Origin of the sequence: Mucisphaera sp. (assembly GCF_965279675.1) — a bacterium.
In the GTDB taxonomy this organism is placed as follows: Bacteria; Planctomycetota; Phycisphaerae; order Phycisphaerales; family Phycisphaeraceae; genus Mucisphaera.
On sequence record NZ_CBDIIJ010000002.1, the window covers coordinates 2,463,270 to 2,693,955 of the forward strand.

The 230,686-nt window shown below is 62.3% G+C and carries 200 protein-coding genes, 2 tRNA genes and 1 pseudogene (2 of these 203 only partly in view); 112 read left to right on the plus strand and 91 right to left on the minus strand.

Annotated features, from left to right (window positions below):
- The 3 genes from ACQZAB_RS10560 to ACQZAB_RS10570 form a co-directional block, all read right to left on the minus strand.
- Window positions 1–630: the 5' portion of a type IV pilus twitching motility protein PilT gene (locus tag ACQZAB_RS10560; RefSeq protein ID WP_428389479.1), read on the minus strand. Its footprint begins 495 nt before the window's first position; only the first 630 of its 1,125 coding nucleotides appear in the window; the start codon lies at window positions 628–630; its stop codon lies off the left edge, out of view.
- An 84-nt stretch (window positions 631–714) separates the two neighbouring features.
- The gene (locus tag ACQZAB_RS10565) at window positions 715–2,499 is read right to left on the minus strand and encodes a GspE/PulE family protein (RefSeq protein ID WP_428389480.1); all 1,785 of its coding nucleotides are present in this window, start codon (window positions 2,497–2,499) and stop codon (window positions 715–717) included.
- Between the two features lie 260 nt (window positions 2,500–2,759).
- Window positions 2,760–2,966, minus strand: coding sequence for a hypothetical protein (locus ACQZAB_RS10570; RefSeq protein ID WP_428389481.1), 207 nt, complete (start codon window positions 2,964–2,966; stop codon window positions 2,760–2,762).
- A gap of 248 nt (window positions 2,967–3,214) precedes the next feature.
- Between ACQZAB_RS10570 and ACQZAB_RS10575 the strand changes: the two genes are divergently transcribed.
- The gene (locus ACQZAB_RS10575; RefSeq protein ID WP_428389482.1) at window positions 3,215–3,964 is read left to right on the plus strand and encodes a flavodoxin family protein; all 750 of its coding nucleotides are present in this window, start codon (window positions 3,215–3,217) and stop codon (window positions 3,962–3,964) included.
- A 9-nt stretch (window positions 3,965–3,973) separates the two neighbouring features.
- On the opposite strand, the gene ACQZAB_RS10580 is transcribed toward ACQZAB_RS10575, so the two are convergent.
- From ACQZAB_RS10580 to ACQZAB_RS10590, 3 genes are all read right to left on the minus strand, one after another.
- Window positions 3,974–5,563, minus strand: coding sequence for a SulP family inorganic anion transporter (locus tag ACQZAB_RS10580; RefSeq protein WP_428389483.1), 1,590 nt, complete (start codon window positions 5,561–5,563; stop codon window positions 3,974–3,976).
- Window positions 5,564–5,750: 187 nt separating this feature from the next.
- Window positions 5,751–6,359: a PEP-CTERM sorting domain-containing protein gene (locus ACQZAB_RS10585; protein ID WP_428389484.1), complete on the minus strand. Its 609-nt coding sequence runs from the start codon at window positions 6,357–6,359 to the stop codon at window positions 5,751–5,753.
- Window positions 6,360–6,478: 119 nt separating this feature from the next.
- Window positions 6,479–7,477 carry an acetyl-CoA carboxylase carboxyltransferase subunit alpha gene (locus ACQZAB_RS10590; protein ID WP_428389485.1) on the minus strand — a complete coding sequence of 333 codons (999 nt, stop codon included), beginning with the start codon at window positions 7,475–7,477 and terminating at the stop codon, window positions 6,479–6,481.
- A gap of 74 nt (window positions 7,478–7,551) precedes the next feature.
- Between ACQZAB_RS10590 and ACQZAB_RS10595 the strand changes: the two genes are divergently transcribed.
- From ACQZAB_RS10595 to ACQZAB_RS10625, 7 genes are all read left to right on the plus strand, one after another.
- Entirely contained in the window at window positions 7,552–8,406 is an 855-nt protein-coding gene (locus ACQZAB_RS10595; RefSeq protein WP_428389486.1) for a prephenate dehydrogenase, read from the plus strand.
- Window positions 8,407–8,408: 2 nt separating this feature from the next.
- Window positions 8,409–9,209 (plus strand): pyrroline-5-carboxylate reductase, encoded by an 801-nt coding sequence (gene proC / locus ACQZAB_RS10600; protein ID WP_428389487.1) that lies wholly within the window; start codon window positions 8,409–8,411, stop codon window positions 9,207–9,209.
- 134 nt (window positions 9,210–9,343) lie between these two features.
- The gene (locus ACQZAB_RS10605; RefSeq protein WP_428389488.1) at window positions 9,344–9,817 is read left to right on the plus strand and encodes a DoxX family protein; all 474 of its coding nucleotides are present in this window, start codon (window positions 9,344–9,346) and stop codon (window positions 9,815–9,817) included.
- A complete protein-coding gene (locus ACQZAB_RS10610; RefSeq protein WP_428389489.1) occupies window positions 9,814–10,380 on the plus strand; it encodes a PH domain-containing protein in 567 nt (188 codons plus the stop codon). The genes ACQZAB_RS10605 and ACQZAB_RS10610 overlap by 4 nt, the downstream gene beginning before the upstream one ends.
- The gene (locus ACQZAB_RS10615) at window positions 10,377–11,084 is read left to right on the plus strand and encodes a class I SAM-dependent methyltransferase (protein ID WP_428389490.1); all 708 of its coding nucleotides are present in this window, start codon (window positions 10,377–10,379) and stop codon (window positions 11,082–11,084) included. The genes ACQZAB_RS10610 and ACQZAB_RS10615 overlap by 4 nt, the downstream gene beginning before the upstream one ends.
- 26 nt (window positions 11,085–11,110) lie before the next feature.
- Entirely contained in the window at window positions 11,111–12,805 is a 1,695-nt protein-coding gene (locus tag ACQZAB_RS10620; RefSeq protein WP_428389491.1) for a UbiD family decarboxylase, read from the plus strand.
- Window positions 12,806–12,959: 154 nt separating this feature from the next.
- Complete coding sequence (locus ACQZAB_RS10625; protein WP_428389492.1) at window positions 12,960–13,424, plus strand: hypothetical protein; 465 nt, start codon at window positions 12,960–12,962, stop codon at window positions 13,422–13,424.
- Window positions 13,425–13,467: 43 nt separating this feature from the next.
- Here the strand turns inward: ACQZAB_RS10625 and ACQZAB_RS10630 are convergent, their stop codons facing one another.
- Window positions 13,468–14,715 carry a glycoside hydrolase family 57 protein gene (locus ACQZAB_RS10630; RefSeq protein WP_428389493.1) on the minus strand — a complete coding sequence of 416 codons (1,248 nt, stop codon included), beginning with the start codon at window positions 14,713–14,715 and terminating at the stop codon, window positions 13,468–13,470.
- Window positions 14,716–14,780: 65 nt separating this feature from the next.
- Here ACQZAB_RS10630 and ACQZAB_RS10635 point away from each other — a divergent pair, with 65 nt between their 5' ends.
- From ACQZAB_RS10635 to ACQZAB_RS10650, 4 genes are all read left to right on the plus strand, one after another.
- Entirely contained in the window at window positions 14,781–15,929 is a 1,149-nt protein-coding gene (locus ACQZAB_RS10635) for a mechanosensitive ion channel domain-containing protein (protein ID WP_428389494.1), read from the plus strand.
- 96 nt (window positions 15,930–16,025) lie between these two features.
- Window positions 16,026–18,839: an alanine--tRNA ligase gene (gene alaS, locus ACQZAB_RS10640; protein ID WP_428389495.1), complete on the plus strand. Its 2,814-nt coding sequence runs from the start codon at window positions 16,026–16,028 to the stop codon at window positions 18,837–18,839.
- The gene (locus tag ACQZAB_RS10645) at window positions 18,839–20,086 is read left to right on the plus strand and encodes an LL-diaminopimelate aminotransferase (protein WP_428389496.1); all 1,248 of its coding nucleotides are present in this window, start codon (window positions 18,839–18,841) and stop codon (window positions 20,084–20,086) included. The genes alaS and ACQZAB_RS10645 overlap by 1 nt, the downstream gene beginning before the upstream one ends.
- 24 nt (window positions 20,087–20,110) lie before the next feature.
- The gene (locus ACQZAB_RS10650; RefSeq protein WP_428389497.1) at window positions 20,111–20,581 is read left to right on the plus strand and encodes a pyridoxamine 5'-phosphate oxidase family protein; all 471 of its coding nucleotides are present in this window, start codon (window positions 20,111–20,113) and stop codon (window positions 20,579–20,581) included.
- Window positions 20,582–20,584: 3 nt separating this feature from the next.
- Here ACQZAB_RS10650 and ACQZAB_RS10655 read toward each other — a convergent pair whose 3' ends face one another.
- Both ACQZAB_RS10655 and ACQZAB_RS10660 read right to left on the minus strand, forming a co-directional pair.
- Complete coding sequence (locus tag ACQZAB_RS10655) at window positions 20,585–21,196, minus strand: flavoprotein (protein WP_428389498.1); 612 nt, start codon at window positions 21,194–21,196, stop codon at window positions 20,585–20,587.
- 35 nt (window positions 21,197–21,231) lie between these two features.
- Entirely contained in the window at window positions 21,232–21,450 is a 219-nt protein-coding gene (locus tag ACQZAB_RS10660) for a DNA-directed RNA polymerase subunit omega (protein WP_428389499.1), read from the minus strand.
- A 115-nt stretch (window positions 21,451–21,565) separates the two neighbouring features.
- On the opposite strand from ACQZAB_RS10660, the gene pheT reads away from it, so the two are divergent.
- On the plus strand, window positions 21,566–23,578 hold the full coding sequence (pheT, locus tag ACQZAB_RS10665; protein ID WP_428389500.1) for a phenylalanine--tRNA ligase subunit beta: 2,013 nt from the start codon (window positions 21,566–21,568) through the stop codon (window positions 23,576–23,578).
- A 9-nt stretch (window positions 23,579–23,587) separates the two neighbouring features.
- Here the strand turns inward: pheT and ACQZAB_RS10670 are convergent, their stop codons facing one another.
- Complete coding sequence (locus ACQZAB_RS10670) at window positions 23,588–24,244, minus strand: ComF family protein (RefSeq protein ID WP_428389501.1); 657 nt, start codon at window positions 24,242–24,244, stop codon at window positions 23,588–23,590.
- A 73-nt stretch (window positions 24,245–24,317) separates the two neighbouring features.
- Here ACQZAB_RS10670 and ACQZAB_RS10675 point away from each other — a divergent pair, with 73 nt between their 5' ends.
- Window positions 24,318–25,169 carry a hypothetical protein gene (locus ACQZAB_RS10675; RefSeq protein WP_428389502.1) on the plus strand — a complete coding sequence of 284 codons (852 nt, stop codon included), beginning with the start codon at window positions 24,318–24,320 and terminating at the stop codon, window positions 25,167–25,169.
- Window positions 25,170–25,264: 95 nt separating this feature from the next.
- Here the strand turns inward: ACQZAB_RS10675 and fliM are convergent, their stop codons facing one another.
- Window positions 25,265–26,293: a flagellar motor switch protein FliM gene (gene fliM, locus ACQZAB_RS10680; RefSeq protein ID WP_428389503.1), complete on the minus strand. Its 1,029-nt coding sequence runs from the start codon at window positions 26,291–26,293 to the stop codon at window positions 25,265–25,267.
- 96 nt (window positions 26,294–26,389) lie between these two features.
- Here fliM and ACQZAB_RS10685 point away from each other — a divergent pair, with 96 nt between their 5' ends.
- The 19 genes from ACQZAB_RS10685 (at window position 26,390) to ACQZAB_RS10775 (ending at window position 41,756) form a co-directional block, all read left to right on the plus strand.
- Window positions 26,390–26,872: a RidA family protein gene (locus ACQZAB_RS10685; RefSeq protein ID WP_428389504.1), complete on the plus strand. Its 483-nt coding sequence runs from the start codon at window positions 26,390–26,392 to the stop codon at window positions 26,870–26,872.
- 119 nt (window positions 26,873–26,991) lie between these two features.
- The gene (locus ACQZAB_RS10690; protein ID WP_428389505.1) at window positions 26,992–28,341 is read left to right on the plus strand and encodes a hypothetical protein; all 1,350 of its coding nucleotides are present in this window, start codon (window positions 26,992–26,994) and stop codon (window positions 28,339–28,341) included.
- A 33-nt stretch (window positions 28,342–28,374) separates the two neighbouring features.
- Window positions 28,375–29,412, plus strand: coding sequence for a lysophospholipid acyltransferase family protein (locus ACQZAB_RS10695; protein WP_428389506.1), 1,038 nt, complete (start codon window positions 28,375–28,377; stop codon window positions 29,410–29,412).
- Between the two features lie 129 nt (window positions 29,413–29,541).
- Window positions 29,542–29,949 (plus strand): response regulator, encoded by a 408-nt coding sequence (locus ACQZAB_RS10700; RefSeq protein ID WP_428389507.1) that lies wholly within the window; start codon window positions 29,542–29,544, stop codon window positions 29,947–29,949.
- A gap of 44 nt (window positions 29,950–29,993) precedes the next feature.
- Window positions 29,994–31,262, plus strand: a complete 1,269-nt coding sequence (locus tag ACQZAB_RS10705) for a hypothetical protein (RefSeq protein ID WP_428389508.1) — start codon at window positions 29,994–29,996, stop codon at window positions 31,260–31,262.
- A gap of 70 nt (window positions 31,263–31,332) precedes the next feature.
- Window positions 31,333–32,688, plus strand: coding sequence for a hypothetical protein (locus ACQZAB_RS10710; RefSeq protein WP_428389509.1), 1,356 nt, complete (start codon window positions 31,333–31,335; stop codon window positions 32,686–32,688).
- A 242-nt stretch (window positions 32,689–32,930) separates the two neighbouring features.
- Window positions 32,931–33,629, plus strand: coding sequence for a phosphate propanoyltransferase (gene pduL, locus ACQZAB_RS10715; RefSeq protein ID WP_428389510.1), 699 nt, complete (start codon window positions 32,931–32,933; stop codon window positions 33,627–33,629).
- A 45-nt stretch (window positions 33,630–33,674) separates the two neighbouring features.
- Window positions 33,675–33,971: a BMC domain-containing protein gene (locus tag ACQZAB_RS10720; protein ID WP_428389511.1), complete on the plus strand. Its 297-nt coding sequence runs from the start codon at window positions 33,675–33,677 to the stop codon at window positions 33,969–33,971.
- A gap of 37 nt (window positions 33,972–34,008) precedes the next feature.
- Window positions 34,009–34,269, plus strand: coding sequence for a BMC domain-containing protein (locus ACQZAB_RS10725; protein ID WP_428389512.1), 261 nt, complete (start codon window positions 34,009–34,011; stop codon window positions 34,267–34,269).
- A 32-nt stretch (window positions 34,270–34,301) separates the two neighbouring features.
- The gene (locus ACQZAB_RS10730) at window positions 34,302–35,483 is read left to right on the plus strand and encodes an acetate/propionate family kinase (protein WP_428389513.1); all 1,182 of its coding nucleotides are present in this window, start codon (window positions 34,302–34,304) and stop codon (window positions 35,481–35,483) included.
- Between the two features lie 60 nt (window positions 35,484–35,543).
- A complete protein-coding gene (locus ACQZAB_RS10735) occupies window positions 35,544–35,807 on the plus strand; it encodes a BMC domain-containing protein (RefSeq protein WP_428389514.1) in 264 nt (87 codons plus the stop codon).
- 46 nt (window positions 35,808–35,853) lie between these two features.
- Window positions 35,854–36,222, plus strand: coding sequence for a EutN/CcmL family microcompartment protein (locus tag ACQZAB_RS10740; RefSeq protein WP_428389515.1), 369 nt, complete (start codon window positions 35,854–35,856; stop codon window positions 36,220–36,222).
- A gap of 27 nt (window positions 36,223–36,249) precedes the next feature.
- Window positions 36,250–37,665 carry an aldehyde dehydrogenase family protein gene (locus ACQZAB_RS10745; RefSeq protein ID WP_428389516.1) on the plus strand — a complete coding sequence of 472 codons (1,416 nt, stop codon included), beginning with the start codon at window positions 36,250–36,252 and terminating at the stop codon, window positions 37,663–37,665.
- A 25-nt stretch (window positions 37,666–37,690) separates the two neighbouring features.
- Window positions 37,691–37,954, plus strand: a complete 264-nt coding sequence (locus ACQZAB_RS10750; RefSeq protein WP_428389517.1) for a EutN/CcmL family microcompartment protein — start codon at window positions 37,691–37,693, stop codon at window positions 37,952–37,954.
- 3 nt (window positions 37,955–37,957) lie between these two features.
- Window positions 37,958–38,806, plus strand: a complete 849-nt coding sequence (locus tag ACQZAB_RS10755; protein WP_428389518.1) for a hypothetical protein — start codon at window positions 37,958–37,960, stop codon at window positions 38,804–38,806.
- The gene (locus ACQZAB_RS10760) at window positions 38,803–39,117 is read left to right on the plus strand and encodes a EutN/CcmL family microcompartment protein (protein ID WP_428389519.1); all 315 of its coding nucleotides are present in this window, start codon (window positions 38,803–38,805) and stop codon (window positions 39,115–39,117) included. The genes ACQZAB_RS10755 and ACQZAB_RS10760 overlap by 4 nt, the downstream gene beginning before the upstream one ends.
- Window positions 39,118–39,147: 30 nt before the next feature.
- Window positions 39,148–40,011, plus strand: coding sequence for a class II aldolase/adducin family protein (locus ACQZAB_RS10765; protein ID WP_428389520.1), 864 nt, complete (start codon window positions 39,148–39,150; stop codon window positions 40,009–40,011).
- A gap of 27 nt (window positions 40,012–40,038) precedes the next feature.
- Window positions 40,039–40,962 carry a lactate/malate dehydrogenase family protein gene (locus ACQZAB_RS10770; protein ID WP_428389521.1) on the plus strand — a complete coding sequence of 308 codons (924 nt, stop codon included), beginning with the start codon at window positions 40,039–40,041 and terminating at the stop codon, window positions 40,960–40,962.
- A 29-nt stretch (window positions 40,963–40,991) separates the two neighbouring features.
- Window positions 40,992–41,756 (plus strand): DeoR/GlpR family DNA-binding transcription regulator, encoded by a 765-nt coding sequence (locus ACQZAB_RS10775; RefSeq protein ID WP_428389522.1) that lies wholly within the window; start codon window positions 40,992–40,994, stop codon window positions 41,754–41,756.
- A 122-nt stretch (window positions 41,757–41,878) separates the two neighbouring features.
- Here the strand turns inward: ACQZAB_RS10775 and ACQZAB_RS10780 are convergent, their stop codons facing one another.
- Together ACQZAB_RS10780 and gyrA are read right to left on the minus strand one after the other, a co-directional pair.
- Window positions 41,879–42,226, minus strand: coding sequence for an STAS domain-containing protein (locus ACQZAB_RS10780; protein ID WP_428389523.1), 348 nt, complete (start codon window positions 42,224–42,226; stop codon window positions 41,879–41,881).
- Between the two features lie 24 nt (window positions 42,227–42,250).
- Entirely contained in the window at window positions 42,251–44,890 is a 2,640-nt protein-coding gene (gyrA, locus tag ACQZAB_RS10785) for a DNA gyrase subunit A (RefSeq protein ID WP_428389524.1), read from the minus strand.
- A gap of 298 nt (window positions 44,891–45,188) precedes the next feature.
- On the opposite strand from gyrA, the gene ychF reads away from it, so the two are divergent.
- Window positions 45,189–46,283: a redox-regulated ATPase YchF gene (gene ychF / locus ACQZAB_RS10790; protein WP_428389525.1), complete on the plus strand. Its 1,095-nt coding sequence runs from the start codon at window positions 45,189–45,191 to the stop codon at window positions 46,281–46,283.
- 295 nt (window positions 46,284–46,578) lie between these two features.
- Window positions 46,579–47,064, plus strand: a complete 486-nt coding sequence (locus ACQZAB_RS10795) for a hypothetical protein (protein WP_428389526.1) — start codon at window positions 46,579–46,581, stop codon at window positions 47,062–47,064.
- 45 nt (window positions 47,065–47,109) lie between these two features.
- On the opposite strand, the gene ACQZAB_RS10800 is transcribed toward ACQZAB_RS10795, so the two are convergent.
- The 6 genes from ACQZAB_RS10800 to ACQZAB_RS10825 are packed head-to-tail and all read right to left on the minus strand — an operon-like array spanning window position 47,110 to window position 52,188.
- Entirely contained in the window at window positions 47,110–47,544 is a 435-nt protein-coding gene (locus tag ACQZAB_RS10800) for a rhodanese-like domain-containing protein (protein WP_428389527.1), read from the minus strand.
- The gene (locus tag ACQZAB_RS10805; RefSeq protein WP_428389528.1) at window positions 47,522–48,637 is read right to left on the minus strand and encodes a serine hydrolase domain-containing protein; all 1,116 of its coding nucleotides are present in this window, start codon (window positions 48,635–48,637) and stop codon (window positions 47,522–47,524) included. The genes ACQZAB_RS10800 and ACQZAB_RS10805 overlap by 23 nt, the downstream gene beginning before the upstream one ends.
- The gene (gene nuoF / locus ACQZAB_RS10810; protein ID WP_428389529.1) at window positions 48,637–50,007 is read right to left on the minus strand and encodes an NADH-quinone oxidoreductase subunit NuoF; all 1,371 of its coding nucleotides are present in this window, start codon (window positions 50,005–50,007) and stop codon (window positions 48,637–48,639) included. Before nuoF ends, ACQZAB_RS10805 begins: the two co-directional genes overlap by 1 nt.
- 51 nt (window positions 50,008–50,058) lie before the next feature.
- Complete coding sequence (locus ACQZAB_RS10815; RefSeq protein WP_428389530.1) at window positions 50,059–50,334, minus strand: hypothetical protein; 276 nt, start codon at window positions 50,332–50,334, stop codon at window positions 50,059–50,061.
- Window positions 50,334–50,858 carry an NADH-quinone oxidoreductase subunit NuoE gene (gene nuoE / locus ACQZAB_RS10820; RefSeq protein WP_428389531.1) on the minus strand — a complete coding sequence of 175 codons (525 nt, stop codon included), beginning with the start codon at window positions 50,856–50,858 and terminating at the stop codon, window positions 50,334–50,336. The genes ACQZAB_RS10815 and nuoE overlap by 1 nt, the downstream gene beginning before the upstream one ends.
- A gap of 37 nt (window positions 50,859–50,895) precedes the next feature.
- A complete protein-coding gene (locus ACQZAB_RS10825) occupies window positions 50,896–52,188 on the minus strand; it encodes an NADH-quinone oxidoreductase subunit D (protein WP_428389532.1) in 1,293 nt (430 codons plus the stop codon).
- A 140-nt stretch (window positions 52,189–52,328) separates the two neighbouring features.
- Between ACQZAB_RS10825 and queG the strand changes: the two genes are divergently transcribed.
- A complete protein-coding gene (queG, locus tag ACQZAB_RS10830) occupies window positions 52,329–53,342 on the plus strand; it encodes a tRNA epoxyqueuosine(34) reductase QueG (RefSeq protein WP_428389533.1) in 1,014 nt (337 codons plus the stop codon).
- Window positions 53,343–53,404: 62 nt separating this feature from the next.
- Complete coding sequence (locus ACQZAB_RS10835) at window positions 53,405–54,190, plus strand: enoyl-ACP reductase FabI (RefSeq protein WP_428389534.1); 786 nt, start codon at window positions 53,405–53,407, stop codon at window positions 54,188–54,190.
- A 12-nt stretch (window positions 54,191–54,202) separates the two neighbouring features.
- Here ACQZAB_RS10835 and ACQZAB_RS10840 read toward each other — a convergent pair whose 3' ends face one another.
- Together ACQZAB_RS10840 and rpsD are read right to left on the minus strand one after the other, a co-directional pair.
- Window positions 54,203–55,057 (minus strand): hypothetical protein, encoded by an 855-nt coding sequence (locus tag ACQZAB_RS10840; RefSeq protein ID WP_428389535.1) that lies wholly within the window; start codon window positions 55,055–55,057, stop codon window positions 54,203–54,205.
- Window positions 55,058–55,150: 93 nt separating this feature from the next.
- Window positions 55,151–55,774 carry a 30S ribosomal protein S4 gene (rpsD, locus tag ACQZAB_RS10845; protein WP_428389536.1) on the minus strand — a complete coding sequence of 208 codons (624 nt, stop codon included), beginning with the start codon at window positions 55,772–55,774 and terminating at the stop codon, window positions 55,151–55,153.
- Between the two features lie 330 nt (window positions 55,775–56,104).
- Here rpsD and ACQZAB_RS10850 point away from each other — a divergent pair, with 330 nt between their 5' ends.
- Genes ACQZAB_RS10850 through tsaD form a run of 3 tightly spaced genes read left to right on the plus strand, consistent with a single transcriptional unit; the run spans window position 56,105 to window position 59,171 of the window.
- Window positions 56,105–56,506, plus strand: a complete 402-nt coding sequence (locus ACQZAB_RS10850) for a hypothetical protein (protein ID WP_428389537.1) — start codon at window positions 56,105–56,107, stop codon at window positions 56,504–56,506.
- 47 nt (window positions 56,507–56,553) lie between these two features.
- Complete coding sequence (locus ACQZAB_RS10855) at window positions 56,554–58,107, plus strand: S41 family peptidase (protein ID WP_428389538.1); 1,554 nt, start codon at window positions 56,554–56,556, stop codon at window positions 58,105–58,107.
- The gene (tsaD, locus tag ACQZAB_RS10860) at window positions 58,104–59,171 is read left to right on the plus strand and encodes a tRNA (adenosine(37)-N6)-threonylcarbamoyltransferase complex transferase subunit TsaD (RefSeq protein WP_428389539.1); all 1,068 of its coding nucleotides are present in this window, start codon (window positions 58,104–58,106) and stop codon (window positions 59,169–59,171) included. The genes ACQZAB_RS10855 and tsaD overlap by 4 nt, the downstream gene beginning before the upstream one ends.
- 95 nt (window positions 59,172–59,266) lie before the next feature.
- Here the strand turns inward: tsaD and lepB are convergent, their stop codons facing one another.
- Window positions 59,267–60,823: a signal peptidase I gene (gene lepB / locus ACQZAB_RS10865; RefSeq protein WP_428389540.1), complete on the minus strand. Its 1,557-nt coding sequence runs from the start codon at window positions 60,821–60,823 to the stop codon at window positions 59,267–59,269.
- Window positions 60,824–60,909: 86 nt separating this feature from the next.
- Here lepB and ACQZAB_RS10870 point away from each other — a divergent pair, with 86 nt between their 5' ends.
- The gene (locus tag ACQZAB_RS10870; RefSeq protein ID WP_428389541.1) at window positions 60,910–62,226 is read left to right on the plus strand and encodes a complex I subunit 1/NuoH family protein; all 1,317 of its coding nucleotides are present in this window, start codon (window positions 60,910–60,912) and stop codon (window positions 62,224–62,226) included.
- A gap of 200 nt (window positions 62,227–62,426) precedes the next feature.
- Here ACQZAB_RS10870 and ACQZAB_RS10875 read toward each other — a convergent pair whose 3' ends face one another.
- On the minus strand, window positions 62,427–62,948 hold the full coding sequence (locus ACQZAB_RS10875) for a GNAT family N-acetyltransferase (RefSeq protein WP_428389542.1): 522 nt from the start codon (window positions 62,946–62,948) through the stop codon (window positions 62,427–62,429).
- Between the two features lie 12 nt (window positions 62,949–62,960).
- Complete coding sequence (locus tag ACQZAB_RS10880) at window positions 62,961–63,485, minus strand: metallophosphoesterase family protein (RefSeq protein ID WP_428389543.1); 525 nt, start codon at window positions 63,483–63,485, stop codon at window positions 62,961–62,963.
- A gap of 144 nt (window positions 63,486–63,629) precedes the next feature.
- Between ACQZAB_RS10880 and trpC the strand changes: the two are divergent.
- From trpC to ACQZAB_RS10895, 3 genes and pseudogenes are all read left to right on the plus strand, one after another.
- Window positions 63,630–64,447: pseudogene (gene trpC / locus ACQZAB_RS10885) on the plus strand (indole-3-glycerol phosphate synthase TrpC).
- A gap of 74 nt (window positions 64,448–64,521) precedes the next feature.
- Window positions 64,522–64,893, plus strand: a complete 372-nt coding sequence (locus ACQZAB_RS10890; protein ID WP_428389544.1) for a hypothetical protein — start codon at window positions 64,522–64,524, stop codon at window positions 64,891–64,893.
- Between the two features lie 523 nt (window positions 64,894–65,416).
- Window positions 65,417–66,154, plus strand: coding sequence for a hypothetical protein (locus ACQZAB_RS10895; RefSeq protein WP_428389545.1), 738 nt, complete (start codon window positions 65,417–65,419; stop codon window positions 66,152–66,154).
- A gap of 4 nt (window positions 66,155–66,158) precedes the next feature.
- Here ACQZAB_RS10895 and ACQZAB_RS10900 read toward each other — a convergent pair whose 3' ends face one another.
- The gene (locus tag ACQZAB_RS10900; protein ID WP_428389546.1) at window positions 66,159–67,004 is read right to left on the minus strand and encodes an MBL fold metallo-hydrolase; all 846 of its coding nucleotides are present in this window, start codon (window positions 67,002–67,004) and stop codon (window positions 66,159–66,161) included.
- Between the two features lie 548 nt (window positions 67,005–67,552).
- On the opposite strand from ACQZAB_RS10900, the gene ilvN reads away from it, so the two are divergent.
- The 3 genes from ilvN to ACQZAB_RS10915 all read left to right on the plus strand — a co-directional run bounded on the left by ilvN (window position 67,553) and on the right by ACQZAB_RS10915 (window position 70,360).
- Window positions 67,553–68,137, plus strand: a complete 585-nt coding sequence (gene ilvN, locus ACQZAB_RS10905; protein ID WP_428389547.1) for an acetolactate synthase small subunit — start codon at window positions 67,553–67,555, stop codon at window positions 68,135–68,137.
- A gap of 163 nt (window positions 68,138–68,300) precedes the next feature.
- On the plus strand, window positions 68,301–68,678 hold the full coding sequence (gene panD, locus ACQZAB_RS10910) for an aspartate 1-decarboxylase (RefSeq protein ID WP_428389548.1): 378 nt from the start codon (window positions 68,301–68,303) through the stop codon (window positions 68,676–68,678).
- A 23-nt stretch (window positions 68,679–68,701) separates the two neighbouring features.
- The gene (locus tag ACQZAB_RS10915; protein ID WP_428389549.1) at window positions 68,702–70,360 is read left to right on the plus strand and encodes an ATP-binding protein; all 1,659 of its coding nucleotides are present in this window, start codon (window positions 68,702–68,704) and stop codon (window positions 70,358–70,360) included.
- Window positions 70,361–70,463: 103 nt separating this feature from the next.
- Here ACQZAB_RS10915 and ACQZAB_RS10920 read toward each other — a convergent pair whose 3' ends face one another.
- The 3 genes from ACQZAB_RS10920 to ACQZAB_RS10930 form a co-directional block, all read right to left on the minus strand.
- On the minus strand, window positions 70,464–71,525 hold the full coding sequence (locus ACQZAB_RS10920) for a FemAB family XrtA/PEP-CTERM system-associated protein (RefSeq protein ID WP_428389550.1): 1,062 nt from the start codon (window positions 71,523–71,525) through the stop codon (window positions 70,464–70,466).
- 144 nt (window positions 71,526–71,669) lie between these two features.
- Complete coding sequence (locus ACQZAB_RS10925) at window positions 71,670–72,260, minus strand: acyltransferase (RefSeq protein ID WP_428389551.1); 591 nt, start codon at window positions 72,258–72,260, stop codon at window positions 71,670–71,672.
- A gap of 134 nt (window positions 72,261–72,394) precedes the next feature.
- Window positions 72,395–72,940, minus strand: a complete 546-nt coding sequence (locus tag ACQZAB_RS10930) for a hypothetical protein (protein ID WP_428389552.1) — start codon at window positions 72,938–72,940, stop codon at window positions 72,395–72,397.
- Between the two features lie 124 nt (window positions 72,941–73,064).
- Here ACQZAB_RS10930 and ACQZAB_RS10935 point away from each other — a divergent pair, with 124 nt between their 5' ends.
- Window positions 73,065–74,675, plus strand: a complete 1,611-nt coding sequence (locus tag ACQZAB_RS10935; protein ID WP_428389553.1) for a MiaB/RimO family radical SAM methylthiotransferase — start codon at window positions 73,065–73,067, stop codon at window positions 74,673–74,675.
- A gap of 144 nt (window positions 74,676–74,819) precedes the next feature.
- Here the strand turns inward: ACQZAB_RS10935 and ACQZAB_RS10940 are convergent, their stop codons facing one another.
- Window positions 74,820–75,221, minus strand: a complete 402-nt coding sequence (locus ACQZAB_RS10940; protein WP_428389554.1) for a hypothetical protein — start codon at window positions 75,219–75,221, stop codon at window positions 74,820–74,822.
- On the minus strand, window positions 75,218–76,261 hold the full coding sequence (locus tag ACQZAB_RS10945) for a type I phosphomannose isomerase catalytic subunit (RefSeq protein ID WP_428389555.1): 1,044 nt from the start codon (window positions 76,259–76,261) through the stop codon (window positions 75,218–75,220). Before ACQZAB_RS10945 ends, ACQZAB_RS10940 begins: the two co-directional genes overlap by 4 nt.
- Window positions 76,262–76,363: 102 nt before the next feature.
- Between ACQZAB_RS10945 and ispG the strand changes: the two genes are divergently transcribed.
- The 4 genes from ispG (at window position 76,364) to ACQZAB_RS10965 (ending at window position 80,251) form a co-directional block, all read left to right on the plus strand.
- Window positions 76,364–77,626: a flavodoxin-dependent (E)-4-hydroxy-3-methylbut-2-enyl-diphosphate synthase gene (gene ispG, locus ACQZAB_RS10950; protein WP_428389556.1), complete on the plus strand. Its 1,263-nt coding sequence runs from the start codon at window positions 76,364–76,366 to the stop codon at window positions 77,624–77,626.
- Window positions 77,627–77,685: 59 nt separating this feature from the next.
- Window positions 77,686–77,758: transfer RNA gene (locus tag ACQZAB_RS10955), tRNA-Ala, on the plus strand.
- Window positions 77,759–77,949: 191 nt separating this feature from the next.
- Window positions 77,950–78,966: a type II secretion system protein gene (locus ACQZAB_RS10960; protein WP_428389557.1), complete on the plus strand. Its 1,017-nt coding sequence runs from the start codon at window positions 77,950–77,952 to the stop codon at window positions 78,964–78,966.
- Window positions 78,967–79,213: 247 nt separating this feature from the next.
- Window positions 79,214–80,251 (plus strand): type II secretion system protein, encoded by a 1,038-nt coding sequence (locus tag ACQZAB_RS10965; RefSeq protein ID WP_428389558.1) that lies wholly within the window; start codon window positions 79,214–79,216, stop codon window positions 80,249–80,251.
- A 291-nt stretch (window positions 80,252–80,542) separates the two neighbouring features.
- On the opposite strand, the gene ACQZAB_RS10970 is transcribed toward ACQZAB_RS10965, so the two are convergent.
- Window positions 80,543–81,229, minus strand: coding sequence for an LON peptidase substrate-binding domain-containing protein (locus tag ACQZAB_RS10970; RefSeq protein WP_428389559.1), 687 nt, complete (start codon window positions 81,227–81,229; stop codon window positions 80,543–80,545).
- A gap of 132 nt (window positions 81,230–81,361) precedes the next feature.
- Window positions 81,362–82,330, minus strand: a complete 969-nt coding sequence (epsC, locus tag ACQZAB_RS10975; protein WP_428389560.1) for a serine O-acetyltransferase EpsC — start codon at window positions 82,328–82,330, stop codon at window positions 81,362–81,364.
- A 100-nt stretch (window positions 82,331–82,430) separates the two neighbouring features.
- Here epsC and ACQZAB_RS10980 point away from each other — a divergent pair, with 100 nt between their 5' ends.
- The 11 genes from ACQZAB_RS10980 (at window position 82,431) to ACQZAB_RS11030 (ending at window position 98,046) form a co-directional block, all read left to right on the plus strand.
- The gene (locus tag ACQZAB_RS10980; RefSeq protein ID WP_428389561.1) at window positions 82,431–83,231 is read left to right on the plus strand and encodes a WecB/TagA/CpsF family glycosyltransferase; all 801 of its coding nucleotides are present in this window, start codon (window positions 82,431–82,433) and stop codon (window positions 83,229–83,231) included.
- Window positions 83,232–83,329: 98 nt separating this feature from the next.
- On the plus strand, window positions 83,330–84,349 hold the full coding sequence (locus tag ACQZAB_RS10985; RefSeq protein ID WP_428389562.1) for a hypothetical protein: 1,020 nt from the start codon (window positions 83,330–83,332) through the stop codon (window positions 84,347–84,349).
- Window positions 84,327–85,292, plus strand: a complete 966-nt coding sequence (locus tag ACQZAB_RS10990; RefSeq protein ID WP_428389563.1) for an exosortase/archaeosortase family protein — start codon at window positions 84,327–84,329, stop codon at window positions 85,290–85,292. The genes ACQZAB_RS10985 and ACQZAB_RS10990 overlap by 23 nt, the downstream gene beginning before the upstream one ends.
- A gap of 11 nt (window positions 85,293–85,303) precedes the next feature.
- Complete coding sequence (locus ACQZAB_RS10995) at window positions 85,304–86,023, plus strand: exosortase-associated EpsI family protein (protein WP_428389564.1); 720 nt, start codon at window positions 85,304–85,306, stop codon at window positions 86,021–86,023.
- Entirely contained in the window at window positions 86,020–88,542 is a 2,523-nt protein-coding gene (locus ACQZAB_RS11000; protein ID WP_428389565.1) for a GumC family protein, read from the plus strand. The genes ACQZAB_RS10995 and ACQZAB_RS11000 overlap by 4 nt, the downstream gene beginning before the upstream one ends.
- Window positions 88,542–89,975 (plus strand): sugar transferase, encoded by a 1,434-nt coding sequence (locus ACQZAB_RS11005; protein ID WP_428389566.1) that lies wholly within the window; start codon window positions 88,542–88,544, stop codon window positions 89,973–89,975. Before ACQZAB_RS11000 ends, ACQZAB_RS11005 begins: the two co-directional genes overlap by 1 nt.
- 6 nt (window positions 89,976–89,981) lie before the next feature.
- Window positions 89,982–94,313, plus strand: a complete 4,332-nt coding sequence (locus ACQZAB_RS11010) for a tetratricopeptide repeat protein (RefSeq protein WP_428389567.1) — start codon at window positions 89,982–89,984, stop codon at window positions 94,311–94,313.
- Window positions 94,314–94,390: 77 nt separating this feature from the next.
- Window positions 94,391–95,758, plus strand: a complete 1,368-nt coding sequence (locus ACQZAB_RS11015) for a TIGR01777 family oxidoreductase (protein WP_428389568.1) — start codon at window positions 94,391–94,393, stop codon at window positions 95,756–95,758.
- Window positions 95,755–97,200, plus strand: a complete 1,446-nt coding sequence (locus ACQZAB_RS11020) for a cryptochrome/photolyase family protein (protein WP_428389569.1) — start codon at window positions 95,755–95,757, stop codon at window positions 97,198–97,200. Before ACQZAB_RS11015 ends, ACQZAB_RS11020 begins: the two co-directional genes overlap by 4 nt.
- A complete protein-coding gene (locus ACQZAB_RS11025) occupies window positions 97,193–97,609 on the plus strand; it encodes an alkyl hydroperoxide reductase (protein WP_428389570.1) in 417 nt (138 codons plus the stop codon). The genes ACQZAB_RS11020 and ACQZAB_RS11025 overlap by 8 nt, the downstream gene beginning before the upstream one ends.
- Window positions 97,609–98,046 (plus strand): hypothetical protein, encoded by a 438-nt coding sequence (locus ACQZAB_RS11030; RefSeq protein ID WP_428390157.1) that lies wholly within the window; start codon window positions 97,609–97,611, stop codon window positions 98,044–98,046. Before ACQZAB_RS11025 ends, ACQZAB_RS11030 begins: the two co-directional genes overlap by 1 nt.
- Before the next feature lie 124 nt (window positions 98,047–98,170).
- Here the strand turns inward: ACQZAB_RS11030 and ACQZAB_RS11035 are convergent, their stop codons facing one another.
- The 9 genes from ACQZAB_RS11035 to metK all read right to left on the minus strand — a co-directional run bounded on the left by ACQZAB_RS11035 (window position 98,171) and on the right by metK (window position 112,529).
- Window positions 98,171–99,313, minus strand: coding sequence for an MFS transporter (locus ACQZAB_RS11035; RefSeq protein ID WP_428389571.1), 1,143 nt, complete (start codon window positions 99,311–99,313; stop codon window positions 98,171–98,173).
- 10 nt (window positions 99,314–99,323) lie between these two features.
- Window positions 99,324–99,809: an SsrA-binding protein SmpB gene (gene smpB, locus ACQZAB_RS11040; RefSeq protein ID WP_428389572.1), complete on the minus strand. Its 486-nt coding sequence runs from the start codon at window positions 99,807–99,809 to the stop codon at window positions 99,324–99,326.
- 71 nt (window positions 99,810–99,880) lie between these two features.
- Complete coding sequence (locus ACQZAB_RS11045; RefSeq protein WP_428389573.1) at window positions 99,881–101,278, minus strand: tRNA modification GTPase; 1,398 nt, start codon at window positions 101,276–101,278, stop codon at window positions 99,881–99,883.
- Window positions 101,275–103,539 carry a YidC/Oxa1 family insertase periplasmic-domain containing protein gene (locus tag ACQZAB_RS11050; protein WP_428389574.1) on the minus strand — a complete coding sequence of 755 codons (2,265 nt, stop codon included), beginning with the start codon at window positions 103,537–103,539 and terminating at the stop codon, window positions 101,275–101,277. Before ACQZAB_RS11050 ends, ACQZAB_RS11045 begins: the two co-directional genes overlap by 4 nt.
- Before the next feature lie 157 nt (window positions 103,540–103,696).
- A complete protein-coding gene (locus ACQZAB_RS11055) occupies window positions 103,697–105,745 on the minus strand; it encodes a site-2 protease family protein (protein ID WP_428389575.1) in 2,049 nt (682 codons plus the stop codon).
- Window positions 105,746–105,761: 16 nt separating this feature from the next.
- Window positions 105,762–106,985, minus strand: a complete 1,224-nt coding sequence (gene dxr / locus ACQZAB_RS11060; RefSeq protein WP_428389576.1) for a 1-deoxy-D-xylulose-5-phosphate reductoisomerase — start codon at window positions 106,983–106,985, stop codon at window positions 105,762–105,764.
- Complete coding sequence (locus ACQZAB_RS11065; RefSeq protein WP_428389577.1) at window positions 106,982–109,327, minus strand: Rne/Rng family ribonuclease; 2,346 nt, start codon at window positions 109,325–109,327, stop codon at window positions 106,982–106,984. The genes dxr and ACQZAB_RS11065 overlap by 4 nt, the downstream gene beginning before the upstream one ends.
- A gap of 184 nt (window positions 109,328–109,511) precedes the next feature.
- Entirely contained in the window at window positions 109,512–111,278 is a 1,767-nt protein-coding gene (gene ptsP / locus ACQZAB_RS11070) for a phosphoenolpyruvate--protein phosphotransferase (RefSeq protein WP_428389578.1), read from the minus strand.
- 27 nt (window positions 111,279–111,305) lie between these two features.
- On the minus strand, window positions 111,306–112,529 hold the full coding sequence (gene metK / locus ACQZAB_RS11075) for a methionine adenosyltransferase (RefSeq protein ID WP_428389579.1): 1,224 nt from the start codon (window positions 112,527–112,529) through the stop codon (window positions 111,306–111,308).
- Window positions 112,530–112,728: 199 nt separating this feature from the next.
- On the opposite strand from metK, the gene ACQZAB_RS11080 reads away from it, so the two are divergent.
- Together ACQZAB_RS11080 and ACQZAB_RS11085 are read left to right on the plus strand one after the other, a co-directional pair.
- Window positions 112,729–114,564: a hypothetical protein gene (locus tag ACQZAB_RS11080; RefSeq protein ID WP_428389580.1), complete on the plus strand. Its 1,836-nt coding sequence runs from the start codon at window positions 112,729–112,731 to the stop codon at window positions 114,562–114,564.
- Window positions 114,565–114,733: 169 nt separating this feature from the next.
- On the plus strand, window positions 114,734–116,152 hold the full coding sequence (locus ACQZAB_RS11085; RefSeq protein ID WP_428389581.1) for a class II fumarate hydratase: 1,419 nt from the start codon (window positions 114,734–114,736) through the stop codon (window positions 116,150–116,152).
- A gap of 15 nt (window positions 116,153–116,167) precedes the next feature.
- On the opposite strand, the gene ACQZAB_RS11090 is transcribed toward ACQZAB_RS11085, so the two are convergent.
- The 6 genes from ACQZAB_RS11090 to rsmH all read right to left on the minus strand — a co-directional run bounded on the left by ACQZAB_RS11090 (window position 116,168) and on the right by rsmH (window position 122,622).
- Window positions 116,168–117,280, minus strand: coding sequence for an acyltransferase family protein (locus ACQZAB_RS11090; RefSeq protein WP_428389582.1), 1,113 nt, complete (start codon window positions 117,278–117,280; stop codon window positions 116,168–116,170).
- Between the two features lie 63 nt (window positions 117,281–117,343).
- The gene (gcvT, locus tag ACQZAB_RS11095; protein ID WP_428389583.1) at window positions 117,344–118,468 is read right to left on the minus strand and encodes a glycine cleavage system aminomethyltransferase GcvT; all 1,125 of its coding nucleotides are present in this window, start codon (window positions 118,466–118,468) and stop codon (window positions 117,344–117,346) included.
- A gap of 38 nt (window positions 118,469–118,506) precedes the next feature.
- Complete coding sequence (locus tag ACQZAB_RS11100; RefSeq protein WP_428389584.1) at window positions 118,507–120,255, minus strand: peptidoglycan D,D-transpeptidase FtsI family protein; 1,749 nt, start codon at window positions 120,253–120,255, stop codon at window positions 118,507–118,509.
- Window positions 120,252–120,626, minus strand: coding sequence for a hypothetical protein (locus ACQZAB_RS11105; RefSeq protein WP_428389585.1), 375 nt, complete (start codon window positions 120,624–120,626; stop codon window positions 120,252–120,254). The genes ACQZAB_RS11100 and ACQZAB_RS11105 overlap by 4 nt, the downstream gene beginning before the upstream one ends.
- A gap of 2 nt (window positions 120,627–120,628) precedes the next feature.
- The gene (locus ACQZAB_RS11110; protein WP_428389586.1) at window positions 120,629–121,651 is read right to left on the minus strand and encodes a LysM peptidoglycan-binding domain-containing protein; all 1,023 of its coding nucleotides are present in this window, start codon (window positions 121,649–121,651) and stop codon (window positions 120,629–120,631) included.
- Between the two features lie 41 nt (window positions 121,652–121,692).
- Entirely contained in the window at window positions 121,693–122,622 is a 930-nt protein-coding gene (rsmH, locus tag ACQZAB_RS11115) for a 16S rRNA (cytosine(1402)-N(4))-methyltransferase RsmH (protein WP_428389587.1), read from the minus strand.
- A gap of 95 nt (window positions 122,623–122,717) precedes the next feature.
- On the opposite strand from rsmH, the gene ACQZAB_RS11120 reads away from it, so the two are divergent.
- A tRNA-Leu gene (locus tag ACQZAB_RS11120) sits at window positions 122,718–122,801 on the plus strand.
- Between the two features lie 16 nt (window positions 122,802–122,817).
- Here the strand turns inward: ACQZAB_RS11120 and hscB are convergent.
- The 9 genes from hscB to ACQZAB_RS11165 form a co-directional block, all read right to left on the minus strand.
- The gene (gene hscB / locus ACQZAB_RS11125) at window positions 122,818–123,306 is read right to left on the minus strand and encodes a Fe-S protein assembly co-chaperone HscB (protein WP_428389588.1); all 489 of its coding nucleotides are present in this window, start codon (window positions 123,304–123,306) and stop codon (window positions 122,818–122,820) included.
- A gap of 121 nt (window positions 123,307–123,427) precedes the next feature.
- Window positions 123,428–123,556 carry a hypothetical protein gene (locus ACQZAB_RS11130; protein WP_428389589.1) on the minus strand — a complete coding sequence of 43 codons (129 nt, stop codon included), beginning with the start codon at window positions 123,554–123,556 and terminating at the stop codon, window positions 123,428–123,430.
- Between the two features lie 103 nt (window positions 123,557–123,659).
- A complete protein-coding gene (locus ACQZAB_RS11135) occupies window positions 123,660–124,736 on the minus strand; it encodes an ABC transporter ATP-binding protein (RefSeq protein WP_428389590.1) in 1,077 nt (358 codons plus the stop codon).
- A gap of 14 nt (window positions 124,737–124,750) precedes the next feature.
- Window positions 124,751–126,004 carry an ABC transporter permease gene (locus ACQZAB_RS11140; RefSeq protein WP_428389591.1) on the minus strand — a complete coding sequence of 418 codons (1,254 nt, stop codon included), beginning with the start codon at window positions 126,002–126,004 and terminating at the stop codon, window positions 124,751–124,753.
- On the minus strand, window positions 126,001–127,128 hold the full coding sequence (locus ACQZAB_RS11145; RefSeq protein ID WP_428389592.1) for an ABC transporter permease: 1,128 nt from the start codon (window positions 127,126–127,128) through the stop codon (window positions 126,001–126,003). The genes ACQZAB_RS11140 and ACQZAB_RS11145 overlap by 4 nt, the downstream gene beginning before the upstream one ends.
- A gap of 9 nt (window positions 127,129–127,137) precedes the next feature.
- A complete protein-coding gene (locus ACQZAB_RS11150) occupies window positions 127,138–129,009 on the minus strand; it encodes an ABC transporter substrate-binding protein (RefSeq protein ID WP_428389593.1) in 1,872 nt (623 codons plus the stop codon).
- A gap of 33 nt (window positions 129,010–129,042) precedes the next feature.
- A complete protein-coding gene (locus tag ACQZAB_RS11155; RefSeq protein WP_428389594.1) occupies window positions 129,043–129,993 on the minus strand; it encodes an ABC transporter permease in 951 nt (316 codons plus the stop codon).
- A gap of 18 nt (window positions 129,994–130,011) precedes the next feature.
- Window positions 130,012–131,484, minus strand: coding sequence for a rhamnulokinase (locus ACQZAB_RS11160; protein WP_428389595.1), 1,473 nt, complete (start codon window positions 131,482–131,484; stop codon window positions 130,012–130,014).
- 12 nt (window positions 131,485–131,496) lie between these two features.
- The gene (locus ACQZAB_RS11165) at window positions 131,497–132,768 is read right to left on the minus strand and encodes an L-rhamnose isomerase (protein WP_428389596.1); all 1,272 of its coding nucleotides are present in this window, start codon (window positions 132,766–132,768) and stop codon (window positions 131,497–131,499) included.
- A 161-nt stretch (window positions 132,769–132,929) separates the two neighbouring features.
- Here ACQZAB_RS11165 and ACQZAB_RS11170 point away from each other — a divergent pair, with 161 nt between their 5' ends.
- The 3 genes from ACQZAB_RS11170 to ACQZAB_RS11180 all read left to right on the plus strand — a co-directional run bounded on the left by ACQZAB_RS11170 (window position 132,930) and on the right by ACQZAB_RS11180 (window position 138,334).
- Window positions 132,930–135,170, plus strand: coding sequence for an alpha-L-rhamnosidase C-terminal domain-containing protein (locus ACQZAB_RS11170; protein WP_428389597.1), 2,241 nt, complete (start codon window positions 132,930–132,932; stop codon window positions 135,168–135,170).
- Between the two features lie 79 nt (window positions 135,171–135,249).
- Window positions 135,250–136,569, plus strand: coding sequence for a nickel-dependent lactate racemase (gene larA / locus ACQZAB_RS11175; RefSeq protein ID WP_428389598.1), 1,320 nt, complete (start codon window positions 135,250–135,252; stop codon window positions 136,567–136,569).
- Window positions 136,570–136,768: 199 nt separating this feature from the next.
- Window positions 136,769–138,334 (plus strand): MFS transporter, encoded by a 1,566-nt coding sequence (locus ACQZAB_RS11180; protein ID WP_428389599.1) that lies wholly within the window; start codon window positions 136,769–136,771, stop codon window positions 138,332–138,334.
- Window positions 138,335–138,390: 56 nt separating this feature from the next.
- Here ACQZAB_RS11180 and ACQZAB_RS11185 read toward each other — a convergent pair whose 3' ends face one another.
- Genes ACQZAB_RS11185 through ACQZAB_RS11195 form a run of 3 tightly spaced genes read right to left on the minus strand, consistent with a single transcriptional unit; the run spans window position 138,391 to window position 140,783 of the window.
- Window positions 138,391–139,248, minus strand: a complete 858-nt coding sequence (locus tag ACQZAB_RS11185; protein ID WP_428389600.1) for a hypothetical protein — start codon at window positions 139,246–139,248, stop codon at window positions 138,391–138,393.
- Window positions 139,245–139,844: a hypothetical protein gene (locus ACQZAB_RS11190; RefSeq protein WP_428389601.1), complete on the minus strand. Its 600-nt coding sequence runs from the start codon at window positions 139,842–139,844 to the stop codon at window positions 139,245–139,247. Before ACQZAB_RS11190 ends, ACQZAB_RS11185 begins: the two co-directional genes overlap by 4 nt.
- A gap of 33 nt (window positions 139,845–139,877) precedes the next feature.
- Entirely contained in the window at window positions 139,878–140,783 is a 906-nt protein-coding gene (locus ACQZAB_RS11195; protein WP_428389602.1) for a bifunctional 5,10-methylenetetrahydrofolate dehydrogenase/5,10-methenyltetrahydrofolate cyclohydrolase, read from the minus strand.
- A gap of 40 nt (window positions 140,784–140,823) precedes the next feature.
- On the opposite strand from ACQZAB_RS11195, the gene ACQZAB_RS11200 reads away from it, so the two are divergent.
- Both ACQZAB_RS11200 and ACQZAB_RS11205 read left to right on the plus strand, forming a co-directional pair.
- Window positions 140,824–142,110: a competence/damage-inducible protein A gene (locus ACQZAB_RS11200; protein ID WP_428389603.1), complete on the plus strand. Its 1,287-nt coding sequence runs from the start codon at window positions 140,824–140,826 to the stop codon at window positions 142,108–142,110.
- A gap of 17 nt (window positions 142,111–142,127) precedes the next feature.
- Entirely contained in the window at window positions 142,128–142,922 is a 795-nt protein-coding gene (locus tag ACQZAB_RS11205; protein WP_428389604.1) for a tyrosine-protein phosphatase, read from the plus strand.
- Here the strand turns inward: ACQZAB_RS11205 and ACQZAB_RS11210 are convergent.
- Together ACQZAB_RS11210 and ACQZAB_RS11215 are read right to left on the minus strand one after the other, a co-directional pair.
- Window positions 142,908–143,828 carry an FkbM family methyltransferase gene (locus ACQZAB_RS11210; protein WP_428389605.1) on the minus strand — a complete coding sequence of 307 codons (921 nt, stop codon included), beginning with the start codon at window positions 143,826–143,828 and terminating at the stop codon, window positions 142,908–142,910. The two genes, ACQZAB_RS11205 and ACQZAB_RS11210, sit on opposite strands and share 15 nt — an antisense overlap.
- Before the next feature lie 78 nt (window positions 143,829–143,906).
- Complete coding sequence (locus ACQZAB_RS11215) at window positions 143,907–145,631, minus strand: SpoIID/LytB domain-containing protein (RefSeq protein ID WP_428389606.1); 1,725 nt, start codon at window positions 145,629–145,631, stop codon at window positions 143,907–143,909.
- Window positions 145,632–145,933: 302 nt separating this feature from the next.
- On the opposite strand from ACQZAB_RS11215, the gene ACQZAB_RS11220 reads away from it, so the two are divergent.
- Window positions 145,934–146,596, plus strand: a complete 663-nt coding sequence (locus ACQZAB_RS11220; protein WP_428389607.1) for a PEP-CTERM sorting domain-containing protein — start codon at window positions 145,934–145,936, stop codon at window positions 146,594–146,596.
- Between the two features lie 71 nt (window positions 146,597–146,667).
- On the opposite strand, the gene ACQZAB_RS11225 is transcribed toward ACQZAB_RS11220, so the two are convergent.
- From ACQZAB_RS11225 to serS, 3 genes are all read right to left on the minus strand, one after another.
- Window positions 146,668–147,708, minus strand: coding sequence for a tRNA dihydrouridine synthase (locus ACQZAB_RS11225; RefSeq protein WP_428389608.1), 1,041 nt, complete (start codon window positions 147,706–147,708; stop codon window positions 146,668–146,670).
- Window positions 147,709–147,731: 23 nt separating this feature from the next.
- Window positions 147,732–149,174 carry a bifunctional folylpolyglutamate synthase/dihydrofolate synthase gene (locus ACQZAB_RS11230; RefSeq protein WP_428389609.1) on the minus strand — a complete coding sequence of 481 codons (1,443 nt, stop codon included), beginning with the start codon at window positions 149,172–149,174 and terminating at the stop codon, window positions 147,732–147,734.
- A 121-nt stretch (window positions 149,175–149,295) separates the two neighbouring features.
- Complete coding sequence (serS, locus tag ACQZAB_RS11235) at window positions 149,296–150,717, minus strand: serine--tRNA ligase (RefSeq protein ID WP_428389610.1); 1,422 nt, start codon at window positions 150,715–150,717, stop codon at window positions 149,296–149,298.
- Between the two features lie 349 nt (window positions 150,718–151,066).
- Between serS and ACQZAB_RS11240 the strand changes: the two genes are divergently transcribed.
- The 5 genes from ACQZAB_RS11240 to lspA all read left to right on the plus strand — a co-directional run bounded on the left by ACQZAB_RS11240 (window position 151,067) and on the right by lspA (window position 156,010).
- Window positions 151,067–153,079, plus strand: a complete 2,013-nt coding sequence (locus tag ACQZAB_RS11240) for a hypothetical protein (protein ID WP_428389611.1) — start codon at window positions 151,067–151,069, stop codon at window positions 153,077–153,079.
- An 81-nt stretch (window positions 153,080–153,160) separates the two neighbouring features.
- Window positions 153,161–153,724, plus strand: coding sequence for a 3-isopropylmalate dehydratase (locus ACQZAB_RS11245; RefSeq protein ID WP_428389612.1), 564 nt, complete (start codon window positions 153,161–153,163; stop codon window positions 153,722–153,724).
- A gap of 58 nt (window positions 153,725–153,782) precedes the next feature.
- A complete protein-coding gene (locus ACQZAB_RS11250; protein WP_428389613.1) occupies window positions 153,783–154,352 on the plus strand; it encodes a thioredoxin family protein in 570 nt (189 codons plus the stop codon).
- A gap of 147 nt (window positions 154,353–154,499) precedes the next feature.
- Complete coding sequence (locus tag ACQZAB_RS11255) at window positions 154,500–155,438, plus strand: TraR/DksA family transcriptional regulator (RefSeq protein ID WP_428389614.1); 939 nt, start codon at window positions 154,500–154,502, stop codon at window positions 155,436–155,438.
- Window positions 155,435–156,010, plus strand: coding sequence for a signal peptidase II (gene lspA / locus ACQZAB_RS11260; RefSeq protein WP_428389615.1), 576 nt, complete (start codon window positions 155,435–155,437; stop codon window positions 156,008–156,010). Before ACQZAB_RS11255 ends, lspA begins: the two co-directional genes overlap by 4 nt.
- On the opposite strand, the gene ACQZAB_RS11265 is transcribed toward lspA, so the two are convergent.
- Complete coding sequence (locus tag ACQZAB_RS11265) at window positions 155,946–156,644, minus strand: gamma-glutamyl-gamma-aminobutyrate hydrolase family protein (RefSeq protein WP_428389616.1); 699 nt, start codon at window positions 156,642–156,644, stop codon at window positions 155,946–155,948. The genes lspA and ACQZAB_RS11265 overlap by 65 nt on opposite strands.
- Before the next feature lie 70 nt (window positions 156,645–156,714).
- On the opposite strand from ACQZAB_RS11265, the gene thrC reads away from it, so the two are divergent.
- From thrC to metX, 6 genes are all read left to right on the plus strand, one after another.
- Window positions 156,715–158,130, plus strand: a complete 1,416-nt coding sequence (gene thrC, locus ACQZAB_RS11270; RefSeq protein ID WP_428389617.1) for a threonine synthase — start codon at window positions 156,715–156,717, stop codon at window positions 158,128–158,130.
- 126 nt (window positions 158,131–158,256) lie between these two features.
- Window positions 158,257–158,586 carry a PadR family transcriptional regulator gene (locus ACQZAB_RS11275; protein WP_428389618.1) on the plus strand — a complete coding sequence of 110 codons (330 nt, stop codon included), beginning with the start codon at window positions 158,257–158,259 and terminating at the stop codon, window positions 158,584–158,586.
- A gap of 3 nt (window positions 158,587–158,589) precedes the next feature.
- On the plus strand, window positions 158,590–160,953 hold the full coding sequence (locus ACQZAB_RS11280) for a permease prefix domain 1-containing protein (protein WP_428389619.1): 2,364 nt from the start codon (window positions 158,590–158,592) through the stop codon (window positions 160,951–160,953).
- 31 nt (window positions 160,954–160,984) lie between these two features.
- Window positions 160,985–162,553: a proline--tRNA ligase gene (proS, locus tag ACQZAB_RS11285; protein ID WP_428389620.1), complete on the plus strand. Its 1,569-nt coding sequence runs from the start codon at window positions 160,985–160,987 to the stop codon at window positions 162,551–162,553.
- 730 nt (window positions 162,554–163,283) lie between these two features.
- Entirely contained in the window at window positions 163,284–164,609 is a 1,326-nt protein-coding gene (locus ACQZAB_RS11290; RefSeq protein ID WP_428389621.1) for an O-acetylhomoserine aminocarboxypropyltransferase/cysteine synthase family protein, read from the plus strand.
- Window positions 164,610–164,673: 64 nt separating this feature from the next.
- On the plus strand, window positions 164,674–166,524 hold the full coding sequence (metX, locus tag ACQZAB_RS11295) for a homoserine O-acetyltransferase MetX (protein ID WP_428389622.1): 1,851 nt from the start codon (window positions 164,674–164,676) through the stop codon (window positions 166,522–166,524).
- An 82-nt stretch (window positions 166,525–166,606) separates the two neighbouring features.
- Here metX and rpsT read toward each other — a convergent pair whose 3' ends face one another.
- Window positions 166,607–166,876, minus strand: a complete 270-nt coding sequence (gene rpsT / locus ACQZAB_RS11300; protein WP_428389623.1) for a 30S ribosomal protein S20 — start codon at window positions 166,874–166,876, stop codon at window positions 166,607–166,609.
- 427 nt (window positions 166,877–167,303) lie between these two features.
- Here rpsT and ACQZAB_RS11305 point away from each other — a divergent pair, with 427 nt between their 5' ends.
- From ACQZAB_RS11305 to ACQZAB_RS11330, 6 genes are all read left to right on the plus strand, one after another.
- On the plus strand, window positions 167,304–167,996 hold the full coding sequence (locus ACQZAB_RS11305) for a DUF3553 domain-containing protein (RefSeq protein WP_428389624.1): 693 nt from the start codon (window positions 167,304–167,306) through the stop codon (window positions 167,994–167,996).
- 21 nt (window positions 167,997–168,017) lie between these two features.
- Window positions 168,018–170,102: an NAD-dependent DNA ligase LigA gene (ligA, locus tag ACQZAB_RS11310; RefSeq protein ID WP_428389625.1), complete on the plus strand. Its 2,085-nt coding sequence runs from the start codon at window positions 168,018–168,020 to the stop codon at window positions 170,100–170,102.
- A 31-nt stretch (window positions 170,103–170,133) separates the two neighbouring features.
- Window positions 170,134–170,739 carry an N-acetyltransferase gene (locus tag ACQZAB_RS11315; RefSeq protein ID WP_428389626.1) on the plus strand — a complete coding sequence of 202 codons (606 nt, stop codon included), beginning with the start codon at window positions 170,134–170,136 and terminating at the stop codon, window positions 170,737–170,739.
- A 49-nt stretch (window positions 170,740–170,788) separates the two neighbouring features.
- Window positions 170,789–174,139 (plus strand): transcription-repair coupling factor, encoded by a 3,351-nt coding sequence (gene mfd, locus ACQZAB_RS11320; RefSeq protein ID WP_428390158.1) that lies wholly within the window; start codon window positions 170,789–170,791, stop codon window positions 174,137–174,139.
- A gap of 176 nt (window positions 174,140–174,315) precedes the next feature.
- Window positions 174,316–175,863 carry a M64 family metallopeptidase gene (locus ACQZAB_RS11325; protein ID WP_428389627.1) on the plus strand — a complete coding sequence of 516 codons (1,548 nt, stop codon included), beginning with the start codon at window positions 174,316–174,318 and terminating at the stop codon, window positions 175,861–175,863.
- Window positions 175,864–175,878: 15 nt separating this feature from the next.
- Window positions 175,879–176,361 (plus strand): tRNA (cytidine(34)-2'-O)-methyltransferase, encoded by a 483-nt coding sequence (locus tag ACQZAB_RS11330; protein ID WP_428389628.1) that lies wholly within the window; start codon window positions 175,879–175,881, stop codon window positions 176,359–176,361.
- 16 nt (window positions 176,362–176,377) lie between these two features.
- Here ACQZAB_RS11330 and ACQZAB_RS11335 read toward each other — a convergent pair whose 3' ends face one another.
- Together ACQZAB_RS11335 and ACQZAB_RS11340 are read right to left on the minus strand one after the other, a co-directional pair.
- Entirely contained in the window at window positions 176,378–177,172 is a 795-nt protein-coding gene (locus ACQZAB_RS11335; RefSeq protein ID WP_428389629.1) for a hypothetical protein, read from the minus strand.
- Between the two features lie 10 nt (window positions 177,173–177,182).
- Complete coding sequence (locus ACQZAB_RS11340) at window positions 177,183–177,989, minus strand: ABC transporter ATP-binding protein (RefSeq protein ID WP_428389630.1); 807 nt, start codon at window positions 177,987–177,989, stop codon at window positions 177,183–177,185.
- Window positions 177,990–178,082: 93 nt separating this feature from the next.
- On the opposite strand from ACQZAB_RS11340, the gene rplM reads away from it, so the two are divergent.
- Together rplM and rpsI are read left to right on the plus strand one after the other, a co-directional pair.
- Complete coding sequence (gene rplM, locus ACQZAB_RS11345; RefSeq protein ID WP_428389631.1) at window positions 178,083–178,526, plus strand: 50S ribosomal protein L13; 444 nt, start codon at window positions 178,083–178,085, stop codon at window positions 178,524–178,526.
- Between the two features lie 50 nt (window positions 178,527–178,576).
- Window positions 178,577–179,104 (plus strand): 30S ribosomal protein S9, encoded by a 528-nt coding sequence (gene rpsI, locus ACQZAB_RS11350; protein WP_428389632.1) that lies wholly within the window; start codon window positions 178,577–178,579, stop codon window positions 179,102–179,104.
- Window positions 179,105–179,170: 66 nt separating this feature from the next.
- Here rpsI and ACQZAB_RS11355 read toward each other — a convergent pair whose 3' ends face one another.
- From ACQZAB_RS11355 to ACQZAB_RS11415, 13 genes are all read right to left on the minus strand, one after another.
- The gene (locus tag ACQZAB_RS11355; protein WP_428389633.1) at window positions 179,171–180,067 is read right to left on the minus strand and encodes a ribokinase; all 897 of its coding nucleotides are present in this window, start codon (window positions 180,065–180,067) and stop codon (window positions 179,171–179,173) included.
- A complete protein-coding gene (locus tag ACQZAB_RS11360) occupies window positions 180,064–180,768 on the minus strand; it encodes a hypothetical protein (protein ID WP_428389634.1) in 705 nt (234 codons plus the stop codon). The genes ACQZAB_RS11355 and ACQZAB_RS11360 overlap by 4 nt, the downstream gene beginning before the upstream one ends.
- A gap of 29 nt (window positions 180,769–180,797) precedes the next feature.
- Entirely contained in the window at window positions 180,798–183,326 is a 2,529-nt protein-coding gene (gene gyrB / locus ACQZAB_RS11365; protein WP_428389635.1) for a DNA topoisomerase (ATP-hydrolyzing) subunit B, read from the minus strand.
- A gap of 283 nt (window positions 183,327–183,609) precedes the next feature.
- The gene (locus ACQZAB_RS11370; RefSeq protein ID WP_428389636.1) at window positions 183,610–186,564 is read right to left on the minus strand and encodes a tetratricopeptide repeat protein; all 2,955 of its coding nucleotides are present in this window, start codon (window positions 186,562–186,564) and stop codon (window positions 183,610–183,612) included.
- A 20-nt stretch (window positions 186,565–186,584) separates the two neighbouring features.
- A complete protein-coding gene (gene hisG, locus ACQZAB_RS11375; protein WP_428389637.1) occupies window positions 186,585–187,469 on the minus strand; it encodes an ATP phosphoribosyltransferase in 885 nt (294 codons plus the stop codon).
- 16 nt (window positions 187,470–187,485) lie between these two features.
- On the minus strand, window positions 187,486–188,304 hold the full coding sequence (locus ACQZAB_RS11380) for a hypothetical protein (RefSeq protein ID WP_428389638.1): 819 nt from the start codon (window positions 188,302–188,304) through the stop codon (window positions 187,486–187,488).
- Entirely contained in the window at window positions 188,301–188,753 is a 453-nt protein-coding gene (gene rbfA / locus ACQZAB_RS11385) for a 30S ribosome-binding factor RbfA (RefSeq protein ID WP_428389639.1), read from the minus strand. The genes ACQZAB_RS11380 and rbfA overlap by 4 nt, the downstream gene beginning before the upstream one ends.
- Before the next feature lie 18 nt (window positions 188,754–188,771).
- Window positions 188,772–189,062, minus strand: a complete 291-nt coding sequence (locus ACQZAB_RS11390; protein ID WP_428389640.1) for a DUF503 domain-containing protein — start codon at window positions 189,060–189,062, stop codon at window positions 188,772–188,774.
- Window positions 189,063–189,095: 33 nt separating this feature from the next.
- Window positions 189,096–191,843 carry a translation initiation factor IF-2 gene (gene infB, locus ACQZAB_RS11395; protein WP_428389641.1) on the minus strand — a complete coding sequence of 916 codons (2,748 nt, stop codon included), beginning with the start codon at window positions 191,841–191,843 and terminating at the stop codon, window positions 189,096–189,098.
- 205 nt (window positions 191,844–192,048) lie between these two features.
- Window positions 192,049–193,515 carry a transcription termination factor NusA gene (gene nusA / locus ACQZAB_RS11400; RefSeq protein ID WP_428389642.1) on the minus strand — a complete coding sequence of 489 codons (1,467 nt, stop codon included), beginning with the start codon at window positions 193,513–193,515 and terminating at the stop codon, window positions 192,049–192,051.
- Window positions 193,516–193,905: 390 nt separating this feature from the next.
- Window positions 193,906–194,721 carry a hypothetical protein gene (locus ACQZAB_RS11405; RefSeq protein WP_428389643.1) on the minus strand — a complete coding sequence of 272 codons (816 nt, stop codon included), beginning with the start codon at window positions 194,719–194,721 and terminating at the stop codon, window positions 193,906–193,908.
- Window positions 194,722–194,741: 20 nt separating this feature from the next.
- On the minus strand, window positions 194,742–195,617 hold the full coding sequence (locus ACQZAB_RS11410; RefSeq protein WP_428389644.1) for an FkbM family methyltransferase: 876 nt from the start codon (window positions 195,615–195,617) through the stop codon (window positions 194,742–194,744).
- Window positions 195,618–195,681: 64 nt separating this feature from the next.
- Window positions 195,682–196,890, minus strand: coding sequence for a glycosyltransferase (locus ACQZAB_RS11415; RefSeq protein ID WP_428389645.1), 1,209 nt, complete (start codon window positions 196,888–196,890; stop codon window positions 195,682–195,684).
- Between the two features lie 103 nt (window positions 196,891–196,993).
- Between ACQZAB_RS11415 and ACQZAB_RS11420 the strand changes: the two genes are divergently transcribed.
- Window positions 196,994–198,259 (plus strand): TIGR03087 family PEP-CTERM/XrtA system glycosyltransferase, encoded by a 1,266-nt coding sequence (locus ACQZAB_RS11420; RefSeq protein WP_428389646.1) that lies wholly within the window; start codon window positions 196,994–196,996, stop codon window positions 198,257–198,259.
- Between the two features lie 48 nt (window positions 198,260–198,307).
- Window positions 198,308–199,663: a UvrB/UvrC motif-containing protein gene (locus tag ACQZAB_RS11425; RefSeq protein ID WP_428389647.1), complete on the plus strand. Its 1,356-nt coding sequence runs from the start codon at window positions 198,308–198,310 to the stop codon at window positions 199,661–199,663.
- Between the two features lie 76 nt (window positions 199,664–199,739).
- On the opposite strand, the gene ACQZAB_RS11430 is transcribed toward ACQZAB_RS11425, so the two are convergent.
- Window positions 199,740–200,831, minus strand: coding sequence for a VanZ family protein (locus tag ACQZAB_RS11430; RefSeq protein ID WP_428389648.1), 1,092 nt, complete (start codon window positions 200,829–200,831; stop codon window positions 199,740–199,742).
- Between the two features lie 169 nt (window positions 200,832–201,000).
- On the opposite strand from ACQZAB_RS11430, the gene ACQZAB_RS11435 reads away from it, so the two are divergent.
- The 3 genes from ACQZAB_RS11435 to ACQZAB_RS11445 are packed head-to-tail and all read left to right on the plus strand — an operon-like array spanning window position 201,001 to window position 202,974.
- Window positions 201,001–201,987 carry a histone deacetylase family protein gene (locus tag ACQZAB_RS11435; protein WP_428389649.1) on the plus strand — a complete coding sequence of 329 codons (987 nt, stop codon included), beginning with the start codon at window positions 201,001–201,003 and terminating at the stop codon, window positions 201,985–201,987.
- Between the two features lie 2 nt (window positions 201,988–201,989).
- Window positions 201,990–202,460 (plus strand): YkgJ family cysteine cluster protein, encoded by a 471-nt coding sequence (locus ACQZAB_RS11440; protein WP_428389650.1) that lies wholly within the window; start codon window positions 201,990–201,992, stop codon window positions 202,458–202,460.
- Between the two features lie 13 nt (window positions 202,461–202,473).
- Complete coding sequence (locus tag ACQZAB_RS11445) at window positions 202,474–202,974, plus strand: YkgJ family cysteine cluster protein (RefSeq protein WP_428389651.1); 501 nt, start codon at window positions 202,474–202,476, stop codon at window positions 202,972–202,974.
- Between the two features lie 68 nt (window positions 202,975–203,042).
- On the opposite strand, the gene ACQZAB_RS11450 is transcribed toward ACQZAB_RS11445, so the two are convergent.
- The gene (locus ACQZAB_RS11450) at window positions 203,043–203,702 is read right to left on the minus strand and encodes an HAD family hydrolase (RefSeq protein ID WP_428389652.1); all 660 of its coding nucleotides are present in this window, start codon (window positions 203,700–203,702) and stop codon (window positions 203,043–203,045) included.
- An 87-nt stretch (window positions 203,703–203,789) separates the two neighbouring features.
- Between ACQZAB_RS11450 and ACQZAB_RS11455 the strand changes: the two genes are divergently transcribed.
- From ACQZAB_RS11455 to ACQZAB_RS11475, 5 genes are read left to right on the plus strand one after another with little or no spacing between them, the layout of a single operon-like run.
- Complete coding sequence (locus tag ACQZAB_RS11455) at window positions 203,790–204,278, plus strand: flavin reductase family protein (protein ID WP_428389653.1); 489 nt, start codon at window positions 203,790–203,792, stop codon at window positions 204,276–204,278.
- A gap of 31 nt (window positions 204,279–204,309) precedes the next feature.
- Window positions 204,310–205,440, plus strand: coding sequence for an Lrp/AsnC family transcriptional regulator (locus ACQZAB_RS11460; RefSeq protein WP_428389654.1), 1,131 nt, complete (start codon window positions 204,310–204,312; stop codon window positions 205,438–205,440).
- Between the two features lie 3 nt (window positions 205,441–205,443).
- Window positions 205,444–206,319, plus strand: coding sequence for a tRNA pseudouridine(38-40) synthase TruA (truA, locus tag ACQZAB_RS11465; RefSeq protein WP_428389655.1), 876 nt, complete (start codon window positions 205,444–205,446; stop codon window positions 206,317–206,319).
- A 6-nt stretch (window positions 206,320–206,325) separates the two neighbouring features.
- Window positions 206,326–207,516, plus strand: a complete 1,191-nt coding sequence (locus tag ACQZAB_RS11470; RefSeq protein WP_428389656.1) for a glycosyltransferase family 4 protein — start codon at window positions 206,326–206,328, stop codon at window positions 207,514–207,516.
- 2 nt (window positions 207,517–207,518) lie between these two features.
- Window positions 207,519–208,220 carry a PIG-L family deacetylase gene (locus ACQZAB_RS11475; RefSeq protein ID WP_428389657.1) on the plus strand — a complete coding sequence of 234 codons (702 nt, stop codon included), beginning with the start codon at window positions 207,519–207,521 and terminating at the stop codon, window positions 208,218–208,220.
- A gap of 9 nt (window positions 208,221–208,229) precedes the next feature.
- Here the strand turns inward: ACQZAB_RS11475 and ACQZAB_RS11480 are convergent, their stop codons facing one another.
- Window positions 208,230–208,526, minus strand: coding sequence for a hypothetical protein (locus tag ACQZAB_RS11480; RefSeq protein ID WP_428389658.1), 297 nt, complete (start codon window positions 208,524–208,526; stop codon window positions 208,230–208,232).
- Between the two features lie 58 nt (window positions 208,527–208,584).
- Entirely contained in the window at window positions 208,585–209,472 is an 888-nt protein-coding gene (gene accD / locus ACQZAB_RS11485) for an acetyl-CoA carboxylase, carboxyltransferase subunit beta (protein WP_428389659.1), read from the minus strand.
- Between the two features lie 116 nt (window positions 209,473–209,588).
- On the opposite strand from accD, the gene ACQZAB_RS11490 reads away from it, so the two are divergent.
- Entirely contained in the window at window positions 209,589–210,398 is an 810-nt protein-coding gene (locus ACQZAB_RS11490) for a fumarylacetoacetate hydrolase family protein (RefSeq protein WP_428389660.1), read from the plus strand.
- 92 nt (window positions 210,399–210,490) lie between these two features.
- Here ACQZAB_RS11490 and ACQZAB_RS11495 read toward each other — a convergent pair whose 3' ends face one another.
- Complete coding sequence (locus ACQZAB_RS11495) at window positions 210,491–211,045, minus strand: pilus assembly FimT family protein (protein WP_428389661.1); 555 nt, start codon at window positions 211,043–211,045, stop codon at window positions 210,491–210,493.
- Window positions 211,046–211,187: 142 nt separating this feature from the next.
- Between ACQZAB_RS11495 and ACQZAB_RS11500 the strand changes: the two genes are divergently transcribed.
- From ACQZAB_RS11500 to ACQZAB_RS11510, 3 genes are read left to right on the plus strand one after another with little or no spacing between them, the layout of a single operon-like run.
- On the plus strand, window positions 211,188–211,688 hold the full coding sequence (locus ACQZAB_RS11500) for a type IV pilus modification PilV family protein (protein ID WP_428389662.1): 501 nt from the start codon (window positions 211,188–211,190) through the stop codon (window positions 211,686–211,688).
- Window positions 211,688–212,272 carry a prepilin-type N-terminal cleavage/methylation domain-containing protein gene (locus tag ACQZAB_RS11505; RefSeq protein WP_428389663.1) on the plus strand — a complete coding sequence of 195 codons (585 nt, stop codon included), beginning with the start codon at window positions 211,688–211,690 and terminating at the stop codon, window positions 212,270–212,272. The genes ACQZAB_RS11500 and ACQZAB_RS11505 overlap by 1 nt, the downstream gene beginning before the upstream one ends.
- A complete protein-coding gene (locus ACQZAB_RS11510; protein ID WP_428389664.1) occupies window positions 212,272–215,604 on the plus strand; it encodes a LamG-like jellyroll fold domain-containing protein in 3,333 nt (1,110 codons plus the stop codon). The genes ACQZAB_RS11505 and ACQZAB_RS11510 overlap by 1 nt, the downstream gene beginning before the upstream one ends.
- 74 nt (window positions 215,605–215,678) lie before the next feature.
- Here the strand turns inward: ACQZAB_RS11510 and ndk are convergent, their stop codons facing one another.
- Window positions 215,679–216,140, minus strand: coding sequence for a nucleoside-diphosphate kinase (gene ndk, locus ACQZAB_RS11515; protein ID WP_428389665.1), 462 nt, complete (start codon window positions 216,138–216,140; stop codon window positions 215,679–215,681).
- 378 nt (window positions 216,141–216,518) lie between these two features.
- Between ndk and ACQZAB_RS11520 the strand changes: the two genes are divergently transcribed.
- From ACQZAB_RS11520 to ACQZAB_RS11535, 4 genes are all read left to right on the plus strand, one after another.
- A complete protein-coding gene (locus tag ACQZAB_RS11520) occupies window positions 216,519–217,232 on the plus strand; it encodes a 3D domain-containing protein (protein WP_428389666.1) in 714 nt (237 codons plus the stop codon).
- A gap of 109 nt (window positions 217,233–217,341) precedes the next feature.
- On the plus strand, window positions 217,342–218,547 hold the full coding sequence (locus ACQZAB_RS11525; RefSeq protein WP_428389667.1) for an efflux RND transporter periplasmic adaptor subunit: 1,206 nt from the start codon (window positions 217,342–217,344) through the stop codon (window positions 218,545–218,547).
- Window positions 218,548–218,586: 39 nt separating this feature from the next.
- The gene (locus ACQZAB_RS11530) at window positions 218,587–221,925 is read left to right on the plus strand and encodes an efflux RND transporter permease subunit (protein ID WP_428389668.1); all 3,339 of its coding nucleotides are present in this window, start codon (window positions 218,587–218,589) and stop codon (window positions 221,923–221,925) included.
- Window positions 221,926–222,071: 146 nt separating this feature from the next.
- Complete coding sequence (locus tag ACQZAB_RS11535) at window positions 222,072–222,509, plus strand: DUF2203 domain-containing protein (RefSeq protein ID WP_428389669.1); 438 nt, start codon at window positions 222,072–222,074, stop codon at window positions 222,507–222,509.
- 69 nt (window positions 222,510–222,578) lie between these two features.
- On the opposite strand, the gene ACQZAB_RS11540 is transcribed toward ACQZAB_RS11535, so the two are convergent.
- Entirely contained in the window at window positions 222,579–223,343 is a 765-nt protein-coding gene (locus ACQZAB_RS11540) for a glycosyltransferase family 2 protein (protein WP_428389670.1), read from the minus strand.
- 74 nt (window positions 223,344–223,417) lie between these two features.
- Between ACQZAB_RS11540 and metF the strand changes: the two genes are divergently transcribed.
- Window positions 223,418–224,332, plus strand: a complete 915-nt coding sequence (gene metF / locus ACQZAB_RS11545; protein ID WP_428389671.1) for a methylenetetrahydrofolate reductase [NAD(P)H] — start codon at window positions 223,418–223,420, stop codon at window positions 224,330–224,332.
- Window positions 224,333–224,497: 165 nt separating this feature from the next.
- Window positions 224,498–225,865 (plus strand): PSP1 domain-containing protein, encoded by a 1,368-nt coding sequence (locus ACQZAB_RS11550; RefSeq protein ID WP_428389672.1) that lies wholly within the window; start codon window positions 224,498–224,500, stop codon window positions 225,863–225,865.
- A gap of 87 nt (window positions 225,866–225,952) precedes the next feature.
- Here the strand turns inward: ACQZAB_RS11550 and ACQZAB_RS11555 are convergent, their stop codons facing one another.
- From ACQZAB_RS11555 to ACQZAB_RS11565, 3 genes are all read right to left on the minus strand, one after another.
- The gene (locus tag ACQZAB_RS11555; protein ID WP_428389673.1) at window positions 225,953–226,804 is read right to left on the minus strand and encodes a hypothetical protein; all 852 of its coding nucleotides are present in this window, start codon (window positions 226,802–226,804) and stop codon (window positions 225,953–225,955) included.
- Between the two features lie 17 nt (window positions 226,805–226,821).
- Window positions 226,822–228,072, minus strand: a complete 1,251-nt coding sequence (locus tag ACQZAB_RS11560) for an aspartate aminotransferase family protein (protein ID WP_428389674.1) — start codon at window positions 228,070–228,072, stop codon at window positions 226,822–226,824.
- Window positions 228,073–228,211: 139 nt separating this feature from the next.
- Window positions 228,212–228,547: an HU family DNA-binding protein gene (locus tag ACQZAB_RS11565; protein WP_428389675.1), complete on the minus strand. Its 336-nt coding sequence runs from the start codon at window positions 228,545–228,547 to the stop codon at window positions 228,212–228,214.
- Window positions 228,548–228,974: 427 nt separating this feature from the next.
- Between ACQZAB_RS11565 and dnaK the strand changes: the two genes are divergently transcribed.
- Window positions 228,975–230,686 carry the 5' portion of a molecular chaperone DnaK gene (gene dnaK / locus ACQZAB_RS11570; RefSeq protein ID WP_428389676.1) on the plus strand. 196 nt of this gene lie beyond the right edge of the window, so only the first 1,712 of its 1,908 coding nucleotides appear in the window; it begins with the start codon at window positions 228,975–228,977; the stop codon falls past the right edge of the window.

Sequence of the window (230,686 nt, forward strand, 5' to 3'; positions counted from 1 at the left end):
GTCACGCATCTCACCGACCAGAATCACGTCAGGGTCCTGACGCAGGGCGCGCCTCAGGGCCTCAGCGAAGGAGGGCACATCGCTGCCGACTTCGCGCTGGTTCACGACCGATTTCTTGTGCTCGTGGTAATACTCGATCGGGTCTTCGATCGTGATGATGTGCCGGTCGATTTCCTGGTTGATGAAGTTGATCATCGAGGCCAGCGAGGTCGTCTTGCCCGAGCCGGTTGGGCCGGTGACCAGGAACAAACCGCGCGGCCGGCGGATTAGATCGGGCACAAGCTTCGGCAGGCCGATGCTGTGGATGTCCAGCAGCTTGTTCGGGATCTGACGCAGCACCAGCGAGATGTGCGTTTTCTGCTTGAAGATCGAAACTCGGAAGCGAGCCGCGTCGCCGTACGCAAAACCGAAGTCGGACCCGCCCTCTTCCTGGAGCTCGTTCTGTGAACGCTCAGGAGCAATCGCTTTCATCAGGGCCGTGGTGTCGGCCGGTTCCAGGACCTTCGTCTTCAGCTCGATCAAGCGCCCACGCATACGCACAGTCGGAGCCTTGCCGACAGTCAGGTGGAGGTCCGACGCGCCCTGCTTTACAACCGTATCCAGCAGGCGGTCAATCTGAATCGTCGACATCGCAAAACTCCTCGTTCGTCGGTATCTGTTCTGGAATGAATGGGATCACCTGGCGGCAGCACCGCCTCGGACTGCCTCTGGAACTCACGCCGCGTCGGACTCTTCCTCGTCGACGTTGACCGTGCCCTCGACCTGGGCGAAGCGGGCCACCTCGGAAAGCGTGGTTTCGCCGGCCAGAGCCTTCAGGCGACCATCGCCAAGCAGGTCACGCATCCCGGAGGCCTTGGCCGCGTCACGCAGCTTGTTCACCGGAGACCGCTGGAAGGCCAGGTTGCGGATTTCCGCGTTCATCTCAAGGATCTCGTAGATACCCCGTCGGCCACGGTAACCCGACCCGCCACATGCCGAACAGCCCACGGCCTTGTAGAGCGTCTGGCCTTCGAGGTCCGACGGCTTGAGGCCGGCCATCGCCAGTTGTTTGCGATCTGGGTTGTCATCGGGCTGCTTGCACTCATCGCAGAGAATCCGGACCAGCCGCTGGGCAAGGATGGCCTGGATCGAACTGGCCACGAGAAAGGGCTTGAGGCCCATGTCGATCAGTCGCGTGATCGCCGAAGGCGCATCATTGGTGTGCAGCGTCGAGAACACCATGTGGCCGGTGAGCGCCGCCTGAATCGCCACATCACCCACCTCCTTGTCGCGGATCTCACCGACAAGAATGATGTTCGGGGCCTGACGAAGCATGGCACGGAGGATGGTCTGGAAGCTCAGCCCAATCGACTCGTTCACCTGACACTGATTGATGCCCTTGAAGTTGTATTCGATCGGGTCTTCCGCGGTGATGATCTTGCGGTCGGTCGTGTTCAGGTCGTTCAGCGCCGAGTAAAGCGTGGTCGTCTTACCAGACCCCGTCGGTCCCGTCACCAGGAAGATGCCGTTGGGACGGGTAATGATGTTCTTGAAGATCTCCATCGTGTCGGGCTGCATGCCGAGATTCGACAGACCCAGCTTCGCAGCATCGGATCGGAGAATACGCAGAACAATCGATTCCCCGTGGTATGCCGGACAGGCCGAGACACGGAAGTCGACCGCCGTCCCGCCCATCGTCAGCTTGATACGGCCGTCCTGAGGGATCCGCTTCTCCTCGACGCGCATGCCGGACATGATCTTGAGCCTCGCGGTCACCGCGTTCTGGGTCCGCTTGGGAATCAGGTCCTGCTCATGGCAGCGTCCGTCGATGCGGTATCGCAAACGTACCCGGTCCTCGAAGGGCTCGATGTGGATATCAGAGGCCCGCGAGTTCACACCCGCCGTGATGATCTTGTTGACCAGCCGCACCACCGGGGCCGCGGAGGGGTCGTCGGCATCCTCCACGGCCTTGGCCGCCGTGGAAATATCCATCGACGCCCCGCGGTCGATCGACATGTCCATCGACGAGTCGATCGAAGCATCGATCGTCATCTGCCTCACGGCCTCGTCGATCGAAGACTTCGTCTCCGAGAGCACCTGGTCGATGAACTCACGGATCTTTGACTTGGCCCCGAGCGCCAATTCGATCTCCGACCCCAGTCGGAACCGCAGGTCGTCGATCACGGCGAGGTCCATCGGGTCGTGGACCAGGATCTTGATCTTGTCCCCCTCTTTGCCCAGCGGAAGCACGGTGTACTTCTTGATCAGGTCTGTCGGCACCAGCGGCAGATGCTCCATGTTGAGCGCATCGGGCTGGTCCAGATCGACAAACTCCATGTCGTACTGCGACGCCAGAGCCTTCGCGACCTCGTTCTCGCCGATGTAACCGAGATCGACCAGCGCCTCCCCGAGCCGCTTCCGGGTGCCCGAGGCGATCGTCAGGCCCTCGGTGACCTGCCGATCGTCGATCAAACCCCAGTGTTTCAGAATCTCACCGATCTGCTTGCGTCTGTGTGCCATACTGCTTTCTGGGATTCCGGGGTGACCGTGGACCTGTGGGGTTTACCATGAGCGGATCATTCGGGAATCAAACACATAAATCCCCAAAGGGCCATATTTTGGCTCATCTCGCTTCAGGACTGGGACTATTCCGTAATTATGGATGCCCGAACCGACGGGAGCAAGGCAGCACCTCGCAAGGCTAAGGCATGGCGTTACGGCTTCGCGCAAAAAAAAGCCGCCCGAAGGCGGCCTCGCTGTATTCACAAATGGTTGGTCGATCACGCAACGGCCGATTCAAACCCGCTGCAGCTGCTGATCGGTGTCACCATCAACTGAAGCGGCACATTCTTCGGATGGGCACACTCCTCGGTCAGGTCCGTCGGTGCCTGCTTCGATACACGAATCTGCTGAATCTCGTTGACGTTGCTATGAGCCGCAAAGTGCTTGCAGAGCCCGCACTGGCCTTCGTTCACGTTCGTCGTCATAGGGTCTCCTTTCGGGGAAAGATCGCTACAGCCCAATCCTACGATTCGCCGTGACTGCGTCAAGTGCCTTGTTGACAATAGTTTACAATTGAGATTGATTCGCATTTTACGCTAACCATCGGGTCCGATGATCGATTGATCGCCGCTGTAAAACCCTGGACCCGCCTCGACGCAGAGCCGTTAAGGTGAATCTAAGCACGCCTTCGATTCACCCATCGCTAACCACCCCTCACCGAAAGACCTCCGCCATGACCAGACTCACCCAAGAGCAGGAAGATGACTGCACCCAGGCACCCGCCGACTACTCAGACCTCCGAGCCCTCTTTCTGAATTGCACCCTCAAGCGCTCCCCGGACCTCTCTCACACCGAGGGTCTCATGGGCATCGCCAGAACCATCATGGAACGCAACGGCGTCGCCACCGAACTCATCCGCCCGATCGACCTGGACCTCGCCACAGGGGTCTACCCCGATATGACTGAAAAAGGCTGGACCTCCGACGCCTGGCCTTCGCTCTACGACAAGGTCCAGGCCGCCGACATCCTCATCATCGGCACGCCCATCTGGCTGGGTGAGAAGTCTTCGGTCTGCACCCAGCTCATCGAGCGTCTCTACGCCAACTCCGGCCAACTCAACGATAAAGGCCAGTACGCCTACTACGGCAAGGTTGGTGGCTGTCTCATCACCGGCAACGAGGACGGTGCCAAGCACTGCGCCATGAACATCCTCTACTCGCTCCAGCACCTCGGCTACACGATCCCGCCTCAGGCCGACGCCGCCTGGCTGGGCGAAGCCGGACCCGGACCCTCCTACCTCGACGAAGGCTCAGGCGGTCCCGACAACGACTTCACCAACCGCAACACCACCTTCATGACCTGGAACCTCCTGCACACCGCTCGCCTGCTCAAAGACGCAGGCGGGATCACCGCCCACGGCAATCAGCGCTCCAAATGGGACGCCGGATGCCGCACCGACTTCGAAAACCCCGAATACCGCTGATTGCGATCGCTACCCGAGCCGGTCCGTTGAAACGTGGTACTGCGGGTCCTCCGAGTAATTCACTTCGACAAACTCCGCCGCCTTATCCAGCAGGTCGCGGCACTCCGGGCTCAGGTGCGTCAGGTGCAGCCGCTTGCCCGCCGCCTTATACCGCGTCGCCAACGCGTTGATCGCCTCCAGCCCCGACTGATCCGCCACCCGTGTGTAGTAGAAGTCAATCACCACATCCTCAGGGTCGTTCGCCGGATCAAACAGATCCCGGAAGCGCGTGACCGACCCGAAAAAAAGCGGCCCGTGCAGCTGATAGATCTTGCTGCCGTACTCGTTGTGCTTGATGTCCGCCGCCAGGTACGTCGCCTGCTGCCAGGCAAACACCAGCGCCGCGATAATCACGCCGATAAACACCGCCAGTGCCAGGTTGTGCAGAAACACGGTGACCCCCGTCACCACGACCATCACAAACAGATCGCTCCAAGGCACCTTCTTCCACATCCGCAGGCTGGCCCACTCGAACGTGCCGATCACCACCATGAACATCACCCCGACCAGCGCCGCCATCGGGATCACCTCGATTACCGGCGAGAGAAACATGATGAATACCAGCAGAAACAAAGCCGCCGAGATACCCGACAGCCGCTTGCGCCCGCCCGAGTTCACGTTGATCAAGCTTTGTCCGATCATCGCGCACCCGCCCATCCCCCCAAACATACCGGTCGCGATATTCGCCACGCCCTGACCCACACACTCGCGATTTCCGCGCCCACGCGTCTCGGTGATCTCATCGATCAGGCTCATCGTCATGAGCGACTCGATCAGCCCCACCGCCGCCAGAATCAGCGAGTAGGGCAGGATGATCCAAAGCGTCTCAAGCGTCAGCAAAGATCCCCACGTCATCGGATCGACCGGGAACTCAAAGGCCGGGAACCCGCCCTTGATCGATCCCGCCAGGTCGTACACCGTCCGCGTCTCTTGCCCGAACATCGGCAGCAGGTAGGTCGCGATGAGCGTCACCGTCACAATCCCCGCCAGCGTCGCAGGAATCACCCGGGTGAACTTTGGCAGCAACCAGATGATCGCCATCGTCAAAAACGTGAGCCCGAGCATCACCAACAGGGGGGTGCCGCTCATCCAGGTGCTCGCCGCGTGGCCGTGGTCGTCGACCACCCCTCCTTCAACCGGCACCTTGAAGCTCTCCAGCTGCGCCATAAAAATCACGATCGCCAGCCCGTTCACAAACCCAAGCATCACCGGATGCGGAACCAGCCGGATGAACTTGCCCATCCGCAGCATCCCGACGCCGATCTGGATGATGCCCATCAACACCACCGCCGGGAAGACGTACTCGGCCCCATGATCCCGCACCAGCGAGACGATCACCACCGCCAAGGCCCCGGTCGCCCCCGAAATCATCCCGGGCCGCCCGCCAATCGCCGCCGTAATCAGCCCGACCATGAACGCCGCATACAAACCGGTTAGCGGCGCCAGTCCGGCGATCAGCGCAAACGCCACCGCCTCCGGCACCATCGCCAACGCCACGGTCAGACCCGACAGCAGGTCGTCCTTGACGCCCGCCGTCCGCTTCACAAAAAAGTTAATCATCGATACCCAACCCGCCCGCTGGCGGGCATGTCATCGTCACTGGCTCATCGGTGGAATCAGGCCCGGTGCCCGGACGGGCGGCAGGTGCAGGCCTGCCAGAGCATCAACTCTGAACCACAAAACCTAACGACCCGGATAGGTTTTGCCAAACGCACGCAGGCTCGGAGCCTTGAGCCTGCGAATGAACTCAACGAGACCGACGGCCAAGCAGCAGCCCGCCAAGGGCCAACAGCGACATCGAAGCCGGCTCGGGCACCGCGAAGGCCACCTCACCGAAGCCCGTGTATTGCACGCTGTTCTCAGGCACCTGCAACTGCTGCTGGGTTTCACGGATCGTGAACCGGACACGCTGCACATCGCTCATCACCGGAAAACTGAAAACCTGAGCCGTCGCGGTCTCGCCGAGGGCCGTCAGGCCCAGCAGCTCGGAGATCAACACGTCCCCGCTGTCATAGAAGGCCAGATCAAACTTCGTAACCTCATAATCATCGTTCGACGCAACCCCGTTTGATCGGTGATTCCAGAGATAGAAAACCCCGATCGCCTTCGGGTCATCGAAGAAGAAGTCAGCAAACTCGCCCACGGTTTCGCGATTGCGCGTGGTCCAGTGGTTGTTCGCAACGTACGTCGCGTGAGCGTCAGCCGCTGTGAAGCCGACCGGCAGCCCCGAGCCATCGATGGCATTACCGATGTCATAGCTCCCGCTGAATTCAGAGCTGGCCGTGGCCGAATCAGGCTGGAACAAGGCTGCCTGAGCATCCTTTACGAGATAGCCACTCATCCCAATAGCCGCCAACGCACAGAAAGCCAGTGATCGCATCCCAATCTCCAATGCCAGATATCTATGGGGATCTAAACAGACACAGTCTTAGCAATCATGCCTCACGCTGGCGTAATAGCAAAAAAAACGCGCGATTAGCCTGTTGCCACTTCCCCCACCGCCCGCAGCCGCTGATACCGCTTGGCCATCAGATTATCTATCTTAAACCGCTTCAGTTCCCGCAGAGCCTGCGTCAGGTAAGCCTCCACAGCCACCGCCGCTGTCGCCGGGTCCCGGTGAGCCCCACCCAGCGGCTCCTCGATCACCTCATCGATCGTGCCAAGCGACACATTGTCCGTTGCCGTCAGCTTCAGCGCCTCAGCCGCCGCCGCATTTGTCTCGGGATTCGCCTTCTTCCAGAGAATCGCCGCACAACCCTCGGGCGAGATCACCGTGTACCACGAGAACTGCATCATCGCGATCCGGTCCGCCACCCCGATCCCCAGCGCCCCGCCCGATGCCCCCTCACCGATCACCACCGCCACGATCGGCGTCCGGAGCCGCGCCATCTCACGCAGGTTCTCCGCGATCGCCTGAGCCTGACCCCGCTCCTCCGCTCCAATCCCGGGATACGCGCCAGGTGTATCGATCAGGAACACCACAGGGAGATGAAACTTCTCCGCCAGTGTCATCGCCCGCAAAGCCTTGCGATACCCCTCGGGATGCGCACACCCAAAGTGACACGCCACCTTCTCCTTGGTGTCCTTGCCCTTCCGGTGCCCGATGATCATCGCCTTGTGCTGCCCGATACGACCGAACCCCGCCATGATCGCCGGGTCATCCCCAAACCGCCGGTCGCCATGGATCTCCGCGTAGTCCTTCACAAACGCCTGAATGTAATCCACGCTCTGCGGGCGGCTCGGATGCCGAGCCACCTTCACCGTGTTCCAGGCACTCAGTTTGGTGTAGACCTTCTTCAGCATCGCCTGGTGCGACTGCCGGACATGCCGGACCTCAGTGGACAGATCAACACCCGCCGAGCCATCAGGCCCGCTACCCGCCGCTTCGAGTTCGGCGATCTGCCGCTCAAGCGCGATAATCGGGCGTTCAAAATCGAGTTCGTACAAACCGTTGGTCGAGGGAGCCTGTGCCATAAGCTGCTGATTCTACAGGTCTCGCGGCACTCGCGGAAACCCGGTACCGTGACCGCTCACACGGAGCCCCCCAGATGCTCGAAGGCATCGAAAAACTGGTCATCATCGGCACCGGCCTGCTCGGAGCCAGCCTCGGCCTCTCGCTCAAGGCCTCAGGCTATACAGGCCGCATCATCGGCGTCGCCAGACGCCCGGAAGTCGCCCAGACCGCCATGGATCTCGGCACCGTCGACGAAACCAGCCTCGACCCTCCATCCGCCGCCTCCGATGCCGACCTGATCGTCGTCGCCGTGCCCCTCGGCGCCTTCGCCAGCGTCTTTCAGGCCATCGCCGACACCCCTGCCGTTATCACCGACGTCGGCTCCACCAAAGCCAGCGTTGTCCAACTCGCCCAGGAGCATCTTTCCCAGCCGGATCGCTTCGTCGGCGCGCACCCCATGGCCGGCAGCGAACAGCAGGGCCCCGAAGCCGCCACCGCCGACCTCCTCGCCGGCAAGCCCTGCATCCTTACCCCCGCAGACAACGCCGACGCCAACGCCATCACACTGGTCGAAGCCCTCTGGTCCGCCGTCGACATGTCGCTCATCCGCATGGACCCCGAAGAGCACGACCAGAAGATGGCCGCCGTCAGCCACCTCCCGCACCTCGCCGCCGTCGCCCTGATCAACCTCGTCGCCGAACTAGGCGGATGGGAAGTCGCCTCCACCGGACTCCGCGACACCACGCGCCTCGCCAGCAGCAACCCACCCATGCGCGCCGACATCATCCACGAGAACCACCGCGCCCTCGTCCCCGTGCTCCGTGCCTACGCCAATCGCATCCAGCAGCAGGCCGACCTCATCGAAACCGACAGCCGCCCGCCGATCCTCTCACTCCTCGATAACGCCAAACAGCAACGCGATACCTGGATCGAATCCCGAGAGTCCTAACCATGCCCAGTCACCGCATCGGCTTCATCGGAGCCGGGAACATGGCCGAAGCCATCGCCCGCAGCGCGATCGCCGCCAACCTCCTCAAGCCCGATCAGATCGCCGCCGCCGACCCCTCCCCCGAACGGCTCGCGGTCTTCGCATCGTTCGGCATCGCCACCTACACCACCAACGCAGACCTCCTCGCCAACTGCGAGCAGATCATCCTCGCCATCAAGCCCCAGGTGCTTGAGAAGATCGCCGCCGACCTCCAGCCTCTCCGCGACGATCAGATCCTCATCTCCATCATGGCCGGCATGTCCACCACGAAAATCGCAGCGACCCTCGGCAGGCCCGCCCGCATCGTCCGAGTGATGCCCAACACCCCCGTGATGATCGCCCGCGGCATGGCCGGCATCTGCATCGGCAGCGCCGCCGAGCCGGGTGACGAAGACCTTTCTGTCGCGCTCTTCGAAGCCGGCGGCGAAGTTGTCCGCGTCGACGAGGAGCACATGGACGCCATCACCGCCGTCTCCGGCTCGGGCCCCGCCTATCTCTTCTATCTCGCCGAAGCCATGACCGCCGCCGCCGCCGAGATCGGCCTGGGCGAGCACGCCGACAAACTCGTCCGCCAGACCCTGTTGGGCGCCGCCGAGCTGCTGGCCCAATCCGAAGAACCCCCCGCCGAACTCCGCCGCCGCGTCACCAGCCCCGGCGGGACCACCGCCGCCGCCATCGATACCCTCGACCAAGAACAGACCACCAAAGCCGTCATCAAAGCCATCACCGCCGCCCGCGACCGCGGCCGCGAACTCGGTGCCTGATCCTGGAATGATTCAAGACGCTCACTGGTTTGCCCTTAGCACCAACAGGGCATCGACCCGCCCGACATGATCGCCAACCATCCACGACAATCTCGATCTGCCTCACTACCAGCACCAACCAAGGAATAACTCCGATGAGCAAGTCCACCACCGGCGTCGAATTCACACTCATGCTCAACCGCGCCGCCGTCGGCCTCTACTTCCTGCTCGCAGGCTGGTTCAAAGTCATGGGAGAGATCAACAACGGCGTCGGCCACTTCTTCGAAACCTCCTTCAAAGGCCTCCAGCCCGCCTGGCTGCCCGACTTCTTTGGCTACCCCTACGCCATCGCCCTTCCCTGGGCCGAAGTCGTCATCGGCGCTACGCTCACCCTCGGCCTCTTCACAAGGATCTCCGCCGCACTCACCTGGCTCATGCTCCTGAGCTTCACCATCGCTCTCGTCGTAGCCAGTGGTTCCCTCTCCGCCGGCACGCCCGGCCCCTGGCACCCCAACTTCTTCCTCATCCTGATCACCACCATCTTCGTGCTGACCGGTGGCGGGCGTTATTCCCTCGACGCCACCTTCCTCGGCAAGGCCGCTCACCGAGCAGCCAGCACCAAGTCGTGACCGGAACCTCCGCCGAGCACCATCCACCCTCCCCGCCCGAGCGATCCCTCTGGCGGGGAGGCCCCTCACAGGTGCTCAACCTGCACATCTACTTGATCGACGCCGCCATCGGCTTAGCCATCATCGCCGGCAGCCTCGTGATCCAACTTAATACCGAGGACAGCCGGATCGGTGTCTACATCGCAGGGCTCGCTCTCTTACCCGCCCTCCACGCTCTCTGGCGATGGATCGAACTCGCCTGCCGCGCGATCGAAGTCTCCAGCCAACGCATCGAACTCAGCACCGGCGTCTTCTCCCGAGTCACCGACGACCTCGAGCTCTACCGCGTCCGCGACCTCACCATCCGCCAGCCCCTGGTCCACCGGCTCTTCGGCCTGGGCGACATCGTCATGGAAACCTCCGACCGCACCCACCCCACGATGATCCTCGCCGGTATCCACCAACCCCGAGAGCTCCGCGACCTCATCCGCGAGAATGTTGAGGAACGCCGACGCGTCACCCGCACCCGCGAAGTCGATTTCGATGGCGGCGACCCGACCGACGCCGATACCATCGATCCATGACCAAAACATTCGATCCGATCGCCGAGTTCCGCAAGCCCGAAGCCCTGCGCCTCAACAGCCGCCGGCTCGAACACCTCGCCACCCTCGGCCTCGACCTTCACCACAAAACCATCCTCGAGGTCGGAGCCGGCATCGGCGAGCTCACCCACTTCTGGCTCGACCGCGGCGCCACCATCACCTCCCTCGAACCCCGCGCCGACAACGCCACCGTCTACCGCGAGCGCTACGCCAGCGAGCCCCGCGCCAGCCTTCTCCAGGCCGACCTCGACCAGCCCCCGCAGCACGACACCAACTACGACATCGTCTTTGCCTATGGCGTCCTCTATCACCTCGCCAACCCCGAACCCGCCATCCGCTGGCTCGCCGACCACTGCACCGGCCAGCTCATCCTCTCGACCTGCATCTCCCTTGGCGACGACGACCGTTGCGACACCGCCCCCGAGTACGCCAACTGCCCCTCCCAGGCCGTCAGCGGTTCCGGCTGCCGTCCGACCCGCCTTTGGGTCCTGAACCGACTCCGCGAAGCCTTCCCCCACGCCTACGCCACCCGCACCCAGCCCAACCACGACGACTTCCCGCTCGACTGGTCCCACGCCGACCCCAGCCACCTGACCCGCGCGGTCTTCATCGCCTCCCGCACCAGCCTCGACGACAAACCCAACCTCACCTCCAACCTCCTGCCCGTCCAGACCCCCTGCCCCTGACCCGCCTGCTCACCTACCATCGCCACATGCCCTACGCCAACCTCCAGGACTTCCTCGCCGTCCTCGACACCGCCGGCGAACTCAAGCGCATCACACCCCCGGTCTCGCCGATCCTCGAAGTCACCGAGATCGCCGACCGCGTCAGCAAATCTCGCGCCGCCAACGCCTCCCCACACGCCCACACCTTCGACCCCGCCCAGCACGCCCTGGGCGGGCACGCGCTGCTCTTCGACAACATCGAAACCACCGCCATGCCCCTCACCATCAACACCTTCGGCAGCTACCGCCGGATGGAGATGGCCTTCGGCTGCGAGGAAGGGGGGTTCGAGGCTCTCGCCCACAAGATCGCCGAGATCGTCAAGCCCGAGCCGCCCACCACGATCCTCTCCAAGGTCAAAAAGGGCCTGGAACTGGCCAAGATCGCGAGCCTCCCGCCCAAGATCGTCCGCTCCGGCATCTGCCAGGAAGTCGTCCGCCAAGGCGACGACATCAACCTCTTCGACCTCCCCATCATCAAGTGCTGGCCGGGCGACGGCGATCCCACCTCCTGCGGGTACCCCCTCACCCCCGAGCAGTCCGGCACCGCCCCCGGTCAGGGCCGCTACATCACCCTCGCCGGCATCTACACCATCCACCCCGACGACGCCGGCAAACCCGAAGGCGAACCCCGACCCTCGCGCAACATCGGCATGTACCGCGCCCAGCTCATCGACAAGAACCACACCGCGATGCACTGGCACATGCACCATGACGGCGCCCGCCACTGGCGCGCCTGGAAAAAACACAACGCCAACCTCGGCACGCCCGACGCCGGGATGCCCGCCGCCATCGTCCTAGGCGGCGAGTCCGTCCTGCCCTACGCGGCCACCGCACCCCTCCCGCCCGGCATCTCCGAACTCCTCATGGCTGGCTTCCTCAACGGCGCATCGATCCCGATAGTCAGATGCAAGACCATCGACATGCACGTCCCCGCCAACGCCGAGATCGTCATCGAAGGCACCGTCTCCACCGTCGCCGGCCCCATCGGCTACGACCCCCGCGTCGTCCGGCCCGACGGCACCACCGAGCCCATCGGCCCCGGAGCCGTCTTCGAAGGACCATTCGGCGACCACACAGGCTTCTACTCCCTCCCCGACCGCTACCCCATTTTCACCGTCACCGCCATCACCCACCGCAAGAAACCCATCTACCCCACCACCATCGTCGGCCTGCCCCCGCAGGAAGACTACTACCTCGGCAAGGCCACCGAACGCCTCTTCCTCCCGCTCCTCAAGACCCTCATCCCCGACATCGAGGATTACCACCTCCCGATGTTCGGCACCTTCCACAACTGCGCCTTCGTCAAGATCAGCAAGTGCTACCCGCTCCAGGCCCGCCGCGTCATGCACGCCATCTGGGGTGCCGGCCAGATGGCCTGGACCAAGGCCATCGTCGTCGTCGATGAAGACGTCGACGTCCACGACCAGGAAGCCGTGCTCTTCCACATCGCTGCCAACTGCGACCCTGGCCGCGACCTCGAAATCGTCAACGGCCCCCTCGACATCCTCGACCACGCCGCCCCCCGCCTCGCCGCCGGCCACAAAATCGGCTTCGACGCCACCAAAAAATGGCCCGGCGAAGAAGTCAACGGGCATGCGGTAAGGGATTTCCCGCCGATTCTTGAGATGAAGCAGGCGATTAGGGAGAGGGTTTCAAATCGCTGGAGTGAGTTGGGGCTGTAGTAGCCTACTCTGGTATTCTCCATCTCAAAGAGATGGGAAAACCCGGGAGGCTATTAATGGATTCTTTTCTTAGGCTAGTGCTTAATTCCGGCACGCTGGCGCTGGCGCCGGTCCACCACAGCAGTTCTTTGGCTATTAGAAAAGCAGGAGACTGGTGGCTGCTGCCAATCATTATTTTTCTGCATTGCTTGTCTATGGGTGTGCTTATATATTTTTGTTGGCAGTTCAGACGCTGTTTTCTGCGACCGGTCTTGTTGCTTACTTGTATCTTCTACTACTTGGAGCCGGGGCGATATATGTTGGGTACATCAGTGGCCCTCTTCTTGCAGACGGCATTTTATCATATGCGTCTAGTGTAAAGCTATACTGTTCTAACGAAGAACTCTATGCCAGCATTAAGGTGCTGTCATTCGATAATCAAATTAAGATCGCTTCCGTGTCCTCAAAAAACGATACAATAATAACTTGTAAAAAATTTAATGTAAATAATACTAGAAGTATTGAGCTGGTAAAAGAGAATGAGAAATCGATCGCTTTCATCGTTATCTATGATCCTAATCGATATAGTGATTTCATTAACAAACTAAAGCTATTCGCCGTGAAGGTTACTGAAGTGTGATTGGTTGCTGAACGATGTCGGAGCTTCAGCCCCAGATTCATCCTCAAGCCTCCGCCGAAACCTCACGCTCCACCCCCGCCGCCTCCACCCGCGCCCGCAGATTATCCAGCACATTCATAAAATTGATGTACCCGTCATAAGGCGACTGATAAGGCGAAAAGTAGTCGTGCACCGCCGCGTCCCCCTCATGCTTCGTCGCCATGTAATACACGTGATCCGAGGTCGTCAGCCGCCGCCACAGGCTCAGGAGCTTGTCATCCCCAAGCTCCTTCACGATCCCGCCCAGCCGGTACAGCTCCGCCAGGGCCGACGACTGCATCGCGTTCCCCACCCACGCCGACAAATCCCGCTCCGAGTCCGCCCACGAGGTCATCTGCGGGCAGTCGTACTCATCATCCGCCGGATACGCATCCACCACCTCCGTCGGCACCAGGAAGTTGTCCCCGTTCTCCAGCACCGCCTTAGGAAGCTTCCGCAAAAAACCGAAGATCCCCGTCTCCTGCCATTGATGCTCGCCGAACGTCTCGAAGTCCATGAACAGGTTGCACACCTGCGCCTGACGCTGCGAGGCCGGACCCGGCTCAGGCGTCGTCCCCTCCTCGCACGACCCCAACTCATGGATCCACTTGGCCATCTTCTGCGCCGTCAGCGGGTGGTGCTCCCAAGCCGTGTTCGAGAACCGAAACGCGATGTCATCCGACAGCTTGTAGTTCTTCAGCAGCAGCGAGATGTCCGCCCCCTTCGGCCGATACACCATGTCCGGCCGCCGACCATTCAGCGGCCCGTCCGCCCCCTCCGCCACCACCCCACGAAACCCCAGATCCGCCGCCAGCTGAGCCACGTCGTTGTTGTAGATCAGCTCCGTGTTCCGAAACACCGTCGGCCGCTGATTAAACAGCCGGTCAATCAGATCCGAATGCAGGTCCACCTGCTGCTCAAACTCATCCCGGTCGTACAACCCGGCCAGCGAATGGTGATAAGTCTCCGCCAGAAATTCGACACACCCCGTCTCTGCCAGCTTCCGAAACCGATCTATCACGTCCGGCGCGTAAGCCTGAAACTGCTCGATCACCGTCCCCGTCAACGAGAACGCCACCCGAAACGCCCCATCGTTCCGCTCGATCTGCTCCAGCAGCACCTGCGTCGCCGGCAGATAACACTTCGCCGCCACCTTCCGCAGAATCTCCGCGTTCTTCCCCGGATCGAAATAATTGGTCGTCGCATCAAAGACCGAATACCGACGAAGACGCTCGGGCTGATGCACCTGAAAGTAGAGGCAGACGGATGGCATAGCCCCAGTCTAACAGCCTCCGCCACCAACCCGTGACCCCGGCCTTCCCAGCTATACTCGCCGCCATGCTCAGCCAGATGGAAACCGCCCAGATCAGCGACCCCTCCGCCCTCCTGGAGAACCTCGTCCGCATGATCTGGGTCTGGCTCCCCTTCGCTGTCACCGGCCTCGTCGTCGTCGCCACCCTCGTCCTGACCAACTGGTTCCTGCTCAAGCGCAAGAACCTCTCCCAGGAAAAACGCCTGCCACGCCAGATCACGATGGTCGTTCTTACCCTCCTGGCCATCATCATCATGGTCCTCGCCCTCCCCGGCACCGACGCCGGCGGCCCCGTCTCCGAAAACACCCGCGGCAACCTCCTCGGCCTCATCGGACTCTCCGTCACCGCGCTCATCACCCTCAGCTCAACCACCCTCGCCGCCAACGCCATGGCCGGCATCATGCTCCGCGCCACCGCCCCCTTCGTCGGCGGCGACTGGGTCCGCGTCGGCGAGCACTTCGGCCGCGTCACCGAACGAGGCCTCTTCCACACCGAAGTCCAGACCGAAGACAAAGACCTCCTCTCCCTCCCCAACCTCCTGCTCGCCACCAACCCCGTACGCATCCTGCACGAGTCCGGCACCATCGTCTCCGCCGAAGTCTCCCTCGGCTACGACTGCTCCCACAGCCGCGTCGAACCCCTGCTCATCCAGGCCGCCACGGAAACCGGTCTCAAGCAACCCTTCGTCTGGATACTCGAACTCAAAGACCACGCCGTCGTCTACCGCATCGCCGGACTCCTCGAAGACGTCACCGGCCTCATCTCCGTCCGCTCCCGCCTCCGACGCAACCTCCTCGACACCCTCCACGAAGCCGGCGTCGAGATCGCCTCGCCCAGCATCATGATCCAGCGTCGCAGCGAGCTCACCGACAGCGCCATCCCCGAAGTCGAAATCCGCTCCCTCGCCAGCAAACAGGAAGCCCCCGTCGCCGAAGAGCACGTCTTCGACAAAGCCGATGAGGCCGCCCGCCGCACCGAACTCGAAACCGAGCAGGAAGAGATCAAGGAACGCGTCAAGTTCCTCAAATCCTCCGCCAACCCCACCGACGCCGAAACCGAAGCCGAACTCGCCGAGATCGAAGAACGCCTGGCCACCATCAAGGCCGAACTCGACCCCGACAAAGACGAAGAAGCCGACGCCGACACCACCCCGACCGACAAACCCGCCCCCTGACCCCGGTCCCCCTCTCACACCACCCATCCACACCCGGCGACGACCCTACTCGGGCTATACTCGCCGTCCCGACTTAGCCCCCGAAAGAGCCCGCCGATGCCCACCAGCACCGAAATCCGCCAGCAGTTCGTCGACTTCTTCGTCAAGAAGCACAGCCACACCAACATCCCCTCATCCCCCGTCGTCCCCCACGACGATCCCACGCTGCTCTTCGCCAACGCCGGGATGAACCAGTTCAAGCCCTACTTCCTCGGCACCGAAACCCCTCACACCCGACGTGTCGCCAACACCCAGAAGTGCATCCGCGCCGGCGGCAAGCACAACGACCTCGACGACGTCGGCAAAGACACCTACCACCACACCTTCTTCGAGATGCTCGGCAACTGGTCCTTCGGCGACTACTTCAAAGCCGAAGCCATCGACTGGGCCTGGCAACTCCTCACCGAAGTCTGGGGCCTCGACCCCGCCCGCCTCCACGCCACCTACTTCGAAGGCGACCCCGCCGAAGGCCTCGAACCCGACACCGAAGCCCAGCAACTCTGGCAGCGATACCTCCCACCCGAACGCGTCCACCCCGGCAACAAAAAAGACAACTTCTGGGAGATGGGCGACGTCGGCCCCTGCGGGCCCTGCTCCGAACTCCACTACGACGGCACCCCCGACCTCTCAGGGGCCAGCAAGGTCAACGCCGACGACCCCAACGTCATCGAGATCTGGAACCTCGTCTTCATCCAGTTCAACCGCTCCGCCTCAGGCAGCCTCGAACCCCTCCCCGACAAACACGTCGACACCGGCATGGGCTTCGAACGCATCGTCCGCGTCCTCCAGGGCAAAGACTCCAACTACGACACCGATGTCTTCACCCCCATCTTCGAAGCCATCCAGAAGATCACCGGCGCCCCCGCCTACCAGCAAGGCGGCCACGACGAACAACTCCGCAACCCCATCAACATCGCCTACCGCGTCATCGCCGACCACGCCCGCTGCCTCACCTTCGCTCTCGCCGACGCCGCCCACTGCGGCAACAAAGGCCGCGACGCCGTCCTCCGCACCATCCTCCGCCGTGCCGTTCGCTTCGGCCACCAGACACTCAACGTCGAAGAGCCCTTCCTCTACAAACTCGTCCCCGCCGTCGTCGAACACATGGGCAAAGCGTTCCCGGAGATCACTAGGAACCCCAAGGCCATCGAAGACGAACTCCGCGAAGAAGAAATCGCCTTCCGCAAAACCCTCGAACGAGGGATTCATATCTTCGACCGCGCCACCGAAGGCCTGAAAGCCGGCAACACCCTCCCGGGCGACACCGCCTTCGACCTCGAAGCCACCTACGGCTTCCCGATCTCCCTCACCCAGGTCATGGCCGAAGAACGCGGGCTCACCGTCGACCTCGACGGCTACGAGCAAGCCAAAGCCAGGCACGCCGACATCTCCCGAGGCGAGGCAGCGGCAGGGGGGCTCAAGCAGCAGCTCGTCGAGCTCGTCCAGAAACACGACCTGCCCGACACCGAGTTCATCGGCCACAACGCCATGAGCACCCCGCCGACCGAGCAGCAGGCTCACCTCTTCCTGGAAACCAATGGCGAACTCGCCCCCACCGAGTCCGCCACCGTCGGCGACACCGTCGCCGTCGTCATCGACATGACACCCTTCTACGCCGAAGCCGGCGGGCAGGTCGGCGACACCGGCCAACTCGCCCTCGCCGACGCCCAGATCGGCATCCACGACACCCAGCGCATCGGATCCGTCTATTTCCACCTCGGCCAGGTCACCGCCGGCACCGCCAAAGCCGGCCAAACCTCCGTCGCCGCCACGATCGATGAGTCCCGCCGCCGCAAGATCATGTCCAACCACACAACGACCCACGTCCTCAACCGCGCCCTCCGCGACCTGGTCAACCCCGACGCCATGCAACGCGGGTCACTCGTCGACGAAGACAAACTCCGCTTCGACTTCGCCCACAACGCTCCCGTCACCATCGACGAGATCACCGCCGTCGAAAAACAGGTCAACGACGACATCGCCGCCGACCTACCGGTTTACGCCGAAGTCGCCGACCAGCAGGATGCCCTCAAAATCAACGGCCTCCGCGCCGTCTTTGGCGAAAAATACCCCCCCAAAGTCCGTGTGGTCTCCATCGGCCAGCAGGTCCACGAACTCCTCACTGACCCCGACAACGACAACTGGGCCAAACTCAGCATCGAGTTCTGTGGCGGAACCCACCTCGCCCAAACCGGCGAAGCCCAGGGCTTCGTCATCACCTCCGAGGAAAACGTCGCCAAAGGCATCCGCCGCATCACCGGCCTGACAGGCGACGCCGGCCACCGCGCCCAGTCCACCGGCGAAATGCTCCGCCACCGCGCCGAGTCCCTCGCCGGCCTCCCCGCCGACAAACTCGCGACCGCGCTGCCCGACCTCACCAAAGAACTCGACCACGCCGTCGCCCCCCTCGCCATCAAACAGCAGATCCGCGAACAACTCGCCAAACTCCAGGACACCCTCAAGCAAGCCCAGAAAGACCAGCAGAAGCAGGCCGCCTCCGCCATCGCCGATGTCGCCCGCGACCTCGCCGACGCCGCCACCGACGGCCAGCCCATCATCGCCCGTATCGACGGGGCCGACGCCAACGCCCTCCGCACCGCGATGGATGTCATCCGCAAGAAATGCCCCGCCAGCCCGATGATGCTCATCGCCGTCGCCGATCCCAAAGTCGCCCTCCTCGCCGCCGTCCCCAAAGACCTCATCGCCCAGGGCCTCAAAGCCGGCGACTGGGTCAAGGCCGTCGCGCCCGTCGTCGGAGGCGGAGGCGGCGGACGACCCGACATGGCCCAGGCCGGCGGCAAAGACCCCTCCAAAGTCAACGACGCCCTCGAAGCCGCCCGCCAATTCGTCGCTGAGAAAGTGAGCGCCTGATGCCACGCGTCAACGAGAACTTCCTCAAACTCCAAGCCGGCTTTCTCTTCCCCGAAATCGCCCGCCGCGTTCAGGAATACGCCAGCCAGCACCCCGACGCTGTAGCCGACAAACCCATCGTCCGCATGGGTCTGGGCGACGTCACCCAGCCCCTCCCAACCGCCTGCGTCCAAGCCATGCACAAGGCCATCGACGAGCAGGCCCGCTCCGACACCTTCCACGGCTACGCCCAGCACGTCGGCTACGACTGGCTCCGCGAAACCATCGCCGAGGACGACTTCCAGCAGCGCGGCTGCCAGATCAGCTTCGACGAGGTCTTCATCTCCGACGGCTCGAAAAGCGACTGCTCCAACATCCTCGACCTCCTCGCCGCCAACGGCGAAAACCGCATCGCCATCACCGATCCCGCCTACCCCGTCTACGTCGACACCAACGTCATCGCCGGCAACACCGGAGCAGGCGACGGAAAGGGGGGATATGGCAATCTGATCTACCTCCCGATGACCCCCGAGAACCACTTCGACCCGCCCAAGCCCACCGAACCGGTCGACGTCGTCTATCTCTGCTATCCCAACAACCCCACCGGAGCCGTGATCGACAAGCCCGCCCTCCAGAGCTGGGTCGACTGGGCCAACCAGACCAACACCCTCCTCTTCTTCGACGCCGCCTACGAAGCCTTCATCACCGACGACGCCATCCCCCACTCCATCTACGAGTGCGAAGGCGCACGCACCTGCGCGATCGAGTTCCGCAGCTATTCAAAGTCCGCCGCCTTCACCGGCACACGCTGCGGGTACTGCGTCATCCCCAACGACGTCACTGCCCAGACCGCGACGGGTGAGCCCGTCGCCCTCAACCCACTCTGGCTCCGCCGCCAACGCACCAAGTTCAACTCCGTCAACTACGCCGTCCAGCGAGCAGCTCAAGCCCTCTACACCGACGATGGCAAACAGCAGGTCCGCGACCTGACCGCCTACTACCTCGAAAACGCCCGGCTGCTCCGCGCCGCCTTCGAGCAGGCCGGCCTCGATGTCTACGGCGGGACCAACGCGCCCTACCTCTGGGTCCGCACTCCCAACGGCCTCGATAGCTGGGGCTTCTTCGACCTCCTCCTAACCAAAGCCCACGTCGTCATCACCCCAGGCGTCGGTATGGGCCCCGCCGGCGAAGGCTTCGTCCGCGTCTCCGCCTTCCCCACCCGTGAAGACGTCCAACGCGTCACCGAACGCATCGGCTCACTCCTCTAACCGCTACAACCACCGGAAACCGCCATGATCTCAGAGCCCGATTTCGATCTCGAACGCGAAGTCAGCCTCTTCCTCGCCGCCTGCCGCACCGCCAGCCTCGCCACCAGTGCCGCCGACGGAACCCCCCACGCAGCCAACATCCAGTACGCCTCCGATGGCGGGTTCCGCCTCCTCTGGGTCTCCTCCCCCAACACAGAACACAGCCAGCATACCGCCCAAAACCCCCGAGCCGCCATCACCGTCTACGCCCACGACGACCGCCCCCAGTCGATCCACGGCGTCCAGATGCGTGGAACCGTCCAGCCCATCGAAAACCCCACCGAATGGAACAACGCCTGGGAGGCCTACACCGCCAAGTTCCCTTTCGTTGCCATCGATCCCGGTTTCAAAGTCATGATCGAGAAACAGAGCTTCTACCGCTTCACCCCCACTTGGCTCCGTTGGATCGACAACCGCCGCAGCTTCGGCTGGAAAGTCGAACGCGATCTGAATTAGCCCTCAGCCCTTCAGGACACTCGCCACCACCGCCGCGATCTCGTCCGCCTCCGCCATCCGACCCGCTCCCTCCGTCCGACACGCCTGCCACCCCGAGCCCGGCCCCACCATCACCAGATCAGACAGCATTTCGCCAAGCAGCCGCACATTCCGCTGCACCATCGGGCTGGCCCACATATCCGCATTCATCGCCGGTGCCACCACCAGTGGCCGCCCCTTAGGAAGCGCCGTCGCCGCCAGCGTGACCACATCATCACAGAGCCCCGCCGACAGTTTCCCCAGGCAGTTCGCTGTCGCCGGAGCAATCACCATCACGTCCGCATCACGAGCCACAGCGACGTGCTGCGAATCCGGCCGATCGTCCGTGTCCCAGATCGAAGCCAACACCCGTTTCCCCGACAACGACGCAAACGTCGTCGGCCCCACAAATCGCGTCGCCGATTCGGTCATCAACACCCGAACCTCCGCGCCCGCCTTGACCAGCATCGAGACCATCCCCGCCACCTTGTACGCTGCAATCCCACCCGTCACCCCCACCAACACCGAACGGCCCGCCACAGCAGACAGCGACCCCACCTCCGCACGGCCCGGCTCGGTTGGTTCCCCATCAGCCATCGGTCATCCCCGAGACGTGAACGCAGACCAGCGACTCAGGCCTGGTCGTCAGGGTCGCTGCTCTCGATCTCAAGCGTGATCTTCCCCTCGATCACCTCAGCCACAGCCACCTCAAAGTCGCTCCGGCCCTGACGCTCAACCAGCGGCCGAGCGCCCTCCATCAGCTCACGCACCCGGTGCTGAACCAGAGAGGTAAACTTAAACCGACCACCAAGCTGATTGATAATCGTGTCGTCTTTGAGCGCTTCGATCAACGGATAGCTCCTGTAATTGGCGAACACAACATTATAGACCGAAACCAGATAACCCTCAACAACCCACCCCCTCAGCCACGCCATAGCTCGCTGCAACAGAGGTTACACTCCGACCATGAAGATCAGTCTGAATTGGCTCAACACCTGCCTAAGCCGCGCCGTAGACGCCCAGGAGGCCGAAAACCTCCTCACCAACCACGGATTCCCCATCGAGGAAACCGAGCAGGTCGGGGACGACCTGATGCTCGACGTCGAGGTCACCTCCAACCGTGGCGACTGCCTCTCACACCTGGGCGTCGCCCGCGAGATCACCGCCGGCTCCGACCGCAACCTCGTCCTCCCCGAGATCGAGACCCCGACTGACCCCGACGCCCCCGCACCCGTCAAGGTCACCGTCGACAACCCCGATGCCTGCCCTCTCTACACCGCCCGCATCATCCGTGGCGTCAAAATCGCCCCCAGCCCCGAATGGCTCCGCCAGCGCCTCGAAACCCTCGGCCTCCGACCCATCAACAACATCGTCGACATCACCAACTACGTCCTGATGGAAACCGGCCAGCCCCTCCACGCCTTCGATCTTCAAAAACTCACCGGCCCCGAGATCAATGTCCGCGCCGCCAAAGAAGGCGAGAGCTTCAAGGCCATCGACGGCTCCGAGCACAAACTCAAAAACACCATGCTCGTCATCGCCGACGCCGAACGCCCCTGCGCCATCGCCGGCGTCATGGGCGGACTCGACTCAGAAGTCACCGACGACACCACCGACATCCTGCTCGAATCCGCCATCTTCGAACCCCTCACCGTCCGCGCGACCAGTCGAGCCCTCAAACTCGCCTCCGATTCCAGCTTCCGCTTCGAACGCCGCGTCGATCCCCTAGGCGTCGACATCGCCAGCCGACGCGCCGCAGACCTCATCCTCCAACTCGCAGGCGGCCAACTCGAACCGGGCGTCACCAGCATCGGCCAACCCAACACCGAACCGACCACCCTCGCACTCAGGCCCCAACGCTGCCGCGACCTGCTCGGCATCGACCCCTCCAACCAGCAGCAGGCCGACCTCCTCGCAAGGCTCGCCTTCGAACCCCAGATCGACGGCGACACCATCCGCTGCACGATCCCCACCTACCGCTTCGACCTCACCCGCGAAGTCGACCTCATCGAGGAAATCGCCCGCCTCCACGGCATGGAGAACATCCCCCAGACCGACAAAATCGCCCTCGTCGCCCGCGCCCCCCAGCACGAAGTCCTCGCCCGAAAAACCCTGGCCGACATGCTCCAGGGTGCTGGCTTCCACGAGACCGTCACCCCGTCACTCCTCGAACCCGAACAGGCCGAAGCCTTCCTCGAAGCCAACGCACGCACCATCTCACTCGTCGGGCAACGCCGTACCGACCGCGCCCTCCGCCCGAGCCTCCTGCCCAGCCTCCTCAACTGCCGCAAGATCAACCAGGACCACGGCAACCACGACGTCCGCCTCTTCGAAACCGCCGCCGTCTGGTGGATGACCGACCAGGGTAAACAGGAACACCGACGCCTCGCCATGCTGATCGACGCCGAAGACGCCTCCGCCGCCCTCCGCGAACTCAAAGGCGTCATCGCCGAACTCGTCCAGGCCCTCGCCGGCGTCAAAGCCACCAGCCTCAGCTTCACCGACTTCCAGTCCGATCGACTCGATCCCGCCGCCTCCGTCCAACTCGCCGGCGATCACCTCGGCCACTTCGGCCTCATCAACGCCAGAACCGCCGACACCTTCAATCTCCAGACCCCCGTCGCCCTCGCAGAGATCGACCTCGACACACTCCTCGCCCTCTACCCGCCCGCCTACTCCGCCGCCGTGCCCCCGCGCCTGCCCGGCATCGAACGCGATCTCTCCCTCATCGTCGACGAAACCCTCCCCTGGGCCGAGATCCAGAAGGTCATCGATCAGGCCGCCCCCGCACGCATGGAACGACTCGACTTCGTCGGCGTCTATCGCGGCAAGCCCATCCCCAAAGGCCGCAAAAGCGTCACCCTCCGACTCGCTTTCCGCGACCCCAACCAGACCCTTCGCCACGACGCCGTCGACAACGAGATGAACACCGTCATCGATGCCCTCACCACCGAAGTCAAAGCCGAGATCCGCGCCTGAACCAGAGCCTCACGGCTCCGCCACGCCCAGCACCGCCGCGTGAATCTCAGCCACGCCCGCCCGCTTGAGCACCCCGGCGCACCGCCCCAGCGTCGCACCTGTCGTCTTGATGTCATCCACCAGCAAAACCCGCTCAGGCAGCTGTAACCTCCGCCCCAGACCATCCCGCTCACGCAGCCCGATCGCATCCACCAGATTCGCCACCCGACCACTCACCGGCACCCGAGACTGCGGGGCCGTCAGCCGCGTCCGCCTAAGCAGCCGACAAACCGGCCAACCCGTCGCCGCCGACATCCCCTCCGCAATCAGCGACGCATGATCCAGCCCACGCGTCGTCCGCCGAACCCAGTGCATCGGCACCGGCACCAATGTCATCGCTTGCAGATGTTCCGCCGCCGCCTCACCCAGCCGCCCGCCCAACTCCGCCGCCCACGTGTGCTTGCCCCCATACTTCAGCCGCTTGATCCAGGCAGCCAACGGATCCCGATACCGCCCCAGCCGCGTCATCGTCTCCCATGGCAGCCGAAGCCCTCGACACCGCGAGCAACACCCTTCCACCACCTCCCCCGGACCCACGCACAGCCCACACCTCCCGCAGGACGCCTCCGACGCATCCCCCCGCCAATCGCCGACCGCAGCCTCACGCGGAGCGATCCGATCCAGCAAAATTAAGCAATCTTTTATCACACCTTAAAACTAGCCGATTCGTCACACCCACGCCACCCCGTATGATGCCCTCATGAATCCTCAGGCGACACAAAACGCCCCCCGCATCGAGACCGAACTCGAACCCATCCTCATCTCCGCACCCTTCGGTAACTACATCCAACCCGCCGGAGCTACCCCCACCCTCGGCACCTTCACACCCAAAGCCCGAGGCGGACGCGTCTGGCGCATCGTCAAAACCGTCCGCTACTCCTTCTCCCTCGACGCCTGGACCAACCGCATCGGCCTCCGAAACCCCGGCATGCCCTGGCTCGTCAAACAAGCCAAAGCCGGACGCAAGAAAGTCACCCACACGCTCGTCAGCATCCACGGCTTCGACCGCGCCGATTGGTCGTCCCTCATCGCCATGGCCGCCGACATCAATCCCCTCGCCATCGAACTCAACATGAGCTGTCCCAACGTCGGCGAAGCCTCCTCCGATGACGGCCTCTTCGATGAAGCCGTTGCCTCCGCCGTCCCCGTCGTTGTCAAACTCCCCCCCGTTCGATTCCAGGCCATGGCTGAGCAGGCCCTCGCCGCAGGCGTCTGGGGCTTCCACGCCTGCAACACCCTTCCGGTCCGAGGCGGTGGCATGTCCGGAGCACCCCTCCACCCCATCGCCCTCCGCTGTGTCCAGGACCTCCGCCAACTCGCCACCGGAACCGCCACCCGAATCATCGGCGGCGGTGGCATCACCAGAACCCACCACATCGACGCCTTCATCGACGCCGGAGCCCATTACGTCGCCCTCGGCACCAAAACCATGGACCCCCGACTCCTCGTCACCGATGGCCCCGTCCGCGAACTCATCGCCCACGCACACAACAAAATCCCCAAACCCAAACCCATCAACACGCAGCCCGAAGCCGAAGGCAGCGGCATCTGATCAGACCCGACCAGCTCCTCAGCACACGCGAATATCGAGCCACTGCGTGCCACCGCCGCTATGCGAAAGAGCACCAAAACTCAGAACAATAAAGCTTAAACCCGATCTTTAGGCGTAATCGTCCGCGTCACCTTAAATGCCCGGTTACCTCGATACTGCCCCAGATGACCGATGAACTTCCGCCGCCCGCCGATCTCCATCGCTAGCGGCGCCGAAGCCGGTTTCTCACTCAAAACAATGTCCCCCGGTTGCAGATGCTTGAGATCCGAAAGCGACAGCTTCGTCTCCGCCAAAAGCACCCGCACCGGAACCCTCGCCACCTCCAGATGCGTCGCCACTTTCTGACGCACCTCCACGTTCCGCACCGATTTCTTGTAAGCCTCCCACGTCTGATTCGAGAGCTTCTCGATCACCGGCTCAATGACGTTGTAGGGAATACAAAGCGACATCGTCCCCGCGCGCCCACCCATCTTCATCTCAAAACCCACCACCACCACCACCTCGTTAGGCGGGACAATCTGCACCAGCGCCGGGTTTGATTCCGACTCCTCCAGCTTGAACGTCAGATCGATGATGTTCGCCCACGCCTCCCGCATCGCGTCCATGCCCCGGGAGATGATCTTATTCACCAGCCGAAGCTCGATCGCCGTCAACGGCCGCTGCGGAATAAACAGATCCGCATTCGATCCCCCCAGCAACCGATCGATGATCGGATAAATAATCAGCGGCGACAGGTCCAGGCAGATGCTCCCCTCCAACGGCTTGCAACTCAGCAGATTGAAACACGTCGGGTTCGGCAACGAGTGCGTGAACTCCGAAAAAGTCATCTGCTCAATGTCCGAAACCTTCACTTCCACGATCGTCCGCAGGAAACCCGACAACGAAGCCCCGAACCCACGACTGAACACGTCGTGAAGCGTCTCCAACGCCCGCATCTGATCCTTGGACACCCGCTCCGGCCGCTTGAAGTCATACTCCCGAATCTCAAGCGGCTCGGTCGTCATGCCCCCATAACGCCGGGAAAACACCGGCGCCTCAGGACGCTCCTCCTCCGTCTCGACATCCCCGCCCTCAACCGCCGCGAGCAGCGAATCAATCTCATTCTGGTCGAGCATGTCAGTCATGGCGCAGTGACTCCCCATCCCTTATCGGACACCCCCGCCAACCCGCTCCAAACCCGACCCGGCCGTCCCGGAACCCACACCCGCTAAACTCCAGCCATGAACCCCATCCAGAACCCACGCGACGCCCTCGCCAAGATCGGCCACCAACTCCCCGAGCCCGCCGCCGCCGTCGCCAGCTACGTTCCCGCCGCTCGGCACGGTGGCGTCATCTACGTCAGCGGCCAACTCCCCCTCGTCAAAGGCGAACTCACCGCCTCAGGCCCCGTCCCCACCGAAACCGACCTCGAAACCGCCCAGAAAGCCGCCGCGACCTGCATCCTCAACGCCCTCGCCGCCGCCGACGGCCTCCTGCAAGGCGACTGGTCCAGCGTCAAAAGCGCCCTCCGCGTCGCTGTCTTCGTCAACAGCGATCCCAGCTTCAACCAGCATCATCTCATCGCCAACGGCGCCAGCGACCTCCTCGTCGAGGCATTTGGCGACGCCGGCAAGCACGCCCGAGCCGCTGTCGGCGTCCCCGGACTGCCCCTCGGAGCCGCCGTCGAAGTCGAACTCTGGCTCGCAGAAGCCTCCCGAACCTAACCCCACCCCACACCCCGGCTTGACGCTGAGCCGACAGCCCCGGACACTGACCAGATACAGATTCGCACAGCCCCACCGGCACAGTCGCAAAGCCGGGGCCTATCAGGAGTTGACACGATATGGCACGAGGTCAAGACACCGGGGCAACAGCCGTCGCCATCGGCGCCGCCATCTTCGCCGTGATCTTCGGCATCCTCGCTCTGGTCTTCTACACCCAGCTCAGCGGGGCCAACCAGACCGCCCAGTCCGCCACGGAAGAACTCAACGAGTTCGTCAGCCGTGGCGAGCAATCCTCGCCCGAAGTCGGTGTCTACCGCGAACGCGCCACCAGAGGCCAGACCGTCGTCGGCGTCATGCTCGACGAGATCCAGCAACTCCGGGCCATGATCGGCGTCGATGCCGCCCTCCCCCTCGAAGACGTACAAGAACAGGTCGAAACCGCCGGCGACAGCTCCCTTCTACGCACCCTCACCCAGACACGCAATGCGCTTAACCGAGCTGAGGCACAAACCCGCTCCAAAGACCAGGCCCTCACCACCGCTCAGGAAGACCTCGCCGAATCACAGGCCGAACTCGCCCGCGTCCGCGAACGCTTCAATCAGGCAGCCACCCAGATCCTCGGCCAGTTCGAACAACTCGCCACCGCCTATACCAGCTCCATGCAACGCATGGAAGGCGCCGAGGACCGCTTCTCCGACCTCCTCACCAGCCTCCGCCGCGACAAGGATCAGGAGATCCGTGACCAGCAGGGCACCATTCAGGACCTCGACCAGCAGACCCGCAACCTCCAGCGTCGTCTCGACCAGGTCCTTGCCCAGCTCCAGGGCGGCGGCGTCCTGAACCAGGTCATCAACCCCGACGCCCAGATCGTCGCCATCGCCGACGAGAACAACCAGGTCTTCATCAACCTAGGCAACAACGACCGACTCCAGCTCGGCCTCACCTTCGAAGTCTTCCCCAAGGGCGAACTCATCCGCACCGATAGCGAAGGACAGGTCCGCGGCATCGGAACCATCGAAGTCATCTCCATCGAACCCAACACCGCCGTCTGCCGCATCGTTCGACTCGAACGCGGAGCCGTCATCTCCGAGAGTGATTCCGTCGTCAACGTCGCCTACGACCAGGACCGCAACGTCAACTTCTACGTCTTTGGCCGCTACGACTTTACCGACCCTGGCAACCCCTCCCAGGCCGACCGAGCCCGCGTCGAGGGCATGGTCACACGCTGGGGCGGAACCCTCGCCGACGAGCTCACCTTCGAAGTCGACTACCTCGTGTTAGGCGTCGCCCCCGTCCGCCCCGCTCCGCTGCCCCCGACGGTCATCGACCCCGTCCTCATCGAACAGCACGCCCAGGCCATCGCCGCCGCCAACGATTACGAGCGACTCATCGCCGAGGCACAGGCCCTCTCGATCCCCATCCTCAACCAGAACCGCTTCCTCGCCCTCGTCGGCTACTACGAGCGCTAAGCCCCCGGCCATCGCCGCCAGACGCCACGGCCTATGGCCCGTAACAAAAAGCCCAACCCGCTCCTCGACCGCGTCGTCTACACCGCCGCACGAGCCGTCTCCGCAACCATCAGCTGCTTCGATCCCGATGGCAACGCCGAACTCGCCGCTATCCTCGGCCAGGCCCTCGCCACCATCGATCGCAAACACCTCATCCGATCCAGCGACCACCTCCGCCTCGCGTTCCCCGACTGGCCCGAAGAGCGCATCCACAAAACCGCTCGCCAGACCTTCGAGCACCTCGTGCTCCTCGCCTTCGAAGCCCTCCAGACACCCCACGTCGTCACCCAGCAAACCTGGCGCCACCGCATCGAACCCGACGGCCTCGGCCCCGGACTCCGCGTCCTCACCTCCGGCCGCCCCTCCATCCTCGTCACCGGCCACCTCGGTAACTGGGAAGTCATCGGCTACGCCCTCGGCCTCTTAGGCTTCCCCATCGCCGCCGTCGCCCGACCCCTCGATAACCCGCTCATCAACCAATGGCTCCTGGGCGTCCGCGAAAAACGCGGCATGCGCGTCATCAACAAACGCGACGCCATGCACCAGCTACAGGACATCATCGAAAACAACGGCTCCGTCGCCTTCGTCGCCGACCAGAACGCCGGCGACCGCGGACAATTCGTCCCCTTCTTCGGACGCCTCGCCAGCCACTACAAATCCATCGGTATGCTCGCCATGAAAAACCGCTGCCCAATCGTCTGCGGCACCGCCTGGCGTATCAACAACCGCTTCCAGTTCCGCCTCGGCGTCCAGGACATCATCGAGCCCGAGGAATGGGAAGCCCAGCCCGACCCCATGCTCTACATCACCGCACGCTACTCGCGAGCTATCGAGGCCATGATCCGAGTCAAGCCCGAGCAGTACTTCTGGATGCACCGCCGCTGGAAAAGCCGCCCGCGACACGAAAAAGCCGGTAAACCCTTTCCCGATAAGCTCAAAGCGAGCCTCGCTCAACTCCCTTGGATGGACGAGTCCAGCCTCAACGCCATCGTCACCGACTCCGAGACCCTCGCCGCCAAAAACCAGGCATGATCACCCCAGCCTGACCCCAGCCACGTCAAAGCCCGTCCACATTGGCAACTTTGTTCCTATGATGACACGATATACCTCCACCCTCAGGGATTCGAGGGGAACAGGGGGGTTACTCAAGGAAACCCAGCCATGGTTGAACAAGACGAACAACTACGCCTCGACGGACGCAAGGTCCTCGTCGTCGACGACGACCCCGAAGTCCGTGCCGCCATCGATCACGCCCTCCAGGCCGAAGGCGCCCTCACCCAGACCTGTGGCGACGGCAACTCCGCCGTCCGCATCTGCGACGCCGATCCACCCGAACTCGTCGTCCTCGACATGATGCTCCCCAAACGCTCCGGCTTCCTCGTGCTCGAGAAGATCAAGCAGCTCGAAGAACCCCCCGTCGTCATCATGTGCACCGCCAACGAAGGCAAACGCCACCAGCAGTACGCTGAAGTCCTGGGCGTCGATGGCTACATCCTCAAGCCCGTCCGCCTCGAACGCCTTATCGCCACCGCCGAGGAACTCCTCGCCAAACGCGACGAGCAGGACTGAGCCCCAAGCACCCGGCCCTCAACCGGCTGCACCGAGGCCACGCCATGACCCAGCGACTGCCGATCAGACACACCCTGCTTTTTCTGATCCCAACTGTCCTCTGCGCCTGTCTCGCCGCCACAGCCACCGCCCAGACCGAGCCCGCCGACAACCCCCAAACCCAGCAAACACCCGAGCCCACCCCCGTCCTCGGCCGCTTCGAGGTCATCCTCATCAACGGCCGCATCATCGAAGCCGACTGGTTCCTCGAAACCGATCAGCACATCGAGCTCGGCATTGGCCCGTCCAAAGCACGCTTCGGGCGCTTCCAGATCCGTGAAATCCGACGCCTCGAACCACCCGAACTCGAGTTCCGCCAGCTACGTCTGCAAATCGACGACAACAACCTCGATGCCCGCTACGACCTCGCCTATCGCTTCTATGAGCAGGGCTACCGTGACATCGCCCTCCCCGAACTCGCCGACCTCCGCGTCCGCTTCCCCGACAGCCACAAGGTCACCGTGCTCTTCGAACTCATCCGCGAGCAGATCGCCGCCGAAGACCGCCTCCGCCGCGAAGAGGCCGCCGAGGCCATCCTCGAACGCAACGTCCCCGACCCGGTCGCGAACGACCCCCACTTCATCCTCACACCCCAGCAGATCAGCCTCCTCCGACTCTGGGAAATGCCCGACGACCTCAGCACCGTCCGCCCACGCGTCCGCGTCCCCCAGGAAGTCCTCGAAGACGTCCTGACCCGCTATACCAACCACCCCGCCTTCCCCACCAGCCGGGCCGCCCGCACCAACATCCGCAAAGGCAACGGATTCGACCAGCTCCAGCTCATCTTCGACCTCGAAGCCCGCGAGGTCTACCACCGCATCGAAGTCCTCTCCGACCCGCCCGCTCTCAAAACCTTCATGGGCGTCCTCCGCCGCGGCTATCACACCCGCTATTTCGTCCGCCACTTCAACGCCCAGACCATCCCCGAACTCCCCCTCGCCCGCACAGGCATCGACCCCGCCCAGGCCTACGCCGACTTCGCCACCCTCGCCGTCACCCGGATCGAAGGCCTCCCGATGTTCGACCGCAAGGACCCCGCCGCCTCGCTCTACCTCCAATGGGGCCTCCCGAGAGAACTCGCCCAGCACCCGGCACCACAGATCCCCCGCTGGCGACCCTACTTCAGCGGGCCTGATGACCGTATCTTCCGCTTCCTGGTCGACTGGATCGACGGTTTCTACGACTTCCCCGGCCTGCCCGACTACGGATTCCCTTGGCCGCCCGACCCGCAGCAGACACCAACCCAACCCCCCACGATAGCACCAGCTCCCTGACCCGCTTTCCCGCCTTCCAGCCTTGCGGTATCTTTAGTGTTATTCTTCCATAGCCCGTGAGGACAAGTCTTTGCGCCCTGCCACCTGCCTCCTGCTGTCATCCGTTCTGATCCTCGCCACCGGCTGCGACCCCGCAGGCGGGCCAGGCGGCGAAGCACGCCAACAAATCGATGAGGTCCTCGTCCTCTTCGAACAGGCCAACGCTGGCTTCATCCCCCAGAACGAACAGCAACCCGGTCTCGCCCTCAAGGACTACCGTCTCGAAAAACTCTTCGAGGCCCGCACCCAACTCACCACCCTCACCCGCGAAGGCACCGAAGACACCCGAGCCCGCGCCCTCCGGCTCCTCTCCGACATCGAAGCCGCCCGCGCTCGCCTCCTCGTCACACAGGCAACCGCCACCTTCGCTGACATCGGCCCGCAAGGCGTCCAGGCCCTCGGCCTGATCGATGCCGCCGAGAAAGCCGCCTCCCGCATCGGCCTCCACAGCGAAAGCCTCGCCCAGGCCGCCGACGACATGGACGCCCAAGCCGCCGAGTTCGAACAGCAGGCGCAGCAGGTCAGCGCCGAACTCGCCACCCACCAGCGCGAACGCGATCGCCTCTCCGCCGAACGCGAACGCGTCCGCTCCGTTTACGAAACCGCCATCGCCAATCAGGTCGACCTCATCAACCGCTCCAGCCTCGTCCAGGGCGACGACCGCTACGAGCTCCTCGAAGAGGCAGCACGCTCCGAACGCAGAGCCAGCCTAGCCACCACCGAGACCGAGCGATTCGACAGCCAGATCTTCACCGTCGAAACCCGACTCGGCCAGGCCCAGGCCAAACTCCGCGGACTCAACGAAACCGCCGCGGCCCTCCGCCAGCGCGCCGCCGCCACCCGCGAAACAGAGTCCGCCCGACAGACGGCCCTCGCCCTCGCTCGCCAGCAGGCCGTCGACGCCGTCGACCAACTTCTCGCAGCCGGCAGCACCTTCACCGAAGCCTACGAAACCACAGTCGAGTCCCAGCTGGCCACCGCCATCGAAGCCGCCGACGAAGCCCTCGGCCACGTCAACCAGTCCAGACGACTCGCCGACCGCGACGCCGCCACCGCCATCGACTTCGAAAGAGTCGCCAAAGGCACCGAACGCGCCCACACCGCCGCCATCCGCGTCAGCACCCTCTCCGACTACGCCGACATCCTCGCTCCCATCAACGACGCCCTCGCACGTCTCGGACAAACCGATCAGCCGGTCGCCGCCGCACTCGCCACCGCCGCCGAACGCATCCAGACCACCACCGACAACGCCGCCGAACCCCTCCAGGCCACCATCGACCTTGCCAACCAGCTCGCCGAACGCTTCGACGAAACCACCCGCGAAGGCCGCCTCATCCGCCGCCAGATCGCCCGCCTCGAAGCCTACGTTGACCAGCTCGGCTTCTGACGCCTCCTCATCTGTTCAAGCCCTCTCCCAGCCTGAGCTGGCCCTCAAGTCAGTCCTAGGCCCAATAGCTGTCACCTGTGACCAGCAGAAAGCTGTCGCGCGTCCTCAGCAAACACCCCAAACCCTCCAAACCGCCCACTAAACCGCAAGCCTGACGGTTTCTGCGATTTGCTTCAGAATAATCTGGTAGATATTGAAAATTCATGGTAGACTATGGACGATCGGTTTCACGGAGAGTCAACATGCCCCCAACCGCAGCCATCGCCAACCTGCCCCGCGACCAGGTCGAAAAACTGGTCCGGCAGGCACTCCGTGAACGCTGGCAAGCCCCCGCCAGCCCACAGGCACCCGCCGACCCCAACGCCGAAAACCCACTCGTCGTCAACGTCTCCGCCCGGCACGTCCACGTCACCCAGGCCGACCTCGAAACCCTCTTCGGACCGGGCAGCAAACTCACCGTCCTCAAAAACCTCTACCAGCAAGGCGAGTTCGCCTCCGAGCAAACCGTCAACCTCATCGGCCCCCGCAACCGCATGATCCCAAACGTCCGCATCCTCGGACCCACCCGCGACTACACCCAGGTCGAACTCTCCTACACCGACGGCATCTTCCTCGGCATCGACCTCCCACTCCGCATCTCCGGCAACCACGAAGGCACGCCAGGCGGTGTCCTCGTCGGACCCCACGGTGCCGTCAACCTCGACCGCGGCATCGTCCGCGCCCAGCGACACGTCCACATGAGCCCCGCCGACGCCAAACGACACAACGTCAGCGACGGCGACAAGATGAAACTCAGAATCGACGGACCCTGTGGCGTCACGCTCGACAACCTCGTCGTCCGCGTCCACCCAAGGGTCAAACTCGAAGTCCACATCGATACCGACGAAGGCAACGCCTGTCACCTCGCCTCTGCCACACACATGGAACTGATCAGAGACTAATCACCAACCAACGCGGGCTAACACCCGCACATTCGGAGAACCATCATGGCCCAGTCAGCCCTAGGCATGCTCGAATCCAAAGGATTCGCCGCTCTCATCGAATCATCCGACGCCATGCTCAAAGCAGCCAACGTCGAAATGATCGGTTGGGACAAGTGCGGATCCGGCCTCGTCACCACCTTCATCACCGGCGACGTCGCCGCCGTTAAGGCCGCCATCGATGCCGGAGCCGCAGCCGGCGCCCGCGTCGGGCAGATCGTCTCCGTCCACGTCATCCCCCGACCCCACGATGAACTCGCCGCCGTCGTCCCCGCCGCCAAGAAGTCAACCGCCCGCAAATAAACCAACAGCCAAACCAAACGTCTGCAGGAGACAAACCATGCCCGCCATCGGCATTCTCGAAACCAAAGGACAAACCGGCCTCATCCAGGGCACCGACGCCATGCTCAAGGCCGCCGACGTCAAGCTCAGCAAGTCCATCTCCATCGGCGGCGCCTACATCACCGTGCTCGTCACCGGCGACGTCGGCTCCGTCAAGGCCGCTGTCGACGCCGGAGCCGAAGCCGCAGGAGCCGTAGGCGAACTCGTCGCCGCACACGTCATCCCGCGACCCCACGACCAGCTCATCAGCAGCCTCTGACCAACAACCCTGACACCACACCCAGGCAAACCATGATCGTCCTCGTCGCCAATCTCGGCTCCACCAGCCTCAAGCTCAAGCTCTACGACGCGAGCAAGAGCGGCGACACCACCGCGCTAGCTTCCGCCGCTGCAGACCGCATCGGTCAGGGAGCCAGCAACTGGTCCACATCGGTCGAACTCGACAAACAGTCAGGCACGGCCGACTTCGACGATCACCAAACCGCCGCCGCCCACCTGCTCAAGCAGGTCCAGTCCCTGGGCGGGCCCGCCACCAAAGCCATCGACGCCATCGGTTTCAAGGCCGTCCATGGCGGGCCCATCTCCGGCGCTGTCCGCGTCGATGAGAACGTCATCGCCACGATGCAGCAGTTCGCCGATGTCGCACCCGCCCACAATCCGCCCTACATCAAGGCCATGCAAGCCTTCGCCGAACTCCTCCCACAAGCCGAACAGGTCGCCGCCTTCGAAACCGCCTTCCACCAGACCATCCCCACGGCACGACAGGTCTACGCCATCCCCCACGAATGGATCGACAAAGGCATCCGTCGCTACGGCTTCCACGGTGCCTCCAACGCCTACATCGCTCGAAGGATGAAACACCTCCGCCCGAACGCCCGACGCATCATCAACCTCCACCTCGGGGGGTCCTGCTCCGCCTGCGCCATCCTCGACGGCCAAAGCGTCGCCCACTCCATGGGCACCACCCCGCAAACCGGCATCTTCCACGCCAACCGCGTCGGCGAGTTCGACACCTACGCCCTCCTCAAACTCCAGTCCCTCGGCGTCTCCGCCAAGGACGCCCTCGAACGACTCGCCAAAGAAGGGGGGCTCCTCGGTCTCTCAGGCATCAGCGCCGACCTCCGCGAGATCGAAACCGCCGCCGCCCAGGGCAACGCCCAGGCCCAACTCGCCATCGACGCCTTCGTCGAAGCATGCCGCCACTACCTCGGGGCCTACGCCGTCGCTCTCGCCGGCGTCGATGCACTCGTCTTCACCGCCGGCATCGGACAGCACGCCGCCGCCATACGCAGTGCTATCTGCAAAGACCTCGCCTTCCTCGGCATCACCCTCGACGAAGACAAAAACAGCCAAGCCCCCGGCAACGAAGAAACCAGAATCTCCACCGACCACAGCCCCGTCGAAGCATGGGTCATCCCCACCGACGAAGAACAGATCGTCGCACAGCAAGCCGTAGAAGTCCTCGCCGCCTGACCGCGGCACATCATGAATCACCCGAACCGCCCAACGGCCGTTCACAACCAGGAGCCCGTCATGGCCCAGCAATCCATCGGCACCATCGAAACCAAAGGCATCGTCCCCGCCGTCGAAGCACTCGACGCAGCCCTCAAAGCCGCCAACGTCACCTTCCTCCGCCAGGACAAGCCCGGCAGCGGACTCGTCGCCACCACCGTCGAAGGCGATGTCGCAGCCGTCAAAGCCGCTGTCGAAGCCGGTGCAGAAGCCGCCCGCCGCGTAGGCGAAGTCGTCTCCGTCAACGTCATCGCACGACCCCACGAAGACGTCCTCAAGATCTGATCCCGACGAACCGGCCACCCGAACCGACCCCACACGGAGACCCACCATGTTCTTGGGACGCGTGCAAGGCCAGATCGTCTCGACCGTCAAAGACCCGGCGCTCAAGGGCGCCCGGCTCGCGATCGTCGAGCCCCTCAAGGTCAACTACGACAACGACAAACTCGCCGCCAACGCCGCCTCCGCCAACGGACGCTTCGAGGTCACCGGCCGAGCCATCGTCGCCATCGACCACCTCGGCGCCGCCACCGGCCAGACCGTCCTCGTCACCCAGGGCTCCAGCGCCCGCATGGCCGAGGGCTGCGACAAGATGCCCACCGACGCCGTCATCGTTGGCGTCATCGACCGCGCATCCATCGCAGGCACCGATATCGAAGTCTCCGCCCCCACCAAGCCAGCCACGAAAGCTAGACGCTAACCAACCGCGTAAGCCTGAGCACCACACATGCCCCAAGCCGAACTCATCCAAAGCGTCGTCGCCGAAGTGCTCCGCCAGATGCAGACCGCTGGACACGCCCCATCCGCGACCGCATCCGTCCCCGCCGGCACCGACGGTATCTTCACCGAGGTCGAAGCCGCCGTCGTCGCCGCCGAACACGCCCAGCAGCAACTGGCCGCCGCCTCCCTCAAAACCCGCCAGGCCATCTGCGACCTCATCAAGTCCCTCGCCAGCCAGCACGCAGCCAACTGGGGAGAGTTCGAACTCAACGAAACCAAAGTCGGCCGCCTCGATCACAAGATCGCCAAACTCGAACTCCTCCAAAGCGTCCCCGCCGTCGAGTTCCTCCAAACCCCCGCCCACTCCGGCGACGACGGCATCACCCTCGACGAAGCCGCGCCCTGGGGCCTCATAGGCGTCATCACCCCCGTCACCCACTCCATCCCGACCATGTCAGCCAACGCCATCAACATGATCGCCGCCGGCAACGCCCTGGTCGTCAACCCCCACCCCTCCGGAGCCGAGTCCGCCGCACTCGCCGCCAAAACCTACAACCAGGCCATCAAGCAGCAGCACGGCATCGACGCCCTCATCTGCGTCCTCAACCCGCCCACCCTCCGCACCGCCGAAGAAATCTTCGCACACCCACGCATCCCCCTCCTCGTCGCAACAGGCGGGCCCGCCGTCGCCAAGGCCGCAGCCAAACAACCCAAGCGCGCCATCGTCGCCGGCCCCGGTAACCCGCCCGTCGTCGTCGACAGCTCCGCCGACCTCGACAACGCAGCCCGCTCGATCATCGCCGGCGGCTCCTTCGACAACAATCTCCTCTGCATCGGCGAAAAAGAAGTCTTCGTCGTCGCCGACGTTTTCGATCAGATGATGCATGCCATGCTCCGCGCTGGAGCCGCTCGCCTGACCGCACCACAGATCGAAGCCCTCACCCAGGCCGCCATGACCTTCCACGACGACCACTGGGTCCCCCGAAAAGAGTTCGTCGGCGCCGACGCCACCAAACTCGCCCAGGCCGCCGGCATCACCGTCCCCCAAGGCACCGACCTGCTCTTCGGCGAAACCCCCGCCGATCACCCCTTCGTCCCCACCGAGCAGATGATGCCCTTCATCCCCTTTGTCCGCTGCCGCGACTTCGACAAAGCCCTCGAGCTCGCCATCGAAAACGAACACGGCTTCGGACACACCGCCATCATCCACGCCAACAACCTCGAAAAAATCACCCGCATGGGACAAGCAGTCAACACCACCATCTTCGTCGTCAACGGCCCCTGTACCGCCGGACTCGGCATCGGCGGCGAGGGCTACCCCAGCTACTCCATCGCCACGCCCTCAGGCGAAGGCATCACCAGCCCGCTCACCTTCACCCGCTTCCGCCGCATGAGCATCAGCGGGTCACTCCGAATGACCTGACCAACCAAAGAGGAACCCAAACACCATGCAGCGAGCCGTCGTCCAGGGCAGAGCCACCAGCACCGCGAAGCACCCATCGCTCGCCGGCTGCAAGTTGCTCATTGCCCAGATGCTCGGTGCAAACCTGAAACCCGAAGGCGACCCCGTCATCATCCTCGACCAGCACGGAGCAGGCCTGGGCGACCACGTCATGCTCACCTCCGACGGCCAGGGCCTCCGCGAACTCCTCGACAGCAACCAGAGCCCCGCCCGATGGTGGACCCTCGGCATCATCGACCACAACGACTAAACCATGCCACCCATCGATCCCCAACTCGTCCAACAGATCGCCCAGCAGGTCCTGCGCGCGATGAGACAGAACGGGACCCCCCCGGCACCCGCGCCCATCAACCCACCCCTCGGCCAGTGCCCCGGAGCAGGCGAACTCCCGGACACCCCCACACGCCCACAGCCCGCCACCCCTGTCACCACCTCCATCCAGGCACAAGTCCCCGAAATCCTCCCCCTCCCAGCCACACCCGTGCTCGACGGCCTCATCACCGCCAACCAACTCGACGACGCCATCGCCAGCTCACCCGATGGCAACATCATCCTCGCCCCCACCGCCCGCCTCACACCCCTCGCCCAGGACCGCACCCGCCGCGAGCCCCATCGCTTCCAGCGAACCCAGACCGCTCAACCTCACGCAGCCACGCTCGCCACCATCAACCACGGCCAGCCCTGGCTCTGGTGGACCTGCGGGCGCTGCCCCGCCGTCCAGCGCGTCACCGAAGAACGCCGCCAGCGACTCCTCCCCATCGCCGCACCCCGCGAACCCATCGCACTACCGGTCGTCCTCCGCGACCTCAGCAACGCCATCGAGTCAGGCCGCGCAGCAGGGGGGATCCTCTTCGTCGCCTCCGCCGCCAAACCACTCTGCCTGGCCAACCGCCTCCGACCCCTCCGCGCCGTCCACGCCCACTGCGAAGCCGCCCTCCGCCAGGGCATCCGCGACGTCGGCGCTAACGTCCTGATCCTCGAGTTCCCCTTCCTCGACCACGACCGGATGGCCGCCCACACCGACCAGATCCTCGCATCGTCACCCGCCATCCCCCCCGCGATCGCGCACGCCCTCCTCACCGTCGAAGGAGCCCGCGCATGAAGATCGCCCGCGTCATCGGAACACTCACCCTCGGCAAGCGCCTTCCCGAACTCGCCGCCGGCCAGCTCCTGATCGCCGAAGCCCTCGACGCCCACGCCCTCGCCGGCCTCAGCGACCACGCGCCCCGCAGCACACCCATGCCCCAGTCCCTCGTCGTCTTCGACGCCCTCAACGCAGGACTCGGCGCCACCATCGCCGTCACCGAAGGCCCCGAAGCCTCCGTCCCCTTCCGGCCCAACCGCGTCCCCGTCGACGCCTACAACGCCGCCATCCTCGACAACATCGAATGGCACCCCAATCCAACGAAATAAACCAAAGCGATAGAGAAGAAAGCAGTCAACATGAACCAACCACTCTGGCAACTCAAGAAACACATGTGCGACATCGGCCACCGCATCTGGCACCGAGGCTTCTGCGCCGGCAACGAAGGCAACCACTCGGTCCGCATCTCCGAAGACCGCGTCCTCTGCACACCCACCGGCATCAGCAAAGGCTTCCTCGAACCCGACGACCTCTGCGTCGTCGACCTCGAAGGCAACCAGGTCGAGCCCAACCCCAAAGGACGCAAACGCACCAGCGAAGTCCTGGTCCATCTCGCCATCTACAAGAAGCAACCCAAGATCAAAGCGGTCATCCACTCTCACCCACCCCACGCCGTCGCCTTCTGCCTCGCCAACATCCCGCTACCCGAAGGCATCCACCCCGAGGCCGAAGTCTTTCTCGGCCGCACCATCTTCGCCAACTACGCCACGCCAGGCGGACCCGACCTCCCCGCCAGCTTCATCGAACGTATCACCGAGCAGACCACCACCATCCTCATGGCCAACCACGGCTCGGTCTCCCTCGGCGAAGACATCACCGACGCCTACTACAAACTCGAAATCCTCGATAACTACTGCAAGCAGCTGATCCTCGCCAAGCAACTCGGCCAGGTCAACGTCCTCAACACCCAGCAGATGGTCGAACTCCTCAAAGTCAAAGAACGCTTCGGTTTCAAGGACGACCGACTCTCCTGCGCCACCGATGGCTGCGTCGGCGTCGAGAACGAACCCTTCCTCACCACCTTTGGCGTCCAGCCCATGTCCGCCCACGCAAACGACCAAGGCAACGTCAACCACACACCCGCCACAGTACCCATCAACGAAGCCGAATTCGAACAACTCGTCCAGTCCATCACCAATCAGATCGTCGCAGGCAACAAGTAACCAGCACGCAACGACGAAAGACAAGCCATGCCACTTAACGTAGCCATCATCGGCGGCGCAGGACGCGTCGGATCCAACGCAGCCTATGCCCTCCAATGCGGCGGCGTCGTCCGAGACATCACCCTCGTCGATGTCGACCACGAAACCGCTCAGGGCGAAGCCCTCGACCTGCTCCACGGCGCCTCCATCGCCGCCGACCAACGCATCAAGGCCGTCGAACTCCCCCAGGCCGCCAACGCCGACATCGTCTGCATCACCGCCGGCTCACGACGCAAACCCGATGAGTCCCGCCTCGACCTCATCAATCGCAACGTCTCCATCTTCAAAAACATCCTCGACGGCCTCCGCACCGCCGGACTCTCCCGCGACGCCATCATCTTCGTCGTCTCCAACCCCGTCGACATCCTCACCCGCCTCGCCATCGAACACCTCGACTGGAACCCCAACCGCGTCCTCGGACTCGGCACCGTCCTCGACACCGCCCGCTTCCGATCCATGATCGCCGACGCCAAAGACCTCCCGCCCACCCAGGTCAAAGCCCTCATCCTCGGCGAGCACGGCGACACCATGACCCCCATCTGGTCCTCAGCCACCGCCGGCGGACTCGCCCTCACCGAATTACTCTCCACCAACGAACAGCAAAACCTCTTCGAGCGCACCAAAGGCTCCGGAGCCGAAGTCATCCGCCGCAAAGGCGGAGCCGGCTACGCCGTTGGCCTCTCCATCCTCGAGGTCATCCACAGCATCGCCCTCGACCAGCGAAAGATCCTCCCCGTCTCCACACGCATGACCGGCCAATACGGCCTCCACCACGCCTGCCTCTCCATCCCCACCATCGTCGGCCGCGAAGGCATCCTCGGCTACCACCAGCCCAAGCTCTGGCCCAAGGAACAATCCGGCCTCAAAAGCTCCGAGGCCTCCCTCAACCAGACCTTCGCCCAACTCGCCTAGAATCGAGCACACGTGCGCAGGCAACCCACATGCTGATACTCGAACGACAGCGACAACTCATCGAGTTCCTCAACGAACGAGGCAGCGCCGATCTGGAAACCCTCTCCAGCCAACTCGACGTCTCCGTCTCAACCGTCCGCCGCGATCTCGACCGACTCGCCGATCAGGGACTCGTCCAACGCACCCATGGCGGAGCCGTCACCACCAGACCCAACGCGCCCGCCGCCGCCAACGGCCAGACCACCGCCTTCGCCGCCCGCATGGCCGACAACACCGCCGCCAAGCAGGCCATCGGCGCAGCCGCCGCCAAACTCATCCAACCCAACATGACCCTCCTCATGGACGCCGGCTCCACCGTCGTCTACGCAGCCCAGCAGATCCAGGTCCGCCCCATCCAGATCGCAACCACCTCCCTCGCCATCGCCCAGCACTTCGCCAACGACGATCAGGTCGAAATCACCGTCGTAGGCGGAAAGCTCTACCCCCGAACCTCCGCCATGGTCGGCCCCCTTGCCCGAGAAGCCCTCCGCGACCTCTACGCCGACCTCTGCTTCCTCTCACTCGCTGCCATCGACCAGAACGCCGGCTACAACCTCAACCTCGAACAAACCCAGGTCGAACAGGCCATGATGCAGCAGGCCGAAAAAACCGTACTCCTCATGGACGCCAGCAAGTTCGGCCGCCGATCCCTCGTCAAAGTCGCCGACACCGACCGCTTCGACCAGATCATCACCGACCCCGGCATCGACCCCATCTGGCCCACACAACTAGCCGATCAACTCACCATCGCCTGAACGATTGATGCCGGTGCCATACTTTGTCCCGACGCCAGTCGGAGCAATCTGTGCCGATCAATAACAAACATAGGTGGCTGTGGTGCGCTCCGCTCGCCACAGAACCAACGAGCCCGTCCCAATCACTCCCCAGCTTCATCCAACTGCAACCCCGCCAACGCCGTCGAGGGCTCCGTCGCAAACTCAAACACCTTATCCAACCCAGTCGCGATAAACACCGCCCACACCGAGTCAGGCGGTGCCGCCAGCCGCAGTTTGCTGTCATGATCCGCCACCACCTTTCGCAGCCGAAGCAGCTGCGACAGATTCGACGAGTTCAGATGACTCACGCCCGACATGTCCAGCACCACATGAGGCACAGCCTCACACTTCTGCAATCGAACATGAAGGGTATCCAGAACTTCCACAAAGCTCGGGTCATCACTTAATGTGACCAGCCAGATACCCGCTGACCATTCCTGAATCGACATAAGGCCAAATCGCCTTTCAGCTAATCACGACGAAGTCTGGCTCTCATCACTACCAGACTCAGACGCATCACCACCATCCTGGTCCTCAGCGATCGCAGCCACCGAAGTCACCATATCCTCACCCTTGATCGTGATCACACGCACGCCCTGCGTCGCACGACCCGTCTGACGAATCGTGCCCGCCTGCACACGCACAATCATCCCGCCCTGCGTGATCAGCATCAGCGAGTCACCCTCCGACACCAGCTTCAACGCCGACACCGGCCCGTTACGACCCGCCGTCACGATATCCCGACGCCCCTTGCCGCCCCGCGACTGCGGACGAGCCCCACCCTCAGCCTGCACCAGATACTCACTCGTAGGCGTGCGCTTCCCATACCCACGCTCCGTGATCGTCAGCAGATCCGACTCCTGACCCTCCGGTATCCGCAGCATCCCCACCACCGCATCACCGGCAGCCAGGTCGATCCCCTTCACACCCGACGCAGCTCGCCCCATCACACGCACATCCGATTCCGGAAAACGAATCGACATCCCGCTTGTTGTCCCAAGCAGCACGTGATCCGAACCACTCGTCCAAGTCACACCGATCAGCTCATCGTCGTCACGCAGATTCAACGCGATGATCCCCGCACTATTGACGTTCCGATAGTCCTTGAGCGCCGTCCGCTTCACCAGACCATGCTTGGTCCCAAACAGCAGGAAGTGCTCACCCTTCTCAAAATCCGAGATCGGCATGAACTCGCACACCCGCTCATCCTGCCGAAGATTCAGCAGATTGATGATCGCCGTCCCCCGCGATGTCCGCGACGCCTCCGGGATCGAATACACCTTGATCCGAAACACCCGACCACGATCCGTAAAACAAAGCAGATCGTCGTGCGTCGACGACACAAAAACGTGCTCGGTAAAGTCACCCTCCCGCGACTTCGCACCGATCACACCCTTACCCCCACGACCCTGCACCCGGTACTCATCCACCGGCAGCCGCTTCGCATACCCCGCATGCGTGATCGTCACCGCCACCTGCTCAACAGGCGTCAGCTCCGCTAGGTTCAGATCCCCCGCCTCGCCCTCCTGAATCTCCGTCCGACGCTCATCCGCATACTTCGCCTTGAGCTCCGCCGTCTCATCCTTCACGATCTGCGAAACCTTCGCCGGATCAGCCAGGATCCCCTCATACTCCTCGATCTGAGCCACCAGCTTCGCGTAGTTCGCCACCAGCTGGTCAATCTCCAGACCCACCAACTGAATCAGCTGCAACCGACCGATCGCCTCGGCCTGCAAACGCGTCAGCGCCACCGCGTTCTCCGCCGAAGCAGCCAACAACCGATCCGGAATCTTCGGCGCGTAAGCATGGTCCGCCGGAATCCGGAACCCACGCGTCATCAGCTTCTGAATCGCCTCCTCACGCGTCTGGCTCTCACGAATCAGCCGAATCACCTCATCGATGTCGCACACCGCATAGATCAGACCCTCGATCCGATGCGCTTCCTGCTGAGCCTGCTGCAACCGATACGCCGTCCGCCGACGAATCACATCACGACGGTGATCGATGTAGTGATTCAACAGCTCAGGCAGACTCAGCGTCCGCGGCTGACCCTTCACCAACGCGATGGAAATAATGCTGAACGTCGACTGCAAAGGCGTCAATCGATAAAGCTGATTCTCCACCGCCGTCGGATCCGCACCCCGCTTGAGCTCAATCACCAGCCGCATCCCCGCGCGATTCGACGACTCATCCACCACATTCGCGATGTCCGTCAGCTTGTCCGCACGAATCTGCTGCTTGATCTTCTCCACCACCCCGTCGTTCTTCGACACCTGATAAGGCAGCTCACGAACCACCAGCAGCTCACGACCCCGAGCCGTCGTCTCCTGCTCGATCTTCGCCCGCACCGTGATCCGCCCACGACCCGTCGCGTAAGCCTCCGCAATCCCCCGACGCCCACAGATGATCCCACCCGTCGGGAAATCAGGACCCGGCACAAGCTCCATCAACTCACGCAACTCGATATCCGGCTCATCCACCATCCGCGTGATCGCATCGCAGATCTCACCCAGATGATGAGGCGGCATCGAGCACGCCATCCCCACCGCGATCCCAACCGATCCGTTGACAAGCAGGTTCGGAAAACGCGCCGGCAGATACCGCGGCTCGTCCACCGTCTCATCAAAGTTCGCCTGCCAGTCAACCGTGTCCAGCTTCAGATCGTCCAGCAACTCCATCGCATGACGATGCAGACGGGCCTCCGTGTAACGCATCGCGGCAGGGGGGTCCGGGTCGATCGAACCAAAGTTCCCCTGCTTGTCGACCAGCAGATAACGCGTCTTCCACTCCTGCGCCATGTTCACCAGCGTCGGGTAGATCGCCTGATCCCCGTGCGGGTGATACTTCTTCATCGTCTCCCCCACGATGCCCGCGCACTTCGAGTGCTTCCGCCCAGGTGACAGATTCAGATCATTCATCGCCACCAGAATCCGACGCTGCGACGGCTTCAAACCATCCCGTACATCAGGCAGCGCCCGATCCACAATCGTCGACATCGCATACGTCAGATACGAATCCGCCAACTCCCGCTCAATCGCCAGATCCTGCGTCCGCCCACCCGCATCAGGGGTTGCATCATCCATGTCCGACGCAGCATTGGGGTCCTGTGGCATATCCGTCATGGTCTTCGATCACATCCAGTTTCTGGTTGACTCTATCCCGATCCGGGCCCCGTCGGCCCCAAGCCACGAAGCCCCCAAATGCGGCCAGCCAGCCGCTCCAAGCCTCCCCCAAACACCCTGTCCCGCAAACCCCCATTCTACCTCCACCGCCCCTTCCCCGCTTGCAAACCCACCCCCTCCCCGCTCCCACTAAAGCCACCATGGACAAGCCAGAAAAACCCATACCCAATCCCCATCCACCGCTATCATGCCCGTCCGCTAAACCCAACCCCTAGCGACGGAGCCCCACATGGAAGCCGGCATCGTCGGACTGCCCAACGTCGGCAAGTCCACCCTCTTCAACGCCCTCACCGCCGCTGGCATCGCCAGCGAAAACTACCCCTTCTGCACCATCGAGCCCAACGTCGGCGTCGTCCCCGTCCCCGATCCCCGACTCGCTCGCATCGAAACCCACATCAAGACCCAGAAGGTCATCCCCGCCGCCCTCCGCCTCGTCGACATCGCCGGCATCGTCCAAGGTGCCTCCGAAGGCGAAGGCCTCGGCAACAAGTTCCTCTCCCACATCCGCAATGTCGACGCCATCCTCCAGGTCGTCCGCTGCTTCGAAGACCCCGACATCACCCACGTCGACGGCAAGATCGACCCCATCCGCGACATTGACACCATCGCCACCGAGCTCCTCCTCGCCGACCTCCAGACCGTCGAGTCCAGCAAAGACAAGGCCGCCCGCACCGCCCGCTCAGGCGACAAGGAAGCCAAAGCCCGCCTCGAACTCCTCGCCAGATGCCAGGAAGCCCTCAACAACAGCAAACCCGTCCGCACCCTCGACCTCGACCCCGACGAGCAGAAACTCCTCCGCTCCTTCGGCCTCATCACCGCCAAACCCATCCTCTTCATCGCCAACGTCGACGACGCCGACCCCACCGGCGGTGGCCCCCTCGTCCAACAGGTCCGCGACTGGGCCAAAGACCACGGCGCCGCCGGCAACGTCGTCCCCGTCTGCGCCAAACTCGAATCCGAACTCGCCGAGCTCGACGATGAAGACCGCCAGGAACTCCTCGAAGCCTCAGGCCTCGAAGAACCCGCCCTCGCCGTCCTCGCCCGAGCCGCCTACCAGCTCCTCGGCCTCCAGTCCTACTTCACCGCCGGCGAAAAAGAAATCCGCGCCTGGACCATCCCCATCGGAGCCTCCGCACCCCAGGCCGCAGGCGTCATCCACTCCGACTTCGAACGCGGCTTCATCCGCGCCGAGGTCTACACCGTCGACGACCTCGACCAGCTCAAGTCCGAAAAAGCCATCCGCGAAGCCGGCAAACTCCGCGTCGAAGGCAAGGGCTACACCATGCAGGACGGTGACGTCGTCCACTTCCTCTTCAACGTATAGCTATCTCCAGGCAACCCGGTCGCGACGCGGCCGGGCCCACCACCAACAACCTCGGGTGGCTGTGGGCGCGTGGTACATCCGCCGCAGGAGGGTTGCGTGCCCACAGAACCAATCATTCTCTCCCCGTCCGCCTACCACCACACTTCAGCGTCGTGCCCACCTATCACCGAACACTGTGAAACTAGGCAACCCTTCCCACCTGTAACCCCCCAAACCCGCCAACATTCAGCTCTCCGACCATCCATAGTCACCCTTCTCTCAACCATGCGCAAACTCCCATCCGGAGACCAGCCGCATGTCCCACACACCCGTCGAATCCTGGTGGACCCCCGATCAACGCGACGCCATGCTGCGCGACCTGCTCCACATGCTCAAAACCGCCGGCCCCCTCGACAACGACCAGCTCGCCCGGGCCTGCGTCCCTATCGATGAACTCGTAGGCTCCATCCCCGCCACCGAGCGCCGTCGACGCGCCGAGGCCATGACCAATGCCCTCATCGAATACCTCGAAGACCAGAACGACCTCAAGCTCCTCGAACCCACCGCCAAACTCTGGCACCAGTCCATCGAACGCGCCCGAGCCCTCCTCCGCTGGCGTGAACTCCCACCCGTCGTCGCCCGCCTCGCCATCCTCCACGCCGACACCCTCATCCGCTACGCCCTCCGACACAATTACGTCACGCGCTACGACCTCCCCACCGGACCCGTCTGGCGACTCTCCGCCCACGGCCATCAGGCTCTCAACGACCTTTCCCAAAAACTCACCTCACCCGCACCCTAAGCCCGGCCGCGACGCGGCCGTGGCCATCACCAACCAACTGAATCCCTACTCCCCACCCTCCAAAGCCCCACCCGTCTCCACCCACCGCTCCACCCCGCCCCGATAGTCATACACGTCATCGATCTCGTATGCCATCAGCCGCTTCGCCGCCGCCGGCACCCGATCATCCTCCCAACCCGACCCGTAAACCACCACCACATCCGCCCCCTCAAGCGACCGATCAAAACGCTGCAACGAAGGCAGCGGCTTGTTCACCGCGCCCGGCAGATGGCCCGCTGCAAACTCACCAGCCGACCGCACATCCACCAGCATCACCACCCGATCCTCATCCGCCAGCCACGCCCGCACCGAATCCACCCCCACCACTCGTAGCCGCTCATCGCTGATCCCCGAATAGCACCCCGCCAACCCCACCATCAGCACACACAACACCCTAGCCCTTATCGCCACGAACCCGCTATGCCAACTCAAGATCCTCATACAAAGCTCCAAGCGTCCGGTGCACCCGCTCCTGATGAGCCGCCTCGCCAGGCGTCCCGTTCCAAAGAATAACCGCCGCCAACCCGTTAGGCGGGTCCGCAAACGCCGAAGACGACTGATTCCCCGAATGACCAAACGTGTACTGGCTCGCATAAGGCCCATACCCGTAAGGCACCACCTCCTTGCCGTACTCCTTCGAGTCCAGAATAAACCCCAGCCCCCAGTCCATCGTCGCCTTGAACGTGTGATCAAACAGCTTCACCCGATGACGCGCCGTGAACAGCTCGACCGTCTCATCCTCCAGAATCCGCACCCCGTCCAGCTCCCCACCGTTCCGCAACGCCTCATAGAACCGCAGCAGCTCCCGCGCCGGCCCGCACCCATTGCTCGCCGGCGAACAACCCGTCAAAAACGCCTCGCCCGTCCAGGCCCGATCCGCCCCGCCATCCCGCCAAGCCTTCTTCGACGTGTCCGGCACCACCGCGAGCCGCCCACGCAGGCCCTGATAAACCTCCACCGGCATCCCGACATAACTGTCCATCATGCCTAGCGGTTCAAACAGATGACTGCGTACATAGTCAGGAAATGATTGACCACTTACCCGCTGCACCAACTCCCCCAACACAAACCAGCCGGTCGTGATGTGATACCCCGCCTTCTCACCCGGCACCCAGTCCGGCTCCAGCCGGGCATCACACACCGCCGCCAGTATCGTCGCCCAGTCGTCCCTCGGAAACTCATACGGCGCCGCCCGAAACCCGCCCGTGTGCGTCAGCACATGCCGAACCGTCACCCCCTCCTTGCCCCGTGTCCCGAACTCCGGCACATAACTCGCCACCGGCTCATCCAGATCGATCCGCCCCAGCTCCCAGAGCTGCGCGATGGCCACCGCCGCCACCGCCTTCGTCGCCGACAGCCACGGCAAAACCCCATCCAGCCGCATCGCTGCCCCGGGCCGCAACTCCCCGAAACCCGCCTCGATCACTTCCCCATCACCCACCGACACCGCCACTTGAGCGCCCAGGTGCAGGCCCTTCTCGATCCCCTCTTCAATCACCATCCCGAGCCGCGCGAGGCCCGACGAAGCCGGCATCAACTCGCGCCAACCACCGCAAGACTCACATACTTCTGATTGCTCACCCGCGACTCGAACTCGTCCCAGAACTTGTTCACGATCGTCCGCACCGCCCAGTTCGCACCATCCGCCAAACCGCAGATCGTCGTCCCGGGCATCGAACCCATCGAACTCGCCAGCTCAAGCAGCAGGTCCAGGTCACGGGTCGTCCCGTCACCCTCCTCGATCCGCTTCAGCATCCGGTACATCCAGTTCGTGCCCTCACGACAAGGCGTGCACTGCCCGCAACTCTCATGCGAGTAGAACCGCACAATGTTCCGAAGCACCTGAACCATGTCGGTGTCTTCATCCATCACCACCACGCCCGCCGTCCCCAGACCCAGACACGCATACTTCTTCCCGATATCGAAATCGAGCACCGCGTCGTACTGGTCCGTCCCCAGCACCCCCATCGAGATCCCACCCGGAATCGCCGCCTTGAATTTCTTGCCGTGACGCATCCCCTGAGCGTGATGCTCGATCAGATACGACAGCTTGATCCCAAGCTCATCCTCGTAAACCTCCGGTCGCGCGACATGGCCCGAAATCCCGTACAGCTTCGGCCCGAAACTCGCCGGCACCGTAGGCGGCGCACCCTCAGCACGCCCCACACCCATCGACTTGAACCAGTTCGGCCCCTCAGCCCCACGCTCCATGATCGGCACCACCGTCGCCAGCGTCTCGACGTTGTTGATGATCGTCGGACGACCAAAAGCACCCGCCACCGCCGGGAAGGGTGGCTTGATCCGCGGCCAGCCGCGCTTGCCCTCCAGCGACTCCAGGAGCCCCGTCTCTTCACCGCAGATGTACGCCCCCGCCCCACGATGCAGGTGAAGCTCCGGCCACCGGTCGTTGATCTTCCCCATCCGGCTGTCAGGCCCGAACACCCCGCCCTCATAGGCCTCGCGAATCGCCTTCTCAAACGCCTCGCGATGACGGTGATACTCACCACGAATGTAAAAGTAAGCCGTGTCCAAACGACAGGCGTGCATGCAGATCGCAATCCCCTCGATCACAATCTGAGGGTCAAACTCAATCAGCAACTGGTCCTTGAACGTCCCAGGCTCTGACTCGTCCGCATTGATCGCCAGGTACCGACGCTCGCCATCCTCAGGCGGCAAAAACCCCCACTTCATCCCCGCCGGGAAACCCGCACCCCCACGCCCGCGAAGCTCCGAAGCCTTGACCAACTCGATGACTTCCTTCGGCTCCATGGATAGAGCCGTCTCCAACCCCCGGTAACCACCCGTCTCCACGTATCGCTCATAGCTGATGTAAGCACGATCCTTCGGGTCACCCCAGGGCGGGGTAGGAACACGCTTAAACAACACGGGTTCGGCTAACGGCATAGTTCGTATCTCTCAAAGGCAGACGGCCACAGCCCAGGAGGGCGGCAAAGTCTAGGCAATCTGAGGGGGCTCGTCGCGATCAGAAGAAGGGTTTTTCTGATTATCGCCTCCCTTTGTCCGGATTTCAACCTCCTCGATCGTCACCCGACGCACCCGCTGCACCCGTTCCCCTTCACTAAGTCCTTCTTCAGAAACAGTTTCAGACCTCGAATCCTGCGTTTCCGACGCCCGATCCGGCTTCTCCCGCAGACCCTCCGCCACGTGATGAACCGCCAGCCCCGCGTTCCGACAAAGACGCTCAAACCACCCCAAAGCCGTCACTCCCATCAGTCGAGGCTGTCGACGATCGCGTCCAGGTTCTCAGGTGTCAGGTTCTCGTGCAGCACCTCATTCACCAACGCACACGGCGCGGTCCCGCACGAGCCCAGACACTCGACCTTCATCAGCGTGAACTTCCCATCCTCCGTCGTCTCACCCACGCCGATCCCCAGCTTCGCTTCCAGCTTCTCCGTCAGCCCCGGCTCACCCATGATCTCGCACGAAATCGACTGGCACACCCAGAACACGTACTTGCCCTTCGGCTCCAGCCAGAACTCTTCGTAGAACGTCGCCGTGTCCAGCACCGTCGACGACTCGAGCTCCAGAAAATCCGCCACTTCTTCAATGACCTGCTTCGGCAGCCACCCCACCCGATGCTGCATCGCATGGAGCACAGGCAGCGTCGCCGCCTGCCGCGTCGGATACCGCGTCAGCACTTCCGACTCCAGCTTCGCCTTCAGCTCATCATCCAGATAGGGCTCCGGACGCCTCGCGATCTTCTCTGTTGCCGAGTTCTTCGTAATCCAAGCCATGGCATTCCTCTAAACAGCCAACGCCCCAGAAGAGTAACTACCGGTCAAGCTCCGCCGCAATGATGTTCAGGCTGCCCAGGCAGGCCACCACGTCCGACAACAGGTGACCCTCGACCAGCTTCCCGAACACCGAGTAGTTCACAAAACTCGGAGCCCGACACTTCGCCCGCCAGGCCCGCGGGCCCCCATCACTCACCACCGTGTACCCGAGCTCCCCGTTCGCCGTCTCGTTCGCCGCATACACCTCAGCGACCGGCGCCTCCCACTGACGATTGGTCATCACAAGCTCGAAGTGCTGAATCAATCCCTCGATCGACCCGTACACCTCCGCCTTCGTCGGCTTCGCCACCTTCCCGTCCGAGTCCACGTTCATCGGCCCACCCGGAATGTCATCCAGCAGCTGCTCGATGATCTTCACCGATTGCCGGATCTCCTCCACCCGAATCAGATACCGGCTCAGCACGTCCCCGCCCGTCGCCACCGGCACCTGGAAGTCCACCGCCTTCGCCCCCATCCCGTCCCAGTTGTCCGCGTAGCACAGATACGGCTCGTCCTTCCGCAGGTCCCTAGCGATCCCGCTCGCCCGCGCGACCGGCCCCGTCAGCCCCCAGGCCATCGCGTCCTCCGCCGAGATCTGGCCCACCCCCTCCGTCCGGTCCCGGAAGATCCGGTTCTTGTTCAGCAGCCCCGTCAGGTCATCCATCGCCTTGGGCAGCTTCTCATGGATGAAGCTCTTCATCATCCGGACAAACACTTCCTCGTCCGGCAGATCGGCCATCGTCCCGCCCACCCGCGTGTAGTCCGGGTGATACCGCTGCCCGCAGATGTAATCCATGATGTCGTAGATGTACTCACGCTCGTTGAACCCATACAAAAAGCCCGTGAAGGCCCCGAGGTCCAGCGCCGCCGTCCCCACGCACAACAGGTGATCCTGAATCCGCCCCAGCTCCGCCAGGATCGTGCGCACCGCCTTGCACCGAGGCGTCAGATCGATCCCAAAAAGCTTCTCCACCGCCGTATGCCAGGCGATGTCATTGCTGATCGGCGAGATGTAATTCATCCGGCTCACGATGCAGACGTACTGGTTGTAGTCCAGCGTCTCCGCGAGCTTCTCAAACCCCGAGTGCAGGTAACCAATATGCGGCACCGCACGCACCACCCGCTCGCCATCCAGCTCCAGCACAATCCGAAGCGTTGTGTGCGTCGCCGGGTGCTGCGGACCGAAGTTAAGCGTCCACCGATCCCCCTTCGTCCCCGCCTCGGGATCGATGTAAGGCGTCGTCTCGACGTCGACGTCGTAAGCCTCTACCGGTTGTAAGTTGTACGCCATGCCTGCCGTGCCTTGCGTCAGAGGTCCGCGAGCCGCCATGCCCGCATCATGTCTGGCATCCTAGCACCTCAGGCCAGCACGAAAACCAACACCACATCAGAATCTATCCCGATCCGATAATCGCCAGTCGCCCCGACACCATGACCACCAACCCCGCACAACCTCATCAGGCACGCCAGCGCGCGCTCGACCTCGCCGCCGACTTGGGCTTCGCCCTCGCCGCCGTCACCGACGCCCAACCCTCCGCCCACACCGAGCACGTCCGCCAGTGGATCACCGACGGCAAGCACGCCGAGATGACCTACCTCGAAAAGAACCTCGACACCCGACTCGATCCCACCCATCTCCTCCCCGGCTGCCAATCCATCCTCTGCGTTGCCGACGCCTACCACCCCCCGCAGCCCCCACAAGAAACATCGCCGTCCCCAGACAACAAGGCCAAAGCTGAGACCGCTGCTTATGCGGCCGGCCGCGACTACCACAAGGTGATGAAGAAGAAACTCCATCGCCTCGCCGACGCCCTCCGCGAGCAGTACCCCGACCACACCTTCCGCGCCACCGTCGACACCGCCCCGATCCTCGAGCGTGAGCACGCCGCCCGCGCCGGCCTCGGATGGATCGGCAAGCACACCCTGCTCATCCACCCCCGCCACGGCTCCTACCTCCTCCTCGGCTGTTTGCTCACAAACCTCCCCATGCAGACCTGCGCTGACGCCGGCTACCCAACCCCCGCTGTCCCGCCCGACGACCACTGCGGGACCTGCACCCGCTGCATCGACGCGTGCCCCACCCAGTGCATCACGCCCTATTCGGTCGATGCCGCCAACTGCATCAGCTACCTCACCCTCGAACACCGGAGCGACTTCACCCCGAAGCAGGCCGCCGCGCTGAGCAGTGACGACGCCAGCCTTATCGCCGGGTGCGACATCTGCCAGCAGGTCTGCCCGCACAACACCACCGAGAACCGGATCCCGCTCCCGATCCGCGACGACTACACCCCACGCCCCCACGCCAACGGCCTCGATCCCGCCGAAGTGATCGACTGGACCGAGTCCGACCGCCTCCGCCACCTCGCCGGAACGGCCCTCACCCGCATGTCCCTCGCCATGCTCCACCGCAACGCTCAGGCGATCCTCGACCACCGCGACACCTAACCCACTCCCTCAAAAATCCTCTAATCTATCCATCCACAAATCACCAGAACAGGAGTCCCGACATGGGTCTGATGGACGGCAAAAAGGGCATCATCTTCGGCATCGCCAACGAGCGCAGCTACGCCTACTTCATCGCCAAGCAGCTCGTTGAGCAGGGCGCTCAGCTCTACTTCACCTACCTGCCGATCGGCAAGATGGAACACCGCGTCCGCAAGGCCTGCCAGTCCCTCGGCATCGAAGACCCCTGGCTCGTCCCCTGCGACGCCGGCTCCGATGAATCACTCGAAGAAGTCTTCACCAAGCTCCAGGCCGACGCCGGGAACATCGACTTTTTGGTGCACTCCATCGCCTTCGCCGACAAGGACTACCTCGAAGCCGACATGTTCCACAAGACGCCCCGTGGCGTCTTCACCCAGGCCATGGACATCTCGGCCTACACCCTCCTCGCCATGGCCCGGCACGCCATGCCCCTCATGAACGATGGCGGCTCCATCCTCTCGCTCACCTACTTTGGCGGCGAGAAGGTCGTCCCTCGCTACAACGTCATGGGCGTCGCCAAGGCCTGCCTCGAACACACCACCCGTTACCTCGCCTACGAACTCGGCGACGAAGGACGCAACATCCGCGTCAACACCATCTCCGCCGGACCCTTCAAAACTCTCGCCGGCGCCGGTGTCGGCGGCATGGACGAGATGATCGCCCACCAGGAAAAGAAGTCCTCCCTCAAACGAGCCAACACCGGCGACGAAGTCGGCAACGCCGCCGTCTACCTCCTCTCCGACCTCTCCACCGGCACCACCGGCGAAACCCTCCACGTCGACTGCGGGTTCTCTATCGTGGGGCTTTAAAGCTACTCAGCTCTACTTTCGTAAGTTTGCAAATGGTCTCTCGCCGTGTTCATTCTTGAAAGATCCGATCAGATCTGTTTCAAAATGGTCAGGATCGTCGGGCTCCGTAGTCTGCCACTGGACTAAGAGCATCGAGGCATGTCGCAGCTGCCATATGTAACGTCCTCCCCAGTGTGCTGATGGCATGCCCGCTCCGTGATTCATGTATTGACGTAGGCGTTGCTGTAATCCGCTCTTACCCCCTGCCTTGCCTATGTAAAGCACATGGGCTTCACTTATCCAGTTAGCTCTGAGAACAGTAGAAGCTACTGATGGATTCTTACCTTTGAGGTCACCCGCTGTGCTCTGACTCAAGAATTCTGGCTCAAACTCATTGGGCTTTCGAATCAGGTATACGCCACGATCTTTGGGAACTTGAGAGCAGTTCAGTGCTGTAAGTTCGGCTATGGTCACGGGCAGGCTGAAAGAGCGAAGATTCAAACTATCAACATGGCCGTCAGAAAAATCTTCCAGTACGACCTTGTAGATCAATTGCGTAATTCTCTGAGATTCAAGTATTGGCGAAGAACATTGGTATTGCGTTGAATCTTTATTCACCACTGCTTCGATAGCGTTCAATCTATTACTAGATGCTGAAAATCGAACCTGGTAAATGCAATGGCCCGTCCAGCTGCGGTGACAGTGAAGGGTCAGTGCCTCTTCTTCATAAAAACAGAACCAGCGATCATCCATCGAGTCCGGAATGACACCTTGTCGGATAATCGAGGCTTGCACCGGATCAAACTGGCAAGACAGCTTGATCCGCATCGACTCCGACGGCATGGGCAATGTCTGCCAATCAGATGGCCCTGCATGATGATGTGACATGGCCTTTGTCTACACGATTATGTGCCATAAAAAAACACCCCCGACCAACGGCCGGGGGTGTCATCAAAAACTGAGTGATCTAAGCAAGGGGGCTTAACGATAGAACTCGATGATCAGGTTCATGTTCACTTCGAACGGCACCTGGTCGGGCGTCGGGATCGAGAGGATCTTCGCCGTCAGCGTCGACGGGTCGAACGACAGCCAGCCCGGGACTTCGTGGCCCGGCAGCGACTCGAGGTTCTCGCGGACCAGGTCTTCCGAGGTCCGCTTGGAGTTCTCGCGCTTCCGGCGGATCAGGGTGATCTCATCACCCACACGCACCTGGAAGGAAGGCCGGTCGGTCTTGCGGCCGTTGATCGCGACGTGGCCGTGAGCCACGAGCTGGCGAGCCGCCCAGATCGAGCGAGCCCAGCCCAGACGGCGGATCACGTTGTCCAGCCGCTGCTCGAGCAGCGAGAGGAGCACGTCGCCGGTGTTACCCTTGGTCCGGGTGGCCTTGCCCATGTAGAGCCGGAACTGCTTCTCGAGCACGTTGTAGTGGTAACGCAGCTTCTGCTTCTCGTTGAGGCGGACGCCGTAGTCACGCAGACGCCGGCCGCGGAAGCCGTGCATGCCCGGCGGGTTCAGCTGACGCTTGGTGGTGTGCTTGGGGAGGTCGGCGATGGGGACGCCAACACGGCGGGAGAGCTTGACCTTGGGGCCGGTGTAGTTGGCCATATCTTGTTCCCGAGACCTTGTTGAGGCGTGCGGGCTCCGTCTGGGGCTCGGCCGTGGCTACGGCGTCGCGACGCTGGGATTCGCTGGACCCCTTGCCCAGCGAGCCTCGTATTAAACCTGAATCCGGCCATGGGGTCAAAGCTGTCAGACGCGAGACGGGCTGCGACTGGGATCCTTCGATTCGATCAAAGTCAGAACATTTCTCAGATTCTTCAGGCGTCAAAACCGGTTTAATCGCAAGGTTACGGGCGTGTTTCAGGCCGGTTTGGCTCAAAACGGGTCGTTATCGGACCGAATCTGATCCCTATGAGCCATTCCCGAGATCGTTCGATGCCGTCGAAGCCGGTTGCGGCCCTGCTGCTGGGATTTGTGACCGCCGGCCTGCTCGGTTGTGCGCAGGACCCGGCCCCGGTCGAGGCCCTGAGCCGGCCGCTGGCCAGCAACGCGACCGAGACCGGCGAGGTCTTCGCCAACCGGCTGGACGACGGGCCATCGGCCGAGGCCAACCCTGGGCCTTCCTGGACGGTGCTGACCCTCGAGCAGCGGCAACGCCGGAGCGTCGTCTTCGATCCGCAGACCGGCTTCCTCGCCACCCGATACACCACCGAGCAGACGGCCCGGGAGGACCCGTGGCTGGCGGCTCCGATCACCATCCCGGACACTCAGAGCCGCCAATACCGTCAGGACCGCTGGCGACATGGCGGCCACGAGGGCGATCCGTCGGCAGATTGATCTGGTTCGAAGCTGGTTTGGTGCACCGTCCGGCTTAGAATCTGGGCATGGCACTACTCAACTCAGTGGAAGAGGTCTCGCCCCGCCGTCGGCTGTTCGGGAACCTCGCACTCGTCTGCTGCTTCGCGGCGTTGATCCTGCTCACGCTGATGAGCACGCTGGCCCGGTCCACGACCGGCGACCAGCTCAGCCTGCTGGTTGATGTCCGGCACTGGATTCTCAGCAGCTATGTCGAGGAGATCGAGGGGCAGGAGCTGACGGAGGCGGCAATCGCCGGGATGGTCGAGTCGCTGGACGACCCGTACACCAGCTACTTCCCGGAAGAGGAATACAACAGTTTCAGCGAGTCGATCGAGGGCCAGTTCTCCGGGATCGGCGCCGAGGTTGACCTGAAGGAGGATCGGCTGCGGATCGTGAGCCCGCTGGAAGGCTCGCCGGCCTGGGAAGCCGGGGTGCTCGCCGGCGACATCGTGCTTGAGATCGACGGGACTTCGACCGAGGGCCTGAGTCTGCGTGAGTGCATCGGCCTGCTCAAGGGTCTGGCTGGGACCGATGTGACGATCAAGGTCCGGCACCTGTCGGGCGAGGAGGCGGAGATCACGATCACGCGGGATGTCATCAAGGTCGCGACGGTCCGGGGGATCGATCGGGATGAGAACCTGCAGGAGCGCTTCTGGATCGATAGCGACCGGAAGATCGCCTACATCCGGCTGACGCAGTTCGGCCAGCGGTCGAACGAGGAGTTCGTCGAGACGCTGACGGATCTCGAGGCGCAGGGCATCCAGGGGTTGATCCTCGATCTGCGGTTCAACCTCGGCGGGTTGCTGACGGCTGCGCAGTCGATTTCGGATCTGTTCCTGACCGGCGGGCAGACAATCGTGTCGGTGCGGGCCCGTGCCGGGCAGGAGCAGTCGTTTTCTTCGACGGATGACACGCTGCTGCCGGACATCCCGGTGGTGGTGCTGATCAATGATGTGAGTGCTTCGGCATCGGAGATTGTCGCGGGGGCGCTGAAAGACAACGGCCGGGCTCATCTGGTCGGTGTGCGGACGTTCGGCAAGGGCTCGGTGCAGCAGGTGCGCGAGCTGGATGGCGGGCGTTCGGCGCTCAAGCTGACGACGGCTTACTACTACATTCCTTCGGGCCGAAAGATTCACCGGATCGAGGACGCGGATACGTGGGGTGTCGATCCGTCGCAGGGTAGTTGGGTGTCGATGACGCCCGATGAGGTGCGGGCGATGATCAACGTGCGTCGTGAGGCGGCGATCCTTCGGGAAGAGGGTTCTTCGATGGCGCGGGACAGCTACACGCCGGAGCAGGTTGAGGAAGAATTGAAAGACAAGCAGCTGGCGGCGGGGCTGGCCTCGCTGCTGGGCTACAAGGAGACCGGGGCCTGGCCGTCGGTGGGGATTGACAACGAGGGGGCGGTGATCGCGATGCTCCGGCGGACGAATCTGGAGCGTCGGCGTGATCTGCTGCGGGAGACGTTGGAGCAGATCGAGGAGCAGCTGGAGGCGTTGGACAACCCGACGGAGGCGGCGTCGCTGGATGCGGAGGAGGCGGGTCTGTCGGAAGAGCTTACCGAGCCGGCGACGCCTTGAGCCTGATCCTCGGACTGGAAACGAGCTGCGACGAGACCTCGGCAGCGGTGGTGCTTGATGGGCGTGAGGTGCTCGGGCACGTCGTGGCTTCGCAGCACGAGCTTCACGCGGAGTTTGGGGGTGTGGTGCCGGAGGTGGCGAGCCGGGCTCATCTGGAGCGGCTGCGGCCGGTGTTGTTGCAGACGCTGGATGAGGCGGGGCTTGATCTGTCGGCGATCGATGGGGTGGCGGTGGGGAATCGTCCGGGGTTGATCGGATCGCTGCTGGTGGGGGTCTCGGCGGCGCAGGCGTTGTCTTGGTCGGTGGGGGTGCCGTTGATCGCGATCGATCATGTGCGGGCTCATCTTTATGCGGGGTATCTCGGGCAGTCGGAAAAGATGGGTGATGAGCCGGCCGGGCTTGGGCTGGTTGTGTCGGGCGGGCACACGCAGATTTACAGGATGGAGGCGGGTGAGGCGGGGCGGTCAGCGATGGGGGCGGCGGTGATTGGGCGGACGATCGATGACGCGGTGGGCGAGGCGTTCGATAAAGCGGCGGTGATTCTGGGGCTGGGTTTTCCGGGTGGTCCGGCGGTGGAGCGTTGTGCGGCGGCGGGGGATGCGGAGGCGTGTGATTTTCCGGTGTCGATGCTCTCGAAGGAGAGCCTGGATTTTTCGTTCAGCGGATTGAAGACGGCGCTGCTGTATCGGGTTCGGGGACGGCCGAAGACGGTGGCTGGCAAGCCGGTGTTCGAGCGTGAGGCGGGGGATCTGGCGGAGGCCGAGCGGGCGGATCTGGCGGCGGGTTTTCAGCGGGCGGCGGTGGCGGCGGTGGTGAAGAAGCTGGATCGGGCGGCGGAGCGGGTGGCTGAGGTCGGCCGGCTGGTGGTGGGTGGTGGGGTGACGGCGAATCGGTCGCTGCGGTCGGCGCTGGCGGGCTGGGCGGAGAGGCGTGGGGCGCGGCTGGTGATTCCGGAGATGGCTTATTGCGTGGACAACGCGGCGATGATCGCGGGGCTGGCGGCGCATCGGCTGGCGGCGGGGGAGGTGGATGGGTTAGGGATTGGGGCGGTTAGTACGAGTTAGGGGTTGGTGTGTTTTATGCATCACGACTTGTCCTTCGGACAAAGTCGTGTCACCCGGGCGGGACTAGGTGTGGCACCCGGCATGATCGTTAAGGGTCAGTGGATCATGCGGAGGTCGCCGAAGTTGGGGGCGCTCATGTACCAGGGGGCCTGGGCGTAGAGGGGGAAGTAGGCGGGGAAGTAGACGAAGAAGGCTTTGCCGATGAGGAGTTTTCGGGGGACGATGCCGCGGCCGTCGCGGCCTTGGGGGAAGTAGTTTTGCTGGACCCAGGGGTCGATCTGTGTCCAGTAGCGGCCGTCGGCGGATCGGGGGCTGTTGTCGCCGACGGTGAAGAATTCGTCGTCGTTGATGGTGAGGGGTGTGCCCTGGGTGTTGTTGCCGATGCGGACGATGCCGGCGGTGGCGTGTCCGGTGCCGCGTCCGGCGTTGGCGTAGTAGAGGTCGCGGTCGAGTTCGATCTTGTGGATGAGGGCGGAGCCGCCTGCGATGCCCAGGCCGATCTGCGGGAGCTCGGGCGGGGCCCCGCGGTCGATGATGGTCTGGAGGGGGAGATCGAAGGACCAGTTGAGGATCTGGTCGCCGTCCTGCCAGACGATGACCTGCTGGTCGACGACCCACCATTCGAGGTGTGTGTGTTGTTTGGCGGGGAGGGGTGGGATCTGTCCGCGGTTGAGGAGCCGCTGGGTGGCGTCGGTGCGGTCGGGGGCTTCGAGGAGGACGGAGCCGTCGGAGGTGATGGTGAGTCGGAGTCGCTCGACGGGGGTGTGGGGGTCGTTGAGTCGGGCGGTGGTTTCGAACCAGAGGGTCTGGGCGTCGGATTGGGGGGTGATGTCGATGGCGAGGCGGATGTCCTCGATCTGTTCTTCGGTGGTTTCGGGCGAGAACTGGTTGTAGGCGTAGCGGGCGCCGTAGCGGTCGAGGTTGGCGGTTTCGAAGTCGAACCGGAGCTCACCCTGGTCGGCGGTGAGTTGGTAGGAGCGTCGGTTTTCGATGTTCCAGCCGGATGGGTTGGTGGGTCGCCAGGGGTTGTTCCATGCGGGGACGCCTGGGCCGCGGCGGGCGCGTGAGCCCTCGTCGAGGGGGATGTACTGTGAGTGGTAGATGGGCTGCCAGACGGCTCGCTGGACTTTGGGGCGTTGGGCTTTGCGGGCGATGCGCCAGTCGGCGTCGGCGGTGGCGGTCAGGGGTCGGGTGTAGATGTTGCCGTCGAGGATGGCGAGTTGTTCGTTGGGGAGGCCGACGAGTCGTTTGATGAAGTTGGTTTTTGGGTCTTTGGGGTCTTTGAAGACGACGACGTCCCAGCGTTTGGGGTCGGTGAATTCATAGATGTATTTGAGGACGAGGATGCGGTCGCCTGGGGAGACGCGGGCGTTGTCGAGTCGTGTGGCGGCGCCGGTCATGGGGTCGAGGGCACCGACCTGTCGGGCTCTTTCCATCATCTGGGGGAGCTCGGGGAGGTCGACCTGGTACTGGTAGCCGGACTGCTCGGAGGTGAGGCGGATGTGCTGGCCGAGGAGGGTGGGGGCCATGGATCCGGTGGGGATGACGAAGGCCTCGACGACGTAGGCCCGGAAGACGAAGGCCAGGACGAAGGCGATGACCAGTGATTCGAGCGTTTCCTTGACGGATTCCTCGGTGGTTTTCTGCGTCATTTGCTCGGTCACTCCGGTGGGCCTACCTTTTGTGGTTGATCGGCAGGGATGCCGAGCTATCACTTTAGCCCGAAGCGGAGCCTCTTGTGAGCGCCCAGTTCTTCATCAGCCTGTTGGTCATCGCGGTTTCGCTGCCGACGATCCAGTTGACGTGTGCGTATCTGATCATGCTGGAGCGGAAGGTGGCTGCTTATGTGCAGGATCGTTACGGGCCGAACCGGACGAATTTTTCGTTCGGGCTGAACGACATCTGGAAGATGGTGGGGCTGGGCTGGTTGTTTGATGCGAAGAACAAGATGCTGGGGCTGGGGCAGGCGCTGGCGGACGGGTTGAAGCTGCTGGTGAAGGAGGATTACACCCCGCCTCACGTGGAGAAGGGGCTGTTTTATCTGGCACCGATGCTGGTGGTGGTGCCGGCGCTGCTGGGGGCGGCGGTGATTCCCTGGGGTGGGGTGTGGGAGTTCCCGGGGATCGGGAGTGAGGGGAACTGGTGGGTGGAGCCGGGGCTGAGTTTTGTGACGGTGTTCCCGACGGACCTGGGGGTGATTTTCCTGCTGGCGATTTCGTCGCTGGGCGTCTACGGGGTGGTGCTGGGGGCGTATGCGTCGAACAACAAGTACTCGTTTCTGGGTGGGCTGCGGGCGACGGCGCAGATGCTTAGTTACGAGATTCCGCTGGCGATCGCGGTGCTGGTGATGATCATCACGTTCCAGACGGCGTCGACGACGGAGATGACGCTATTGCAGGCGGATGGGGCGTGGGGGATTTTTGCTCACCCGCTTCTGGCGATCATTTTCTTTACGTGCGGTCTGGCGGAGTGCAACCGGGCGCCGTTCGATCTGGCGGAGGCGGAGCAGGAGCTGGTGGGCGGGTTCCACACGGAGTACAGCTCGCTGAAGTGGGCGCTGTTTTTCCTGGCGGAGTACATGCACATGATCACGTCGTGTGCGTTCTTTGCGTTGCTGTTCCTGGGCGGTGGGGATCTGCTGCCTTTTGTGAACCTCATCCCGCAGGTGAATGACGGGACGTTCTTCGGGCTGTTCGCGGAGGGGTCGCTGATTGGCGGGGTGCTGCTGGTGGGGATGCAGGCGACGATTTATGCGGTGAAGGTGATCTTCCTTCTCTGGCTGATGATGATGGTTCGGTGGACGCTGCCGCGCTTCCGTTTTGATCAGCTGATGAAGCTGGCGTGGCGGGGGATGATTCCGTTGACGCTTTTGATGTTGCTGGTGGTGACGATCATGGTTGCGTTGGGTGTGACGCAGTGGTGGGCGTTCCTGCTGATGAACTTTGCGGCTTACTTCGGCAGTCGTTATCTGGCGAAGCTGATGCCGGCGGACCCGCCTGTGAATCGTCGGATTGCGTTGGAGGGGTCGCGGTTTTCGGGAGTGGCGGGGGAGTGAGGGTGTGGGTGTAGGGCGGGGAGGTGATGGGTGGTTGGTCACGACTTGTCCTTCGGACAAAGTCGTGGCACCCGAGCGTGATGTCTGGGGATTTGTGGTCGCCAGGGCTTTGGCTGGAAAACCCTGGTACCGGGCATCAGGACCTCGGTCGCGTCGCGACCGGGCTCTGGGGGGCAGTTGTTTGCGGGTGGGGCTTGGGGTCAGTTGTCTTCGGGTGGGGGGTCGGGGCTGTAGAGGTCGAGGTAGAACTCGTGGAGGTCTTTGCCGTGGAGGTTTTTGGTTCGGTTGTGCTTGAAGCCGAGGCGGCCGAAGAGGTTGAGGGCGGCGTCTTTCTCGAAGCGGGTGTCGAGTCGGACTTTGAGGAAGCCGTGTTTGCGGCAGTGGTTGACGGCGGTTTCGGCGAGTTGGACGGCGATGTCGAGGTTCTGGAGGTCGGGTTCGACGCGTAGGCGTCGGATTTCGGCGGTGTCTCGTTCGTCGGAGCCGACGCCGATCATCCCGACGACGGTTCCCTGGAATTCTGCGACCCAGAGGTGGTGTCTTTCGTCGTCGAAGTAGGCCTCGACGACGTTGTCGATATCGGCTCCGGTGTCGTTGGGGGCGATCTGGCCGTCGAGGAGGCCGACGTTGTAGAGGCGTGAGATGTGGGGCTGATCGTCGTCGCAGAAGGAGCGGATCAGGGCCTGGGTGTCGGGATTGGGTGAATCTGCGGTCTGAGACATACGTCTTTGACCCTATCGCCTGGGGCGGGGTTCGTCCACCGTGAGGAAGTCGAGCTTGTCGGTGGCGGAGTCGAGGAGGGCGGCGGTGTAGGTCTCGGCTCGGAAGAGGGCGCCGGGGTTGATGATGCGGGTGGTTCCGACGGTCTGGTCGAGGGTTCGGTGGGTGTGTCCGTGGCAGAGGTAGCGGGGTTTTTCGCGGAGGCCGGCGTCGAGGACTTCGGGCTGGTGGCCGTGGCAGAAGTAGAGGAGGCCTTCGGGGAGTTCGAGTCGTCCGGCGGGGTGGCTGACGGTGACGTCGAGTTCCTGGGCGTAGCGGGCGAGGGGGCCTGTGTCCCAGTCGGTGTTGCCGAAGACGAGGTGTGCGGGGATGGGCTGGCCGTCGGGGGTGGCTTCGGCGAGGGCGTCGATGACTTCGACGGTGCCGACGTCGCCTAGGTGGACGAGGATCTCGGCGCCGTGTTCGAGGAGGAGGTCGACGGCCTTGCGGGTGGTGGTGGCGCGGCCGTGTGAGTCTGAGAGAAGTCCGATCCTGGGCACGAATGAAGCCTCGGTGGAGTGTCTGCGGGGAATACCGATAGGGTACCCGACGGGGCGGGGTGTGCGGGGTCTGGGCCGTGGGTTGTTGGGGGCGGTATGCTTGGCGGTCGGATTGGCTTGTTGGGGGTTTAGAGAGGTGTTTTTGTGTCGGACATGCTGGCAGAGATTGTGGCGAACAAGCGGGAGGAGATCGCGGCGGCGAAGGCGGCGGAGTCGCTGGAGGACGTGAAGGCGAAGGCGAGGGATGCGGAGCCAGCGCGGAACTTTTTCGCGGCGGTGACGCGGCCGAAGCACACGCTACGAGTGATTGCGGAGGTGAAGAAGGCGAGTCCTTCGGCGGGGCTGATCCGGGAGGATTTCGATCCGGTGGCGATCGCGGAGGCGTATGCGGCGAACGGGGCGGCGGCGATTTCGTGTCTGACGGATGCGAAGTATTTCAGGGGGAGTTGGGGTACATCGAGCGGATCAAGGCGGCGGTGGATTTGCCGGTGCTGCGGAAGGATTTCATTGTTGATCCGTATCAGGTGTATGAGGCTCGGGCGGCGGGGGCGGATGCGATTCTGCTGATTGCGGAGTGTCTGGGGGAGTCGCAGCTGATTGATTTGTTGATTTTGGCGACGGAGTTGAAGCTGACGACGCTGGTGGAGGTGCACGATCTGGAGTCGCTGGTGCAGGTGAAGCCGCATCTGGGTTTCCCGTTGGCGGGGTCGACGTTGTTGGGGATTAACAACCGGAACCTGCGGACGATGGAGACGGACCTGCAGCACACAATGGACTTGCTGCGGGAGGTGCCGGACCTGGAGGTGCTGGTGAGCGAGTCGGGGATTCGGACGCACGAGGACATCAAGCGGCTGGCGTTAGCGCATGTGCATCGGGTGCTGGTGGGCGAGCATCTGATGCGTCAGCCTGACCCGGGGCTGGCGTTGTATGAGTTGATGCATGGGACGTTGGAGGGGGCGTGAGAATCCATTCGGGTTCGTAATAGATTGCCGAATCAATCGTGGCATTTTGCTTTCCTGCTGGTTACTTTGTGAACATGGATGCAGACAAGCGTGCCGCGAAGTCGAACTTGATGGCTGAGGGAGCATCGGCCCCATTGGCCGAAGAGTCGTATTCAAAAGAGAGAGGGCGTGCTTTCGAAAAATGGCTGACTCATGAGCAAGTCAGTGGAGCCGTGGATCGCAGATGTCTCAGAAGAGCTTTCAATGCCGGGTGGGAGGCACGTACACATTCCATCATGCTCTCACTATTCGCAGCGGTGCTTGGCCTCATCATCAACCTTGTCATCAATTGGGTTTTAGCTATTGATTTACCGCTAGCATTTTATTTTTATATGTTTTTTGTGTATCTTGGTATTGGTGTTTTCGTGCAGAAGGTCCCTCGGCGTCGTGTCGGATTTCGTCTATAAACTCCAAGCGATTACTATTGCTAGAAATTTTGGGAGAGACTCTTATCTTGGTATACCCAGGGTTTGTGATGATGAGTAAGAGCGTCTTCATAGAGCTAGCGCAGACGCGCTGATGCATCGCGTCTCATGTTGTTGTTTTTTTGGGTTAGTTTTCTTGTTGTGGCCTCGGTCGCGTCGCGACCGGGCTCGTGGCGTTCTTGGTTCTGTGGATCCGCCTATGGCGGAACCGCAGCCATCCGTGGTTGTTGGTGGTCGTAATGGCTTTTCCGCCTTTGGCTCGAGAAACCGTGGCACGCGGCGTGGGTGCCTGAGTCGTGACTTAGTGTTCTGGGTTTTCTGTGTTGTTTCTTGGTGTGTATTCAAGGCTTGTGCCTTGTATTCGTAGTGGGGGTGTTTGGATGTCGTTATCGCTTGGCCTTAGGGGTAAGTGTGGTGGGGGTGGTTGGTGGGTGGGGGTTTAGGATGGTGGTTCGGGGGGATGTCTGGAGAGGTTGGGTTTCCATTGCATTGAAGGGAAGAGGCCATGTCATCTGCTTCACGGTTTGGGCTGTGGTTGGTTGGGTGTCTGTTGGTGGTGGGGATGTCGGGGTCGGAGGGGTGGGCGAATTTCATTGATGTGGTGGATACGCGGGATGGGGTGCAGTCTTATGGGTGGGAACTGCCCAAGACGATCACGGTGTACATCCCGAATGAGATAGCGGGGGGTGACAAGGACAACTTCAAGATGGGGGTGAGTGCGTGGGTGGCCTGTCTTCCGGGCTTGACGATCGAATACAAGGATGGTGAGCCGGAGGCGGGGGCTGACTGCTTTGTGGATATCAACGTGACGTCTGCCGACCCGCCTTTTCCTGCGGGGTCGCCGCCGCCTTATGCGATTGGTGGCGGGTTTGTGCCGGACCCGTATCCGGCGGACAAGGATCACGTGTTTATTGATGAGGGGGTGATCTCGATCCATCCGGATGCGTTGGGGCACTCGGGGGTGGCGGGGTCGTTCATGAAGAATCTGGGGGCGCACGAGTTCGGGCACATTCTGGGGCTGGATGATGATCGGCGGACGGAGGGGGATCGTAAGCATGTGATGGATCCCGATTTCCGGCTGATTGATGACGGGATGGGGAATGTGATTCGGGCTGATCCGTTTCTTTCGCCCTCGGCTCGTGACAAGATGATGCTGTCGAAGCATTACACGGTGGTGCCGACGCCTTCGGGGCTGGCGGGTCTGGTTCTGCTTGGGCTGGTGGGGATGAGTCGCCGAGGGTGAGGGGTTAGACGCGAAGTCCATCCGCGCCCAGGAAGACCTTGTGCGGGAGTTGCGGGCTGACCTGGGCGTGGCTGACTTCGTGGGCGATGTGGGTGAGGTAGGTCTGTTTGGCGTTGAGTTGTTCGGCGTACTGGCAGGCGCGGTCGATCGTGAGGTGGGTGGGGTGGTGTTTGTGGCGGAGGCCGTCGAGGACGAGGGCGTCGAGGTTGGTCAGGTGGGGGAGGGTTTCGGGGGGGATGCTGGAGACGTCGGTGCAGTAGGCGATGGATTTGTGGTTGTGGTCGATGCGGAAGCCGGTGATGGGGAGGCGGCCGTGGAGGAGGAGGAGGGGGGTGAAGGTGACGCCGAAGAGGGTGAAGGGCTGGTTGTGGGTGAGGGTGTGGGGGATAAGAGAGGCGACGAAGGACTGGTTGACGTTGGTGTGGGGCTCGAAGATGTAGCGGAACATGCGGGCGAGGACTTCGAGGGTGGGCGGGTCGGCGTAGATATCGAGGGGTTGCTGCTGGACGGCGTTGAAGCGGCGGAGGTCGTCGGTGCCCATGATGTGGTCGGCGTGGGAGTGGGTGTAGAGGACGGCGTCGAGGTGGTTGATGTTTTCGCGGAGGCACTGGGTGCGGAGGTCGGGGGAGGCGTCGATGAGGATCTGGCGGGTCTGGCTGTGGGGGGCGGAGGGATCTGGGAAGCGGATGAGGACGGAGGCGCGGGTGCGGGTGTCGTGAGGGTCGGTGGAGGTGCAGACGGGGCAGTGACAGCCGATCATGGGGATGCCGGCGGAGGTGCCGGTGCCGAGGAAGAGGAGTTCGAGTTCGGTGGCGGGGGTTGGGGGTGGTGGGGGCGGATACTTGGGCATGGGGTTGGGTTCTAGGCGGCTGTGATGGATTGGGGGTGAGTGGCGGCTGATGTTACGGGGAAATGAGGGTCAGAATAGGGTTAGGGGTGCGTGAGCGGGGGTGATCTGCGATCAGTTATCCACAAGGGGCTGGATCAGAGAGACGGGTGGGGACCCTGTCTAAAGTCAAAAAAGTCGTTTATTCGGTGTGGGGGTGGTGTCCCGATAAAAGGGGCTTATCTTGGGTGTTTCGGGCGGGTGGTGGAGCGCGCGTTCACTGTTGGGTTAGCTGGGGGAGGCCTGAAGTGGGTCATCCATTGGGCTAGCCGGGTCTTTCGTCCACGTGTTATTCACAGGGCAGTACGGTGGCACGATGAACAACGATCTTTCGGGTTGATTTGGTTTCGGCACGGTTTTTGTTGATCAGCGGGTGGCAGCGGCCCGGCACGCCCCTGCAGGGTCGTGGAACCCGGATTCGGTGCGGATATGACGAGGATGATCTGGCAAGACGCTGGAGGGTGGTGGCAGCGGCTCGGGTGATTGCTGGGGTTTGTTATGATGGTTGGGCTATGGATGACAAGAGCACACGGCACATCATTGCGGCGTTGGTGACGAACGAGCCTGGGGTTTTGTCTCAGGTGGCGGGGATGTTCGCGGCGCGTGGTTTCAATATTGATTCGCTGGTCGTCGGGCGGACGGAGAATCCTGAGATTTCGCGGATGACGATCGTGGTGGTGGGGGATCGGTCGGTGCTGGAGCAGGTGCGGAAGCAGCTGATGCGGCTGGTGCCGGTGGTGAAGGTGGTGGATTACCACGAGGTGCCTCACGTGGAGCGGGACCTGCTGCTGATGCAGGTGTCGACGTCGGGTGAGGTGAGCAAGCGGACGGACCTGATCGAGTTGGCGAACCTGTTTCGGGCTCGGGTGGTGGATGTGTCGGATGACCGGCTGATGATCGAGTTGTCGGGCACGGAGGAGAAGCTGGAGGCGTTTATCCGTCTGGCTGAGCCTTTTGGGATTCTGGAGCTGGCTCGGACGGGTGTGATCGCGATGCCTCGTGGTGCGGCGGCGCCGATGAGTCGTCGTGCGAAGATGATCGGAGCGGCGTCGGGTGGGGGGCCTGCGATTGATGATGCGGATTTGCCGCCTGGGTGATGAAGGTGGCTGGGCACGCCTCCGAAGGGGCGTGGCACCCGGGGATGTTTGGTTCTGTGGGCACGCGGCGTGCCCATGGCCACCTGAGACTTCTGTCAGCAGGTAAGCCTGTTAACGGTCATGGCACAGGGCTGTTGTTGTCTGGTTTACAGGGATTGTTTTGATGCAGCGGACGATGTTGTTGGGCAAGATTCACCGGGCGACGATCACGCAGTGTGATCGTGATTATGTGGGCTCGATCACGATCGATGCGGACCTGCTGGAGGCGTCGGGAATGCTGCCTAACGAGCGGGTGCTGGTGGTGAATCTCGATAACGCGGTGCGTTTCGAGACGTATGTGATCCGTGGGGAGCGTGGGTCGGGGGTGATCGGGATCAACGGGGCTGCGGCGAGCATCGTGTCGGTGGGTCAGAAGGTGATCATCATGTCGTTTGGCCATCTGGACGAGGCGGAGGTGGCGGAGCACGCGGCGAAGGTGGTGGTGGTGGATGGGGATAATCGGGTGGATGTTGAGCTTCGTTACGACAGTCGTCTGGATTAGGTGCTGTTGGTTAGGATGAGGGGGTGAAGCTGCGGCCGCCTAGTTTCCGATCGATCCGCATCAGCCTGGCGAATAAGTGTCAGTTGCTGTTTGGCGCGGCGGTGGTGCTGATTCTGACGGCGGCGTTGGTGGTGGTGGCGATGCGTATGCAGGCGCTGGTGGAGGCGGCGCCGCTTGAGCGGGCGCGTGATTTTGCGACGGCGTGGTTGAACAATCACATTCGGTTGGGGAACGCGTTGTTGACGCTAGAGCGGGGTGGTCGGGGGTTGCCGGCGGATCGCGATTTCGGGTTGACGTTGATTGAGGATTTCGAGTTTGAGCGGGCGTCGGAGCTGGACCCGTTTCTGGCGGGGGCGATCGAGCGGTTTGAGACGACGCGTCGGTTTCAGGCGTTTGAGGTGGCGGAGGACAGTGCGGGGCACCGGTTTTATCGGTATGCACGGGCGGTTCGGGCGGAGGACTTGGCGCGGGCGCAGAATCTGGTGGTTAATCGGGATGGGGAGGGCGTGGAGGCTGAGATCGGCCCACCAGAGATGATTTTGCTGATCCAGTTGCGTGATGATCGGGTGGCGGTGGAGGCGGCGACGAACCGGATTTATCTGGTGGGAGCGGGGACGTTGTCGGGTTTGCTGGCGATCGCGGTGTTCTGGTTCATTACGACGCGGATCATTTTGTCGCCTGTGCGTGTGCTGACGGACTATGCGGACAAGGTGTCGCAGGGGGATTTGAACCTGCGGTCGGACATCAACACGGGGGATGAGTTCGAGGAGTTGTCGGATGTGTTCAATCAGATGCTGGAATCGATCAAGGAGAACCAGCAGCAGTTGTCGGAGGCGAACAAGAGTCTGGACGTGAAGCTCGGGGAGATGGCGGCGTCGAACCTGGCGTTGTATGAGGGGAACAAGCTCAAGGGGGAGTTTCTGGCGAACGTGAGTCATGAGTTGCGGACGCCACTGAATTCGATTTTGGGTTTTGCGGAGGTTTTGAGTGAGTCGTTGTCGTCGCGGTCGGGTCCGGTGGATGAGAAGCGGAAGCGTTATGTGTCGAACATTCTGGCGTCGTCGCGGCATCTGCTGAATCTGATTAATGATCTGCTGGAGGTGGCGAAGATCGAGGCGGGTCGGGTGGAGGTTCGTATCGCGCCGGTGTCGGTGGATGACATGACGGAGGGTCTGGTCAACCTGATGCGTTTGCAGGCGGAGAAGCGGTCGATCGCGTTGAAGCGGCGGATCGAGCCGGGTTTGCCGATTGTTGAGACGGACGCGAGTCGGTTGCAGCAGATCCTGTTCAACTTTCTGTCGAATGCGGTGAAGTTCACGCCTGATCTGGGGACGATCACGATTTCGGCGGCGTTGATTCCGGAGATTCCTCACAACAAACCGGCGCAGGTGCGGTTGTCGGTGTCGGACACGGGGCCGGGGATTGCGTTGGAAGATCAGCGGAAGATTTTTGAGAAGTTCACGACGCTTGATCCTTCGGTGACGAAGGAGCATGGCGGGACGGGTTTGGGGCTGACGATCTGTTCGGAGTTGGCGGATTTGTTGGGTGGATCGATTGAGATTGATTCGGAGGTGGGGAAGGGCGCGACGTTTTCGCTGGTGTTGCCGGTGAAGCATCAGCGTGCGCCGGTGTTTCGCGGTCGGGCGCGGGTGGGTGTGGGTGCGGTGGCTGGGGAGCTTTGAGGTTGTGTTGGGGGGCGACTGGGCATTCCAGCCATCGGTCCTCCTTCAGCGGATTGAATTCGAAACCGTGGCACCCGGAAGGGGTTGAGGAATGTCGTAGGGATCAGGGGATGCCGCGGACGATGGGGGGGCCGATGATTCGGGTGAGCCAGACGGGGAGTTTCTGCCAGGTTTCGATGCGTTTTCGGTATCGGGGGTTGTCGGGTCGGGCGGCGTGGGTGGAGCCGTGGAGGGGGAACTGCTGCCAGTAAGTGGGTTCGGGCTGGGCACCCCATTGGGTTTTGAATCGGTAGGTGCCGGCGTTGGGTGATGAGCGGCCGAAGTCGAAGCGGGCGGCACCGCGTTGGATGGCGCGGTTGAGCAGGCCGTGGTAGAGGGCCATGTTGGCGTTCATGGGGTTGGCGGATCGGAGGCAGGCGGCGGAGGGGACCTGGGTGGTTTGGTGGTGGACCGGGTCGTGGACGAGGAGGGCGGCGGCGGCGGGGGTTTGGTTGATGGTGAGCAGGGCGATCTCGGCGTGTTCGGGGAGGTTCTGGAGGATGGCGGCGAAGAAGCGTTTGGGGTAGACGGGTGTGCCGAGGTCGCGCATCGTTGTCGCGAAGATGTCGTAGAAGGCGTCGAGGTTTTCGTGGCGGGCGAAGGTGAGTTGGGGGTTGAAGCGTTCGGCTTTGCGGATCTGGTTTCGGACTTTGGCTTTGAAGCCGTCCCAGAGAGCTTCGGTGGTGTCGGGTAGTTCGAGGAGCAGGCGGGGTTTGTCGGCGCGGGTTTCGGTGAGGTCGTCGTGGGGGATGGGTTGCTGGGCGTGGCGGAGTTCGAGGTAGTCGGCGCGGCCGTCGCGGGCGAGTTTGGCGGCGTGGGAGATGAGGGCGTGGGCCGTGTCGGGGTCTGCGGCGATGACGCCTGCGCGGTTGAGGTAGGGGAGGCTGACGAGGAAGCGGCCGAAGAGTCGGGAGCGGACCCAGGCGAGGGGGAGAAGGCCGGTGAGGTTGGCGGTGGGTGTTGGTCGGGCGGTGAGGAGGATGGGGGTGTGGCCGAGTCCCTGGCGGAGGGCGGTGAGCCAGGCGGGGTGGGTTTCGGGTGCGGCGTTGGGCTGTGTTCGGAGGTAGTTGAGGGCTTCTTCGGCGAGGGAAGGAGAGGGGACGTGATGGGTCTGGAGGTGGGGCATGTGTGGGGATCGCGCGTGGGGTTTATGACAGGATCGGCACGATGTGACGGACGGGTGTCGCGGGGTGGTTATCGGGGTCTTGGTTTTCGTTACGACTTGTCCTACGGACAAAGTCGTGGCACCCCTGGCGTTGAATAGCAGGGGTTAAGCGGCGAGACGGGGTTGGGTCTGGAGGGGTTTAGCGGGGACGCCGGCGACGGTGGTGTTGGCCGGGACGGGTTTGGTGACGACGGCTCCGGCGGCGACGATGGCGTTCGGGCCGACATCGGCCATGACGACGGCGTTGGCACCGATCCAGGCGCCGGTGCTGATGGTGATGTGCTGGAAGGTTTGCGGGGCCTGCTGGAAGGGTTGATTGGGGTTGGCGGGTTGGTGTTGGTGACTGCCTGAGAGGAGTTGGACGGCGTCGGCGATGATGGCGTGGTTTTCGATGGTGACGCGGCCGAGCGTGCAGAAGCGTCCGAGGTAGACGGCGGTGCCGATGCGTGCGTCGGCTTTGCTCAGGAGGGTCATGAAGCCGATGTGCGAGCGGTCGCCGACGTGGGGGAGGACGGAGCGGTAGAAAGCTCGGCGGAGCCAGACGCCTCGGGTGCCGGGGATGCGGGCAAGGGCTTCGGAGGCGTTGCGGAGGGCGGTGTCGGGGTTGGTGAGTCTGGCGGCGAGGCGGTAGTGGATGACCGCGGGTCGGGTCAGCAGATAGGCGCAGGCAGAGGCCAGTGTGCGGAGGAGGGACACATGGGTGTCATCGGGTGAGGTGGGGTTGGGTTTGGAGTGGGGGGTTATCGGGGCGTCGAGTGGTGATTGTCCATAGGTTTGCGCCTATGGCTCGTGATGAATTCATCGAGGTTGCAGGTGGTCGGCACGGCTTTTCAGCCTTCGGCTGAAGAAACCGTGGCACCCGTGAGGTGGGGGGTGGGGTTCCAGATGAGGCCGGCGAGGATGAAGAGGGCGGCGGCGGCGGCGAAGGCGGCGCGTTGGGTCTGGGCGAGGGAATCGAGCCAGCCTTCGCGTGGCGGGGTGAGGCTGGGGGTGTGGAGGGGGCCGGCAGCACGGTCGATCCACTGGCCGATGTGGCCGAGAACGATGGGTTGGGGGTTGGTGTAGTTGGGCTCGTAGCGGAGGGTGTCGTGGTAGAGCTGTTTGCCGACGACGATGCGGTTGAGTTCGGTGAGGGCGAGGTGTTCGAGGATGATGGGGTCGTTGTTGTGGAGGGCGGTGAGGAAGGCGGCGTGGGCTTCGGCGCGGCGTTGCCACCAGTCGAGTCGGGCTTCGAGGACGGCGGTCTGGGCTCGGGCGAGTTGGGCGCGATCGGCGTCGGGGCCGAGGAGGAGGGCGGCGAGGAGGGTGAGGCCGGTGGCGAGGACGAGCCAGCTGGTGAGGAGAGCGACGGGGTTGGGGGTGGTGCGCGCAGGCATGTCGGAGTGTTATCGGCAGGTGGGGCTGTGGAGCGTTGAGGTTGGCAGGGCACGGCTTTCCAGCCTTCGGCTGGAGAAACCGTGGCACCCGTACTTGGGGTTGTGGTGTATCTTGTGGGGTTCTATGAACGACGTTAACAAGCAACAGGATGTGGGTGAGAAGGCGGGTGGTCCGGCGGTTTATCTGGAGACGTTTGGGTGCCAGATGAACGTGCTGGATTCGGAGCTGGTGATGGGGCAGCTGCGCGGGCTGGGGTATCGGTTTGTGGAGGATTGGAAGGCGGCGGATGTGGTGCTTTACAACACCTGTTCGGTGCGTGAGCACGCGGAGCAGAAGGTCTGGAGTCGGGTGGGGATTCTGGGGGATTACAAGCGGGAGGAGCGGCCTGACCTGGTGCTGGGGGTGATTGGGTGTATGGCGGAGCGGGATGGTGAGGACATGGTGCGGAAGCACCCGCATGTGGATCTGATGTGCGGGCCGAGTGAGCTGGATAAGGTGCCGATGCTGATCGACAACGTGATGCGCACGGAGGTGGCGGCGCGGGGTGGACTGCGTCGGGCGCAGCTGGCTTTGCAGGGGGACAAGCAGCGGCGGAGCACGACGCTGGAGGCGGCGGAGGACTCGCTGGAGCTGATCGATCTGGCGCGGAGTTTTTCGCCCGAGCGGGATGGGCGGTCGGCGTATGTGCGGATCACGCGGGGGTGCAATAAGTACTGCACGTATTGCGTGGTGCCATTCACGCGTGGGCGTGAGGTGCACCGGCCGCCTGCGACGATCGTTGAGGAAGTCAGGAGCCTGGTTGAGGCGGGTGCGGTGGAGGTGACGCTTCTGGGGCAGACGGTGAATCACTATCACTACGACCATCGGTCGGCGGCGCATTCGGAGGAGGGGTATGAGCTGCCGCAGGTGGGGGCGGTGATTGCGCCGAACCGAGGGACGGGTGGGCCTAGCCCGGTGTTTGCGGAGGGGGTGACGTCGTTCGCGGAGCTCTTGCGGATGATTCATGACGGGGTGCCGGAACTGCAGCGGCTGCGGTTTGTGACGAGTTTCCCGAGGGACTTTGGGGATGACATTCTGGAGACGATCCGGGATTGCCCACGGATCTGTCGGTACCTGCATCTGCCGGTGCAGTCGGGGAGTGACCGGGTGCTGGCGGCGATGAACCGGGGGTATGGGATTGCGGAGTTCTGGGATCTGCTGGAGCGGGCGCGGCGGATCATTCCGGGGGTGGAGATCGCGACGGACATCATTACGGGGTTCCCGACGGAGACGGAGGCGGAGCATCGGCAGACGGTGGAGCTGCTGGAGAAGGCGATGTTCAAGAACGCGTTTATCTTCAAGTACTCCGGGCGGCCGGGGACGGTGGCGTTTGACAAGTTTGAGGATGATGTGCCGGCGGATGTGAAGAAGCGGCGGAATCGGGAGCTGCTGGAGGCGCAGAACGCGGCGTCGGCGGCGGTGCACGCGGGTTATGTGGGGCGGCGGGTGAGCGTGTTTGTGGAGGGGGCGAGCCGGAAGGAGAAGAAGCGGCAGGGGAACGTGGAATTAGGCTGGGCCCCCCCGCAAGGGGTTGATGTGGTCACGCAGCTTTCAGGCAGGACGGGGGGCGATCTGATCGTGATGTTTGATGGGGATGAGGGACTGACGGGGTCGGTGGTGGAGGTGGAGGTGACGGGGGCTGGGGGGTTGTGTTTGTTTGGGGAGATGGTGGGGGTTGTGCAAGAAGCGGTTTAGGGGTTGGCTCATTGTTTGTGATTCGATGGCGTACTGGCGGGTGATGGCACAGCCGCGGTGACACACCGCGGCTCGAACATGCTGAGGTTGTTGGTTGTCGGCAGTACGCCAGAGATCTGAGTCAACGGTTTCTAGAGCAATCGATCAACGATTTTGGGATTCATATCTCGAAAACTCTTCATCATCTATCAGTCGAAAGCTGCTGAGGTCGCCATTCCACTTAGCCGGGTTGTCGCTGTGGCCGTAGTGGAAAAGTTCGATCATATGAGGTGAATTATCTGCTGTGAGGTAGAGGAGGCTATCAAACAAAATGTCCCATTCATAACTAAGAAGAAATTGATGTACTTGCTCCACGGCTCGGAAGCTGCCTAGGTCAGGGTCTATGTGTATGTTGTCAAAGTTGATGTATAGGCCTGCGCCAGTGTTCTCTCGGCTAGTGACGGCGTTGGGGCCGTAGGCGGGGTGGTCTTTCGGCAGAGTTACCTTGCACTGTCTCAGCAGTGAATCCAGGAGTTGTCTTTCGACGGATGTGAGGGGTGTGTTCATACGACGCGGACGGGTTCGGTTTTGCCGAAGGTGACTTCTAGCCAGGTGGCTTCTTGTTCGACCATGGCCCAGCCGTCGCCCAGGTCTGGGGGGATGAGCCAGGTTTGTCCGGCTGTGAAGGGGTCGGGGGGGAAGCCGGGGATTTCGAAGCGGCCGGAGCCTTTGAGGAAGATCCAGATGGTGGGGTTGGTCTCGGCTGTGGAGTCTTCGAAGCCGGCGGGGGCGTGGACGCGGTCGATGCCGAAGTGTTCGCAGGAGACGAGTCGGTGGGTGGAGGCGGTGCCGGGTTTGACGTCGGGGGCGGAGCGTTCGTAGCGGGTGGTTTCGGCGGGGCCGTAGTGGATGCAATCAAGGGCCTGGTCGATGTGGAGTTCGCGGTTGGTTCGTCCCCAGTCGTAGACGCGGAAGGTGGTGTCGGAGGGGGTCTGGACTTCGGCGACGAGGACGCCCTGGCCGAGGGCGTGGCAGGTGCCGGAGGGGAGGTAGTGGCAGTCGCCTGGCTTGACGGGGACTTTGATCATGAGGTCTTCGACGTGGTTTTGTTCGATGGCCTGGCGGAGGCGTTCGGGGGTGGTGCCTTCGACGACGCCTTTGTAGATGGCGGCGCCGGGTTCGGCATCGAGGACGTACCAGGCTTCGGACTTGAGGTGGGCGTCGGGGTGCTGGGCTGCGTAGCTGGGTGAGGGGTGGACCTGGACGGAGAGGTTTTCGCGGGCGTCGAGGAACTTGATGAGGAGGGGGAGTCCGGCTTCGGTGGAGGGGGCGACGGAGCCCATGAGTTCGGAGCCGTAGTCGTGGATGATGTCGTTGATGGCGCGGCCTTGGAGGGGTCCGTTGGCGATGATGGAGTGTTCGGGGTTGCCGCCGCCGCCTGAGGCGGAGGTTTGGGCGAGGTCGGCGAGTTCCCAGGATTCGCCGATGGGGGTGTCGTCGGAGCCGGGGAGGTTGCGGCCGAGGCGGGCGAGGGTTCGGCCGCCCCAGACTTTTTCTTTGTAGATGGGGTCGAATCGGAGGGGGTAGAGTTCGGGCTTGTGGGGCATGGGGTGGCTCCGGGGTTTCGTGTCTTTTGATGAATTTAGCAGGTGAAGGGGTGAGGTTGGTGTGAGAAACCCGTGGTGAAGTGGTCGGGGTAAGATGGGGGCATGATCCAGAGACGTAAAACGCGGCAGGTGTCGGTGGGTGATGATCGTGTGGGCGTGGTGAAGGTGGGTGGGGATGCGCCGGTGAGTGTGCAGACGATGACGGCGGGGTACACGCATGAGGTTGATGCGTGCGTGGCGGAGATCAACCGGCTGGCGGCGGCGGGGGCTGACATCGTGCGGGTGGCGGTGCCTGAGAAGAAGGACACGGAGGCGTTGAAGTCGATTCTGCCTCAGGTGCGGGTGCCGATTGTGGCGGATGTGCACTTTCATTTTCAGCGTGCGCTGGAGGCGATCGAGGCGGGAGTTCACAAGATCCGGCTGAATCCGGGCAACATCTCGGATCGGGATCAGGTGGCGAAGGTGATCGATGCGTGCAAGGAGCGGGGGCTGCCGATTCGGATCGGCGTGAATGAGGGGTCGATCATTGAGCGGAAGGACAAGCAGAAGCGAATGAAGGAGCTGGGCGGGGTGTTCTCGGGGGAGAAGCATGGGCATTTTCTGGCGATCATGATCGCGAAGCTCGAGGAGTATCTGGAGATCTTCTACGAGCGTGATTTTTACGATGTGACGATTTCGGCGAAGAGCCCGGACCCGACGCTGGTGATCGCTGCTTATACGGAGGTGAGCAAGCGGTTTGATCATCCGTTGCATTTGGGGGTGACGCATGCAGGGCCGCGGGAGACGGGGACGATTCGTAGCATTGCGCCGCTGGCGCATCTGCTGGCGTCGGGTATCGGGGACACGATCCGGATCAGTTATGCGAACGATCCGGTGTATGAGGTGGAGGATGGGCTGGAGCTGCTTTACTGCCTGGAGCTTCGTGAGCGGAAGGGTGTGGATCTGATTGCTTGTCCGACCTGTGGGCGGATTCAGGTGGATCTGTTCACGCTGGTGCAGGAGGTGCGGGCGAAGCTGGCGAGTGAGATCGAGCTGCCGATCAAGGTGGCGGTGATGGGTTGCATCGTGAACGGGCCGGGTGAGGCGGAGGGGGCGGATGTGGCGATTTTTGCGGGTGACCGGCGGGGGATCATCTATGTTCAGGGTCAGAAGGTGGCGAATGTGCCTGAGGAGGAGATCCTGGATGCGTTGCTGCGGGAGTGCAAGGCGTTTGAGGCGAAGGTGAAGGCGGGTGAGGCGAAGCTGGGCGAGAAGGTGGTGGATATTCTGCCGCCTGACCCGATCGGCGAGCTGGGTTCGGGGTTTGACAAGATCGCGGCGGGCGGGGTGGAGAAGGTGACGACGCTGACGGTGGACGGGAAGTGAAGCGGTTGGTTTTGGAGTGGTGACGTGGGCGGGGAGTTGTCGATATAATTGGAGGCCTTGGGGCTGTAGCTCAGTTGGGAGAGCGCCTGCTTTGCAAGCAGGATGTCGTCGGTTCGAGTCCGTCCAGCTCCATTCGGGTGGGATTTTCTGGGGTTTTGGGGTTTATGAGCGGGATTTGGGGTTGCTTTGTGGCGGGTGGTGTTTCATAATTATAGAGGCAGCGTTTCTTTGACCGATGCGGGCGTTATGGCTCGCGGAAGATTTTGTTTGGATTAAACCTGTCGCCCGGGCTCGTTGTTACGGGCCGCACACGGAGAGATGCCATGTCTCGTTATCCAGTTGTCAGATCTGGTTTTACGTTGATTGAGTTGCTGGTGGTGATTTCGATCATTGCTTTGCTGATTGGGATTTTGCTGCCGGCGTTGGGGGCGGCGCGGGATACTGCTCGTATCTCGCAGGCCATGGCGAATCAGCGATCGATTTCGCAGGGGATGTTTATTCATGCGACTTCGAACGATATGACTTTCCCGCTTTGGCAGATGAGTGAGAACGTGAGTGCCAACGGTGAGAACCAGATGTGGAGCGATCCGATCCGCTGGTTCTGGACCACGAAGATGGCGGCTGATGGGATCATCCAGAATCTGAATGCCTACACCGACCCGACTTTTGAGGCGGGGGCGGCGAGCACGGAGTTTCTCGAGAAGAACCTGACGAGCAAGGTGCTGAGGAACACGTCCAGCGGTCAGAGGGGTTCATCTGGTGCGACTGGCCTGCCCGATGGTGTTTCGCCGCTTTGGGATCGTTCCTTCAACAAGATTCACTTCGGCTACAACTACGTGTGGGTTGGCTCGAACATTTCGAGTTGGTACGCGAACCGTGATGGAGCTGAGGACCCGAATCGCGTGGACGTGGCGGGTGATCAGCCGGTTAAGTATGAGAACCTGCGTTCGGCTGCGGATGTTTTGCTGATCGCGCCTGTGCGTGACGCGGCATTGTCGGGTACGGCGGCGTATGACTTTGAAGAGGTGGGCGCGCACGTGATTCAGGATTTTGAGCCGGGCAGCGCTCCTGTTCAGAACGCTGGTGTGGGGCATCCTCGTCACAATGGCGGGATGCAGATTGGCTGGGCTGATGGGCACGTGAGCATGAAGGTCATCCCGGGTTCTTCTGGGGATGAGAAGAACTACTCGCATGTCTATGCGGAGACCGGTATCGGCGATGCTACCGAGACTCTCAATGTGCGAGGCGGTGGTGGTCAGCGTGGTGGCGGTAGTGCTACACGGATTTCGTTTGATGGCCCGCAGAACTGCTTCGATCTTTGGCCTGCGAATCCGGACTAAGCAACTGGCATTGTCTTTTGATCAACCCCTCGTCTTTTGGCGGGGGGTTGTCTTTTGGTTGGTTGGGGGGGTAAAATTGAATGTGCCTGCGAATCTTTTAGAAGGCTGTCGTGTTGCTGGTTAGACAGGTTTGTGTGGCTGGCCTGCTTTGGCGGGCTTGCTGTTGGGTGTGACCGGTGATGCGTGCGGGTCGTTTTTGCGGCTCGGCTGTTGGACTGACGGACTGATCCTCGAAGGAGTCTCGATGATGAAGCGTTCCCTAGGGCTGTTGGCGGGTCGGCGTGGTTTTACGTTGATTGAGTTGCTGGTGGTGATTTCGATCATTGCTTTGCTGATTGGGATTCTGCTGCCGGCGTTGGGGGCGGCGCGGAGTACAGCTCGGTTTATGCAGTCGGCGGCGAACCAGCGGTCGCTGGGTCAGGGTATGTACGTTTACGCGACGAGCAGTGCTGGATTTACCTTCCCCATGTGGCAATACGGGGTTGACGGCGGCTGGGGTTTTGAGGCTGGCAATCAGATTGAGGCTTACTGGGCGACTCGACTGATTGAGCTTGGCGTGATTCCGACGCTTCAGGTGTACATTGATCCGTCATGGGAGCAGGCACACATTGGTTTTCAAGATTTGTCGTTGAACCCTTCAGAAGCGCTTGGGCAGTCGAATGTTGGCAGTTCGTCATTCCGTGCCTTCAATCGTATCCACTACGGTTACAACTACGTCTACGTAGGCTCGAATCTTGGGGGGGCTATGCGTTCTGAAGGTGGTGTTGGCGATAGTGTGACGGCGACCAAGCGATTTGTCGGTAGTCGTTTCAATGCGAATATCTATGCCCCCGCGAGCCCCGACGACCTGCCGTCCGCAGCTGATGTGATGCTGACTGGGGCGAATCGCAACTTCAACCCCAATCTGGCAGACGATGATTTCTCGGATGTTGACATTGATGGTGGCGAGATGGTTGGCAGCCATACGACGCTTGACTCGGTGAACCTTGGTGTCGGCAACTCCGGCTGGCTGGACCCGCGGCACAATGGCGGTATCCAGATCATGTGGGCTGACGGCCATGTTTCGACCTTGTCGATTCCTGGTGCGGTTGGTGATTCCAGTGAATCCGATGCTGATCTTGCTTACGTCGGTGACACTGGCCGCCCGGGACTGGTGGGGGACCGTAACTTTGCTTCTACGATCAGCAGTGGGCAGCGTGGCGGGGGCGGCGGTTCGTCCGGCGGCGACCAGCCGCGAAATCACATGATTTTCGACCTTAATCCGACCAACCCGGAAGACTTCTAGTTAGAACCTGAACGTTGTATCAGCCCGGCTTGTGGGTCCGTTTGCGGGCTTGCAGGGCGGGCTGTTTTTTTGGGGGTGGGGTGTGTTGGGTGACGTTGTGGGTTGAGGAGGTGGGGTGGTGATTGTCCCTAAGCTTGCGCTTAGGGCTCGTGTTGGGGTGCTCGTGGCACCCGGCGAAACGGTGATGCGTGGTTTGGGCCCCTGGGCTTCCGCCCAGGGCTCGTGTGGGGTGGGGCTCGTGTTGAGCAGGGGTCGTGTGGGGGGGCGGTCTTGTGCTGCTTTGGGGTGGGATTAGTTGAGGTAGATGCCGGTGTCGGTGTCGCCGGTGGCGGAGCGTAGGGCTTTGGTGACGGTATCGCGGAGGTGGTGGAGGTGGTGTTCGAGCCAGGCGGCGCGGGTGTGGGGGTTGGGTTCGGAGAGGAGTTGGTAGCGGGGTTCGGTTTCCTCGCAGAGTGTGAGGCAGGCGAGATCGATGAGGGCGTTGGTGGGGAGGTCGTGGTTGAGGAGGTTGCGGACGGCCTGGATGGCGGCGAGTTCGCCTAGCTTGGGGTCGGCGATGAGGGTTTCGAGTCTTGTGCGGGTGTCGGTGAGGTCGATCTCGAGGGTGGGGTTGGTTTCGAGAGGTTCGAGGTGGGCGAGTCGGTAGGGTTCGTGTTCGAGTTCGGTGGTGATGCGGCAGCGAGTGAGTCCCTGGAGGAGGATGTTGTAGCGGCCGTCGGGGAGTTGGGTGTCGCGGACGATATAGCCGAGGCAGGCGGCGGTGTGGAGGATGAGGTTGTCGGCGTAGTTGGATTTCCAGCGTGGGTCGTTGAAGACGGCCATGGCGATGAGGCGCGGGCCGTTGAGGGCATCTTCGACCATCGCGCGGTAGCGGGGCTCGAAGATGTGGAGTCGGATGGTGGCATGGGGCAGCAGCACGCAGTTGGCGAGCGGAAAGAGGGGGACGGGCTGGCTGAAATCCACATGCGTCTCGGGCATGGCGGATGGTAGGAGGGGTGGATGGGGTGGGGGGTGAAAAGGTTGGAGGGGAATTTGGGGGAGTGGGTTATGAGGGGGTTGTTGGTTGTTTGGAGGAAGCCCGGCCCGGCACGGGTCACCAGAATGGGTGCCTTAGGGGGTGGATTTATCGGTGCTTTTTTCGGGGGTTGGGATGATTCGTAGTTCGCCTTTTTTGAGGGTGACGGTGTGTTCGGGTGGGATGGATGAGGTGATGAAGACGGATCCGCCGATGGTGGCGTGGTGTCCGATGGTGGTGTTGCCGCCGAGGATGATGGCTCCGCCGTAAATGGTGACGTCGTCTTCGATGGTTGGGTGTCTTTTTTGTCCGCGCCAGGATTGACCGCCTCGGGTGGAGAGTGCGCCGAGGGTGACGCCTTGGTAGAGCTTGACGCGGTTTCCGATCTGGCAGGTTTCCCCGATGACGATGCCGGTTCCGTGGTCGATGAAGAAGGCGTCGCCGATGGTGGCTCCCGGGTGGATGTCGATGCCGGTTTCGTTGTGGGCGACCTCGGACATGATGCGTGCGAGGAGGGGGACGCCTAGGTTGTGGAGGGCGTGGGCGATGCGGTGGACGAAGATGGCGTCGATGCCTGGGTAGCAGAAGATGGTCTCGTCCATGGAGAGGGCGGCGGGGTCGCCTTCGAAGGAGGCGTTGACGTCGATGATGAGTCGTCGGCGGATGTCGGGTAGTTGTTCGAAGAACTGTTTGGTGATGTCGCAGGCGCGTTCGTGGCAGTCGTCGCAGTCGTCGCCTGTGCCTTCGCCGACGGTTCGGTTGAGTTCGTAGCGCAGGTTTTGTTCGGTCTGGTCGAGGAGGATGTCGTAGAGCTGCTGGATGAGTTCTTCGAGGTGTGGCTTGACGGTTTGTGCGGTGAGTCGGACGTCGTCGAAGTAGCCGGGGAAGATGATTCTTCGGGCGAGTTCGATGGCTTCGATGGTTTTGCCGCGTGAGGGGAGGAAGGTGGCTTCGAGGTGCTGGCCGACGGCGGAGAGGGTGAAGTCGGCGGCGAGCTGCTCGGCAGTTTGGTGGGCGATGGCCTTTCGGTGATCGTCCTTGTGGTTGGGTTGTTCCTGAGTCACCTGTGGCCTTTCGGGCGGTGAGAGGGGAGGTGTTGGGGCGAAACGCCGATTATAGGAAGGGTCGTGGCGGTTATTTGTCGGCTGGTCTGGAGGCTTGTGGGTGTCGCAGGGTCGTTTGGGATTTGAAGAGCTTGAGGTGATGGGGGTGGGTCTTGCGCGTGCGACGGAGACGGAGGTGGTGGCGGATGTGGTGTGTCGGGCGCGGTCGGGGGTTGGTGGTTGGGTGATCACGCCAAATCTGGACATTCTGCGGCGGTGCGTGGGTGATGCGGAGGTGCGGTCGTTGGTGGGGCAGGCGGATGTGCGGGTGGCGGATGGGATGCCGCTGGTGTGGGCGAGTCGGCTTGCGGGGCTGGGGGGTGGGAAGGGGCTGCCGGAGCGGGTGGCGGGGTCGAGTCTGGTGTGGACGGTTTGCGAGGCGGCGGCTCGTGAGGGTGTGGGGGTGGTTTTGATTGGTGGGTCGCCTGGGGATGCGGATCGGGCGGCAGGGGTGCTGCGGGGTGCCTATCCGGGCCTGGATGTGAAAAATGTTCATTGTCCGGCGATGGGATTTGAGTCGGATGCGGCGGCGATGGGGGAACTGGAGGCGATCGCGGGGCGGTCGGAGGGGTGCGTGGTGTTTGTGGGGCTGGGGTTTCCGAAGCAGGAGCGGCTGATTGAGCGGCTGCGGGTTGTGCAGCCTGGGGCGGTGTGGCTGGGGGTGGGGATTTCGTTCAGTTATGTAGCGGGGACGGTGAAGCGGGCTCCTGGTTGGGCTCGGCGGCTGGGGTTGGAGTGGATTTATCGGCTGTTGCAGGAGCCCGGGCGGCTGGCGAGGCGTTATCTGGTGGAGGGATTGCCGTTTGCGGTTCGGCTGGGTTGCTGGGCGGCATGGCGTCGGTTTCGGGGTGGCCGGTTATGATGTGAGGTTGCGGCAACTACGGGGTTTACGGGGTTGGGCTTCGTTGTTTGGTGGTCTATCCTTAAGGGGAGATCGACCCGATAGTCAGGATTGTGACGGTGAACACTGATCTAGCCAGTGAGGCTCGTGGTCCGGCTGTTGAGGCTGGCGAGCGTGCGGGTGTTGATGCCAGCGATGGCCCGGTGTCGTCGGTGCGCGCGGTGCTGCTGCTGGCGGGTGCGACGCGGAAGCTGGGTCTGGCGGAGGCGTTGGGGCGGTCGCCTCTGGATCTGCCGGTGACCGACGACCGGCGGATTCTGGATTTGTGGCTTGAGCGTTTGATGGAGGTGGGGCTTGATCTTGGGATTGAGGGGCTGTCGGTTCGGGTGCTGGTGAATGAATTGGTTCCGACGCCTGTGCTGCGGGGCCCGTCGCGGGGGTTGTCGCTGACGGTTGAGCAGGATCGGCTGGAGCTTCGGGGGACAGCGGGTCTGCTGCGTGATGCGTGTTCGGCTTACGGGGACGACGCGTGGGTTCTGGTGGCGAATGCTGGGCAGATTCTGGTTTCGTCGCTGATTGAGCCGGTTCGTCGGCTGATGGGGTCGCGGGGTGAGGTTCGGCTGCTGAGGCATGAGGACGGGACGCCAGCGAGTCTGTTTCTGATCCGGTGCGGGGCCTTGCGGTCGGTGGCTCGGCAGGGGTATATCGATCTGAAGGAGCAGTTTCTGCCTCGTTTGGGGGAGCGTTCGGCGGTGATGACGGTTGATTCGCCGGCCATTTCGGTTCCGGTGCGGACGGTGTCGGACTACATCGAGGGTTTGCAGGCTTACCACCGTGAGGGGCCGTTGAGCGGGTTGTCTGAACCCTATGCGGAGGACTGGCGTAGTAGTTTTGCGGTGGTGGAAGCGGGTGCTGAGGTGGACGAGACGGCTCGTCTGCACGACTCGGTGGTGCTGAAGGGGGGGCGGGTTGGTGCGGGCGCGACGCTGGTTCGGAGTGTGGTTTGCTCGGCGGGTCATGTCGGGCCCCGGCGGACGCAGCGTGACGCGGTGGTGGGCGGTGGTCGGCGGTCGCGGCTGGCGACGGCGGGTGATTCGGGATTGAGAGGGCGAGGACATGGCCTCCGAAGCGACAAGTAATCCGACTGCGGCAGACTCGTCGGCGTCGACTGTTTCGGCTGTTGCGGGCGGTCCGCTGACGACGTCGACGGCGAAGAGCTGGTCGCGTAACGGGTGGACGGATTTCCACTTTGTGGCGGCGATCATCGCGGTGGGGACGGCGATCTGGGTTTGTCGTCAGGCGTGGAGCGATATTTTTCTGATCGCCTGGAACGACGAAGAGAACAGTCACATCTTCCTGGTGCCGTTTGTGATGTTCTGGCTGTTCTGGGTTCGGAAGCAGCGTTTTCGTTTCTGCTACCCGCGGGGTCACTGGTTCGGGGTGTTGCTGGTGGCGCTGGGCTGGTTTTTATCGTGGTACGGGTTTAACAACGCGGTGCAGGCTGGTTGGCACCTGGGCGCTGTGGTGATGGCGGTGGGAGGTTTGGTGTCGGTGGTGGGTACGGATGTGCTGCGGCGGTTCTTCCCGGCGTTTGTGACGCTTCTGTTTCTGGTGCCGGTGCCGGGCCTGATTCGTCAGGCGATTGCGATCCCGCTGCAGCAGTGGACGGCGGTGATTACGACGGAGACGCTGACGACCTTTGGTGTGATGGTGAGTCACTCGGGGAGTGTGCTTGAGATCAACGGGATGCAGGTGGGTATTGCTGAGGCTTGCAACGGGATGCGGATGGTGTTTGCGTTGCTGCTGGTTTCGTACGCGTTTGCGTTCGGAACGCCTCTGCGGAACTCGGTGCGGTTTTTCATTGTGCTGATCAGTCCGTTGTCGGCGATTCTTTGCAACGTGGTGCGGTTGTCGCCGACGGTTTGGGTTTACGGGGCGTTTGGTGAGGGTGCGGGGAAGATTTTCCATGACCTTGGCGGGTGGGTGATGCTGCTGGTGGCGTTTGGTCTGTTGCTGGCGGTGAAGCGGCTGTTGGAGTGGGCTCTGGTTCCCGTGACGCCTTATGTGTTGGCGAGGGATTAGGAGGCTTTCTGATGGATGCGAAACGTGAAGCGCTTAAGTGGGGCTGGTTCGTGCCGTGTCTGGTGGCTTTGGTGCTGATGACGGGGCATGACCCTGAGCGTCAGAGTTATGCGCAGCCGGTGGATGCTCAGCCTTATCACGACCGTGTTCGTGAAGAGGTGTTGCGTATCCCGGGCGCGTTTGACGGGTGGACGAGCGAGGTGATTGATGCGCAGCGTGAGGCGGTTCAGCTGCTGAAGCCCAACGTGATTTACAGCCGTCGGTATGAGCATTCGTCGACGGGTGAGCAGTTGAATCTGCTGATCGTGCACTGCCGTGAGGCTCGCGACATGGTGGGTCACTACCCGCCAATTTGTTATCCGAGCAGCGGTTGGACGGAGCGTGAGGAGAGCCGGCGTCGTCTGGACATTGAGGTTCGGGGTCGTGTGATTGAGGCGACGGAGTATGAGTTTTTCCAGTCGCTTCCTGGTTATTCGGTGAGTATCCATGTGATCAACACGATGCTGCTGCCTGACGGGCGGACGGCGTCGACGATGGATGCGATTGCGGAGCTTGATTCGGATTACCGGCGTCGGTTTTTTGGTGCCGGTCAGCTGCAGGTGTTGATTCCGGGTGAAGAGGATCCGGCGGTTCGTGAGCGTCTGGCTCGGACCTTCATAGGTAAGAGCGTGAATGCGATCGAGGTGATCGGGTCGGCGAACATTCCGGGTCGAGGAGAAGAAGCGCGATGAGTCAGGGCGATCCCAGTCTGATGTTGCCTGTACCTTCGGGACCTGCGGCGGTGGAGCCGGAGGGGGTGTCGAATCAGGTTTCGCCGCTTCGCCGGGTTCATCACCTGCTGCAGGGGCGTTATCTGTATGCGAGTCTGCTGGCGCTTGTGCTGGGCGGGCTGGCGGGTGCGGCGGGGTATTACTCGATGGAGGATCGGTATCGGGCGACGGCGCTGATCGAGGCGCAGTCGAATATTCCGCTGGTGGTGTTTCAGTTGGAAGAGCATCAGCAGATGCCGCAGTTCAATCAGTGGGTGGCTCGTCAGGCTCGGCTGATTGAGGACGAGCGTGTGCTTCGGAAGGCGGCGGAGAACGACGCGGTTCAGCGTTTTGTGTTGACGGCGGAGCAGTTGGGTTCGGGGACGGGTCCGCTGCGTGGGGGCTTGCGGGTGAGTCACGACGGGCGGACGAATCTGATTTCGGTGTCGTTTGAGCATTTGTCGCCTGACGCGGCTGAGATTGCGGCTCAGGCGATCACCGAGGCGTACATGGAGATTTACGGCCAGCGTGACATTGATGAGAAGAATCAGGTCATCAGCCGTGTGGAGGAGATCCGTGCGAATCTGATGTCGCAGCTGGATCGGAAGAAGCAGGAGATCAGTCTGATCGCGAACGAGTTCGGGTCGGATGCGCTCATGACGATGTATGAGAGTCGGCTTGAGGATCTTCAGCGTCACGAGAGTGATCTGCGTGAGACGGAGGGGGAGCTTGCCCGGCGTGGGATTGATCCGACGCTTCCGCTTGAGGGTCAGCTGGAGCAGATCGGGACCACTGAGGTTGATAGCGATATAACTGCCGAGCAGCTGGCGATGCAGGACCCATACATGCGGCAGCTGCTTCAGCGTCGGACGCAACTGCGTTCGGATGCTCGTGTGAGTGCGACGGAGTATGGCCGTAACCACGACCGGACGAAGCAGATTGTCAGGCGCTTTGAGGCGAATGAGTTTGAGATCGAAGAGTTTCTCGAGATGCGTCGTAACCAGGGGGCACGGGTTCCGAGCAGTGACGCTTCGGCGCGGCTGATTGTTCGGGGTGGTGGCGATCTGACGTTGATGAATGAGTACGAGCTGGTGAGCATCTATGAGAGTCAGAAGCAGATGCGTGACCGGCTTCATGACGAGACGCTGACGCTTGGTCAGCAGCGGCTTCGTATTGATGAGCTCAAGGAGGACGTGGCGAATCTTCGGGGTCAATTGGATCAGGTTGAAGAGCGTCTTCGTCGTCTGACGACGGAGGCGGGTCGGGGCGATATTTCGGGGCGTCTGGAGGTGGCGAGTAATGCGTTTGCGTTGCCGCAGCCGGTGAACTCGGGTCGTCGGAAGCAGTTGGCGGTGGCCGGTCTTGGGGCGGGTGTCGCGATGGGTTTCGGGGTGTTTTTACTGATCGGTCTGATGGATCCCCGGGTGCGGAGCACGGACGAGGCGACGAGTCGTCTTGGTTCGGCGAAGCTGCTGGGTGTGCTGCCGACGCTGCCTGACGATCTGGGTGACCCGCAGAACGCGGCGATGGTGGGGTATTCGGTGCACCACATGCGGACGCTGCTGCAGCTTGGCCATCGGACGGCTTCAACGCCTGCGTATGCGATTACGGGTCCGGCGAGCGGGTCGGGTAAGACGAGTCTGACGATTGCGCTGGGTATGTCGTTCGCGGCGACGGGAGCGCGTACGCTTCTGATTGACTCCGACCTGGCTGGTGGCGGTTTGAGCTATCGGCTGGAGGCGGTGGTTCGTCGGCGGATTGGTCGGATTCTCGTGGATGCGGGTGAGATCTCGAATCAGGAGCTTCAGCAGGCGTTGGCGGCGGCTTCGGCGAATGGTTGTCGGCTGGGTGAGTCGCTTATCAACCTGGGGCTGTTGGAGCCGAGTCGGCTGAGTGAGATTCTTGAGCATCAGACGACGACGCATGTGGGTTTGCTGGATGCGATCAATGGCGAGCCGGTGCAGTCGTGTATCACGGCGACAGATATCCCGAATCTGTGGGTGCTTCCGATTGGCGGTGCTTTGCTGGATGACATGGGGCGGATTTCACCGACGGCGGTTCGTCGTGTGATCGAGGAGGCGCGTGAGCACTATGACACGGTGCTGATCGATACGGGCCCGGTGCCTGGGAGTGTTGAGACCTCGATGGTTGCTGCTGAGGCGGATCAGGTGCTGATGATCGTGGCCCGTGGTGACGAGCGTCATCGTGTGGCGGGTGCGGTTGGCTTCCTTGAATCGCTTGGCGCGCATCTGGCGGGGTTTGTGTTCAACCGTGCGGAGGCCGGTGATCTGGCTCGTTCGCAGTTGTCGAGTTTGCTGAGCAGTCGTTCGGCGGGTTTCTCGCGTGATCCGCGGACGGGTGAGCCGGTGACGCCTGGCGATGCGACCAATTTCGGTGCGGTGGCGCGTGCGTTGATTGCGTCGCAGGGGTATGTGTCGGAGGAGGCTAATCGGGGACCGGTTGATGTTGATCCGGTGGTGAAGTCGGAGGGGCAGGGCTGATGATTCAGTCGGCAGAAGGGAATGGTTCGTCGTCGATGCCGACGGTGTGGGGCCTGACGCCTGTTGAGCTTCACGATCGTTTCTGGGCGTCGCGTGGCGTGCAGGTGGTGCGTTGCGGGGAGGTCTCGGATGTGGTGGCGGATGCGGAGTTGTTTCTGTTGACGGCTCCGGCGTTGCTGACGATTTTTCGGCTGCGTTCGCTGATCGAGGATCTGAGTTGGGTGAAGCCGAAGGTGGTCTGGGTTCGGATTTCGGACACGCATGAGCGGGGTTACCGGGAGCGTGTGCTGGCGGCGGAGGATGGTCGGCTGCTGGGTTTTGAGCGTGACTATGGGGGTGCGGATACGCGGCTGTCGCGGGTGGCGTTGACGCCTGATCGCGGGCTGGCGCGAGCCTGGCAGGGGTGTCAGACGGCTCTGGAGGGGTGGTCGATGTTGCGGGAGCGTGTGGGTGCGGATCGTCGCCTGAGTCATCGGATCAGCGGGGAGACTTACGATCGCGAGAAGCCGTCTGAGGTTCACGAGTTTGTGCGTGATTTGATTGGTGTTTGGAACCAGCCGAATGCGACGATTGAGCGGGTGCGTCGTCTTGGACGCGGGGTGTGGGGTGATCGGGATGGTCAGGGGGCGGAGATGGTGTCGTTTATTGGTCCGGCGTGGGTGGGTGCCGGGCGTGTGATTGAGCCCGGTGAGGCGGTGGTGGGTCCGGCGGTGCTTTGGGATGATCCGGAGGCGCGTGCGGCGGCGGAGCAGGTGAACTGGCGCGAGATCGAGCCGGGTCAGATGCTTGAGCGTCCGGTTCGGGTGCCGAATCGTTCGACGACGGCGCGTGTGGGGAAGCGGCTGTTTGATATCTGTTTTTCGTTGTTGGCGCTGCTGCTGGTGCTGCCGTTGTTCCCGCTGATCATGCTGGCGATCTGGCTGGAGGATGGCGGGCCGTTTTTCTTTGCTCATGGTCGGGAGACGGTGGGGGGGCGAGAGTTTCCGTGTTACAAGTTTCGTTCGATGCGTCATGACGCGGAGGCGATCAAGGCTCGTCTGATGCGTGAGAATCAGGTGGACGGCCCGCAGTTCTACATTGAGCACGATCCCCGGGTGACGGTGGTGGGGCGGTGGCTGCGGAAGCTGCAGTTGGATGAGTTGCCGCAGTTTTACAACGTGCTGGTGGGTGATATGTCGGTGGTGGGTCCGCGTCCGAGTCCGCGGAAGGAGAACCAGTATTGCCCGCCCTGGCGTGAGGCTCGATTGAGTGTTCGTCCGGGGGTTACGGGTTTGTGGCAGGTTTGCCGGACGCGGGAAGAGGGGAAAGATTTTCAGGAATGGATTAAATACGACATTGAGTACGTCGAACACGGTACGCTTTTGACAGACCTGTGGGTCGTCTGGAAGACGGTGCTGCTGGTCCTGACCGCACCCTTTAGCTCAAGAGGATAGACACAGTTGGCAATCCGATCGAAGGCACGACGGAGGCTGCTCCTGCTTTTGCTGGCAGCGGTCATCATTATTGGCAGTGGCGCGGGGTTTTACTTTTTCCGCAAGCAGCAGGCTCAGGCGCTGGCTGATCAGAAACGGGTGGAGGGTGTGGCTGCTTACAACGAGGAGCGCTACTTCGACGCGATGCATGCGTTGGGGAGCTATGTGCTGACGGATCCGACGGATTCGGAGGCGCTGTTTTTGTACGCGAAGGCTCGGATGGAGGTTGAGGAGGCGGATGGCCGTAGTCATCTGTTGAATGCGTTGGGTGTGCTGCGGGATGTGGTGGCACTGGACCCGGACAATCTGGAGGCGAAGCAGCGGCTGCTGGAGCTTTACAGCGTGTTTGGGTATGCGCCGGAGGCTGTGGATCTGGCGGACGAGGTGCTGGCGGTTTCGCCTGATGATTCCGAGGCGTGGTCGCGGAAGATGGTGGCGTTGAATGCGCTTCGGCGTTTTGAGGATGTGGTGGTGGCGGCGGATGAGGTGTTGGCTGCTGATCCGCCTCGGCCTGAGCCTTTGGTGATTGAGGCGATGCGTGCGCGTGCTTCGGCGTTGCTGCGTTTGGAGCGTTCAAGTGAGGGGCTGACGCAAGCGATCGAGTTGAATCTGACGGCCCCGGATGATTTTCGGGCTTATCTGTTGACGCTCGAGGCGATGCGTGCGGAGGAGCGTCCGCGGACCGAGGTGATTACCTGGGCCGAGAGCGTGTATCAGAGCTACCCGGATGTGGAAGGCACGGCGTTGCTGGCCGCGTTGGCGCATTCGGGGCCTGAGGGTCGTGAGGCTTCGCTGGCGTGGCTGAGGCGTGAGGTGGAGGCGGATCCCGAGAGTCTCGTCGTCGTGCGCTTGCTGATTCGTGAGCTGGGCCGCAAGGGTCAGCTGCTGGCGACGATTGATTTGGCGCGTGATCTTCAGGAGCGTTCGCCCTCGATGCAGTATGAGCATGTGCTGCTGTCGCATCTGCTTTTTGCGGGTCGGGCGGAAGAGGTGGTTTCGCTGACGGATCGTTACGTGGATGACTCGTCTCGGGCGAGTCTGCGGTCGCTGGCGTATCGGGCTCAGGCTCTGTTTGAGCTGGGTCGGGATGAGGAGGGGGCTGCGTTGGTGGAGTCGTTCTCCTCGCGGACGAACGACAGTATGGCGCTGGCTTACGGCGCGATTCTTCGTCAGGTCTACGTGGAGGATGACGTTGAGCCGATGCGGATTCTGGAGACGAGCGAGACGGCGCTGAGCCGTGATCCGGGGAATCCGATGTTTGCGTATTGGCGCGGGAATGCTTTCTCGGCGCTTGGGGAGAGTGACCGGGCGATTGAGTTGTGGAATCAAGCGGCCCAGATAGCGCCGAGCTGGGATGCGCCGCTTCTGGCTGTGTCACGGGAGTTGTCTCGTGCGGGTCGGCATCTGGAGGCGTACCCGTTTGCGGCGTTGGTTCTGCAGCGGAGTCCTCGGAATCTGGCGGCGAACGTCAATCTGATTGCGACGGTGGGTCCAGTGCTTGACCGGATTCCTCAGCGTGACCGGGCTCAGTTGCTGGCATTGTCTCGTAGTCTGCTGGATACGCAGACACCTAATCACCCGGACGTGCTGCCTGTTTATATGCGTCTGTTGATGGAGAATGAGCGGCGTGGTGAGGTTGAGGCGGAGATTGAGGGCTTGCTTAAGAGCAGTGAGGCGATAGCCACAGCAACCCTGCTGCGGGTGGCTGAGGTGAGTGCTGAGTTTGGTCTTGGTTATGAGTCTGCTCTGATGGCTCGCGCGGATGGAGCGGCGGCGGAGACACCTGAGATGGTGGCAGCTCGCGCGTTGGTGCTTCACCGTGATGGTCGGACCGAGGAGGCGCTGGCGCTGCTTGATGCCGAGGTTGCAGAGGCCGAGGGCACTGAGGCGTTGCTTGCGATGCGTACGGGCCGTGCGACGGTGCTGGATCGGATGGGGGATGCACGGGCTCGTGAGGCGTGGGCGTCGCTTGTTGAGGATTACTCTGACAACGTTCGTGTCATTCAGCGGGCTCTGGAATCGGAGTCGTTCTGGTCGGATGAGGCCGCGACGCGGGGAGCGATTGATACGCTGCGTGGTCTGACGGATGAGAACTCGCTGGGGTGGCGGACGGCTGAGGCTCGTTGGCTGCTGACTTACGGTGGTCGGGAGGATCTGCCTCGTGCTCGTTCGATGCTGGATGAGATCACGAATGAGTCGCCTGGGCTGGTTCGTCCGCGTCTGATGCTGGCCGAGGCCTTGAATCGGTTGGGTGACACGGATGGTGCGATCAATCAGATTGAGCGTGCGAAGGGGCTTCGGGGCGGGGATGTGACGCTTGATCTGCTTCAGGCGCGGTTGCTTCGGGGTGCTGATCGTGCTTTGGATGCGACGCGTGTGTATGAGACGCTGGCGACGCAACCGGATGCGTTGAGTGCGGAGCAGCAGCGTGAGGTGGCGGTTTCGCTGGCTGATCTTGGGCGTCTGCCTTTGGCGGTTTCGATGGTTGAGACGATGATTGCGGCGTCCGGGTCTGTGAGTGACCGTCTGCTGTTAGCGCAGATGTACGAGCGTGGTGAGGACACGGCGGCGGCTGAGCGTGTGTATACGCGGCTGCTGGCGGGCGAGCCGAGGCTCGATGTGCTGGGTAATGTGCCCCGGTTCTATCAGTCGATCGGGCAGGATGCGTCGGGCCGGGCAGCGCTCGAGCGGCTGGATGAGGTGCCGGATATCAGTCCGGTGGCGGCTTTGGTGGTTCGCGGGGACTACGCGCGTCGCGGGGGTAACTGGCAAGACGCTGAGGCTCTGTTTGCGGAAGCGGCTGAGCTGGATCCGACTCGTGCGGGTGTCTGGTTGCGGTTGATTTCGAGTCGGATGAATGGCGGCGAGTCAGGGCCGGTGCTTGAGGCGCTTGACCGCGGTCTGGCGGCGAACCCGGGTGATCCGACGCTGGTGTTTTTGGATGAGCAGCGGGTGCTGATTGAGAACCTAGTTTCCAACGCGGGTCTGCGGCCGATGATGTTGCAGATGGTGGAGTCGCCTGACACGCGTGAGGTGGCGGCGGACATCCTGCGGGCTGCGTATGAGATCGATCGGGATGGTGGTGGGGCGGTGGCGTTGATTCCGCGTTTCCAGCGGATCGTCCGCGAGCATCCTAATTATTTGCCGGCTCACATGATTCTGGCGCAGTCACTGGCTTCGCTGGATCGGACGGAGGAGGCGGTGACGGTGGCGATGCAGGCGGTCCGTACGTTCCCGGACAGCCCTGATCCTGCGGGTATGGCGACGGAGTTGCTGGCAGCTCAGGGCAAGTGGGCGGAGTCTCGGAACATGGGGCTTCAGTGGCGTCGTCGGTTGGCGAACCCGCTGGTTGCGGATCTGCGGATTGCTCGCGCGATGATCGAGATGGGTACGCCGAATCAGGCGTCGACCCAGATTCAGCCTTACTTACAGGACGCGATGCGTCGTCCGCTTCAGCTTGGTGAGGTGCTGCTTGTCTGGGCGACGGCTCGGATCGAGATGGGTCGTGCGGAGGAGGCGAGGCTGACGCTTCGGCCGTTGCTGGCGCCTCATCCGGGTTGGCGAGAGAGTTGGATTCAGCTTGCGACGCAGCGGATCGAGGATGAGGCCGAGGCGATGCGCTGGATGGAGGTGCTGATTGAGGAAGTCGAGGAGGATGATGCGGATTCCCGGCTTCAGATCGCGATTGGTCTGCGTGCGGTTGGCAGCAAGTTCAATGATGCGGGCATGCTGGATCGGGCGCGGGAGATGATGCGGGCTCTGGCGGCGGAGGGTGAGGCGTCGCCTCGGGCTGTTCTGAGCATGGCGATCATGGATGACACGGAGGGTCGTCAGGAGGAGGCTGAGGCGGGTTATCGTCGTGTGCTCGAGATGGTTGAGGATCAGCCGGTGGCTTTGAACAACCTGGCGATGGTTCTTCAGCGTAAGGGGCAGGCGAGTGAGGCCATCTCGCTGGCGGAGCGTGCGATTCGTCAGGCGCCGTCGTTCCCGGCGTTCCGTAACACGTTGACGCTGAGTCTGTTGGCGGACGGTCAGGTCGAGGCTGCTTTGGAGCAGGCGAATCTGCTGAATCGTCTGGATCCGAGCAATCTGGAGTGGCAGTTGACGCTGGCTGAGGCTTTGGCGATGGCTTCGAGGAAGGTTGAGGCGCAGGACACGCTGGGCTTTATTGATCGGGCGATCGCGAATGGTCGTGAGGTTGATGAGGATTTCCGCGAGCGGCTGGAGTCGATCCGAGCCATGGTTGAGGAGATTCCTGCTGAGCGGCTGGATGCGAATGCGGGCGTGTTCGTGCCTTAGCGATGGGCTTGCCCTAGCATGGTGCATGGCCATGTTTAGCAGAAGGGTTTGCCTTGCACTTTGAATACGCTTCGGACATGCCTGTTTCGGCGGAAGAGCTTTATGCGTGGCATGCGCGTCCGGGGGCGTTTGAGCGGTTGACCCCGCCCTGGCAGCGTGTGGAGGTGTTGAGGCGGTCGGGTGGGATCGAGGATGGGGCTCGGATTGATCTGCGGATCTATCAGGGGCCGATCCCGACGATATGGAAGATTGAGCATCGGAATCATGTGTCCGGGGAGCAGTTTGAAGATCACCTGTTGGAGGGGCCGTTCCCGGTGTTTCGGCATCGGCATCGGTTTGAGTCGCTGGGTGGTGGGCGGTCGCGGCTGATTGATTCGATCGCGTTTGAGATGCCGGGTGGTCGGGTGACGGAGTTGGTGGCGGGGCGGTGGTTGTTGGGTCAGATGCGGCGGGCGTTTGCGTGGCGTCATGCGGTGACGCGGGCTGATCTTGCGGCGCATGCCGAGGCTGCGTGTGGGCCGATGCGGGTGGCGGTGTCGGGTGCGAGTGGGTTGATTGGGGGGAGGCTGTCGGCTTTTCTGACGACGGGCGGGCATGAGGTGGTGCCGATGATTCGGCATGGCGGGAGCGGGGTGTCTGAGCGTCGGACGGATCGGATCCGGTGGTCGTGGCCGAAGTATCAGATCGATGCTGGGGCGATGGAGGGGCTCGATGGGGTGGTGCACCTGGCGGCTGAGCCGATCATGGGTTCGTGGACGCCTAACAAGAAGCGGCTGATACGAGAGAGTCGTGTGCGGGGGACTCGTTTGGTGGCGGAGGCGGTGTCGCGGCTTCGTCGTAAGCCGAAGGTGCTGGTGGTGGCGTCGGCGATAGGGATTTATGGGGATCGTGGGCAGACGTTTCTGGATGAGGGATCGCCGGTTGGGGATGGTTTTCTGGCGGAGGTTGCGGAGGCGTGGGAGGCGGCGGCTGAGCCGGCCCGGGCGGCGGGGATTCGCGTGGTGAACGCGCGGATTGGGATTGTGGTGACGCCTACGGGTGGTGCGTTGGCGAAGATGCTGCCTGCGTTTTGGATGGGGGCTGGTGGACGTTTGGGTCATGGGAATCAGTGGTGGGGTTGGATCGGTTTGGATGATGTGGTGGGGGTGCTTCATCGGGCGTTGGTTGATGAGCGGATGGCGGGAGCGGTGAATCTGGTGTCGCCTGGGATTGTGACGAACCGTGGGTTCACGGCTGCGTTGGGCAAGGCGATTAGGCGGCCGACGTGGTTTCCGGTTCCTCGGGGATTGCTGCGGTTGGCGATGGGGCGGCAGATGGCGAATGAGGTATTGCTTAGCAGTCAGCGGGTGCGGCCGGAGGTGCTTGGGGAATTGAAGTATGGGTATCGGCATCCGGACTTGAGGCCGATGCTGGCTCAGCAACTGGGGATGGAGGATGCGGTTTGAGTGGTGCGACGTTGGTGTGGTTCCGTCAGGATTTGCGTTTGGCGGATCAGCCGGCGCTTCGTCACGCGGCGGATCGGCCGGGGCCGGTGATTCCGGTGTATATCGCGTCGTGTGAGGAGGAGGGGGATTGGTCGCCGGGCGGGGCGGCGAAGTGGTGGCTGTATCGGAGTCTGCTGTCGCTGGGGGATGGTTTGGAGGCGATTGGGAGTCGGTTGATTGTGCGGCAGGGGGAGGCGCTGGATGAGCTGCGGAAGCTGGTTGAGGAGACGGGGGCGGACAAGGTGGTTTGGTGTCGGCGGTATGAGCCGGCTGTGATTGAGCGGGATACGAAGGTCAAGGAAGGTTTGAAGGATGATGGCGTTGAAGCTGAGAGCTTCAACGGGTCGTTGCTCTTTGAGCCGTGGGAGGTTGAGACGGGGCAGGGCAAGCCGTATCAGGTTTACAGCCCGTTCAGCCGGAATTGTCTGGGTGGGCCGGAGATTGCGAAGCCGCTGGCGCGGCCGAAGTCTTTGAAGGGGCCGAGTGAGTGGCCGGACTCTGTGGCGTTGAATGATCTGGACCTGCTGCCGAAGGTTCGGTGGTACGGGGAGATGGAGCAGGTCTGGGAGCCGGGTGAGAAGGGGGCTGCGAAGAACCTGAAGGTCTTTACGGGTGAGCGGTCGGTGGTTTACGGGGAGGAGCGTGATCGGCCGGATCATGCGGGGACTTCGCGGTTATCGCCTCATCTGCATCATGGGGAGATCAGCCCGCGGCAGGTGTACCACGGGGTGATGGCGGGGTTGCCGAAGGGTAAGAAGGCTAAGGATGCACATACGTATGTGAAAGAGCTGGTGTGGCGGGAGTTTGGGTATCACCTGCTTTATCACTTTCCGAAGACGCCTGAGCAACCGCTTCGCGAGAAGTACGAGGCGTTTCCTTGGCGGCGGAGCAAGAAGGATTTGGAGGCGTGGCAGAAGGGGCAGACGGGGTATCCGATTGTGGACGCGGGGATGCGGCAGTTGTATGCGACGGGGTGGATGCACAATCGGGTGCGGATGATTGTGGCGTCTTTTCTGGTGAAGCATTTGCTGATCAGCTGGACGGAGGGGGCTGCGTGGTTCTGGGACACGCTGGTGGATGCGGACCTGGCGAGTAACACGCTTGGGTGGCAGTGGGCGGGTGGCTGCGGGGCGGATGCGGCGCCTTACTTTCGGGTGTTCAATCCGATCCTTCAGGGCGAGAAGTATGACCCGGAGGGGGTGTACACGCGGCGGTGGGTGCCGGAGGTGGCGGAGTTGCCCGACAAGTGGTTGTTCAAGCCATGGGAGGCTCCGCCTCTGGTTTTGCAGCAGGCGGGGATTGAGCTTGGGAAGACGTATCCGAAACCGTTGATTGAGCACAAGGCGGGGCGAGAGCGGGCGCTGGAGGCGTTGGCGTCTATGAAGGAATCATCGGATGACTAGCGGTGGATCGCCAAAGTGGATGTCGGTGGTGTTGTGGCTGGCGGCGGTTTATAACCTGCTTTGGGGTGGGGCGGCGGTTTTGTTTCCGGCGGTGTTTTTTACGGCTGCGGGGATGGAGCCGCCTGAGTATCTGTGGCTGTGGCAGTGTGTGGGGATGATTGTGGGGGTGTATGGGATTGGGTATGGGTGTGCTGCGTTGGACCCGGCGCGTCACTGGCCGATTGTGCTGGTGGGCTTATTGGGGAAGGTGTTCGGGCCGATCGGTTTTGCTCAGGCGCTGTGGTTGAGGGAGATCACGCCTGCGTTTGGGATCAACATCATTTTCAATGATCTGATCTGGTGGGTGCCGTTTGCTTTGATTCTGGTGCATGCCTGGAAGCGGGCGAAGCGGATGGAGTCTGAGGCGTGATGGTGCTGGAGCTGGTGCTGGTGGTTCATGCGGGGGCGACGTGCTTTATGGTGGGGTTGATCTGGCTGGTGCAGGTGGTTCACTACCCGTTGATGGATCGGGTGGAGGGTGAGGGTTTCGCGGCGTTTGAGCGTGATCATCAAAAGCTGATCGGGCCGATCGTGGCTCCTGTGATGTTGGTGGAGGGGGTGACAGCGGCGGCGTTGGTGTGGCTGCTGGCGGGCGGCGGGTGGTCCTGGGTGATTGCCTGTGTGGGGTTGGGTTTGGTGGTGGTGAATGGCGTGTCGACGGCGTTGGTGCAGGTTCCGCTTCATGCGCGGCTGAGTCGAGGGTTTGATGCGCGGGCTCATGTGGCGTTGGTGAGTACGAATTGGGTGCGGACGCTGGCTTGGAGTTTGCGGAGTGTGTTGGCGTTGTGGTTGTTGGTGTTGGTTTGAGTGTTTTGACCGTGGCCGGATGGCACGGACCAGCTTTGCGGTGTCTGTGATTGAATCGTGACCGGCACGGCTTTTCACGACTGTGTCGTGAAGAAAACGTGGCACTCGAATGAATTGGCGGGGGTCAGGCGTGTCGGAGGGCGCGGGCGGCTTTGTAGGTGCTGAAGGCGATGAAGGGTCCGGTGATGAGGGCGACGTCGAGGAGGGATCCGCCTAGGTACATCGCGACGAGTCCGAGGAGTGGGCCGAGGGCGAAGCCGGCGCCGATGAGGCCTTCGTGTTCGCCGCCTGCTTCGACGGAGGCGTTCTGGATGACCTGGGCGTAGTAGAGGGCGGCGAAGTAGGAGACGCCTGCGGCCCAGCCGAAGAGGACTTCGCCGAAGATCACGATGGGGACCGAGGGTCCGAAGAGGATCAGGAAGAAGCTGACTGGCTGGATGATGAGTGCGGTGATGAGTGGCCAGGCGCGGTCGTGCCATTGGGGGAGGATGATCATGCCGGTGAAGGTGAGGAAGCGGACGAGGTGGAGGATGGCGGCGGCGTTGGCGGACCAGGCGGTGGTGAGTCCGAGGTCGGTGAAGATCTGGGGGAGCAGTGGTGCGAGGAGGAAGAGGAGGGTGTAGCTGGCGAGCATGGTCCAGCGGCTGGAGGCGAGGAGGTGTTTCCAGCGGCTGAGTTGTTCGGGTGCGGGGCGGTCGGGGTGGTCGTGCTCCATGTGGAGCGGTCGCTTGCGGAGGGTGAGGATGAGGATCGCGACGGTGGTGTTGAGGGCGGCGGCGGTGATAAGCAACGCGCCGGGGTTGATGGCGAGGATGATGCCGGTGACGAGGAGGGCGACGGCGACGGCGGAGGACCAGGTGAGGTTGAAGTAGCCGATGACGCGCATGGCTTTTCGTGGGGTGAGTCCGGAGGAGATGTAGCTTTCGATGATGGGCCACATCATGCCGGTGGCGGTGCCGAGGATGAGGAAGCCGGCGGTGATGACGGCGGGTGTGGGTGATTGCCAGATGACAAGGTTGGCGGCGAGTTGGGTGAGGATGCTGATGAGGGCGATTTTGCGCTCGCCGAAGTGGTGGGTGAGCTTGTGGCTGGTGAGGGCTCCGAGGACGTAGGTGAGTCCCCAGCCGAGTGCGAGGGCGAGGTTGGCGGTTTCGGAGAAGCCGAGTTGCTGGTGGGTGAAGAAGTAGAGGCCGAGCTCAATGAGGGTGGTGCCCATCGAGCCGAGGAAGGTGAGGAAGAGGACGCGTCGTTTGTTGAGGTGGGTCATCTGGTGGTGCTCAGATGACTTTGCGTGTCATGGCTTTGCGGATATCGCGTTTGGCGTCTTTGGTTTTGATGTCTTGTCGTTTGTCGTGTTGTTTCTTGCCTTCGCCGACGCCGAGAAGGAGTTTGGCTTTGCCGCGGAGGAAGTAGACGACGAGGGGGACGAGGGTGGTGCCTTTGGCGGTGAGGTATCCCTGGAGTCGCTGTACTTCTCGTTTGTGGGCGAGTAGTACGCGGGGGCGTTTGGGGGCGTGCTGGTTAACGCCGGCCTGTTTGTATTGGGCGATATCGACGTTGAGGAGGAGGAGTTCTCCGGTTCGGTTGTCGATGGTGGCGTAGCCTTCGGCGAGTGAGATCTGGCTGTTGCGGATGGATTTGACTTCGGTGCCGAGGAGCTTGATGCCGACTTCGAGGGTTTCGGTGATGTGGTAGTCGTGGCGCGCGCGGCGGTTCTCTATGCGAGGGGAGAAGTGTTCTGGTTTGGGTTTTTTGCGTGCCATGGGGAATCGAAGAGTGTAGGGAGAATCGGGGGCATCGTGTAGTGATGTGTTGTGAAGGCTCCGGCGGCGGGCTATTTACCGACGCAGAAGGTGGCGAAGACGCGGCCGATGATGTCGTCCTCGGAGACACGGCCGGCGAGCTGGCCGAGGTGGTCGAGGGCGTCGCGGAGGCCGGAGGCGATCAGCTCGGGTTCGGCGAGGGGGCCGGTGGGGGTTTCGTGGCTGAGGTCGGCGAGGGTCTGGTCGATGGCGGTCTGGGCACCGGTGAGGGCGGCGAGGTGGCGGGGGTTGAGGGCGAGCTGCTGGCCTGCATGGGTCGGGCCGGTGGTGCTGAGGGTATCTGCGATGGTGGTGCGGAGGGTGTCGAGGTTGAGGCCGGTTTTTGTTGATATGGGGAGGGGCTGCTGGTTGTCGGTATTTGGCGGTGTGTTCAGCAGGTCGGCTTTGGTGAGTAGGGTGAGGGTTGGGGCCTGGGTTTCGAGCTCGAAGGGGGTAGGGTGATCGGCGGGGGTGCAGAGGAGGATGAGGTCGGCCTGGGTGAGGGTCTGGCGGGCGGCCTGCTGGGCCCGGGTGTCGAGGGTGTTGACGTCAGGTTCGTTGGTTAGGCCGGCGAGGTCGATGAGGGTGATGCCGAGTGTTTGGCCAGTGGAACTGGTGAGGGTGAGGTGGGCTTCGAGGCGGTCGCGGGTGGTGCCGGGGTCTTCGTGGATGATGGCGCGATGTTCGCCGAGGAGGGTGTTGAAGAGGGTGGATTTGCCGGCGGAGGGTGGGCCGGCGAGGACGACGCTTGGGTTGGCGGTGCGGTCGGACCAGGCGCGGGTTTTGGTGCGGAAAGTGGTGATGGCGGCCTGGGTTTGTTTGAGTTTGTCGATGAGGCTGGGGGTGGCGATGGAGACGACGTCTTCCTGATCGGTGAAGTCGATGCCTGCTTCGACGAGGGCGAGGAGGTCGGCGAGGTTGAGCATCCAGCGGTGGGTGGTGGCGCCGAGTTGTCCCTGCCGCCAGGCTGCGGCTGCGGTGAGCTCCGAGGTGGATTCGGCGGCGATGGTGGCGGCGATGCCTTCGGCCTGTTCGAGGGTGATGCGGGCGTTGTGATGGGCGCGAAAGGAAAACTCGCCCGGTTCGGCAATGCGGGCGCTGGCGGTGAGTGCTTGAGTGAGGACGCGGTCGAGCAGGGTGGGGTTGCCGGGGAGCCAGAGTTCGGCGGTGTCTTCGCCGGTGAAGCTGTTGGGACCCGGGAAGTAAGCGGCCATCGCGGGGAGGCTTGGGAGGGGGGCTTTGAGGCGGACGGGTGTGAGGTGACGCGGGGTGGGGGTGGTGGTGTCGGTTAGCTGGTTGAGGACGTGTGTGGTTTTGGGTCCGGAGATTCGGAGGAGACCGCGGGGGGCGTGGCCGGGGGGGGAGGCGATGGCGGCGATGGTCTGGCTGGCTTTGAGGGCGGGCAGCGAGCCGGCTTGTGGGGCGGTCATTTCTTTTTAGAACGGCGTGCGGTGGCTCTTCCGCCCGGCTGGTTGGCCTGATTGGCGACTTTCTTGCGTCCGCCACCGCCGGCTTTCGCGGCCTGCTGGGCTTCGTATTGCTCGCGGGCCTGTTCCATGGCTTTGCCGAAGCGGTCCATGAAGCCGCCTGGCTTGGGGGCTTTCTTCTCGAAGAGGCGGCCGGATTCTTCTTCCTTCTTGAGGTGCCGGCGGACGATCCAGGAGTCGAGGATACCGGCGCCGGTGGAGGCGGTCATGTAGAGGGTGAGGCCTGCGGGTGCGGAGTAGAGGAAGAAGGGGAAGATGAGGAACATGATGCGCATCATGCGCTGCATGGAGGCTTGCTGTTCGTTGGCGGGCGGCGGGCTCATGAGCTTGTTGTTGATGAAGAAGACGATGGCCATGAGGAGGGGGAGGATGTTGATGGCGTCGAAGTGGAGGCTGATGAAGTAGAGGTCGAGGTCCCAGCCGTCGCCAGGGAGGGTGATGAACTGGTCGGGGGCGGCAAGGTCTGAGAGGAAGTGCCAGTTGCCGGATGAGATGGTCTGGAAGATGCCCCAGAAGGCGGGTTCATGGCGTAGCTCGATGGCGTAGTAGAGCATGGCGTAGAGCGCGGTCCAGATGGGCATCTGGAGGAAGAGCGGGAGACAGCCGAGCATGCCGAGGGGGCTGGCTCCGGCTTCGCGCATCATGCGGAGCTGTTCGGACTGGAGTTTGGCTGGGTCGTCCTTGTATTTCTTCTTAAGTTTTTCGATTTCGGGCTGGAGCTTCTGCATGATCTTGCCCATACGCATCATGGAGAGCTGGCTCTTTTTCATGATGGGATGGAGGATCAGGCGGACGGTGATGACCAGGACGATGATGGCCATGCCCCAGTCGGCGAGTATCCAGTGGAAGAATCCGAGGAAGCCGAGGAGTGCGTGGGCGAGCCACTGGAAGGTGCAGATGTCGATCAGCCCGCCTAGCGAGTAGCGGATGGTTTTTTCGAGGTTTAGGGCTGCGTAGGGTTGCTGTTCGAAGACCGAGGCTTCTCTCGGGCCGGCGTAGACGGCGAAGCTGAGGTCGGTGGTGGCCTGAGGTTCGAGGCGGAGGGTTGGGGTGGCGGCGGTGAGGACGGTCAGGCGGAGGTCGTCGTTGGGGACAGGGACGAGAGGTAGCACGTACAGGTTGAGCTGGGGGAAGAGGGCCTGGAGGGGCGGGACCTGGGCCGGGCGGTCGATGCCTTCGGGATTGACGAGGCGGTGGGTGACGACGGCGAAGTAACGGTTCTCGGCGGCAACCCAGGCGAGTTCGGCGCGGTCTTCGAGATCGGGTGCGGGCCAGATCTGCGGGTTGCGGATCGACTCCATGCGGGAGATGAAGGCGTTGTCGGTGTAGATGGCGAATTTGCGGTCGTCGTAGTCGAGGTTGAAGTAGCCGGGGACGTAGTAGCGGCGGTCGCCCAGGTAGGCGGCGTCGTCCTTGGGCGTGTCGCCTTGGAGGAACTGAACCCATGCGACATCGAGTGGGCGGTCGGTGAGGTTGCGGAGGTTCTGGGTGACGGTGATGTCGTAGCCGTCGGGGGTGATGCGGAAGGTGCGCTCGATGGCGACGAGGGCTTCGGGGTTTTCGGGATCGGCGGAGGCGACGACGGCGCGGTAGGTGGCGGTGGTTCTGGGGCCGGGTTCGTAGTTTGGCTCGAGGGCCCAGCGGACGGCCATGAGGTCGACCTGTTGGCCGCCTATGACGAGGGTGCGTGCGGAGAAGGGGCGGATGCGGTACTGGCTGTCGGGGTCGGCGGCGCCGGGGATGGGCGCGGTGAGGGTGTCGTGGATGATGTAGGGTTCGGGGTCGATGAGTTCGTCGCTGTAGTCGGCGAGAGCGATGCGGGAGACGCCTGCTCCCCAGGGGCTGAGACGGACTTCGATCTTGAAGCCGGTTTCGGGGTCGGTGGAGCCGAGGGTGACGGGCTCGGTGAACTCGGCTTCGAGGACGATGGGGGTGGTGCTGAGTGGTGCGGCGGGCTCTGTGAGTGGGGTGAGATCGGGTGTTTGCGGTTGGGGGGTGACTTGTACGGTCTCCTCCGCCGAGGGTGCTGGTGTGGGGTCGATGGCGGGGGTTTGCGGCTCGGCGTTGGGAGCAACCTGAGCGGCTGGAGTCTCGGTTGCCGTGCGGGCGGGGTTGTTTTCGGCGTTCTGTTCGGAGCGACCGAGCATGCCTGCGACGGCGAACAGGCCGAGTATGACAGCGATGAGGGGGATGAGAATACGCATCGGGGTGGGGGTTTCCGGAGGCGGGGCGTGAGCCACGCAGTTTAGCAGGGGTGAGGGGTTTTGGGGGCGGCGTGGGAGGGCTGTGAGGGGGACGAAACCCGGGCTGTATCAGCCCGGGTTCGATCCAGCGGGTTCATGTGATGGGCTGGGTCGGGCGTTAAGCGAGTAGACGCCAGAGGTCGTTGAAGGTGACGAAGAGGAAGAGGCATCCGAGGAGTGCGATGCCGATGAGGCTGGCGATCTGCTGGATGCGGATGGAAGCGGGTTCGCCCCGGATGGCTTCGATCATGAGGAAGACCATGAGCCCGCCATCGACGATGGGCAGGGGCAGGAAGTTGAGGACGGCGAGGTTGATGGAGATGAGTCCGAGGAAGAAGAGGAGGTAGGGCCATCCGCGGGCTGCGACTTTCTGGCCTTCGTCGACGATACCGACGGGACCACGGAGGTTCTGGACCTGGACGGATCCCTGGAAGAGTCGGAGGAGGGTGAGGTAGGTCTGGGCCATGAACTCGCCGGTCTTGGACATGCCGAGGGAGATGGCTTCGGGGACGGAGTTGGCTTTGAGTGAGGTTTGGAGTTCGGTGAAGGCGACGCCTAGCAGTGGGGCACGCCAGCCGGCGTTGGCGATGTTTTCGATCTGGTTGGGATTGAGCGTGATGGACTGTCTGACAGGGGTGCTGTCGGGTGTGGGGTGGTAGGTGAAGCTGAGGCTGTTGGTGGTGTTGCTCTGGAGGGCGCGTTGGACGTCGGCCCATGTCTGGACAGGCGTGCTGTTGATGGTGAGGATGCGCCCGCCCGGGGTGATCTGGTAGATGGGTTCGGGTGAGGTCACGGAGGCGGTAGCCACGAAGGCGGCTGAATCCTGCATGTTGCGGATCACGCCTATGCGTCCGTCTTCCGGAGTGATGTTGCCGAGGTCCTGTTCCTGGCCGTCTCTGAGGACGGCGAGGCGGAGGGCGCTGCCGCCAGATGCGGAGATGGTGTCGACCAGTTTTTCGAAGCTTGGCCAGCGGGCGCTTCCGAGTCTGGTGATGGTGTCGCCTGACTGGATGCCTGCGGCCTGAGCGGGGCTGTTGTCAACGACTTCTGCGACGACGACGGGTGGGTGCCAGCCGAGGAGTCCGGATTCGGTTTCGATGGAGCCGAAGGTGGGGGTTGGCTGGACGGTGATGTCGCGAGCTGAGCCGTCTTCGGCTGTGAAGGTGATGGTGGTGCGTTGGCCGTTGGTGGCGTTGATGGCCTCGCGGTACTGGTAAAAGCGGGTGACGGGGATGTTGCCGACGTGGGAGAGGGTCATGCCGGCGGTGACGCCGGCGCTGGCGGCGAGGGAGTCGTCGCTGACGGCGGAGATGTCGAGGGTGACGGAGGGGCCGATGCCGATGGAGAGGAGCCCTTCGCGGCGGGCATCGGGCATGGGGGTGACGGTGTAGGTGATGGGGGTGTCGATGTTGGGGCGATCGACGGTGATCTGGCGTTGGGAGTCGGCGGGGGCGAGGGCGATGGAGATTCCGACATCGACCATGTCGCGGACGGGCTTGTCGTCGATGGTGAGGATGCGGTCGCCTAGCTGGAGTCCGATGGGCGTGTTGTCGGGTGCGTTGAGGGGTTGGGCGTTGGCGGCGGGGGAGTCGGGTCGGACGGTGCCGACTTCGGCGGCAGGAAAGTCGACGCCGGCGAGGAAAGCGGGGATGAAGACGACGAAGCCGGTGATGAGGTTCATGATGACGCCGGCGGAGATGACGAGCGCGCGGGCGGGCACTGACTTGGAATTGAAGGAGCGGGGGCTCTTGGACATAGCGGAGGGGTCGAGGTCTTCCTGTCCGACCATCTTGACGTAGCCGCCGAGGGGGAGGTAGTTGAGACGGTATTCGGTTTCGCCAAGTCCGAGTCGTTGGCCGATGGCGTCGATTCGTTCGTCGCCGGCTGTGAGTAGTCTTTCTTCGTACTTGTCTTTAGGGGTTGCGGTGTTGTCTTCCTTGTCGAGTTCGTCGATGAGTCGTTTGGTGTAGGTGGCTTCGGTAGAGCCAATGCGGAGGCCCATGCCCTTTCGCCAGGAGCAGAGGGCGGTGCCGAAGCCGATGGCGAACTGGGTGCACTTGATGCCGACCCATTTGGCGGCGAGGAAGTGGCCGAGTTCGTGGATGAAGATGAGGAAGCCGAAGCCGAGGATGAACAGGGCGACGGCGATGTAGGCGTTCTCAAGCATCGGACAGTTTTCCTGGTTACGAGTCGGAGCTGGCTGATGGTGTGGCTACGGTGGTGTCGGTTTCGAGGTTCAGTTGTTGCTCGACGAAGTCTCTGGCGGCCTGATCGGCGCGGAGGATGTCGTCGAGGTGGTTGACGGTTTGTATCGGCAGGTTGTCGAGGGCTTCGCGGGCGAGTCGGGCGATGCGGCCGAAGCGGATGCGGCCGTCGAGGAAGGCTGCGACGGCGGCTTCGTTGGCGGCGTTGGCGATGGCTCCGGCGGTTCCGCCCAGTTCGATGACACGGTAGGCGAGTCGGAGGGCCGGGAAACGGTCGCCATCGGGCGGGTGGAACTCGAGGGGGCCGAGTTGGGTCCAGTTGACTGGCGTGGCCGAGCCGCTGTGTCGGTGGGGGTGGGTGAGGGCGTGCTGGATGGGCCCGCACATATCGGGTGGGCCGAGCTGGGCGATGACGGAGTTGTCTTTGAATTCGACGAAGCTGTGGACGATCGACTGGGGGTGGATGACGACGTCGATGCGTTCGGCTGGCTGCTTGAAGAGCCAGTGTGCCTCGATGATTTCGAGGGCCTTGTTCATCATCGTGGCGGAGTCGATGGTGATCTTGGGGCCCATGTCCCAGGTGGGGTGTTTGAGGGCCTGCTCGGGTGTGGCGTTTTCGATGGTTTCGGCGGGGGAGGTTCGGAAGGGCCCGCCTGAGGCGGTGAGGACGAGTCGTTTGACTTCGGAGGGCTGGCCGGATTGCAGGCACTGAGCAATGGCGGCGTGCTCGGAATCGACGGGGAGGATTTCGGCTCCGGAGTCTGCAACGAGGCGGGTGACGAGGTCGCCGGCTGCGACGAGGGTTTCTTTGTTGGCGAGGTGGATGCGGCGGCCGAGTTCGGCGGCGGCGATCATGGCGGGGAGGCCGGCGGCTCCGACGATGGCGCCGGCGATGTCGGTGGCGGCGACTTCGCGTACGAGCTGCTCGGCGGCATCCGGTCCGGTCAGGACGCGGGTGGTTTTGGGGAGGGCTTTTTCGAGTTGGGGGCGGAGGTGGTCGTGTGCGACGGCGACGTTGGGGACCTTGAAGCGCAGGGCCTGTTTGATGAGAGCCTGGACGCTGGTACCGGCGGCGAGACCGGTGATCTGGATGCTGTTTGGGCGGAGCCGGTTGAGGTGTTCGACGACCTTGAGCGTGTTGACGCCTATGGACCCGGTGCTGCCGAGGACGATGAGTTGTTTTTGCTCATCGGCTGGGCTCACGCTTGTGTCTCCGATGGGATGACGGTGTTGCTGTAGCCGCCAGAGACAACGGCTTCGGTTCCGGATGAGGTGCCGTCGCTCTTGTCGGTCGTATCGGAGGATTTACGGGGGCGTCTGCGTCGGCGTCGTTTTTTCCTGGCTCCGTCGGTGTCGGACGCTTCGTTGTTGGTCTTGCTGGTGGCGATCTGGTTGCCGTCGACCTCGGGTGGGGAGGTGGCTTCGGGTTCGCGTTGGTTGCCGATGTTGTCGGGGTCGACCTTTGGTTTGGTGATGCGTCGGCGTCGGCGACGGGGTTTGGGGGCGGACTCTGTGTCCTCATCAGGTGTCTTGTCTGGTGAGGCTTTGGCTTCCGGCTGATCGTTGGTCTCGGCTTTGGCTTCGGTCCTATCGGCGTCTTTTGATCGAGATCGGCTGCGTGATCGGGAGCGCGAGCGGCGTTTGGGTTTGTCGGGCTTGTCGGTGGTTTCTTCGGCTGGGTGATCGGAACTGGCTTCGGTCGGTTGATCGTCGGCGGCCTGGACTTCGGTCTGTTCGTCGGCTGGTTGTCTTTCTTCGGCGTCACGGGAGCGTCCACGCCCACGGCCGCCTCGGCGTCGTCGGCGCCGCTTGGGTGTCTCTTCCTGTTCTTCGGCGGCGTCGAGGTAGCTCCCGCTTGTTTTGGCTTCGGGTTCTGCTTCGGGCTGTTTATCTTCGGGTGCTGGTGGGGTGGGTGTGGGTTCCTCGTCGTCGAAGTCGAGGGCCCCGGCGGCGTTGCCGGTGATGGGATTGAGGGTGGGTTCGGTGCGTCCGGCCTGACGCATGGCGTCTTTGGCGGCGGGGATAGCGAGTTGGCCGCCACGGTCGTCGAAGGCGGTGATGTCGACGAAGTCGACTGCCGATCCGCCGACACGGACGAGGACGTCTTTGCCGAACGTGCGTTCGAGGTCGACGAGTTGGCGTCGGCGTCGGTTGAGCAACTGGAAGGCGACGTCGGGGCTGATGGTGAGTTCGATGCGGGCGACGTTCTTGCGGTGCAGGACGTAGGCGAGTTCACGCATCACGTGGAGGACGACGGACTCGAGTGACTTGACCTGTCCGGTGCCGGCACAGGCGGGGCAGTCTTCGAAGAGAGACTTGCGGAGGGAGGGCCGCATGCGTTGGCGGGTGAGTTCGAGGGTGCCGAAGGTGCTGATGGAACCGATGCGCGTGCGGGCGCGGTCGTTCTTCATCAGGGCCTTGAAACGCGATTCGACGGTGCGTCGGTTGCGGGCGGCCATCATGTCGATGAGGTCGGCGACGACGACCCCGCCGAGGTCGCGGAGTCGGAGCTGGCGGGCGATTTCCTCGATGGCTTCGAGATTGGTGTTGTAGGCGTTGGACTCGGCGTCCTTGGCGTCGCGGCTCTTGCCGGAGTTGACATCAATGGCGACGAGGGCTTCGGTCTGGTCGAAGACGAGGGATCCGCCGGATTTGAGTGGCACTTCTCTTGCGGCGATCGATTCGATCTGTGGTTCGATGTCGTGTCGGTGGAAGAGGGGGATTGGGTCTTCGTAGTGGAAGACCTTGGTTTTGCCCCTCGGGTTGGTGACGGCGAGGAAGTCGGCGACGCGTTGGGCGGCTCGGGGGTCGTCGACGACGATCTCCTCGATTGCGCTGGTGTAGACGTCGCGGATGGTGCGGATGATGAGGTCGGATTCGGCGTAGAGTTCGCCGACACCTCGGATGGACTTGCGGCGTTTTTCTATCGACTTCCAGAGTCGTGTGAGGTAGGTGAGGTCGCGTTTGAGTTCGGTTTTGGTCTGTCCGATGCCGGCGGTGCGGACGATGAAGCCGAGGTCCTCGGGTGGGTTGAGGTCCTTGAGGATCTGGCGCATCTCGCGGCGGGCGTCGTCGTCTTCGACTTTGCGTGAGACGCCGGCGTGCTTCATGTTGGGCATCATCACGAGATAGCGGCCGGGGATGGAGGGGTAGCTGGTGAGGGTTGGCCCCTTGGTGCCGATGCCTTCCTTGAGGACCTGGACGATGACTTTGGAGCCTCTTCGGAGGCAGTCCTGGATGGGTGGGCGTTCGCGTCGCGGGGTTTTGAGGCCGACTTTCTCGAAGGCCTCGCGGGCTTCGCCGGGGAAGTACATGGGGTGGAGGTCGGAGACGTGGAGGAAGCCGTTTCGGTCGAGTCCGAAGTCGATGAAGGCGGCCTGGATGGAGGCTTCGACGTTGGTGACTTTGCCGAGGTAGATGTTGCCGACGTGTGAGTCGGCGGAGGCTCGTTCCTGATAGAACTCTTCGAGTCGTCCGTCGGTAGCGATGGCGATGCGGCATTCTTCGCCGGCGACGTGGTTGATCAGCATTTGTGTTTTGGGCACGTTTCTCCAGCGGTCGTGATCGTGCGTCCGCGCCTATCGATCGCGCGAAGCCTCGTTTTGAGGTCTTCGAGGTTTCGTGTTTGGCGCGGGGGTGTTCGCGATCAAACCAGCTGCCTTCTTGTTTTGGGCGGTCGCTCGAGCCTTTGGTGGGCGAGCGAGGGCCCGACGATGTTCGTTCCGTGGCTCAGAAGTTGGTGGCACGTCCACCAATGGCCTCGGGGATGATGCGTTCGACTTCGGAGCGGAGGTAGTTGATGACGTCGCGGTCGGCGTCGAAACTCCTGGCTCTTCGAGCGATGCGTTCGCACTGGGTTATGGACATGGATCGTATCAGCTTCTTGACGCTTGGGATGGCTGGGGGTGTGACTGACATCGAACGCAGGCCCATACCCAGCAGCAGGGGGGTGAATTCGGGCTCTCCGGCCATTTCTCCGCAGAGGCTGATGCCTATTTTGGCCCTTCTGGCGACCCGGATGACGTCCCGGACGAGGGCGATGACGGCGGGATGGCCTGCGGAGTAGAGGCTGGCGATCCTCTCATTACTTCGGTCGACGGCGACGGTGTACTGGATGAGGTCGTTGGTGCCGACCGAGAAGAAGTCGGTTTCCCGGGCGAAGCTGGTGGCCTGGATGGCGGCGGAGGGCACCTCGATCATCATGCCGACTGGGATGTTCTCGTCGAAGGGGATGTTCTGTTCGTCGAGGTCTTCCTGGACGTCCGAGAAGATCATTTTGGCCTGGCGGAGTTCCATGATGTTGCTGATGAGCGGGAACATGATTCTCACGGGGCCTTCGGCGCTGGCGCGGAGGATGGCTCGGAGCTGGGTGCGGAAGAGGGGTAGGTTCTGGAGGCAGAGGCGGATGGATCGACAGCCGAGGAAGGGGTTTCGCTCGGAGCTTTCGATCGCTCCGAGGCTGGGGGCGATTTTGTCGGCGCCGAGGTCGAGGGTCCGGATGGTGAGTGGGCGTCCGTCTAGGGCGCGGATGGCTTCGGTGTAGCGTTCGACCTGTTCGTCTTCGGTGGGGGGGATAGGCGAGGCGAGGAAGAGGAACTCGGTACGGTAGAGGCCGACGCCTGTGGCACCGGCGTTGAGGGCGTCGGCGATTTCGGTGGGGAACTCGATGTTGGCGAGCAGTTCGATGTCGACGCCGTCGGTGGTGCGTGCTGGTTCGGACTGTAGTTCGGCGAGTTTAGAGGCGTAGGCTGCGTACTGGCGTGCGGTCTGCTGGTAGGTGAGGACGGATTCGGCGTCGGGGTTGACGATAACGCGGCCACGGTTGCCGTCGATGATGACGGCGTCGCCGGTGGTGACGGAGCGTGTCATGTCGCCGAGGCCGACGACGGCGGGGATGCCGAGTGCGTGGGCGAGGATGGCGGTGTGGCTGGTCTGGCCGCCGGCATCGGTGGCGATAGCCATGATCTTGGAGCGGTCGAGGGTGGCGGTCTGGCTGGGGGTGAGGTCGTGCGCGATGACGACGACGGGTTCGGTGAGGTTTCTGAGCTTGTCGCGGTCTTCGGGCCGGAGTTCGTCGAGGACACGTCTTTCGAGGTCGGAGATGTCGGAGACGCGGTCGCGGAAGTGCTTGTTTTCCTGTTCGAGGAAGACGTCTTCGAGTCTGCGGAGTACGGTTGATACAGCGTATTCGGCGGTGACGCGGTCGGCACGGATGAGGGTGCGGACTTGTTCGAGGAGCTTGTCGTCGCTGAGCATCCCGATGTGAAAGGCGAAGATGCGTGCGAGCTCGGCACCGAGGGTTTGCTCGGTGTGTTTTTGGAGTTCGCTCAGTTTCTGGATGGAGCGGCTGACGGCGCGGTCCAGCTGGCTGAGTTCTGCGGAGACCCTGGATGAGGGGATCACGCGGCGTGGCACAGGCTGGTCCTCAGCGTCGAGGACCAGGACCTTGTGCAGTGCGACGCCGGGTGAAACCGGGATGCCCTGTTTGATCAGCATGCCCGAGTGCTCCTCAGGCTCGTTGGCTTAGCGGAGGGCCCGAGCGAGCTTGTTGGCGAGGTCGGTTTTTTCCCAGGTGAAGGTATCGTACTTCTTCCCGTTGACGGTGACGGAGCCGGGCTTGCGGCCGAAGTGGCCGTGCGCGGCGGTGACGCCGAAGATGGGGTTGCGGAGCTTGAGGTGCTGGAGGATGCCGCGAGGCGTGAGGGGGAAGATGTCGGTGACGGCCTTGGCGAGGTCGTGTTCATCGACCTTGGCGGTGCCGAAGCAGTCGATGTTGACGGAGGTGGGCTGGGCGACGCCGATGGCGTAGGAGAGCTGGACTTCGCACTGGTCAGCGAGCCCGGCGGCGACGACGTTCTTGGCGACGTAGCGGGCCATGTAGGCGGCTGAGCGGTCGACCTTTGAGGGGTCTTTGCCGGAGAAGGCTCCGCCGCCGTGGCGGCCGCGGCCGCCGTAGGTGTCGACGATGATTTTGCGACCGGTGAGGCCGACGTCGCCGTGGGGGCCGCCGACCTCGAACTGGCCGGTGGGGTTGACGTGGATCTTGACCTTGGAGGCGTCGTAGAGACGCTTGGGCATGATCGGGTTGATGATGTGCTTGATGACCTGTTGCTTGAGCTGGGCCTGCTTCTTAGCGCCGTTCCAGTCGGCGGTGTGCTGGGTCGAGAGGACGACGGTGTCGATGCGTGCGGGCTTGCCCTTGTCGTTGTACTCGACGGTTACCTGGCTCTTGGCGTCGGGGCGGAGTCCTTTGATCTTGTTGCTGCGGCGGATCTTGGCGTGCTGCTCGACGAGTCGGTGGGAGAGGTCGATGGGCAGGGGCATGAGGCTGGGGGTTTCGCGGCAGGCGAAGCCGAACATGAGTCCCTGGTCGCCGGCTCCGGGTTCTTTCTTAGAGACGCCTCGGCTGATGTCGGCGGACTGTCCGTGGAAGGTGCGGACGACACCACAGCCTTCGGCATCGAAGCGCATGCCGATGTCGCCGGCGTAGCCGATATCGGCGAGGGTTTTGCGGGCGACGTCTTCGACGTCGTTCAGGGCGGCGACGGCCTTGGGTGTGTGGACGGTGATTTCGCCGCCGATGACGACGAGGCCGGTGGTGCACATGGTTTCGCAGGCGACGCGGGCTTGGGGGTCGAATCCGATGAGGAGGTCGAGGACGGCGTCGGAGATCTGGTCGGAGACCTTGTCGGGGTGTCCCATGGAGACGGATTCGCTGGTGAACATGTGGTGGCCGCGCTTGGGCATGATCTCTTGGTGTCCTTCCTGGGGACTAGGGGGAAATTGGATTAGCCCGGTTTTTTAGCGGTTTTAGGGCGTTTCGGCAACCGGCGGGAGGACCGATAACTGGTGGGCGTTCGATTCGGTGCGATCGCTACAGACGTCATGAACCGATAGAGCGATGGAATGGGATTGTTTTGACCCTGCTTGTTTCAGGAGCAACCTTGTGAGCACACCGCAGCTTTCCGTCGAAACGAACTATCTGGATGTGAACACGGCCCGGGGGCTGCAGGCTGAGCTTTCACAGGCGGTGGAACGGGCCCATCAGGAGCGGCTGCGTCTGTTGCGGCTGATCCGCGAGTTTGAGGCTCGGCTGTCTGAGGTGGGGACGCCTATTCCTGCGGCGAAGGTTCAGAAGCTGGCGGATCGGATTGCTGCCCTGGACAAGGTGGTGGGGCGACGGTTATCGGAGCTTGATGGCCAGCACGCGGTGACGGATCAGCGTCGGCGTGAGATGGAGCAGCTGATTGATGCGGCGGGTGAGGCCAGAGAGGGGCTCGCGGCGGCGGATCGTCAGCATCGGGAGCTTGAGACCCGGGTGGCCGGGCTTGCGGTCGAGCTTGAGCGGAAGCTGGCTGAGGGGACTCACAAGCTGAGTGCTCAGGCCGAGGACCTGGCGCGGCCGTTCCGGGAGTCGTTGGCGGCTGAGCAGGAGCAGGCTCGGCAGCGGATGAAGCTGGATATCGAGGAAGAGAGTCGTCCTCTGGCTGAGCGGGTGAGTCAGTTGATGTCGCACACGGAGCGCAAGCTCGATGAGCAGGCGGCTGATTTTGCGTCGCGGTTGGATCATCTGGCAGAGGCTCGTATAGAGCGTCAGCGGGCCTCGCTTGAGGAGCAGTTCCAGGCGTTGTCGCAGGGGCTAGAGGATCGGTTTGCTCGGGCGGCGGGTAAGGTGCGGGAGCAGGCGGAGGCGGTTCTTGAGCAGAGCAAGGATCGGCTGGACGGGGATCTGAGCCGGTTTACGCATGACGTACAGCAGCGTGGTGCGGAGTTGCTGGAGATGTCACAGCAGAAGCTGACAGCGGGCGTGGATTCGATGGTTGAGCAGCTGGGTGAGAAGATCCGGCGTCAGGTGGAACGTGTGGCCCGGGAGGCGGAATCGAGTGCGGACGGCCTGATCCATCAGGCTCAGCAGCAGGCGGAGACGCGGCTGCGGGGTGTGGAGCAGGCGATCGAGCAGCGGAGTTCCCAGATCATGCAGCAGATTGATCAGCTGCATAAGTCGCTGAACACGCGGCTGGATGATGCTCGCTCTGAGCATGAGGGTCGTGCGGATGCGATGGCTGAGCAGTCGCTCAGCAATCTGCGGCGGCGGCTGGCTGAAGCATCGGCGAAGGCTCGTGAAGAGGCGAATGACGCTGTGGTTGAACTCAACAGCGAGATGACGTGTCGGACGGACGAGATGCTGGCGGGTTACCGTAACCAGGCGAACGAGTCGCTGGCGAGCATCCGGGCGAAGGCGGATGAGGCGGTTGAGCCGTTGACCAAGCATTGCGCGGAGCGTGTGAAGGAGATGCGTTCTCAGATCGTGTCGATCTTCGAGGGCGAGCAGTCTTCGCTTCAGTCGCGGATCGGTGAGCTGCGTGAGTCCTCTCATGCGATGATCTCGCTGGTTGAGAGTCAGTTGCGGCGTCGGGTGGAGTCGGTGCGGCCGACGATCGCCGACGAGTTGGCTCAGGCTCAGGTGGCGATTGAGACGCGGATTGGTCAGGCAGAGCAGCAGGCGGATGCGATCATTGAAGCGGGCGAGCGTCGGATCAGTGAGCGGTTGAGTTCGCTTCGTCCGCAGCTGTTGAAGCTGACGCAGCAGGCGGATCAGTCGGTGCGTGAGGCGCTGGCGAAGGTTCGTCAGGCGGCGGATCGGGCGGCGTGGCCGGAGGGTGCCGGGGGTGAATCCTCGAAGCCGGTGGTGCCTGCGGAGAAGGTTCAGGGTGCGTTGCCGGCAATGGCTCAGAAGGTTGGCAAGGGCGTGGGGCAGGCGCAGCAGTCGGAAGCGGCCTGACCGGTGCCTACTTCGGATTAATGGAACACCCCGTGGACGATGCGTCCTCGGGGTGTTTTTCTTTGCGGGGGTGTTGATCGACTTGAGGGGGTTATGCTGAGGCGTTAGACTTGATCGTAAGTCTTTTTTGTCTTTTGTTATTTCGCCTTAGGCCAGACTGGAGTTAGCCATGAACGCTGCTGCTGGGACCCGGATTGAGAAGGATTCGATGGGGGAGATGCCTGTGCCTGCTGATGCGCTGTATGGGGCATCGACGGCGCGTGCGGTGGACAATTTTCCGGTGGCGAACCGGCCGTTGTCGGGAGCGGTGCTGCATGCCTTCGGGCATCTGAAGGCAGCCTGTGCGGAGGCGAATCGTGAACTGGGCAAGCTGGATGGGAAGCTGGCGGATGCGATCATCGCGGCGGCGGATGAGGTGGCCGAGGGCAAGTGGGATGCGCATTTCCCGGTGGACATCTACCAGACGGGGTCTGGGACCAGCACGAACATGAACGCGAACGAGGTGATCGCGACGCTTGCCAACGAGAAGCTGGGGCTTGGTCGTCATGTGAAGGCGGAAGGTGGGGTGCACCCGAACGACCATGTGAACATGGGGCAGTCGAGCAATGACACGTTTCCGACGGCGATGCACATCGCGGCGGCGTTGTCGATTCAGGGGAATCTGCTGCCGAAACTGAAGAAGCTCAAGGGTGGTCTGGATGCGAAGGCGACGCAGTGGGATCGGATCATCAAGACGGGGCGAACGCACCTGATGGATGCGACGCCTATTCGTGTGGGACAGGTGTTCGGTGGGTATGCGGCGCAGATCGGCTGGTCGATCGATCGGGCTGAGTGGGCACTTAAGGAGGTACTGGCGAACATGCCGATCGGCGGGACGGCGGTGGGTACCGGGATCAACACGGACGCGGCGTTTGCGGAGAAGGTTTGTGTGTCGTTGTCGCGGCGGGCGGGCGTGACGTTTACCGAGGCGGAGAATCACCCGGAGGCGCAGGCGGCGAAGGATTCTTTTGTGTCGGCGCATGGTCATCTCAAGACGGTGGCAACGTCGATGACGAAGATCGCGAATGACATTCGGCATTTGGGCAGTGGCCCGCGTTGTGGGATCGGTGAGCTGGTGCTGCCTGCGATTCAGCCTGGGTCGTCGATCATGCCGGGCAAGGTGAATCCGGTGATCTGTGAGTCGATGATTCAGGTGGCGTGCCGTGTGATTGGCAATGATGCCGTGGTAACGACCTCCGGGCTGGGCGGGATCGGGTCGGTGTTCGAGCTGAACGTGGCGATGCCCGTGATGATCGAGGCGTTCCTGGAATCGGTGGAGTTGCTTGGGAATGTGAGTGAGGTCTTCCACGACAAGCTGCTGGTGGATCTGGAAGTGGACGAGCAGCGGTGCACGGAACTGCTGGAGCAGAGTCTGATGACGATTACGGCTTTGGCGCCTGAGGTTGGGTACGACCGTTGTGCTGCCCTGGCGAAGCAGGCTCACAATGAAAATAAGACGATCAAGGAGCTTGTGGGCGAGTTGGAGCTGATGCCGGCTGAGCGTCTGGCCGAGTTAATGGACTACGACAAGATGACGCGGCCGGATTGAGGTTGCGTCGTCGGACTAATGGTCTGCGGTTGGCTTCTGTTGCCAGGCGAAGCGGTGCTTGAGTTTGAGGAATGGTGTTTCGTAGAAGCGGTAGCTGATTTCGGCCATTATCAGGGTGATGACCAGGCCGAGGAGGAATAGTGAGCCAGACCACTGGAGAATGCTGACTCGGTCGATGGTTTCGCGAGCGATGTGAAGTGCGAACATATGGAAGAGGTACATGCCGTAGCTGATGGCACCGATTCTGGCGATGGGGCCCAAGCCCAGTGGCCTTGCCAAGAGGTGCTTTTCATGCACGACGAGCGATCCAAGCCAGATGGTCATCAACAGCTGAATGATGAGTCTTGGCGTGCCTGAGATATCGGGGGGAGCGAAGTGGATGGCGGTGATCAGTAAAGCTCCCCATAAGAGGCCAGCGAGCTTGTGGCTGGTCAGGTGATAGATGCAGGCAAATGATCGCCCGTGGTGTAGCAGGTGAGCGAGAAGGACACCTAACAGTATGGGTGTGAAGGTGGCATCGAGTATGTGAAGGTCGGGTTCGGAGCCGACTGTTGATCGCCAGAGATTGTCTGTCAGGCCGTAGTTGATAGCTTGGTTGACGGCAAGAAAGGCTGCGAGAAGCGTATAAACAAGCAAGGGGGGCAGGAATTTCTCGGCAAGCGGCCAGAGCAGATAGAACTGCTCTTCAGCAGCAAGTGACCATGTCATACCCATGTTGGGGGTGCCGGTGTGTAGCCAGTTGCTTGTGTAGGTGGCGAAGTAGGGCAGGTCTTGGAAATACTGTTGTGATTCTGCCAGACCGGGCATGAGCAGGTACAAGACTGCCAGTGCTAAAAGCAAGCCATAGTAGATAGGGAAGATGCGCAGCGATCTTCGCATATAAAAGTCGCGAAGGGAGATCTGCTTGCGCTGATCCTTCTCCCGGAGTAGGAGGGTGACAATCAGAAATCCCGAGAGGACAAAAAAGAGATCGACTCCGAGGAATCCTCGTGCGAGCAGTGTGGTTGGTTGTGGCCCGCTGTGGTGCCAGATAACGGCGACAATAGCCAGGCATCTGACGCCATCCAAGCTGCCGAAGTGCTTCCGGTCGAGATACTCTTTGTGTTTATTGCTTAGCGCAGTATTCACTTATCGGTGCTTGTTACGTTTGGTTTGCGGCTATTACTTATTGATGTGTTGTAGCATCGGCTATCAGAGAAATGATGCCTTAGATGTTGTTGCGGGTATGAGGTGTTTGCCAGCCCCCAAGCCGATAACGACTTCCGTATCAACCCTTAGCGTGCTGGGCACCCGTGCCATGGCGATGGGGCCGGGTTGGGTGGGGACCATGCAGCCAGAGGTGATGTGGCCGATGGTCTGGTCGTTCTGGAGGACGGGGTCACCTTGTCTGGGGGTGCGGCGGCCTTCGAGGCGGAGGCCGATGATCTGTTCTGCGGGGCCTTCGGCTTGGATCTTTTCGAGGGCGTCCTGGCCGATGAAGCGGGGGATCTGGGGGCCGTCTGGGTCAGGTTCCGAGAGGGTGACGGCGAAGCCGAGGCCGGCGGTGAAGGGGTCGGTCTGGGCGTCGATCTCGTGGCCGTAGAGGGGCATGCCGGCTTCGATGCGGAGGGTGTCTCGGGCGGCGAGGCCGGCGGGTTTGATGTTGAGTCCCCGTTTATCGGCTTCCTTGCGGAGCAGATCAACGGCACGGTTGGCGAGTGAAGCGGGCATGATGACTTCGACGCCGTCTTCGCCGGTGTAGCCGGTGCGTGAGAGGGTGAGTTTGTAGAGCAGCAGATTCTTGACGACGAAGCTGTAGCGTTTGAGTTGGCTGATACCAGTGGATACGGATTCGAGGATCTGGATGGCCTGGGGGCCCTGCAGAGCGACCATGGCGGTTTTCTGTGTATGGTCTTTGACGGTGGCTTTGAAACCGTTGGCTTCGACAGTATCAGCGGTGTGGTCGAGGAAGGCCTGGCGGTTGGAGGCGTTGACGACGAGGAGCCAGTGTTCGGGGTAGCGGTAGATGAGGGCGTCGTCGATGATGCCGCCTTGCTCGTTGCAGATGAGCGTATAGCGGCAGGTGTTCTCCTGCATCGTGGAGATGCGTCTTGTCAGGAGTGTTTCGAGCAGTCGTCGGGCGTCTCTGCCTTTGAACTCGATGCGGCCCATGTGAGAGACGTCGAAGAGGGAGACGGCGGTGCGGGTGTGCTCGTGTTCAGCGAGGGCGGAGCCGTAGCTCAGGGGCATATGCCAGCCGGCGAAATCGACGAGGCGGGCTCCGGTTTCTTCGTGGTAGGCGTGGAAGGGACTGCGAAGGAGGGTGTCTGTGGGCATGGGGGCACGGTAGCGGGTCGAACAGCTTCTTGCTGGCCCTATGGTGATGAGATGGCTACGCGTGGCGTATTGTCGGTGCGTAGTTGGTCGCGGGGCTGGACGCCGAGGTAGGCCAGAGATTCTTCGACGACGGCACGGACGGCAGGTGCGGCGACGGTGCCGCCGTAGTGGCCGATGGAGCGGTCTGGGTCGTGAATGAAGCAGGCGACGACGAGTCGCGGCTGAGCGGTGGGGGCGCCGGCGACGAATGAGGAGACGTAGCGGTCGGTGTGGTAGCCGCCTTCTTCGAGGTTGGGGAGTTCGGCCGTCCCGGTTTTGCCGAAGATGCGGTAGCGCTGTGATTTGGCGTGTCGTCCTGTGCCTTCGGTGACGGCGCGGTCAAGGACGGAGCGGACGTAGAGAGCCATTTCGGGTGTGAGCACGGGCTCGGCTTCGACGGGCCGTCCGTCGAGGACGAATCTGGGGCGGACGAGTTGGCCGTCGTTGGCGAGGGTGGCGAAGGCGCGGATCATCTGGAGGCCGGTGACGCTTAGCTCGTGTCCCATTGGGATAGAAGTTTGGGAGTAGTGATTCCAGCGGCGGAGCGGGTGGACGATGCCGTGGGTTTCGAGCGGGAACCCTGAGCCGGTGGGTTGGCCGAAGCCGAATGAGCGGATGGTCTGGTGGAGTTCGGCGAGGGAAACCCGCTGGGCGACGATGGCCATGCCGATGTTGGAGGAGGTGATGAGGACTTGTTCCCAGGTGATCTCGCCGTGAGGCTTGTCGTCGCGGAGGACGCGGCCTCTGGGGCTGACGTAGACGCCGTCTTCCTCGCAGTCGATGATCTCGTGGGGTGTGGCTGCGTTGGCATCGGTGAGGGCGGCCCAGACGAGGGGTTTGAGGATGGAGCCGGGTTCGAAGACATCGGTGACGACGCGGAGGCGCCGCTGATCCTGGGTGGCTTTGCTGAAGTGGTTGGGATCGAAGAGGGGGGCATGGGCGACGGCGAGGAGGTCGCCTGACCAGGGGTCCATGACGACGAGTTGGCCGGAGGCTGCGTTGAACTGCTCGACGGCGGCGAGGAGGTGTTTCTCGGCGATGGCCTGGATGGTGGCGTCGATGGTGAGGCGGACGTTGTTGCCGTCCTGATGTGGCTGGAAGGCTTGGGGTTCGACCCATAGCTGGCGTCGGCGGGCATCGACGGTGGCGTGGTAGGTGCCTGCGTTGCTGCCGAGCATTTGTTCGAAGAGGCGTTCGATGCCTTCGAGGCCTTCGCCATCGACGCCAACGAAGCCGATGAGCTGACCCGCGAGGTCGCCTAGTGGGTACTCACGTTTGAGGTAGGGATCGAGTGCGAGGCCGTTGAGGTTGAGTTGCTTCGCGGCTTCGACGCGGAAGGGGGGTGGGTCGCGGTCGATGACGATGTAGCGGCTCTCGGGCCGCTGGTCGATCAGGAGGTCGATGGACTCGGGGGTCAGGCCGAGTGCTCGGGCGGCGGTGTGGCTGAAGGTGCTGCGGTCTTGGATGAGGAGTGGGTCGACGAAGATCCGGTAGCCGACGCGGGTGATGGCGAGGGGACGTCCTCTGCGGTCGATGAGCCCGCCTCGGCTGGCATCGAGGGTACGTTCGCGGTGCTGGGTGATGAGGCGATCGATGATGGCGGGATTGGGATCGATGGTGAGCTGGGCGACACGGCCGAGGACCAGCAGCAGGCCTAGGGTGAGGCAGATCATCAGGACGCTGGCGGTGCGGCCGGAGCGCTGGATGGCTTGCTTGTTGTGGTTTTGTGCCGGGTTCGGGGGTGTCATGGCTGAGGCGTTGAAGTGTCGGTGGGGTTGGTGGTGAGGATGATTTCAGCTGCTGGCTCGTTGGTGGCCTGATCGCTTTCGACGACGGGCAGGGTTGGGACCTGGGAGGTGCCGAGCCGGTCCATGAGTTGGAGGGGGTGGGTGTAGCGGCCGATCTCGGCCTGGGTGGCCCAGAGCTGCTTGCGGGTTTCGTCGAGTTGCCGGAAGGCGGTGCCCTGCTGATGGCGGGCGGCCTGTTGGGCGTAGCGTAGGTCGAGGAGTGTCATGGCCATCCAGCCGCCTATGGCGACGGTGGCTGCGGCTTTGAGCATGGCCTGGCGGTGTGGGCGGGAGAGCGCCTGCCAGGCGTCGGCGGCGAGGCGCTGGATCATGCTTAGCGCTCCGGCAGACGGAGTTCCGTACCGACGACCAGGCGGTCGGGGTCTTTGATGCGATCGCGATTAAGCTGGTAGACGTCATTCCAACGGCTGGTGGAGCCGAGGTGGCGGGCGGCGATGCGGCTGAGGCTGTCGCCGGCCGTGACGGTGTGGGTCTTCTCGGCCGTGCTCGGGGTTGTGGTTGAGCGTGTGGATATGGCTTCGCTGGGGAGTTTGAGGGTCATGCCGGCCATCACGCGGTTGGGGCTGGAGAGCTGATCGCGGTTGAGGCTGTAGATTTCTTCCCAGCGGTCGGTTGAACCGAGGTAGCGGTTGGCGATGCGGGCGAGGGAATCGCCTGGCTGTACGGTGACGGTTGCGGCGGAGTCGGTCTGGGGTGGGTTTGTCTGGCTGCTTGTGCTGGTTGGCGGAGCTTCGGCATTGGGGATGGCGAGTCGCGATCCGGGCATGATGCGGCCGTTGCTGCCGACGGTATCGGGGTTGGCGTTGGCGATGTCCCGCCAGCGTGCCTGGCTGCCGTAGTAGCGTTCGGCGATTTCGGAGAGGGTTTCGCCGGCTTGGACGGTGTGGCTTAGCGGGGCGGGCTGGGTTGGGCTGGGTTCGATGCGGAGGATACGCTGCTGTGTGGTCCGTTCGCGTGTTTCTGTGGCTGGCTGGGTTGCTGGATAGGTGCGGGTGACGGGCGTCTGGGGGGGCTCGATGGGATCGCCGTCGATGACGAGTGCTGGGGCGTTGGGTGTGGGAGCGAGGATGTCGGCCTGCTCGGCGCGGACGACTTCTGCTTCGCCCGGCGTGGGGATGGGTCTTTGACGATTCTGGGTGGTTGCGGCGGGTCGGGTCACACGCGGAGATGGGGTGCTAGCGCGTGGCGGTTCGGCGTCGGTTGCGGGCTCGACGAAGCGCAGGAGTGGGGCGTTGTTCTCGGGATCGGGGACCGCGAGCTGGTCGCTGACGATGATCCCGATGACAAGGACCATGCCCAAGCCGATGAGGAGACTGATTTTGGTTTCGCTGGTCATCACCCGTTCGTCCTTGAGGGGTGGCGGAGGGTTTGCTGTCGTTACGTCCGTGTGCTGGCGTCCTGCCAGATGAGGGTTCTGAGCTTAGCGGATCGTGACCGTGGATTGGTCGTGGATTCCGCGATGGATGGTTCGATGGGTTTTCGGCTGGTCAGCGTTGCTCGGGCGTCTCGCGACCAGCGAGCGAAGGTCTGCTTCACGATGCGGTCTTCGAGAGAGTGGAAGCTGATCACGGCGAGTCTTCCTAGCGGAGCGAGTGCCTGGGGTATTTGATCCAGCAGGCTTTCAAGTGCGGGCAATTCCTGATTCACAGCGATACGCAACGCCATGAAGGTTCTTGTGGCCGGATGGGTACGGGTCTTGTGCACGGCATGGCCGTAGGCGACACGGACCAACTCGGCTAATTGACTTGTTAAGACTATCGGTCTCTCTTTGCGGGCTTCGACAATCTTTGCGGCGATGCGTCGGGCGAGGCGGTCTTCGCCGAATCGGTGGATGATGTCGGCGATTTCGGCTTGGGAGGCCTGGTTGATCAGATCGGCGGCGGAGGTGCCGGATGTCGGGTCGAGGCGCATGTCGAGGGGGCCATCGGCGGCGAAGGAGAACCCGCGTTCGGGGGTGTCCATCTGGTTGGAGGCGAAGCCGAGGTCGGCGAGGATGATGTCGGCGGCGGGTAAGTCGTTGCTGCGCATCGCCTGGCGGAGGTGGGCGAAGCTGCCGTGATGGATGAGGATGCGGGATTGCTGTGATTCTGCGAAATTGGCGAGTCGGTTCCTGGCGTATGCGAGGTTTTCGGCATCGCGATCGATGATGAGCAGGGTGCCGTGAGGGCTGATTTGTTTGAAGATGGCTTCGGCGTGTCCGCCTCGGCCGGCGGTGGCGTCGATGGCGGTCTGGCCGGGGGCGGGCTGGAGGTGTTCGAGCGTTTCGCTGAGGAGGACCGGGATGTGGCCGTGCGGGTTCTGGGGCATGGCGGGGCGAAGGTGTCTTTCGTGGAGGGTGTTTGCCCGGTGGGTGTTGAGTTGGCTATGCTGTGCGACTCGGCAGAGGTTACGCTTCTGCGGCAGCCCGTGTGGCGGAATTGGCAGACGCGCCGTCTTCAGGTGGCGGTTCCTTCACCGGAGTACAGGTTCGAATCCTGTCACGGGCATTTGTGTGTGTCGGGCTTAGCCCGGCATCTGATCCAGCATTCGCTGGATGTAGCGGAGGGTGTTGAGTTCCATTCGGATCTGTCTGGAGGGGGCATCGTTCGCAAACTGGTTGGCGAGGGTTTTCAGGTGGTTTTCGCGGGTGGTTTGTGCCCATTCGCGGAGGTCGGCGAGCTCGCTGAGGTTGTTGGCTTCGATGGCGCTATCGAGCCGTTCGCGGATTTCCATGACGTCCATCAGGAAGTCGGGGGGTAGGCTGTCCTGGTTTTGTGGGTCTGACTCGCCACGGAGAGCCAGCAGGGCTTTGGCACGTTTCTCGGGGTCTTTGAGGGTGTCACGGGCGAGGTTGATGGCGGAGGCCTGTTCGGCGGCCTCTGCCTGTTCGATGGGATCGGTGAAGCGGTCGGGGTGGGTTTGAGCGGCGAGGGTGAGGTAGGTGGCTTCGATGGTTGCATGGTCTAGGTCGAAGCTGGGGGGCAGGCCGAGGGTGTGGAAGGGGTTGTCCATGGTGGATGGACTTTAGCAGGCCGTGCTGGCAGCGGTGTCTTGGTGCGCGCAAGGCAACGCGGCCGAGAGATGATCGGCCGCGTCGTCAAGGGAGAGAGATAGCAGGCGGGATGAGCGGGCTCTAGACCATCATCATCACGGCGACGATGGCTAGCAGCGTGCCGAGGACGGCCCAGTAAAGGGGTGGGAAGTAGGTGGGCCGGCTGTGGTCGGCATGTTCTTCGTGTTGGTTCTGAAGGATGGTGGCCAAGGCTGGTCTCCTCAATCCGGTAAGGGTTAATCAGATCATTTAATCCCAATATAGGGTTTACGGATCGATCCTTCAAGTAGGTTGGACGAAAAAAACGGAAAAATTAGCTGGCAGCGTTGGGATGTGCGGGTTCTCTGACCCAGGCGACTCTGGGGAAGGTGGGATTGCCTTCTACCCCGTCCAGCGGTTCGCAGAGCACCCAGTGCTCGGTTTCGACTTCGTGGAGTCTGACGTTGGGCCCGCCATAGCCCTTGGCGGGATCGGGGGTGATCTCGTGGGGGTGGACTTTGTAGCCGGCCGGGAAGTCTTCGGGGATGGTGGCGCCGTCCATGACGGTGTCGAGCCGGCTGGCGTTGGCTCCGAGGACGGGCATGGAGCGGAGGAGCCCGCGGGTGTAGGGGTGAAGCGGGCGGTTGAACAGGGTGTTGACGTTGGCGTATTCGACAACGCGGCCGGCATACATGACGGCGACGACGTCGGCGGATTCGGCGACTACGCCCAGATCATGGGTGATCAGCAGGATGGCCATCTTGTGGTCGTGCTGGAGGCGTTTGAGAAGTTCGAGGATCTGGGCCTGGATGGTGACGTCGAGGGCAGTGGTAGGTTCGTCGGCGAGGAGGAGGCTGGGCTGGCAGGCGAGGGCCATGGCGATCATGACGCGTTGCCGCATCCCGCCTGAGAGTTGGTGGGGGTATTCCTTGAGACGGGCTGCGGGGTCGGCGATGCCGACATCGCGAAGGGCGTTGGCTGCGATGTCGATGGCTTGTTGTTTGGAGACGGACTGGTGGAGGAGGATGGCTTCGATGATTTGGTTGCCAATGGTGTAGACCGGGTTCAGCGAGGTCATGGGTTCCTGGAAGATCATGGCGATCTGATTGCCACGGATGGCGCGCATCTCGCGTTCGGATTTGGCCATGAGGTTTTCGGTGGGTGCGTTTTCGCCATTGGTCCAGCGGATCTCGCCGTTGTCGTAGCTTGCTGGTGGGGTGGGGTGGAGCTGGAGGATGGAGAGGCAGGAGACGGATTTACCGGAGCCGGATTCGCCGACGACAGCGAGGGTCTGTCCGGGGAAGATGGAGAGATTGACGTTGTCGGCGGCCTCGACCCGTCGGCCGCCGGGCGGGCCGGGGAAGCTGACGGAGAGGTTGACGATCTCGACGAGTGGTTTGGTTTCGCTCATGGTTGGGTATCAGGTTAGCGGGTTGTTTTGGGGTCGAGGGCGTCCCGGAGGGCTTCGCCGATGAGGTTGTAGGCGAAGACGGTGAGGAAGATGGCGAGTCCCGGGAAGAGGGCGATCCACCAGAGGAAGGAGCCTGATTGCTGGGCCTGGTTGAGGAGCTGGCCCCAGCTGGGTTCTTCGAGGAGGCCGAGGCCGAGGAAGCTGAGTGTGGCTTCGGCGAGGATGGCGGCGGCGACGCCGAAGCTGGCGGAGACGATGACAGGCGTCAGGCCGTTGGGGAGGATGTGGCGGAAGAGGATGGAGGACAGGGGGAGGCCGGAGGCTCTTGCAGCAAGGACGAAGTCCTGGTTGCGGAGGCGGAGAAACTCGGCGCGGACAAACCTGGCGTAGCTGGTCCATGAGGTGAGCCCGATGATGCCCATGATGAGGTAGATGCGGTGGATCTCGAAGTTGGGGAAGGTGTCGGGGAAGAGGGCAACGCGGTCGCCTGGGAAGAAGGCGGCGAAGATGAGCAGGAGGTATAGCTGCGGGATGAACTCGAAGATTTCGACGAGGCGCATCCCGATGAGGTCGAGGGTCTTGCCGAAGTAGCCCATCGGTGCGCCAATGAGGATGCCGAGGACAGCGGCGATGCTGGTGGCGATGAAGCCGATGGCGACGGCGAGGCGCGAGGCGTGGGTCATGCGTGCGGCGATATCCTGTTCGAGCCGGTCCTGACCGAGCCAATGGTTGTAGTCGCCGCCGGCCCAGAGGGGGGCGTCGATCCGGTTTTCGCCGGGAGGGATCATGCGGTCACGGAGACGATCGTTGGGTGAGTAGGGGATGGGGGTTCGGAGGAGGATCTCGGCGGTGCCTTCGGCCTGGGCGACGCGATAGCGGTCGTAGACGACGGTTTCGGGTGGGCTGAGGGTGACGGAGCCGAGTATCAGAAAGCCGAGGGTGATGAGGAACCAGGCGGTCCATCGGCTTCTGGCTGAGAGGAAGCCGAGGAAGTAGAGGATCACGGCGGCGATGGCGGAAGCCATCAGGGTGAGATCGGTGGTGGTGAGGTGTCGGAGCCAGGGGCTGTCGAGTTGGCCATCGATTCGGACCAGCAGGGGCTGGCTGCTGGCGATGAGAGGGGCGAAGACACCCAGGAAGGCGATGAAGAGGATCCAGGCGATGCCCAGTCGAGCACCTGTGCGCTTCCAGGTGTCGGAGAGCGCCTCGGCGACGAGCCCGCGCGAGGCTGGTTGTTCCTGAACGGGCTCGGCGGGGAGGGCGGTCATTCGAAGGTCACTCTGGGGTCGACGACGGCGTAGAGGAGGTCGGCGATGAGATAGGCGGTGAGAGTGAGGACGCCAGAGATGAGCGTGACGGCCATCACGACTTCCTGGTCTTTGAATTCGATGGATTCGATCATCAGTTTGCCCATGCCGGGGATGCCGAAGATGCGCTCGACAATGATGGAGCCGCCCAAGAGGCCGGGGATGATGAAGGCTGCGACGGTGATGAGTGGCAGGAGGCTGTTGGCGAGGGCGTGGTTCCAGAGGACTTCGTTGTCGGGGAGGCCTTTGGCGCGGGCGGTGCGGATGTAGTCGGATGAGAGGCTTTCGACGACGGCTCCTCGGGAGAGTTTGCTGAGGAAAGCAAGGCTGGCGTAGCTCAGGCAGACGACGGGAAGGACGAGGTGCCAGAGCCAGTCGAGCAGGTAGCCGGGCTCGAAGCCTTCTTCGGCGAAGCGTGGGAAGAAGGGCATGTCTTCGCTGCCGAGGCTGTTGAGTCCGGTGGTGGGGAACCAGGCGAGGTATTCGCGGTTGGCCAGGAAGCCCTGCAGGAGGACGCCGGCCCAGATGACGGGGATGGACCAGAGCGCGAGCATGCCGAGGCCGGAGGCGAGATCGAAGGTTTTGCCGCGGTAGCGGGCCGCGTAGATGCCGGCTGCTAGGGCAAGGAGGTAGGCGCCGGGCAGGGCGAGCAGGTTGAGGGTGATGGTGATGGGCAGTGCTTCGGCGATGAGTTCGCTGACGGGTCGGTTTTTGACGAAGCTCTGACCGAGGTCGGGGACTTTGAAGCCGAAGCCTCTTGGCGTGCCGTCTTCATCGGGGCTAAGGGCGAACCCCCAGCCACCTTCCTGGTACTCCGCGTCCTCCGGTTGCTCGTAGACGCCGATGGGCGAGACGTTGTGCATCCAGCGGCCGAGTTGGATGTACCAGGGTTTGTTGAGGCCGTAGCGTTCTTCGAGGTAGGCGACGCGGGCGGCGGTGTCGCCTGGTGTGAGTTCGCCATCGGCCGAGAGGAGGAGGTCGGCGACGTCGCCTGGTGCGGCTTTCATGATGCCGAAGACGAGGAGCAGGATCCCGAGGAGTGTCGGGATCATCAGGAGAGTTCGGCGGATGAGATAGACGATCATCGGCCGTTCCTAGTTGCTGCGGAGTTGGCTTTCAGCGGGGACGTACCACTCGATGGGGACGGGCATGGTGGAGACGTAGTTGACGCCGAAGACGGGGACTTCCTGGAGGTTGGCGATGCGACCGTCGAGCCAGAGCCGGACCTTGCTGCGGAAGAGGAAGGTGTAGGGCTGGTCTTCGTGGAGGATCCGGTGGGTCTGCTGCCAGATCTTCATGCGTTCGTCGCGGTCGAGTGTGACGTGGGCCTGTTCGATGAGTGCATCGAGTTCGGGGTTGGTGTAGGCGTTGCGGTTGTCGCCGTTGGCGATGTTGCGGGTGTGGAACATCTGCTCGATGTCGCCTTCGAGTCCGCCTGCTCCCCAGCCGAGGGTGATGGCCTCGAAGTCCTTGCTGGTGAGAGTCTGCAGGAGCAGCGCCCATTTCTGTTCGACGAGGATGAGGTTGATCCCTGCGACGGCGAACTGGTCTTTGAAGGCGAGCATGATGCGGCGGTTGAGGTCGCTGCCCGCGGGGGTGACGATCTCGATTTCAAAGGGTTCGCCATTGGGTTCGAGCATGGTGCCGTCTTCGGCCTGAGTAAAGCCGGCTTCTTTTAGCAGGGTGATGGCTCGTTCGGGGTCGTAGGGCCAGGGTTCAATGGTCGGGTCGTCCTGGTCGCCGAGTTCGTGAAAGGGACCATTGGCGACGATGGAGAAGCCGAGGAAGATCTCATCGCAGATGCGTTGGCGATCGAGGAGCATGGTCATGGCCTGGCGGACCCGCTTGTCTGCGAAGACGGTGGGCTCGCCGGCTCGTTGCTGGTTCCATGCGACGTAGCGGTAGCCTGTGCGGATGTGCTCGTAGACCAGGTGCTGCGTCCGGGCCAGAAGCTCTGGTTCCTGGAGCATCGTATTGTGCTGGTCAGCGGTCGGGAGATGGAGATCGATTTCCTGGTTGCGGAAAGCGATGTCGCGGGCGGAGTCGGTTTCGATGATGCGGTAGATGATGCGATCGAAGTTGGCGGGCTCCCCCCAGTAGCGGTTGTTGCGGAGCAGGACGATGTTCTCGCCTGGTGTGTAGGCGGTGGGGTCGGGTCGGCGGTAGGGGCCGGTGCCCATGAGCAGGGCGGGGTCCTGTCGGATTTCCTCGTCGGTGTACTGGCCGAGGAACTGGCTGTTGTGGATGTTGACGGAGAGGGCACGGAGGAGGTTTTCGTAGAAGACGCGCTCGAAGGTCAGGAGAACGGTGTGGTCGTCGATCTTGTGGCAGCCGGTGATCGATCGGTAGTACTCGATCACCCGGCCGTCGACGATGTTCTGGTTGCGGAGCAGGGTGAAGCTATAGACGACATCGTCGGCGGTGAGAGGGTCGCCGTTGGAGAAGGTGACGTTGCGGCGGATGCGGATGGTGGCCGAGAGGCCGTCGGCTGCCATGGTCCATGATTCGGCGAGGAGGGGGACCATTTCCCGGGTGCCGATGTCGTAGACGCCTAGTGGCTCGAGGACCTTGGTGTAGATCACTCGGCTGTAGACGTCGCCGGCGGTGATCTCATTGATGTTGGGGACGGCGGAGGCAAAGGCGTCGACGAGCCAGTCGCCTTGCGTGTAGTCGGGTTGGTCTTTGACTTGGGCGAGACGGCGGAAGGGGTCGCCCGTGGGTGTGCCGATGGGCAGGGTGTCGATGCTAGAGCTGGATCCCGGGGTGACGGTGATGCTGGTGGGGAGGTCGTTGAGTTGGCGGCGGATGGCGGTGAGGTCTTTGGTCTGGTCGGCGATGTTCTGCTGGACCTGGCCGAGTTGATCCCACTGGCGGTCGTTCTGGATCATGCTGATCCACATGGTGACGAGCAGTGCGATGAGGAGGAAGACGACGAGGATGTCTTTGAATTTAAAGCCCTGGTCCATGGATGATCCTGATCGCGGTCTCTTGGTTAGGGGTTAGCGTCGGCGGGTGCTTCGGGGGTCGAAGCGGTCTCGGAGTTCGTCGCCGAGGAAGTTGAGCGACATGAGGGTCAGTCCGAGCAGCAGGCAGGGAAATAGCAGGAGCCACCAGTGGAAGTTGAGTCCTGCGGCGAGGCTGGGGAGTTCCTTGACGCCTGCTGCGGCGAGGTTGCCCCAACTGGGGAGCGGGGCCTGGACGCCGATACCTAGGAAGCTGAGGAAGGATTCCTGGAGGATGGCCTGCGGGACGGCGAGGGTGGCGTAGACGACGATGGGGCCGATGAGGTTGGGCAGCAGGTGGACGACCATGGAGCGGATGGGGCCGAGCCCTAGCGCTCGCGTGGCTTCCATGAAGGGTTGAGATCGGAGGGAGAGGACCTGTCCGCGGATGACGCGGGCCGTGGTAAGCCAGGAGACCCCGCCGATGGCGATCAGGAGTGTGATGATGTCGGCGGTACCGGAGGCGAGGTCGGCCTTCATGAAGAGCAGGGCGATACCTTCGACGACTGGGGATAACGCAATGTCCAAAAGGACAACAAGCAGGATGTAGGGAAGTCCGTAGAGGACGTCGACAATGCGCATCATCAGGGCGTCGACGTTGCCTCCCATGTAGCCGGCGATGCAGCCCCATGTGGTGCCGATGAGGACGGCGATGAAGGCGGCGGAGATGCCGATACCGAGGCTGATGGCCCCGCCGAGGAGGCACCGCCAGAACATGGAACGTCCGAGCAGGTCGGTTCCGAAGGGTTCAGCGAGGCTGGGCTCCTGGAACTGCAGGTTGTCTTCGAGTTGCATCCGCTGGTTGTCGTATTCGGCCATGGCCCAGGGGATGGTGACAAAGCAGGGGACGGCGATGAGTGTCAGGAGAATGGCACCGATGATGCCGGGGGAGACTCTGCCGAGTCTTGGGCGCCTGATAAGCGTTTGTGCCGCGTCCACTTGCGTCATGGGGCGGAGTATACCGGCTCAGGCAGGGTCCAGTGCGTCCCAGGCGGCGGTGTTCTGCGGTGTGAAGGTCGTTCCTGGGAAAGACTGGTCGATGGCGAGGCGAGCTTCGGCGAGGTCTTTGAAGGTGCCGGCGGCGATCATCTGAACGGCGGCATTGCCAAGGGCGGTGGCTTCGGCGGGCCCGGCGACAACGGTGCGTCCGGTGGCGTCGGCGATCATCTGATTGAGGAGGTGATTTCTCGATCCCCCGCCGACGACGATGATGGTGTCGATGTGCCGATCGCTGAGGGCCTCGAGCTGGTTGATGAAGGCGCGGTAGCAGTACGCGAGGCTTTCGAGAATGACCCGTGCAAGGGTGGCGCGGTCTTCGGGGATCGGCTGGCCGGATTCGGCGATGACGTCGCGGATTCTGGTTGGCATCTTGCCGGGCTTGACCAGGCGTGGGTCCTGAGGGTCGAAGGTGGCGGTGAGGGCGGGAGCGGCGGCGGCCTGCGCGGTGAGGTCGGCGTAATCGATAGGTTGGCCGTCTTGTTCCTGCCAGGTCTTTCGGCATTCCTGGAGGAGGTAGAGGCCTGCGATGTTTTTGAGGAAGCGGGTGGTGCCGTCGACGCCGGCTTCGTTGGAGAAGTTGGCGGCCTGGGCGGCTTCGGTGGTGACGGCGTGCTGGAGTTCGACGCCTAGGAGTGACCAAGTGCCGGAGCTGAGGAACGCCCAGTGGTTGCCCTGGCCCGGTGTGCCGGCGACTGCTGAGGCGGTGTCGTGTCCGGCCGAGGCAACGACAGGGACGGCTGGCAGGCCGGTCTGATCCTGGACGGCCTTTGTAATGCTGCTGAGGGTTTTGCCGGGTGCGATGAGGGTTTGCAGGAGGTGAGTGGGCAGTTCGAGTTGCTCGAGGAGGTCGGCATTCCAGCGCATCTCGCCCGGGTAGAGCATCTGGCCGGTGCTGGCGATGGTGTGTTCGGAGGTGGCCTGGCCTGTCAGCCAGAAGGCGAGGAGGTCGGGTATGTGCAGAAGTTTGCGGGCTTTCGTGAGGCGTTCAGGATTCTGTTGGCGTTCGGCTTCCAGCTGAAAGATGGTGTTGAAGGGTAGTGTTTGGATGCCGGTGGCTGTGTAGAGGTCGGCGGCAGGGATTCGCTTGAAGATGGCTTCGGCCATGCCGTCGTTGCGTGCATCCCGGTAGTGGTAAGGGGGGGTGATGAGCTCGTCGTTTTTGTCGAGCAGGCCGTAGTCGACGCCCCAGGTGTCGATGCCGATGCTCTTGATCTGTGAGCCGTATGTTTTGGCAGCGCGTTTGAGTCCGTCGAGGATGTGGCTGTAGAGGCTGTCGATGTCCCAGTGGAGGTGGCCATCGTGTGTGATGGGGCCGTTTGCGAAGCGGTTGACTTCTTCGAGCTTGAGTGTGCTGCCGTCGTAGCTGGCGGCCATGACGCGGCCGCTTTCGGCGCCGAGATCGACGGCCAGGAAGACTTGGTGAGATGCGGGTGCTTTCATTTCGGCTCCGGCTTAGCGTTTGCTCAGGACGTTCTGCTCGTAGGTGTCGACATCTTGGAGCCAGTCGACGCCGGTTGGGACGCCGGCTCGCTGGCAGAGTTCGTCCCAGACGGCGCCGAGCGGGAGGGTGCGGAGGCGTTCCATGAGGGCGAGCTTGTGGCCGGAGCGGTTCTGGGCTTCGTGGTCCTTGAGGGTTTGTGTGGGATCGAGGAGTGCGTTGAGGATGCCGAGTCGTGTCGCGCGTGCGCCGGTGACGTAGGCGGCGGTGCGGTTGATGCTGCCGTCGAAGAAGTCCATGGCGACGGTGACGCGGTCGAGCGCGTTGCCTCGGATGATCTCGTGGAAGAGGGCGCGGAGGTCATCGTTGAAGATGACGACGTGGTCGCTGTCCCAGCGGAGTGGGCGGCTGACGTGCAGCAGGAGATTTTTGTGGAAGCCGAGGAGTGCGGAGATTTTGTCGTGGATGGTTTCGGTCGGGTGGAAGTGACCCATGTCGAGGCAGAGTGTGATCCCTCGGGTGAGGGCGTAGTGGCTGTAGAACTCGAAGGATCCGACGACGTAGTCCTCGCTGCCGAGGCCGAAGAGCTTGCTTTCGACGGCGTCGATACATTTGGTCTGATCAACGGCTGTTGAACAGTCAAAGATGGCGTCGAGTGAGTCGATCAGCCGTTGTCGTGGGCTCCAGCGGTCGGCGGGGGAGTCTTTCAGCCCGTCGGGGATCCAGACGTTGTTGGTACAGGGGCTGTCGAGTGCTTCGGCCATGGCCTGGGCGATCTTGCGGCTGGCGATGCCATGGCGGACCCAGAATTGGCGGATGGTGTTGTCGGCGTGGGCGAGGGTCATGCCGGAATCGGCTTTGGGGTGGGCGAAGAACGTGGGGTTGAAGTCGAGCCTGATGCCCAGGTCTTTGGCCCAGCCGATCCAGTTCGTGAAGTGGTCGGGTGTGAGCTCGTCACGGTCGACCTTCTGGCCGCCGGTTTCGGCGTAGAGGGCGTGGAGGTTGAGGCGGTGGGTGCCGGGCAGGAGTTTGAGAGCGAAGGCGAGGTCGGCCCGGAGTTCCTCACCGTCTCGGGGCAGGCCGGGGTAGGAGCCGGTGGAGAGGATCCCGCCGCCGGCGGAGGCTTCGTGATGTTCGAGTCCGCGGACATCGTCGGCTTGCCAGCAGTGGACCGAGATCGGTGTCTGCAGGGCGGTCTGGATAGCGGTTTCGGTATCGATGCCGAGGTCGGCGTAGCTCTGTTTTGCGAGGTCGTAGGCGGTGGTCATGGCAGGAAGTGCTTCCATTGATGGCTGGCTGTGTTCACTTAACCAAATCCGAGCTTATCGTGCACGGGTTCTGATGGCATCCAGGGGACGGTCTCTTTTACCCATTGTGATGTTGACATGCTGATTGGCATGACGGAATCTTTATCGAAGCCATACACGTCTTTTTAGTGAGTTATATCTTGAAGGATCTGCACGGGCTGGCTTATCAGGATTGGCGGGCTCATTGGGTTGGCTTGCCGGGTGATCCGACGCCCAGCCTGAGCAACAGCTGGTTTGCCTATCGAGCGTCTTTGAGCCGGGAAGGGGATGACGGCCGGGTTATCGCGCGGGTCGCGGTGGATTCAAAGTACTGGTTGTGGATCAACGGCCAACTGGTGGTGTTTGAGGGTGGGCTGAAGCGCGGCCCGACGCCTGCAGATACCTGGTACGACGAGTTGGACCTGACGTCCCATCTTGTGAGTGGTGAGAATTGCCTGGCGGTGCTGGTCTGGCATTTCGGCAGGGAGGGCTTCTGTCATAAGAACAGCGGTAAGGCGGGTCTGCTTTTTGATGTGGCAGCAGAGATGTGCGCGGTGAGTCTCTCGGCGTGGCGGGTGCTCAGGCACCCATCTTTCGAGAACACGATTGAGCCTTATCCGAATTACCGGCTGCCTGAATCGAACATCCGGTTTGATGCAAGGCGGGATCCTGTTGGCTGGATGGGACAGGGCTTTGATGACAGTGATTGGTTGGAGGCGGAGGATCTGGGGGAAGCCGAGGCAGGTTGCTGGGGTCGGCTTTATCCGCGACGGATACCGCAGTGGTATGACTCGGGGATTCGAGACTACATACGCGTGGAAGAGCGGGTGTTGTCTGGCGGGGAGGTGCTCTATGTGGGGTATCTGCCCTACAACGCTCAGGTCACGCCTTATTTCGAGCTTGAGGCCCAGGCCGGTCACTACATCGATATACGGATGGATAATTACCGGGGTGGCAGTGAGCCGAATCTTCGGTCGGAGTACATCACGCGCGACGGGCAGCAGCGATACGAGTCGTTTGGCTGGTTGAATGGTCACGAGGTTCACGTCCGGGTGCCGGACAGCGTGCAGGTCTTGCGGATGGGTTATCGCGAGACGGGGTATGGCTGCCGGCTTGACGGCTCGTTCAGGTGTGATGATGAGGCGTTAAATCGATTGTGGGGGAAGTCGGCGAGGACGCTTTATCTGAATCTCCGCGACACCTTTTTTGACACGCCGGACCGGGAACGAGCCCAGTGGTGGGGCGATGTGGTCTTGGAGATGACACAGGGGTTTTACGCCTGCGATCGTCGGTTCGACTTGCTGGTTCAGAAGTCGGTGCGCGAGTTGGCGGCATGGCAGCGCGAGGATGGCGTCTTGTTTTCTCCCATCCCTGCGGGGAATTGGCGTGATGAGCTGCCGATGCAGATGCTGGCGAGCGTGGGCTGGTACGGCTTCTGGACCTACTACTCGTACACGGGTGATGCGGAGACGATTGAGCGTGTGTACCCGGCGGTAGAGCGTTATCTCTCGCTGTGGCGGCTTGGTGAAGATGGCCTGGTGGAGCAACGCCCGGGCGACTGGACCTGGGGCGACTGGGGGGACCGAAAAGATTTACCGCTTCTCTACAACGGCTGGTACGCGCTGGCGCTGCGTGGGCAGCTCGCGATGATGGACCTGCTGGGGATCGATCGGGGACGGGCCGAGGTTGAGTGCAGGCAGGCTTCGCTGAGGGAGCATTTCGCGAAGGCGTTTTTCGATGGCACGGGGTTTCGGTCATCTTCCTACCTGGCGGGAACCTACGACGACCGCGGACAGGCTCTGGCCTATCTGGCTGGCCTAACGGGTGAAGAACACGAGGACGCGCTGCGGAAGGTGCTCAACGAACAGACCTGGGCTAGCCCTTACATGGAGAAGTACGTGCTGGAAGCGCAGCTGCGGATGGGGCATGCGGGTGATGCCCTGGCTCGGATGCGACTGCGATACAGGCAGATGATCGAGAGCCCGATCACCACCCTCTGGGAGGGGTGGGAACTGAACACGGCAAAGTATGGCGGGGGAACGTACAACCATGCCTGGTCGGGTGGGCCATTGGAACTGTTATCCCGTTATGTGGCGGGGTTGGATCCGATCGAGCCCGGATGGAAGCGATATCGTGTGCGTCCGCAGATGGGGCCGCTTCGAGAGGTGGCGGCCAGGGTTCCGACGGATGCTGGGATGATCGAGGTGGAGATGCGTCGGCTGGAGCGCGGGCTTGAGATGCGCTTGGTGGTGCCAGACGGCTTGGAGGCGGAAGTGTCGTTGGGCGATCTCGTATCTGTTTTACGTTTCAAGCGTGAGAGTGAGGCGGCGTGGTCCGAGGCGGATATCGGGAGCGGGTTGCGTCTAGCGGCTGGGGTTTGGTGGCTAGAGGGCGAGGCGTAGGTCGGTTTTTTGTTTTGGGATACTGCTGGCGGGGTTATGGTTAGCAGATTGAGCGCTTTCAAGAGATGAGGTGATGAGCATGTCGGGATCTGGAAAAGAAGTGGCGTTGAGGTACGACCGTGGGCGGGTGTCTGTCCATGTTCCAGAGCATGCGGAGGTCTTGGAAGCGGCCGGAGCGTCGGCGGTAGCCGACGCTGAAGGGGCGGTGCTGACAGCTCTGCGGTCGCCGATCGGTTGTGATGCTCTGGTCTCGATAGCGCGACAAAAGAAGCCGGAGCGTGTGGTGGTGACGATCAGTGATATCACACGCCCTGTTCCTAATGAGCCGATTCTCAAGGGGATTCTCGCAGAATTGGCGGCGGCAGGGGTGACTGAAGATCGGGTGACGGTGTTGGTGGCGACGGGCATGCATCGGCCTTCGACGGAAGAGGAACGGGTCATCATGTTGGGTGCTGACCTCGCTTCTCGTTTGAGTGTGGTGGATCACGTGTCATCTGATCCTGAACAGCTTGTGAGGATTTCGGAAGACCCACCTGTTGGCATCAACAAGCTCTATCTGGAAGCCGACCTGAAGATCGTGACCGGCTTGATCGAACCTCATTTCATGGCGGGCTACTCGGGTGGGCGCAAGGGGATCTGTCCGGGGCTCGTGGATCTGGCAACTATCAGCCGTTTCCATGGCTTTCAGACGATGGCGGATCCACGGTCGGCGGAGGGGGTCATGGATGGGAATCCCTGTCATGACGAGGCGCTGCGCGTGGCACGGATCGTGGGGTGTGATTTTCTGGTGAATTGTGCGATCGATGAATCGCGGAAGCTGGCGGGGGTTTATGCGGGTGATCTCGAAGCGGCTCACGAGGTCGGCTGCGAGCAGGTGGCCGGGTGGAACAGCGTCGAGGTGACGCAGGCTTACGATTTGGTCATCAGTAATGGCGGGGGGTATCCGCTTGATGAGAGCTTCTATCAGACGATCAAGGGCATCGTGATGGCGCTGCCTGCTCTGCATGAAGGCAGTCGGCTGGTCGTGGCTTCGAAGTGCACGGAGGTGGGTTCAGCGCCGTTCGCAGAGTTGGTGCATCGGTACGACGGAGACTGGCGTGGGTTTCTCGCGGCGATCGAAGCGACGGATGAGATCATCAAGGACCAGTGGTCGTTTCACATGCAGACGCGGGTGCTGGCACTGATCGGTCAGGAGCGGCTGATGCTGGCTTCGGATGGTCTTCCGGTCTCGGAGCAGCAGCGATGGAGTGTGACGCCTGTGTCGGGCGAAGGATCAGTGGCAGATCGATTACAAGCTGAGATTGATCGTTTTGTGTCCGATCGACCGGATGGTCGGATCGGGGTGATCCCTGAGGGGCCGTACACGATGCTGCGTGCGGCGGAGCCCGCGCTGGCATGATCTGGGGTCACAAAACGTCACTCAGGCCCACAAAACGGGACAAACTCTCACAATTTGAATCAAAAGCCACCTGAGTGGCTTTATGGGCCGGCGGTGCCAGTGCTATCTTGTGGGCGAATTACGTGGATCTGTTTAACGATTTGTGATGCCCCTGATGGCTTTCGGTCTGGGGCTCTGGCCATAGACGGAGTAGCACCCCATGAGTTCGACGGAAACGGTGTCGCAGACACCCGATGATCAGCGGCTGTCACTGGGTACGAAGGTGGCGGCGGGTTCCGGGGAGGCCGTGATCAATCTGGGTATCAACATGCCCAAGTCGTTCGGCTTCGTGATCTACAACCTGGTGCTGGGTGTTGATGCGGTGCTGTTGGGGCTGGTGCTCGCGCTGCCGCGGCTCTGGGATGGCCTGATCGATCCGATCATGGGCTCGATCTCCGACAACACGCGGAGCAAGTGGGGTAGGCGTAAGCCGTACATGCTGATCGGCGGCATTTTGAGCGCTGTGGGGATGGCACTGATCTGTATCCCGCCGACGTTCCTGACATCGATCTTCAGCGATGAGGAGACATTCGGGATCTGGGGTTTGAGTTTCACAGCGCTAGATTGGATGGCGGCGCTTTACTTCGTACTGATCTCGCTAGCGTTCTATACCTTCCTGACGATCTTCTCGGTGCCTTACGGTGCGTTGACGATGGAACTGACGTCGGACTACCACGAGCGGACACGTCTGATGTCGTTCCGCACGACGTTTACCTACGTGTCGGGTATTTGTTTCGGGTGGATCCTGTACGCGACCACGGCGGATGTCTTTGTGCGGTGGGCCGAGCAGGCCGGTGCCGAGGACCCGGTCAAGACCGGTGAGATCTACGGCACCTGGGTGGTGGGTGGCGTGATGGCGGTGATTATTCTGGTTGCGGCGATGATCCCAACCTTCTTCGTCAAGGAACCGTTTGGTGGGCAGAAGCAGAAGCAGGAGAAGGTTCCGCTATTGAGCGGCTTGAAGGAGACGCTGACCCAGCCAGCGTTTGTTCTGATTATTTCCGCTTACACGCTGGCGTTTTTCGGGATCGTTATGGTGATTCACCTTGGAAACTACATCTCGATCTATTACGTCCATGGCGGCGACCGGCAGGATGGATTCCTGGCGCAGAGTTGGGCGCAGACGGCGGCCCCGTTTGTCGGTCTCGGCACGGTGTTCCTGCTGAACCGGCTGAGCGGGAAGATCGAGAAGAAGCTGGCGTGGGCCGGCTTGATGGGGGTGTCGCTGCTGGGCGCGATCCTGACCTGGTTCTTCTACGACCCGGATATCGCGAGTTTCCGGAGCGTGATCGATCTTGGCTTCTGGGATCTGTCGATCGATCTGTATCTGCACCCGTTGCTGCTGGCGTTCGTGCTGCTATTCCCCGGCATGGGGGCGACGCTGGTGCTGACCTATTCGATGATCGCAGATGTCTGCGATCTGGATGAACTTAAGACGGGCAAGCGCCGTGAGGGGATGTACTGGGCGGTTTTCAACTGGATCCAGAAATCGGCCATCGCGCTCTCGCTGCTGATGACGGGTTTCACGCTTGACTGGTCCAATTTCGATCCTGAATTAACGGTGCAGCCGGATGAGACGCTGCTGTCGATGCGTCTCTGGTTTACCTGCACGATGGTGGTCACGTTTGTTGTGGCGATCCTGCTGGTGTTGATGATTCCGATCAACAAGCAGCGGATGGAAGCCGTTCAGGTTGAGCTCAAGCAGCGACGTGGGGCCGATGCCTAAGGAACCGTGGGATTAGAACGCCATGGCACTTGGCACAACTATCGGCCAGTCGTCTGTTAGCGGATATCGACGATCTCGTCGGGCTTGTGGGCCCGGATGAGGCGATCGAGGTCGAAGGCGGCGGGGCGGAGTCGTGACTCGGCTTCGGAGCCGACGCGGAGGCGGTCGAGTTCGAGATCGATGCGTGCTTCCTTGCCGTTTTCCATGATTTCCAGGCGTCTGGCGATGGAGACGGGTTGTCCGCTCAGCCCCCCGACCAGAGAACTATCCCTGTGCAGGGCGATGACATCGGAGCGGCCGTTGGGGCCGATGCGATCGATACGCAGGGGCTCGGCGGTATAGGGGTCGAGGAGCAGCCGGATGGGGACGTCGTCGGGTTCGAGCAGCCAGTAGCCGCGTAGCGATTCGATGTGGCCGGTTGGTGGCAGAGGCATGACGCCAAGCAGCCACGGCATATCCCGGGGTTGGAGAGGGACAGGCAGGTCGGGCGGCAGCAGGCCGTAGGGCATGCCCGGCGATCGCTGGTGGAGGTAGAGGGTTCCGCCGTCGCGGAGGTCGAAGAGGAAGTCGGCGTCGGGGTTCATGCCGGCCCAGAGGCGGACGTGTCCGAGTTTACCGACGGTCAGAGCGAGGCGGTCGGGCCGGATCATGAGGAGGTTGCCGTCGCCTTGTTCGGCTTTGCGGTCGTCGTCTTCGACCCATTCGAGGCGGACAGAGGTGGCGGCCCAGAGGCGGTCGAGTTGATCGACGCGTCGGTTGTGCGCTTCGGCGGCGGCCTGGTAGGTCGGCAGAGCTGGGGGATTCTTGATGGTTGGCGGGAGAAACTGGGCCTGATCGACGACGGGCGGTCTGTTGCGACAGCCAGTCATCAGCAAGCACGTCAGCAGTAGCAGCGCGAGTGCCCGAGTCTTCACGGGTCGATCTCCACGATCTGGCCGAGTTGATCGATGAGTGAGGCAACGTCTTCCTCGGTGAGACCGGGATCGAGGACTTCGAGTTGCCGGTTCTCGTCCCACTTACCCAGAGGGCCTTTGGAGAGGTCCAGCTTGGGTGTCAACAGCCAGGTGGTGATGGCACCGTTCTCGGATTCATGACGATCGGCACCGTCGTAGCGGAGGAGTTTCTTCCGCATCAGCACCAGAGCGATGACGTGCCTGAGCGCGAGGCGTTTGCTGTCGTCAGATTCACCTAGACGATCGAGAAGGTCCATCAGGACGCCGTCATCGGCCCAGGGTGATTTTTTGGCTTGCGGCTCTGGTTGATGCGTTTTCCAAAATGAGAATAGATTGGGCGGTCGATAGCCGTTGTCCCAGGCGTCGCTGCTGACATCGACACGGGCGAAGCCGAGCTTCAAAGCGCCGGGAACCGAGGTCTCTGGCGAGGGTTCATCGGTGACTTCCTCGACGAGGGCCGCGTAGTAGCTCTGCCCGGGCTCGAAGGGCTCGCCGGTCGAGGCGCAGCGTCCGGTGGCTCGGGGCAGTTCATAGGGGGTGGCGTTGAGGCTGGACACGTGGCTCCCTCCATGGAGCGGTTGTTTGGTGGGTCAGGTGGTTACGGTCTGTGTCAGGTTGAGTTCGTCGGCGATGCCGAGTTGTCGGGCGGCACCGATGACGGTTTGTTCCATGAGCACAGCGAGGGTCATGGGGCCGACCCCGCCCGGGACGGGTGTGATCATGCCGGCATTAGCAAGGCAGGCATCGTAGTCAACGTCGCCGACGTTGCCCTTGGGGCCGGGGTTGAATCCGGCGTCCATGACCACGGCTCCGGGTTTGAGCCAGTCGCCTTGCACAAAATTAGGTTTGCCGACGGCGGCAACAACGATGTCTGCCTGACGGACATGATCTGCGAGGTTCTGGGTTTTTGAGTGGCAGATGGTGACCGTGGCATCGGCGTCGAGAAGGAGCATGGCCATGGGTTTGCCGAGGATCACGCTGCGGCCGATGACGACGGCGTGCTTGCCAGCAATGGGTACGTTGTAGTGGCGCATCAGGCGCATGATCCCGCCAGGTGTGGCAGAGTCGAAGCCTTCGAGCCCGTAGGTCATGGTTCCGAAGCTGTGGAAGGTGACGCCATCGACGTCCTTGGCGGGGCCGATTGACTCGAAGGCCTGACGCTCATCGATTTGTCGTGGCATGGGGTGCTGGAGCAGGATGCCGTGGACGCTTGGATCCCTGGCGAGTTCTCGGGTCTTGGCAACGAGTTCTTCGGTGGTGGTTGTCTCGGGGAAGACGATCTTGATGGATTCCATGCCGAGGTCACGGCAGAGTTTGCCCTTGCGATCGACGTATTTTTCGGAGGCGGGATCGCTGCCCGTGAGCACGGTTGCCAGGCAGGGTTTGATGCCAGCGCGCTCGATGATCTGCGGGACCAGCTGTCGGCAGCGGTCGAGGATGGCATCGGCCACTGGTTTGCCACGGAGGATCACCGGTCCGTCGGTTTTTTCGATCATGCGGGGATTATAGAGGCAATGGAACGCGTACGATGCTGGCATGCAGCAGGCAGCGATTCTGGCGATCGGTGACGAACTCGTGCTCGGACAGACCGTCGATACCAACACGGCGTGGGTTTGTCAGCGCTTGGCGGCGCGGGGCATCATGGCCAAGCTGCATCTCACGGTGCCGGATGATCATGAAGCGATCAAGGCGGCTTTTCTGCAGGCGGCCGAGGCAGCGCCCTGGGTGATCGTGACGGGTGGGCTGGGGCCGACAGATGATGATCTGACTCGGTTTGCTCTGGCCGATGCGATGGTCGTGTCGCTGGAGGAAGACGCAGCGGCGTTGGCTGAACTCAGGACCTGGTTCGAGGGACGGGGGCGGCCAATGCCGGAGAAGAATCGGGTTCAGGCCATGATTCCGGCAGGTGCAAGAGCGTTGGCCAATCCCGTGGGCACGGCACCGGGTATTCGGGCCGAACTCAATGGGAGTCGGGTCTTTGTGATGCCTGGCGTTCCGAGAGAACTCTTTGTGATCTTCGAGCAGTCGGTGGTCCCGGAGATCGACGAGGCTTCCTCGGGGCACTACCTCCTGACCCGGAAGATCAACACGTTCGGCCTCGGCGAGTCGGCGGTGGGTGAGCTGCTGCAGGACCTGATGCAGCGAGATGCGAATCCAACCATCGGAACCACGGTGGCGGGCGGAGTGGTTTCGGTAAGGATCCGAGCGACCTCGGAGAGCCGGCAGGGGGCGCTGCTGCTGCTCGACGCGGCGGAGACCAAAGTACGCGAGCGTCTCGGGGTGCTTGTCTACGGCAACGACGACGTGCTATTGCAGGAGGCGACGGTTGATCTGCTGAAGCGCCGATCTCTCACAGTCGCGACTGCGGAGAGCTGTACCGGTGGTTCGGTGGCGAACGCTCTGACCGATGTGCCGGGCTCGAGTGCCGTGTTCCTGGGGGGGTATGTAACCTACGCCAATGCGCAGAAGATTTCGCTCGGCGTGCCCGAAGCGTTGATCGATGCGCACGGTGCGGTCAGCGGAGAGGTAGCGGAAGCGATGGCTGGGGCTGCTCGTCAAGCGGTTGGTTCGTCGTTGGCGGTTTCGACCACTGGTATTGCCGGGCCGGATGGCGGGACGCCTGAGAAACCGGTCGGTACGGTCTGGTTCGGTCTGGCGACAGACGAAGGGGCTCAGGCCTGGCGGGCCAGACTGAGGGGCGACCGAGCGATGGTACGGGAGCGATCGAGCATGATCGCATTGCAGATCCTGAGGTACGCTGCTCTCGAAGAGGATCCATCGGATATGGATTGGCTCTCACCTACGGCGGCTTCGATACAGTAGAGCCTTTCATGGGGAGTTTGAAGATTTCTCAGACCCGCACCGACGCCAGTGATGAGATCGCCGTCCCTCAGGACGGGATGCTGGATATTCATGCGCATCTGCTGCCTGACATCGATGACGGTTCGCGGAGTTTCGATGAGACGGTTGCGCTGATTCAGAAGCTGCGGAAGGCGGGGTACACGGGGTCGGTCTGCACGCCTCACATCTGGCCGCAGTTGTTTCCGAACAACATCCCCGATCGCATCGCTGATCTGGTGGCGGGGCTGCGTGGCCATCTGGCGGATCATGGCATCGATTACACGCTCTGGGATGGTGGCGAGTTGCGTCTTTTTGAGGATGTGGTGCCCTGGATGAAGGACTACGGGGTGCCGACGCTCGGCCCCTCGCGTGCGGTGCTCTGCGATTTCTGGGAGCCGACCTGGCCGGCGTTTGTTGATTCATCGCTTCAATGGCTGCTCGAAGCGGGGTACACACCGATTCTGGCGCATCCGGAGCGGATTCCGATCGCCGGTGACATCGATGAGCACTTGGATCGGATACAGGGTTGGGGGGTTCGGTTGCAGGGCAATCTCAGGTGTCTGACCGGCCGGGAGTCGGCACAGTCGCGTCTACGGGCGCAGGCTTACCTAAAAGAAGGGCGATACAGCATTCTGGCCTTGGACGTGCATCGGATCGAGAATCTACAGGAGCGTCTGGAAGGCCTGCGGGATGCAGAGGCAATAGTGGACCGGCAGGACGTGGTGGCTTTGACGGTCGATGCGCCCAGACGCCTGCTGGCGTGTTCGGACCCTGACCCGTCAGCCGTTGAGTGAGAGTCGACTCATGTTGAGTGGTTGGATCTCAGGGGTCAGCAGGTCGCTGTCGCGGCTCGCCAGGATGTTGTTGTCGCCGAGCCGTGTCAGGTCGTTGGGATGAAGCCTCTGGTAGTGCTCGCCTTCCGCGTCCTGGTGTCGGACCCAGCCGTAGAGGTGGTAGCCGAGCGGGTCAAGGAGTTCGAAGCATCCGTTTGCGGGTTCGATGCCATGGGTGGCGATCACCAGGTGAGGGCTGTGCTTCTCGAGTGTTCGGGTTGCCCCCTTGAGGACGATGACTTCTGCACCCTCGGTGTCGATTTTCATCGCTGTGGGTGGGGGCTCACTGCCTTCCTCGACGAAGTGATCGAGGCGCATCATGCGGACCGATTCGGTCATGCCGGGCAGCCCCGCGATTCTCCTGCCGTCGGCAGGCTGCCCGCCAGAGATACGGTCTAGGACAGCGGAACCGTCGGTGATGTCATCGACCTGGAGGAGTTCTTCGCCGTCGGTGTCGCCAAGGGCGATTTCGTGGAGACCGATGACGCCGGGTTTCGGGCAGAGTTCGAGGTTGCGTCGAGCCAGGTCGAGGTTCTGGGTCATCGGCTCGAAGCCCACGAGGCGTCTGACAGGCAGGTGGCTGGCGATAAAGCGGGCGTAGTAACCGATGTTGAGGCCGACGTCATAAAACACGGCATCGGGTTGGATGATGCGATCGAACATCGCAAGATTGCGAGCGTGGCCGTCGAGGGCCCGTCTGCCCCAGAGCCAGTGATGTCTTTTGACGCGGAACTGAAACTTGCCGAGGTAGTCGACCTTGGCGGTGACTTTGATGTCGGGCATCGCGAAGCGCGCAGATCGAGCAATGGACTTGAGGGTCTTGGATGAGCGTACCCCGCGGATGAGGGGCAGGTACCAGCCAGCCATCTATCGATTCTCCAGTCGGCAGCCCGAATCACTGGGCAGGTGCTGTCCAGAGAATATCGGTCCATCACAGATAGAGCATCAATCGGTTCGGCGGCGCTTGAGGCTTGCCGCTGCAAGAACAGCCAGCAGGCCGGCCGAAGCGGGTTCGGGGACAGAGCCTGGCGTGCGCCCGAAGTTGCTGGCCAGCAGCGAAAGGTCGATCAGATCGACAAGGCTGTCGCCATTGAAGTTGCCGTCGCTCCAGTTGCCGGGCTGACCAAACCTTGTTGCCAGGACTGAGAGATCGACGAGGTTGACCGTGCCATCGAGATTGGTATCGCCAAAGAAGCTTCCGTAGAGGTCTTCGATCCACACGGTGATGTCGTCGAAGTCGGCATCGAAGTCGCCATCAACGTCGTAACTCGGATCGCCGAGGTTGGTGACCAGCAGGTTGATGTCGACGGCGGTGAGGGTGCCGGTGTTGTTGAAGTCTCCGGCGAGTGGCGGTTCGGCCTGGGGGTCGTAGAAGATGTCATCAAGGTAGACGACGGCGTCGGATTGGCCGGTGATCACGATTGAGTCGAGGGTGAAACGGGATTCGATCTCGCCAGAGCCGGTTCCGCCTCGCCCGCTGGACCGGCTCTCCCACTGGTCGGGATCGTCCAGGAACCATTCGTACTTGCGCCACTGGCCGTCGGGGATGATGTTCTTGATGAGACCACCCTCGGTGTTGCGGTCGTTCTCGTCGACGTGCAGGGTGACCTGAAGGTCGGGGGTGGTGCTCTTGAGCCAGAAGCCGATCGAGCCGTAGTTATCGAGGATGACGTTGCCGGCTTCACGACCGGCAAGATTGGTGGCCAGTGTCGCTCCGGCGGCGTGACGGAAGACGAAGCCGTCGTTCTCGCTGTCGGCGGCTTCATCAAGGTCGATGTTGATCCGCTGCGATGTGTTGCCTTCGATCGCGTCGCTGCTGAAGCTGAAAGTGGTGCCGGGCCCAAGGTCCGCGTTGGTGAGGTCGTACAGGAACGGGTCGTTACCGAAGTAGCCGACATCGCCCTCGAAATCGGTCAGGCTGCGGCGGTTGAAGATCGGTCCGTTGCTGCCTTGCTCGACCTGCTCGAGCTGGATGTCGGCACCGTAGTAGTACTTGAGGATATCGACGTAGCTGTACCCCTGATTGCCCATAAAGTTGGCGCCGTTCTGGCTCTTGGCGCCGCGGTTGACGTAGAACGGGTTGCTGGGTGTGCCCTGGAAGCCAAGGGGCGTCCCGATATTCTGATTGCCTAGGAGGCCGTTCTCCCAGGGGTAGGTCACCCATTGCTGGGTGCTGGTGGGGTCGCTGGCCGCTGCGGTCGGCTGAGCAATCGTGCCGGGGATGATGGTGCCCGGCGTGGGGATGGCCCCAGCGACATAGAAGGCGGCGATGAGTGTATCGCTGAAAGTCAGGATCTCGCCTTCGGTGGCGGCGGCCGCATCGTAGTGACGCTGGGTCGGCAGGCCACGGCCGGGGATGAAGTAGACCTGGTCGTTGGTGCCGTTGTCGATGAAGCCCTTGGACTGCATCTGGTAGTAGGCGTAGGTTCTAGCGGCGACGGCCTGGGCTTTGAGGGCTTCGGTTGATGCGGCCCCGTTTTCAAAATAGGTGACATAGGGGACATAGTTGGATTCGGTTTCGACATTGCCGAAGCCGGTGACATTGATGAACTCTCGGGCCTGGGGAGCGGCCTGAACCGCGGAGGTGCCTGCTGTAAGCATGGCGGCCAGCAGGGCGGTGGTCTGCGTTAGCTTTCGCTGAGATGAAGAGTTAGCGACGACCATGGCCATGCGTTGCTCCGTAAGCTTTGTCCGGGGGTTTGATCAATTGGCCGAGGCTGGCCATGGGTCCACCTGTGAGGAATATAACTATTAGGATGGCTGGGTATTCCCGTTCTACGCATCCTGATGTTTGGACTTGATTTAAGAGAACACCACGCGGTCATGGATGCCAGTGAATCTTTATAAGACTTTCGCTTGGCAGCACCGCTCTGTTGGTTTATTATTATCAGGTGATCGTGTGATCCCGATTCAGTGCCTGTTTGTCATCTCACCCGATGTTGTTTGCTACCTATTTTGAGGAGGATCGAGAAATGAAGAAGTTTGCTCTTGCTACCGTGGCTTCGCTGGCTTTTGCTGGCGCCGCACAGGCCGCTTTCATCGTTGAAGTCGATGTCGATGGTCTTGACGATGGCCCGTTCACCCCGAGTGCCAACTTTGCTTTTGGCGGCGACACCACGACCGCCAGCACCAGCATCGCTGGTACCGCAGTGGGTCTGACCGGTGGCGACTCGCTGTTCGGCGGAAACGGAACCGCTGTTGACACCTACACCTACAGCTACACCCCCGGTGTGGACGCCGACAACCTCGTGCTGGCTCCCGGCACGGCTCTGAACAACGCCGGCTCGTTCGCGACCGGTCTGGCCGGTGGTGCCAGTGACGTGTACACCATCTACGCCACCTGGCCGGCGACCACGAACGTCTCCGGCGGTGATGTGACCTTCACCCTCGAAGGCAGCGACTCGAGCTCACAGGTTCTGGCCGTGCTCGACCAGAACGGTAACGACGGCACCTGGGTCAAGCTCGGCTCGGCCCCGCTGACCGCTGGCGTGACCTATACCGTCGTGCAGGAGTCTGGTGCTGCGACCTTCGTGTCGATGCGTGCCGCGGCCGTGATGTTTGAGGTTCCCGAGCCTGCTTCGGCGGCTCTGCTCGGCCTGGGTGGCCTTGCTGCCCTGCGTCGTCGCGTTGCCTAAGACGCCACGCTGCATGTAAATCAGAAAACAGCCGTCCCTTGATTGGGGCGGCTGTTTTTTTGCCTGCAGTTTCAGGCGGCAACGGGCTCCTCACTCATCTTCTCAACGCCCGCCTGCCAGAAATCCCTGAAAGCTTCCGCGCTGGTGAGTGACTGGATGTCGTGACGCAGGCCGGGCCATGGCTGGAGGTGGGCCGAGTACCAGGACATGCGCCTCTTGATGGTGTTGAGGGCCACGCGTTCGTCACGCATCCGGACGAGGTTCTCAAAGTGCATCCTTACCAAGGCAGCGCGTTCCTGCCGGGGCAGGGGAGGGGCTTGCTCGCCGGTGGCCAGGTAGTAACTTGTATCGCGGAAAATCCAGGGTTGGCCCAAGGCACCCCGGCCGATCATGACGCCATCGCAGCCTGTTTCGCAAAGCATCCTTCTGGCGTCTTCGGGTTGTTTGACATCGCCGTTGCCGATCACAGCGACCTGGGGATGGTTGCGTTTGACGGCTTCGACGACGCTCGTGATGCCTTCTAACCGGACACTGCCCCTGAACTTCTGCTCAGTGGTGCGGCCATGGACCGTGATGGCCGAGACGCCGGCGTCGGCGAGAGCGGGAGGCAGGGTTTCGACGATAAGCTGGCTGTCGTCCCAGCCGAGTCTGATCTTCGCCGTGACCGGGATACCTCTGGGTTCCAACTCGCGAACCAGGCTCCGGATGATGTCGATGGCCAGGCAGGGCTCAGTCAGGAGTTTGGACCCGCCATTCTTTTTGGTGACCTTGTCGACGGGACAACCCATGTTTAGGTCCACAGTGGTCGCCCCGTGCTCGACGGCCCAGACGGCGGCGGCCCGGAGTGATTCAGGGTGGCGGCCGTAGAGTTGCATACAGACTGGCGAGTCTTCTTCGCATGTGGCGGCCAGCCAGAGACTCTTATCGGATTGACGGAGCAGGGCTTCGGGGCAGAGGAGATCGGTGCAGGCCAGGCCGAGCGTCGGGTGGCCGTCGTAACCCGGAACCGAGCGAACGACGAGTCTGAAGGCGAGATCGCAGTAGCCCGCGATGGGAGCTAGAAGCAGGGGAGATGCGGGGGTGAAGGGCCCGATGCGCAGGCCGTGGTCCACGGGATACTCCGTCCGTCTCGGCGTTACTGCTTGTTGCGCTTGGCGGTTGCCTCGGCGAACATTTTCCGCGCTTCACCGGCCAGGTAGAAGCTGCCCGTGATCACGATGAGGTCGTCGCGGCTGACGGCTCGTCCGGCGAGCTTGACGGCCTCGTCGAGCTTGTCGGTGGTCTGGGCCATCTTGCCCGAGATGGCGGAGAATTGGTTCAGCAGATCCCCCGGCTCGACGGCTCGCGGGTTGTTCTTGGCTCGGGTAAAGATCAGCTTGTCGGCACCGAGGGCGAGTTCTTTGAGCATCCCGCTGATGTCCTTGTCCTGGCCGGTGCCGAAGATCACCACAAGCGAGTCGTAGTTGATGTGCGCTCCGAGCGACTTGATGAGCGCCTGGATGGAAGCCGAATTGTGGGCTCCATCAATCAGGACCCGAGGTTGAGACCAGACCTGTTCCATCCGGCCGGCGATTTTGGTATCGGCCAGTCCACGAATAATGTCGGCTTCGGCAAGGTTGAAACCGTCGCCCTTGAGGCTGTCGAGCAACGCGAGGGCCAGTCCGCAGTTGTGGGCCTGGTGCTCACCCTTGAGGGGTACTGCCAGGTGGTCGAATTGCGAACGCTCGGATGAGAGACAGACTCTGGTGTGGGGGCCGAGTTCTCGGCTTGCTTCGAATCGGTAGGAAAAATCAACATCCTTGCCGTTGAAGCTCAGCGGAGCGCCGACCTCATCAGCCACCTCTTTAAGGACAGCGGCGACTTCGGGGGCTTGTTCGACACTGAAGGCCGGGACGCCGGGCTTGAAGATGCCAGCCTTCTCTCGAGCAATCGATTCGAGGTCGTTGCCGAGCCACTGGGTGTGGTCCAGAGAGATCTGCGTGATCCCGGTCACCAAGGGGGTGACGGCGGTCACGCAGTCCAGCCTGCCGCCGAGGCCCGTTTCGAGGATGGCGACATCCACGGCCTGCTCGGCGAAGTAGACAAGGGCGGTCGCGGTCATGATCTCGAAGAAGGTGGGGGGAATATCGCCGAACTTCTTCTCGACCGAGGCGATCTGCTTGAAGATCTCGGCCGTGTCGTTGTAGCTGATCAGGCTGCTGTTGATGGTGATGCGTTCGCGGAGGTCCACCAGGTGGGGGCTGGTGTATAGCCCGGTCGTCAGCCCGCAGGCTTCCAGCATGCTGGCGAGCATCGTACAGGTGGAGCCTTTTCCTTTGGTCCCTGCCACCTGAACGGCTTTCAGTTGCTCGTGAGGGTTGCCAAGGAGGTCCAGCAGCTTCCGCATGCGATCGAGGCTGAAGGTCTCATCGTCATACTTGACCAGCCGCATCCGTTCGTGGTCCGTGTGCTCGTAGAGCCACTTGAGAGCGGTGGTGTAGTTCGTGATCGATGCTGCGGTGCTAGCCGGGCGGGACGATGTGCTCTTCCGCGATTTGGAACCGCGGGAGCGGGCGGGCTTGGGCTGTGTGGTTGGCATTGCGAGATTGTAACAAAACCGCGAAAACACTTCAATCCAACAGATGTAAACTCTTGTCCTGCAGGGCTTAACGAGAAAACAGCCGGTCTCCCGTTTTGCTCACATTTCGCGATGTTTGGAATCAGGCCATGGCCAGTCCATGCGTGGCCTCGATCCGTTCCAGCCCACCCAGATAAGGCCTGAGAACGGCTGGCACCGAGACCGTTCCATCTTCGTTCTGATAGTGCTCAAGAATCGGAATCAGGATCCGAGGGCTGGCACAGACGGTGTTGTTCAGCGAGTAGCAGAACTTGGTGGCTTTCCCCTTCGGGTCTTCAGGGTCTCGGTACCGAAGATTGAGTCGTCGACACTGGTAATCGCCCAACTGCGACGCCGAGTGCGTCTCGCCGTAGGAACCCTTGGGACGCCCCTGATCGTCTTCGGGGCCCCGGCTGGGCATCCAGGTCTCGACGTCGATTTGGTCGATCTTGCTGGCTCCCATGTCACCGGTACAGACCTGCAGCAGTCTGTAGGGCAGCGCGAGCCGCTGCATGAAGGCCTCGACGTAGCCGATCATCTTCTGGTGCCAGTCTTTGCTGGCCTCGAGGTCGGCTTCGCAGAGGACCACCTGTTCGACCTTGTCGAACTGATGTATCCGATAGAGCCCCGCGGTATCTTTACCCGCTGAACCAGCCTCTCTGCGGAAGCAGGTTGAGAGGGTGGTGTAGCAGCGGGGGAGTGATTCCGTACTCAGAATCTCTTCCTGATGCAGGCCCATGAGACCAACCTCACCTGTGCCTGTCAGGTAGAGATCGTGACCACCCCCTCGTTGCGTTTCGCCAATCTCATAGGCCTGATCCTTCTCGCCGGGGAAGAAACCGGTCCCGGTCATGACGTGGTCTCTCACCAGCACCGGCACGGAGACGGCCTTGAAGCCGTTCTCCTGCGTCATGAAGGCGAAGGCTGCCTGCAGGACGGCGTTGTGCAGCATCATCCCGGCACCCGTCAGCACGTAAGAGCGGCTGCCCGCCATGGCGACGCCACGCTCAAAGTCGAAGAGACTCAGGTGCTTGCCCAGTTCGATGTGGGACCGAGGTTGAAACCCGCGATTCTCTTCAAACGATCTGCTGGGATCGAAGCCGGGCGGGTTCCATCGACTGATCTCGACATTTCCCGCCTCATCAGGGGCCACGGGCACGTGGCTGGCCGCCGGCTGCGGGACTTTCAACAGCAGCCGGTCGCGTTCTGCCCGTAGCTCTGCGACCTGAATCTCGAGCTTGGTCTCTTCTGCCTTAATCTGGTTCGGACGGTCCTGAAGCTCCTTCATCCGCTGCTGCAGGCTGCCCTGTTCGGTGTCGCGGGCTTTTCTGAGTCGCCCGGCGAGCTGACCGATCTCCTTGCCGATCCTGTTCTTCTCCGCCACCAGGTCCTGGTGCGTCTTCATGGTGCTTCTGAGCTTCTCGTCAGAGGCCAGCAGCGCGTCGATATCCACAGCAATGGCTTTATCAGCGGCGGCCTGACGATAGATGTCTGGGTTTTGTCGGAGGTCTTTGATGTCGATCATCGGGGCACTCGCTAGCAGGAACTCTGTGCGGCTGCGGATCGTAACGTAACTCGACGCACGGCCCATGTCAGTCTCTCAATAACGTCGTGGCTCTGGCGTCTGCAGGTGAACCAGAGGGCCTCAGGCTCGATTAGCGGATATCTTGAAGCAGATAGATCCAGAGGTCGTGGATATGCAAGACCACATCAAAAGAGCATCATATGGTCAGCTAGAAGGGCGATCCCCCCTGGCCGCTACTCGGCTTGTCTCCCTGATTCTCGTGATCGTTTTGGGATTACTGCCTTGTCCTGCTTTGGCCCAACAGACCGAAGGAAATTTGGAACCTGCCGCTGCGGGGAGTGAGCCGGCCGTGCATCACCCCGATCTGGATGCGCTCGAACAGCTCCGACGGCAGGTCATGAAGCCCGAACGAGATGACCAGACGTCGAGAGCCCTGGCTGTGCTCGTGGGGCTTGGCGAGCCACCGCCAGCGTCCTGGCTTGAGCCACTGATAGAGCTTTCGACCGAGCCTCGACTCGATATTGCTGAGCCAGCCGCTGTGCTGTTGACGCGCCTGTCTGTGGACCGCGTGGTGGCCGGTTATGCCAAACTTGCTATTGACCCGGCACGATCGTTGGACAGACGAATCCTCGCCATCAACTACCTCGGCAGTATCTGGCATGAGGAGTCCTTGCAGGCTTTGCTGGCCGTGGCTGAACAGGAGCCGGTGACACGCCTGAACCAGCTGGCTCTCCGTGCCCTGCGGTCTGTTCTTTCTCCTCATCTCGGAGAGTCGCCAAGTCTCGAAGCGATGAGGGCGTGGATTAACGAGCCCGGACGGTGGGAGTCGGAGCGTCGTTTGTCATTGCTCACGGCCCAGTCCTTCCGGCAATCATTGCTCCAGCGAGCAGCGTCCATCGGACAGGGAATCAAGCTCCGACAAGCTGCCAGGCGCGTCTACAGGCTGACACCTGCTGACGAACAGGCCTCTGTGCTGTTGGAGTATCTCACGGACAACACCATCACCCTTAAGCAGCTAGGCATTGATCTGGTGCTACAACGCCTGGAGCAACGTCAGGCCATCGGCGAACCCATGCGTTCTGCGTTGCGCGTCATGATTGACGACCCGGAACCCGATCTTCGCGAGCGGGCGGTTTCTGTCCTGTTAAGCCTTGATGACGATCCGGCCAGTGAACGGGTCGCGATTCGGCTTGCTCAGGGTCTGGAAACAGACCACGCGGTTGAATCCGCGATGCTGCGGATGCTCGTTCGTAAACCGAGCATCGAGGCGCTACCGGTTTTGCTGAGGATGCTCTCCAGCGATGAGCGGCGGCCGCTGGCCACGGAGGCCGTACTGGCTACTTACGAGTCCGATTTCTTGGTCGGTGATCAACTCGAACGCGTGAGAGAGGAGATGCTGTCTGCAGAGAGCCTTGGTCGTGAACCGACACACGCCTCGGTCCGATTGCTGTCAGCGGTGGCCGGCGATGAGCATCGGGCATCTTTTCTCGCGTGGCTCGACCATCCCAGTCCTGTCATTCGCCAAGCGGCCACAGAAGCCTGGCTGGATCACCCAGACTGGCCGATGGAACCAATGCTCGCGCGGCTCGATGCACCCGTTGTCGGGCCTTTGATTCTCAGACGCCTGGAAATGCATCCGAGACCCGATCTGGTCATGGTGCAGCTTGTTGGCCAGCGTGAAGATCTGGCTGCTGACAGCCCTGCCTACTTGCTACTGCTGCAGTTGGCCCCAAGACTCGATGAGCTCCGTTTGCTCGAGATGGAGACATCACTGCACCATGTGTCCTTGCCGCTTCGCCTTGGATTGGTGGACGCATGGCTGAGGTCCCGAGCTGAGGAACCGATGAAGCGTTCGCTGGCAGTGCGTGTTCGTTCCGCCCAGATGCACCTCATGGATAATGGGGAAGGGGCGGTGAGAGCTCTGGGGCAACTGGCTGCCCTGATCGATGCCGATCTGGATGATTTGGACAGGACGCTTGTTGATCGGGCTGCGGAGCTGGGCCTCCTGGCGGCCTCTCGCTCGGGTCAACTGGATAAAGCGACCCAGTTTGCCTCGCTTGCCCTCGGTGACACGGCGTCGGAGTCAAGCAGACTGGCTTTGTTGCGATTACTCCAGCAACTGGTGCACGAGAACCTCGCCGCAAACGAGCATGAGATGGCTCAGCGGCTCTTCCTGAATCTCCGCCCGCTGCTGGGAGAACCACAGAATGACCAGGAGCGATCGACGATCGAAGCCCTGCGAGCAACCGTGCTGCCTGAAGCGCAGGCCCTGAATAGCGCCAGCGACCCTGAAGCATCTGCACCCGAGTCAAACACGCCTACTGGTTCGGATGAGTCGAACTCAGACACGGTGCCTGACTAAGCCTGCTGGAAATCACGGGTAGCTCCGCCATAATGTGATATTGCACCTACCACCCGCTTACTCGCAGCAGGAACCGAATCAATGGCCGATATCATCCGCGGCAAAGCCTTCGTGCTTGGCGACGACATAGACACCGACCAGATCATCCCGGCCCAGTATCTGGCCTATAACCCGGCCGACCCTGAGGAACGCAAGTACTTCGGGATGTATGCCAACGTGGGGGTGCCGCCAGCGGGCAGTGGCCTGCCGACGGGGAACATGCGATTCGTCGAAGAAGGCGCGTTCAAGAGCATTTACTGCATCGTTATCGGCGGCCGTAACTTCGGCTGCGGCTCTTCTCGTGAGCACGCGCCACTGGCGCTGGCCGAGGCAGGTGTCAAGGCAGTCGTCGCAGAGTTCTACGCCCGGATCTTCTATCGCAACTGCGTGAACGGAGCGTACTGCCTGCCGCTGGAGGCAGAGCAGCGTCTGATCGACGAGGTGAGCACCGGTGACGACGTTGAGATCGATGTCGATGCGGGTACGCTCACGAACCATACCACGGGCAAGACGCACAGCCTTAAGCCGCTCGGCGACGCGAAGCCGATCATCGATGCTGGTGGTGTGTTTGCCTACGCCCGGCAAACCGGCATGCTCAAGAGCTAAGAGTTATTCGAGTGCCGTCCTTCCAGGCCACGGCTTGTCTTACCTGAGGATTCCCTTCATGGATGCCGTTTATCTCCGTCAGAAGCACCAAGCCGGCCTGGTTTACGACGACTACATGGCCACTGGTACTGACCAGCAACAGAAAAACTGGCGGGAAGTCTACGACCGAGCCGCGCTGACCGATGCGCAGCAGGCCTTGCTGGGGGACTTTGTTCGCGAGATCCGCGTGTTGGCACTCTCGGGCATCTGGTGCGGGGACTGCTCCCAGCAGATGCCGATCGTGCAGAAGATCGCGGAGGCATCCGATGGGAAAGTCGATCTGCGATGGTTGGATAGGGATGAGCACGCGGACCTTCAGGACAAACTGATGATCAACGCCGGCAAGCGCGTGCCGGTGGTCGTGTTTGCCGCCGAAGATTATGAGCCTGTCGGCTGGTTTGGCGACAAGACACTGGCTCGCTATCGGGCGATGGCGGCCAATCAGCTCGGACCGAGTTGTCCCATGCCCGGTGCTGCGGTTCCTGATAGTGAATTGGCCGCGGTCACCTCGGATTGGGTGGACCAGTTCGAGCGGGTGCACCTGCTGCTCCGGCTAAGCGGGCGACTGCGCAAGCTGCACGGAGACTGATCGTTGTTCATGCCCTTTCGGCTTTCTGGTTTGCTGGCATCTTGGGGCATGGCTAAGCTACTGAGCTTCGCGCATCTGGCCCCGCCTGTTCCGGGGCGCTTTTGATTTACATAAGCCATAATAGGCTTTGCGCTTACGGAGTTTCCCGTGGCTGCCAAGAAGACCACCAAGAAAGCCCCCGCCAAGTCTTCCAAGAAGGTTTCTGCCAAGAAGACCACCAAGAAGGTGGCGGCCAAAAAACCGGCGGCCAAGAAGGCAGCGGCGAAAAAGACCCTGCAGAAGAAGAAGGTGGCCAAGAAAGCGCCAGCTAAGAAGGCAGCCGCGAAGAAGGTGGTCAAGAAAACACCCGTAAAAGCCTCCAAAACCAGCAAGACCACGAAGAAAGTGGTCAAGAAAGCCCCGGTTAAAAAACCAGTCAATAAGAAAACAGTCACCACCAAAACCAAGCCGACGACGAAGCAGCCAGCTGCCACAAAGCCTTCGGGCAAGAACGCCAAGCCCGCAACGGCGACGAAAGGGAGCAAGAAGGTCACGAAGAAGGTGGTAACAAAGAAAGCTTCCGCGACCACCTCCGCGATTCCCGCTTCGTTGGCCAAGAAACTTCCGCCGATCAAGAAGCTGGCATCTCCCTTCCGAAGCGGGGCTCCCGAGCCGGTGGTGATTGACGAGGAACGCGAGTGGACCGTGGCGGATCTCAAGAAGGTCAAAAGCGGTCTGAATAAGCGTGACCTTGAGTACTTCCGCAAGCTCCTGATCGAGCGCCGTGCCGAGATCCTCGGCAGCGTGTCCGGGATGGAGAGCGCTCACGCCGACCGATCCGACGACAGCTCGAGCATGCCGCTGCACATGGCAGACATCGGATCTGAGAACTTTGACCAGGAGTTCAATCTTGGGCTCATGGAATCGGAGCGGCGGCTGATCATCGAGATCAACGAAGCCATCCAGCGGATTCACGACGGCTACTATGGCGTCTGCCTGGAGAGCGGCAGGCCGATCAACCGCGAGCGGCTCGAAGCCAAGCCATGGGCGAAATACACCATCGAGGTGGCCCGCGAACGTGAGCGGCGAGGGCTCAGCTCCGGGTGATTGACGCGACCTCCAAACCCGGCCTGTGGACCTGGGCTTCTTTCCTCGGCACGACAGTCGTTGTGCTGACGATTGATATGTGGCTCAAATACTGGGCCTTCGCGACCGTTGCAGGTGTTCCGGTTCGTCCCGACCCCACGTTTCCGGGCTATGGCATCCCGCCTCATGAGCCGATCGTGGTGATCCCCCACCTGCTGAATCTCAAACTGACGCTCAACACCGGAGCGGTCTTTGGACTCGGGCAGGGCGGTCAGCCAGTGTTCGTGGTTGTGAGCATCGTCGCCGCGGGCTTGATTCTCTGGATGTTTGCTCAAGCTCCCAGGAGAGCCTGGGTGCTTCATCTGGCACTCGCCCTGATTCTCGCCGGTGCCATGGGCAATCTGTACGATCGGCTGATGTTCTCTGCGGTCCGTGACCTGTTCTGGTTGCTGCCGACAACGGGGCTCTGGCCGTGGATCTTCAATCTCGCTGATGCGGCATTAATGGTAGGCGTTGGTCTGGCCTTGGTCAGCACCTGGTTTTACTCAGAGAGGCCGAAGCCTCCGCAAGCCTCAGAAAAAGCCCCCGGCTAAGTGGTCCCTCGTCGCCGCGTTCGGGGTGCCATTGCACACCCAGATAGAAACGAGCCCCGGGGCGCTCCACGGCTTCGATGAGGCCGTCCTCCGCTCTCGCGATGACCTGGAGGTTCCCGGCTTCACGGACCGCCTGGCGATGGCTTGAAACCACCTGGTCCTGAAGCGTGGGCAGCCAAGGCGAATCGGTTTCAAAATGAATCGGGTGCAGAGCGTTCTTGTCGTGCCGTTGTGGGAGCATGACCACGTCTTCGATCCGCTGATAGAGCCGCCCGCCGGCGTGAAGGCTCATCAACTGCATGCCCAGGCAAACGCCCAAGACCGGCTGCTCGACACGATCCAGTGCTGCCAGCAGGGCGAACTCAAAGGCCTGACGCTTGGGGTCCATCCGAGTCGTTCGCGGGTCGGTGTTTTCGCCGAAGCTTTCTAAAGCCGGGTCACCCCCACCGGTGAGGACAAAGCCATCGCAGCAGCGGAGGTAGTCGGGGATCGCCTCGATGATATGCGGGAGAATGACTGGTGAGGCTCCGGCAGCAGATACGGCATGGGTGTAGGCGAGGGCACTCTCGTAATTACCGGAAGCCTCCGAGTTGCCCTGATTATCTGCCGTAATCCCGATGATTGGAGTCGCCATGCGGGAAGCATACCGCGACTCGGCTTTCGACCGTGCGGCCCGATAGACTGTGGATCCCCTGGAGAGATCGATGCAGTACATCAGCACACGCGGAACCGCCCCGACCCTCGGCTTTGAGGAGACCATGCTTGCCGGCCTGGCACGCGATGGCGGGCTGTACGTCCCGGAGTCCTGGCCGACGCTGTCGCTGGATGAGTTCAGGCAGCTCCGGGGCAAGTCCTACGCGGAGATCGCCTTCGTCATCATGCGACCATTCGTGGCCGGTGAAATCGATGACGCCCAACTCCGCGAGTTGATCGAGGGTGCTTACGGCCGGTTCCGGCATCGTGCGGTCTGCCCGCTGGTTCAGATTGGCGACAGCGAGCACATCCTTGAACTCTTCCACGGTCCGACGCTCGCCTTCAAGGACGTGGCGATGCAGGTGCTCGGCCGGCTCTACGACCTCGTACTGGAACGAAGAGACGATCACATCACGATCGTCGGGGCCACCTCGGGTGACACGGGTTCTGCCGCGATCGAGGCGATCCGCGGACGGCAGCGGGCCAGCATCTTCATCATGCACCCGCACGGCCGAACGAGCGAGGTACAGCGGCGGCAGATGACGACGGTCCACGGGGCCGACGCCGCCAACGTGCACAACATCGCAATCGAGGGCACCTTCGACGACTGCCAGAACCTGCTCAAGGCCATGTTCAACGACCAGCCGTTCCGTGATGAGATCCGGTTGTCGGGGGTCAACAGCATCAACTGGGCCAGGATCATGCCTCAGGTGGTCTACTACGTGACGGCTGCTCTGTCGTTGGGCGGTCCCGATAGCGAGGTGGCCTTCTCGGTGCCGACCGGCAATTTTGGGGATATCTTCGCCGGCTACATCGCCAGTCAGATGGGGCTGCCGATCCGTCAGTTGATCGTCGCTTCGAACAGCAACGACATCCTGACCCGGGCGCTGAATCTCGGCGATCACACACTCGGCGAGGTGGTCCCGACCATGTCGCCTTCGATGGATATCCAGATCAGTTCGAACTTCGAGCGGCTGCTCTTCGACCTGTACGATCGGGATGCCCCGACCGTCGCGAGCCTGATGCACCAGCTCAAGACCGATCGCGGCTTCCAGATAGAGGATGCGCGGCTGAAGCCGGCCCGCGATCTCTTTGCCGCTCACAAGGCCGATGAAGCCACCACGCTCGCGATGGTCAAAGCGGTCTACGACGAGACCGACGGCTACCTCATCGATCCACACACCGCGATCGGTGTCTACGCCGCCCGTCAGGAGTTGGAGACGCTCAAAGCGCAAGGTGTTCCGGTGGTGACGCTGGCGACGGCGCATCCGGCGAAGTTCCCCGATGCCGTGGAACAGGCCACGGGCCACCGCCCGCCTCTGCCCGACCACCTCTCCGACCTTTATGAGCGGGAAGAGAAGTTCACGGTGCTGCCAAACGACCTTGACACGGTTCAGCAGCACATCCGAAGGCTTTCTGTGTCCTGATCGTCATCTGATTCGGGATCTGGGGCTGACGCATAGACGCTTCTATCTGGCGTATCTGTCATTCCGCTTGCCATACCTCGGATTACGATGTACTATACCTAGACAAACAAGGTATAGGAGTCGAGCATGGCCGTGTCTAAAGAGTTGATCAAGGGAACCGTGGTCCCGATTGTCCTGTCGCTGCTAAAGGAGCAACCTCGCTACGGCTACGAGATCGTCAAGGTTGTCAACGCCCGAACCAACGGGCGTTTCGAATGGAAAGAGGGCACGCTCTACCCGACGCTGCACCGGCTCGAGTCGGAGGGCAAGATCAAAGCAAGGTGGCAGGAGTCCGACACGGGTAAGCGGCGGAAGTACTACGCCTTGACCCGACGAGGCGTCGCCGAATTGACCCAGCGTCAGGAGGAGTGGCGTTCGTTCTCAGCGGCGGTCAATCACTTCCTGATCGGAGCCTGATCGATGCACCCGTTCCACCAACTCGCTCAGCGGGTCACGCATCGGCTCAAGGTCGATCGTGAACTCCGGCAGGAAGTCGCGCGTGAGATACAGGACCACCTTGAGGATGCCGAAACCGAGTTTCTCCAAGCGGGCTGCTCGCAGGTGGAGGCCAGAACCAAAGCCATCCGAGCCCTGGGGGATGAGCAGGAGATCGCCGAAGGGCTCTGGGACGCCAATCGCCAGCGCCTACGCTGGCGGGCGATACTCGGCTGGGCGGCCAGGATCACGATCATCCCCACGGCCCTGCTGCTGATGGCTTTGCTGATCGGCAAGATGATCCTCGGCTCTACCTTCGTCATCAATCCTTACGTCACAGATGTCTACGACACAAATCCCCTTGAGGTCGGCTGGCTTAAGCAGCAATACTTCCGGTGGATCCACGCCGACATGTCCGAGGATGACATGCTGATCGTCTATGGCGGCCGCGATGCCGATACACGTGCCGGGCGTTACAGGGTCATCTGGGAACGCTTTCCGGATCAGCCCATGTTCTACGCCTCTTACGCCGTCCAGGCGCTCCAGGAGGCAAGGACACAGAATGCACCGAGTCCCGACTCACTGGTGGGTGGTCTTCGGATTGAAGACATCCTGCTCGCCGGGGCAGACCTGGACCCGCAGAATGGGGCTTACGAATACGCCTTGGCCAGCCTGTATCTCGATGGCCAGGTAGCGTTCGTCGACGACGACACGCTTGCTATCACAAGGCAGCATGAAGGCGAGGAGAAGAGAAAACACCCACTCAGAATGGAAACCACGAATCGTCTGGCGATCAACCGAGCCGCTGAGCTGATCAAGAAGGCTTCGGCGAAACCGCGAGCGACGTTCTACGGGTTCGAGTTGGAGTCGATGCGTCAGGACTTGCTACCCGAGCCGATGACCGCGATGAGCCTATCCTTGCGAACGAGCAGAATGGTCAGTGTGTCGCTGAACGAATTGCCAGATCAGCGGCTCGCAGCCAGATTCGCATCAGACCAAGCCATTCAGCATGCTCGGGCCGGCAGCAGGTCAGAGGCGATGGCATGGGTAGGCGTCATCGAACGGCTCAAAGTCGTGATGGCTCGCGATGCTGATGCACTGATCGGGCTTCTGGTGGCAGAGTCCCTGCATACGCTAGCGCTGGAGACTCGTGTCCACGTGCTGAGGATCCTGGGAGAGGAACAGTCCGCATCAGCGGTCAGAGAGCAGTTGGCTCTTGATGAGAAACTGCTTCGGGACATCAGAATGGAAGGGCACGGCGGCGAAACCGAGCGGGCGGTTCGTTACGGCATGATGCTGGGCATGTTGCTGCCCGCAGTGCCGGGCTTCGAAATCGACGCCCAGCCCTGGCGTAAGCTCGAGTACGCCGTCTTCGATCAGGGCGCTTTGATGTTCATCCTCGTGGGTTGCAACGCGATGGTCCTGGGGCTGAGTCTGCTCGGACTGCTGCGTTGGTGGCGAACTTCATCAACCGATGAGGCCCCGCTGCAGCTCTGGATTGGCTGGAAACGCGTGTCGGTGGTCCTCGGTCTGGGCCTGGTTCTGCCAACGGCCCTGGCGATGATCTGGTGGATGAGCCCCTGGTCCAGTCGCTACTACGGGCTCAATGTCTCGGCCGAGATCCTAGTGATGGAGTACGTTTTCTACCTCTTTGTCATGCTCGTCATGCTAAGCAGCCTGACCGTCTACGCCTTGTATCAGCGAGCGGGTGAGCTTGGCATGGAACACCCTGCACCCATCCGGCTCAGGCATCTTCTCGCAGCCGACATCGCCACAGGACTCCTGCTGCTGGTGCTGGTCTGGTCCTATTTCCACTGGGACCCGGTGAGCGTGCTCGATGACGGCCTCGGTTTCCAGGCCGCTGTGGTCATGGGCGTCCTGGCTGTCTTGGCGAGCCTGCTCTGGCTGCTTGGCGGCCTCTGGTGGATGCTGGGCTCCGGAGCCGGAACGGTGATGCAAGGCTTGTTGACGCGCTTGCTCGGGCCGATTCTGGTGCTCGTGGTCAGCAGCTTGGTCTGGTTCCATCAGGACCTCTGGGCTCCTGTGATTCTGTTTGGCGGTCTGGGGCTGGTCCTCGGAATGATCTGGGTCGCCATCTGGCTCACCTCCCCGAAGGTACAACTCGGTAGCTTTACCGGCTCCGTCCTCAGATCGGTGGCGCCCCTGGCCGCCGCGGGGGCAGTGATCATGACCGCGGTCCTGGGCCCTGCGCTCGTCTGGAATGAGGCTCGTTTGACGCAGGAGATCCACGCCGAGGGGATGCTCTTCGAGCAGGAAATCGAACGATCGAACTACCGCTACGTCCGCGAATGGCTGGTCACCGGCGAAGTCCCGGAGGACTGGCGATAACAGCTTCAGAGCGGCTGGTAGACTGCCGCCCATGAATCAGAAAAATCAACAACAGAAGGGCGGCCAAGGGGCAGGCAAGGGTGGGGGCAAGCCCAAGACCGCGATTTCACCGACGCGTGCCGAAGACTACCCCCAGTGGTACCAGCAGGTGGTCCGCGCCGCCGAGCTGGCCGAGTCCTCCGATGTGCGTGGCTGCATGGTCATCAAGCCCTGGGGCTATGCGCTCTGGGAGAACATGCAACGAGTGCTCGATGGCATGTTCAAAGCCACCGGCCACCGGAACGCCTACTTCCCGCTCTTTATCCCCAAGAGCTACCTGGAGAAGGAATCCGAGCACGTCGAGGGCTTCGCCAAGGAGTGTGCGGTCGTCACCCATCATCGCCTCGAAGACGACGGGCAGGGGGGGCTCAAGCCCGCCGGCCCGCTGGAGGAGCCGCTGGTTGTCCGCCCGACCAGCGAGATGATCATCGGCGCGACCTACGCCAAGTGGGTTGAGAGCTATCGTGACCTGCCGATCCTCATCAACCAGTGGGCCAATGTCGTGCGCTGGGAACTCCGCACCCGGCTGTTTCTGCGCACGGCAGAGTTCCTCTGGCAGGAGGGCCACACGGCCCACGCGACCGAAGAAGAGGCCCGAGCCGAGACCGCCACAATGCACGAGGTCTACGCCCGCTTCGCCGAAGACTTCATGGCCATGCCCGTCATCAAGGGGGCCAAGCCGGATCACGAGCGCTTCCCCGGTGCTGTCGAGACCTACTCGATCGAGGCCATGATGCAGGACCGCAAGGCCCTCCAGGCCGGCACCAGCCACTTCCTCGGCCAGAACTTCGCCAAGGCCCAGAACATCGAATACCTCGGCGAAGACAACCTCCGGCACCACGCCTGGACCACGAGTTGGGGCGTCTCCACCCGGCTCATCGGCGGGCTCATCATGACGCACTCCGATGACGACGGCCTGATTCTTCCGCCGCGGCTGGCCCCGGCCCACATCGTCATCCTCCCGATCCTGCCCAAGGACAAACCCTCCGAGCCGGTGCTGGACTACTGCGACAAGCTCGCTTCGGAGCTACGCGGGCTGCTTTATGACAACCGGCCGATCGAGGTCGAGATCGACCGCAGGGACCTCCGCGGCGGCGAGAAGACCTGGCAGTGGATCAAGCGTGGCGTGCCCATCCGCCTGGAAATTGGCGAGCGCGACATGGCCGACGATGCCGTCTTTATGGCCCGCCGTGACCAGTCACCCAAGGACAAGAAGGGCGTCAAGAAGCTGGAGTTCCTCGCGACCGTCCCGCAGATCCTTCAGGAGATCCAGGACGCCATCCTTGCCCGGGCTCAGAAGCTCCGCAGCGACAACACCCAAACCATCGACAGCGAGGCCGACTTCCGAGCCTTCTTCACGCCGAAGAACCCAGACCAGCCCGAGATCCACGGCGGGTTTGCCCTGGCCCACTGGGACGGCACCAACGAGACCGCCGAACGGGTCCAGAAGGAACTGGGCGTGACGATCCGCTGTATCCCCGAAGGCGAAGCTGAACCCGGGAGTTGTGTCATTACTGACCAGCCGAGTGAGCGGCGGGTGGTTTGGGCGAAGGCGTATTGAGTCTGACCCAACACCACCGACCCCAGAGGATCAAAGCAACACCGATTATCATCAGCAGCCATACTGGTGTCCCGTGGATGAGTAGTTCATCGATGTCTCCCACGCGATCGATCCATCCGAAGCCCAGATATCCGCCATTCGCCAACAGACAGAACCCAAGTACAAACTGACAGGCTCTGGCCATCTCTGGCTTAAACCGCTTCGTGAGTAGCCAGACAACCAGAGGTGACAGAACACCAGATGCAAACCCAGACCACACAACCCAGGCAGGTCGAGGGTAGACGTTCATCGAAGTCTCACTGAAACCAATCAGTGGGAAGCTGAATTCGGAGATTTCATGGCTAGAAAGCCAGCCAGCGAGCACATGACCTAACTCGTGTGTGGCCATCATCGAGTACCAGCAAATCAGTAGAAGCAGCACAGACGTGATCGGCCTTCGCCAGGAAAGCGGGAATCCTTCAGGTGACACATTAACGGATACTTTACCCCGTTGATTATTCGTCATCTTGCCGTCTCCGACCTTCATGACTACCGTACCAAACTCGCTCACCACCCCCGCGAGGTGCGGATCGGTGGAGAAAACCTGTCAGAGGCGAACCTTCGCCTTGCCCTCCGGCACAACCATTCGAAGCCTCGCCGGCACCCGGAAGCCGGTCCGCTGACCGAGACCCGAGCGAACTCGGTCATCCCAGCGGGACCACGAGGCCGAGAAGATACGGAGCCCCGCATCATGTCTGATATTGCCCCCTCCCACGGTCTGGGAACCCAGTGCCTGCACGCCGGTCAGGAGCCCGATCCGACCACCGGATCGCGCGCCGTCCCGATCTACGCCACGACCTCCTACGTCTTCAACGACACGGACCATGCCGCCCGGCTGTTCGGTCTGCAGGAGTTCGGCAACATCTACAGCCGGCTGATGAACCCGACCGTCGCGACGCTGGAGAAACGGCTCGCCGCCGTCGACGGCGGCGTCAACGCCCTCTGCTTCGCATCCGGTCAGGCCGCCATCACCGCCGCCATCCTGACGATCGCCCACGCCGGGCAGAACATCATCAGCTCCACGAGCCTCTACGGCGGGACCTGGACGCTCTTCACCCAGACCTTCAAGAACCTCGGCATCGAAGTACGCTTCTTCGACCCGAGCGAGCCCGAGAAGATCCACGAGCTGGTCGATGAGAACACCCGGTTGGTCTATCTGGAATCGATCGGCAACCCCAAGAACGATGTCCCTGACTTCCAGGCCATCGCCGATGCCGCCCACTCGGCCAAGCACGGTCGCCTACCGGTGATGTGCGACAACACCGTGATGACCCCGGCTCTGCTCAAGACCTTCGAGCACGGCGTCGACATCAACATCTACTCGACCACCAAGTTCATTGGCGGGCACGGCACGCACATCGGCGGCGCGATCGTCGATTCCGGCAATTTCCCATGGACCGATCAGCCCGAGAAGTGGCCCGAGTTCTGCGCTCCGGCCCCGAGTTACCACGGCGCGGTCTTCGCCGAGCACCTCAAGCCGTTCGGCAACATCGTCTTCTGTGCCCACGCCATGACGCACTGGCTGCGTGACACCGGCGGGGCGATGAGCCCGTTTGCCGCGTTCCTCTTCCTGCAAGGACTCGAAACCCTGCATCTCCGGATGCCCCGGCACTCCGAGAACGCACTCAAGGTGGCCAAGTTCCTGGAAGCACACGATGCCGTCGAATGGGTCAACTACCCCGGCCTCGAAAGCCACAAGGACCACGCCAACGCGAAGAAGTATCTGCCCGACGGCCAGGGAGCCATCATGGGCTTCGGCATCAAAGGCGGCGCCGAGGCGGGCAAGCAGTTCATCAACAGCTGCAAGCTCTGCAGCCACCTCGCGAACATCGGCGACGCCAAGACGCTGGTGATTCACCCGGCCTCGACAACTCACTCCCAGCTCTCCGAAGAGGAGCAGAAGCATACAGGCGTGGTGCCCGAGTACATCCGTGTCTCCGTGGGCATCGAGGACGCCGAGGACATCATCGCCGACCTCGAGCAGGCCCTGGCCGCCGCGGTCCCTGTCGCCGTCTGAGTGCCCAACTGACTACGAATGCTCATACCCGACCGAGCCTTAGCGGGCTCGGTCGACTTTACCCATGAACCCGCTCATCCCATCGAGTACCGACGACCTCCGCTCTGCCGCCAGCACGAAGCACGCGCAGTATCTGACGCTGGAGAAACCCATCGCTCTCGAACGAGGCGGGGAGCTTCCTTCGGTCACTGTCTGCTACGAAACCTGGGGCAGTCCGGCATCCGATGGATCCAACGCAGTCCTCATCTGCCACGCGATCTCAGGCGACGCGCACGCCGCCTCACATAGCAAGGACGACCAGCCCGGCTGGTGGGACGATCTCATCGGCCCGGGTAAGGCTGTCGATACCGATCGCCTCTACGTCATCTGTATGAATGTACTTGGCGGCTGCCGGGGCACCACCGGACCTAACAGCACCAACCCGCAGACGGGCAGGGCCTACGGGCCAGATTTCCCAGCGATCACCCTCGCCGACATCGTCGATGTTCAAGAGAAAGCTCTGAATCAACTCGGGATCACCAAGCTCAGAGCCGTGATCGGCGGGTCACTCGGTGGCCAGCAGACGCTGGTCTGGGCCACGCGTTATCCCGAGCGTGTGGATCTCGCGGTGCCCGTCGCCACGGCCCCAAGGCTTTCATCTCAGGCACTCGCCTTCGATGTTGTGGGCCGTAATGCCATCATGTCCGATCCCGCGTTCCATGCAGGCCAGTATGCGGAGAAGGGCACCACACCCGCCAACGGCCTTGCCATCGCGCGGATGCTCGGCCACATCACCTACCTCTCACAGGAGGCGATGGACGAGAAATTCGAGGCCAACCGGCTCAAGCCACACGACATTGCCACCGAATTCGAGAAACGCTTCTCCGTCGGTTCTTACCTGGCCCATCAGGGCAACAAGTTTGTCGAGCGTTTCGACGCCAACAGCTACATCACCCTGACGCTGGCCATGGATCTGTTCGACCTCGGCCGCGACGCCGAGAGCCTGCGTCGATCGTTTGCATCCGCCCAATGCCGTTGGCTCATCCTGAGCTTCTCCAGCGACTGGTTGTTCCCGCCGACGCAGAGCTGCGCGATCGTCGATGCCCTCGTCGCCGAAGGCAAGCCCGTGACCTACTGCGAGTTGCCCAGCCCCGCCGGACACGACGCCTTCCTGTTGCCAGATGAGATCGAACGCTACGGCCCTCTGATCGGGGCCCGGCTGGAGCAGGAACTGCACGGCAAAGTCACGACGCACAGACCCGAGATCGCCTCTGCTTCCGATTCAGCCGCCCACCGAGCCAGCGCAAGCCCCTCGGTCTACGGCAAAGCGCGGCCCGACTACCCGAGAATCCTGGATCTCATTCCCGAGAACGCCAGTGTGCTCGACCTCGGCTGCGGCTCAGGCGAGCTGCTCAGCCAGCTCCGTGACCGAGGGCACCACCGGCTCATGGGCATCGATGTCGCAGAGGCCAGGATCATCGATACCGCCAGAGCCGGACTCGAGGTGATCGATCACGACATGAACACCGGCCTTCCCCAGTTCGCCGACAAGGCCTTCGATGTGGTGGTCCTGTCGCAGACGCTTCAGGCCCTGCCCAACGTCTCCCTGGTCCTGCATGAGATGGTGCGTGTCGGCAGGCAGGCCATCGTGAGCTTCCCCAACTTCGCCTACGAGAAGATCCGGGAGATGCTCTACCTCGAAGGCCGCTCCCCCAAGTCGCCCGGCGAGTATGGCTATGAGTGGCACAACACCCCCAATCGCCGCTTCCCCTCGATTGCAGACTTCGAAGACTACTGCCGCCAGGAAGGCTTCAGCGTCCACCGCGCTGTTCATCTGAACACCGAGACAGACAGCGAAGTGACAGACGACCCCAACCGCTACGCGGACCTCTCGATCGTGGTCCTGAGTCACAGCAATTCAGTCCGCCAGCGATGAGACAGCCGGTGTTGACCCCACAAAAGAAAACAACCCGTCACAAAGACGGGTTGTCATTGAATCAGTGGTTGTCCGATGCGGCTCAGCCAGCCGACTTGGCATTCAGCCGTGCAGCCAGCCGAGACTTCTGGCGGTCGGCAGTACGCTTATGAATCACGCCCTTGGCAGCGGTCCGGTCGATTAGCTTGTACAGACCGTCGAGCTGCTTCTTAGCTTCCTCGGGCGAAGCGTGCAGGATGGCCTCGTCGTATTCAACCAGCGCCTCGTGGAGGTTACGCTTGCGCCAGCGGTTACGGGCACGCGACTTGATGTTCTGGCGAACACGCTTCTTTGCACTCAACGAATGGGCCATCGGGGCATCAACCTCGGTCGGATCAGGGGTTTAAACACAACGGGGGCATCCCGTCACTTGAGCCCTGTAGTGTCCACAGGCCACTTTAATCTGTCAAGTCGGAGACGCTTACCGAGCTCCATTTGCCCCCTGTGTATCAGAAAAACGGGCTAGACCGCCTAAAAGGCCTAATGAGCAAGATTCAACTTGCCTCCCAGGCTGGTCGATAGGTATACTTTCCGCAGAGCGATTCAGGATCACTGTCAGCTATAGGTCATTTGCATCTGACACGATCCAATTCAGATTCGTTCCTTAGCAGCCATTTGACTGCGGGTCGGCCCGGTAAACGCGTGAGTTTTCACGCAACCATACCCGGTCCATCCGTCTATCCGAGTTAGCTTGCTGGCCAAAAAGAACACGCCGGTGAGCCTAGGGAGAATCGATTTCCATGCCCGAGGCGTTGTCCTATCAAACAGGCCAGGTCGTCACACACCCCAAGCGTCCCGAATGGGGCAGGGGGGTCGTCCGCCAGGTTGAACCCATCACGCACCATGGCGTCAACGCTCAGCGTGTCGCCGTCGATTTCGCAAACAAGGGAAGGGTTGTGGTCAACACGGCCATTGCCAGCCTGGTCGTCACCGGATCTGAGCAGCCCGCCACTGCCGCGACCAAGGTCTCACCCCGCAAGACACCCTCTAACCTCATTGCTGACCGTGGCAGCGAACGCGGAGCGGGCGAGCCAGGCGAACGAAACAACGGCTGGCTCACCGAACTTGAGCAAGGCAAAACCTCCGGCTCCGGCGAACTCTGGAGCCTGCCTCTGCCCATGGCCGACCCCTTCGCCAGCCTCAAGCAGCGGCTCCTCTCGACCCTAGAGAGCTACCGCTTCACCACCGAGCCCCGCAGCCTCATCGAGTGGGCCGTGACCCAGACCGGCCTTGACGACCCGCTGAGCCAGTACACGCGCTCAGAGTTGGAGCAGGCCTTCCCTCGCTTCTGCCGGGATCGCGACAATCACCTCGCGGACCTGATCCGCACTGCAAAGCGCCAGATGCAGCACAGCGTGCTCGACGAGGTCCGGGCGGAGATAGATCTTCCCGCCGCCCACAAAGCCATGCACAAGGCCAGCCGCGCCGGCTGAGATCCATCTACCATCAGGGCTATGAGCAGCCCCGCCAAGCGTGCCGCCGAGCTACGCCAGCAACTCGATCAGGCCAACCGACAGTATTACGTCGAAGCCCGCCCCGAACTCTCGGATCAGGCCTACGACGAATTGCTGCAGGAACTGGTCAAGCTCGAATCCGAGCACCCCGAGCTGGCAAAGGAAGACTCACCGACCCGACGGGTTGGCGGCGAGCCGATCGAGGGCTTCGCCACGGTCCCGCACGCGCTGCCCATGCGCTCCATCGACAACACTTACGACCGCGACGAACTCGCAGCCTGGCATCAACGCGTAGTCAACCGACTAGCCCCTGTAACGGCCGAAGCCATCGATGACAGCGAAGGCCTCTTTGCAATTGGTTCGAACGCACCGGTTCAACTTCTGGCCGAGCCAAAGATCGACGGCGTAGCGATCAGTCTCCGCTACGAGAACAGTCGGTTGACGCGTGCTCTCACCCGTGGCGACGGCAAGAAGGGCGACGACGTCACCGAGAACATCCGCACCATCCGAGCCATCCCGCTCAACCTGAATCCAGCCGACACGCCAGCCGAGATCCCGTCCGTCCTCGAAGTTCGCGGCGAGATTTTCATGACCGACGCCGAGTTCCAGCGCATCAACAAACAGCGGGCGGAAGAGAAACAGGAACTGTTCGTCAATCCCCGCAACGCCACCGCGGGCACGCTTAAACAACTCGATCCCAAAGCCGTCGCCAAACGCCGCCTAAGCTTCCTGGCTCACGGGCTCGGCGTCATCGAGCCGAACCCATTCGCCTCTTACGACCAGGCCGCCAAGGCAATCAAGGCCTGGGGACTGCCGGTCAACGAGGCGCTGTTACCCGCCACCAACGATCTCGACGAGGTCTGGCAGGCCATCGAACGCTTCAGCCAGACACGCTTTCAACTCGGCTACGCCACCGATGGCGTCGTGATCCGCGTCGATCGCTTCGAGCAGCAGGAGAAACTCGGCTACACGAGCAAGGCCCCTCGCTGGTGCATCGCCTACAAGTACGCCGCCGAACAGGCCGAAACAGTCCTCCGCGAAGTCCACTGGCAGGTTGGCAAGACGGGCCGGATCACCCCGCGCGCCGAGATGGACCCCGTCTTTGTCGCAGGAACCACAGTTACCTACGCGACCCTCCACAACGCGGATCAGATCGAGCGCCTGGGCGTCCAGATCAATGACCGCATCCTGATCCAGAAGGCCGGTGAAATCATCCCTCAGGTCGTGGGTCTTGCCCCTGGGAAGCCCGCAGCCAAACGCCAGCAGATTCAACCGCCCGACCACTGCCCGAGTTGCCAGCAGCCCACCGTTCGGGAGGAAGATGAAGTCGACCTCCGCTGCGTCAACCCGGAATGCCCGGCTCAACTGCTCGAAAGGCTGATCTGGTTTGTAGGCAGGGATCAGATGGATATCGACGGCCTCGGCGAGAAAGCCGTGACCCAGCTGATGCAGGCAGGCCTCATCCACTCTTTCGGCGATCTCTATCGACTTCACAACCAGAAGGCTCAGATCCTCGAGCTCGAACGCATGGGCGAAAAGAAAGTCAACGCCATGCTCGCCGGGATCGAAGCCAGCAAGCAGCAGGGCCTGGCGCGCGTGCTCGCCGGTCTGGGTATCCGACACGTTGGCGCACGGGCTGCTGAGATCATCGCCGCCGCCTTCGGAACACTTGAAGCCCTGCTGGATGCCGAGGTCGATGCCATCAGCGAAGTGGCTGAGATCGGGCCGGTCACCGCCGAATCACTACACTCTTTTATCCACAGTGATGCTGGACGGACCATTCTCACCGACCTCCAGGCCGCTGGCCTCGATCTCACCCAACCCATGCCGGACCTGCCCGCTGCCGACAGTCCGATCCGCGGCAAGACCCTTGTCATCACCGGCACGTTTGACGCCTTCGACCGCAAGCAGCTCACCGCATATGTCGAGAAACTGGGGGCCAGAGTCACCTCCAGCGTCTCCAGCAACACCGATCTGCTGTTCGCCGGAGTCAAAGCCGGCAGCAAGCTGGACAAAGCCGCCAAACTCGGCGTCGAAATCTGGGACGAGGCCAGGGTCATCGAAGAACTCGGCCTGCCCGACTAAGATGCTGCCTCGCACCATCTTCAGGCAAGCCGTGACCCAGCCACAGACCATCTTGATCCGACCCGCAGCGGTCGCCGACGTGCCCGCGATCGCGAGCCTCATCAACGACAGCGCCGAACTCGGGCTCATGCTGCCCAAGCCCCTGGCGATGCTCTACGAGAACGTACGCGAACTGCACGTCGCTACCCGAGGCGATCAGCTGGTCGGCGTCGGTGGCCTTTCGATCATCTGGGCCGATCTGGCCGAAGTCTGCTCCCTCGTCGTCGATCCCAGTTGCAGAGGGCGGGGGCTTGGCCGCAGGCTCGTCGAAGCCGCCATCGAGGAGGCCAGACGCCTGGGCGTCCGCCGGCTGATGACCCTCACCTACGAGCAGGCTTTTTTCGAGCGCCTCGGCTTCTCCGTCGTCGACCGACAAAGCCTGCCACTCAAGGTCTGGAGCGAATGCCTGCGCTGCCCCAAGAACCAGGCTTGTGACGAGATTGCGATGGTTCGTGTGCTAGAAGATGTGCCCCAGTTGAGCATTCCCAAGGCTGATCAGGAGGCCCCCAAGCCAACCCTGATCCCAGTACTCGCCAAAGGCCAACCCGTCAACGACGGCGTCCGACGCCGGGCCTACCCGCCGGTCGAAGACGACTAGCCGGCGACTTGTCCCACAGAGCCGACTAAACTCCGAGCACGTGGGCACCATGGCTCCCTGGCTCGAAACCATCCGCCAATCCGAACAAGTCGGCGAGGTGCTGCGCGCACTCAGCGACCAGCAGCGTGTCGCCGCTCGCGGCTGCCGGGGTTCCATACCCACGCTCCTTGCCGGGTTGACCCATCAACAAACGCGATCGCCCGTGCTTCTGGTCGTGGCTCACCTCGACGAAGCCGACGATGCACTCGACGACCTGGAGGCACTGACCTATCACGGCGTCGAGCTCGATCCGAGACGCTTCGGGGCTCTGGAAATCCTCCCCGGCGAGTCCGGCATCAACCTCGAGCTCGTCGCGGAGAGACTGGCACTTGTACGCCGACTCTCAGACAACGACCCGCCTGCGATCATCGTGGCCCCGATTCAAGCCCTGATGCAGCCGGTCCCCAAGGCCGAACGGCTCAGCAAGTTCTTCCAGCAGGCACGCATCGGCGATCTGCGGGAGCCCGCCAGCCTCGCGCAATGGCTCACCGACGCCGGCTACACCCGGGTCGATGCCATCGAGCAGCCCGGCGACTTCGCCATACGAGGCGGGATCCTCGATCTCTACGCAGCCGCCGCCACCGCTGTTGACAGCCAGGGGCAGGAACTCGGCGTTGATGCCGTCCGCCTGGATTTCTTCGGCGATGAGATCGAATCCATCCGCCAGATCGATCTCGATTCGATGGCCTCGGGTCGTCAACTCAAATCCGTCGAATGGCTCGGCACCTCCATCGACGCACTCCGCGCCGATGAAGGCAACACCTTGCTCCTCAAACTCCTGCCCGAGCAGACCCGGATCCTCCTCCACGAGCCAATGGAGCTTGCCGAGCAGGCCCGTGGCTACTACGAGCGTCTGAGTGATCCCAGAGGGATCATCGCACCCGTCACTGTCAATGCACGACTGGCGGAGTTCGCGACCATCGAGTTGATCGATTACTCGGCACCATCCCCACGAGCCAGGGTCATCGACCTCCCCACAGAATCACTGCCGAGCTTCGACACCGATGCCCGCCAGGCCGTCGCCGAGTTGACCAGCCTCGGCCAGGAAAGCGGCCGCGAGGTCGTGGTGCTCTGCCGCCGTGAAGCCGAAGCCCAGCGACTCGCCGAGATCATCAGCGAGCAGGAGGAGTCCGGCCCGCCACCGGCGATCGAATTAGGTGCCCTCCATCGGGGGTTTGCTTGGCGTCCGGATGAAAGCCGAGCCATCACCCTCGTGCCCCACCACGAGTTGTTCCACCGCTACGAAACCCGCCGCCGGGTCCGGCGCATTGCCGCATCCTCCGGCTCAGAAGGGGGGCTGACACCTAATGGCCAGCAGGCCGGCGGAGCTGTCTCTGATGCCTTCATCGATCTCGAAGTCGGCGACCACGTGGTCCACGTCGATCATGGCATCGCCAGGTTCGTTGGCATCCGAACGATGCGCCGAAGCGGGCTCACGCAGGAATTCCTGACCCTGGAGTTCGCCCAGAAGGCACTCCTGCACGTCCCCGCAACGCAGATCGAACTTGTGCAGAAGTACATCGGGGGCTTCCAGGGCAAACCCCCGCTCTCCCAACTCGGTGGCAAACGCTGGAACAAGCAGAAAGAACAGGTCCGCGAAGCCGTCAAAGACCTCGCCGCCGAGTTGCTTCGGGTTCAGGCCGCCCGATCCACCCAGCCCGGCATCCGCTTTCCCGCTGACACCAACTGGCAACGCGAGTTCGAGGCCGAGTTTCCCTACGAAGAGACCGAAGACCAGCTTGCCGCCATTGCCGCGATCAAGAACGACATGGCCCACGACCAGCCGATGGACCGTCTGCTCTGCGGCGATGTCGGTTTTGGCAAGACCGAGGTCGCCATAAGAGCCGCCTTCAAAGCCGCTGAGTACGGCCGCCAGGTCGCCATCCTGGTGCCAACGACGGTCCTGGCCGAGCAGCACCATCAGACGTTCCGCCAGCGCATGGCCGATTACCCCTTTCGCGTGGAATGTCTCTCCCGATTCCGAACCGGCACTCAGCAGAAGAAGGTGCTGGAGGAACTGGCCAAGGGCCGGATCGATATCGTCATCGGCACCCATCGCCTGCTTTCCAAAGACGTCAAGTTTGCCGACCTCGGGCTCGTCATCATCGACGAGGAACAACGCTTTGGCGTCGAGCACAAGAACCGGCTCCTGAGCTTCAGACTCACGGCCGACGTCCTGACCATGACCGCCACGCCGATCCCCCGAACACTTCACATGTCCATGGTCGGCCTCCGAGATATCTCATCGCTGACAACCGCGCCGGTCGATCGCCGGGCCGTCGTGACCGAGGTCGCTCCGTTTGATAAGCAGCGCATCAAGCAGGCTCTCATCCGCGAGCTCAACCGCGAAGGCCAGGTCTACTTCGTCCACAACAGGGTTAACAACATCAAGGCCATCGCCGCAGAGGTCCAGTCGCTCGTGCCCGATGCCCGCGTCATCGTCGGTCACGGCCAGATGGCCGCCGGCCAACTCCAGGAAGTCATGCTCCGCTTCATGCGTCGCGAAGCAGACATCCTCGTCAGCACCACCATCATCGAGTCCGGTATCGATATTCCGACCGCCAACACCATGATCATCAACGACGCCGATCACTTCGGCCTCGCAGAGTTACACCAACTCCGCGGCCGTGTCGGCCGTGGCAAGCACCGAGGCTACTGCTACCTGCTCCTCCCCGAAGACAGGCCTGTCAATGATGTCGCCGCCAAACGCCTACGCGCTATCGAGCAGTACGCCATGCTCGGTGCCGGTTTCCGTATCGCGATGCGCGATCTCGAGATCCGTGGTGCCGGGAATCTGCTTGGTGCCGAGCAATCCGGACACATCGCCGCGGTCGGTTATGAGATGTACTGCGTGCTGCTGGAACAGGAAACCAAACGCCTGCGTAAAGAGTCGGTCATCGAGCCCGTCCGTACCCATCTGGAACTCCCGATCATCGGCAGCCTGCCCAAACGATGGATCCCTTCTGACAAGCACCGGATGGAGGCCTATCGCAGGCTCAGCCGCGTGACCGACCTGGCTGATCTCGACCAGGTGGTCGAAGGCCTTCAGCAGGCCTACGGCGAAGCTCCCGAGCAAGCCGCCAGGCTGATCGAACTCGCCGAGCTACGCATCGCCGCCAGCGTCCACGGCTGCCGACGGCTCAAACTCGAAAACCAGGACCTGATCTTTACCACCGATCAACCCCAGAAGCTCGAAACCCTCTTCGCGGAAGCGCCGGGCCGTGTCAGCCTCATCGACAAAGAAACCGTCTACTACCGTCCTCCTGAAGGCTACACCGCCGAACCCACCACACTCCTCGCAGTGCTCCGGAAACTCATGGTGCGGCAGTTCCGTTCACAACCAGACCCACAACCCGTGTAAAGATGGGTTAATTACCCAAAGCGGGCAGGCACATCCTTGCTTTCAACAGAATCAAGCCCGCAGAATCACCGAACCGACAAGAGACTTAAAGGCGCGGGTCGAGTACCGTGTGCCTCTGATTCGGGGTCTGGGAGAGCAGACCCGGATGCTTCAGCATCCACAGGAACCGAGAAGAGATGCACAGCACGACGGTCATCCCGTGGTTCATGGCTGTGGTCGTCGCCACGGCCTCAGTTGTCTCTGCCAACCTGAACACCCTTATCCCGAACGGCCCTTCAGGCAATCGCGTCGATATCGTCTTCCTGGGCGACGGCTATACCGCCGGTGAACAAATCAACGCGGTCTACCCGCAGCACGTCCAGGCTTTCATCGACTACACCTTCCTCGGCAACCAACAACCCTTCCCACGCTACCAGAGCTTCTTCAACGTCCACACGATCGATGTGGTCAGCAACGAATCGGGCGCCGATATTCCGCCCGATGACGTTTTCGTCGATACCGCGCTCAACGCCAGGTACTACTTCGACAACCAGACAGAAAGACTGCTCTACATCAGTAACTTTAAGGCGAGTCAGATCATCAACAGCGCCCTCTCGGGCACCGACATCACCGCCGAGATGAAAGTTGTCACCGTCAACAGCACCAAATACGGCGGCGGGGGTGGGAACTACGCCGTCTATGCAGGAGGCAACAGCCTCGCCACAGAGATCGCCCTCCACGAGATCGGCCACCAGTTCGCTGACCTCGCTGATGAGTACGTAAGCTTCAGCACGCCATACACCGGCTCCGAGCCCAGCGAGGCCAACGTCACAACGAATCCGGCCGGCAAGTGGGACCTCTGGCTCGGCTATGTCGATCCCGATTTTCCTGAACTAGGCCCCGTCGGCGTCTACGAGGGCGCTCGCTATCACCCAACCGGGATCTACCGACCCACTCAAAACTCCAAGATGCGATCGCTCAACCGCCCCTTTGATGCCATTTCCCGTGAGCAGATCATCCGCCGTATCTACGAGCTCGTCGATCCCATCGATACCCACCTCCCGAACACCGGAACGCTCATCGATCCAGGGGCTCTGACCGTCGAGGTGATCGACGAGGAAGTGATCGACCTGACCTGGTCCATCCAGGGACAGACAGTCACCCCGCTCGACCCGTCAGCCTTCGACCCATCCCTCTACGGCTACGGACTGGGCACCTTTGAGGTCAGCGCCCTGGCAGCCGACAACACCCCCTGGGTCCGAACGCCTGAGATCAAGGATCTTCTCAGCCAGGAAGTCCTCTGGACCGTCACCCTCACCGAACCCGCCACCGACCTCGACGGCACAGGCATCCTCGACGCCGACGACATCGACCTTGCGATCTCAAAACTCAATGCCGGCGGCGGCTTCGATCTGGATGGTTCCGGCACCGCCGACCCCACTGATATCGATTTCCTGCTGGCAGAGATGATCGGCACAGCTTTTGGTGATGGCAACCTGGATGGGCGTGTGAACCTCGAGGACCTCTCAACTTTTGCCGATCTTTTCGGTCAGCAAGCGTACGGCTGGTCAAACTACGACTTCAACCTCTCCGGCGTCATCGACCTCGAAGACCTGAGCCTATTGGCCAACAACTGGGGATTCAATGCCGGCCAACAGGGCACACCGATACCCACGCCTGCAACCGCTGCCCCGCTCATCCTCGGCTTCGCAACACGACATCGGCCACAATCGAAAGCCATCTAGTAGTAGCATCCCCGCATGCTGCACGTGGCCCAGTATCAGCCAGCCATCCCACAGAACACCGGTGCCATCGCGCGTCAGTGTGTCGGCATGAACGCTCACCTGCACATCATCGGGCCGACGAGTTTTGAGGTTACCGATCACGCCGCTAAGCGAGCCGGACTCGACTACTGGCCCTATCTCCACCTGACGCTGCACGGGGATGTAGATACCTTCCTCGAATGGTTGGGCACCCGCCGTGTCTGGCTCATCACCAAGTTTGGCGGTACCCGATTCGACCAGGCCGACTACGCCGACGAGGACGTTCTCCTGCTCGGCAACGAGAACCATGGCGTGCCCGAACACATCCACCAGCAATTCGCAGATACCCGCCTCTGGATCCCGATGCCGGGCACCGACAAGGGCAATGTCCGCAGCTACAACGTCTCCAACGCCGCTGCGATCGTGCTCGCCTGTGCAAGAGTACGTGTTTCACCAGACCTCCGCCCGGACCCGGCCTGATCGACGCAGACACGATTCAATAAAGCGGGTGATCTCTCAAAGCCAGTGGGCTGTCGAGAATCTCCTTGATCACAACCAGATCACGCAGCCGAGTCGGCTCTCGCAGAAGCTGGCGTAGATCAAGCTCCGCGCCCTTCAACGACGCCAGCCGTGCCGCCTCCGCCGCCGCCTCATGCCGACGCCGCTCCTCGGCCAGCCGCGAGAGTTCCGACTGCCTGGCTCGCTGCTGCGCCAAGGCTGCCTGCTGAGCCCGGGCCTGCTGTCTCGATCCCGCCGCCTGTGCCGAAGGCTGTGACCTTTGTGCCGGAGCAGGCGTCGGTACCGGTCGCATCCGTGTTGTGGGTTGACTCGACTGCTGCGCGGCCTGAGCGCGTGCCCGCTGTGCCTGCTGCTTCGCCGCCGCCCGCTGCCGAAGCGCCTCCGCCCGTCTCCGATAGGCCTCTTGCGCTCTGGCCCTGGCCTCAGCTTCACTCGAGCGCACATTCCCCGGTGTTCGCTGTGCTTCCGTTTGAGCCGCACGAGCACGCTGCTCAACCTGTGCTCGCATCTCAGGCGTCGGACGATTCAGGCCCGCTTCACCACTGCTGCTCTGCTGACGCCGGGCTTCCCGCTGACGCTGAAGCGCCTCACGACGCTCTCTGGCTCGCTGATCGACACGCTCCTGAACCGTCAGCCCATCATTCGGCTGATTGGCTTCCCTATCGTGCAGCCGTCCCCGCTTCTCATTTGTGGACTTGATCGCACCAGCGACGGCAGGACCAATCACAAAAGCTAGCATGGCGAGGTAGAAGATGATGTCCTGCACGCTCATGGGCGACTCCTCAACGCATTCTATCGACGTTTGCCCGACCCGACCCGTCCAAAGAGACGATCGGTGTGCGATAGCCCCCAGCAAGATCCAGCATGGTGAACCCGATGCCGTAAGCCTGCTCCAGATGAGAAGCCGTCAGCACATCCGTGATCGACCCGGCAGCCAGCATCCGTCCGCATGAGATCAGCCAGCCATCATCTGCATATCGTGCCGCCAGATCGAGATCGTGGATGACCGCTACGATGGCCAGTTGCTCTTCTGCCGCCAACTGACGCAGCAGAGAGAGCGTCCGGTGTGCCCAGGCAGGATCCATCGAAGCCGTCGGCTCGTCTAACAGCAGGGCCTCCCCACGAGATTGAACCTGGCAGCACGCTCTGGCCAGCAACCCGCGCTGACGCTCACCACCCGACAACGACGGCCAGTTCGACCCTGCCAGGTCGTGCAAACCCCACCGCTCGATCTCAGCCTCTGCCACGGATCGCCGGGCACCAGCAGGCCAACACCCAAGACTCACCACCTCGGATAGCCGCATCGCGAAAGCCGCAGACCCCTCCTGTGGCACATAAGCCATCCGACAGGCCCGCTCCCGCTCATCAAGATCAAGTACCCGATCGTCCCCCAGAAAGACCTCGCCCTTATCAGGATGCAATTGCCCTAACAAAACCCGTAAAAGCGTCGTCTTTCCCGAGCCGTTGGGGCCGAGGATCGCCGTGACACGGCCTCTGCTCGCGTTGGCAGTGACAGATGCCAGCAACCGCGGACGGCCCGGATAGCCGAAACTCAAATCCCTGACGCCTGGGCCCGTGAGGTCTTTCACATCACAACCATACCCCACCCGCCCGAAGTTTGACGCCCGCTAAGGATGGGCTACACTACGCGGCTCGAAACCACGAACCCAAGGTGAGCGCGGATGAACCGTCAGACCTTCCTGGCAAAGAATAACGAAGTACCCCGGCAATGGCTCCAGGTCGATGCCACCGATCAGATCCTCGGCCGTCTGGCAACCCAGATCGCCACCATTTTGATGGGTAAGCACAAGCCGGAATACACCCCCCACCACGACGTCGGCGATTTCGTGGTTGTGACTAACGCCGACAAGATCCGCCTGACCGGCCGAAAGCTTGATCAGAAGCACCTCAAGCGCTACACCGGCTACCCCAGCGGTCTCAAGCTCACCAGCTATCGCGACCAGATGGAGAAGGCTCCCGAGAAACTCATCTCCGAAGCCGTCCGCCGGATGTTGCCCAAGAACAAGCTCGCTCGCCATCAGTTGACCAAGCTCAAGGTCTACCGTGGCGGCGAACACCCCCACGCCGCTCAGTCGCCCGAAGTGGTTGAGCTCACCACCCGCTAACGCACGCAACCCCGGCAGACTTTTGCCGGCCGATGACACGGAGACTCGATTTGTCCAGCGAAGAGCAGCCATTGAACGCTCCCGAGGTCCCGGAAGTCCCTTCGGTTCCCGAAGTGCCCGGCGTCCCCGTAGTACCAACCGCCGAAGCCCCGCAGCAGCAGGTCAAGCTCAGTCAGCCCGCCACACCCGATGCCGGCGGATTCGTCTGGGGCACTGGCCGCCGCAAAGCCTCGATCGCCCGCGTCCGTATCCGACCCGGCACCGGCACCATGCTGGTCAACAACCGCCAGGTCGATGAGTACTTCAGCGAGCCCCAGCACCGCAATGCCTGCACCGCACCGCTCAACGCAACCGATGCCAAAGACATCGACGTATTCGTCAGCGTGCACGGCGGAGGCATCACCGGACAGGCAGATGCCATCCTCCTGGGCGTCGCCCGTGCCCTCAAGGGCTACGACCCGTCGATGGAAGCCGTGCTCCGTGAGAACAACTTCCTCAGCCGCGACCCACGTAAGGTAGAGCGTAAAAAGTACGGCCAGCGCGGCGCTCGTCGGAAGTTCCAGTTCTCCAAGCGATAACTTGCCCACCCGCACAGATCCGAAACCGAGCCTCACGGCTCGGTTTTTTCATGCCTTCAAGCTGCCTCAGGCCCGCGAAGTCATCATCGCCGTCACTTCATCGCGGGTGGGGATCGCATCGATCGCGCCAGGGCGGGTGACACACAATGCCGCCGCGGTCGCCGCCACCTCCAGGCTCGTCCGCACTGTGCTTGCCTTGGTACGCTCAGCGATGAAGTAACCGATGAAGGTATCACCAGCAGCCGTTGTATCGACCGCATCAACAGGCACGGCATCGATCTGCGTCACGCCCTCGCGATCTGCGTAGATCACCCCCCGCGAACCCAGCGTGATAATGACCCTGCCATCCACCAGATCCCTAAGCCGAGGCACTAGGTCCCTCGCACCTGTCTGGCCAACGATCGCTTCTGCCTCGTGATGATTCACGATCAGCAGGTCCAGCTTCTTGAGTTGATAGCCACGAACCGCCTCAGTCATAGGCGCCGGGTTGAAACATACACTCAGCCCGCGCTCAGCACCGGCTTCGATCGCGTAGCCAACCTGGCTGATCTCGTTCTGTAGCAGCAGCAGCTCATGAGGCTGAAAACGATCGAGAGCCCGATCGACCTGGGCTCTGCTGACCCGCGCATTGGCTCCAGCGTCCACCACAATCGCATTCTCACCACGGCCATCAACCTGCACAACAGCCGACCCCGTACTCGCCTGCTCATCGACCTCGATCAGATCAACATCCACACCCTGCTCGGCCACCTTGTCAACCAGAGTCTGCCCGTCCTTGCCGACACGACCCGCGTGAAAAACGCGCGCTCCTGCCCGAGCCAGCGCAACCGACTGATTCGCTCCCTTGCCACCAGCGAACTGCGAAGCCGTCCGGCAGGCCACCGTTTCCCCCGGCTTCACAATCTGTTCCACCCGCATCACACGATCGAGATTCAGAGAGCCCAGGTTCAGGATGCGAATCATGAGACAGCCGCTCCACCGGTTGAGGATGGTGGAGGCATCGAAGACCGAGCCGTCCGGGGAGCCGAACGCATGTAACCGATCACGAGCAGAATCGCCCCGCCGGTGATGCAGAAAGTCATGATCGCGGCCCCGCGATACAGACCGGTTGTTCCACTGAGCATCTCACGAAACTCACCCTGGCCCACCGCTAGAACCAGACCCGGCTCGAGCACCTCGCCCGCATCAAGAGCCGTTGTGACCCGAACGTCGGCAGGCTGCTCCAACACAAAGGTCCAACTGCTGTGCCCCGCCCGGCCTTCCAGACTGTAGACATACACGTCCTCCACCTCTCGCTCAGGGTCGGCCAGGCCCTTGGCAAACAGCGAAGGATCGACGTTGGGCTCGCCAGCTAACAGATCCTTGAGACTCAATGCCTCGCCCGTCTCGGCCAACACGACCAAGCACTCCATCGAGGCAGGGCGTTGCCGACCACGATTCTCCTCCACGGCGTCATGCTCAAGAAAAATCGTCCAGGCACCAGACCGATCGAGACTGAGAACTTCCGACGTGCCGATCTCCAGCCGATGAAAGCCACCGATCCGATCACGAATGGTGGACCGTGCCTCCAGCACCTGTGCCGTAAAAACAGCAAGGCCCGCAGCCGCAAGACCCAGACCCACCACCAGATAACCGATAGCCATACCACGTCGTGAAGCGTTCATGCAGACATCCTAGGCAGAGACGACCCGCCTCACACGTCCAGATTCTTGACGTCCAACGCGTGTTCTTCGATGTATGCCCGACGGGGTTCCACGTCCTCACCCATGAGCACGCTGAACAGCTTCTCGGCCTCAGAGGCAGCATCCGTGGTCACACGCAGGAGCACTCGATTGGAGGGATCCATCGTCGTCTCCCACAACTGCTCGGCGTCCATCTCGCCAAGGCCCTTGAATCGCTTGATATCAAGACCCGTCTTGCCAGCATCCATCAAGGCTGGCAACGCATCACGCAGATTGGTCACCTGTACTACCCTGGGCTCATCATCCTTCTTCTTTGGCTGGATATGCAGCTCAAACTTCGTCGGGCCCTGCACACCCGTCAGCGTCTGCGTCGGACGGATCAGATAGTCGTCAAGCGTCAGCCCCTGATCCACCATCCGAGCCAGCACACGCTCCAACTCTCTGACCTCGTGCAACTCCTTACGAGTCACCGTCGCCGCGACCGACCCATTTTCGGCGGTCGCCTCCGATCCAATCGCCAGGCCATGCTCGGCCCGGAATGTGTCCTCCTCCGCCTCCGACCAGAAGAACAGATCGCCGGTCAGTCCCGAAGGATGAACCCCCGAAATCCGGACATGCGTCTTCGGCAGCCGCCCCTGACCATCCGGGTCCCTGGCACGCTGATCCGCCAGATCGGTCAGTGTCACACCACGCCGTTCCAACACGCTGATACATTCGTTCGCCTGCTGAAGTAGACGAATAAGGTCGGCCAATCCTTTGCCTTCAATAACACGTTGATCCTGCCGGTCATCCGAAAACACGATCAGCCTCGCGTTGTCCAGCGCCAGTTCTGCCAGCAAACGCCGCATCTGTGGTTCATCCACGACGTAGTCCGAACGCTTGCCGCGGATCACCTGATACAAAGGCGGCTGAGCAATGAAAATCCGGTTCTGCCTGACTAGCTCCGGCATCTGCCGAAAAAAGAAGGTCAGCAGCAGTGTTCGGATGTGGCTGCCGTCCACGTCGGCATCCGTCATGATGATAATCTTGCCGTATCGCAGCTTGGCCAGATCAAAATCATCCTCACCGATCCCGCAATTCAGCGCCTGGATGATCGTCCGAATCTCCTCGAATCCGAGGATCTTGTCCAGACGCGCCCGCTCCACGTTCAGGATCTTGCCCTTCAGCGGCAAAATCGCCTGCGTCCGATGGTCTCGCCCGCCCTTGGCCGACCCACCCGCGGAATCACCTTCGACGAGATAGATCTCAGACTCATCCACGTTCTTGGAGGTGCAGTCGTAGAGCTTGCCAGGCAGCCCACCCGCATCGAGAGCGCCCTTACGCCGAGTCAGTTCGCGTGCCTTCCTCGCCGCCTCACGCGCCTGCGCCGCATTGACACCTTTCATGCAGATCCGCTTGGCCTCCGCGGGATGCTCCTCGCACCACGCAGAGATCGCCTGACCGATCGTCGTATTCACAAAGCTCTCAACCTCGGCGTTGCCCAGCTTGGTCTTGGTCTGACCCTCAAACTGAGGCTCGGGCACCTTCACCGACAACACCGCACAGAGCCCCTCACGCAAATCGTCGCCGGTCGGCACCAGGTCACCCTTGAGAATCCCCTTCGTCTTTGCGTAGCTGTTAAGACTCCGGGTTAAAGCCGTCTTGAAACCGGATAGGTGCGTGCCCCCTTCAATCGTATTGATGTTGTTCGTGAAGGTCAGCAGCGTCTCGTTGTAGGAGTCGTTGTACTGAAAAGCCAGCTCGCACTGCAGCCCCTGCTCATCATCCGCGGTTTTGAACAGAATCGGATCATGCACCGGCTGCTTGCCCTCATTGAGTGCAACCACGAAAGACGCGATCCCGTCCGGATACTCGAACGTCTCATCCTGTCCGGTCCGTTCATCAGCAATCCTGATGACAAGCCCGGGGTTCAGATAAGCCAGTTCCTTCAAGCGCCCACTCAGCGTCTCAAACCGAAACGTCGTCTCTGAGAAAATCTCGTGATCCGGCTTGAACGTGATCTTCGTCCCGCTCTCGGCTCGCTCACCGATCGGGTGCAACGCTTCGGTCACCGCACCCCGCTCAAAACTCATCGCGTGCAGCACCCCCTCACGTGCAACCTCCACCTCCAGATACTCAGACAGCGCGTTCACCACCGAAGCCCCCACGCCGTGAAGCCCGCCCGACACCTTGTACGAATCCTTGTCAAACTTCCCACCCGCGTGCAGGACCGTCATCACGATCTCTACCGTGGGCTTGCCATCAAGCATCGGATTCGAATGCCGATACGGACCAACCGGAATACCCGAACCATCATCAGAAATCGAAACGGCCCCATCATCAGCAATCACAATCTCGATCTTCGAGCACCGCCCGGCCATGTGCTCATCGATGGAGTTGTCCACCACCTCGTAGACCAAGTGATGAAGCCCCCGCTGCGTCGTATCGCCGATGTACATCCCGGGCCGCTTGCGAACGGCCTCCAGCCCCTCAAGCACCTTGATGCTCGACTCAGAATACGAGCCCGCGGCAACGTGATGCTTCCCTTCTGCCGCTTCCAAATTCGGGGTTTGTTGGGGCTGAAGTGCGTCAGCGGCCTGCGGTTCGTCCATGCTGTCTCGGCCTCGATAGGGGCTGGAAAGGGCGGTTGCCTCGCCCCTGGAAGCACAACCCAAAAGGCTTCCAAAGGCACCAATCGCTAACTCGCCATCATACCCGATGACAACCGCCCGCACCAATCCCAGGACCGATCCGTGATCGTATGTAAATCAATAAAAATAATGATTTTATAACTACAATCAGGGCCCTCGAACAGCCCTCGTGCGCCATCTCCGAGACCAACCCTCAATCCGGCTCTTCCGCAGCAATCGGAGCCACTTCCGGCAGCCCATCCGAAGCCGCCGCACCCAGCTTCTGAGCCAGCCTCACATCCAGACCTACAAGCTCTGCATCCCCTTCCCATCCGCCCTTAGCCAGCAGTGTCTGAGCCCTACGCCAGGCGCCGACCGCCTCCTCTGGCTGCCCCGCTCGCCAGTACGCATCACCCAAATGGTCATAAATCACCGGATAAGCCCCATCCTCCTGAGCCGTCGCACGCTCCAGCCACGCGACCGCCTGTCCGAAACGACCCAGCTTGTAATAAGCCCAGCCCAGCGAATCCAGGTACGCCCCGTTGTTCGGTTCCAGTTGTACCGCCCGCTCGATCAGGCCCAACGCCCGATCAAGCTGCTCCTTCCGCAGCACCAGAGCGTACCCCAAAGCATTCAGCGTTGGACCAAAAGCCGGATCAGCCGCTACGGAACGCTCAAGGGCCGCCAGCGAAGCCAATTCATCACCACCCGACATCCAGATCACAAGATAGTGCTGGTAGTGAATCCTCCCAGCCTGCTCCGGGAATAGCTCCGCCCCCCTCAAAGCCACTCGCTCGGTTTCATCCTCCCTCTCCTGCTGCATCAGTTGCCGAAGCAGCAAGCCATAGCCAAGCGGCACCAACTCATCACGATCAGCCTCCGACTGCAACAGCCTCTCCATCGCCGCGATCTTCCCAGACTGCACGTAGAACTGCAGCAGAGACAGCGTGCGCTCCCGGCCCTCCGGCGACAGCTTCAGCATCCGCTCGGTCACATCAATCAGACGCTCCCGCTGCTGGCTCTGCCTGTAAAACCTGATCGCGTTCTGAAGCAGACTCAGATCATCAGGCGCTACCGCCAACCGCTCCTGAATCAACACATGCCCATCCTCGTCACGATCCTGCTGAGCCAGCAGATCGAGCATCGCCCTCATCGCCAGCGGATCATCAGGCCGCTGAATCAGCAGATCATCCAGTATCGCTTCGGCACGATCCAGCTGTCGCCTAGTCGCATGCCACTGCGCTAGCTTCACCCGTGCCGTCACGCTCTCGGGGAGCACGGCGAGCACTCGCCGCATCAGGTTGACCCACTTCTGACCCGCCTGAGCATCACCGTTCTGACGCTCATACACGCTAAAAAGCGCACGGTATAGCCGCTCATCATTCGCATCGATGTCCAGACCACGCAGCAGCGCCTCTTCCGAGGCCTGAGTACGGCCGAGCGAATGCAGCACCTCACCCTCAATCAGAGCCAGATCGACGGATTCAGGCCAGCGAGCAGATGCATCCGTCAGCAGATCTAAAGCCGCTTCTCCCTGCCCATGACGCAACAGCAACCGGGCCGTCGCTGTTGCCAACGACGCATCGCCCAGCGGATTCTCTCTGCCCAAGGCCGCTTCGGCTTCATCCAAACGTCCACGACCGATCAGGAGATTCACCAAGGCCACACGTGCCTCAGTACGCTCAGCCGACACCTCCAGAGAAGCACGCAGACTCTCCTCCGCCTCGCTGCTCCGACCAGGCAACGTCGCCAACAGAAGCCCTTGAAGCAGCAGCGACATCGATTCAGCCTCGGGCCGCTCCCAGCCAAGGCGAGCAAACTGCGAACTCACCGCCGCGCGTTCCTGCTGCGAATCACTCACCCATGCCAGAGCTTCCTGAGGCGAGACGCCTCCGAACAACACAGCATCCACCGTCAGCCGCGTAGCCAGTTCCAGATCCGCTTCACGACTTTCAGATGCCCCCTCCGGCAGCAATACCTCCGTCACCAGGTAGGACAAAACCTCCAGAGCACCCGGAGCAGACCGCATATGATCCACCAGAAGCCGTCTGCCAGACTCAGCCGGCAACGCGCCCGCCAACGCGATCACCATCTCAGCCGATTCCCGGCTTCGTTCATAGGCCAGTCGCAACCGATCCAGCAACGCTTCATCCCCCGCCCCGACCCGAAAAAGATACGCCGCCAGCTCCAGCAGATCCCGATCATCTCCCTCAACACTAAACGCGTCCACAACACGCTGCCGAGCACGCTCTGGACGATCCACCACCAGGTCAACCCAGACCTGCCTCAGCAGCATTTCACGCGCATGCCGCTGGCCACCCAGCCGCTCCGGCAGCGATCCCGATTGCTCGTAAGCCTCAAGAGCCGATACCGGATCACCCAGACGAAGCGCACCATCACCAATTTCCCGCCAGACCAACGGAGCCGACAGCATCAGTGTTCTTGCCAAGTTGTCCTGCGCACTCGCCCTGGCTGGCAGATCGGGTGGATACAGATAATCCTCTAACGCCTCCCGCGCCGCGACGGGTCTCTGCATCTTTAGCAATGTCTGACCCAGCAGCCGCGAGAGAATGATCCGAACCGCCGGATCACCTTCAGGCCCTTCAACCAGCGACCGCAGCCGCTTGGCAATTGCAAGCGTCTGCTCGTGATCCGTCGATTCAGCACTCAGACGCAGCAACAACAACAAAGCGGACACACGCTCGGGTTGAGCATCCACCGCCGCCCTCGCATACCGCTGAGCCGCAGACGTACTGCCCGAGCCCGCGTAGACCCTCGCAAGCAACTCCGAAAAAGCCGGCTCTCTCGGAGCAAGACGCGTGGCCGTCAGCAGCCTCGGGATGGCATCAACCGCGCGACCATCCAGCCAGGCCTCCCGCCCCAACACGTAAGCCCGCTGTGCCGACCTCGACGGACTGCCAGGCATGCTTGTAAGCCCGTCGTCCACCAGAAACCCCGGTATCGAGACCGCCTCGAGCACCTCATCAAGCGCCTGCCCGGCACGATCTCTCGCCTCACCTTCCATGACACCAACCGACTCACGGCTCAGCCCGGGAGGAAGCTCAAGCAGGTCGGCCCCATGGCTCACAGAAACCAGACCAGCACACAGCCACACCCACAGCACCAGCACTCCCCCAGACCAAGCCCTTGGCGTGTCGTGAAATCTCATAGCCATCAGTCTATCGTTGGCTACGCGATCACCTTATTCAAGTTGTAGCTGAAAATAGCCTTGGCACCCGCACGGTGCAGCCTGGGCACAAGCTCACGCTCAACCAGACCGTCAACGATGATCTCAATCGCTACCCACTCCGCATCTGCTAACTCATTGACCGTGGGCGATTGAGCAGCCGGCAGCAGCGACAGAATCTCTTTCAGATCCGATCGTTTCGCGTTCATCTTGAGCCCCACCTGCCCCCGAGCCGTGATCGCTCCCTGAAGCAGCAAAGCCAGGTCCTCAATCTTCTGACGCTTCCTGGCATCGGCCCACGACGCCTTATTCGCCACCAGCCGCGTCGTCGAGGTCATGAGCGTATCGATCACCCGCAGCTTGTTGGCCCGAAGCGACGAGCCGGTCTCCGTCACGTCAACAATCGCATCCACCAGCCGGGCCTTGACCTCCGTCGCACCCCAGCTGAACTCCACTTTCTTGACAGGGATCCCGCGCTCCTCGAAGTACCGCTTGGTTGTCCCGAGAAGCTCCGTCGCAATGATGCCACCAGCCAGGTCCTCGGGCCTCTGATAATCCGATTCCTCGGGAACAGCCAGCACCCACTGAACCGGACGACTCGTGGCCTTGGAGTAGACCAACTCACAAACCTCGTGGACATCCGAGTTGTTCTCCATCACCCAGTCATGACCGGTGATGCCGAGATCAACCACGCCATCCTCGACGTACCGGCTCATCTCCTGAGCACGGAAAAGAACCGCCGACAACTCCGGATCATCGATCGTCGGAAAGTACGACCGGCTCGGTACCGATACCCGGTAGCCCGCTCTGGCAAACAGATCAACGGTCGAATCCTGAAGACTGCCCTTGGGCAGACCAATCCTCAATAGTGTGTCTTGCTCTTGCATACGGATATCTGCCCGCTCAGGCCTTGGCTTTCTTGCTGGTCGTTTTCTTCTTGCTGGTCTTCGAAACCTTCGCAGTCTTCGAGGCCTTGCTCGTCTTGGCCTTACTCGATTTAGATTTGCTCGCAGCCTTAACCGTTGCAGCTTCCTTCTCGCGTTTGCTCGCCTCCGTCAGCGCCGTTTCCGCAAGCTCAAGAGCACGCTTGGGCGCGTGCGGTTCAACGCCCTTGTCCGCCCACTTCTGACGATCCGACGCCGCCTGAATGGCCTGGTAGGTCTTCAGCGTGTCCGCCGCCTTGACCTGCCGCAGCAGCAACGCCTCCGCCTCCGCCGGCGTGATCTCAGCGTCAACAACCCCACCCTTGACCATTAGCGTCAGAATACGCTCATCAACCGGAAACGCATGTCCACCAAAACAAATAAGCTGCACACGGGAAGCGACATACGGCACGATGCCAGGCAGCGTCTCGAGATAATGCTTCTGATCCTTCTTCGAGCTCGAAGCCACCGATGCCATCGACACCGCGTGCTCCCGCTTAAACAGCTCGTTGAGCACCTCAACCATCCGAGCCACCCGTTCCTGAACAAACGGATAGCTTTTGCCGACCAACCCAGCGATCTGCGCTTCATCGCTCACGCGAAGATCGTTGTAGTCGATCATGACTTCCATGATCCGACCCAAGGCATCCTCGGCCTCCGACTCGGTCGATCGCCAGGCCAGAAAAGCCAGCACCACCTGAGCCACAGGATCCACCACATCAGGATCCTCAAACTCCTTCTTGGCCGAACTCTTCTTCACTAGTGCCTGCCAGGCCTTGACGTCAAACTCGTGTTTCAAGATCGTTCCTCACTCGCTGAATCGGTCTCTGATCGTTCGTCCATCGGCCCATGATGATGGGCCACGCCCTCATCCCCACCAGCGTCCAGGCTCATCGCCTCCGGACCCGTGCGCTCACGGGCTTCCTTGATCGCAGACAGCACATCCGCCTGCTTCTTCAACATCTCATCAAGCCGGAATCGCAGCTTCGGCACATGCCTCAAAGTCACCCGGGTCTTCACCTCGTCATAGATATGCTTCGCCGCATGATTCAGCCCCGCCACCGACCGCGAACCGTGCTCCTCGGGCAGCACCGATACATAAACAAAAGCCTCAGCTAGATTCGGCGTCACCTCGATCCGAGTGATACTTGTCAGCCCGCTGATCCGAGGATCGGCCAGCCCACGCTGCAGCACTTCCGCAATCGCTTTGCGAAGCATCGATGCAACCTGGGCTGTCCGATGACTCAAGGCTTCAAACCTTTCCGCTCACTGTCCACTCAGGATCTCAATCCGATGGTCAGAAAGCACATACCCACGGCCGATCCGTATCCGATCGACCAGCTTGTCCAGCACGCTCTGTGCTGTTGTCACATCCGAACTAGCGAGGGCCACGCCCAGCAGGGCGGTCTGATGGACATCCTGATGGCCCACCTCGGCCACGCTCACCCGGTGATCGTGATGAAGCCGATCCTTCAGGCTCCGTACCACGCGCCGCTTGTCCTTCAGCGAGACCGCGCCTTCGATCGTCAGTTCCAGTTGGAGAATGCCCACGACCATGTAGAGATCGATGGCGAAGCCTCAAACAGAGACTCACGCCAGCTTCCTGGCAACCTCCGAAACCTTGTAGCAGATGATCCGGTCGCCAGCCTTCACGTCGTCGTATCCCTCGATCCGGATACCGCACTCCGTGCCGGCATGCACTTCCTTCACATCATCCTTCACACGACGAAGGCTGTTGAGCGTCCTCTCGTCGGTGACCACCACCCCATCACGCACCACACGCACCTTGCTCGAACGCTCGATCGAGCCCTCGGTCACGATGCTGCCGGCGACCAGGCCCAGCTTGGAGATCTTGAAGACCTCACGCACCTCAGCCTCACCAGTCTGCTCCTCCGTGCGCTCAGGAGCCAGCATGCCTTCCAGAGCAGCCTTCACATCGTCAATCAGGTCGTAGATCACGCGATACGTCCGCATGTCCACGTTACGAGACTCAGCGATCTCGCGAACCACCGCCGTCGGAGCCACCTGAAAGCCCACAACAACGGCCTCCGATGCATCGGCCAGCAGCACATCGCTCTCGGTGATCCCGCCCACCGCAGAGTGGATCACGCGAACCGCCACCTCGTCATTGCCCAGCTTCTCAAGACTGCCGCGTAGCACGTCCAGCGAACCATGCACGTCCGCCTTCAGCACCACACGCAGCAGATTGACCTTGCCCGCCTTCAGCGTGTCGGCAAAGTTGTCCAGTGTCACCTTCGTCTTGGAAGCCAGCTGCGTCTCACGCTCACGGTCACGGTACTGCTGGGCCACATCCTCGGCCTGCTTCAGAGTGTCCGTGACGTAGAACCGATCACCAGCGTCCGGAATCTCATCCAGACCCGAAAGCTCCAGCGGCGTCGCGGGACCAGCCTCCTGAACCGCCTGATTCCGGTCGTTGGTCATATCCCGAACACGGCCAAACGCACGGCCAGCAACCACAAAGCTGCCAACCTTGATCTGGCCATCCTGCACCAGAATCCGCGCCACCGAACCCCGGCCAGGCTGCATCTCAGCTTCGACCACAGTGCCCGTCGCGTTGCCGTCATAGCCGGCCTTGAGCTCAAGAAGCTCCGCCTGATAATCAAGCATCTCAAGCAGCTCGGTCACCCCCTGACCGGTGACCGCCGAAGTCGGCAGCACCTCGGTGTCACCCCCCCAGGCGGTCGGGTTCAGACCCTGAGCAGCCAACTGACCGTAGATCTCCTGTAGACGATCGTCGGTCGCTTCCGGCCGATCGATCTTGTTCAACGCCACGATGATCGGCACACCCGCCGCCTTCGCATGGTTGATCGACTCGATCGTCTGCGGCATCACACCGTCATCCACCGCACAAACCAGAACAATCAGGTCTGTCATCTGCGCACCGCGGGCACGCATCGCCGTGAAGGCCTCGTGGCCCGGCGTATCCAGGAAGACCACCGTCTTCTTCCCACCATCCGTGCCATCCACCGTGACGCGATACGCACCAATGTGCTGGGTAATACCACCCGCTTCGTGCGCCGCCACGTCCTCCTGCCGGATCCGGTCCAGCAGCGACGTCTTCCCGTGGTCAACGTGACCAAGCACCGTCACAATCGGCGGACGCGAGCGAATGTCACTCCGTTCACGATCGTCAAAGAGACCCTGCAGTTGCTGCTCGGCACTCTTCTTCTCCTTAACCTCCAACTCGATGTCGTACTCGAGCGCGATCTCCATCGCCATCTCCGAGTCGATTGGCGAGTTGATCGTCGCCATCACGCCCTTCTTGAAAAGGTACTTGATCGCGTGGTTGCTCTTGATACCCGTCGCCGCCGAAAGGCTCTTGATCGTGATCGGCTCTTCGATCTCAACCTTCCCGCCGGCCACCGCAGGCGTCACGGCCTGATGTCCGCCACCCTTGCGCTTACCCATGTCACGCCGACGCTGTTTCAGGTAACCGCTCGCACCACGAAGGCGCGCATCCAGTTCCTGAATGTCCGCGGCACTCAGCTTGCTCGGGCCGCTGATCAGGCTGTCATTCGACCGGGATCGCCGCGTGTTACTCGAACGACGGCCACCCTGGCCGCCACGACCGCCGCCGCCACCAGGCCCGTCGCCCATCCCGCCACCACCGCCCGCACCCCGGCCGCGAGCCGGCCCGCGAGACCGGGTGAACCCGGGATCGTTTGGCATCGACAGATCCGGCTCCATACCCCCGCCCCCACCACGAGGCCCGCCACCACCACCACCAGGAGACGGCCGCCTCGGAGCACGCGTCGGAAGCGGATCAGGCCGCTCCACACGAACCACCTTCGGCCCCTTGAGCGATGCCTGCTTCGGCTTCTCTAACTGCTGCCCCACAGGGCCGACAGCCTTGGGCCGTGTCGGCACGTTCTGGACGCCCACCGGCTTCACCGGCTGCGGCTCAGGCTGCTTGCTTGGCTCGACCTGCTCGGCCGACTCGGTCTTCTCTTGTGGCGCTTCAGCCGTAGCCTCCTCAGCCACAACCTCAGCGGGAACTTCCGCAGCCGTAACTGGCTCGGCCTCAGGCTGCACCTGTTTCTCTTCCACCGCAGGAGCCTCGGGCTCTGCCTTCACAGAAATCGGCTTCTGGGGCACTTCCTCGGATAGCTCATCAGAGGGTGCCGCCTTCTTCTTCGGAGCAGCCTTACGCTTCACCGCCTTGGCGCGCGCCGGTTTCACCTCAGTCTGTGTCGCCGTCGCCACAACCGTGTCACCGCTGGACTCAGAGGACGACTTCGCCCCATCATCCGAATCGCCGCCAGCATCAGCAAACCACTCGCGGATCGTCACCGCCAGCCCAACCTTCACGGTCGACATGTGGTTCGTGATACCAGGGACACCCTCGTCGGTGCACCGTTCCACGATCTCTTTACTCTTCACTCCAAGCTCTTTCGCAAGCTCAAAGATCCGTAGTGCTTTAGCCAAGGAACACTCCTAAACGTCCGTCGCCATTCAAACCGTCACAAGTCGAAAACGCCTGCACGCCAGGCCATTTATTCAACGCAGCCATCGCTCAAAGCAATCAGCCGTCCTTCTTCTCCGCATCGTCTTGAGCAGCCTCGGCCGCCACATCCGCCAGAGCCTGCGAGATCACATCATCCCCCGCATCACCGCCACCTCCAGCAGGAGAACTCGCCTCACCACCACCGGCTTGCTGCTGCTCGAGCAGTTCGACAATGTCTGTACCGATGTCCTCAGGCTGAGCATTCGCCGCCTGTTCGATCGCGCCCCCGCCGAGCAGATCGTCAATTCCAGCAGCACCAGCAGCTGAAGATGCCGCAAACTCCGCAGCCTTCTTCCGATCCGCCTCTTCCTTCTCCTTGGCCTGCTCTTCCGCCACTTCCTTGGCTCGCTCGGCCACGATCGCGACAACCTTCTCGGCCATCTCCTCGTCCACGCCAAGCGTTTCCGCCATGTACGGAGCCCCCACTTCTTCAATATCAAACACGCTGATCACACCCAACGCAGCCAGCCTGTCAATCTGCTCCTCAGAGATACCCTCAATGCCCTTGAGTGTCGTCTCCATGATGTCCAGGCTCTTGGAGAACTCAGGCGGGGTCAGAATATCGATGTCCCAGTTCGTCAGACGAGCAGCCAGACGCACGTTCTGACCACGCTTGCCGATCGCCAGCGACAGCTGGTCGTCATTCACGATCACCGTCGCCCGACCCAGCTCAAAGCAAAGCGAGATCTCCACCACCTCCGCCGGCTTCAGCGCGTTCTGAATCAGAATCTGACTCGAATCATTCCACCGCACGATGTCGATCTTTTCACCACCAAGCTCATCCACGATGTTCTTGATCCGGCTGCCCCGAACACCCACACAAGCACCCACCGCATCGACCTTCGAGTCGATCGAAGCCACCGCGATCTTGGTCCGATGTCCAGGCTCACGCGCCATCGCTTTCACCTCGATGATCCGCTCGGCCACCTCGGGAACCTCCACCTCAAACAGCCGCCGGATGAAATCCTGGCTCGCCCGGCTCAGCACGATCTTCACCTGATGGCCAGCGTCACGGACATCCAGGATCAGACACCTCACCCGCTCGCCCGGCTGATGCTGCTCACCCGGGATCTGCTCCGACCGAGGCATGAAGCCCTCCGCCCGCGTCCCCACCGAGACCACCAGCGCCCCACCCTCGTAACGCTGCGCCGTCCCGGTCGTCAGCTCACCCACCCGGTCCACAAACTCGTTGTAAATGCTGTCCCGCTCGTCCTCCCGGAATCGCTGAATCATCACCTGCTTCGCCGTCTGAGCCGGGATACGCCCGAGGTCATCCAGATCAATCGCGTCCTGGCCCCGGAAAAGCCGCAACTGACCATTCAGCCGATCGAGCTCGCACGTGAAATCTTCAGTATCCACCGCGTTGTAATGCTTGCGCGCCGCGGAAACCATGGCCTGCTCGATATCCTGAAAGAGCAGTTCCTTATCCACATTCCGGTCCCGCGAGATCGAGTCGATCAGGCGAAGCATCTCGGTTCCGTTCATAGCGTCCTCATTCGCCGGCTGATCCGGCAGGTTCAGGTTGTCGGGGCCGAAACCATCGCAACGGCGCACCAGATCAATAAAAAACCACGAAGGAAATCCTTCGTGGCCGCGGTCTGCTGCGTCCCGGGTCACACCCGGGCTGGGGGCTCTTAGAGCATCAGCCGACTCCTGGAAACAAACCGAACTCCTTCGAGCCCGATCGATCCGGCGTCAGCCGGGAAGATGGAGGACACACCCGCGATCACGGGTGAACGACCTCAAAATCCATGCTCATGACGATCCCAAGTCGCATAACAGCACCTCGGCCGCTTCGGCGACATGCCAAAGCTGACCCAACAATCTAGCCAACCCACACCGTATGTCAAGACAGGAAAGTCACTTCAAGCCCCCTCAGAACCCCAGCAAAGCCCAAAGAACCTCGCCGCCAGCCAGCACCCAAAGCGTCCCATCCAACCCCAGGTCGTACAGCCACCGACGCCTCGTATGCGCCCGCCAGACCAGCCATCCCGCCAAACCATGCGCACCAAGCAGCCCCACCCAGCCCAGCAGATCCCTATGAACCGGACTCACCAAACCCACCACCAGGCTGATAACCAGCACACCCCACGAAGCCCACCGAATCCGACGCGTCCCAAGCACATGCGCCCACGTCACCAAACCCGCCCGCCGATCCACCAAACGATCCCGCAACTCAAACGGCAGCGTGATCCCCGCCACAAACAAAAACCGCTCCATCACCAGCCAGACCACCTGCCCGATCTCAGCGTGCATCCGCAGCCCCGGCCACCCCGCCGACACCAGCGCCCACACACCCGCTACCACACCCACCTTCAGCAGACCAACCCGCCGCAACCCACCAGGCCGCACACGCACGCCCGCATCACCCACAGGCCACTGGTAAGGCAGCACATACAAAAGCGCCAATCCCGCCCCAACCCCAAGCAGCCCCAATTCCGCCACATCAAACCCCACAGCCAGCCCTATCGTCGCCAGACTTGGCAAGCCCACCCACAGCCATACCGACCAGCCAGACCGCCACGCAGCACCGTCCGTCCGCGCTAAGTGATAAAAACCAAGTGTCGCCAGCCCCACCCACACCACCGACACATCCCACCCGCTGCCACCCAAACGAAGGAGTGAGCCCGCCGTCAGAAGCGCCGCACCACCCGCCAGAAACAACTGTCGTTCAATCAGCCATCGCCACACACACGCAGTCTAAAGCCTCATCAGGCCGCCAACCGCATGCTCGCCTCATCCTCACCCGGTTCCCGCTGTCCAAGAAGACGTGCAAACCGACGCTGACTGATGTAGATCGCATCCGCCGACCCCAGATGATTCACCGGCTTATGCGTGCACAGGTTGTAAAGATTGAAGAGCTGATACCCCTCCGACCGCATCACCTCATCCACCTCCCCAAACAGCGAACAGCCCTCATAGAACGGCGCGAAGTTCACCTCGATCACCACACACCCCACACCCTGGCGAAGCACACGCCTCGCACCGTCCAGAGCCTGCCGCTCATACCCCTGCAGATCCAGCTTCAGCACGTCCACATGACTCACTCCCGACTGCTCAAACCAGTCGTCCAGCCGCGTGATTGGAATCGTCCGCTGACTCCCAGGCTCCGTCGCATCCGGAAAATACTTCCGGCTCAGCCCATTCACCGGCAGCACCGAACTCGTCATGGGCGAACTGTTGATCTCAATCGTCGTATTCCCCGTCCGGTCCCCCAGGGCCACCGCCTGAATCGTCCCCGCCACACCACTGAGATTCACCTCAAGCTGCCCGTGCAGATCCGTGTTCGGCTCGAACGCATGCACCTCCAGATTCGGCAGATGCCTCAGAAACTGACGAGCCATATCACCCGTATGTGCCCCGCCATCCACCAGCACCATCCGACGATCAAGCGATCCCTCCATCGCCGCCAACCGAACCACGTCATCCATCCAACGCCCAGGCGACAAAGTGATGCTCGGCGGGTTGATCCACTTCCGCACACGCCCCAGAACATGCCAGTAGCAACGCTTGAGACCGTCAATCACACCAGATTCCTTCAGCGGAATGAACAACCGACCGCCAGCAGGCAGCCACCCCTTCATCATCGGATGTCACCACGCCAACCCAGCCCCATCCGTCTCGCCCGCCCATTATCGGCTTCGGTGTCAGCTACGCAGCTCGACTCAACACACCCTCATCGTCGCTGCGCTGACCGATAACCCCCCGAATCACCACGTCCAGCCAGGCCGCCTTCGTGTCCCAGCCCTCACCCGACAAACGCTCCCTCGCCGCCACCTGCGACGCCGGAATCCCTGCCGTCAACCCCTGCAGCACCGCCGCCTCCATCGATGCCTCATCCCCCACCAGCCACGCAGCATCCGACCACCCAGCAATCCCAGGCAGCGCCCGCGCCACCACCGGTTGGCCCGTCGCCAGATACTCCTTGAACTTCAGCGGCTGCATCGCCCGCGTCACCGGCAGATCCGCATACGGCATCACCAGCACATCAGCCTGCTTCGCTAGCGAGGGCAGATCCTCGTAAGCCACCTTCCCAAGACGGACAACACCATCGATCGCAGCCAACGCAGCAGGGGGGTCCTGCTCCGGACCCGCCAGAACCAGCCGACCCATCGAAGCCAGCCGCCGGCACCACCCCACATCCAGCCGCCGATCAATCACCCCCCAGAAAAGCAGCACCGATTCATCCGTCTCCAGCTCCGGCCACCGCGCCCGCTGACGAGGCCGCCGCCAGGGCTCCAGCTCAATCCCATGCGTCAGCAGATCGGCCTCCGCCCCCGCACCACCAAACGTGCGCATCCGATCGCGAAGCGTCTCCGAAACCGCCACCACCCGATCGACCTTCCCCACAAGCTCCCGCTCCATCGACGCCATCACCTCATGATCCAGCCCCGGCCAGACCGAGAAATCGTCCACCGCGTAATAAATCCAGCGATCAACCCCAGTCATCCCCACCAAATCCGCCGTGATCGGAAGCGTTGTCAGCCCCACCGTCTGCCTGCATCGACCCGCAGCACTCCGACGAATCGCCCGAGCCATCGCCCGACGATTCAAAGCCCGCTGCCACCCACTCCGAAACCCGGGCAGCATCACCGGGCTCACCACCTCAGGACCATCGGTGGCCGCACCTGCTTCCACCTTCGATCCAAAGAACGATTCCTTCAAATACCCGAGCACCCGACCGGCATCCGCGACCGTCAGCTGCGGCCGACGCGTCCCCACCGTGTTGATCCAGCTCACCCGGTAACGATCAAGCAGCCGCCGCACCAGATGCTGCGCCGACGACGGATGCCGCCCCCAGTGATCCGCAAGTACCACCAACCCCACATCACCACCAGCCGTCGCACCTGCTCTGCTCATGCCTCCCTTATCGGCGTCTGCACAGACACCCCGCCATCCTGCGGTCACAGCCACCGTCACGCCGATCTATCGGGAGTCACCCAAGCCAGGAGAGGCCACGCCGATGAATCCGCCCGAGCCGTCAGCCCGACGCGATGCTAGCCCCAACAACCGTCCTCGCGTCCTGTTGCTCACCCATCGCGTGCCCTACCCACCCGACCGTGGCGACCGCATCCGCTCATGGCACGTCCTCAGCGCCCTCGCCCAGCACGCCGACATCTCCCTCGCCTGCCTATCGGACGCGCCGCTCCACCGCGAAGCCGCCGAACGCATCAGGAAGCTCACCACCCAATCAGCCATCCAGCCCATCACACGGTTCGCCAGCGCTGTTCGAGGCGGGCTCGCCTTTGCTCACGGTCAAGCCATCACCCCCGCATGGTTCTCCCGCGATGCACTCCGCCAGAAGATCCTCGCCTGGCACGCCGAACAACCTTTCGATGCCATCTACGTCTTCTGCTCCGGCATGATCAGCTACCTCGACGGCCTTCTCGAAGGGCCCAAACGCCCCCGCGTCATCCTCGACCTCGTCGATGTCGATTCCGCCAAGTGGGCCGACCTCGCCGAACGCGCCCCCTGGCCCCTCCGAACCATCCTCCGCACCGAAGCCCAACGCCTCCGCGGCATCGAGCACGATCAAGGCTCCCGCGCCGACGCCCTCCTACTCGTCACCGAAGCCGAACGCAGGCTCTACCTCGAACGTGTCGGCGGCGGCCAGCCCAAAGTCTCTCCCAACGGCGTCGACCTCCAACGCTTCGCTCCCCTCCCCGACTGCCCCGGCAAAACCCTCGCCTTCGTCGGCGTCATGAATTACTGGCCCAACGTCGAAGCCGCCGACTGGTTCGCACGCAAAGTCCTCCCCCGCATCCGCTCCAGGGTCCCCGGAGCCAACCTCAAGATCATCGGCCGCTCCCCCTCCAGAGCCGTCCGCAACCTCCGACACCTCGATGGCGTCACCGTCACCGGGCCCGTCGAAGACGTCCGCGAACACCTCCGAACCGCCACCGCCGTCGTCGCCCCACTCCTCACCGCTCGAGGCGTCCAGAACAAAGTCCTCGAAGCCATGGCCTGCCAGCGCGCCGTCGTCTGCACCCCACAGGCCGCTCAGGGAATCGACGCCATCGAAGGACAGGAAATCCTTATCGCTCGTCACGCCGACGCCTGGGCCGAGCAGATCGACCTCCTCCTCAACGACAGCCCCCGACGACGAACCATCGCCGCCGCCGCCTACGCCCGCGTCCAGGCCCTCGGCAGCTGGAACAAAGCACTCGCCAGCCTCCCCAACATCGTCCTCGGCAACGAGCAACACCGACCCACCCGCAAAGCCGCCTAACCCGCCACACTTGGCCCAAAACGGCACACGGCAACCTACCATCACGCCGTGACAGCCAGACGACCCCGACTCGACGAACTTCAGGCCAAGGCCCGTGCCCTCCCCCGAGTGCCCGGCGTCTACCTCATGAAAGACGCCAAAGGCATCGTCATCTACGTCGGCAAAGCCTCCTGCCTCCCCGATCGCGTCTCCAGCTACTTCGTCCCCTCCGCCGTCCGCTCCGGCAACCTCGGCCCCAAGAAAACCCCCATGCTCGATATCGTCGAGGACTTCGAAACCCTCGAATGCGAATCCGAATGGGAAGCCCTCCTCACCGAAAACCGCCTGATTAAGGACATCCACCCGCGCTTCAACGCCCGCCTCACCGACGACAAAACTTTCCCCTACCTCGCCATCACCATCCGCGATGAATACCCAGGCGTCTTCATCACCCGACAACCCACCGACCCCGAATTCAAAGGCGCACGCATCTACGGACCCTTCACCAGCGTCTACGCCCTCCGCGAAGCCGTTCAGATCCTCCAGCGCATCTTCAAGTTCCGCACCTGCACCCTAGACATCCGCGAAGACGACGACAAACGACCCTACTTCCGACCCTGCCTGCTCTATCCCATTAAACAGTGTACCGCCCCCTGCGGGGCCAAAATCTCCAAACAGGCCTACCGCGACGACATCAATCGACTCCTCCGCTTCCTCGACTCCAAACGCTCCGTCGTTCTCCGCGAACTCCGCGACGAAATGAAACAGGCCGCCACCGAACTCCAGTACGAACGCGCCGCCATCGTCCGCGACCAGATCAAAGCCATCGAAAAACTCGACGACCGTGGCGACCGCAAAGACGGCTGGCAGCCCGAAACCGAATCCTTCTACGCCGACCCCGCCAAAGGACTCGAATCCCTCCGCAAAACCCTCGAGATCGAAGAACCCATCCGCTGCCTCGAATGCACCGACATCGCCCACCTCCAGGGCGGCGAAACCGTCGGCTCCAAAGTCTGCTTCGTCGACGGCCGACCCCTCAAAAACGAATACCGCCGCTATAAAATCAAGTCCGTCGAAGGCGGCAACGACGACTACGCCTCCATCCGCGAAGTCGTCTCCCGATGCTACCGCGACGCCGGCGTTGGCAACGAACTCTACCCCGACGTCATCATCATCGATGGCGGACTCGGCCAACTCCACGCCGCCCTCGAAGTCTTCGACACCCTCGATGTCCGACCGCCCATGGTCATCTCGCTTGCCAAAAAAGAAGAACTCATCTACACCCAGGCCAGACGGGAACCCATCCGACTCGGCCGCGAAAACCACGGCCTCAAACTGTGCCAGGCCATCCGCGACGAAGCCCACCGCTTCGCCCAGCACTACCACCACATCCTCCGCCGCAAGAAAACCCTCGGCGAAAAGTAACCGCTCATCTCAAAGCAAAGCACCATGGGTCATCACAACCCATGGCACTCCGCGTGAGGAGGGAGAAGAGCAGGGGTTACTCCCCGATCCCAAACCCATAATCATGCTCCCGCCGCCGCCGATCATTCGGAACCGACACCACCTCCCGCCGTCGACAAGCCAGCCGGACCCCGTGAACCACCGCCAACCCCAACGCCATGACCGCCAGCACCGACCCCACCGCCATCAAAGGCAGCGTGAAATCCAACCGATCCCCAGCCGTCTGAGCCCGCACCAACTCATAACCAAACGCGATCAGCCCCACCACCATCAAGGCTCGCGACCAACCAGACTCAGCCCTTGGCCGCACAATAATCCCAACCGTAAGCAAACCCACCAGCCCGTACCCCATGCCCGCCAGCAGCATCTGCGTCGCCGCCAGGTCATATGACCGTGCCCACGTACCCGCAAAAGGCACCACGCCACCCCGCGCATCGATCACCGTCGCCAGCACAGCACACATCAGGAGCCCCAGCAAAACCACCCCACCAATCAAACATCGCCGCAACGCCGCATCACCACGCACCCGCCTCAGCAGACCCAGGCCCTGATCTATCACCGGCGACCACAACCGGTAAGAACCAAACACAACCCACAAGAACCCCCGCCGCGCCGGCAAGGCCAGCAGCGCACCCAGCGTCGCCGCCCCGATGTTCACCACCGCATCATTCAACGCCGAAACTCGCACCACCGAAAACATCTGCCCGCTCTCAATCCCCCAACTCACCAACCCCGCCAGCAACACACTCAAACCCAGACCCGCATTGAAGCCCACCCTCGGCCGCCAGAACAACATCCACAACACGCCTAAAGGGAAAAACAACATCCCATTGATCGTCGCATCCGCCACCCACTCAGGCAGCCCAAACGTCGTCTTCTCCCAAGCCGGATACTGATACCACCGAAGCGGCGCCGTCACCGCCACACCCAACACCTCCGCCGATGACATCTCCGGCTCCGCGATCCGATCCCAACTCAGATCAAACGGCACCAGTCCCCCATAAACCAGCAGAACCGACCACAGCACCGCCAGCGTGACCGACTTACGCCACCAGGGCGACGACCACGATGCCCGCACCGCAGGCTCGTCCCGCCGTACATCCGAGATGTGACCAGCTTCCAACGACATCATGTACATCCATCAGAGGGTCAGACCGCTACTCGTAGGTAATCCGCAACCCCTCACAATCTACGATTCAGCCACCCACAAGCCACCAAATTCTCACCACCACCCCGCAAACACACCCCACACAACCCCTCCAAACCCACCTTCACGAACGATCCGCCATAATAAGCCCATGGCGACCGGCCTCATCTACTCCGACCGATTCCTCGACCACAAGACTGCGCCTGGCCATCCCGAGCGAGTCGACCGCCTCATCGCCATCGTCGACAAGCTCAAAGCCACCCACCAGTGGGACGAGGTCACCCACCTCCCCTTCAAAACCGCCGACCTCCGCTGGATCGAAGCCCTCCATCATCCCCGCTACATCAAACAACTCTTCGAGGCCTGCCGCTCAGGCAAAACCACCCTCGACGAGCACGAAGGCGGGCTCTGCCCCGATTCCGCCGACATCGCCCAACTCGCCGTAGGCGGGGCCCTCGCCGCCGTCGATGCCGTCCTGGACGCCACCGTCCACAACGCCCTCTGCCTCCTCCGACCACCCGGACACCACGCCGAAGCCGACCGCTCCATGGGCTTCTGCTACTTCAACAACGCGGCCATCGCAGCCAACTATCTCATCGAGCACCACAAACTCGAACGCATCGTCGTCATCGACTGGGACGTCCACCACGGCAACGGTACCCAGCATCTCACCGAGCACCGCCGCGACATCTACTGCATCAACCTCCACCAGCACCCCATGACCCTCTATCCCGGCACCGGCTACGCCCACGAAAAAGGCACCGCCGACGCCGTCGGCTACACCCTCAACCTCCCCCTCGATCCCCATGCAGACGACGAGCGCTACCGCAAGGTCTGGCTCGAACACCTCGAGCCCGCCGTCCGGAACTACAACCCCGACTTCATCATCATCTCCGCAGGCTTCGACGCCGCCCAAGGCGACCCCCTCGCCCACATGAACGTCACCCCCGAGGGCTTCCGCTGGATGACACGACAAACCAAACAACTCGCCGAAGACCTCTGCGACGGTCGACTCGTCTCCATGCTCGAAGGCGGCTACGACCTACAGTCCCTCGCAGAAAATGTCGCCATCCACCTCCGCGCCCTGATGAGAGAAGAACAACAGGACGGCCTCATGGCCATGAAAGCAGGTTTCTAGCAGTGACCCAACCCGCCGATCCAAACACCCAACAACAAGACTGGTACGAGCCCGGCCTCGAATTCACCTGCACCCAGTGCGGTAACTGCTGCACCGGACCCACCGGCTTCGTCTGGCACACCCCCGAAGAAGCCCAAGCCATCGCCGACCACCTCGGCATCACTCTCGAACAGTTCAAAACCGACTACGCCGAAAAACGGCACGGCCGCTGGTCCCTCAAAGAAACCAAACGCGGCCACCTCCACGACTGCATCTTCCTCACCTGGAACGAAAACCACACGAAGGCTGGATGCTCCATCTACCAGGTCCGACCCACGCAATGCCGCACCTGGCCCTTCTGGCCCAGCAACCTCCGCTCACCCGAAGCCTGGGACAACTCCGCCGAACGATGCCCCGGCATGAAGCAGGGCGGCAAGTTCGTCCCCGCTGATCAGATCCGCATCCAACGCGACCGCAGCGACCCACGCCTCTAGCACCAGCTCAGCCATGACCGACAACCACTGGCCAACCTGGTTCGCCGCCGCCGCACAACCCGACATCGATCAGGCCATCGCCGCGCTCTACGCCAACCTCGACAAAGCCGTCGAAGACCGCTCACCCCGCTGCGATCAGTCCGGCCGCTGCTGCAGCTTCGAAGCCTACGGCCACCGCCTCTACGTCACCGCTCTCGAAACCGCTCGCTTCCTCCGCCACGCACCACCAGTCCCCCAATCCACCGAACCCACCAACTCCCTCCCGCTCCTCCACCAGCACCAGCCCGGCTGCCGCTACCAGGTCGACAAACTCTGCACCGTCCACACCATCCGACCCCTTGGCTGCCGTGTCTACTTCTGCGAGCCGGGCACCGAAGCCTGGCAGCAGGACACCTACGAACACTTCATGGCCCAACTCCGCCACCTCCACGAGGAACACCACATCCCCTACGCCTACCTCGAATGGCGCGCCGCCCTCGATCAGGCCACACAAGCTCTCTCATCGAGTAAGTAGCAACACCGGGTACCAAGGTTCCGGAGTCAATCCGCCGAAGAGGACTGCAAGCGGAAAAGTCGTGACCTTCAAGCCTGAAGCAGCCCCAGCAACTCCCCCGGCTCATCAATCACATAGTCCGCCCCAGCCGCTTCTAGCTCGCTTCGACCCTCCTCACCCGTCCCAAAACCCCACGTCACCCCCACGCTGACCATCCCAGCCCGTTTGGCCGTCTCCACATCCACCGTCATGTCCCCAACAAACCACCACCGCGTAGCCTCACCCCCCAGCCGCTCAACCACCTCAAACGCACCCGCCGGGTCAGGCTTCGGCGACACACCCTCCCGCTGACCAACCACCATCCCGAAAACGCCCTCTCCAAAACGCTGCGTCACCAAATGCTTCGCCGGCCCATCCGGTTTGTTGGTCACCACCGCCATCCGCACCGACCGCTCTCGCAAAGCCTCCAGCACCTCCAGCACCCCGTCATAGATCCGAACCCGCTCCCCCGCATGCGCCGCGTAAACCCGCCGAATCCCCGCCTCCACCCGCGCTACACGTTCATCCCCCGCGCCCAGCATCGCCTCAACCAGATGCCGCAAGCCCCGACCAATCAAGGGTCGATACACCGCCTCCGCCAGCTCAGGCAGCTCCTCATCCGCACGCGCCCGATTGCATGCCCAGGCGATCTCGCCCAGTGAGTCCACCAGCGTTCCGTCAAGATCGAAAATCACACCATCGACAGCCATCCCGCCACCCTAGCCGAAAACCTGACGCCAACATATTGCCCATCGGCACCAACCCGTTTAAGGTCAGGCACACAGAACGGGGTGCACATGACCTATGCCACGCAGGAAAGCATCGGAGCAGCTCTCGGAAGAATCCCCCAGGGACTCTTCCTCCTGACCGCAGCCCACGAAGACCGCCGGATGGGAATGCTCGCCAGCTGGGTTCAGCAGGTTTGCTTCCAGCCGCCCATGGTCTGCATCGCCGTCGCCAAGGGCAGATCCATCATGCCCCTGCTCTCCGAGTCCCGGCACTTCGCCCTCTGTCAGATCGCCGCCGAAGACCGCATTATCCAACGCAAGTTCTCCCAGGAATACGAGCCCACCGACGATCCCTTCCTCGGTTTCGAGATGATCCACGCCACCACCCCCGGCCTCCCCATCCTCAAAGCCTCCAGCGCCTTCCTCGAATGCGAACTCGCCTGCCACCTCGATGTCGAAGGCGATCACGACCTCTTTGTCGGTAAAGTCCTCGCCGGCCACGCCACCCAGATCACACCGCACGTCCACTTTCGCGAGAACGGCTTCGACTACGCCTGAGCCGCCTCGCAAGACCCTCTACAATCCGAGTATGAGTACCCAGACCCTGCCCATCCAGGTTGATGACCCCGTCAACGCCCGCATCCTCGCCGTCTCCGAAGACCAGATCCAGGGCTTCGTCAAAGACCCCTTCGCCGCCATCGCCCGGGCCACCGACCTCGATGAAGCCACCGTCTGCGAACGCATCCGCGCCATGCTCGAAGCTGGCGTCATCCGCCGCGTCCGCCAGACCGTCCTCGCCACCAGCCTCGCACCCGGAGCCCTCGTCGCCTGGCACGTCGACACCGACCAGCTCGACACCGCCTTCGACTGGATGTCCAAACAGGACCCCTTCTCCGGCCACGTCGTCATCCGCTCCACCGACGCCGACTCCCCCGGCTCCGCCTACCGGCTCTGGACCACCGTCAAAGTCCCGCAGGGCTACAGCCTCCAGGCCCACTGCGATTTCATCAAGGCCAAAGTCAACGCCCACGCCTACCGAGCCATGCCCGCCAACCGCCTCTTCACCCTGGGCGTCGGCCACGTCCGCCGCAAAGGCATGGAACCAGGCAGCCGATCCGACGCACCCGGAGCCGTTCAGGACACCAACATCGTCCACCTCACCGACCTCGAATGGCAGGTCCTCCCCGTCCTCAAAGACGAATTCAAGCCCGAAGAAATCCGCCCCCAACCCTGGGACGCCCGCGCCCAGGCCGCCGGCCTCACCCTCGACGACTTCTTCGCCGGCGCCGAATCCCTCCAGACCAAAGGCGTCATCGGCCGCTTCTCCACCTTCCTCGAACACCACAAACAGGTCGCCGGACAGAAACGCGTCGCCAGCTTTAACGCCCTCTTCCACTGGCGCGTCCCCGAAGGCAAAGAGATCGATGCCGGCAAAGAAGTCGGACGCCATCACATCATGACCCACGCCTATTGGCGTGAAGGCGGACCCGAATTCAACAACGTCAACATCATGGGCGTCGCCCACGGCCAGGAAAAAGCCCGCGTCCTCGAACACAAAGCCGCCATCGACAACCACCTCGCCGAAGCCGGCATCGACGTCTCCTACACCAACGTCTTCTGGGGCGGCCGCTCCGAAATCAAACCCTCCGAAATCCTCCCCCAACGCTACCGACGCTGGTGCGCCAACATGGGCATCGACCCCCAAACACACCGCGCCTGACAAGTGTTCGCCGCCGACCCCCGACATCCCGACGACACCGCACACGCCCAGCCACCTCCGCAGGAAGAACGCCCCAAGTTCCTCCGCGAAGTCCCCATCCAGCGCTACCGACTCACCGTCGCCTATGACGGCTCCGACTTCTTCGGCTGGCAGAAACAACACCCGCCCAACGCCGAACCCCTCCGCACCGGCCAAGGCGTCCTCGAAGCCACCCTCACCCGCGTCCTCCGCCAACCCATCAACCTCGTCGGCGCCTCCCGCACAGACTCAGGCGTCCACGCCCTCGGCCAAACCGCCCACTACGACGCTGCCTCACCCATCCCCCTCGAAAAACTCGCCCACGCCATCAACTCAAAACTACCCCCAGACATGGAAGTCCGAGACGCCCGCGTCGCCCCACCCGACTTCGACGCCATCTCCTCCGCCATCCGCAAACGCTATCGCTACCGACTCCACCGACTCCCCACCCGTCCCCTCGGCACCCGCAAACTCGTCTGGCACTACCACGAACCCCTCAACCCCGACCTCATGAACGCCGCCGCTGCCCGCCTCATCGGCACCCACGACATCGAAGGCCTCTCAGCCGCCGGCCACGGCCGCGACTCAACCGTCCGCACCATCTTCGACTGCCACGTCGAAAACCACCCCAACGAACTCCACGTCGTTATCGAAGGCGACGGCTTCCTCTACAACACCGTCCGCATCGTCGTCGGCACCCTCATCGAAGCCGGCCGCGCTCGCTTCGGCCCCGAACGCATCGACGAAATCCTCCAAACCGCCGACCGCCGACTCGCCGGACCCACCGCCCCAGCCTCCGGCCTATGGCTCGAAAAAATCTGGTACCCAGGCGACGAAGAACAACATCCGCAAGACCCCTGATCCGCCATGCGCATCCTCCACATCATCACCAGACTCATCCTTGGCGGGGCCCAGCAAAACACCATCCTCTCCTGCGCCGCCCAGCACGCAGCCGGCTACGACGTCCACCTCGCCTACGGACCCATCCACGGACCCGAAGGCTCCCTCCTCCCCGAAGCACTGGCCTCCGGCGCAACCCTCCACGAAATCCCTTCCATGGTCCGCGCCATCCACCCACTCAAAGACCTCCGCTGCCACCACCAACTCCGCCAACGCATCCACCAACTCAAACCCGACATCGTCCACACCCACTCCAGCAAAGCCGGCATCCTTGCACGCTCCGCCGCCTGGAAAGCCCTCCGCAGACACCGCTCTGGCACCACCGCTAGAACCAATGGCACAGTCATTCACACCGTCCACGGCCTCCCCTGGTACGACCAGCAAAACCCCCTCGTCCGCAACCTCTACATCAACCTCGAACGCACCGCCGCCACCCGCTGCGACCACCTCATCGCCATCACCCCCGCCATGGCCGACACCTTCGTCCAGGCCAACATCACCACCGCCAACCGCTTCACCATCATCCCGTCAGGCGTCGACCTCACCCCCTACAATCAACTCAACCACACCACCGCCCGCCAACAACTCCGCGACCAACTCGGCCTCCCGCACAACACCACCCTCGTCGCCCTCGTCGCCCGCCTCGACCCCCTCAAGGGCCATCGCGACCTCATCGCCGCCTTCACCCAGATCGCCGCCCAACACCCATCCACCCACCTCGTCTTCATAGGCGACGGCTTCGACCGATCCGCCATCGAACAAGCCGCTACTGCCAGCCCAGCTGCCCCTCGCATCCACTTCGCCGGCCTCATCCCCCTCACCGACATGCCCCAAGTCTACGCCGGCCTCGACATCGTCGCACTCCCCTCCTACCAGGAAGGCCAAAGCCGCGTCCTCGTCGAAGCCCTCGCCGCCGGATGCCTCACACTCGCCTACGACGCCGGCGGCATCCCCGACGTCCTCGCCCCCACCGGCACCACCGTCCCCGTCGCCGATACCAATGCCCTCGCGCACGAACTTTCCAATCTCATTCATCTCCTCAACACACCACAGGCCGAAGCCCGCCGCGCCGCCGGCCGCCAACACGCCCAAACCCACTACAGTGCCGAAACCATGAACCAACAACTCCTCGACCTCTACCACCAACTCCGGAGCTGACCATGGCCCGCATCATCGTCTTCGGCCCCCACCCCGACGATCAGGAACTCGGCATGGGCGGGACCATCGCCCGACTCGCTCTGCAGGGCCACGACATCCTCCTCGCCGATATGACCAACGGCGAGCCCACACCCCTCGGCTCCCCCGAACAACGCCAGAAGGAATGGACCGCCGCCACCGCCATCCTCGACCAAGGCACCGGCCGCGTCTCCCGCACCCTCATCGGCCTCACCAACCGCGAAGTCACCCACAACCTCGAAGCCCGTTACGCCGTCGCCGCCGTCATCCGACAGTTCCAGGCCGACATCCTCTTCGCCCCCCACGAAACCGACATCCATCCCGACCATCGCGCCGCCACCCGCATCATCGAAGACGCCCGCTTCGACGCCAAGCTCACCAAAACCAACATCCCAGGCGAACCCATCTACCCCCGCTGGCTCTTCTACTACGACTGCACCCACCTCCGACGTATCGCCAACCCCCACTTCTGCCTCGACATCTCCGACCAGATCGACACCAAGATCGCCGCCATCAACGCCTACGAAACCCAGTTCGTACTCCCCGAAAAAAACCGCCAGGTCGTCGAATGGGTCCGCCAACTCAACGGCTACCTCGGCTCCCGCATCACCACGAAGTACGCCGAAGGCTTCTACTCGAAAGAACCCCTCGGCCTAACCAGCCTGGATGCACTGCCACTCGACTAACAGCCCTCGCTACCCCTCAGCCTCCTCCGCCCGCTTCCGCGCCACCCGCGTCTCCAAATCCTCCTCCTCCCCCGACTCCACCACCTTGCTCACCACAAAACAAACCACAGCCCCGCCCGCCGACAGATAGAACCACCACTTCGTCAGCCACTGAATCCACGCCACCCCCGGCTCCCATTGCGGCTCCGCCCCCAGCACCGCATACCCCACAAATGTCGCAAAAAACCACGCCAGCAAACCCACACCCGCCACCATCGCCAGAAACATCGCCGTCTGCCCAAACGTCGCCCGAAAACCAACACTCATCGCGCAATCCCCGTAATCATCGGGCAGCACCACTGCCCATTTCTTTCAAATCACGGGCCTACTTACCCGCGTAGTCAATGAACCTCGATATCTCTGACCGAAGCTCGCCCCGAGGCGTGATCCGGTCCACAAACCCCTTCTCCAGCAGAAACTCCGACCGCTGAAAGCCCTCAGGCAGTTCCTGCTTGACGGTATTCGCAATCACCCGAGCACCCGCAAAACCAATCCGCGCCTTCGGCTCCGCAATGATGAGATCCCCAAGCATCGCGAAAGACGCCGTCACCCCACCATAAGTCGGGTCCGTCAGCACCGAGATAAACAACCCGCCCGCATCATCCAGACGAGCCAATGCCGCCGAAGTCTTCGACAGCTGCGCCAGCGACAGCGCACTCTCCTGCATCCGCGCCCCACCACTCGCACTCACCACAATCAGCGGCCGATCATCATCCGTCGCCAACTCAATCGCCCGCGTCAGCTTCTCACCAACCACACTCCCCATCGAAGCCATCATGAAACGCGGGTCCATCACCGCCAGAATCACACCACGACCCTTGATAAACCCACGCCCGCAGATCATCGCATCCTTCGCCCCCGTCTTCGCCTGCTCCTCCTTCAGCCGATCCACGTAAGGCTTACGATCTACAAACTTAAGCGGGTCCACCGGCGCAAGATCATCCCAAAGCGACTCAAAACTGTCCGGGTCCACCAACTGCTCGATCCGACGCTCCGCATCCACCGGGAAGTGGTGCTGGCACATCGGACACACGTCCAGGTTCTCCCGGACCTGCTTCACAAAGCACATCGCCTCGCAGCTCGGACACCGCGACCACAGACCCTTAGGCACATCACTACGGTCCTGGCCCTCGATCACGTCGTGCCAGCTACGCGGTACATCCACACCCGGCGCGCCGTGTGCCGGCGCCTCTGTCACAGGATTCTCAGGCAAGGGCAGGCTCCTCGCAGCCGCCAAAGCCCCTTCAGAGGCTCAAAACGGCGCTTTGCGTCCTCAAACCATCACGCGATCATAACCATCCAACCCAGCCCGTCCACAAGGAAGCCCCCATGCGCATCATCCGCTACCAAACCCCGAACAACGAAACCCACCACGGCATCCAGACCTCACCCAACCACGCCACCCGACTCCAGGCCGATCCCATCCACCATGGCGTCCAGCCCACCGACACCATCGACACCGTCGAACGCCTCCTCGCGCCCCTCACACCACCCAACATCTTCTGCATCGGCCAGAACTACCGACGCCACGCCGAGGAAACCGGAGCCCCCATCCCCACCCAACCCGTCATCTTCATGAAGCCCACCACCGCCATCCAGAACCCCGCCGAACCTGTCGCCATCCCCGCCTGCAACACCCATGGCGACGAAGTCGACTACGAAGTCGAACTCGCCGTCATCATCGGCAAGCCCACCCGCAACGCCACCGAAGACAACGCCCTCGACCACGTCTTCGGCTACACCGTCGCCAACGACATCTCCGCCCGACGCTGGCAGAAACACGCCGGCGGCGGCCAGTGGATCCGAGGCAAATCCTTCGACACCTTCTGCCCCCTCGGTCCCGCCATCCTCACCGCCGACGAAATCCCCGACCCCCAAGCCCTCCACCTCACCACCACCCTCAACAACCAGACCCTCCAGGACTCCAACACCGCCGACATGATCTTCCCCGTCAAAACCCTCATCGCCTTCCTCAGCCAGGACACAACACTCCTCCCCGGCACCCTCATCCTCACAGGCACGCCCGAAGGCGTCGGCTTCACCCGCAAGCCACCCATCTTCCTCCAGCCAGGCGACACCGTCACCGCCACCGTCGAACCCATAGGCGGACTCACCAACCCCATCACCACAGCCATCTAATCAAAACAAAGCCAATTCACCGTTGAAGACGTAATAGCGAGCCGTCCGCCGTGGCGGATGTCGACGCGGCTTAGTGCAAAAATCACCATCTGCTAAGGCTTACTCACCTCACCCAGAAACACATCCCCCGACCCCGCATCCACCAGCACATCGATCCGATACCCACCCGCCTCCAGCGTGATCACCCCATCCTCCGCCAACGATGTCTCCCCATAAATCCCAAACGCCACCGCCCGACCAACCCCCAGGTTGTGCGAGGCAATCCGCACCGTCCCCAACTCCGCAGCACGCCCCTCGCCAAACCGCACCTCGTAAGGCCGCTTCGTCACCGTATCCGTCACCGACGACGACCCATCTCCAAACGTAATCCGATACCCCAACCCATCCGCATCCACTTCCAGCCGTCGCGGTTCCTCAAAGTGTGCGATCGACCCCGACCGCGCCACATCCAGATCCGCCGCCAGCAGCCGAGCCGCATCCCGAATCCGACTCGCATCCGTGCCCCGCAGCAACGGCGCAGCCATCCCCATCACCACCGCGATGATCGAAATCACCAGCAGCATCTCAGCCAGCGTGAAACCACGCCGCGCCCGCACAGCCGGCGCAACCCCACCAGCCCGCATCACCGGCACGGACCGCAGACCCATAACCGAAACCAGACCCTTCATACCCAACCTATCGACCGCACAACCACACAGGTCGAGCCCGACCGTCTGAACCGCCTGCGCACACTGGCCGATATCTGACACGTACACACCCTGACCCGATCACACCAGCAGGAGAAAGAGCATGGCCGCCACATCCCCACGCCCGCGCCGCGCCTTCACCCTGCTCGAAACCCTCATCGCCGCCTCCATCCTCGCCATCATCACCCTTGCACTCACCCAGGCCATGGCCGCAGGTCACATGCAGACCAACGCCGCCCTCGAACAGGCTCGCGCCACCACGCTCCTCGAAGCCATGATCGAAGAGGCCCTCATCCTTCCCTACCCCACCGGCACCGCGCCCACCGGAGTCCTCCCCCCAACCCGCAACGCCTTCACCGATCTACGCCAGTACCACGACTACACCGAAGCACCCGGCACCCTCGTCGACCACGCCGGCACGACGCTGCCCCTGCCCTATCAGAACTTCCAGCGAACCGTCACCATCGCCGAAAACACCACCACCGCCATTGCCGACCTCGGCATCACCCTCACCGGACTCACCGTCGTCGTCCAGGTCTCACTACCCGACGGCCGCAACTGGTCCGCAGGCCGCTTCATCCCCGACCCCAACGGAGGCATCTGATGCACCGCGTCGCCTCCCGCCGAGCCCTCACACTCCTCGAACTCCTCATCGCCATCGCCGCAGCGAGCGTTATCGCTCTCGCCGGCACCACACTCCTCACCGCGCTCACCTACGCCGCCTCCGAGCAACGCGACCTCCGCGCCGTCGTCGGCAAATCCCTCGCCGTCGGAGCACGCCTCGGCGCCGAAGTCCGCGAAGCCCACCTCATCCTCGACGCCAACGACAACACCCTCATCCTCTGGCTCAACGACACCGACGACGATCAGCAGCCAGCCCTCTCCGAGATCCTCCGCATCGAAGCCGTTCCTACCGACAACACCCTCAAGACCTACGCCTTCGATCTAGCAGCGACCGACACCATCTACCCCCTCACCACCGACTTCATCGCCGAAACCACCGCCCGCATTGCCAGCGACGACATGACCCCACGCAACTGGTCCCGCGACGTCGCCGCCGCCACCTTCACCCTCGACAACCCCGACCCCCAACTCGCCCGCCTCCTCAGCTACCGCATCGACTTCACCACCGGCAACCTCACCGAAACCTACGCCAACGCCACCGCCCTCCGAAACGGAGGCCCGTGATGACCACTAGGACAAGCACTGACAAGCCCCAGGCGGAAGCCTGGGGGCCAATCCCGGGTTCCGCGAGCCCCACACGCAACCCTGAGGACAACCAAACCCGCCCCCCCCGAGGCGTCGCCCTCCTCCTCGTCCTCGCCCTCCTCGCCATCGGCAGCTCCATGGCCCTCGCCTTCGTCTCCGCCCAATCCACCACCCTTGCCATCTCCGAAAACCTCCGCAAAAAACAACTCGCACGCACCAACGCCGAGATGACGCTCTACGCCGTCTCCCGCTACCTCGAAGCCCAACCCGACTGGCGCAACCTCCTCACCGAAGGACAGATCGTCACCGGCTTCGCTGGCTCCACCGTCACCCTCAACGACGGCATCGACACCAACGACGACGGCACCATCGATGGCGACAACGACCTCATCGACGACCCCACCGAGCCCATCACCCTCACTGTCACCACCACCGTCCAAGGCGTCTCCCACACCGTCTCCCGTGCCTTCTACCCCGCGATCGGAGCCGGCGGCCCAACCATCCTCATGATCGTCAACGACGAAACCAGCCTCTCCACCCAGGAACAACTCCGCACCAACTTCCTCGGCGCCCGCGGCTACAACGTCGCCCTCGTCAACGCCTCCGCCCCTCAGCCCGACATAGATGCCGCCATCGATGAAGCCGACATCATCTACATCCCAACCACCGCCAGCACCGCTTCTCTCGGCACCAAACTCAACGAGGCTTACCTCGGCATCGTCAGCGAGCCCGCCGCCCTCACCAACGAACTCGGCCTCACCGCCGCCAACTCCGCGCCCGCCAACGGCAACCAGATCACCCTCACCGACACCGCCCACCCCATCCTCGACGGCTTCGCCCCCGGCACCATCCCTATCACCACCAGCACCACATCCCTCGCACGCCACACCCCCTCCGTCAACGCCGACACCCGCTCCCTCGCCGACAACGCTTCCGGCTCCGCCATCCTCGCCATGGAAACCGCCAGCATCCGCCACGACAGCACCGTCACCCCCGCCCGACGCGTCGTCCTCCCCTGGGGCGGAACCTCCTTCGACTTCGCAAGTCTCAATAGCCAGGGCCAGACCATCCTCACCCAGGCCCTCGACTGGGCCGGTGCCGGCGCCTCACGCATCGGCAACGCCCGACTCCTCGCCTTCTACAACTTCATCCCAGGCGATCCCCTCCCGCCCCAACTCGTCGCCCATTGGCAACTCGACGACAACGCCCCCGACACCACTGGCGGAGGCATCCTCCTCGCCGACGACCTCAAGCTCTGGAACGGTTCATCCATCGACAGCTACAGCGCCGCCGCAGGACCCTACGGCGGCTCAAACATCGCACAGAACGCACATATCGCCACAAACGCCACCGACACGGCCAGCATCGAAGCCAACGCAGGAACCATCGCCGGCGACGTCGCCATCGGCCCCTCAGGATCCATCCCCGATGTCATCCGCCTATACGCCGGAGCCACCATCACCGGCACTACCGATACCCTCGACAACCCTATCACCATCACTGCGCTCACCACCTTCACCGACATCACCACCTCCTTAGGCGACCGCACCGACGACACGTCTGCCACCATCGGCACCGACGGCGTCCAGACCAACCTCCGCTACAACAACTGGACCCTCAACGCAGGCGCAATCATCACCATCCACGGCCAGGTCCGCATCCGCGTCGACCAGTTCCTCACCCTCAACGACGGCCAGATCCTCCTGGCCCCCAACGCCACCCTAGACATCGCCATCGCCAACGACGTCACTCTCCACAACAACACCGCCATCAACCCCGACACCACCCGCACCGCCGACCTCAGCCTAAGAATCACCAACCCTGCCGCCGATCTCACGCTCGACAACGCCTCCATCGCCGGCCAGATCGACACCGCCGGATCCATCACCCTCGACAATGGCTCCACCCTCTACGGCTCGATCATCAGCGGCAACGACATCATCGCGAACAACGGCAGCATCCACCTCGACACCGACCTCCCCTCCGTCATCGATCCCAACCCATCCATCACCATCGCCGACGCCCGAAACGCCAACCCCGGCACCACCTCCGGCCCCATCCTCGCCGACCAACCCGGCCACACCCCAGCCAGCGACGCCATCACCTTCAACGGCACCGACACCCACATCGAAGTCCCCCACGACAACAGCCTGTCACTCTATCGGGGAACCATCAGTTTCTGGTTCCGTGCCAATGACCTGACGGATAGACAAGGTCTCATCACCAAGGATGCCTCAGGCCGCAGCCAGGGCGGGCACCTGCGAATCGAACTGGATGACAACCGTCTCCGCGTCACAAGCGAATCAAAAAGCAGCACATATTCGATCCAGTCAGCATCCGACCTGAGCACCGATACCTGGTATCACGCCGCCTATCTCTTCGGCCCCTCCGGCATGCGCCTCTATATAGACGGAGCGCTTGTCGATACGGATAGCCACTCCGGCACCATCGGCGATTCAACCGGCGGACCCGGCAACACCGAGCGCTGGGCATTCGCCGCAAGCAACGAAAACAGCTCAGCCGGCAGCAACAACAATCTCACCAACTTCTTCGACGGACGACTCGACGACATACGCATCTACACCGACGAACTAAGCACCACCCAGCTAGCCCAGATCATCGCAGCCCAGGAACCGTCACCAGAGCCCAACCCGGCCCTGGTCGAAGATCGATCCGGCTACGGCGTCCCCGCAAACCTCTACATCAACGACCCCGACCACATCACTTGGATCGATGGCGGCGGGATCCTGATCAACTCGCATACCTCCATCGACTCGCCGGGCCCAGTCGAGAAGCTCGCCAAAGCCATCAACGACAAACGGGAATTCTCACTCGTCGTCGACTACCACCCCAACAACATCACCAGCTACGACCAGGATCTCGTCAGCTATCAGACGACCGATTCGCAAACCAATGTCGAAGTCGAACAGCGCTACGCCCGCTTCAATATCAAGATAAGACGAGATTCAGGCTACACATCCACAGCATCGAGCAACATCTTGTCCGGTCAACGCGAGGTCATGGTCATCACCCACGACGGAACCACACTCCGTTGGTACCTCGATGGCGTCGAGAGATTCTCTGTCGGCTCAGGTGGTGCACCTAATTTCCTTCTCGGTTCCGATCTCACACTCGCGGCAGACGGCAACGGCCGAGGAAGAGAAAACTATCTCGGTCGTATCTACCGCGTCGCCTTCTACGACGGCGCCCTCTCCGAACAGGAGATCGTCGGCGCCTACAGCCAGCCCTCCAACTTCGCCGGCAACGCACCCGCAAGACCCGCACGCTGGGTCTGGAACGAACGCGAATAACTCAAACAAAAAAACGAGCCGCACCTCTCGGCACGGCTCGCATGATTTAGTTTTCTGAAAGGGGAGGAGGGGGGTTACAGATCCGAGGGATCGTAAACCCACTGATCCTTCGCCCGCTCCGTCGCATCAAACCCACCATCCGGGAACCACAGCTTCAACTCACGCTCCGCCGACGCCGCCGAGTCCGAACCATGAATCAGGTTGTAACCACCCGACATCCCGAAGTCCCCGCGGATCGTTCCCGGCTCTGCCTTCTGCCCGTTGGTCGCACCGATCAGCTTCCGGCAGACCGCGATCGCGTTCACACCCCGGACCGCCAGCACCACCACAGGCGAACTCGTCACAAACGAAAGCAGCCCCTCAAAGAACGGCTTGCCCGCATGCTCCGCATAGTGCTTTTCCGCCAGATCACGCGGGATCACCATCATCTTCATCGCAACCAGCGACAGACCCTTCCGCTCAAAACGGCTCAGAATCTCACCGCACAAGCCACGCTGCACCGCGTCAGGCTTCAGAATAATCAGCGTCGTTTCCATCACAGGCTCCTCAATCAGTTGGTGTCATCAAAACAAGGCAAGCCCAGAAACCCTCACCACCAGCCAGCACCGGCGAGAAGGCCAAAAGCAGGGAAGGGGGGCGGGGGAGGTGTTATCCCCCAAGCCTAACCCGATCGCAACCCCGTAAACCGCCCTGAAGCGCTGTCAGGCCCGTAACGAGCCAACTAGGAAGGAAAAACCGTGCCGATCGTGACATCTGGTTAAGCAGGGCAAACTTCCACCCGACATTCCAATTAGAACAATTTTGACGTCCCCGAAGTCAGGACTTTCAGTAGCAAACCACACGAACACAACGTGAATCATGTTCCGGTGCTACAATGGGATATCCACCGGGACGCGTCCCAGGAGCTTGCCGTCATGAGCCAACCCAGCCAGCTGCTAAACAACAGCTTCGCCAATGCCGGCGCAGAAAAGCTCTCCAGACTTCAGCGGCGAATCCGCCGCACATGGATGACGCTCGGCATCGCCGCCGCCGCCATGGCAGGACTCTTTATCGGCGCTGCCACCGCCGTTCTCTTGAATCCTGACCAGAACGCCAGCGGGCTCACCCTCCTCGCCATCGACAAGGAAGCCGCCGCTCTCGCTCAGGCACAGCACACCTCGGACGAACCCGAACTTACCGAGGAAGACCTCGACCTCACCACCCACCTCCTCCCGGTCGACACCGACCCCGGCACCATCGAGTTCGCCGGCAAGAGCTACCGGCTCCTCGGCGAAGTCGAAATGACCGTCACCGCCTACAGCCCCGATGAACGCTCCTGTGGACCCTGGAACGACGGCTTCACCGCCTCCGGCTACAGCGTCTGGACCAACGGCATGCGCCTCGTCGCCGCCGACACCCGACTACTGCCCTTCGGCACCGTCCTCACCATCCCCGGCTACAACAACGAGCAGCCCGTCCAGGTCCTCGACCGAGGCGGCGCCATCAAGGGCTACCGACTCGACGTCCTCTTCGCCACACACGAAGCCGCCATCCAGTGGGGCGTGCGCAAAATCCGTGTCGGCGTCTGGGCCGATCAGAACGGTTCCACCGCAGCACTGCCCATCACACTCCTGCGCACCGGCGGCTGAATCACGCCCTCACCAAAACCAAACAACCCCGTTTGACGCCATCCGGCCGCAGGTCTAACGTGACCCCGCCTGAGCACGACGCTCAAGCCCCCGCTCACGAGGTTGTGACGTGTCGGCTAACAACAAAAAACTGTGGGTTGTCTTCGCGCTGGTCGCTCTGATCCCAGCCACCCTATCCATCATCGCCACCTACGCCCTCGTCACCTACGCGACGACGCAGGAAGAGCAGGCCGGTCCACCGCCGGGCGAAATGGGCGGGCCCCCACCAGCCTCCGTCATCGTCGCACCCGTCCGTCAGCAAACCATCAGCCGGACCCAGCAGATCACCGGCCGCCTCCGCGAAATCCGCAGAGCCCAGGTCGCCGCCGAAGTCGAAGGACGCATCACCGACCTCCCCGTCGAAGTCGGCGACACCGTCACCGCCGGCCAGACCCTACTCGCACGCATCGACGGCATCTGGGCCAGCCTCGACCTCGAAGCCGCCGAAGCCGAGATCGTCTCCATCCAGGTCAGCCGCGACCAGGCCCAGCGAGACCTCGACCAACTCATCCAACTCCGCGAAACGCGCTCCGCCGTCGAGAAGGAAGTCGAAGACCAACGCGCCCTCGTCGCCTCCTACGACGCAGCCCTCCGCGCCGCCGAAGCACGACGCAACCGCGCCCGCCAATCCGTCGAACGCGTCGAAGTCCTCGCCCCTTTCGACGGCCGCGTCACCGCCAAGCACGCCGAAGTCGGCGAGTGGGCCGAGCTCGGAGCCGAACTCGTTGAGGTTGTCTCCACAGGACAAATCGACGCCGAAGCCGATGTCCCCGAGAGCCTCGTCGCCCAGATCGAAATCGGCCAGCAGGTCGAGGTCGAAATCGAATCCCTCGGCACCGTCAAAACAGGCGAGATCGTCGCCATCGCACCCGACGCCGACAACATGGCACGCACTTTCCCCGTCAAGATCCGACTCGACGACCACGACGGCAAGCTCCTCGCCGGCATGAGTGTCCAGGCCCGCATGCCCGTCGGCCCACCCGCCGACGTCCTGCTCGTCCCCCGCGACGCCGTCCAGTTCGGCACCGGCACACCCACCGTCTGGATCGTCGTACCCACCGACAGCATGCCCATGACCCTCCCCGTCGTCGTCAACATCCTCTTCCCCTACGCCGACGGCTACGCCGTACGCCAGGCACCAGGCGGACCCCAGGGACCACCCCTCATGCCCGGCACCTCCGTCGTCACCCAGGGCGCCGAATGGCTCTTCCCCACAAGGCCACTCATCCTCCAGCCCGAAGACACCCAGACCGCCAACGCCATACCGCAACCCTAGTCCTCACGACAACCTCCGCTGCCTCCGAGACACACCCACGTGGACATCATCCGCTTCGCCATCGACAACCCCGTCAAGATCACGGTTGGCGTCATCCTCCTCGTCCTCTTCGGATGGGTCTCACTACTCAGCACCCCCGTCCAGCTCACTCCCAACGTCGACCCCACCATCATCACGGTCAACACCGAGTGGACCGGACGAAGCCCCGAAGAAATCGAACGCGAGATCATCGAGCCACAGGAAGACGTCCTCAAAAACGTCGACAACCTCATCACCATGACCGCCCGGGCCAACCAGGGCGAAGCCGAAATCGAACTCGAATTCACCGTCGGCACCGACCTCCAGGCCGCCCGCGTCGAAGTCTCCGACTCCCTCCGCGAAGTCCCCGAATACCCGCCCGACGCCGAAGAACCCGTCATCACCTCAGGCGAAGCCGGAGCCGGAAGCCCCATCGCATGGCTCCTCCTCGAAGACCGTAACAAGGTATTCAACGTCCAGCACCTTGGCGACCAGATCGAAGAACGCATCAAGCCCGCCCTCGAACGCATCGCCGGCGTCTCCGAAGTCCGCGTCTATGGCGGCACCGACCGCGAAGTACACATCGAGTTCGACCCCGAGGCCATCGCCCAGCGAAGAGTCACCGTCGATGAACTCCGCGACGCACTCATCCGGGAAAACATCAACATCTCAGCCGGCGACCTCGCCGAAGGCCGCTACACCACGCAGGTCCGAACCGTCGGCCAATACGACGACCTCGATCAGATCCGAGACACCGTCGTCACCACCGACATACAAGGCGGCCCCATCCGCATCCGCGACCTCGCCACCGTCACACAGACCTTCGAAGAAAGACGCTCATTCGTCCGCTCCCGAGGCCAGGTCTCCATCGCCATGCCCGTCTACCTCGAACCCGGGGCCAACGTCATCACCGTGATGGAAGGCGTCCGCCAACGCATCCAGGAAGTCAACGACACCCTCCTCCCCCAACTCGCTCTCCTCACCCAGGAAGCCAACCAACTCCAAACCCCGCCCGACCTCGCCATCCGACAGGTCTACGACGAAACCGTCTACATCTACGACGCCATCGGACTCGTACAGTCCAACCTCTACATAGGCGGGACACTCGCCATCCTCGGCCTCCTCGTCTTTCTCCGCTCCGGCCGACCCGTCCTCGTCATCGCCGTCTCCATCCCCATCTCCGTCATCGGCACCTTCGTTGTCATGTACGCCGCCGGACGCAACGTCAACGTCATCTCCCTCGCCGGCCTCGCCTTCGCCGTCGGCATGGTCGTCGACAACGCCATCGTCGTCCTCGAAAACATCGACCGCCACCTCGCCATGGGCAAGAAGCCCCGCGTCGCCGCCTACGACGCCTCCAGGGAAGTCTGGGGAGCCATCCTCGCCTCCACCCTCACCACCCTCGCCGTCTTCGTCCCCGTCCTGACCATCCAGGAAGAAGCTGGCCAGCTCTTCCGCGACATCGCCCTCGCCGTCTGCGCAGCCGTCACCCTCTCACTCATCGTCGCCATCACCGTCATCCCCACCGTCTGCGCCCGCTTTCTCAAAACCAAAAAACAAAAATCACACGACACTCAACAAAGCTTCGGCCTCAAAGCCATCGGCAACGAAATCACCAACACCTTCTCAAACGGGATCGACCTCCTCCTCGCACCCGGCCCCGGACCAATCCTCGGCCGCATCCTCATCGTCGCCTCCTTCGTCCTCATCTCCCTGGGCGGCGCAGCCATCCTCATGCCCCCCACCGACTATCTCCCCCGAGGCAACCAGAACCTCGTCTTTGGCATCCTCATCATCCCCCCCGGTTACGACGTCGCCACCACCGAAGACATCGCCCTGCGAGTCGAATCACAACTCGAACCCTTCTGGCTCGCCGAAACAACCGAGCAGGCCGCCGCCATCGAACCCCTCCTCGACCCCTTCACCCAGCAACCCATCACCGACGTCCCCCCGATGGAGAACTACTTCTTCGTCACGTTCAATGGCGGCGCCTTCCACGGCGCAACCAGCGCTGACAAAAACAAAATCCAACCCCTCGCACCCCTCCTCTCCTCCGCCTCCACCGACAGCTGGGGCATGGGCTTCGCCCAGCAGACCTCACTCTTCGGCAGGGGGGCCGCCGGCTCCCGATCCATCGACATCGATATCGTCGGCGAATCCCTCGAATCCGTCCGCGCCGCCGCCACCGCCATACAGGGAGAAGTCCTCGCCGACTACGGACCCATGGCCGTCCAGCCCGATCCCACCAACTTCGATCGACCCGCCCGAGAAATCCGCTTCACCATCGATCGCGTCAAAGCCGCCGACCTCGGCATCGACGTCCAGGCACTCGGAAACGCCGTCGCCGCTCTCGTCGATGGCGTCATCGTCGGCGACTTCCGCATCGCCGGTGAATCCATCGACATACGCGCCATGGCCAACGCCAACATCGCCGGCGAACCCGAACGCATCGCCGACCTCCCCCTCGCCTACCGAACACCCTCAGGTGAACTAGGCGTCATCCCCGTCTCCTCCGTCGCCACCTTCAGCTACGCCCAGGCACCCCAGCAGATCCTCCGCATCGAAGAACAGAAAGCCGTCACCCTCACCGTCACACCCCCCGACAACGTCGCCCTCGAAACCGCCACCAACGACCTCAACGCCACCATCGCTTCCCTCCGCCAGCAAGGCCGCATCACCACCGACATCGCCGTCGACCTCACAGGCTCCGCCACCAAACTCGAAGAAGTCCGCGAAGCCCTCATCGGCTCCTGGTACGGCTGGACCCGCGAGACCATCCGCTCCGTCGGCCTCAGCCGCATGTTCCTCGCCGTCCTCGTCGTCTTCCTCCTCATGGCCGCACTCTTCGAAAGCTACTTCTACCCACTCGTCGTCATGATCGCCGTCCCCCTTGCCACGCTAGGCGGCTTCCTCGGCCTCGCCATCGTCCACGCCTTCGAAGAAACCCAACTCCTCGATGTCCTCACCATGCTCGGCTTCGTCATCCTCATCGGCGTCGTCGTCAACAACGCCATCCTCATCGTCCACCAGACCCTCAACTTCATGCGCGGACAGGCCGACACCGACACCGCCGAGGCCGGCCAGAAACTCCCCGCCCGAGACGCCATCCGCGAGTCCGTCCGCTCACGCTTCCGACCCATCTTCATGACCACCATCACCTCCGTCTGTGGCATGCTCCCCCTCGTCCTCATGCCCGGCTCCGGCTCCGAGCTCTACCGCGGGCTCGGCTCCGTCGTCGTCGGCGGGCTCGTCATCGCCACCCTCTTCACCCTCATCGTCGTCCCCCTCCTCCTCAGCCTCATGATCGACCTCAAGCACGCCCTCGGCCTCGAAGCCGATGGCCATACCCAAACCGCCTGAACACGGCGCCCCGAACAAGGTTCTTCTCCGGATAACCCGCTCCCCAATCACCCGAGATCCCGCTAACGACCAGACACACCCTCGCCCGATAGACCCTCTATCCCAGACCGGCCCGCAAACCGGGCCTCGGCGAAAGGATCTCCCCCATGGTTGTCCGCGACTCAGCCGCCAGCATCGAAGCACCCGTTGTCTCAAGGGTCCGATACTTCGACCCCGCTGAAGCCAACCGTGCCCTCATCTACCTCCGCCGCGTCACCGAAGACATCACCCACGCCTACGAGGAAGTCGTCCAGCTGCGCCTCCGCATCGAATCCCACGGACACACCGACACCGCAGGCATCCTCGAAGAAGCCTACAAACGCGCCATGGTCCGACTCTCAGACCTCGTCGACGAACTCCAGCAGGCTGGCGTCGAACTCCGCGACTTCGAATCCGGAACCATCGACTTCCCAGCCATCAGCGAACAAGGCGAACTCTTCCTCTGCTGGAAACTAGGCGAAGCCGCCGTCGAACACTGGCACGACGCCGAATCCCCCTGCGACCAACGACGACCCATCTCCTCCCTCCCAAGATTATTGGGCTAATCCAAGCCAAAACCCAAAACCAACAAGCCGCGGCCACCACCGCGGCTTTTTTATGTCGCCACCGACGACTCACGACCTTCGGGTACCACGCCCCTTTAGGGGCGTGATCTCACCTGCAGTAGCTGAAGCAACACGCTTCCCCCGCTCCCCCCACCAAAGCACCCCCACCGTCCAGATAATCCGCACCCCCACCCTGGCACTCACCCACAGCGACCCCGTGATCTTGCTCCGCCCCGCATGACGCTTCCGATACGGCACATCCACCTCCACCGCTCGCACCCCACGCGTCGCCGCCTTCACCTGCATCTCAATCGTCCATCCCCACGTCCGATCAACCATCTCCAACCGCTCCAACGCCTCCCACCGAATCACCCGCATCGGCCCCAGATCCCGATACCGAGCCCCCGTCGTCAACCACGCCAGCCAGCACGCCAGACCCGTCCCGAACCGCTGATGAGGATCCAGCGCCCCATTGTCCGCCAGCCGCGTCCGACACCCCATTGCCAAATTAGCCTCACCCCGCTCCAACACCCCGATCAGCTCAGGCAACGAGGCCGGATCATCCGACAAATCCGCATCCAGAAACGCCACCGCATCCGGCACATCCCCCCGATCACGAATCCACCCAAGCGCCGCCAGACAAGCACTCCCGTAACCCATCCGCGATTCCGCCACCACCTCGCCACCCCGTTCCCTCACCAACGCCGCCGTCGCGTCCGTCGATCCATTGTCCCCCACCACCACCCGACGAAACACACCCGCAGGCAGCGCTTCGAACAAAGCTCCGATATTCTCCGCTTCATTACGAGCCGGAATCACCAAATCGACGATCATCTACATAACACTCCCAGGCAGTTGACGGCCCCAACACGCCACCTACCCTACTAGGTCCACCACACGGAGGCGGTATGCACATCCTCGACATCCTCGACCAACACCCAACCACCTTCTCCTTCGAGTTCTTCCCACCCAAGAATGCCGAAGCCGCAGAAGACCTCTACACAACCATCGCCGAACTCGAAGCCCTCTCACCCGACTTCGTCTCCGTCACCTACGGCGCAGGCGGGTCCACCCGCGAACTCACCCACGACCTCGTCCTCCGTCTTAAAAAATCCACCACCCTCGATCCCATCCCCCACCTCACCTGCGTCTGCCACCAGGAAGCAGACATCGCCGAGATCCTCGACCACTACATCGCCGCCGGCGTCTCCAACATCCTCGCCCTGGGCGGCGACCCACCCCGAGACCGCGCCGACTGGGACCGCGCACAGGACGCCTTCCAGCACGCCGCCGGCCTCGTCGCATTCATTAAAAAACACGCCCAGGCCAACCATCCCGACCCTCGTGGCTTCGGCATAGGCGTCGCCGGCTTCCCCGAAGGACACCCCGCCACGCCCAACCGCCTCGACGAACTCGACCACCTCAAAGCCAAAGTCGACGCTGGAGCCGACTACATCTGCACCCAGCTCTTCTTCGACAACCACGACTTCTACGACTTCCGCGAACGCTGCGAACTCGCTGGCATCAACGTCCCCATCATCGCCGGACTCATGCCCATCACCACCACCAAAGGCATGAGACGCATGGCCGACCTCGCCGCCGGAGCACGCTTCCCCGCACCGCTCCTCCGCTCACTCCAGCGAGCCGGCGACGACCCCGAAGCCGTCCAACGCGTCGGTATCCACTGGGCCACCGAGCAGGCCCGCGACCTCATCGATCACCAGGTCCGCGGCATCCACTTCTACACCCTGAACAAATCCAGCGCCACCCGACAGATCTACGCATCCCTGGGCGTCACCAAGTCCGCCGACCTGACGCGCTGACGCATATCTCCGGACCCCATATACTGGTGTTCAGACGGCTCCGTGTCACGACCTCTCCGCCGCGCCGAGGCAGCGGTGAGTCTGAAAAACCACTCGGCGACACCAAGAACAACGCCCCCGCGACGACAACACCGTCGCGTCGTTCGACCTGCACACGGAGCCCACATGCCCGGCAGCATCACACCCCTTCCCATCATGCTTTCCGAGGAAGACCAGGCCGTCTACGACAGCCTTGAAGCACCCAAAACCATCGTGGTCAAGTACGGCTATCAGAAGAAAATCGCCGAGTTCCCCTACGACGGCGACGCAAAACCCGGCTGCGGATCAAAGATGGTTATCCGCACCGACCGCGGAACCGAAATCGGTGAAATGCTGACCACCACCTGCTCCAATTCCGGCTGCGGAAAATCCATCTCACGCAGCCAGATGCTCGACTACATCAAAAACTCAGGCGGCAAAGACTACCCCTTCACCAAAGACGGTCGCATCCTCCGCGTCGCCACACCCGAAGACCTCATCGAACAGAACAAACTCGACGCCCGCAAACCCGAGTTCACCAAACTCGCCAAACGACTCATCAACGAACTCAACCTCGATATGAAACTCGTCGACGTCGAACCACTGCTCGGCGGCGAACGCATCCTCTTCTACTACGCCTCCGAAGACTGGGTCGACTTCCGCGAACTCGTCAAGCAACTCGCCGCCGAACTACATACCCGCATCGAGATGCTCCAGGTCAACGCCCGAGAGGAAGCCCGCCTAGTTGCCGACTACGAAAAATGCGGACAACACTGCTGCTGCAAGCAGTTCCTCAAAGTCCTCAAACCCATCTCCATGCGCTCGGCCAAAATCCAGAAAGCCACCCTCGACCCCCAGAAAATCTCCGGCCGCTGCGGACGACTCATGTGCTGCCTCCGCTACGAAGACAAAACCTACGACGAACTCCGTAAAAAACTCCCCCACAAGAAAACCGTCGTCGAAACCGAAGACGGCATAGGCATCGTCCTCGACTCCCAGATCCTCACCCAACTCGTCCTCGTCCGCATCGGCCCCAACCCACCCGCCGCCTACCCCCTGGAGAACATCCGCCGTCTCGACAAGGACGAAGCCAACGCATGGCGCAAGCAAATGCAGGAAGAAGAACGCGAACGCGCCGAAGCCTGGGCCGCCCGCTCCGCACGACGCACCGAACGCCGAGGCGGGCCACCCGCACAAACCGGCCGCTCCCAGCGACCCGCCGACGCCCCACCCCGCGACAACGAAGAAAAAGACCAGCAGAATGACGCCGGCGAACAGCGAAAGCCCCGCCGCCGACGACGCTCTCGCCGACCCCGCAGCGACCAGCAAGCCGGCGACAACCGCCCCCAGGCCGCCGATCCCAACGCCTCATCCCCGGAGAATAATCCCTCCACCGACCCCAATGCCTCAGGCGACGCACCCAGGAAAAAACGCCGCCGCAGAAGACGACGCCGTGGCGGCGGGGGAGACGGCAGCGATACGCCAAACACCGGCGGTCCACCTCCCACCGAATAGGCACCCAGAAATCTTCCTCAATATCGAGCCGCGACGTGTCGCCGCGGCCTGCCTCTGCGCTGCCAAACCGCTAGCCGCCCACACCCATCAACCCCCAACCCGCACTGCCCGCAACACCACCACCCGCTGCCACACCACACCCGACTTCTCCCGGATCATCAACGCCACCCCCATCGGCAACGCCCGCTCATCCGCCGCCGCCCCCAACTCGAGCCGCTCAAGCACCCGCTCCCGAGCCTCCTCGGTCAACCCAAAGACCAGCGCCGTCTGACCACTCGCAGCCAACGGTAGGGCCAGCGAGTCAAAAACCCGCCGGTGATCCAAAGCATCCACCACCGGCCCACGCATCAGCCACCCCCGAACATCCGGCACCGATGGAACCAGCACCGCCGTCGAACGCCCCGCCGCCCCCTCACGCAGCATCGCATCAACCATCAACGGACCATTCGTCATCTCCGCAGACAACCCCCCCAGATCCACCGCCACCGACTCCGACAATCGACCCGTCTCCAGAATCGGCATCCCACCCGCCTGAATCACCGCCCGACGACGCCCCATCGGCCACGTCGGCAACGGCAACCCCGCCACCCACTCAGTCACCGTATCAGCAGGCATTACCCCCACCCGCAGACCATTCCGGGCCCACCGCTCCGCCACACTCGGGCTCAGGCTCTCCGCAGACATCGCCGACCACGCCGCGTCCAGACCCGCATCAATCGTCAACCCGATCTGCATCACGCTCAGCTGAATGGCCGAACCCGGCCGCTGAACCGACGGCGCCGTCCCAGGCGGGCCAGGTGGCGTCACCGTCGACCGAATCTCGCCAATCGTCGGCAGATCCTCAACCGGCTCTTCACCACCACTCCGACAGCCCGGCACCGCAAAGACGCACACCGCCGCAAACACAACCGCCACCGATCCGAACGTCCAGTGTTTCAACAAGCACACCCCATCACTCACCGCCCGCCGAGCACTGACTCCATCGCATCCAATCCCTCACCCAGCACATCCTCCGGCACCGTCAGCGCCGGAGCGATCCGCAGCACCCCACCCTTCGTCGCGTTGATCATCACCCCGCGCTCCATCAGCGCCAGCACCACATCCCGCGCAGTAGGCGACGCCTCCGGCAACTTCGATTCATCCACCTCAATCCCAAGGAATAAACCACGACCCCGAACCTCCCGAACCGCCTCACAACCCTCCGCAAAACGTTGCAGCCGCTTCACCACCGCCTCCCCAAGACGAGCCGCCCGCGCATCCAACTTCTCTCGCTCAATCACCTCAAACACCGTCGCCGTCGCCGCCATCGCCAGACAATTCCCGCCCAGCGTTGTCGCATGCATCACACGCCCGTGCTTCGCCGCGCTGTACGTCTCCGCCACCTCCGGCCGTGCGCACATCACACCCACCGGCAACCCACCACCCACACCCTTCCCAAGCGTCATCAAATCCGGAACCACATCCCACAACTGATGCCCAAACACCCGACCCGTCCGACCGCACCCCGTCCACACCTCGTCCGCGATCAGCAGCAGATCGTGCTCATCGCACAGGGCTCGGAGCGACTGGAAATATCCCGGGTCCGGCACGTGGATCCCGCCCTCGCCCTGGATCGGCTCGACGATGATCGCGACGGTCTCGGCATCCATCGCCGCCTTGATGGCTTCGAGGTCGTTGTAGGCCACGTTCGTGAAGCCCGGCAGCAGGGGCTCGAAGCCCTCGCGCACCGCCGGCTGGCCGGTGGCGCCCATCGTCGCGAAGGATCGGCCGTGGAAACTCCGGGTCGTCGAGATCACCTTGTACCGGCCGTGCGGGCCGGTCGCGTCGCCCGGGTTGGCCTTGCCGTAGAGCCGCGTGAGCTTGATGGCCGCCTCGTTGGCGTCGGCGCCGGCGTGGCTGAAGAAGCTCTGCCCGCCGAAGCCCAGACGCTGAATGAACTCCGCGGCCCGAACCTGCGGTTCGGTGTGCAGCAGGTTGCCGACGTGCCAGAGCCTCTTCGCCTGCTCGGTCACGGCCTTGACCAGGTCCGGGTGGCAGTGGCCGATCACCGGCGCACCGAAGCCGGCGAACAGGTCGATGTAGCGCTTGCCCTCGACGTCATAAAGGTGGCTGCCTTCGCCGCGGACGATGGCCACGGGAAACCGGCCGTAGTTCGGGGTCAGGACCGCGTCGTGTCGTCCGATCAGTTCCTGGGTCGCGGTGGTCAAGGCAAGCTCCTCGGGTAAGTCGCTCCATTGTGCCCGCATCGGCGGGAAAAGAAAAAACCCCGTGGCCGCGGCCACAGGGTTTGGGTTCTGAGGCGAGCCCGATCGGTGATCAGGCCCACACGATTTCAGAAGGTGAGGGTCAGACCATTTCCTTGAGCGGCTTGAGAGCACGCAGCTTGACGACCGTCGAGGCCGGCTTGGCAGCGATTTTGATCTCTTCGCCGGTGGCAGGGTTACGGCCCATGCGTGCCTTGGTCGCCTTCTTCTTGAAGCGGACGATCTTGAGCAAGCCCGGGACGGTGAAGGCACCGGCGCCGCGGCCGCTGCCGACTTCCTTCTTGATCAGCCCGGTCATCGAATCGAACACCGCGGCGACATCCTTCTTGGTCAGCCCGGTATCGTCGGCGATCGCCGAGAAAAGCTGGGTTTTGGTCAACGGCTTCTTGGCGGCGGTCTTGGCGGTCTTCTTGGCCATCTAACGGCTCCTGTTTGAACGATTCGGGGTGCTCAGGTGCCCACGCGGGCACGTCTCTTTGTCCCCGTCCGCCTGTTTTATCGCACCTTGGGCCCAAAGTCCTGTAATTTTCCGCCTATTTCTTCGTCGATCATCAAAAATACCCTCTTTCGTCGGGTGAATCGAACCCGCTGCGCGCAGAGACCCCGCCTCTCAGTTGGCCCCGTGACCCTGCCAGCGTCTGCGTCAGAGGAGGCGGAGCCGCAGGCAGGCTCTTGCCATTCTGGCAGACGGCGTTGGCTCCAAACGGCCGCTGGCAGCCGAAAAACCCCAGAAACAGGCTCTTAAAGGCCCTTCGTGGTGGCACCGGCTTTGCATTTTGTCTTCCCGCGACACGGGCCGCGGTGCCTGTTCGGACCTCAACACCAGCCTCCGCAAGGAGAACCTTATGTCCAAGATCATCGGAATCGACCTTGGCACGACCAACTCCGTCGTCGCCGTCATGGAAGCCGGCCAGCCCAAGGTGCTGATCAACAGCTCCGGCAACCGGACCACCCCGTCCATCGTGGCGTTCACCGACAAGGGCGAGCGGCTGGTCGGTCAGCAGGCCAAGCACCAGCAGGTCACCAACCCGAAGAACACCATTTTCTCCATCAAACGCTTCATGGGCCGTCGTCACAACGAGGTCCAGTCCGAAGAGAAGATGGTGCCCTACGCCGTGACCGGCGGCAGTGAAGACCTGGTTTCGGTCATGGCCAAGGACAAGGAATACACGCCGCAGGAGATCTCTGCGATGATCCTGCAGGACCTTAAGAAGACCGCGGAGGACTACCTCGGCGAGAAGGTTGATTCGGCGGTCATCACCGTCCCGGCCTACTTCAACGACTCGCAGCGGCAGGCGACCAAGGAAGCCGGCGAGATCGCCGGGCTCAAGGTCGAGCGGATCATCAACGAGCCGACGGCGGCGGCACTGGCCTACGGCCTCGATAAGAAGAGCAACGAGAAGATCGCCGTGTTCGACCTCGGCGGCGGGACGTTCGACGTCTCGATTCTCGATGTCGGCGATGGCGTGTTCGAGGTGCTCGCGACCTCGGGCGACGGCCACCTCGGCGGTGACGACTGGGACGAGGCGGTCATCGACTTCCTCGCCGATGAGTTCAAGAAGACCGAGGGTGTCGATCTCCGTCAGGACGCGATGGCGCTCCAGCGGCTGAAGGAAGCGGCCGAGAAGGCCAAGTGCGAGCTGTCGAGCGCTCAGGAAACCACGATCAACCTGCCGTTTATCACGGCGACCAACGAGGGCCCGAAGCACCTGCAGATCTCGCTGACCCGTGCCAAGTTCGAGCAGATCTGTGCGTCGCTCTTCGAGCGGCTGCGTGGCCCGGTGGAGAGTGCGCTGAAGGATGCGGGCCTGAAGGCCGGCGATGTCGATGAGGTCGTGCTCGTTGGCGGGTCGACCCGGATGCCCAAGGCGCAGGAAACGGCCAAGGAGCTCTTTGGTAAGGAACCGAACAAGTCGATCAATCCGGATGAGGTCGTGGCGCTGGGTGCCGCGATCCAGGGCGGTGTTCTGCAGGGTGACGTCAAGGACGTGCTGCTGCTGGACGTGACGCCGCTGTCGCTGGGCATCGAGACGATGGGCGGGGTGATGACCAAGCTCATCGAGCGCAACACAACGATCCCGACCGACAAGTCGGAGACCTTCTCGACGGCGTCAGACAACCAGCCCGAGGTGACAATCCACGTGCTGCAGGGCGAGCGCGAGTTCGCGGCCGACAACCGGACGCTGGGGCAGTTCAACCTGACCGGGATTCCCGCGGCTCCTCGGGGCACGCCTCAGATCGAGGTGACCTTCAAGATCGATGCGAACGGCATCCTGAACGTGTCGGCCAAGGACAAGGGCACTGGCAAAGAGCACTCGATCGAGATCAAGGGCACGTCCGGTCTCTCGGATGAGGAGATCGATCGGATGAAGCAGGAGGCCGAGGCGCATGCCGACGCCGACAAGGCCAAGCGTGAGCTGGTGGACATCAAGAACCAGGCGGACAACGCCGTGTACCAGATCAAGAAGCAGCTGGATGAGAACGGCGAGAAGGTGCCAGCGGATGTTCGGAGCAGTGTCGAGTCGGCGATCGCGAGTGTCGAGGAGAAGTCCAAGTC

What these genes read in the sequence shown, in the direction of transcription:
- ACQZAB_RS10565 (WP_428389480.1), bottom strand. Translation starts at nt 2,499, where the DNA reads ATGGCACACAGACGCAAGCAGATCGGTGAGATTCTGAAACACTGGGGT.
- ACQZAB_RS10570 (WP_428389481.1), bottom strand. Translation starts at nt 2,966, where the DNA reads ATGACGACGAACGTGAACGAAGGCCAGTGCGGGCTCTGCAAGCACTTT.
- ACQZAB_RS10575 (WP_428389482.1), top strand. Translation starts at nt 3,215, where the DNA reads ATGACCAGACTCACCCAAGAGCAGGAAGATGACTGCACCCAGGCACCC.
- ACQZAB_RS10580 (WP_428389483.1), bottom strand. Translation starts at nt 5,563, where the DNA reads ATGATTAACTTTTTTGTGAAGCGGACGGCGGGCGTCAAGGACGACCTG.
- ACQZAB_RS10590 (WP_428389485.1), bottom strand. Translation starts at nt 7,477, where the DNA reads ATGGCACAGGCTCCCTCGACCAACGGTTTGTACGAACTCGATTTTGAA.
- ACQZAB_RS10595 (WP_428389486.1), top strand. Translation starts at nt 7,552, where the DNA reads ATGCTCGAAGGCATCGAAAAACTGGTCATCATCGGCACCGGCCTGCTC.
- proC (WP_428389487.1), top strand. Translation starts at nt 8,409, where the DNA reads ATGCCCAGTCACCGCATCGGCTTCATCGGAGCCGGGAACATGGCCGAA.
- ACQZAB_RS10605 (WP_428389488.1), top strand. Translation starts at nt 9,344, where the DNA reads ATGAGCAAGTCCACCACCGGCGTCGAATTCACACTCATGCTCAACCGC.
- ACQZAB_RS10615 (WP_428389490.1), top strand. Translation starts at nt 10,377, where the DNA reads ATGACCAAAACATTCGATCCGATCGCCGAGTTCCGCAAGCCCGAAGCC.
- ACQZAB_RS10620 (WP_428389491.1), top strand. Translation starts at nt 11,111, where the DNA reads ATGCCCTACGCCAACCTCCAGGACTTCCTCGCCGTCCTCGACACCGCC.
- ACQZAB_RS10630 (WP_428389493.1), bottom strand. Translation starts at nt 14,715, where the DNA reads ATGCCATCCGTCTGCCTCTACTTTCAGGTGCATCAGCCCGAGCGTCTT.
- ACQZAB_RS10635 (WP_428389494.1), top strand. Translation starts at nt 14,781, where the DNA reads ATGCTCAGCCAGATGGAAACCGCCCAGATCAGCGACCCCTCCGCCCTC.
- alaS (WP_428389495.1), top strand. Translation starts at nt 16,026, where the DNA reads ATGCCCACCAGCACCGAAATCCGCCAGCAGTTCGTCGACTTCTTCGTC.
- ACQZAB_RS10645 (WP_428389496.1), top strand. Translation starts at nt 18,839, where the DNA reads ATGCCACGCGTCAACGAGAACTTCCTCAAACTCCAAGCCGGCTTTCTC.
- ACQZAB_RS10650 (WP_428389497.1), top strand. Translation starts at nt 20,111, where the DNA reads ATGATCTCAGAGCCCGATTTCGATCTCGAACGCGAAGTCAGCCTCTTC.
- ACQZAB_RS10655 (WP_428389498.1), bottom strand. Translation starts at nt 21,196, where the DNA reads ATGGCTGATGGGGAACCAACCGAGCCGGGCCGTGCGGAGGTGGGGTCG.
- pheT (WP_428389500.1), top strand. Translation starts at nt 21,566, where the DNA reads ATGAAGATCAGTCTGAATTGGCTCAACACCTGCCTAAGCCGCGCCGTA.
- ACQZAB_RS10675 (WP_428389502.1), top strand. Translation starts at nt 24,318, where the DNA reads ATGAATCCTCAGGCGACACAAAACGCCCCCCGCATCGAGACCGAACTC.
- fliM (WP_428389503.1), bottom strand. Translation starts at nt 26,293, where the DNA reads ATGACTGACATGCTCGACCAGAATGAGATTGATTCGCTGCTCGCGGCG.
- ACQZAB_RS10685 (WP_428389504.1), top strand. Translation starts at nt 26,390, where the DNA reads ATGAACCCCATCCAGAACCCACGCGACGCCCTCGCCAAGATCGGCCAC.
- ACQZAB_RS10690 (WP_428389505.1), top strand. Translation starts at nt 26,992, where the DNA reads ATGGCACGAGGTCAAGACACCGGGGCAACAGCCGTCGCCATCGGCGCC.
- ACQZAB_RS10695 (WP_428389506.1), top strand. Translation starts at nt 28,375, where the DNA reads ATGGCCCGTAACAAAAAGCCCAACCCGCTCCTCGACCGCGTCGTCTAC.
- ACQZAB_RS10700 (WP_428389507.1), top strand. Translation starts at nt 29,542, where the DNA reads ATGGTTGAACAAGACGAACAACTACGCCTCGACGGACGCAAGGTCCTC.
- ACQZAB_RS10705 (WP_428389508.1), top strand. Translation starts at nt 29,994, where the DNA reads ATGACCCAGCGACTGCCGATCAGACACACCCTGCTTTTTCTGATCCCA.
- pduL (WP_428389510.1), top strand. Translation starts at nt 32,931, where the DNA reads ATGCCCCCAACCGCAGCCATCGCCAACCTGCCCCGCGACCAGGTCGAA.
- ACQZAB_RS10720 (WP_428389511.1), top strand. Translation starts at nt 33,675, where the DNA reads ATGGCCCAGTCAGCCCTAGGCATGCTCGAATCCAAAGGATTCGCCGCT.
- ACQZAB_RS10725 (WP_428389512.1), top strand. Translation starts at nt 34,009, where the DNA reads ATGCCCGCCATCGGCATTCTCGAAACCAAAGGACAAACCGGCCTCATC.
- ACQZAB_RS10730 (WP_428389513.1), top strand. Translation starts at nt 34,302, where the DNA reads ATGATCGTCCTCGTCGCCAATCTCGGCTCCACCAGCCTCAAGCTCAAG.
- ACQZAB_RS10735 (WP_428389514.1), top strand. Translation starts at nt 35,544, where the DNA reads ATGGCCCAGCAATCCATCGGCACCATCGAAACCAAAGGCATCGTCCCC.
- ACQZAB_RS10740 (WP_428389515.1), top strand. Translation starts at nt 35,854, where the DNA reads ATGTTCTTGGGACGCGTGCAAGGCCAGATCGTCTCGACCGTCAAAGAC.
- ACQZAB_RS10745 (WP_428389516.1), top strand. Translation starts at nt 36,250, where the DNA reads ATGCCCCAAGCCGAACTCATCCAAAGCGTCGTCGCCGAAGTGCTCCGC.
- ACQZAB_RS10750 (WP_428389517.1), top strand. Translation starts at nt 37,691, where the DNA reads ATGCAGCGAGCCGTCGTCCAGGGCAGAGCCACCAGCACCGCGAAGCAC.
- ACQZAB_RS10755 (WP_428389518.1), top strand. Translation starts at nt 37,958, where the DNA reads ATGCCACCCATCGATCCCCAACTCGTCCAACAGATCGCCCAGCAGGTC.
- ACQZAB_RS10760 (WP_428389519.1), top strand. Translation starts at nt 38,803, where the DNA reads ATGAAGATCGCCCGCGTCATCGGAACACTCACCCTCGGCAAGCGCCTT.
- ACQZAB_RS10765 (WP_428389520.1), top strand. Translation starts at nt 39,148, where the DNA reads ATGAACCAACCACTCTGGCAACTCAAGAAACACATGTGCGACATCGGC.
- ACQZAB_RS10770 (WP_428389521.1), top strand. Translation starts at nt 40,039, where the DNA reads ATGCCACTTAACGTAGCCATCATCGGCGGCGCAGGACGCGTCGGATCC.
- ACQZAB_RS10775 (WP_428389522.1), top strand. Translation starts at nt 40,992, where the DNA reads ATGCTGATACTCGAACGACAGCGACAACTCATCGAGTTCCTCAACGAA.
- ACQZAB_RS10780 (WP_428389523.1), bottom strand. Translation starts at nt 42,226, where the DNA reads ATGTCGATTCAGGAATGGTCAGCGGGTATCTGGCTGGTCACATTAAGT.
- gyrA (WP_428389524.1), bottom strand. Translation starts at nt 44,890, where the DNA reads ATGCCACAGGACCCCAATGCTGCGTCGGACATGGATGATGCAACCCCT.
- ychF (WP_428389525.1), top strand. Translation starts at nt 45,189, where the DNA reads ATGGAAGCCGGCATCGTCGGACTGCCCAACGTCGGCAAGTCCACCCTC.
- ACQZAB_RS10795 (WP_428389526.1), top strand. Translation starts at nt 46,579, where the DNA reads ATGTCCCACACACCCGTCGAATCCTGGTGGACCCCCGATCAACGCGAC.
- ACQZAB_RS10800 (WP_428389527.1), bottom strand. Translation starts at nt 47,544, where the DNA reads ATGAGGATCTTGAGTTGGCATAGCGGGTTCGTGGCGATAAGGGCTAGG.
- ACQZAB_RS10805 (WP_428389528.1), bottom strand. Translation starts at nt 48,637, where the DNA reads ATGCCGGCTTCGTCGGGCCTCGCGCGGCTCGGGATGGTGATTGAAGAG.
- nuoF (WP_428389529.1), bottom strand. Translation starts at nt 50,007, where the DNA reads ATGCCGTTAGCCGAACCCGTGTTGTTTAAGCGTGTTCCTACCCCGCCC.
- ACQZAB_RS10815 (WP_428389530.1), bottom strand. Translation starts at nt 50,334, where the DNA reads ATGGGAGTGACGGCTTTGGGGTGGTTTGAGCGTCTTTGTCGGAACGCG.
- nuoE (WP_428389531.1), bottom strand. Translation starts at nt 50,858, where the DNA reads ATGGCTTGGATTACGAAGAACTCGGCAACAGAGAAGATCGCGAGGCGT.
- ACQZAB_RS10825 (WP_428389532.1), bottom strand. Translation starts at nt 52,188, where the DNA reads ATGGCGTACAACTTACAACCGGTAGAGGCTTACGACGTCGACGTCGAG.
- queG (WP_428389533.1), top strand. Translation starts at nt 52,329, where the DNA reads ATGACCACCAACCCCGCACAACCTCATCAGGCACGCCAGCGCGCGCTC.
- ACQZAB_RS10835 (WP_428389534.1), top strand. Translation starts at nt 53,405, where the DNA reads ATGGGTCTGATGGACGGCAAAAAGGGCATCATCTTCGGCATCGCCAAC.
- ACQZAB_RS10840 (WP_428389535.1), bottom strand. Translation starts at nt 55,057, where the DNA reads ATGTCACATCATCATGCAGGGCCATCTGATTGGCAGACATTGCCCATG.
- rpsD (WP_428389536.1), bottom strand. Translation starts at nt 55,774, where the DNA reads ATGGCCAACTACACCGGCCCCAAGGTCAAGCTCTCCCGCCGTGTTGGC.
- ACQZAB_RS10850 (WP_428389537.1), top strand. Translation starts at nt 56,105, where the DNA reads ATGCCGTCGAAGCCGGTTGCGGCCCTGCTGCTGGGATTTGTGACCGCC.
- ACQZAB_RS10855 (WP_428389538.1), top strand. Translation starts at nt 56,554, where the DNA reads ATGGCACTACTCAACTCAGTGGAAGAGGTCTCGCCCCGCCGTCGGCTG.
- lepB (WP_428389540.1), bottom strand. Translation starts at nt 60,823, where the DNA reads ATGACGCAGAAAACCACCGAGGAATCCGTCAAGGAAACGCTCGAATCA.
- ACQZAB_RS10875 (WP_428389542.1), bottom strand. Translation starts at nt 62,948, where the DNA reads ATGTCTCAGACCGCAGATTCACCCAATCCCGACACCCAGGCCCTGATC.
- ACQZAB_RS10890 (WP_428389544.1), top strand. Translation starts at nt 64,522, where the DNA reads ATGGATGCAGACAAGCGTGCCGCGAAGTCGAACTTGATGGCTGAGGGA.
- ACQZAB_RS10895 (WP_428389545.1), top strand. Translation starts at nt 65,417, where the DNA reads ATGTCATCTGCTTCACGGTTTGGGCTGTGGTTGGTTGGGTGTCTGTTG.
- ACQZAB_RS10900 (WP_428389546.1), bottom strand. Translation starts at nt 67,004, where the DNA reads ATGCCCAAGTATCCGCCCCCACCACCCCCAACCCCCGCCACCGAACTC.
- ilvN (WP_428389547.1), top strand. Translation starts at nt 67,553, where the DNA reads ATGGATGACAAGAGCACACGGCACATCATTGCGGCGTTGGTGACGAAC.
- panD (WP_428389548.1), top strand. Translation starts at nt 68,301, where the DNA reads ATGCAGCGGACGATGTTGTTGGGCAAGATTCACCGGGCGACGATCACG.
- ACQZAB_RS10920 (WP_428389550.1), bottom strand. Translation starts at nt 71,525, where the DNA reads ATGCCCCACCTCCAGACCCATCACGTCCCCTCTCCTTCCCTCGCCGAA.
- ACQZAB_RS10930 (WP_428389552.1), bottom strand. Translation starts at nt 72,940, where the DNA reads ATGCCTGCGCGCACCACCCCCAACCCCGTCGCTCTCCTCACCAGCTGG.
- ACQZAB_RS10935 (WP_428389553.1), top strand. Translation starts at nt 73,065, where the DNA reads ATGAACGACGTTAACAAGCAACAGGATGTGGGTGAGAAGGCGGGTGGT.
- ACQZAB_RS10940 (WP_428389554.1), bottom strand. Translation starts at nt 75,221, where the DNA reads ATGAACACACCCCTCACATCCGTCGAAAGACAACTCCTGGATTCACTG.
- ACQZAB_RS10945 (WP_428389555.1), bottom strand. Translation starts at nt 76,261, where the DNA reads ATGCCCCACAAGCCCGAACTCTACCCCCTCCGATTCGACCCCATCTAC.
- ispG (WP_428389556.1), top strand. Translation starts at nt 76,364, where the DNA reads ATGATCCAGAGACGTAAAACGCGGCAGGTGTCGGTGGGTGATGATCGT.
- ACQZAB_RS10960 (WP_428389557.1), top strand. Translation starts at nt 77,950, where the DNA reads ATGTCTCGTTATCCAGTTGTCAGATCTGGTTTTACGTTGATTGAGTTG.
- ACQZAB_RS10965 (WP_428389558.1), top strand. Translation starts at nt 79,214, where the DNA reads ATGAAGCGTTCCCTAGGGCTGTTGGCGGGTCGGCGTGGTTTTACGTTG.
- ACQZAB_RS10970 (WP_428389559.1), bottom strand. Translation starts at nt 81,229, where the DNA reads ATGCCCGAGACGCATGTGGATTTCAGCCAGCCCGTCCCCCTCTTTCCG.
- ACQZAB_RS10990 (WP_428389563.1), top strand. Translation starts at nt 84,327, where the DNA reads ATGGCCTCCGAAGCGACAAGTAATCCGACTGCGGCAGACTCGTCGGCG.
- ACQZAB_RS10995 (WP_428389564.1), top strand. Translation starts at nt 85,304, where the DNA reads ATGGATGCGAAACGTGAAGCGCTTAAGTGGGGCTGGTTCGTGCCGTGT.
- ACQZAB_RS11000 (WP_428389565.1), top strand. Translation starts at nt 86,020, where the DNA reads ATGAGTCAGGGCGATCCCAGTCTGATGTTGCCTGTACCTTCGGGACCT.
- ACQZAB_RS11005 (WP_428389566.1), top strand. Translation starts at nt 88,542, where the DNA reads ATGATTCAGTCGGCAGAAGGGAATGGTTCGTCGTCGATGCCGACGGTG.
- ACQZAB_RS11015 (WP_428389568.1), top strand. Translation starts at nt 94,391, where the DNA reads ATGCCTGTTTCGGCGGAAGAGCTTTATGCGTGGCATGCGCGTCCGGGG.
- ACQZAB_RS11025 (WP_428389570.1), top strand. Translation starts at nt 97,193, where the DNA reads ATGACTAGCGGTGGATCGCCAAAGTGGATGTCGGTGGTGTTGTGGCTG.
- ACQZAB_RS11030 (WP_428390157.1), top strand. Translation starts at nt 97,609, where the DNA reads ATGGTGCTGGAGCTGGTGCTGGTGGTTCATGCGGGGGCGACGTGCTTT.
- ACQZAB_RS11035 (WP_428389571.1), bottom strand. Translation starts at nt 99,313, where the DNA reads ATGACCCACCTCAACAAACGACGCGTCCTCTTCCTCACCTTCCTCGGC.
- smpB (WP_428389572.1), bottom strand. Translation starts at nt 99,809, where the DNA reads ATGGCACGCAAAAAACCCAAACCAGAACACTTCTCCCCTCGCATAGAG.
- ACQZAB_RS11045 (WP_428389573.1), bottom strand. Translation starts at nt 101,278, where the DNA reads ATGACCGCCCCACAAGCCGGCTCGCTGCCCGCCCTCAAAGCCAGCCAG.
- ACQZAB_RS11050 (WP_428389574.1), bottom strand. Translation starts at nt 103,539, where the DNA reads ATGCGTATTCTCATCCCCCTCATCGCTGTCATACTCGGCCTGTTCGCC.
- ACQZAB_RS11055 (WP_428389575.1), bottom strand. Translation starts at nt 105,745, where the DNA reads ATGCTTGAGAACGCCTACATCGCCGTCGCCCTGTTCATCCTCGGCTTC.
- ptsP (WP_428389578.1), bottom strand. Translation starts at nt 111,278, where the DNA reads ATGCTGATCAAACAGGGCATCCCGGTTTCACCCGGCGTCGCACTGCAC.
- metK (WP_428389579.1), bottom strand. Translation starts at nt 112,529, where the DNA reads ATGCCCAAGCGCGGCCACCACATGTTCACCAGCGAATCCGTCTCCATG.
- ACQZAB_RS11085 (WP_428389581.1), top strand. Translation starts at nt 114,734, where the DNA reads ATGAACGCTGCTGCTGGGACCCGGATTGAGAAGGATTCGATGGGGGAG.
- gcvT (WP_428389583.1), bottom strand. Translation starts at nt 118,468, where the DNA reads ATGCCCACAGACACCCTCCTTCGCAGTCCCTTCCACGCCTACCACGAA.
- ACQZAB_RS11100 (WP_428389584.1), bottom strand. Translation starts at nt 120,255, where the DNA reads ATGACACCCCCGAACCCGGCACAAAACCACAACAAGCAAGCCATCCAG.
- ACQZAB_RS11105 (WP_428389585.1), bottom strand. Translation starts at nt 120,626, where the DNA reads ATGATCCAGCGCCTCGCCGCCGACGCCTGGCAGGCGCTCTCCCGCCCA.
- ACQZAB_RS11110 (WP_428389586.1), bottom strand. Translation starts at nt 121,651, where the DNA reads ATGACCAGCGAAACCAAAATCAGTCTCCTCATCGGCTTGGGCATGGTC.
- rsmH (WP_428389587.1), bottom strand. Translation starts at nt 122,622, where the DNA reads ATGCCCCAGAACCCGCACGGCCACATCCCGGTCCTCCTCAGCGAAACG.
- hscB (WP_428389588.1), bottom strand. Translation starts at nt 123,306, where the DNA reads ATGGACAACCCCTTCCACACCCTCGGCCTGCCCCCCAGCTTCGACCTA.
- ACQZAB_RS11135 (WP_428389590.1), bottom strand. Translation starts at nt 124,736, where the DNA reads ATGAGCGAAACCAAACCACTCGTCGAGATCGTCAACCTCTCCGTCAGC.
- ACQZAB_RS11140 (WP_428389591.1), bottom strand. Translation starts at nt 126,004, where the DNA reads ATGACCGCCCTCCCCGCCGAGCCCGTTCAGGAACAACCAGCCTCGCGC.
- ACQZAB_RS11145 (WP_428389592.1), bottom strand. Translation starts at nt 127,128, where the DNA reads ATGATCGTCTATCTCATCCGCCGAACTCTCCTGATGATCCCGACACTC.
- ACQZAB_RS11150 (WP_428389593.1), bottom strand. Translation starts at nt 129,009, where the DNA reads ATGGACCAGGGCTTTAAATTCAAAGACATCCTCGTCGTCTTCCTCCTC.
- ACQZAB_RS11155 (WP_428389594.1), bottom strand. Translation starts at nt 129,993, where the DNA reads ATGACGCAAGTGGACGCGGCACAAACGCTTATCAGGCGCCCAAGACTC.
- ACQZAB_RS11160 (WP_428389595.1), bottom strand. Translation starts at nt 131,484, where the DNA reads ATGAAAGCACCCGCATCTCACCAAGTCTTCCTGGCCGTCGATCTCGGC.
- ACQZAB_RS11165 (WP_428389596.1), bottom strand. Translation starts at nt 132,768, where the DNA reads ATGGAAGCACTTCCTGCCATGACCACCGCCTACGACCTCGCAAAACAG.
- larA (WP_428389598.1), top strand. Translation starts at nt 135,250, where the DNA reads ATGTCGGGATCTGGAAAAGAAGTGGCGTTGAGGTACGACCGTGGGCGG.
- ACQZAB_RS11180 (WP_428389599.1), top strand. Translation starts at nt 136,769, where the DNA reads ATGAGTTCGACGGAAACGGTGTCGCAGACACCCGATGATCAGCGGCTG.
- ACQZAB_RS11195 (WP_428389602.1), bottom strand. Translation starts at nt 140,783, where the DNA reads ATGATCGAAAAAACCGACGGACCGGTGATCCTCCGTGGCAAACCAGTG.
- ACQZAB_RS11200 (WP_428389603.1), top strand. Translation starts at nt 140,824, where the DNA reads ATGCAGCAGGCAGCGATTCTGGCGATCGGTGACGAACTCGTGCTCGGA.
- ACQZAB_RS11210 (WP_428389605.1), bottom strand. Translation starts at nt 143,828, where the DNA reads ATGGCTGGCTGGTACCTGCCCCTCATCCGCGGGGTACGCTCATCCAAG.
- ACQZAB_RS11215 (WP_428389606.1), bottom strand. Translation starts at nt 145,631, where the DNA reads ATGGCCATGGTCGTCGCTAACTCTTCATCTCAGCGAAAGCTAACGCAG.
- ACQZAB_RS11220 (WP_428389607.1), top strand. Translation starts at nt 145,934, where the DNA reads ATGAAGAAGTTTGCTCTTGCTACCGTGGCTTCGCTGGCTTTTGCTGGC.
- ACQZAB_RS11230 (WP_428389609.1), bottom strand. Translation starts at nt 149,174, where the DNA reads ATGCCAACCACACAGCCCAAGCCCGCCCGCTCCCGCGGTTCCAAATCG.
- serS (WP_428389610.1), bottom strand. Translation starts at nt 150,717, where the DNA reads ATGATCGACATCAAAGACCTCCGACAAAACCCAGACATCTATCGTCAG.
- ACQZAB_RS11245 (WP_428389612.1), top strand. Translation starts at nt 153,161, where the DNA reads ATGGCCGATATCATCCGCGGCAAAGCCTTCGTGCTTGGCGACGACATA.
- ACQZAB_RS11250 (WP_428389613.1), top strand. Translation starts at nt 153,783, where the DNA reads ATGGATGCCGTTTATCTCCGTCAGAAGCACCAAGCCGGCCTGGTTTAC.
- ACQZAB_RS11265 (WP_428389616.1), bottom strand. Translation starts at nt 156,644, where the DNA reads ATGGCGACTCCAATCATCGGGATTACGGCAGATAATCAGGGCAACTCG.
- thrC (WP_428389617.1), top strand. Translation starts at nt 156,715, where the DNA reads ATGCAGTACATCAGCACACGCGGAACCGCCCCGACCCTCGGCTTTGAG.
- ACQZAB_RS11275 (WP_428389618.1), top strand. Translation starts at nt 158,257, where the DNA reads ATGGCCGTGTCTAAAGAGTTGATCAAGGGAACCGTGGTCCCGATTGTC.
- ACQZAB_RS11280 (WP_428389619.1), top strand. Translation starts at nt 158,590, where the DNA reads ATGCACCCGTTCCACCAACTCGCTCAGCGGGTCACGCATCGGCTCAAG.
- proS (WP_428389620.1), top strand. Translation starts at nt 160,985, where the DNA reads ATGAATCAGAAAAATCAACAACAGAAGGGCGGCCAAGGGGCAGGCAAG.
- ACQZAB_RS11290 (WP_428389621.1), top strand. Translation starts at nt 163,284, where the DNA reads ATGTCTGATATTGCCCCCTCCCACGGTCTGGGAACCCAGTGCCTGCAC.
- metX (WP_428389622.1), top strand. Translation starts at nt 164,674, where the DNA reads ATGAACCCGCTCATCCCATCGAGTACCGACGACCTCCGCTCTGCCGCC.
- rpsT (WP_428389623.1), bottom strand. Translation starts at nt 166,876, where the DNA reads ATGGCCCATTCGTTGAGTGCAAAGAAGCGTGTTCGCCAGAACATCAAG.
- ACQZAB_RS11305 (WP_428389624.1), top strand. Translation starts at nt 167,304, where the DNA reads ATGCCCGAGGCGTTGTCCTATCAAACAGGCCAGGTCGTCACACACCCC.
- ligA (WP_428389625.1), top strand. Translation starts at nt 168,018, where the DNA reads ATGAGCAGCCCCGCCAAGCGTGCCGCCGAGCTACGCCAGCAACTCGAT.
- mfd (WP_428390158.1), top strand. Translation starts at nt 170,789, where the DNA reads ATGGCTCCCTGGCTCGAAACCATCCGCCAATCCGAACAAGTCGGCGAG.
- ACQZAB_RS11325 (WP_428389627.1), top strand. Translation starts at nt 174,316, where the DNA reads ATGCACAGCACGACGGTCATCCCGTGGTTCATGGCTGTGGTCGTCGCC.
- ACQZAB_RS11330 (WP_428389628.1), top strand. Translation starts at nt 175,879, where the DNA reads ATGCTGCACGTGGCCCAGTATCAGCCAGCCATCCCACAGAACACCGGT.
- ACQZAB_RS11335 (WP_428389629.1), bottom strand. Translation starts at nt 177,172, where the DNA reads ATGAGCGTGCAGGACATCATCTTCTACCTCGCCATGCTAGCTTTTGTG.
- rplM (WP_428389631.1), top strand. Translation starts at nt 178,083, where the DNA reads ATGAACCGTCAGACCTTCCTGGCAAAGAATAACGAAGTACCCCGGCAA.
- ACQZAB_RS11355 (WP_428389633.1), bottom strand. Translation starts at nt 180,067, where the DNA reads ATGATTCGCATCCTGAACCTGGGCTCTCTGAATCTCGATCGTGTGATG.
- ACQZAB_RS11360 (WP_428389634.1), bottom strand. Translation starts at nt 180,768, where the DNA reads ATGAACGCTTCACGACGTGGTATGGCTATCGGTTATCTGGTGGTGGGT.
- ACQZAB_RS11370 (WP_428389636.1), bottom strand. Translation starts at nt 186,564, where the DNA reads ATGAGATTTCACGACACGCCAAGGGCTTGGTCTGGGGGAGTGCTGGTG.
- hisG (WP_428389637.1), bottom strand. Translation starts at nt 187,469, where the DNA reads ATGCAAGAGCAAGACACACTATTGAGGATTGGTCTGCCCAAGGGCAGT.
- ACQZAB_RS11390 (WP_428389640.1), bottom strand. Translation starts at nt 189,062, where the DNA reads ATGGTCGTGGGCATTCTCCAACTGGAACTGACGATCGAAGGCGCGGTC.
- infB (WP_428389641.1), bottom strand. Translation starts at nt 191,843, where the DNA reads ATGTCGACCGTGAAGGTTGGGCTGGCGGTGACGATCCGCGAGTGGTTT.
- nusA (WP_428389642.1), bottom strand. Translation starts at nt 193,515, where the DNA reads ATGAACGGAACCGAGATGCTTCGCCTGATCGACTCGATCTCGCGGGAC.
- ACQZAB_RS11410 (WP_428389644.1), bottom strand. Translation starts at nt 195,617, where the DNA reads ATGATGAAGGGGTGGCTGCCTGCTGGCGGTCGGTTGTTCATTCCGCTG.
- ACQZAB_RS11415 (WP_428389645.1), bottom strand. Translation starts at nt 196,890, where the DNA reads ATGAGCAGAGCAGGTGCGACGGCTGGTGGTGATGTGGGGTTGGTGGTA.
- ACQZAB_RS11420 (WP_428389646.1), top strand. Translation starts at nt 196,994, where the DNA reads ATGAATCCGCCCGAGCCGTCAGCCCGACGCGATGCTAGCCCCAACAAC.
- ACQZAB_RS11430 (WP_428389648.1), bottom strand. Translation starts at nt 200,831, where the DNA reads ATGTCGTTGGAAGCTGGTCACATCTCGGATGTACGGCGGGACGAGCCT.
- ACQZAB_RS11435 (WP_428389649.1), top strand. Translation starts at nt 201,001, where the DNA reads ATGGCGACCGGCCTCATCTACTCCGACCGATTCCTCGACCACAAGACT.
- ACQZAB_RS11445 (WP_428389651.1), top strand. Translation starts at nt 202,474, where the DNA reads ATGACCGACAACCACTGGCCAACCTGGTTCGCCGCCGCCGCACAACCC.
- ACQZAB_RS11450 (WP_428389652.1), bottom strand. Translation starts at nt 203,702, where the DNA reads ATGGCTGTCGATGGTGTGATTTTCGATCTTGACGGAACGCTGGTGGAC.
- ACQZAB_RS11455 (WP_428389653.1), top strand. Translation starts at nt 203,790, where the DNA reads ATGACCTATGCCACGCAGGAAAGCATCGGAGCAGCTCTCGGAAGAATC.
- ACQZAB_RS11460 (WP_428389654.1), top strand. Translation starts at nt 204,310, where the DNA reads ATGAGTACCCAGACCCTGCCCATCCAGGTTGATGACCCCGTCAACGCC.
- ACQZAB_RS11470 (WP_428389656.1), top strand. Translation starts at nt 206,326, where the DNA reads ATGCGCATCCTCCACATCATCACCAGACTCATCCTTGGCGGGGCCCAG.
- ACQZAB_RS11475 (WP_428389657.1), top strand. Translation starts at nt 207,519, where the DNA reads ATGGCCCGCATCATCGTCTTCGGCCCCCACCCCGACGATCAGGAACTC.
- ACQZAB_RS11480 (WP_428389658.1), bottom strand. Translation starts at nt 208,526, where the DNA reads ATGAGTGTTGGTTTTCGGGCGACGTTTGGGCAGACGGCGATGTTTCTG.
- ACQZAB_RS11490 (WP_428389660.1), top strand. Translation starts at nt 209,589, where the DNA reads ATGCGCATCATCCGCTACCAAACCCCGAACAACGAAACCCACCACGGC.
- ACQZAB_RS11495 (WP_428389661.1), bottom strand. Translation starts at nt 211,045, where the DNA reads ATGGGTCTGCGGTCCGTGCCGGTGATGCGGGCTGGTGGGGTTGCGCCG.
- ACQZAB_RS11500 (WP_428389662.1), top strand. Translation starts at nt 211,188, where the DNA reads ATGGCCGCCACATCCCCACGCCCGCGCCGCGCCTTCACCCTGCTCGAA.
- ACQZAB_RS11505 (WP_428389663.1), top strand. Translation starts at nt 211,688, where the DNA reads ATGCACCGCGTCGCCTCCCGCCGAGCCCTCACACTCCTCGAACTCCTC.
- ACQZAB_RS11510 (WP_428389664.1), top strand. Translation starts at nt 212,272, where the DNA reads ATGACCACTAGGACAAGCACTGACAAGCCCCAGGCGGAAGCCTGGGGG.
- ndk (WP_428389665.1), bottom strand. Translation starts at nt 216,140, where the DNA reads ATGGAAACGACGCTGATTATTCTGAAGCCTGACGCGGTGCAGCGTGGC.
- ACQZAB_RS11520 (WP_428389666.1), top strand. Translation starts at nt 216,519, where the DNA reads ATGAGCCAACCCAGCCAGCTGCTAAACAACAGCTTCGCCAATGCCGGC.
- ACQZAB_RS11535 (WP_428389669.1), top strand. Translation starts at nt 222,072, where the DNA reads ATGGTTGTCCGCGACTCAGCCGCCAGCATCGAAGCACCCGTTGTCTCA.
- ACQZAB_RS11540 (WP_428389670.1), bottom strand. Translation starts at nt 223,343, where the DNA reads ATGATCGTCGATTTGGTGATTCCGGCTCGTAATGAAGCGGAGAATATC.
- metF (WP_428389671.1), top strand. Translation starts at nt 223,418, where the DNA reads ATGCACATCCTCGACATCCTCGACCAACACCCAACCACCTTCTCCTTC.
- ACQZAB_RS11550 (WP_428389672.1), top strand. Translation starts at nt 224,498, where the DNA reads ATGCCCGGCAGCATCACACCCCTTCCCATCATGCTTTCCGAGGAAGAC.
- ACQZAB_RS11565 (WP_428389675.1), bottom strand. Translation starts at nt 228,547, where the DNA reads ATGGCCAAGAAGACCGCCAAGACCGCCGCCAAGAAGCCGTTGACCAAA.